Annotated in this window: 191 protein-coding genes and 2 riboswitches (2 of these 193 cut by a window edge); of the genes, 81 read left to right on the forward strand and 110 right to left on the reverse strand. The window is 64.9% G+C overall.

Annotated elements, in window-relative coordinates; all coding sequences use genetic code 11:
- The 5 genes from WBP07_RS23580 to WBP07_RS23600 form a co-directional block, all read right to left on the reverse strand.
- Nucleotides 1-1,959, reverse strand: the 5' portion of a protein-coding gene (locus tag WBP07_RS23580; protein ID WP_395397514.1) for a chemotaxis protein CheA. 81 nt of this gene lie to the left of the window's left edge; only the first 1,959 of its 2,040 coding nucleotides appear in the window; it begins with the start codon at nt 1,957-1,959; its stop codon lies beyond the left edge, outside the window.
- Complete coding sequence (locus WBP07_RS23585; protein WP_395397515.1) at nt 1,956-2,324, reverse strand: response regulator; 369 nt, start codon at nt 2,322-2,324, stop codon at nt 1,956-1,958. The genes WBP07_RS23580 and WBP07_RS23585 overlap by 4 nt, the downstream gene beginning before the upstream one ends.
- On the reverse strand, nt 2,321-2,656 hold the full coding sequence (locus tag WBP07_RS23590) for an STAS domain-containing protein (protein ID WP_395397516.1): 336 nt from the start codon (nt 2,654-2,656) through the stop codon (nt 2,321-2,323). The genes WBP07_RS23585 and WBP07_RS23590 overlap by 4 nt, the downstream gene beginning before the upstream one ends.
- Nucleotides 2,657-2,946: 290 nt before the next feature.
- Nucleotides 2,947-4,266 (reverse strand): hypothetical protein, encoded by a 1,320-nt coding sequence (locus WBP07_RS23595; RefSeq protein ID WP_395397517.1) that lies wholly within the window; start codon nt 4,264-4,266, stop codon nt 2,947-2,949.
- A 104-nt stretch (nt 4,267-4,370) separates the two neighbouring features.
- Nucleotides 4,371-5,120 (reverse strand): FadR/GntR family transcriptional regulator, encoded by a 750-nt coding sequence (locus WBP07_RS23600; protein WP_395397518.1) that lies wholly within the window; start codon nt 5,118-5,120, stop codon nt 4,371-4,373.
- Nucleotides 5,121-5,238: 118 nt separating this feature from the next.
- Between WBP07_RS23600 and manD (WBP07_RS23605) the strand changes: the two genes are divergently transcribed.
- The gene (gene manD / locus WBP07_RS23605) at nt 5,239-6,447 is read left to right on the forward strand and encodes a D-mannonate dehydratase ManD (protein ID WP_395397519.1); all 1,209 of its coding nucleotides are present in this window, start codon (nt 5,239-5,241) and stop codon (nt 6,445-6,447) included.
- A gap of 45 nt (nt 6,448-6,492) precedes the next feature.
- Here manD (WBP07_RS23605) and WBP07_RS23610 read toward each other — a convergent pair whose 3' ends face one another.
- From WBP07_RS23610 to WBP07_RS23635, 6 genes are all read right to left on the reverse strand, one after another.
- Entirely contained in the window at nt 6,493-8,025 is a 1,533-nt protein-coding gene (locus WBP07_RS23610; protein WP_395397520.1) for a hypothetical protein, read from the reverse strand.
- Nucleotides 8,026-8,076: 51 nt separating this feature from the next.
- Entirely contained in the window at nt 8,077-10,704 is a 2,628-nt protein-coding gene (locus WBP07_RS23615) for a glycoside hydrolase family 2 TIM barrel-domain containing protein (RefSeq protein ID WP_395397521.1), read from the reverse strand.
- 86 nt (nt 10,705-10,790) lie between these two features.
- Complete coding sequence (locus WBP07_RS23620) at nt 10,791-14,078, reverse strand: glycosyl hydrolase (RefSeq protein ID WP_395397522.1); 3,288 nt, start codon at nt 14,076-14,078, stop codon at nt 10,791-10,793.
- 312 nt (nt 14,079-14,390) lie between these two features.
- Nucleotides 14,391-15,014 carry a TetR/AcrR family transcriptional regulator gene (locus WBP07_RS23625; protein ID WP_395397523.1) on the reverse strand — a complete coding sequence of 208 codons (624 nt, stop codon included), beginning with the start codon at nt 15,012-15,014 and terminating at the stop codon, nt 14,391-14,393.
- A gap of 51 nt (nt 15,015-15,065) precedes the next feature.
- Nucleotides 15,066-17,990, reverse strand: coding sequence for an ATP-binding protein (locus tag WBP07_RS23630; protein ID WP_395397524.1), 2,925 nt, complete (start codon nt 17,988-17,990; stop codon nt 15,066-15,068).
- Between the two features lie 179 nt (nt 17,991-18,169).
- On the reverse strand, nt 18,170-18,634 hold the full coding sequence (locus WBP07_RS23635) for a DUF1348 family protein (RefSeq protein WP_395397525.1): 465 nt from the start codon (nt 18,632-18,634) through the stop codon (nt 18,170-18,172).
- 233 nt (nt 18,635-18,867) lie between these two features.
- On the opposite strand from WBP07_RS23635, the gene WBP07_RS23640 reads away from it, so the two are divergent.
- The 3 genes from WBP07_RS23640 to WBP07_RS23650 all read left to right on the forward strand — a co-directional run bounded on the left by WBP07_RS23640 (nt 18,868) and on the right by WBP07_RS23650 (nt 21,480).
- Nucleotides 18,868-19,899 (forward strand): alpha/beta fold hydrolase, encoded by a 1,032-nt coding sequence (locus WBP07_RS23640; protein ID WP_395397526.1) that lies wholly within the window; start codon nt 18,868-18,870, stop codon nt 19,897-19,899.
- Nucleotides 19,899-20,402: a cytochrome P460 family protein gene (locus WBP07_RS23645; protein ID WP_395397527.1), complete on the forward strand. Its 504-nt coding sequence runs from the start codon at nt 19,899-19,901 to the stop codon at nt 20,400-20,402. Before WBP07_RS23640 ends, WBP07_RS23645 begins: the two co-directional genes overlap by 1 nt.
- Before the next feature lie 100 nt (nt 20,403-20,502).
- Nucleotides 20,503-21,480, forward strand: coding sequence for a rhodanese-related sulfurtransferase (locus tag WBP07_RS23650; RefSeq protein WP_395397528.1), 978 nt, complete (start codon nt 20,503-20,505; stop codon nt 21,478-21,480).
- Nucleotides 21,481-21,523: 43 nt separating this feature from the next.
- Here WBP07_RS23650 and WBP07_RS23655 read toward each other — a convergent pair whose 3' ends face one another.
- Nucleotides 21,524-23,092 (reverse strand): alpha/beta hydrolase, encoded by a 1,569-nt coding sequence (locus WBP07_RS23655; protein ID WP_395397529.1) that lies wholly within the window; start codon nt 23,090-23,092, stop codon nt 21,524-21,526.
- A 414-nt stretch (nt 23,093-23,506) separates the two neighbouring features.
- On the opposite strand from WBP07_RS23655, the gene WBP07_RS23660 reads away from it, so the two are divergent.
- The 7 genes from WBP07_RS23660 to WBP07_RS23690 all read left to right on the forward strand — a co-directional run bounded on the left by WBP07_RS23660 (nt 23,507) and on the right by WBP07_RS23690 (nt 33,012).
- Entirely contained in the window at nt 23,507-24,811 is a 1,305-nt protein-coding gene (locus WBP07_RS23660; protein ID WP_395397530.1) for an MFS transporter, read from the forward strand.
- 201 nt (nt 24,812-25,012) lie between these two features.
- Entirely contained in the window at nt 25,013-27,577 is a 2,565-nt protein-coding gene (locus WBP07_RS23665) for a TonB-dependent receptor (RefSeq protein WP_395397531.1), read from the forward strand.
- 31 nt (nt 27,578-27,608) lie between these two features.
- Nucleotides 27,609-28,865, forward strand: coding sequence for a histidine-type phosphatase (locus WBP07_RS23670; RefSeq protein WP_395397532.1), 1,257 nt, complete (start codon nt 27,609-27,611; stop codon nt 28,863-28,865).
- Nucleotides 28,866-29,014: 149 nt separating this feature from the next.
- Nucleotides 29,015-29,161, forward strand: a complete 147-nt coding sequence (locus WBP07_RS23675; RefSeq protein WP_395397533.1) for a hypothetical protein — start codon at nt 29,015-29,017, stop codon at nt 29,159-29,161.
- A gap of 31 nt (nt 29,162-29,192) precedes the next feature.
- Complete coding sequence (locus WBP07_RS23680; RefSeq protein ID WP_395397534.1) at nt 29,193-29,936, forward strand: dienelactone hydrolase family protein; 744 nt, start codon at nt 29,193-29,195, stop codon at nt 29,934-29,936.
- Between the two features lie 134 nt (nt 29,937-30,070).
- Nucleotides 30,071-31,480, forward strand: a complete 1,410-nt coding sequence (locus WBP07_RS23685) for a DUF4139 domain-containing protein (RefSeq protein ID WP_395397535.1) — start codon at nt 30,071-30,073, stop codon at nt 31,478-31,480.
- Nucleotides 31,480-33,012: a DUF4139 domain-containing protein gene (locus tag WBP07_RS23690; RefSeq protein ID WP_395397536.1), complete on the forward strand. Its 1,533-nt coding sequence runs from the start codon at nt 31,480-31,482 to the stop codon at nt 33,010-33,012. Before WBP07_RS23685 ends, WBP07_RS23690 begins: the two co-directional genes overlap by 1 nt.
- A gap of 113 nt (nt 33,013-33,125) precedes the next feature.
- Here the strand turns inward: WBP07_RS23690 and WBP07_RS23695 are convergent, their stop codons facing one another.
- The 5 genes from WBP07_RS23695 to WBP07_RS23715 all read right to left on the reverse strand — a co-directional run bounded on the left by WBP07_RS23695 (nt 33,126) and on the right by WBP07_RS23715 (nt 36,054).
- Nucleotides 33,126-33,326, reverse strand: coding sequence for a hypothetical protein (locus tag WBP07_RS23695; RefSeq protein ID WP_395397537.1), 201 nt, complete (start codon nt 33,324-33,326; stop codon nt 33,126-33,128).
- Nucleotides 33,327-33,438: 112 nt separating this feature from the next.
- Nucleotides 33,439-34,650, reverse strand: a complete 1,212-nt coding sequence (locus tag WBP07_RS23700) for an MFS transporter (protein WP_395397538.1) — start codon at nt 34,648-34,650, stop codon at nt 33,439-33,441.
- A 14-nt stretch (nt 34,651-34,664) separates the two neighbouring features.
- Complete coding sequence (locus WBP07_RS23705; protein ID WP_395397539.1) at nt 34,665-34,994, reverse strand: hypothetical protein; 330 nt, start codon at nt 34,992-34,994, stop codon at nt 34,665-34,667.
- A 1-nt stretch (nt 34,995) separates the two neighbouring features.
- Nucleotides 34,996-35,559: a cysteine hydrolase family protein gene (locus WBP07_RS23710; protein WP_395397540.1), complete on the reverse strand. Its 564-nt coding sequence runs from the start codon at nt 35,557-35,559 to the stop codon at nt 34,996-34,998.
- 30 nt (nt 35,560-35,589) lie between these two features.
- On the reverse strand, nt 35,590-36,054 hold the full coding sequence (locus WBP07_RS23715) for a MarR family winged helix-turn-helix transcriptional regulator (RefSeq protein WP_395397541.1): 465 nt from the start codon (nt 36,052-36,054) through the stop codon (nt 35,590-35,592).
- A 303-nt stretch (nt 36,055-36,357) separates the two neighbouring features.
- On the opposite strand from WBP07_RS23715, the gene WBP07_RS23720 reads away from it, so the two are divergent.
- Entirely contained in the window at nt 36,358-36,792 is a 435-nt protein-coding gene (locus tag WBP07_RS23720; protein ID WP_395397542.1) for a hypothetical protein, read from the forward strand.
- 109 nt (nt 36,793-36,901) lie between these two features.
- On the opposite strand, the gene WBP07_RS23725 is transcribed toward WBP07_RS23720, so the two are convergent.
- From WBP07_RS23725 to WBP07_RS23745, 5 genes are all read right to left on the reverse strand, one after another.
- Nucleotides 36,902-37,861: a hypothetical protein gene (locus WBP07_RS23725; RefSeq protein ID WP_395397543.1), complete on the reverse strand. Its 960-nt coding sequence runs from the start codon at nt 37,859-37,861 to the stop codon at nt 36,902-36,904.
- Nucleotides 37,858-40,413 carry a fimbria/pilus outer membrane usher protein gene (locus tag WBP07_RS23730; RefSeq protein ID WP_395397544.1) on the reverse strand — a complete coding sequence of 852 codons (2,556 nt, stop codon included), beginning with the start codon at nt 40,411-40,413 and terminating at the stop codon, nt 37,858-37,860. Before WBP07_RS23730 ends, WBP07_RS23725 begins: the two co-directional genes overlap by 4 nt.
- Before the next feature lie 4 nt (nt 40,414-40,417).
- Complete coding sequence (locus tag WBP07_RS23735; protein ID WP_395397545.1) at nt 40,418-41,197, reverse strand: molecular chaperone; 780 nt, start codon at nt 41,195-41,197, stop codon at nt 40,418-40,420.
- 58 nt (nt 41,198-41,255) lie between these two features.
- The gene (locus WBP07_RS23740; RefSeq protein ID WP_395397546.1) at nt 41,256-41,873 is read right to left on the reverse strand and encodes a hypothetical protein; all 618 of its coding nucleotides are present in this window, start codon (nt 41,871-41,873) and stop codon (nt 41,256-41,258) included.
- A 156-nt stretch (nt 41,874-42,029) separates the two neighbouring features.
- On the reverse strand, nt 42,030-42,581 hold the full coding sequence (locus tag WBP07_RS23745; RefSeq protein ID WP_395397547.1) for a hypothetical protein: 552 nt from the start codon (nt 42,579-42,581) through the stop codon (nt 42,030-42,032).
- A 505-nt stretch (nt 42,582-43,086) separates the two neighbouring features.
- Between WBP07_RS23745 and WBP07_RS23750 the strand changes: the two genes are divergently transcribed.
- The 3 genes from WBP07_RS23750 (at nt 43,087) to WBP07_RS23760 (ending at nt 46,238) form a co-directional block, all read left to right on the forward strand.
- Nucleotides 43,087-43,689 (forward strand): RNA polymerase sigma factor, encoded by a 603-nt coding sequence (locus tag WBP07_RS23750; RefSeq protein WP_395397548.1) that lies wholly within the window; start codon nt 43,087-43,089, stop codon nt 43,687-43,689.
- Nucleotides 43,658-44,686, forward strand: a complete 1,029-nt coding sequence (locus WBP07_RS23755) for a FecR family protein (RefSeq protein ID WP_395397549.1) — start codon at nt 43,658-43,660, stop codon at nt 44,684-44,686. The genes WBP07_RS23750 and WBP07_RS23755 overlap by 32 nt, the downstream gene beginning before the upstream one ends.
- Before the next feature lie 136 nt (nt 44,687-44,822).
- Complete coding sequence (locus WBP07_RS23760; protein WP_395397550.1) at nt 44,823-46,238, forward strand: MFS transporter; 1,416 nt, start codon at nt 44,823-44,825, stop codon at nt 46,236-46,238.
- Here the strand turns inward: WBP07_RS23760 and WBP07_RS23765 are convergent.
- From WBP07_RS23765 to WBP07_RS23775, 3 genes are read right to left on the reverse strand one after another with little or no spacing between them, the layout of a single operon-like run.
- Nucleotides 46,207-47,190, reverse strand: a complete 984-nt coding sequence (locus WBP07_RS23765; protein ID WP_395397551.1) for a nuclease — start codon at nt 47,188-47,190, stop codon at nt 46,207-46,209. The genes WBP07_RS23760 and WBP07_RS23765 overlap by 32 nt on opposite strands.
- 19 nt (nt 47,191-47,209) lie before the next feature.
- On the reverse strand, nt 47,210-48,391 hold the full coding sequence (locus WBP07_RS23770; protein WP_395397552.1) for a YdcF family protein: 1,182 nt from the start codon (nt 48,389-48,391) through the stop codon (nt 47,210-47,212).
- Nucleotides 48,391-50,883: a TonB-dependent receptor gene (locus WBP07_RS23775; RefSeq protein WP_395397553.1), complete on the reverse strand. Its 2,493-nt coding sequence runs from the start codon at nt 50,881-50,883 to the stop codon at nt 48,391-48,393. Before WBP07_RS23775 ends, WBP07_RS23770 begins: the two co-directional genes overlap by 1 nt.
- Nucleotides 50,884-51,030: 147 nt before the next feature.
- On the opposite strand from WBP07_RS23775, the gene WBP07_RS23780 reads away from it, so the two are divergent.
- Nucleotides 51,031-52,143, forward strand: a complete 1,113-nt coding sequence (locus WBP07_RS23780) for an ROK family protein (RefSeq protein ID WP_395397554.1) — start codon at nt 51,031-51,033, stop codon at nt 52,141-52,143.
- A gap of 4 nt (nt 52,144-52,147) precedes the next feature.
- Here WBP07_RS23780 and egtD read toward each other — a convergent pair whose 3' ends face one another.
- The 7 genes from egtD to WBP07_RS23815 form a co-directional block, all read right to left on the reverse strand.
- Nucleotides 52,148-53,134 carry an L-histidine N(alpha)-methyltransferase gene (gene egtD / locus WBP07_RS23785; protein WP_395397555.1) on the reverse strand — a complete coding sequence of 329 codons (987 nt, stop codon included), beginning with the start codon at nt 53,132-53,134 and terminating at the stop codon, nt 52,148-52,150.
- On the reverse strand, nt 53,134-54,423 hold the full coding sequence (gene egtB, locus WBP07_RS23790) for an ergothioneine biosynthesis protein EgtB (RefSeq protein ID WP_395398232.1): 1,290 nt from the start codon (nt 54,421-54,423) through the stop codon (nt 53,134-53,136). The genes egtD and egtB overlap by 1 nt, the downstream gene beginning before the upstream one ends.
- 287 nt (nt 54,424-54,710) lie before the next feature.
- Nucleotides 54,711-55,595 carry a class I SAM-dependent methyltransferase gene (locus WBP07_RS23795; protein ID WP_395397556.1) on the reverse strand — a complete coding sequence of 295 codons (885 nt, stop codon included), beginning with the start codon at nt 55,593-55,595 and terminating at the stop codon, nt 54,711-54,713.
- A gap of 138 nt (nt 55,596-55,733) precedes the next feature.
- The gene (locus WBP07_RS23800) at nt 55,734-57,263 is read right to left on the reverse strand and encodes an inorganic phosphate transporter (RefSeq protein ID WP_395398233.1); all 1,530 of its coding nucleotides are present in this window, start codon (nt 57,261-57,263) and stop codon (nt 55,734-55,736) included.
- 271 nt (nt 57,264-57,534) lie between these two features.
- The gene (locus tag WBP07_RS23805) at nt 57,535-58,758 is read right to left on the reverse strand and encodes a hypothetical protein (protein ID WP_395397557.1); all 1,224 of its coding nucleotides are present in this window, start codon (nt 58,756-58,758) and stop codon (nt 57,535-57,537) included.
- 376 nt (nt 58,759-59,134) lie between these two features.
- Nucleotides 59,135-59,770, reverse strand: a complete 636-nt coding sequence (locus tag WBP07_RS23810) for a DUF998 domain-containing protein (RefSeq protein WP_395397558.1) — start codon at nt 59,768-59,770, stop codon at nt 59,135-59,137.
- Between the two features lie 106 nt (nt 59,771-59,876).
- Entirely contained in the window at nt 59,877-60,782 is a 906-nt protein-coding gene (locus tag WBP07_RS23815) for a LysR family transcriptional regulator (protein WP_395397559.1), read from the reverse strand.
- Nucleotides 60,783-60,899: 117 nt separating this feature from the next.
- Between WBP07_RS23815 and WBP07_RS23820 the strand changes: the two genes are divergently transcribed.
- The 3 genes from WBP07_RS23820 to WBP07_RS23830 all read left to right on the forward strand — a co-directional run bounded on the left by WBP07_RS23820 (nt 60,900) and on the right by WBP07_RS23830 (nt 65,428).
- Nucleotides 60,900-61,652, forward strand: a complete 753-nt coding sequence (locus WBP07_RS23820; RefSeq protein WP_395397560.1) for an SDR family NAD(P)-dependent oxidoreductase — start codon at nt 60,900-60,902, stop codon at nt 61,650-61,652.
- A gap of 223 nt (nt 61,653-61,875) precedes the next feature.
- Nucleotides 61,876-63,183: a hypothetical protein gene (locus WBP07_RS23825; protein ID WP_395397561.1), complete on the forward strand. Its 1,308-nt coding sequence runs from the start codon at nt 61,876-61,878 to the stop codon at nt 63,181-63,183.
- Nucleotides 63,184-63,376: 193 nt separating this feature from the next.
- Nucleotides 63,377-65,428: a TonB-dependent siderophore receptor gene (locus WBP07_RS23830; protein WP_395397562.1), complete on the forward strand. Its 2,052-nt coding sequence runs from the start codon at nt 63,377-63,379 to the stop codon at nt 65,426-65,428.
- Between the two features lie 102 nt (nt 65,429-65,530).
- On the opposite strand, the gene WBP07_RS23835 is transcribed toward WBP07_RS23830, so the two are convergent.
- Both WBP07_RS23835 and WBP07_RS23840 read right to left on the reverse strand, forming a co-directional pair.
- The gene (locus WBP07_RS23835) at nt 65,531-66,550 is read right to left on the reverse strand and encodes a cytochrome c peroxidase (protein ID WP_395397563.1); all 1,020 of its coding nucleotides are present in this window, start codon (nt 66,548-66,550) and stop codon (nt 65,531-65,533) included.
- 7 nt (nt 66,551-66,557) lie between these two features.
- A complete protein-coding gene (locus WBP07_RS23840; RefSeq protein WP_395397564.1) occupies nt 66,558-67,133 on the reverse strand; it encodes a hypothetical protein in 576 nt (191 codons plus the stop codon).
- 109 nt (nt 67,134-67,242) lie between these two features.
- Between WBP07_RS23840 and WBP07_RS23845 the strand changes: the two genes are divergently transcribed.
- Nucleotides 67,243-69,306, forward strand: coding sequence for a TonB-dependent receptor plug domain-containing protein (locus tag WBP07_RS23845; RefSeq protein ID WP_395397565.1), 2,064 nt, complete (start codon nt 67,243-67,245; stop codon nt 69,304-69,306).
- A 56-nt stretch (nt 69,307-69,362) separates the two neighbouring features.
- On the opposite strand, the gene WBP07_RS23850 is transcribed toward WBP07_RS23845, so the two are convergent.
- From WBP07_RS23850 to WBP07_RS23860, 3 genes are all read right to left on the reverse strand, one after another.
- Nucleotides 69,363-70,946 carry a peptidase gene (locus tag WBP07_RS23850; RefSeq protein ID WP_395397566.1) on the reverse strand — a complete coding sequence of 528 codons (1,584 nt, stop codon included), beginning with the start codon at nt 70,944-70,946 and terminating at the stop codon, nt 69,363-69,365.
- Nucleotides 70,947-70,950: 4 nt separating this feature from the next.
- The gene (locus WBP07_RS23855; protein ID WP_395397567.1) at nt 70,951-72,957 is read right to left on the reverse strand and encodes a TonB-dependent receptor plug domain-containing protein; all 2,007 of its coding nucleotides are present in this window, start codon (nt 72,955-72,957) and stop codon (nt 70,951-70,953) included.
- 184 nt (nt 72,958-73,141) lie between these two features.
- Nucleotides 73,142-73,387, reverse strand: a riboswitch (cobalamin riboswitch).
- Between the two features lie 30 nt (nt 73,388-73,417).
- Nucleotides 73,418-73,990: a histidine phosphatase family protein gene (locus WBP07_RS23860; RefSeq protein ID WP_395397568.1), complete on the reverse strand. Its 573-nt coding sequence runs from the start codon at nt 73,988-73,990 to the stop codon at nt 73,418-73,420.
- Between the two features lie 30 nt (nt 73,991-74,020).
- A riboswitch (cobalamin riboswitch) is annotated at nt 74,021-74,153 on the forward strand.
- A 35-nt stretch (nt 74,154-74,188) separates the two neighbouring features.
- On the opposite strand from WBP07_RS23860, the gene WBP07_RS23865 reads away from it, so the two are divergent.
- From WBP07_RS23865 to WBP07_RS23905, 9 genes are all read left to right on the forward strand, one after another.
- On the forward strand, nt 74,189-74,416 hold the full coding sequence (locus WBP07_RS23865) for a CbtB-domain containing protein (RefSeq protein ID WP_395397569.1): 228 nt from the start codon (nt 74,189-74,191) through the stop codon (nt 74,414-74,416).
- Between the two features lie 10 nt (nt 74,417-74,426).
- Nucleotides 74,427-75,152, forward strand: a complete 726-nt coding sequence (locus WBP07_RS23870; RefSeq protein WP_395397570.1) for a CbtA family protein — start codon at nt 74,427-74,429, stop codon at nt 75,150-75,152.
- Nucleotides 75,153-75,707: 555 nt separating this feature from the next.
- Entirely contained in the window at nt 75,708-76,247 is a 540-nt protein-coding gene (locus tag WBP07_RS23875) for a spore coat U domain-containing protein (RefSeq protein WP_395397571.1), read from the forward strand.
- Complete coding sequence (locus tag WBP07_RS23880; protein ID WP_395397572.1) at nt 76,248-76,778, forward strand: spore coat U domain-containing protein; 531 nt, start codon at nt 76,248-76,250, stop codon at nt 76,776-76,778.
- A 25-nt stretch (nt 76,779-76,803) separates the two neighbouring features.
- Nucleotides 76,804-77,571, forward strand: coding sequence for a molecular chaperone (locus WBP07_RS23885; protein WP_395397573.1), 768 nt, complete (start codon nt 76,804-76,806; stop codon nt 77,569-77,571).
- A 7-nt stretch (nt 77,572-77,578) separates the two neighbouring features.
- A complete protein-coding gene (locus WBP07_RS23890; protein ID WP_395397574.1) occupies nt 77,579-79,984 on the forward strand; it encodes a fimbria/pilus outer membrane usher protein in 2,406 nt (801 codons plus the stop codon).
- Nucleotides 79,975-80,976 carry a spore coat U domain-containing protein gene (locus tag WBP07_RS23895; RefSeq protein WP_395397575.1) on the forward strand — a complete coding sequence of 334 codons (1,002 nt, stop codon included), beginning with the start codon at nt 79,975-79,977 and terminating at the stop codon, nt 80,974-80,976. The genes WBP07_RS23890 and WBP07_RS23895 overlap by 10 nt, the downstream gene beginning before the upstream one ends.
- A 406-nt stretch (nt 80,977-81,382) precedes the next feature.
- Entirely contained in the window at nt 81,383-85,741 is a 4,359-nt protein-coding gene (locus WBP07_RS23900; RefSeq protein ID WP_395397576.1) for a beta strand repeat-containing protein, read from the forward strand.
- On the forward strand, nt 85,735-90,273 hold the full coding sequence (locus WBP07_RS23905) for an autotransporter outer membrane beta-barrel domain-containing protein (protein ID WP_395397577.1): 4,539 nt from the start codon (nt 85,735-85,737) through the stop codon (nt 90,271-90,273). The genes WBP07_RS23900 and WBP07_RS23905 overlap by 7 nt, the downstream gene beginning before the upstream one ends.
- 244 nt (nt 90,274-90,517) lie before the next feature.
- Here WBP07_RS23905 and WBP07_RS23910 read toward each other — a convergent pair whose 3' ends face one another.
- Nucleotides 90,518-90,727, reverse strand: a complete 210-nt coding sequence (locus tag WBP07_RS23910; protein WP_395397578.1) for a hypothetical protein — start codon at nt 90,725-90,727, stop codon at nt 90,518-90,520.
- Between WBP07_RS23910 and WBP07_RS23915 the strand changes: the two genes are divergently transcribed.
- Both WBP07_RS23915 and WBP07_RS23920 read left to right on the forward strand, forming a co-directional pair.
- Nucleotides 90,726-91,769, forward strand: a complete 1,044-nt coding sequence (locus tag WBP07_RS23915; protein WP_395397579.1) for an endonuclease/exonuclease/phosphatase family protein — start codon at nt 90,726-90,728, stop codon at nt 91,767-91,769. The genes WBP07_RS23910 and WBP07_RS23915 overlap by 2 nt on opposite strands.
- A gap of 36 nt (nt 91,770-91,805) precedes the next feature.
- The gene (locus WBP07_RS23920; protein WP_395397580.1) at nt 91,806-92,405 is read left to right on the forward strand and encodes a hypothetical protein; all 600 of its coding nucleotides are present in this window, start codon (nt 91,806-91,808) and stop codon (nt 92,403-92,405) included.
- 116 nt (nt 92,406-92,521) lie between these two features.
- On the opposite strand, the gene WBP07_RS23925 is transcribed toward WBP07_RS23920, so the two are convergent.
- Genes WBP07_RS23925 through WBP07_RS23940 form a run of 4 tightly spaced genes read right to left on the reverse strand, consistent with a single transcriptional unit; the run spans nt 92,522 to nt 98,225 of the window.
- The gene (locus WBP07_RS23925; protein ID WP_395397581.1) at nt 92,522-93,595 is read right to left on the reverse strand and encodes a hypothetical protein; all 1,074 of its coding nucleotides are present in this window, start codon (nt 93,593-93,595) and stop codon (nt 92,522-92,524) included.
- A gap of 1 nt (nt 93,596) precedes the next feature.
- Nucleotides 93,597-96,608: an outer membrane beta-barrel protein gene (locus WBP07_RS23930; protein WP_395397582.1), complete on the reverse strand. Its 3,012-nt coding sequence runs from the start codon at nt 96,606-96,608 to the stop codon at nt 93,597-93,599.
- A 22-nt stretch (nt 96,609-96,630) separates the two neighbouring features.
- Nucleotides 96,631-97,605 (reverse strand): FecR family protein, encoded by a 975-nt coding sequence (locus tag WBP07_RS23935; RefSeq protein WP_395397583.1) that lies wholly within the window; start codon nt 97,603-97,605, stop codon nt 96,631-96,633.
- Nucleotides 97,602-98,225, reverse strand: coding sequence for an RNA polymerase sigma factor (locus WBP07_RS23940; RefSeq protein WP_395397584.1), 624 nt, complete (start codon nt 98,223-98,225; stop codon nt 97,602-97,604). The genes WBP07_RS23935 and WBP07_RS23940 overlap by 4 nt, the downstream gene beginning before the upstream one ends.
- A gap of 242 nt (nt 98,226-98,467) precedes the next feature.
- Here WBP07_RS23940 and WBP07_RS23945 point away from each other — a divergent pair, with 242 nt between their 5' ends.
- From WBP07_RS23945 to WBP07_RS23955, 3 genes are all read left to right on the forward strand, one after another.
- Nucleotides 98,468-101,251: a TonB-dependent receptor gene (locus WBP07_RS23945; protein WP_395397585.1), complete on the forward strand. Its 2,784-nt coding sequence runs from the start codon at nt 98,468-98,470 to the stop codon at nt 101,249-101,251.
- Between the two features lie 85 nt (nt 101,252-101,336).
- Entirely contained in the window at nt 101,337-102,764 is a 1,428-nt protein-coding gene (gene phoA, locus WBP07_RS23950) for an alkaline phosphatase (RefSeq protein WP_395397586.1), read from the forward strand.
- 75 nt (nt 102,765-102,839) lie between these two features.
- Nucleotides 102,840-104,942, forward strand: coding sequence for a phosphocholine-specific phospholipase C (locus WBP07_RS23955; RefSeq protein WP_395397587.1), 2,103 nt, complete (start codon nt 102,840-102,842; stop codon nt 104,940-104,942).
- Nucleotides 104,943-104,983: 41 nt separating this feature from the next.
- Here WBP07_RS23955 and speD read toward each other — a convergent pair whose 3' ends face one another.
- Genes speD through WBP07_RS24000 form a run of 9 tightly spaced genes read right to left on the reverse strand, consistent with a single transcriptional unit; the run spans nt 104,984 to nt 112,110 of the window.
- Complete coding sequence (gene speD / locus WBP07_RS23960; RefSeq protein ID WP_395397588.1) at nt 104,984-105,376, reverse strand: adenosylmethionine decarboxylase; 393 nt, start codon at nt 105,374-105,376, stop codon at nt 104,984-104,986.
- 1 nt (nt 105,377) lies between these two features.
- Nucleotides 105,378-107,003 carry an FAD-dependent oxidoreductase gene (locus WBP07_RS23965; protein WP_395397589.1) on the reverse strand — a complete coding sequence of 542 codons (1,626 nt, stop codon included), beginning with the start codon at nt 107,001-107,003 and terminating at the stop codon, nt 105,378-105,380.
- Nucleotides 106,993-108,540 (reverse strand): polyamine aminopropyltransferase, encoded by a 1,548-nt coding sequence (locus tag WBP07_RS23970; protein ID WP_395397590.1) that lies wholly within the window; start codon nt 108,538-108,540, stop codon nt 106,993-106,995. The genes WBP07_RS23965 and WBP07_RS23970 overlap by 11 nt, the downstream gene beginning before the upstream one ends.
- A complete protein-coding gene (locus WBP07_RS23975; RefSeq protein WP_395397591.1) occupies nt 108,533-108,742 on the reverse strand; it encodes a DUF350 domain-containing protein in 210 nt (69 codons plus the stop codon). Before WBP07_RS23975 ends, WBP07_RS23970 begins: the two co-directional genes overlap by 8 nt.
- Before the next feature lie 29 nt (nt 108,743-108,771).
- Entirely contained in the window at nt 108,772-108,933 is a 162-nt protein-coding gene (locus WBP07_RS23980) for a hypothetical protein (RefSeq protein WP_395397592.1), read from the reverse strand.
- The gene (locus WBP07_RS23985) at nt 108,930-110,255 is read right to left on the reverse strand and encodes a DUF4178 domain-containing protein (protein WP_395397593.1); all 1,326 of its coding nucleotides are present in this window, start codon (nt 110,253-110,255) and stop codon (nt 108,930-108,932) included. Before WBP07_RS23985 ends, WBP07_RS23980 begins: the two co-directional genes overlap by 4 nt.
- Nucleotides 110,252-110,914, reverse strand: a complete 663-nt coding sequence (locus tag WBP07_RS23990; protein WP_395397594.1) for a DUF4178 domain-containing protein — start codon at nt 110,912-110,914, stop codon at nt 110,252-110,254. The genes WBP07_RS23985 and WBP07_RS23990 overlap by 4 nt, the downstream gene beginning before the upstream one ends.
- Nucleotides 110,915-110,942: 28 nt before the next feature.
- Nucleotides 110,943-111,929 (reverse strand): SPFH domain-containing protein, encoded by a 987-nt coding sequence (locus tag WBP07_RS23995; protein ID WP_395397595.1) that lies wholly within the window; start codon nt 111,927-111,929, stop codon nt 110,943-110,945.
- A gap of 40 nt (nt 111,930-111,969) precedes the next feature.
- On the reverse strand, nt 111,970-112,110 hold the full coding sequence (locus tag WBP07_RS24000) for a hypothetical protein (RefSeq protein WP_395397596.1): 141 nt from the start codon (nt 112,108-112,110) through the stop codon (nt 111,970-111,972).
- 143 nt (nt 112,111-112,253) lie between these two features.
- Between WBP07_RS24000 and WBP07_RS24005 the strand changes: the two genes are divergently transcribed.
- The 4 genes from WBP07_RS24005 to WBP07_RS24020 all read left to right on the forward strand — a co-directional run bounded on the left by WBP07_RS24005 (nt 112,254) and on the right by WBP07_RS24020 (nt 117,419).
- The gene (locus WBP07_RS24005; RefSeq protein WP_395397597.1) at nt 112,254-113,816 is read left to right on the forward strand and encodes a glycosyltransferase family 39 protein; all 1,563 of its coding nucleotides are present in this window, start codon (nt 112,254-112,256) and stop codon (nt 113,814-113,816) included.
- Between the two features lie 53 nt (nt 113,817-113,869).
- Nucleotides 113,870-114,877 carry an alpha/beta hydrolase gene (locus WBP07_RS24010; RefSeq protein WP_395397598.1) on the forward strand — a complete coding sequence of 336 codons (1,008 nt, stop codon included), beginning with the start codon at nt 113,870-113,872 and terminating at the stop codon, nt 114,875-114,877.
- Entirely contained in the window at nt 114,870-115,541 is a 672-nt protein-coding gene (locus WBP07_RS24015) for a glutathione S-transferase (RefSeq protein ID WP_395397599.1), read from the forward strand. Before WBP07_RS24010 ends, WBP07_RS24015 begins: the two co-directional genes overlap by 8 nt.
- Nucleotides 115,542-115,643: 102 nt before the next feature.
- Nucleotides 115,644-117,419 (forward strand): SLC13 family permease, encoded by a 1,776-nt coding sequence (locus WBP07_RS24020; RefSeq protein ID WP_395397600.1) that lies wholly within the window; start codon nt 115,644-115,646, stop codon nt 117,417-117,419.
- A gap of 35 nt (nt 117,420-117,454) precedes the next feature.
- Here the strand turns inward: WBP07_RS24020 and WBP07_RS24025 are convergent, their stop codons facing one another.
- The 8 genes from WBP07_RS24025 to WBP07_RS24060 all read right to left on the reverse strand — a co-directional run bounded on the left by WBP07_RS24025 (nt 117,455) and on the right by WBP07_RS24060 (nt 131,281).
- A complete protein-coding gene (locus tag WBP07_RS24025) occupies nt 117,455-118,675 on the reverse strand; it encodes an SGNH/GDSL hydrolase family protein (protein ID WP_395397601.1) in 1,221 nt (406 codons plus the stop codon).
- Between the two features lie 105 nt (nt 118,676-118,780).
- Nucleotides 118,781-121,693, reverse strand: coding sequence for a TonB-dependent receptor (locus WBP07_RS24030; RefSeq protein WP_395397602.1), 2,913 nt, complete (start codon nt 121,691-121,693; stop codon nt 118,781-118,783).
- 131 nt (nt 121,694-121,824) lie between these two features.
- On the reverse strand, nt 121,825-123,510 hold the full coding sequence (locus WBP07_RS24035) for a DUF5597 domain-containing protein (RefSeq protein ID WP_395397603.1): 1,686 nt from the start codon (nt 123,508-123,510) through the stop codon (nt 121,825-121,827).
- A complete protein-coding gene (locus WBP07_RS24040) occupies nt 123,507-124,967 on the reverse strand; it encodes a mannitol dehydrogenase family protein (protein WP_395397604.1) in 1,461 nt (486 codons plus the stop codon). Before WBP07_RS24040 ends, WBP07_RS24035 begins: the two co-directional genes overlap by 4 nt.
- Nucleotides 124,964-126,376 carry a glucuronate isomerase gene (gene uxaC / locus WBP07_RS24045; protein WP_395397605.1) on the reverse strand — a complete coding sequence of 471 codons (1,413 nt, stop codon included), beginning with the start codon at nt 126,374-126,376 and terminating at the stop codon, nt 124,964-124,966. Before uxaC ends, WBP07_RS24040 begins: the two co-directional genes overlap by 4 nt.
- Nucleotides 126,373-127,695, reverse strand: a complete 1,323-nt coding sequence (locus WBP07_RS24050) for an MFS transporter (protein WP_395398234.1) — start codon at nt 127,693-127,695, stop codon at nt 126,373-126,375. Before WBP07_RS24050 ends, uxaC begins: the two co-directional genes overlap by 4 nt.
- Nucleotides 127,689-128,900: a D-mannonate dehydratase ManD gene (gene manD / locus WBP07_RS24055; RefSeq protein WP_395397606.1), complete on the reverse strand. Its 1,212-nt coding sequence runs from the start codon at nt 128,898-128,900 to the stop codon at nt 127,689-127,691. Before manD (WBP07_RS24055) ends, WBP07_RS24050 begins: the two co-directional genes overlap by 7 nt.
- 11 nt (nt 128,901-128,911) lie before the next feature.
- Entirely contained in the window at nt 128,912-131,281 is a 2,370-nt protein-coding gene (locus tag WBP07_RS24060) for a glycoside hydrolase family 3 N-terminal domain-containing protein (RefSeq protein WP_395397607.1), read from the reverse strand.
- Between the two features lie 238 nt (nt 131,282-131,519).
- Here WBP07_RS24060 and WBP07_RS24065 point away from each other — a divergent pair, with 238 nt between their 5' ends.
- Nucleotides 131,520-133,616 carry an alpha-glucuronidase family glycosyl hydrolase gene (locus WBP07_RS24065; RefSeq protein ID WP_395397608.1) on the forward strand — a complete coding sequence of 699 codons (2,097 nt, stop codon included), beginning with the start codon at nt 131,520-131,522 and terminating at the stop codon, nt 133,614-133,616.
- A gap of 201 nt (nt 133,617-133,817) precedes the next feature.
- Nucleotides 133,818-134,918, forward strand: a complete 1,101-nt coding sequence (locus tag WBP07_RS24070) for a LacI family DNA-binding transcriptional regulator (RefSeq protein WP_395397609.1) — start codon at nt 133,818-133,820, stop codon at nt 134,916-134,918.
- Nucleotides 134,919-135,013: 95 nt separating this feature from the next.
- Here WBP07_RS24070 and WBP07_RS24075 read toward each other — a convergent pair whose 3' ends face one another.
- The gene (locus WBP07_RS24075) at nt 135,014-135,799 is read right to left on the reverse strand and encodes an SDR family NAD(P)-dependent oxidoreductase (RefSeq protein ID WP_395397610.1); all 786 of its coding nucleotides are present in this window, start codon (nt 135,797-135,799) and stop codon (nt 135,014-135,016) included.
- Between the two features lie 339 nt (nt 135,800-136,138).
- On the opposite strand from WBP07_RS24075, the gene WBP07_RS24080 reads away from it, so the two are divergent.
- Nucleotides 136,139-137,221 (forward strand): glycoside hydrolase family 43 protein, encoded by a 1,083-nt coding sequence (locus WBP07_RS24080; RefSeq protein WP_395398235.1) that lies wholly within the window; start codon nt 136,139-136,141, stop codon nt 137,219-137,221.
- Between the two features lie 171 nt (nt 137,222-137,392).
- On the opposite strand, the gene WBP07_RS24085 is transcribed toward WBP07_RS24080, so the two are convergent.
- The 19 genes from WBP07_RS24085 to WBP07_RS24175 are packed head-to-tail and all read right to left on the reverse strand — an operon-like array spanning nt 137,393 to nt 155,161.
- Entirely contained in the window at nt 137,393-138,940 is a 1,548-nt protein-coding gene (locus tag WBP07_RS24085; RefSeq protein ID WP_395397611.1) for a FadD3 family acyl-CoA ligase, read from the reverse strand.
- A gap of 13 nt (nt 138,941-138,953) precedes the next feature.
- Entirely contained in the window at nt 138,954-140,156 is a 1,203-nt protein-coding gene (locus WBP07_RS24090; protein WP_395397612.1) for an acetyl-CoA C-acyltransferase, read from the reverse strand.
- A 15-nt stretch (nt 140,157-140,171) separates the two neighbouring features.
- On the reverse strand, nt 140,172-140,549 hold the full coding sequence (locus tag WBP07_RS24095; RefSeq protein WP_395397613.1) for a steroid Delta-isomerase: 378 nt from the start codon (nt 140,547-140,549) through the stop codon (nt 140,172-140,174).
- 10 nt (nt 140,550-140,559) lie between these two features.
- Entirely contained in the window at nt 140,560-141,021 is a 462-nt protein-coding gene (locus WBP07_RS24100) for a MaoC family dehydratase (protein ID WP_395397614.1), read from the reverse strand.
- The gene (locus WBP07_RS24105; protein ID WP_395397615.1) at nt 141,018-141,803 is read right to left on the reverse strand and encodes an SDR family oxidoreductase; all 786 of its coding nucleotides are present in this window, start codon (nt 141,801-141,803) and stop codon (nt 141,018-141,020) included. Before WBP07_RS24105 ends, WBP07_RS24100 begins: the two co-directional genes overlap by 4 nt.
- Nucleotides 141,800-142,993 carry an acyl-CoA dehydrogenase family protein gene (locus tag WBP07_RS24110; RefSeq protein ID WP_395397616.1) on the reverse strand — a complete coding sequence of 398 codons (1,194 nt, stop codon included), beginning with the start codon at nt 142,991-142,993 and terminating at the stop codon, nt 141,800-141,802. The genes WBP07_RS24105 and WBP07_RS24110 overlap by 4 nt, the downstream gene beginning before the upstream one ends.
- Nucleotides 142,990-144,045, reverse strand: coding sequence for an acyl-CoA dehydrogenase family protein (locus tag WBP07_RS24115; RefSeq protein ID WP_395397617.1), 1,056 nt, complete (start codon nt 144,043-144,045; stop codon nt 142,990-142,992). Before WBP07_RS24115 ends, WBP07_RS24110 begins: the two co-directional genes overlap by 4 nt.
- Before the next feature lie 13 nt (nt 144,046-144,058).
- The gene (locus WBP07_RS24120) at nt 144,059-144,961 is read right to left on the reverse strand and encodes an SDR family oxidoreductase (RefSeq protein ID WP_395397618.1); all 903 of its coding nucleotides are present in this window, start codon (nt 144,959-144,961) and stop codon (nt 144,059-144,061) included.
- A 5-nt stretch (nt 144,962-144,966) separates the two neighbouring features.
- Nucleotides 144,967-145,611: a gamma carbonic anhydrase family protein gene (locus WBP07_RS24125; protein WP_395398236.1), complete on the reverse strand. Its 645-nt coding sequence runs from the start codon at nt 145,609-145,611 to the stop codon at nt 144,967-144,969.
- Nucleotides 145,612-145,613: 2 nt separating this feature from the next.
- Nucleotides 145,614-146,765 (reverse strand): acetyl-CoA C-acetyltransferase, encoded by a 1,152-nt coding sequence (locus tag WBP07_RS24130; protein WP_395397619.1) that lies wholly within the window; start codon nt 146,763-146,765, stop codon nt 145,614-145,616.
- Entirely contained in the window at nt 146,758-147,816 is a 1,059-nt protein-coding gene (locus WBP07_RS24135; RefSeq protein ID WP_395397620.1) for an acyl-CoA dehydrogenase family protein, read from the reverse strand. Before WBP07_RS24135 ends, WBP07_RS24130 begins: the two co-directional genes overlap by 8 nt.
- Nucleotides 147,817-147,830: 14 nt before the next feature.
- The gene (locus WBP07_RS24140; RefSeq protein WP_395397621.1) at nt 147,831-148,976 is read right to left on the reverse strand and encodes an acyl-CoA dehydrogenase; all 1,146 of its coding nucleotides are present in this window, start codon (nt 148,974-148,976) and stop codon (nt 147,831-147,833) included.
- Nucleotides 148,976-149,725, reverse strand: a complete 750-nt coding sequence (locus tag WBP07_RS24145) for an enoyl-CoA hydratase family protein (RefSeq protein ID WP_395397622.1) — start codon at nt 149,723-149,725, stop codon at nt 148,976-148,978. Before WBP07_RS24145 ends, WBP07_RS24140 begins: the two co-directional genes overlap by 1 nt.
- A 21-nt stretch (nt 149,726-149,746) precedes the next feature.
- Complete coding sequence (locus WBP07_RS24150) at nt 149,747-150,832, reverse strand: NAD(P)H-dependent flavin oxidoreductase (protein ID WP_395397623.1); 1,086 nt, start codon at nt 150,830-150,832, stop codon at nt 149,747-149,749.
- 1 nt (nt 150,833) lies between these two features.
- Nucleotides 150,834-151,733, reverse strand: coding sequence for an enoyl-CoA hydratase (locus tag WBP07_RS24155; protein WP_395397624.1), 900 nt, complete (start codon nt 151,731-151,733; stop codon nt 150,834-150,836).
- 20 nt (nt 151,734-151,753) lie between these two features.
- The gene (locus tag WBP07_RS24160) at nt 151,754-152,575 is read right to left on the reverse strand and encodes a CoA-transferase subunit beta (RefSeq protein WP_395397625.1); all 822 of its coding nucleotides are present in this window, start codon (nt 152,573-152,575) and stop codon (nt 151,754-151,756) included.
- Nucleotides 152,575-153,456, reverse strand: coding sequence for a CoA transferase subunit A (locus WBP07_RS24165; protein WP_395397626.1), 882 nt, complete (start codon nt 153,454-153,456; stop codon nt 152,575-152,577). The genes WBP07_RS24160 and WBP07_RS24165 overlap by 1 nt, the downstream gene beginning before the upstream one ends.
- Nucleotides 153,453-154,388, reverse strand: coding sequence for a VOC family protein (locus WBP07_RS24170; RefSeq protein ID WP_395397627.1), 936 nt, complete (start codon nt 154,386-154,388; stop codon nt 153,453-153,455). Before WBP07_RS24170 ends, WBP07_RS24165 begins: the two co-directional genes overlap by 4 nt.
- A gap of 5 nt (nt 154,389-154,393) precedes the next feature.
- On the reverse strand, nt 154,394-155,161 hold the full coding sequence (locus WBP07_RS24175) for an SDR family oxidoreductase (protein ID WP_395397628.1): 768 nt from the start codon (nt 155,159-155,161) through the stop codon (nt 154,394-154,396).
- 191 nt (nt 155,162-155,352) lie between these two features.
- Between WBP07_RS24175 and WBP07_RS24180 the strand changes: the two genes are divergently transcribed.
- The 11 genes from WBP07_RS24180 (at nt 155,353) to WBP07_RS24230 (ending at nt 164,698) form a co-directional block, all read left to right on the forward strand.
- Nucleotides 155,353-156,564 (forward strand): acyl-CoA dehydrogenase family protein, encoded by a 1,212-nt coding sequence (locus WBP07_RS24180; protein ID WP_395397629.1) that lies wholly within the window; start codon nt 155,353-155,355, stop codon nt 156,562-156,564.
- Nucleotides 156,565-156,578: 14 nt separating this feature from the next.
- Nucleotides 156,579-157,403: an alpha/beta fold hydrolase gene (locus WBP07_RS24185; RefSeq protein WP_395397630.1), complete on the forward strand. Its 825-nt coding sequence runs from the start codon at nt 156,579-156,581 to the stop codon at nt 157,401-157,403.
- The gene (locus tag WBP07_RS24190; protein ID WP_395397631.1) at nt 157,390-158,196 is read left to right on the forward strand and encodes a fumarylacetoacetate hydrolase family protein; all 807 of its coding nucleotides are present in this window, start codon (nt 157,390-157,392) and stop codon (nt 158,194-158,196) included. The genes WBP07_RS24185 and WBP07_RS24190 overlap by 14 nt, the downstream gene beginning before the upstream one ends.
- Nucleotides 158,197-158,229: 33 nt before the next feature.
- Nucleotides 158,230-159,171, forward strand: a complete 942-nt coding sequence (locus WBP07_RS24195) for an acetaldehyde dehydrogenase (acetylating) (protein WP_395397632.1) — start codon at nt 158,230-158,232, stop codon at nt 159,169-159,171.
- Between the two features lie 19 nt (nt 159,172-159,190).
- The gene (dmpG, locus tag WBP07_RS24200) at nt 159,191-160,228 is read left to right on the forward strand and encodes a 4-hydroxy-2-oxovalerate aldolase (RefSeq protein WP_395397633.1); all 1,038 of its coding nucleotides are present in this window, start codon (nt 159,191-159,193) and stop codon (nt 160,226-160,228) included.
- Nucleotides 160,229-160,337: 109 nt separating this feature from the next.
- Complete coding sequence (locus WBP07_RS24205) at nt 160,338-161,831, forward strand: FAD-dependent oxidoreductase (RefSeq protein ID WP_395397634.1); 1,494 nt, start codon at nt 160,338-160,340, stop codon at nt 161,829-161,831.
- Complete coding sequence (locus WBP07_RS24210; RefSeq protein ID WP_395397635.1) at nt 161,828-162,598, forward strand: SDR family oxidoreductase; 771 nt, start codon at nt 161,828-161,830, stop codon at nt 162,596-162,598. Before WBP07_RS24205 ends, WBP07_RS24210 begins: the two co-directional genes overlap by 4 nt.
- A 10-nt stretch (nt 162,599-162,608) precedes the next feature.
- Nucleotides 162,609-163,154: an SRPBCC domain-containing protein gene (locus WBP07_RS24215; protein WP_395397636.1), complete on the forward strand. Its 546-nt coding sequence runs from the start codon at nt 162,609-162,611 to the stop codon at nt 163,152-163,154.
- A 4-nt stretch (nt 163,155-163,158) separates the two neighbouring features.
- Nucleotides 163,159-163,695 (forward strand): nuclear transport factor 2 family protein, encoded by a 537-nt coding sequence (locus WBP07_RS24220; RefSeq protein ID WP_395397637.1) that lies wholly within the window; start codon nt 163,159-163,161, stop codon nt 163,693-163,695.
- A 20-nt stretch (nt 163,696-163,715) separates the two neighbouring features.
- Nucleotides 163,716-164,438: an aldo/keto reductase gene (locus WBP07_RS24225; RefSeq protein WP_395397638.1), complete on the forward strand. Its 723-nt coding sequence runs from the start codon at nt 163,716-163,718 to the stop codon at nt 164,436-164,438.
- Nucleotides 164,378-164,698, forward strand: coding sequence for an aldo/keto reductase (locus tag WBP07_RS24230; protein WP_395397639.1), 321 nt, complete (start codon nt 164,378-164,380; stop codon nt 164,696-164,698). The genes WBP07_RS24225 and WBP07_RS24230 overlap by 61 nt, the downstream gene beginning before the upstream one ends.
- A 71-nt stretch (nt 164,699-164,769) precedes the next feature.
- Here WBP07_RS24230 and WBP07_RS24235 read toward each other — a convergent pair whose 3' ends face one another.
- Nucleotides 164,770-165,585 carry a sugar phosphate isomerase/epimerase family protein gene (locus WBP07_RS24235; protein ID WP_395397640.1) on the reverse strand — a complete coding sequence of 272 codons (816 nt, stop codon included), beginning with the start codon at nt 165,583-165,585 and terminating at the stop codon, nt 164,770-164,772.
- 265 nt (nt 165,586-165,850) lie between these two features.
- On the opposite strand from WBP07_RS24235, the gene WBP07_RS24240 reads away from it, so the two are divergent.
- The gene (locus WBP07_RS24240; protein WP_395397641.1) at nt 165,851-166,486 is read left to right on the forward strand and encodes a hypothetical protein; all 636 of its coding nucleotides are present in this window, start codon (nt 165,851-165,853) and stop codon (nt 166,484-166,486) included.
- 16 nt (nt 166,487-166,502) lie between these two features.
- Here WBP07_RS24240 and WBP07_RS24245 read toward each other — a convergent pair whose 3' ends face one another.
- Nucleotides 166,503-167,579, reverse strand: coding sequence for a DUF1214 domain-containing protein (locus WBP07_RS24245; protein ID WP_395397642.1), 1,077 nt, complete (start codon nt 167,577-167,579; stop codon nt 166,503-166,505).
- Between the two features lie 31 nt (nt 167,580-167,610).
- Between WBP07_RS24245 and WBP07_RS24250 the strand changes: the two genes are divergently transcribed.
- Nucleotides 167,611-168,090: a nuclear transport factor 2 family protein gene (locus WBP07_RS24250; protein ID WP_395397643.1), complete on the forward strand. Its 480-nt coding sequence runs from the start codon at nt 167,611-167,613 to the stop codon at nt 168,088-168,090.
- On the opposite strand, the gene WBP07_RS24255 is transcribed toward WBP07_RS24250, so the two are convergent.
- Complete coding sequence (locus WBP07_RS24255; RefSeq protein WP_395397644.1) at nt 168,075-168,818, reverse strand: SDR family NAD(P)-dependent oxidoreductase; 744 nt, start codon at nt 168,816-168,818, stop codon at nt 168,075-168,077. The two genes, WBP07_RS24250 and WBP07_RS24255, sit on opposite strands and share 16 nt — an antisense overlap.
- Nucleotides 168,819-168,856: 38 nt before the next feature.
- Nucleotides 168,857-171,247 carry a TonB-dependent receptor gene (locus tag WBP07_RS24260; protein ID WP_395397645.1) on the reverse strand — a complete coding sequence of 797 codons (2,391 nt, stop codon included), beginning with the start codon at nt 171,245-171,247 and terminating at the stop codon, nt 168,857-168,859.
- Between the two features lie 223 nt (nt 171,248-171,470).
- On the opposite strand from WBP07_RS24260, the gene WBP07_RS24265 reads away from it, so the two are divergent.
- Both WBP07_RS24265 and WBP07_RS24270 read left to right on the forward strand, forming a co-directional pair.
- Nucleotides 171,471-173,126, forward strand: a complete 1,656-nt coding sequence (locus WBP07_RS24265; RefSeq protein ID WP_395397646.1) for a GMC family oxidoreductase — start codon at nt 171,471-171,473, stop codon at nt 173,124-173,126.
- Nucleotides 173,123-174,223, forward strand: coding sequence for a zinc-binding dehydrogenase (locus WBP07_RS24270; RefSeq protein ID WP_395397647.1), 1,101 nt, complete (start codon nt 173,123-173,125; stop codon nt 174,221-174,223). The genes WBP07_RS24265 and WBP07_RS24270 overlap by 4 nt, the downstream gene beginning before the upstream one ends.
- A gap of 45 nt (nt 174,224-174,268) precedes the next feature.
- Here the strand turns inward: WBP07_RS24270 and WBP07_RS24275 are convergent, their stop codons facing one another.
- From WBP07_RS24275 to WBP07_RS24300, 6 genes are all read right to left on the reverse strand, one after another.
- Complete coding sequence (locus WBP07_RS24275; protein WP_395397648.1) at nt 174,269-175,051, reverse strand: SDR family NAD(P)-dependent oxidoreductase; 783 nt, start codon at nt 175,049-175,051, stop codon at nt 174,269-174,271.
- A gap of 20 nt (nt 175,052-175,071) precedes the next feature.
- Nucleotides 175,072-175,857, reverse strand: coding sequence for a glucose 1-dehydrogenase (locus WBP07_RS24280; RefSeq protein WP_395397649.1), 786 nt, complete (start codon nt 175,855-175,857; stop codon nt 175,072-175,074).
- Nucleotides 175,854-176,456, reverse strand: coding sequence for an EthD domain-containing protein (locus tag WBP07_RS24285; protein WP_395397650.1), 603 nt, complete (start codon nt 176,454-176,456; stop codon nt 175,854-175,856). Before WBP07_RS24285 ends, WBP07_RS24280 begins: the two co-directional genes overlap by 4 nt.
- An 81-nt stretch (nt 176,457-176,537) precedes the next feature.
- The gene (locus WBP07_RS24290; RefSeq protein ID WP_395397651.1) at nt 176,538-179,111 is read right to left on the reverse strand and encodes a TonB-dependent receptor; all 2,574 of its coding nucleotides are present in this window, start codon (nt 179,109-179,111) and stop codon (nt 176,538-176,540) included.
- Nucleotides 179,112-179,431: 320 nt separating this feature from the next.
- The gene (locus WBP07_RS24295) at nt 179,432-180,199 is read right to left on the reverse strand and encodes an SDR family NAD(P)-dependent oxidoreductase (protein WP_395397652.1); all 768 of its coding nucleotides are present in this window, start codon (nt 180,197-180,199) and stop codon (nt 179,432-179,434) included.
- Between the two features lie 74 nt (nt 180,200-180,273).
- The gene (locus WBP07_RS24300) at nt 180,274-181,353 is read right to left on the reverse strand and encodes a Rieske 2Fe-2S domain-containing protein (RefSeq protein ID WP_395397653.1); all 1,080 of its coding nucleotides are present in this window, start codon (nt 181,351-181,353) and stop codon (nt 180,274-180,276) included.
- Nucleotides 181,354-181,475: 122 nt separating this feature from the next.
- Between WBP07_RS24300 and WBP07_RS24305 the strand changes: the two genes are divergently transcribed.
- Nucleotides 181,476-182,342 (forward strand): LysR family transcriptional regulator, encoded by an 867-nt coding sequence (locus tag WBP07_RS24305; RefSeq protein ID WP_395397654.1) that lies wholly within the window; start codon nt 181,476-181,478, stop codon nt 182,340-182,342.
- On the opposite strand, the gene WBP07_RS24310 is transcribed toward WBP07_RS24305, so the two are convergent.
- The gene (locus WBP07_RS24310; protein WP_395398237.1) at nt 182,308-182,838 is read right to left on the reverse strand and encodes a nuclear transport factor 2 family protein; all 531 of its coding nucleotides are present in this window, start codon (nt 182,836-182,838) and stop codon (nt 182,308-182,310) included. The two genes, WBP07_RS24305 and WBP07_RS24310, sit on opposite strands and share 35 nt — an antisense overlap.
- A gap of 126 nt (nt 182,839-182,964) precedes the next feature.
- Between WBP07_RS24310 and WBP07_RS24315 the strand changes: the two genes are divergently transcribed.
- Entirely contained in the window at nt 182,965-184,137 is a 1,173-nt protein-coding gene (locus WBP07_RS24315; protein ID WP_395397655.1) for a sulfotransferase family protein, read from the forward strand.
- Between the two features lie 50 nt (nt 184,138-184,187).
- Here the strand turns inward: WBP07_RS24315 and WBP07_RS24320 are convergent, their stop codons facing one another.
- Nucleotides 184,188-185,891, reverse strand: coding sequence for an FAD-dependent oxidoreductase (locus WBP07_RS24320; RefSeq protein WP_395397656.1), 1,704 nt, complete (start codon nt 185,889-185,891; stop codon nt 184,188-184,190).
- A gap of 135 nt (nt 185,892-186,026) precedes the next feature.
- On the opposite strand from WBP07_RS24320, the gene WBP07_RS24325 reads away from it, so the two are divergent.
- From WBP07_RS24325 to estDL136, 4 genes are all read left to right on the forward strand, one after another.
- Complete coding sequence (locus tag WBP07_RS24325) at nt 186,027-186,788, forward strand: SDR family NAD(P)-dependent oxidoreductase (RefSeq protein ID WP_395397657.1); 762 nt, start codon at nt 186,027-186,029, stop codon at nt 186,786-186,788.
- Between the two features lie 13 nt (nt 186,789-186,801).
- Complete coding sequence (locus WBP07_RS24330; protein ID WP_395397658.1) at nt 186,802-187,509, forward strand: EthD domain-containing protein; 708 nt, start codon at nt 186,802-186,804, stop codon at nt 187,507-187,509.
- Nucleotides 187,510-187,552: 43 nt separating this feature from the next.
- Nucleotides 187,553-188,428, forward strand: a complete 876-nt coding sequence (locus WBP07_RS24335) for an SDR family NAD(P)-dependent oxidoreductase (protein ID WP_395397659.1) — start codon at nt 187,553-187,555, stop codon at nt 188,426-188,428.
- A gap of 69 nt (nt 188,429-188,497) precedes the next feature.
- The gene (estDL136, locus tag WBP07_RS24340) at nt 188,498-189,427 is read left to right on the forward strand and encodes a chloramphenicol hydrolase (protein ID WP_395397660.1); all 930 of its coding nucleotides are present in this window, start codon (nt 188,498-188,500) and stop codon (nt 189,425-189,427) included.
- Between the two features lie 16 nt (nt 189,428-189,443).
- Here the strand turns inward: estDL136 and WBP07_RS24345 are convergent, their stop codons facing one another.
- From WBP07_RS24345 to WBP07_RS24365, 5 genes are all read right to left on the reverse strand, one after another.
- Nucleotides 189,444-190,199: a glucose 1-dehydrogenase gene (locus WBP07_RS24345; protein ID WP_395397661.1), complete on the reverse strand. Its 756-nt coding sequence runs from the start codon at nt 190,197-190,199 to the stop codon at nt 189,444-189,446.
- A 28-nt stretch (nt 190,200-190,227) separates the two neighbouring features.
- The gene (locus WBP07_RS24350; protein ID WP_395397662.1) at nt 190,228-190,731 is read right to left on the reverse strand and encodes a nuclear transport factor 2 family protein; all 504 of its coding nucleotides are present in this window, start codon (nt 190,729-190,731) and stop codon (nt 190,228-190,230) included.
- A 72-nt stretch (nt 190,732-190,803) separates the two neighbouring features.
- Nucleotides 190,804-191,658, reverse strand: coding sequence for an SDR family NAD(P)-dependent oxidoreductase (locus WBP07_RS24355; protein ID WP_395397663.1), 855 nt, complete (start codon nt 191,656-191,658; stop codon nt 190,804-190,806).
- A gap of 34 nt (nt 191,659-191,692) precedes the next feature.
- On the reverse strand, nt 191,693-193,213 hold the full coding sequence (locus tag WBP07_RS24360; RefSeq protein ID WP_395397664.1) for a flavin-containing monooxygenase: 1,521 nt from the start codon (nt 193,211-193,213) through the stop codon (nt 191,693-191,695).
- A 43-nt stretch (nt 193,214-193,256) separates the two neighbouring features.
- Nucleotides 193,257-194,027 (reverse strand): SDR family NAD(P)-dependent oxidoreductase, encoded by a 771-nt coding sequence (locus tag WBP07_RS24365; protein ID WP_395397665.1) that lies wholly within the window; start codon nt 194,025-194,027, stop codon nt 193,257-193,259.
- A 224-nt stretch (nt 194,028-194,251) separates the two neighbouring features.
- On the opposite strand from WBP07_RS24365, the gene WBP07_RS24370 reads away from it, so the two are divergent.
- From WBP07_RS24370 to WBP07_RS24410, 9 genes are all read left to right on the forward strand, one after another.
- Nucleotides 194,252-196,390: an FAD-dependent oxidoreductase gene (locus WBP07_RS24370; RefSeq protein WP_395397666.1), complete on the forward strand. Its 2,139-nt coding sequence runs from the start codon at nt 194,252-194,254 to the stop codon at nt 196,388-196,390.
- A gap of 246 nt (nt 196,391-196,636) precedes the next feature.
- A complete protein-coding gene (locus WBP07_RS24375; protein ID WP_395397667.1) occupies nt 196,637-197,113 on the forward strand; it encodes an Lrp/AsnC family transcriptional regulator in 477 nt (158 codons plus the stop codon).
- A 3-nt stretch (nt 197,114-197,116) separates the two neighbouring features.
- Complete coding sequence (locus tag WBP07_RS24380) at nt 197,117-197,605, forward strand: Lrp/AsnC family transcriptional regulator (RefSeq protein ID WP_395397668.1); 489 nt, start codon at nt 197,117-197,119, stop codon at nt 197,603-197,605.
- A 145-nt stretch (nt 197,606-197,750) separates the two neighbouring features.
- Nucleotides 197,751-198,284, forward strand: coding sequence for a flavin reductase family protein (locus tag WBP07_RS24385; protein ID WP_395397669.1), 534 nt, complete (start codon nt 197,751-197,753; stop codon nt 198,282-198,284).
- Nucleotides 198,285-198,312: 28 nt separating this feature from the next.
- Nucleotides 198,313-198,945: a nuclear transport factor 2 family protein gene (locus WBP07_RS24390; RefSeq protein ID WP_395397670.1), complete on the forward strand. Its 633-nt coding sequence runs from the start codon at nt 198,313-198,315 to the stop codon at nt 198,943-198,945.
- 8 nt (nt 198,946-198,953) lie between these two features.
- Nucleotides 198,954-200,027 carry an alkene reductase gene (locus WBP07_RS24395; protein ID WP_395397671.1) on the forward strand — a complete coding sequence of 358 codons (1,074 nt, stop codon included), beginning with the start codon at nt 198,954-198,956 and terminating at the stop codon, nt 200,025-200,027.
- 7 nt (nt 200,028-200,034) lie between these two features.
- Nucleotides 200,035-200,481 carry a nuclear transport factor 2 family protein gene (locus tag WBP07_RS24400; protein ID WP_395397672.1) on the forward strand — a complete coding sequence of 149 codons (447 nt, stop codon included), beginning with the start codon at nt 200,035-200,037 and terminating at the stop codon, nt 200,479-200,481.
- 20 nt (nt 200,482-200,501) lie between these two features.
- On the forward strand, nt 200,502-201,689 hold the full coding sequence (locus WBP07_RS24405) for an MFS transporter (RefSeq protein ID WP_395397673.1): 1,188 nt from the start codon (nt 200,502-200,504) through the stop codon (nt 201,687-201,689).
- A 9-nt stretch (nt 201,690-201,698) separates the two neighbouring features.
- Nucleotides 201,699-202,154 (forward strand): VOC family protein, encoded by a 456-nt coding sequence (locus WBP07_RS24410; protein ID WP_395397674.1) that lies wholly within the window; start codon nt 201,699-201,701, stop codon nt 202,152-202,154.
- A 38-nt stretch (nt 202,155-202,192) separates the two neighbouring features.
- On the opposite strand, the gene WBP07_RS24415 is transcribed toward WBP07_RS24410, so the two are convergent.
- Nucleotides 202,193-202,942: a helix-turn-helix domain-containing protein gene (locus tag WBP07_RS24415; RefSeq protein ID WP_395397675.1), complete on the reverse strand. Its 750-nt coding sequence runs from the start codon at nt 202,940-202,942 to the stop codon at nt 202,193-202,195.
- Between the two features lie 148 nt (nt 202,943-203,090).
- Between WBP07_RS24415 and WBP07_RS24420 the strand changes: the two genes are divergently transcribed.
- The 3 genes from WBP07_RS24420 (at nt 203,091) to WBP07_RS24430 (ending at nt 208,563) form a co-directional block, all read left to right on the forward strand.
- Nucleotides 203,091-204,836 (forward strand): amidohydrolase family protein, encoded by a 1,746-nt coding sequence (locus tag WBP07_RS24420; protein ID WP_395397676.1) that lies wholly within the window; start codon nt 203,091-203,093, stop codon nt 204,834-204,836.
- 70 nt (nt 204,837-204,906) lie between these two features.
- Nucleotides 204,907-205,782, forward strand: coding sequence for a Coq4 family protein (locus WBP07_RS24425; RefSeq protein ID WP_395397677.1), 876 nt, complete (start codon nt 204,907-204,909; stop codon nt 205,780-205,782).
- Between the two features lie 249 nt (nt 205,783-206,031).
- On the forward strand, nt 206,032-208,563 hold the full coding sequence (locus WBP07_RS24430; protein ID WP_395397678.1) for a TonB-dependent receptor: 2,532 nt from the start codon (nt 206,032-206,034) through the stop codon (nt 208,561-208,563).
- A gap of 145 nt (nt 208,564-208,708) precedes the next feature.
- On the opposite strand, the gene WBP07_RS24435 is transcribed toward WBP07_RS24430, so the two are convergent.
- The 11 genes from WBP07_RS24435 to WBP07_RS24485 form a co-directional block, all read right to left on the reverse strand.
- On the reverse strand, nt 208,709-209,089 hold the full coding sequence (locus WBP07_RS24435; protein WP_395397679.1) for a PaaI family thioesterase: 381 nt from the start codon (nt 209,087-209,089) through the stop codon (nt 208,709-208,711).
- The gene (locus WBP07_RS24440; RefSeq protein ID WP_395397680.1) at nt 209,086-209,514 is read right to left on the reverse strand and encodes a PaaI family thioesterase; all 429 of its coding nucleotides are present in this window, start codon (nt 209,512-209,514) and stop codon (nt 209,086-209,088) included. Before WBP07_RS24440 ends, WBP07_RS24435 begins: the two co-directional genes overlap by 4 nt.
- A 5-nt stretch (nt 209,515-209,519) precedes the next feature.
- Nucleotides 209,520-210,698 (reverse strand): acyl-CoA dehydrogenase family protein, encoded by a 1,179-nt coding sequence (locus tag WBP07_RS24445; RefSeq protein ID WP_395397681.1) that lies wholly within the window; start codon nt 210,696-210,698, stop codon nt 209,520-209,522.
- Entirely contained in the window at nt 210,695-211,753 is a 1,059-nt protein-coding gene (locus WBP07_RS24450) for an acyl-CoA dehydrogenase family protein (protein ID WP_395397682.1), read from the reverse strand. Before WBP07_RS24450 ends, WBP07_RS24445 begins: the two co-directional genes overlap by 4 nt.
- A gap of 221 nt (nt 211,754-211,974) precedes the next feature.
- Nucleotides 211,975-212,451, reverse strand: coding sequence for an Lrp/AsnC family transcriptional regulator (locus WBP07_RS24455; protein WP_395397683.1), 477 nt, complete (start codon nt 212,449-212,451; stop codon nt 211,975-211,977).
- Nucleotides 212,448-212,915, reverse strand: a complete 468-nt coding sequence (locus WBP07_RS24460; protein WP_395397684.1) for an Lrp/AsnC family transcriptional regulator — start codon at nt 212,913-212,915, stop codon at nt 212,448-212,450. The genes WBP07_RS24455 and WBP07_RS24460 overlap by 4 nt, the downstream gene beginning before the upstream one ends.
- Nucleotides 212,916-213,034: 119 nt before the next feature.
- Nucleotides 213,035-213,793 carry an SDR family NAD(P)-dependent oxidoreductase gene (locus WBP07_RS24465; protein ID WP_395397685.1) on the reverse strand — a complete coding sequence of 253 codons (759 nt, stop codon included), beginning with the start codon at nt 213,791-213,793 and terminating at the stop codon, nt 213,035-213,037.
- A 54-nt stretch (nt 213,794-213,847) separates the two neighbouring features.
- A complete protein-coding gene (locus WBP07_RS24470) occupies nt 213,848-215,365 on the reverse strand; it encodes an amidase (RefSeq protein ID WP_395397686.1) in 1,518 nt (505 codons plus the stop codon).
- A 32-nt stretch (nt 215,366-215,397) separates the two neighbouring features.
- Nucleotides 215,398-216,483 carry a Rieske 2Fe-2S domain-containing protein gene (locus WBP07_RS24475; protein ID WP_395397687.1) on the reverse strand — a complete coding sequence of 362 codons (1,086 nt, stop codon included), beginning with the start codon at nt 216,481-216,483 and terminating at the stop codon, nt 215,398-215,400.
- A gap of 17 nt (nt 216,484-216,500) precedes the next feature.
- Entirely contained in the window at nt 216,501-217,370 is an 870-nt protein-coding gene (locus WBP07_RS24480; RefSeq protein ID WP_395397688.1) for an amidohydrolase family protein, read from the reverse strand.
- Between the two features lie 57 nt (nt 217,371-217,427).
- Nucleotides 217,428-219,137 (reverse strand): class I adenylate-forming enzyme family protein, encoded by a 1,710-nt coding sequence (locus tag WBP07_RS24485; RefSeq protein ID WP_395397689.1) that lies wholly within the window; start codon nt 219,135-219,137, stop codon nt 217,428-217,430.
- Nucleotides 219,138-219,695: 558 nt separating this feature from the next.
- Between WBP07_RS24485 and WBP07_RS24490 the strand changes: the two genes are divergently transcribed.
- Both WBP07_RS24490 and WBP07_RS24495 read left to right on the forward strand, forming a co-directional pair.
- Nucleotides 219,696-220,469, forward strand: a complete 774-nt coding sequence (locus tag WBP07_RS24490; protein WP_395397690.1) for an SDR family NAD(P)-dependent oxidoreductase — start codon at nt 219,696-219,698, stop codon at nt 220,467-220,469.
- A gap of 113 nt (nt 220,470-220,582) precedes the next feature.
- Nucleotides 220,583-223,141 (forward strand): TonB-dependent receptor, encoded by a 2,559-nt coding sequence (locus WBP07_RS24495; protein WP_395397691.1) that lies wholly within the window; start codon nt 220,583-220,585, stop codon nt 223,139-223,141.
- Nucleotides 223,142-223,223: 82 nt separating this feature from the next.
- On the opposite strand, the gene WBP07_RS24500 is transcribed toward WBP07_RS24495, so the two are convergent.
- The gene (locus WBP07_RS24500; RefSeq protein ID WP_395397692.1) at nt 223,224-224,522 is read right to left on the reverse strand and encodes an MFS transporter; all 1,299 of its coding nucleotides are present in this window, start codon (nt 224,520-224,522) and stop codon (nt 223,224-223,226) included.
- A 378-nt stretch (nt 224,523-224,900) separates the two neighbouring features.
- On the opposite strand from WBP07_RS24500, the gene WBP07_RS24505 reads away from it, so the two are divergent.
- From WBP07_RS24505 to WBP07_RS24515, 3 genes are read left to right on the forward strand one after another with little or no spacing between them, the layout of a single operon-like run.
- Nucleotides 224,901-225,734, forward strand: coding sequence for an SDR family NAD(P)-dependent oxidoreductase (locus tag WBP07_RS24505; protein WP_395397693.1), 834 nt, complete (start codon nt 224,901-224,903; stop codon nt 225,732-225,734).
- A 10-nt stretch (nt 225,735-225,744) separates the two neighbouring features.
- Nucleotides 225,745-226,197 (forward strand): nuclear transport factor 2 family protein, encoded by a 453-nt coding sequence (locus tag WBP07_RS24510; protein WP_395397694.1) that lies wholly within the window; start codon nt 225,745-225,747, stop codon nt 226,195-226,197.
- Entirely contained in the window at nt 226,194-227,105 is a 912-nt protein-coding gene (locus WBP07_RS24515; RefSeq protein ID WP_395397695.1) for an NAD-dependent epimerase/dehydratase family protein, read from the forward strand. The genes WBP07_RS24510 and WBP07_RS24515 overlap by 4 nt, the downstream gene beginning before the upstream one ends.
- Before the next feature lie 21 nt (nt 227,106-227,126).
- On the opposite strand, the gene WBP07_RS24520 is transcribed toward WBP07_RS24515, so the two are convergent.
- The gene (locus tag WBP07_RS24520) at nt 227,127-228,140 is read right to left on the reverse strand and encodes a LacI family DNA-binding transcriptional regulator (RefSeq protein ID WP_395397696.1); all 1,014 of its coding nucleotides are present in this window, start codon (nt 228,138-228,140) and stop codon (nt 227,127-227,129) included.
- A gap of 181 nt (nt 228,141-228,321) precedes the next feature.
- Here WBP07_RS24520 and WBP07_RS24525 point away from each other — a divergent pair, with 181 nt between their 5' ends.
- Together WBP07_RS24525 and WBP07_RS24530 are read left to right on the forward strand one after the other, a co-directional pair.
- Nucleotides 228,322-229,770, forward strand: coding sequence for an MFS transporter (locus tag WBP07_RS24525; RefSeq protein ID WP_395398238.1), 1,449 nt, complete (start codon nt 228,322-228,324; stop codon nt 229,768-229,770).
- Nucleotides 229,771-229,958: 188 nt separating this feature from the next.
- On the forward strand, nt 229,959-230,686 hold the beginning of the coding sequence (locus WBP07_RS24530; protein ID WP_395397697.1) for a TonB-dependent receptor. The gene runs 2,674 nt beyond the window's last position; the window shows 728 of its 3,402 coding nt (coding positions 1-728); the start codon lies at nt 229,959-229,961; its stop codon lies beyond the right edge, outside the window.

The raw sequence follows: 230,686 nt of genomic DNA on the forward strand, positions 1-230,686 counted from the left end.
GCCGTCACCCAGGATCGTGGCGCCCGCAAAAGTCGCCACGTCGCGGTGCAGCGGGGACATCGACTTGATCACGGTCTGATGGCTGCCGATGATCTGGTCCACCACCAGTCCGACACGCTCTGTGCCGGTGGCGATGACGACGATCTTCTGGTGCGGATCGGGCCGCGTGCCGGTGTCGAAGATCTCGCGCAGCCGCAGGAACGGCACCAGCCGATCGCGCAAGGTGATGAAGCTGCGACCGCGCGAGCGCAGATCTTCCTCAAGGCTGAGTTCGAGGCATTCCTCCACCGCGCCCAGCGGGATCACGTAGCGCCCCTCACCCACGCGCACGAGCAGACCGTCGATGATCGCCAGCGTAAGCGGGATGCGCAGCACCACGGTGGAGCCCTCGCCGGGCGCCGAGGTGATGTCGATCGCGCCGCGCAGGCTTTCGATCGTGCGCTTCACCACGTCCATGCCGACGCCGCGACCGGAAAGGTTGGTGACTTGCGCCGCCGTGGAGAAGCCCGGATGGAAGATCATCTGCAGCAGGTCATGGTCGGAAATTGGCTGGCCGGGCTGGATCAACCCTTGCGCTTCCGCCTTGGCGCGCACGCGCACACGGTCGATGCCGCGCCCATCGTCACGGATGGTGATCAACACTTCACCCCCCGCCTGATGGGCGGAGAGGTGAACCTGCCCGGCGGCCGGCTTGCCGGCGGCAAGGCGATCCTCGGGCGTTTCCAACCCGTGATCGCAGGCATTGCGGATCAGGTGGACCATCGGATCGGCCAGACGCTCGATCATGGTCTTGTCGACTTCGGTGGTCTCGCCCTCGGTCGAAAGCTCGATGGTCTTGCCGGTTTCGCGCGCAAGGTCGTGGACCAGGCGGCGGAAGCGGCTGAACAGGCTGGCCACCGGCACCATGCGCAGCACCATCATGGTATCGCGCAATTCGCCGGCAAGCCGTTCGATTTCCTCGGAAATCGAACGCAGCGCCAGTTCGCTGCCCACCGCCGAGCCATACCCGCTGGCAAGCTGCGACAGGCGGCTCTGCACGATCACGAGTTCGCCCACGCGGTCCATCAGCTCGTCCAGCCGCTCGGCGGGAACGCGCACGCTCTCGCCGGACGGGGCGTTCGACTTGGCGGCCGGATTGGCCGCCGAACTGGCCGGAGCGGGACTGGAGGGATTGTCCTTGATGGCCACCGGCATGTCGGCGATCGGCGCCTCTTCGGCGACCTCGGCCGGAGCCTCACCATCAAGCGGCTCATCAAGCGGCTCGATGGTCAGTTCCATGTCGTCCATCACGAAGATGAAGACGTCATCGATATCGTCGCGCGAGATATCGCCGTGGAGTTCGACGTCCCAGCCGATGTGGCATTCGGTCGGCACCAGTTCGGTCAGCGGCGGCACCGTGTCGGTACGCGCGACGATCTTGCACTCACCCAGTTCGCGCAGCTCGTCGAGCAGCATCAGCGGGTTGGTGCCGTTGGCCATGGCATCGGCGGGAAGGCGGAAGAACAGGCGCCAGCCACCGCGCGCAGCTTGCCCGGCCTGTGCAACCGGCGTGGGAGAAACTGCGGAAGCGGATGTCTCTCCGCCTGCCGCGTCGATCGCCGCCTGAAGCTGCTCCAGGATTGCAGCGCCCGTGTTTTCCAGCCCGGTTCCGTCGCCCTCGATCAGCGCGCGCATATGGTCGCGCGCGGAGAGGATCACCGCCACCAGTTCCTGCGTGGCCGGGGCCAGCCCCTTGCGCACGCGGTCGAACGCGGTTTCACAGTGGTGGGTGAATTCGGCCAGCGCGTCGAAGCCGAACATCGCGCCCGATCCCTTGAGCGTATGCAGCCCCCGGAACACTTCGTCGATCAGCGCGCGGTCGTCCAGCCGGTGGCCAAGGTCGAGCAAACCGTGCTCGATCTGGTCCAGCAGTTCGCCCGCCTCGACGCGGAACGCCGCGACCGGGTCCTGCGTGCTCACCGGCCCAGCACCTTGCGCGAAACCTTGATCAGCTGTTCGGGCACGAAAGGCTTCACCAGCCAACCGGTAGCACCGGCCGCCTTGGCCTGCTGCTTCATGGCATCGTCGCTTTCGGTGGTGAGGAAGATGATCGGCACGCCGGCCTGCTCAGGCGCCTTGCGCAGTTCGCGGATCATCGTCAGCCCGTCCATATTGGGCATGTTGAGGTCGGTGATGATCAGGTCGAAGCGCTTTGCAGCCGCCGCGCTGAGGCCCTCGACCCCATCGCCCGCCTCGGTCACGTCATAACCGGCGCCGGTCAGCGCGATACGGATCGCCATGCGCAGGCTGGGGGAATCGTCGACGGTAAGGATAGAGGCAGTCATTGCGGAAGTTCTCCGTGGAACCAGAATTCGATGTCCTGATCGGCAGGGGCCGTCAGGAAGCCTGCGCGCTCAAGCAGCGCGACAACCGGACCGGCAGCCGGCTGCGCCAGACGCAGTTCGCGGCCCGCCCCCGCCCATTGCTCGCGCGCAGAGTAAAGAATCTCCACGAAAGCAAGATCGACATCGGTCATTTCCGACAAGTCAAGGTCAACGTCTTGCTCTGCCAAATACAAAGCAAGCATAGTTTCCGAAAATTGATGCGCCGAACGCACCGTTACTGAACTCGGAACTGTTACAATCTCGGGCATCGCGTCCTCGTGGATTTCGCCCATGAGTGCAACCGTGTCGGCGCGGGGGGCAGCCTCTCTGAATTTTAGAGGAAACCACGCATGCGCGGACTTTGAAGACCGGATTTTTTTGCAGAGATCGCTGGATGCAAAACGTTTGCAGCCAGCATCGCCAAGAGCGCCGGTGGATTTACGCCGTGCGCGATGTGCAATTCAGCGCCTTGCTTGCTTGGCAAGCCGGGCAGAAAACCAAGTGGGTATTGAGGTTTGCACCTAGGGCCCTGACCCTAGCTGCGTGAACCGCATGACCGCCACCCACCGCCGCGGTATTTCGGCTAGACGGAGGCGCCCGTATTGAGGTCGGCGAAAGCGCCCAGCCCGAAGCGCTGCCAGATGGTCAGCACGTTACCCAGCATGTGCAACTGATTGCGCGTGCTGGCGTCGCCAGTGACCAGCGGATCCAGAGGACCATGCGCCTCCCGAATGCGCGGCGTTCGTGTGCGTATCCGCGCCGGCGTGTCCAGAAAGTAGGATAGCCCCATGAACGTGACGTAAAGGTGCAGGCTCAGGAACAATGCCTCGCGATCGATCGCCGGGCCACCGCCGGCCGCATGGCTGGCGGCGAAATGGTCCAGCAAGCCGGGCAAGTGGTCCGTCCAGATCGCAGCCGGCGCGCCGCTCATCGATCCCCACAGTGCGAAGGCCAGATTGATCTGACCCGCATTGCCCCAGTCCATGAGACCGCAATTCAGCACGTCATCGCCATCCCGCCAGAACCAGCAGTTATCGATATTGGCGTTCCAATGGCACAGCGCGATCTGTGGGCCTGGCCTGACCAGATAGCGGACGAATTCATCCTGCCTTTCCAGAAATCGTAATGCCTCGCGGGCAAGGACCGCCTCGACAAGATTGGGCTGCACGGTCGCGGGCAGGAGATGTGCGCACTCCTCCATGAACCCGGAGAGATCCGCCAACTTGTCCTGCAACTGCCGCTCGTCCACGGTGATCGCCAGCCCGGTAGACGCGATCAGCGCCTCGGGATCGTAAGGGAATATCTCGCCCGGAGGCGGCCCCGCACCCTCGCGCGAAGAAAACGCCGCAAGCTTGGCCAGAGCCTCCAGAATCGCTCGATAATGTTCGACGGGATCATCGATCAGGTGATCCATGCACTTCTGATGCTGCACCTCGATCCCGCCCGCACCGAACGCGATGGTTTCGGTGATGAGCAGACCGGTATGGCTGGCCCCGTCGTAATCGGCAAAATAAGTCTTCGGAACCGGAACCGGCAGGGGCTGCATCGCGGCGTAGCGTGCGAACCGCACTTCGCCGGCCATTTCGAGCTTGCCCCGCGCGTCCCGGCCAGCATCGCTGAAATCGCGGGAGAATTTGACGAAAAGCTCGTCATGAAGCCGCGGATCGGGCCGCGCATATGCGACCGTCAGAAAGCACTTCTCTCCCGTGCTACCCAACGCGCAGGGCACCACCTTCACGATCGCGGCTACGGCGTTGTCAGGCTCCAGCGCACCGAAAGCCCGCATCGCTTCGGTCAGAAATTCCGGCCCGGCCGTCATGAGAGCGGCGGTATCCACTGGCAGGGTCAGGCCGGTACCATCCCCTTTGACGCATTCCGGCAATCCGGCACATGAACTCGACATGCCGCATCATCCGCATGTTTGCGTGAGGAGGCAATGAAAACGCCCCTTCCGAAAGGGCGCGGCGCAGATATCGCGAGGGGGAAGCGCGCGCGATATCGCCGGGCTCAGCTGGTGGCGCGGCGATATCGGGCGCGCTTGGCCTCCACCGCCTCCCGCGCCGCCGCCACCGCCCGCTCCTCTGTGGCGAACAGCAGGCTTTCGAGCACGGAACCCAGATGCGCCCTCATGGCACTGCGCGCCGCCGCTGGATCGCGCGCGCGCAGTGCCTTCAGCACGGCAGTATGTTCGTCCACGACCGGCTTCACATTGGCGGTGCGGGCCTTTTCGTGCAGCAAGGCGGCTTCGGGCGAGTTGTATCGCAAGTCCCAAAGTCTCTCCACCGCCTCGACGACGGCCTTGTTGCGCGTGGCGCGCGCGATGGCGAGGTGGAATGCCTCGTCCGCCTTCACAGTCCCCGCCACTTCCAGGTTCTCCTTGGCGATCTCGCCGATCAGGCGCTCGATCTCGTCCAGTTCCTCCTCGGTGATCTGCGTCGCCGCCAGTGCAGCGGCTTCACCTTCGAACAGCAGCCGCGCTTCGGTCAGTTCGAATGCGGAAATGTTGAAATGCGCCACTTGCGCTTCACCGGGCAGGCTCATCACGTAAGTGCCGGCGCCGATACGCACCTCCACCAGACCCTGCACTTCCAGCGCGATGATCGCTTCGCGAACGGTCGGCCGGCTGACCGCATAGGTCTGCGCCAGATCGCGCTCTGCCGGCAGGCGGGATCCGACCGGCCAGACCCCAGCCGCGATTTCGCCGAGCAGCTTCTGGGCAAGGTCCTGATAGAGCCGATCGTTCGTCTTCGCGTTCATTTGGGCGATATCCTGCCTTAAACTCTTGCTCAATATTGGCCTGACCAATATGATCTGCCGGTCCATCCCGTTTCCGGACGTCCGTGAGACCAATTCACCAATTCAGGAATGCAAGGCAATGAAAATCACATCGGCCAGAGTGATCGTTACCTGTCCGGGCCGCAATTTCGTCACTCTGAAGATAGAGACCGATCAGGGCGTCCACGGCATCGGCGATGCCACGTTGAACGGGCGGGAAAAGGCGGTGGTCGCCTATCTCGAAGACCATGTCGTCCCGTGCCTGATCGGCATGGACCCGCGCCGTATCGAGGATATCTGGCAATATCTCTATCGCGGCGCCTATTGGCGGCGCGGCCCGGTGACGATGCGGGCGATCGCCGCCGTCGATGTGGCGCTGTGGGATATCAAGGCCAAGATGGCCGGGATGCCGCTTTACCAGCTGCTGGGAGGCCGCAGCCGCGATGGCGTGATGGTCTATGGCCACGCCAACGGCAGCGATATCGCCGAGACGGTGGACGCGGTGGGTCAGTACATCGACATGGGCTACAAGGCGATCCGCGCGCAGACCGGCGTGCCGGGCATCCGCGATGCCTATGGCGTCGGCCGGGGCAAGCTCTACTACGAACCCGCCGACGCGGCCTTGCCCTCCGTCACCGGGTGGGACACGCACAAGGCGCTGAACTATGTGCCGAAGCTGTTTGAAAAGCTGCGCGAAACTTACGGGTTCGAGCATCACCTGCTGCATGATGGGCACCACCGCTACACCCCGATGGAAGCGGCGCGGCTGGGCAAGGCGCTGGAGCCTTTCAACCTGTTCTGGCTGGAAGACTGCACGCCGGCGGAAAACCAGGAAGCCTTCAAGCTTGTGCGGCAGCACACCACCACGCCGCTTGCGGTTGGCGAAGTGTTCAACACGATCTGGGATGCCAAGGACCTGATCCAGAACCAGCTGATCGACTATATCCGGGCAACCATCGTCGGTGCCGGAGGGCTCACCCATCTGCGCCGGATCGCAGACCTTGCCGCGCTGTACCAGATCCGCACCGGTTGCCACGGCGCCACGGACCTCTCACCCGTCACCATGGGAACGGCCCTGCATTTCGATACCTGGGTGCCAAACTTCGGCATTCAGGAATACATGCGCCATACCGAGGAGACCGACGCGGTCTTCCCGCACGACTACCACTTCGAGAAGGGCGAGCTTTTCTGCGGCGAAACGCCCGGACACGGCGTTGATATCGACGAGGCACTGGCCGCTAAATATCCCTACAAGCCGGCCTACCTCCCCGTGGCCCGTCTGGACGACGGCACCATGTGGAACTGGTAATGCAGGGCGGGTCCGGTGCGTCCCTACGCACCGGACCCGTGCCGACTACGCGATTTCCACCAGCGCCAGCCCCTCCGGCGGCAGATCCAGTTCCAGCGTGCCATTGGGATCGAGGCGGCGCCGTTCCACAACGGGCAACGATGCCTTGCGCAACTGCGCCACTTGTTCGCGTGACGGATATTGCGGCGATCCCATCGCCCGCCACGCCGGCATGGGCGAGCCACGCTCCCAGTCCACATAACGCACTTCGGCCGTCCTGCCGCCCTTGATGCCATCGAAGGCAAGGGCGATCCGCTTGCGGTCGCCCCGCAGGTTGCGTTCGGACGTCATGCCCGGGATGCCGCCCGGCTGGTCCACTTCGGCAAGGTTCCAGACCAGAGCCGCGATCCGCCCGTCCCCGCCGCGAGAGGCAAGCGCCGGCCCCTGCACGGCAAGGCGCTCCGAACCGAGCCGGTGCAGCAGCCGATAGGTGTTGAACGCGGGCTTGGCGATGCCGTCTATCATCATGCTCCAGCCCATAGAGCCTTCCTTGAGCATGTAGTTGTCCACGCCCAGTTCCTCGTACATGCCGCTCAGCACCCATTGCGACATGCCCGCGCAATGGGCCATCGAATGGGCGATGACGTGGGCGATCATCGCCGGGCTGTCGGACGACCATTCGGACAGCCACAGCGGCTTGCCGGCCATCGGCCCGCCATCGATGGTGCGCCGCGCGATGGCCAGGGCATCGGGGATCACTTCGTTGATCCCGCGCCTGGGCGCACCCTTGCCGAAAACCTCGTCCTGATCGTCGCCCGCGTAGACATGGGTCGCGAAGAAATCGACAGGCGCATTGTTCGCCGCGCACCATTCCGCGAATTCGCCGATCCACGCCGCCTTCGACGTGGCTGGGCCGCCAACCTGAATGCGCGGATCGACCGACTTGATGGCGACGGCCGCCGCCTTGTACATGTCGAAATAGCGCTGCCTGTCCGCCGTCCAGAAGAACCCCAGATTGGGCTCGTTCCACACCTCGAAAGGCCAGCGACGCACGGTTTCGATGCCATACCGGTCCACCATCGCGGCGGTGAAACCCTTGATGAAAGCGGCATAGTCGGCATCCGAGGTCGGCGGAGTAATGTTGCCGCCGTAGAAGCCGAACTGCGTCTTTCCGGACGCCAGCTTGCCCGGCATGAAGCTCAGTTCGACGTAGGGATCGATGCCGATGTCCCGCAGCCCGTCATAGACGCGATAGACATTCAGCCAGTTCGGCCCGCCGCCGCGCCGCATTTCCAGGATGCTGCGGCCGAAGACGCCCATTTCATCGTTGAAGATGCCGTGGAAGCGAGCACGCTTTATCCCGGCCTCCGCCACGCCGATGCGCATGTCCTGCCGCCATTCCTCGCGCATGGTGATCGCCGCGCGGTCCGATCCGACGGATTCCGCCCACACATGAGGCAGCGGCCCGGTCACCGTGCGGGTATCGACACGCACGGCTTCCATCGCGATCCCGGCGGCCGCTGCCCTGCTGGCTGTACCGCTGGCGCTCATGGCGGCGACCGCCGTGCCGGTGGCAATGAAAGTGCGGCGATCAAGCATTCGTCCTCTCCCTGTATATTCCGGCTGCACATTCCGCCCCGATGCCGTCCCTCATCGCGCGATCTCGATCGCGGCCAGCGCGGCATTGCCGCCGGTGCTTGCGAAATCGAGCTTCAGGCGCCCGCCCGTCACGTTCACCGGGAAGGTGCGCACGAGTTCGCGAAGCGGCCCGCCGGCGGCATTTGCCACATTGAGCCCTGCGATCACCGCTTCCCCATTGGCGGTTACGGTCAGCGCCTGTTCGGCGGATGCGTCCTTGCGCGGTTCGAGAAGGCGCAGCGTGACATTCCAGACGCCGTCGCTCAGCGGAATGTCGTAGGAAAACGCGCTGCCATCGCGCCAATAGTCGAACAATGCGGGATCGGCCGCCTCCACCTTGCGTAGCGGTGCCATCGAACGTCCGCCGAAGCCCACGAGGTTGAGCACGGAAGGCTTGCCGCCACTGACGAACGTGTCAGACCCGAACTGCCGCGTGCCGATGCGCAGCCCAGCAAGGCTGCCCGCATTGATGCGCAGGCCATTCCGTTCGAGATCGGGGCCGTTCCAGACGGCGGTATCGCGGATGCTCCGCCCGTCCACCTTCGCGGTGACGACCGCCTCGTTCGCGCCGGGACGCAGGGGAACGCCTTTCCACTCGCAGACGAAATCGGCACATGTCGCATCGCCGATGGCCTTGCCGTTGAGCGTAAGCGAGGCCGACGGCGCCGTCGCATATGCCTTGATGTCCATCACCGGATAGGCGCGATCGAGATAGTGCCTGCCGGCGAAATGGATCTGCGGGGTCTGGCTCCAGGCCACCTTGTAGAACCAGAAGGCATCTTTCCTCTCCTTCCGGTCGGCGGTGACCAATCCCTTGTCGTTGAGGTCCACGGCATCCCCCTCGTCCCGCAAGTCGCTGGAGAAATCGAACATCGCCCAGACCCAGCTGGCAAAGACGTAATCGCGCCGCGCGATCGCTGGCCACGTCTGCTCATGCACCCAGGCCTCGTACTCTTCGGGATGCGGCCGGCCGACGAAGTTGACGAAGCCGCTGCCCACATCGTCGCTATGCTGGCTGATCGCCCCGCCCGCGCCATATTCGCTGAGCGAAAGGGGCAGTTTCGGATGCGCGGCGTGAAGCTTGTCCAGCGTTGCGCCCAGATCGGCACGCGCCTGCAATGGGTTCGGGTAGTACCAGCCGTAATAGCGGTTGTAGCCGATCAGGTCCGCCGTTCCCGCCAGTTGCTCCCCGGCGGTCTGCATCATGCCCAGGCCTTCACAGCAGTCTGCAAAGGTGGTCGGGCGATCGGGATCCTCCTCCTTCGCAACCGCGTTGAGCCGCTTCAACAGCGCGAACGGTTTGGGCGGATCGCCCTTGATGCCGAAGCCCTTGGCGGAATCGACCTCGTTGCCCACCGACCACATCAGGATCGAGGGGTGGTTGTAATTCTGGCGTATCTGCTCGCGCAGTTGCTGTTCGGCATTGGCCCAGAGCGCGCTGGATCCTTCGCCGCCCGAAAGGCTTGGCGTGGTGACGTAGGGTACTTCGGCCCAGACCACCATGCCGGCCTTGTCCGCCAGATCCGACCACTGATCGGCATGCTGGTAATGCGCCTGCCTTACGGTGTTCGCGCCCAGTTCCTCGATCAGTTGCATGTCCTGCGCATGCTGCGCCGGCGTCAGCGCCCAGCCGGAGCCGAGCGCGTCCTGATGCCGCGAAACCCCGTGCAGCCGCAGATGCCGGCCGTTGAGGAAGAAGCCGGCATCGGCATCGAACCGGAAAGTGCGCAGGCCAAGCGGCTGGCTGACGCCGTCGACAGCCCGCTTGCCGTCAAGCAGCGTCGCGGTCACGCGGTAGAGATAGGGATCGGCGCGCCCATCCCAGCGGTGCGGATGATCGACGGAGAGATGCGCCGCAACTTCGGACGCGCCCGGCTGCAGGGCAACCGGGCGACTGTCGCGCGCCACCAGCTTGCCACGCGCGTCGCGGATGTCGGTGACCAGCGTGAGATCGCGCAGCGCTGTGCCGGAATTGCGCAGGCGAGTTCGCACTTCGACCGCGGCCCGCGCATCGGATATCTCGGTCGCGCGCGCGTAAACGCCGGGTCCGCCGAAATCGAGCGGATCGATCGCGGTGGAAGGCAATTGCACCAGCGAAACCTCGCGATAGAGGCCGCCATGCACGAAGAAGTCTCCCGAAAGCGGCAGAACTTCCGAGGTCGAGCTACCCGGTGCCGGCTTGGTATTGTCCGCGCTGACGACCACCAGATTGCGCGCGCCGGCTTTCCACACGTCGGTCACGTCGATGCGGAATCGCGCGAACGCTCCCTTGTGCGTACCGACATGCGTGCCGTTCACCCAGACTTCGGCGATCTTGCCGACGGCGGCGAAGTCCAGATACTGCCGGTCGCCCGCCTTCGCAGCCGGGGCATCGATCCAGAGGCGATACCAGCCCAGCCCCTGCCGATTGTCTGTCTCCGCGCCGCGCACTGCCGCATAGGCGCCGATGTGGTTCCAGCTGTGCGGAACGGAGACTTTCTCCCACGCGCTGTCATCGAATGCCGGTGCGGTCACGTCTGCGGGGGCCGGCCCGAACTGGAAGCGCCAGCCCTGGGAGAGATCGCGCACCGCGCGTGCGGACGATGCGCCCGCTTCGGCCTGGGCCCATGCTGGGGGCGTAACGGCAAGGGACCCGGCCATGATCGCAGCACAAGCAAGGCAGGCAGGGGCCATTCGGCTGACGACCATTTCAGAATTCTCCCAAATTATCGAAGTTATGGATCATGTCATTGTTCGCCCGTCAGCCGCACTGGGCCGATCAGGCCCGACGGCCGAAGCGGCGCGTCGGCCCGGTAGGTGGCCGTTGCGGTCCATGTGACTTTTTCCGTCCCCGGCTGCGCATCTCCGATCAGGCGATTGACCCAGAGATTGGCAACCCGCACCTCAAGATGGTTGCGCCCCGGCTTGGTCATCCCCGCGATGTCGACCACGAAGGGCCGATGCCAGGAATATCCGGCAAGGCGCCCGTTGACCCGCACTTCCGCCACCTCGTGCAAGGCGCCAAGGTCCAGCCGCAGCGGCCGCCCCGGCTTCCAGCCGCGAGGCGCGGCAAAGTCGCGGCTGTAAGTCGCGGTGCCGGAAAAATGGCGGATGGCCGGATCGAGGTTTTCGTTCAGCGGCGCCAGCCGGTCGAGTAGAACCCGTGGCGGCGCGCCGCGCCCGGCTTCGAACGCGACTTGCCACGGCCCCTCGATCGTTCCGTAATCGATCGGCACGGCGGGCGGAACGGTGAGCCCGGTTGCGGCGGTATTCCTGCGGAACACGATGTGGACGGCCTCGTCAGGCCCAAGCGTCAGCGGGATTGTCGTCACCCCGTTTTCGACCGTGAAGGAAGCCGGCTCGAACGTGCCGGTTTCCGCGTGCCACAGTTCCGGCACTTTGCCCGAGACGCGGAACCGCGCGGAAACCCGTTCGGCCCGATCCTGCTGGTTGGAAACGAAGTAGATTTCACCATCCGGCAAGTGGCGGTGAACGAAAGGCAACTTGCTGTCCGCCTTGGCGCCCGTGAACGACACATCGGGAACGATGCCAATGCGATCTAGCGCGCCCGCCAGATCCTGCGAGGCGACGACCCGGCCCTTGCCGATCGAAGCGACGGCGCCGCCCGGCCACAGACTGTCCAGCAGCGCCCGATATTCGGTCGCGGCCGCAGGATCTACGGACAGGCCCGGATCGCCTGCAGGACGCAGGCCGACGACAGTCGCGCCCTGTTCCACAAGGCCTGCGATTCGGCGCAGGACGCCAAGGCTCATGCGGCGCGAGGACCCGCCGAGGTAGAGCACGCGATAACGGGCCCCTCCCTGGCTGGCGAGATCGGCGCCGTCATTGGTCAGGGCACCCTGCAAAGCGTCCGCATTCACGAAGTCGTAGGCGTAGCCGGCTGGCATGCCCGGCGGCGGCCCGTCGCCGAACAGCGCCGTAAGGGGTGCCTCCTCGCCATGGAAATAGGCGATGTCGGACCGGTCGACGCCTTGCTGCAGCAGGAATGCATTGCGCGCGATATAGTCGATCCACGGCCGCGCGAGCGCTCCCCAGGCCTCGTTGCGATTGAAGTCCTGACCGAAGATCGACAGGCGCAGCCCCGGTTTGCGATCGTCGACCGGGACGTGAACCGAAGTATGGATGATCGGCCGGTTGATGCCGCTGGTGAACTCGAAATCGATCATCCGCTTGAGCTCGGCCGGCCCATAGGCCCAAGGGGACAGCATCGAGGTCAGCGATTCCGCCGCCACGTATCGCTGCCCATAAAGATGCGCGACCGAGGCTGCGCCCTTCATGTCGGCGATGTAGGTCGGCTTGGCCCCGCCCGACCGGGGAAAGGCCCACATCGCCGCCATCGGCACGTCGGTGGCCCGGCGCATCGCCATGTCGTCGCCCAGCAGCGGGCGATGGTCTTCCAGTGCCTCTCCATAGACGGTCAGGCCGTTGTCGTGCGCCACTTTCGCAACCGTGCCGTAATGCGCGGTTGCCAGCAGATCCGCCAAAGTCCGGCGAAAATCGTACAGGAAGCGTTCGCTTTCGCCGCGTGAGCCTACGATGGTTCCCGTCAGGGCGGGCAGCCAGGGCACCGGATCGTAGCCACGCAGCCGCCGGAACTGCGCGATCATGTCCGCCGTCCAGTTCGACGGCCCGACCTCAATGCTGTCCGTCAGGATCGCGCGGATTCCGTGCTTCCCCATGAGATCGACGCCCGCCGCATCGCGGTACATCGCCAGATAGCGATCCATGTAGCGACCCACGGCCGCCGCATCGTATTTGTCTACCTCCAGCCCCGTCGCCTCGATCGGTGCCGGATGGTTCATCGTCCCCAGCAACGAATAGCCCAGACGCATTATCCGCCAGCGTCCCTTCGGCGGCGTCCAGTCCAGCGAACCATCGGCCCGAAGGCGCCCCGTCAGGTCCACGACCTTGCCAGGATCGATGCCCGGCGTATCGGCCGAGGCTGCATCCAAGGCGTAGTAATCGGGCGCGACGTCAAAGCCCGCCTTGGTCTCCGCCCGGTCGATCCTGTCGCGGTCGGACAGGTCCAGTTCGGCGATGCCGATCGTCGTTGCCGGCCTGGCGCTCATGAAACCGGCCGCGAGTGCGGACAGATCGACGCCGGGCGCAGGCGGCGTGACTTGCGGCAGGCTTCTGGTTTCGGTGAAACTGATCCGAAACGTCCGCGCGGCCACCGGCGCAAAGGCCAGGGTCGTGGGCACTCGCGACAGAGGAATTTCGACGACCGGCCGCCAATCGCCGGCATCGCTGCGGGCTTCCAGTCGCGCCTTCAGGTTCGCCCCGATGAACTTGCCCGCGCTGCCGGGCAGATAGAGCGTCAGTGACCTTGCGGATAGCGGCCGGGGATAGTTCAGGACCAAGGCCCCGCCGCCCTTCGGATCCTTCGGGAGTTCCACTGCGGTTTCAAGGTCACCATCGAATAGCGCCTCGCCCGCCACGGTCTTGCCGGCAGCATCGCTCAGTTGCGGCAGCAGCGGCCGGATGCCGACAGGTTCGGGAAAGGCAAGCACGGCCGCATCGCGATAGAACGGCGCAGGCACCGGCGGTGACGCATTGTTGATGGCCGAATTCGTGCCCGACTTCGCAGCGATCGACTGGTAGGGGCCCGTCACCGTCGGCGGCATCGGCAGGCGGATGGCACCGCCGCGCACGCCTTCCACAGCGATCTCGCTCCAGACCAGTTTCTTCATGCCGTCGGCAGGTTCGACCCATGGGCCGCCTGTCTCCGACCAGCCGGGCGAAGAGGCGATCGCGAACTCCATCCCCAATCGATCGGCTTCGCGGACGGCCGCGGCGAAGGCCGCCTTCCACTCCGGCGTCATGTAGACGAGCCGTTTGTCGACGATCTGCGGGCTCTGGAGATTTGCGTCGAAGGCCTGAACGCCGCCGATGCCGATCTCGTGCATCCAGGCCAGGTCCTTCAGCAGACCGTCCTGCGTGATATTGCCGTTGATCCAGTGCCACCACAGGCGCGGACGCGCTTCCATCGGCGGTTCGCGAAAGGCCTGCTTCAAGGCGTCCGCAGCGCCATCCCGGGTTTCCCCGGCAATCGCCTGAGAAGCCCCAAGCGCAGTCGAAACCATCAGGGCGAGCGTGATCGCACACCGCGTCAACCGGCGGCATTGCACGCTTTCCCACGCTTTCAACGAAGGTCGGCTGTGGCGACAGGACACCTCGACATTCTCCCTGGATGATTTTATGCGATACAATGTCGCATCAAACTCATCACAGAGTGCAGTGTCAAGCCATATGCCAAAATTGGTCAAGCCAGTTTGAAAGATATCGTCGGGCCGTTTGAGCGGAAGGAGGTCTTCCGCCCCGCCCCATCAATCGGGCGCCATGATCGATGTGGCGAGCAGCCGCTGCAGTATCCGCGCCACTTCGGCGACGCTGTAGGCACCTTCCGGCTGCTCGACCCACCAGGCCAGCGTTTCGGCAATCAATGTCGCGGCGCAGATCGTCCCAAGCTCTCGCGGTAACCAGCTGTTGAGCGACTTTTCGTTTTGCGCGACCAGACGAGATTGCCTCAGCCATTCCTCACGCATGGCGCCGCCGGCGCCGCCGTTCAGCAGCGTCGACCAGATCGACCGATGATCGTCGACATAGGCGCACAGGGCCTGGAAGCCGGCATCGTAGTCGTCCGCCCCGCGGATCGACAGCGTCAGCCGGTTCAGGCTTGCAATTTCGTCTTTCGCCACCGCGTCGAGAAGCGATTCCCGCGTCTGATGATGCCGGAAGAACGTGGCATAGTGGACCTGCGCCTCGGCGCAGATGTCCCGCACGGTTATCTGGTCGAACGGTTTCTGTCGCAGCAAGCGCAACAGGCCTTCCTGCAAGGCACGCGCGGATCGCAAGGCCTTGGCATGTTTCGATTTCGACGATGCCGGCGCCTCCGCTTCATGCGTCGCACCGTCCTCCGCCCCCTGGCTGTTTTCGCGTGTTTCCGTCATTGCCCGCGATAGTGGGCCCAAGGCGCCCCACTATGCAAGCCGGACGCCCCGCTAACGCGTCGCGAAAGAGGATGGCACGTCTAGCCGGCTGCCGGCGACGGTGCCGCCCAACGCCTTCAACAGCTGGTCGGCCTCGCGCAAGTCCACGGTATCGAAGCCTTCGGTAAAGCCCGCAAGCACTTCGCGCAGCAACGCGGCGGCGTCGGCGGAGCGCCCTTGCCCGGCGCGAAGGCGCGCGATGTCCAGCGCAGCGCGCAGTTCCCACGCCCGCGCGCCCTGTTGGCGGCTCAATTCCAGCGATTCGTCCAGCAGTGCCTCGACCAGGGGCACTTGATCCGGCTCCCGGGCGATCACGATGCCCGCCTTGATGCGCAAGAGGTTCGGCGTGTAGATATGCTCTCCATTGGCCGCGCACCGCGCGATGGTCGCATCGATCAGTTCCAGCGCCTCACCGGAACGCCCGGCAAGCATCAGGGCGCGCGTCAGCGACGTGGAAAACGACGTGGTCAAAAGGTCGTATCGCGCCGCACGCAAGCGGGCCAGGCTTTCCTCTATCCAGCCAAGCGCCTCTCGCCAATTCCCGTGCTGAAGCGCCTGATTTCCACGCAACCCGCCAACCGCCGCCATGTAAGGGGCGAAAGCATTGACCTGGGCAACCGCTTCGAAAGCCTCCAGCGTTTCGGCGGCCTTGGTCAAATCGCCGGTCGCGATGTAGACCGGCAGGGCCCAGATCAGCGCGATGCAATATGTCGTGGGATGATCCAGCCCACTGGCTTCGTGCACGGCGTCTGCCGCCAGCCGCCGCGCGCGGTCGGCATGCCCCAGCAACCAGAACGTGCGCGCCAAGGCGATGATCGACCGATTCCGGTGATCGAAGCCATAGTGAAGCGTGCGCCAGCGTTCCGAAGGCCGCGCCAGCCTTACCGCCCGTTCAAGGTGATCGCGCGCCTGCTCCTGATCTCCGCTGAGATGGAAGGAAATGCCGGAGAGCGACGATGCAACGGCGATCGCCTCCGGATCGCCCAGCGCCTCTGCCACGTCCAGCGCCATGCGGGCCCAATCATGCGCCGTCTGGTAATCGCCGATGCGTTCGTGGAAAATGTGAAGGCGGCCCAGCAGGCGCAATTGCTTGCGCGCGTCGCCCTGGCTCACCGCGATATCCAGCGCCCGTCGCAGCGATGCCTCCACCGCATCGCTGTTGCCGCGGGTGAACATCAGGGCCAGACCAAGCGCCGCCTGCAATTCATATTCCCAGGCCGTGCCCAGCGTCTCTTCATCAAGCGCCGCGATCCCGCGCGCGCACCAGCCCCGGCACTCTCCCAGTAGCGACATGTTGAAGAAGACCGGCGTGCTAATGGCCGCCAACCGCACCGCAAGGGCGGGATCGCCATCGGGCTCGAACGCCGTGGCCAGCGCGCTGCGGATATTGCCGATCTGGCCGACGATCCGCACCGTGCCGTTCGACAGGCTGCCGTCCGGCGCCAGAACATCCTCCAGCAGGGCGAGATAGTAGGCCGCGTGACGGTGGGCGGCGGCGCGCGCCGCGACCGGATCGTTGGCCTGCAACTTCTCGCGCGCATAGGCGCGCGTCATTTCCAGCAGGCGATAGGCGTTCGGCCCCCGCCCCCGGTCTATCGCCACCAGCGACTTTGCCGTCAGTTCGTCCAGCGCGGCGGCGACCGAGGCAGGGTCGATGCCCTCATCCGCAACCACTTCCAGCGCCGCTTCCAGCGAAAACGCGCCTAGGAACACCGAAAGCCGCTCCAACGTACGCCGCTCGACTTCCGGTAGAAGGTCGTAGCTCCAGTCCAACGTGGCCTGCAGGGTCTGCTGGCGGGCAACCGCCGTGCGGCGCCCGGTCCACCCGAGGCTGAACCGTTCGCCCAGCAATTGCAGCGTCGCATCCATCCCATGCATGGCCACGCGCACCGCGGTCAGTTCGATCGGCAAGGCCATGCCATCCAGCCGGCGGCAGATCTCGGCAATCTGCCGTACGGCCGGCAGGTCGGTTTCCAGGCTGCTGTTCGCGGCAACTGCGCGTTCCAGGAAAAGCTGGACCGCCGGGAAGGCCGTAAGCGCTTCCAATTCCAGCCCCGAAACGTTTTCCGGATAGCCCAGCGAGCCAAGCCAGTGGACATGTTCGCCCAGAATTCGCAACGGTTCGCGGCTGGTGGCCAGAATCCGCACGTCCGGCGCCGCCTCGCAAATGCGCTCCACATTGCCGGACACCGCATCGATCAAGTGTTCGCAGTTGTCGATGACGAGGAGCAGGCGCTCATGCCGCAAGTGCCCCAGCACAACCGTGGCCGCATCGTCCGCCTGCACGGGAATGCCCAGGGCATTGGCGATCGCGGACGGAACCAGCGCGGGATCTTCCAGCGCGCCGAGATCGACGAAATGCACGCGCCCGCCGAAATCGGGCAGCATGCGGTGCCCGATTTCCACCGCAAGCGTCGTCTTGCCCACGCCCGCCGCGCCGACGATGGTGAAGAGCGGGTGCGCGTCCAGCCGGTCCACCAGGAACCGCAAATCCTCATCCCGGCCCAGAACCCGGCGCATGCGCGTCGGCAGCTTGCCGATCGTGGGCGGGCCGGCAGGACGGGCGATAACCGCAGGAACCGCAGCCGGCTCATCCCCGACATGGGTGACAGTGGCGACGAAGGCATAGCCGACGCCGACTTGCGTGTTCACATAGCGCGCGCCATCGACGCCATCGCCCAATATCTTGCGCAGCGCCGCCATGTGAAAGCGCAGGCTGCCATCTTCCACCACGACATCCGGCCACACGCGCTGGAGGAGATCGCGCTTGCTCAGCACCTTGCCGGGCTGTTCCACCAGCGCCGTCAACAGATCGAGCGAACGCCCACCGATATCCACCGGAACGCCGCCTCTGGCGAGCAACCGCTCGCCTGGGCTGAGCGTGAAGGGGCCGAACGCCACCCGCCCGTTGCCGGGATTAGAAGACGTTTCCGCCAACGATCGTCGCCTTTCCTCATGCAAGCCAATAGACGGCCTATCCGGGAAAATCGGCCGCCGCCAATTCAGCCGCCGGATTCAACGGACCGCCCCGCATGCCTTATATTTTCTCCTCGAAACAAAGATGCGTCAATGGGATAGCCTGTTGTCTTCAGGGGATTTCCGGAAGACGTGGCATTTCAAAGGCCCAGTTCCTCCAGCGAAGCGCCGCCGAAGCCCCTGGCCCCGACAGGCCAGCGCAGCAGCCGCTCATGTTCGGCAATGAGATGTTCGCTGCAGCTGGAGAAACGCCGGCTCACCAGGCCAGCGGCGTCGTATTCCCAGCTTTCGTCGCCATACCCGCGAAACCAGGCGCCGCCGTCCGTGCGAAATTCCCAGGCGAGGCGGACGGCAAGGCGATCCCGGGTGAAGGCCCAGAGTTGCTGGATCACGCGAAAGTCGATCTCCCGCTTCCACTTGCGATCGAGAAATCCGCGTATCTGTTCGCGCCCCCACAGGAATTCGCTTCCCGCGCGCCACTGGCAATCGATGCGATGCGCCATCACGACCGCATCGACGTCATGCAGGTTCCATGCATCCTCCGCCGCGCGGACGCGTTCGCGGGCCTCCTGTTCGCAGGCAGGATGGGATCTGGGGTCTGTCACGCGCATGCTCCTTTATTCCTCTCCCCTTTTCGCCCCCTTTCCATCGACCATGGCCCTCCCGACAAAAACTGCCAGTTAGGCGCTGTTAGATGTCGTGATCCGGGGCACCAGCCGTTCGCACCGCTGACATGATCTCACGACACATAACGGGCGCGCGGCGGGCGGAGCGCATACTCCGGCATTCACAAAGCCGCATTCACTGGCCGACGTGCGATTCGAAGGACGACCGCGACATGACCCTTACGCCACCCGACACCCAGCGCCGCCAATTCCTGGGCCTCGTTTCCACCGCCGTCGCCGCCGCTGCGCTGCCGCTCTCGCCGACCCGCGCTATGGCCGCCCCGAAGCAGGGCGCGGGCGGCGGCCGGTCTTTCGACAGCCTGCAGCAGATCGATGCCGGCCCGCTGAACATCGGTTATGCGGAAATGGGACCCGCGGGCGGCCGCCCGGTCCTGCTGTTCCACGGCTGGCCCTATGACATCCACGCCTTCGCCGAAGCGGCCGGGATATTGGCGGACAAGGGCTACCGCGTCATCGTGCCCCACTTGCGCGGGCATGGCACAACGCGGTTCCTTTCCGCGTCCACCCAGCGCAATGGCCAGCAGGCCGCGCTGGCGGCAGACGGGATCGCGCTGATGGATGCGCTGGGCATCAAGCAGGCGCTTGTCGCCGGTTTCGACTGGGGTGCGCGAACCGTCAACATCATGGCCGCGCTCTGGCCGGAACGCTGCAAGGCGATGGTTTCCGTCAGCGGCTATCTGATCGGTAGCCAGGCCGCCAATGCCAAACCGCTCCCCCCCAAGGCGGAACTGCAGTGGTGGTATCAGTTCTATTTCGCGACCGAGCGCGGCCGCGCCGGCTATGCCGCGAACACGGCTGATTTCGCCCGGCTGATCTGGCAGCAGGCATCGCCGCAATGGCATTTCGACGACGAGACGTTCCAGCGATCGGCAGCATCCTTCGCCAATCCCGATCATGTGGACATCGTGATCCACAACTACCGCTGGCGCCTTGGCCTTGCGGATGGCGAGCGGCAATACGATGCGAACGAGGCGAAGCTGGCCGCCGGTCCGACGATCTCGATCCCGACGATCACCATGGAAGGGGACGCCAATGGCGCCCCGCATCCGGACCCGTCCGCCTATGCCGCCAAGTTCAAGGGCCCATACGCCTTCCGCCTGATCACCGGCGGCATCGGCCACAACCTGCCGCAGGAAGCGCCGCAAGCCTTCGCGCAGGCGGTGATCGACGTGGACAAGATGTGATGCGCGCCTCCCGGATTGCCCTTGTCGTGTGTGGCAGCCTGCTCGCCGCGGTTCTGACCGTGCGCGCGGGGGCGGCCGATCCGGCGCCGGTTTCGCCGATCTATGGCGTGAAGATCCCCAGCGGCTATCGAAGCTGGGAACTGATCGCACCCGCACAGGAAGCGCCTCCGCTGGACGAATTGCGGTCGACACTGGGTAATCGCACCGCGATCAAGGCCTATCGCGCCAACACCCTGCCCTTCCCCGATGGCACGATCCTGGTGAAACTGGCGTGGAAACACGTCCCCTCGCCCGAGTTCGCGCCGGCCTCGATCCCCGGTGCCGCCACCACGGTGCAGGTCATGGTCAAGGATTCCAAGCGCTATGCCCGCACGGGCGGATGGGGCTTCGGCCGTTTCGTCAACGGCCAGCCCGTGGACGAGGCCCAGCACGAAACATGCTGGGCCTGCCACCAGGCCCGCGCCGCCGGGCATGATTTCGTCTTCACCCGCTACGCACCCTGAGGCATTGAAAATCCGGCATCGAACCTGCTTGCAGAGCGGTTCGATGCCGGTTCGGCCATAGACATGCTGACGCGCGCGCCACTTGGCGCTATGGGGCGGCATGCATTCCCAACCCCTCGAATCCTCCAACCCCTGGCAAGTCGCCGCCCTTTACCGTTTCGCCCGGTTCGAAGATTGCGCCAGCTTGCGCGATCCGCTTGAGCAACTGTGCCGCGCCCATGGCATTCGCGGCACTCTGCTGCTGGCGCGCGAAGGCATCAACGGTACGATTGCGGGAACGCCCGAAGGCATCGCCAGCGTCGTGAGCCATATCCGCGCGCTGCCGGACTGCGCCGATCTCGACGTCAAGCTCTCCACCGCCGCGGCCATGCCCTTCCACCGCATGAAAGTGCGGCTGAAGCGCGAAATCGTGACCATGGGAGAGCCCGATATCGATCCGCGCGCCAGCGTCGGCACGTACGTCGATCCGCAGGACTGGAATGCGTTGATCAGCGATCCCGACACGATCGTGATCGACACCCGCAACGACTATGAAGTCGCGGTGGGAACTTTCGAAGGTGCGATCGATCCGAAAACCGCCAGCTTTCGCGACTTTCCCGAGTGGTTCCGGCGCGAACGCGAACGCCTTCTCGACAAGGACAAGCCGGCCAAGGTGGCGATGTTCTGCACCGGCGGCATCCGGTGTGAGAAGTCCACCGCCTTCCTCAAGCAGGAAGGGATAGACGACGTATTCCACCTCAAGGGCGGCATCCTGAAGTACCTGGAAACGGTGCCGGAAGAGAAGAGCCTCTGGCGCGGCGAGTGCTTCGTGTTCGACCAGCGGGTGACGATCGGCCACGGTCTGGTCGAAGGGTCCTATTCGCTGTGCCACGCCTGCCGGCGCCCGGTGGACGAGGCGGATCGCCTTTCGCCGCTCTATGAAGAGGGCGTAAGCTGCCCTGCCTGCCACGCGGAACGCACGGACGAACAGCGCGCTTCCTATCGCGAACGGCATCGCCAGGAAGGTCTGGCGGCGGCGCAGGGCCGCGCGCACGTCGGCGCGGTGCGCAGCGAGCAGACCGGCGATACCACCGAGTAAGACGGCGTTCGTGTGAAGATCGGCGGAACGCTCCCTCCGCCGATCAATCGCGGGCCTGTTTCCTGGCGACAGCCTCGCGTAACCGCGCAAGGTCGGCTTCATTCCAGCCGCTCGGCTGCGTCACGGCGATCCAGCCATCCATGTAGTGCTCGACCGCGAAGACATGGCCGAACCCGGGCGGGGTTTCGGTGCCGGTGATCATGTCCACGCACAGTTGCAGGAACGTTATCCCCGGCACCCAGTGAAACGTGGGCGAAACGTCCGGCGCGCGCTGGCCGGTCATCCATTCCGGCTTTCGATAGAAAGTTTCGGGCGTGAAGAACGTGATCGGATCGCTGCCATATTGCAGGTAGACGATCCGCATCGGCCCCCACTGGGCACCGGGCCATGACAGGTGGTCCTGCTGGTTGGTGAAGCGCACCACCGAACCGTCCCGAAATCGTGGCAGCCAGACCGGCGAGCCGGGCACCCGATCCCGCGTCGTCGATTGCCAAAGCTTGCTGGGAAACGGCGGCCCGGCCCAGAGCGCCCCTTGAATCGGATCGTCGATCACATCGAACAGGTCCATCGAACTCTCGGAACTGAGCGCGCCCAGGCTGAGGCCATAGAGGTAGAGGCGCGGGCGGCTCTCCTTCGGCAGCGTCTTCCAGTATTCGTAGACCTTGCGAAACAGCGCCCGGGCACTGTCCGCGCCGTAATCGGGCTCAACCAGCAGCGACAGCCAACTGGCCAGATAGGAATACTGGATCGCCACGCTGGCGACGTCGCCATGGTGAAGGTACTCCAGCGTGTCGATCGCAGCGGGGTCCACCCAGCCCGTGCCGGTTGGCGCGATCACCACGAGAACGGGCTTCTTGAAACCGCCCACCCGCTTCAGCTCCGCCAGGGCAAGATCGGCGCGCTGTTCGGCCGATGGCGCCGAATTCAGCCCGGCATAGACCCTGATCGGCTCCGCCGCCGGCATCCCGGTAAGATCGGCAATATCCTGCTTCGAAGGGCCCGAGGCGATATACTGCCGCCCTTGCCGGCCAAGCCCGCCCCAGGCGATCAGCGATGACGGGCTACCCGTCTCCAAAGCCTCCTTCGGCTGGGCGAAATCGGCCTCCATCCGGGAATCCAGCTCACCGAAGGAGGCATCGGCCAGGTGAATGCCGGTCCTGAAGATGACGCCGTTCACGATGGTCCAGAACAGCATCGCGGCCAGCAGCGAACCCAGCAGGATCGCGGCGCGCCGGGGCAGATAGCGATCGAGCCACCGCGTCAGGCGGCGAAACAGCGCGCGCACTGCAAGGCCCACCACGAACAGGATGGCAAATACGGCCAGCGCCGCGATGGCTATGTGAATCAGTTCCCAGCGCGACAGCAGGCCCATGTGCAAGATTGCGCGAACGTCGTTCTGCCAGTCTATCGACCGCCACAGACACCCCGCCGCCAGCACCGCGCAGACCGCGATCGTTGCCCGCACTACCCCGGCCGGAACCCGCCGGACCGGCATTTCGATGAAAACCCAGAGCCGGGTCAGTATCAGCGCGAAGAGATATCCCATCGCAAAGCTGCAGCCGCCAAGCGCACCCAGCAGGAATGGCGGTCTGGGGACAAGACTGGGCGTCAACGATGCCGCAAAAAGTAACGTCCCCAGGAACAGCCCGAGCAACGACCTTCCCGCAAGCCAGTCACTCAATCGTTTACCGAGCGCAATTCTGGTCATTCCCTGTTTTATCATGGTTTTCGCGCCCTCGCGACCCCGGCCAGGCTGACGGGCACTTCGTTTGTCTGTCAAAACCACCCGCAGCGCGAATCGCGAGACGCGCAATTCCCCTTTCCGGGCAGCAAGGCCGGAAGGTTCCTCGTCCACTCAGCGCCCGCAACGCCACCATCTGCAAACGTCGTCAGGCACTTGCAGCTTCCCTGCACATCGCCGCACCGGTCCGATAAATGTAGTATACTTCCTAAATGACGTAACGTATGCTGGGGCAAACGGGTTTCCTCATGCCGTAGCGGCCAGGAAAAACCCCGCGATGGGAGAATGAAAGAGATGGCGATGGAAGGCAACGAAGCCTCGCGTCGGCGCAAGGCGATAGCCTGGATCGTCGGCATCGCGATGGTCGGACTGATGTTCGATGGCTACGATCTGGTGGTCTATGGCACGGTGGTTTCCACCTTCCTACGAGACCCCACGCAAATCGGCGCGGTCGATCCCGCGCTGGCCGGATTGCTGGGCAGCTATGCCCTTGCCGGCGTTCTGGTGGGTGCACTGGTTTCCGGCGCCATCGGCGACATGGTCGGGCGCCGCCGCATGATGATTACCGCTTACGCCTGGTTTTCCTTGGGTATGCTGCTCACTGCCTTCACGCGTGAGACCGGCGCGTTCGGCGTCTGCCGTTTCTTCACGGGCCTTGGCGTGGGCGCACTGCTGGGCACGACGGCGGCGATGGTGTCCGAATACGCCCCGCCGGGCCGCAAGAACTTCTACAACGCCATCACGTACGCCGGCGTGCCACTGGGCAGCCTTACCGCCGCCGGACTGGCGATCCTGCTGCTGGACCACATCGGCTGGCGCGGCATGTTCATGATCGGCGCCCTGCCGTTCGTGACCCTGCTACCGCTCTCGTTCTTCAAGATGCCGGAATCGGTCGCCTGGCTCGTTTCCCGTGGACGGCTGGACGAGGCCCGCGCGATTGCGGCGCAAACCGGCATCGAACTTCCCGCACAACACGCCATGCACGCCGTCGAGGAACCGGGCGCGTCCGGCTATCGCGGACTGTTCGCGGATTTCCTGCTGCCCACCTTGCTGATCGGCTTGATGAGCGGCACCGGCCTGATCCTGGTCTACTCGCTCAACACCTGGCTGCCCGAACTGATGCTGCGCGCCGGCTTCAACGCCAAGGGATCGCTCTCCTTCCTGCTGGTGCTCAACGGCGGCGCGGTATTGGGCCCGCTGATCGCTGCCCGTTTCGCGGACACGATCGGCCCGCGCGTGGTCGTGGCCGCCTGCTTCCTGATCGGCACTGCGGCGATTCTGGCTTTGACGCTCCACCTCCCGCTCGCACTGTTGCTGTGCATCGTCGCCTTCGCCGGGGTCGGCACCAGCGGCACCCAGACGCTGATCTACGGGCTGGCGGCCAATTACTTCCCGACCCGGGTACGCGGCGCCGCCGTCGCCTGGTGCGCCGGTTTCGGGCGGCTGGGCGGGATTGGCGGACCGCTGATCGGCGGCCTGCTGATCGCCGCAGGCCTGTCGATCCAGGCGATCCTGCTGGTCCTTGCCGGACTGGCATTGATCGGCGCCGCACTGGCCATGGTGATACCCGCATCGCGCCACGCGAACTGATCGCCGGCATGCCCAAAACGCCTGCGGCCCGCCTCCGTGCGGGCCGCCATTCTGGCGGTACGTGCATCACAGATTGACCACAAAACTGTCAAAATAACGCTACATCTCCGTAGAAACAGCATTTTCCTGAAACCGTCATCCCGCTGTCATTGACCGTCAGCAGGGGCCGCTCGCCAACACGGTTCAGGGACAAGAAAATTCATGTCGCTCTCGCATGCCCCGCTTCTCCACCGCGCATCCATCCTTCCCCTCATCGCTGTCGCCATGGCGAGCCTGGCCGCACCCGCATGGGCCGAAGACGCCCCAGCTAGCGCCGAAGCCGGTGCCGACGCCGATACGGACACCATCATCGTCACCGGCGATCTTGCCGCGCAGCGCAAGGCGATCACCGACAAGCGCGACGCCTTCAACACGGTGGAAACGCTTCAGGCCAACGACGTGGGCAAGCTGCCCGACCAGAACGTTGCCGAAGCGCTGAAGCGCCTGCCGGGCCTCTCCGTGGCCAATGACCAGGGCGAGGGCCGCTACGTCATCATTCGCGGCATCGATCCCAACCTCGTCAACGTCACGCTGAACGGCCAGACCCTTCCCGCGCCGGAGCCGGACGGCCGCGTGGTGAAGCTGGACGACCTTCCCTCGGCCATGATCCAGTCGATCTCGGTCTCCAAGTCGGTGCTGCCCAATCAGGACGCCAACGCGATCGGCGGCTCGGTAGACATCAAGACCAAGACCGCGTTCGACAGCAGCAAGCCGTTCTTCTTCGACGCGCGCGGCTCGATCGGCTACTACGGCATGAACCACAAGGCGCCGTTTGAGCTGGACGGCACCGTAGGCGGACGCTTCGGCGCCGGGGAACAGTTCGGCGCGGTCGTCTCCGTCAACTATTCCCGCCGCCCGCTGGAATCAGAGAACTATCAGGCCACCGAAGACTATACGACCTACAACGGCACGCCTGCCGGCAACGGCCTGCGCGATTACAACCTGGTGCGCGAACGCCTGGGCGTGGTCGGCAACTTCGACTGGCATCCCACGGATACCGTGAAGCTTTACCTGCGTACCAGCTATTCGAAGTTCTCCGATAACGAAACGCGCGACCAGAACCGCCTGGCGGTCACCTCCGTCAGCAATACCGGCGCCCTTGCCGGCACCGCCACGATCCTGGTCCGCCACCGCGAGGAGGATGACAACACCAAGTCCGCCACCCTCGGCGGCCAGTTCGACGAAGTGGCCGGCGGCACGCTGGAAATGTCCGGCGGCTGGACTCGCGCAACCAAGAACGACCCGGTCCGCAGCGAATTTACGTTCACCGCGCCCAAGGGCAAGACCGCGATCGACTACGACGGATCGACCGATCCCTATACCATGGTACCCAGCGATTCCTCGCTGTTCTCCACGCCTTCTGCCTTCGCGTTCAGCAAGTATAACTTCGAACATCGCCACGCCTACGAAGAGCTCTGGCAGGGTCGGATCGACTACAGCCATCCCATTGCCCTGGGCGACGATTCCACGTTCGCCATCGGCGCCAAGTACATCGACCGCCACAAGGCGGACGATCACGACAAGACCGATTACAAGTCGACCAAGACCGCCTGGACGCTTGATCAGGGCGGCGGCTATACCGGTGACGACAGCTTCTACGACGGCATGTTCAATTTCGGCACGCGCATCGATTACGACGCTGCGCGCGCTTACCTCGCCGCCAACTCCGCCGTCTCCGCCGTGGACACCGCAGGTACGCTGTCGGACAGCCTTGCCAGCGACTACGACGTGCGCGAGAAGATCACCGCAGGCTACGTCATGGCGACGCTGCACTTCGGCGGGCTGACCCTTGTACCCGGCGTGCGCATCGAACACACCGAAGACGATACCAAGGCCAAGGCCGTCGATGCGAACTCCACGCTGGACGAAGGCTTCAACGTCTTTGGCCACCAGAGCTACACCGACGTATTCCCGGGCATCAATGCCAAGTACGACTTCGGCAACAACCTTGTGGCGCGCGCTGCCGTCACCACCTCGATCGGCCGCCCGAACTACCCCGACCTCGCGCCCTACGTGGTGGTAGAGGACGACACGGTGCCCAATATCTCGATGGGCAATCCCAGCCTCAAGGCGCTCAAGGCAGTCAATTACGACGCCTCGCTCGAATACTACCCGACGCCGGGCGCGATATTCTCGGCCGGCGCGTTCCACAAGTCGATCGACAACCCGATCTACGGCTACAGCACGCGCCAGACCGACGTCACCATCGCCAATGTGCTCTACGACACGGCCGACGTATCCACGCCGATCAATGCCGACAAGGAACAGCTCACCGGCGTCGAGTTCAATGCGCAGATGCAGTTCGTGATGCTGCCGGGCTTCTGGAGCGGCTTCGGCATCTCGGCCAACTACACCCACGTATGGGGCCATGCCGATGCCTCGTTCGTGCGCGACGGCAACATTCCGCTGATCTACCAATCGAAGAACGTCGCCAATGCCCAGATCTTCTATGAGAAGTACGGATTCGGCGCACGCCTGGCGCTCAACTACCGCTCGGCCTATCTCGATACGCTGGGGGCAGATGCCTCTACCGACGAGTATACCGACGGCAATGCCCAGCTCGACCTGCATGTGAGCTACCAGATCACGCCGCAGTTCACCGTGTTCGGGGATGCGACCAACCTGACCGACGCGCCGTGGCGGCGTTATGTCGGCGTCAAGCAGCAGCTGGTCGAGCGTGAGCGGTACGATTCCCAATACCGCGTGGGCGTGCAGCTGCACTTCTGATCGGGCAAAGGTTGTGGCAGGAGCGATTACGATGATGAACAAGGTCCTCACCGGCGTCGCTCTTGCCGCGCTTGCCGCTCCGCTAGCGGCGGCCAGCGCCGAGAAACCGCCAGAAAGAACGGATGGGTCCGGCCTGACCGTGGACCACGTCGTGCTGGTGATGCGCCACGGTGTGCGCCCGCCGACCAAAGATCCGGCGATGCCGGCGGGAACCGCCAGGGGGGACTGGCCCCGCTGGCCGGTCAATCCAGGCTGGCTCACCCCGCACGGCGCCGAAGCGATTGCCGGGCTTGGTATCTCCGACGCCCGCGCCTTTCGCAGCGCCGGACTTCTGCCGGAGGGGGAATGCCCCGCGACCGGAACCGTACATGTCGTGGCGGATAGCGACCAGCGCACCATCGCCACGGCGGCGGCTTGGCTGGAGGCGCTGGCGCCGCATTGCGGGCTGACTGCCGAACACCGCCCTCAGGACGAACAGGATCCGCTGTTCTCTCCCATCGAGGCGGGCAAAGTTGCATGGAATCCGGCGAATGCCGACGCCGCCGTCGCGCGCGCCGCAGGCCCCGGCGGCCTTGCCGCGCATGACGCACGGGAACGGGCGCTTGCAATGCGGCTGGACCGCGTGCTCTGCGGGGCGCAGGCGGCTTCCGCCCAGGAAACTTGCGGAATTTCTGCAGCGGCCAGCGCTTTCAAGCCTGCCACGCCGGGCGGGCGCCCGAAGCTTTCCGGCATGCTGGACAAGGCATCGACCGCCGCGCAAGTCCTGCTGCTGGAATTTGCCGAAGGCAAGCCGATGGATCAGGTCGGCTGGGGACGCACCAGCGCGGCGGACATTGCGGCGTTTTCCCGCTTCCACGCGCTGGAGTTCGAACTTCTCGCCCGGCCCCGCCCGGTCGCGGCGGCCAATTTCTCCGGCCTTGCCCCGATCGTGGAGCAAGGCCTCTCGGGCCCGGCGCGGATCACGATGATTTCCGGGCACGACACCAATGTCGCCAACCTCGGCGGCCTGCTGAGCGTGCACTGGCAGATCCCCGGCTTCGCGACGGACGATCCGGCGCCCGGCGGCGCCATCGTAATCGAAAGCCTGCACGATCGGGCGGGACGGAACTTCATCCGCCTGTCCTATCGCGCGCAGACGCTGGCCGGCATTCGGGCCGGGGGCATGCACGCCGCCAACGAAGTCCGCCGCGTATCCCTGACCGCGGAAGGATGCTCGGTGCCGGGCCATCCGGGGTTCTGCACGCCGGAGCAGTTCAAGCGCCTACTGGCGATGCCAGACCACCCGTAAGTCCGATCTCCCTGCCTGCCGGTCCGGCGCGATCGATTGAGCGCCGTGGCCATGTCCGATATCCTTCCCGCAACGCAAACGCGATGAGAGGGAATTCGGTGCGAAAACCGGGAACACTGCGCGGTGTGCTGTTGATATTGCCCGCAGGCTTGATGCTGGCTGCCAATGCAAGCCTGCCGCCGCCCGCGGCGAAAGTTGCAGATCACGCCGTGGAATGGCGCGGCCCCACCAAGCTGTGGATCCTCTGCCTGGTCTCTTTCGAAACACGTGGCCGGCCCTATATCGCGTTCCGATAAGCCCCCCCCCCCCCGAAAAGGATATCGCCTGATGGCCCAAGAAACTGTTTCCATCGAAACCGCCGACGGCACTTGCACGACTTACGTTCTGACACCGGAGGGTGAGGGGCCGTGGCCGGCAGTCATCTACTACATGGATGCCTTCGCCATCCGACCAGCGGTGTTCGAAATGGCCCGAAATCTGACCGATGCCGGCTATCTGGTGCTGCTGCCAGACCTGTTCTATCGGCATGGCGCCTACGACACGCTGGTGCCCAAGGAAATCTTCGCCGCCAATGCCTTTGCCACGGATGTGGCGCCGCTGATGGCATCGACCGACAACCACAAGGCAGGCCGCATCGATACGGCTGCCCTGATCGCCTATCTCGACACGCGCAGCGACGTGAAGGGCAGCAAGATCGGCACAGTGGGCTTCTGCATGGGCGGCGGAATGGCGATTGCCGCAGCGGGGTTCTTCCCCGACCGGGTGGCGGCGGCCGTCAGCTTCCACGGCGGCAATCTGGCCACCGACAAGGAGGTCAGCCCGCACTTGCTCGCGCCGCAGATCAAGGCGGAATTGCTGGTTCTGGGTGCCGAGAACGACCATTCCTATCCCGTCGAAATGGCCGAGAGGCTGGAGGCGGCATTGAACGATGCCGGTGTGACGCACACTTGCAAGATCTACGAAGGCGCGGCGCACGGCTGGACCAAGCCCGATTTTCCGATCTTCAACCCGGAAGCGACGGAACGCGGTTGGGGTGAGGCCCTGGCATTGTTCGATCGCTATCTGAAGTAAGCGTGGCAAATGCGCTCATCACCAATCCGGTGGTGAGCGCATTGCGATCCCCGTTCGAAATTACTGAATTAAGCTGGCTTTCCGCGTCACGCCTCGACACAATGCGGATGCGACAAGGCCAGGGGGACAATTCGATGCGCAAGAGGTTTTTCGGCTGGGCGGCTCTGCTCGCGTCTGCCTCCACCCCGCTGATTGCGCAGGAAGCGCCTGTTCCCGGAGCGCCGACGGCGCAGGGCGATCTTTCGGTCACCATCTACAACAACGATGTCGCACTGGTGCAGGACATCCGGGTGCTGAACCTTGCCAACGGCCGGGTCCGGCAGGACTTCCCCGACGTCAGCGCCCAGATCCGCCCCGCGACGGTATCGCTTACCGTGCCCGATGCGGCGATCCTGGAACAGAACTTCGATTACGATCTGCTCTCGCCCTCCAGTCTGATGGAAAAGTCCCTGGGGGACACGATCACGCTGGTCCGCACCAATCCTGCCACCGGCGCCGAAACGCGCGAACGATCGCGCGTCCTAGCCGTCAACGGCGGTGTCGTGCTCGAGGTCGGCGGACATATCGAGGTGCTGCGCGACGACGGCCTGCCGGTTCGCGCCGTGTTCGACCGCGTGCCGGAATCGCTACGCGCGCGGCCGACGCTTTCGGTTACGCTGGCCAGCACGCGGTCGGGATCCCGCCCGGCAACGCTCTCCTACCTGAGCGGCGGACTGCGCTGGAGCGCGGACTACGTCGCTCTGTTCGACGAAAAGAACGGCAAGATCGACGTGCAGGGTTGGATCACGCTGCAGAACAACAGCGGCACCACCTTCACCAACGCCAAGACTCTGCTTGTGGCCGGGGACGTCGGCAGCAGCAATGACGGCAATGCCTATATGCCGCAACCACGCCGGGCCACGCGCACCCAGCCCGGCTCTGAAAGCGCCGATCGCGAACAGCTGGGCGACTTCTACCTTTATCCCTTGGCCGAGCGGACGACGATCGCCGACAGGCAGACCAAGCAGGTCAGTTTCCTGGATGCGAAGGGCGTTGCGGCCAGTTCGGGCTTTCGCTTCGAGAATGGCTGGCTGAACAGCTTGGACAATGCGCGCAGCGCGCAATCCGTGCTCAATTTCGCCAATTCCGGTGCGGGCGGCCTGGGCGACGCCCTGCCCGCCGGCACCGTGCGCGTCTATGTGCGTGACGCCCGCGGGCAGCCGCAATTCATCGGTGAAAACTCCATCGACCACACGCCGCAGGGATCGATCATCGCGCTGCCCACCGGCGATGCTTTCGACGTGAAAGTGCAACCGGTCATGGTCTCGCGCACGAAGATCAGTGGCGATCGCTGGCGCACGCAGATGCGCTATCGCCTTACCAATGCGCGTTCACGCGGCGCGACCGTGGAACTGGTGCAAAGCGGGCTGGACTGGGCGGATACGCGAATTACGGAAGAAAACCGCAAGAGCGAGCGCCGCGATGCCGGCACCGCCGTCTGGCAGGTGCCGGTGCCGCCAAATGGGGAAGCGGTAGTCACCGCCACATTCGACACCCGCTACTGATGTCCTGGCTTCGTCTCGCAGGCCTGCTGGCTGCGGCGATGGCGGGCATGCCGGCGATGCTTGCCGCGCAAGAGACGCGCGTGGTCGTCTCGGCCGCGCCGGAGCACGTGGCCCTGACCGTCTATCGCGAGCGCTACGGAAAGGGCGAGATCGACCGCGCCAATCCGCGCGGCTTCGCGATGATTACGGAGACGCGTAAGGTGCGGCTGCCGCGCGGCCGTGCGGAATTGCGCTTCGAAGGCGTGGCAGAGGGCATCATTCCCGTCAGCGCGGTGATCGAGGGATTGCCCGGCGGCACGATCGAGAAGAACCGCGACGCGCGCCTGCTCTCCCCAGCCTCGCTGGTCGACGGGACGCTGGGCCGCGAAGTGACGATTACCCGCACCGACAGGGCGACCGGTCGCACGGTGAGCGAGGAGGCAACGATCATCGCCGGGCCGCAATCGGGCGTCGTCCTGCGGACGCCATCCGGGATCGAGACGCTGCGATGCTCGGGCCTCCCGGAAAAGCTGGCGTTCGGTTCCGTCCCCTCCGGCCTGTCCAGCAAGCCGGTCTTGAGCGTGACGACAGACAGTCCCTCGGCCCGTACGGTCACTGTGCGGCTCAGCTATCTTGCCTCGGGCTTCGACTGGCGGGCCAGCTACGTCGCGACGCAAGGAGCGGACGGGCAAACCCTCAACCTGTTCGCCTGGCTGACGCTGGCGAATGGCAATGGGGAAACCTTCCAACAGGCCGAAGTCAATGCCGTGGCGGGCCGTCTCAACCGCGTCGAAACGCCCCGGTGGCGAGCGGCGATCTCCAGGCTCGCGCTCTCCTGCTACCCACTCGGAACGACGACTTCCAACCTGAAGGCGCGCAATGCGCCGGACCAGGAAATTCTTGTAACTGCGCGCCGTCGGTTCGAGGTGATCCCACCGCCGCCGATGGCTGCACCGGCGCCTCCGCCACCACCGCCCCCGCCTCCCCCTCCCCCACCGCCGGAAGACCTTGGCGATCTCAAGATGTACCGGGTGCAGCAGCGCGTGAACGTGGCCCCGCACGCTCAGAAACAGGTTGCGCTCCTCTCCCGCGAAAACGTGCATTTTGAGCGCCGCTACCGCCGCGCGGTCTTTCCCTGGCAAATGCTGGATGCCGCACCGACGGCGATTGTGCTGGTGCTGCACAATGAAAGCGCAGCCGGGCTCGGCCTTGCGCTGCCACAGGGCACGACCGCGCTCTATGCAGAAGGGCCACGGGGGCGACAGCTTCTCGGCCTGGGTGCGCTGACCGACCGTACGGAGGGCGAGACTTTTCGTTTGTCAGCCGGCACCAGCACTCAGGTGATAGTCAGCCAGAAATCGGCCGGCGGGCGGGATCGGTCCCTTGGTATCACCAATGCCAACGCCTTCCCGGTCGTCGTGGAAATCCCCATCGGCTCGGCAGGCGATAAAATCGTCGCGCAGAACGAGCCGCTACTCACTGTCGACGGCGTTGCGACATGGTCGCGGACACTGGCGCCCGGTGAGAACGCCGAATTACGCTACACGTATTAACGGCGTTACCCCAATCCATCGATGCCCCATTCCGGGTCCATCAGGCCGCCGTCCCCCACGCGCACTTTTAAAAAGAGCGCACAAGACGCGGCAGCCTGCGTCCGGCGGCCGGCTTATACCTTGGGCGTCACCCAAACTTCGACGGGCGTGATGAACTTGCCCGGAGCAGGCTTGCCGACATGCACGCGATCTGCGGTGACCTGCTCGCCGGTTGAAAGATGAAAGGTTACCCACGGCTTCGGCATACGCTCGAACTTCATCTTCTGAATGACTTGGCCGGTGGTGGTGTTCATGATCTGGGCGATAATACTCATGCGCGGGCCGCTAGCGCCGATTGCGCGAGGGCGTCCATGCCCCAGATCCAGTTATCCAGCGATTAGGCTTGGCTCCCCTGCCCGGCAGGCGATCGTTGCCCGCACGCCGAAGTCAGGCCGGACTGCGCATCCCGGATGACTTGCGCGTTATCAGCAGCAGCCCCACGATCGCCGCCGCGAAGCCGGACGCGGCGCCCACGCCCAAGGCAAAGCGCGGGCCGAAACTGTCCGCCACCCACCCCACGATCGGCGCGCCGATCGGCGTTCCTCCCAGGGCGACGCCCACGCGCAGCGCCATCACGCGCCCGCGCATGGCCGGCTCTGTCGAAAGCTGCATCAGCACGTTGGATGCATTGGTGAAGGTGAGCGCCGCGACACCCGTCACCACCAGCGCCGCCGCGAATGCCCAGTACCACGGCGCGATCGCGGCAAGGCTGCACCCCACTCCAAACGCTGCGGCGCCCGCCAGCAATGCGTTGAACCGGGCCTTCTCGCGGCTGGCGGCAACCAGCGCGCCCGCCATCGTACCCAGCGCCATGCAGGAAGAAAGCACGCCGTACTGAAGCGCATCGGCATGGAAGATCCGCACTGCCATGACCGAGATGAAGATCGGAAAATTCAGCCCGAACGTGCCGATCAGGAAGAGCATGATGAGGATCGCCTTCAGATCCTCCCGCCCCAGGACGTAGCGCAAGCCTGCGGTAAAGCTGCCGCGCTGCCGCTGGGCACGCGGCTGCCGGTGCAGTTCAGCCGTTCGCAGCAGCATCAGCGAAACAAGGACGCCGATGAACGAGGTGCCATTCAACAGGAAGGCCCAGCCCGTTCCCACCCCGGCAATGACGATCCCCGCGACCGCCGGGCCGACCATGCGCGCGGCATTGAACGATGTGGAATTGAGCGCCACCGCATTGGGCAGATCCGCGTCGCCTACCAGTTCGGCAACGAAGGTCTGCCGCACCGGTGCGTCGAATGCCGCCGCGCTGCCGAACAGGAAGGCGAAGACGTAGACGTGCCACAGTTGCACCAGCCCGGTAACCGTCAAAACGCCCAGAGCCAGCGCCAGAATGCCCATCGCCGCCTGGGTCAGCAGCAGCACCTTGCGCTGGTTGAAGTGATCCGCGACATAGCCCGTCCAGGGCAGAAGCAGCATCTGCGGGCCGAACTGCAAGGCCATCACCACGCCCACCGCCGATGCGCTGTGATGCGTCAATTGCGTCAGCACCAGCCAGTCCTGCGCGGTGCGCTGCACCCAGGTTCCGATATTGGATACGAAGGCGCCGCCCACCCAGATCCGGTAGTTGAAGCTCTGCAGCGACCTGAACATGCGAAAACTTCCGGTCATGGGCGTTCCGGTTCGTTCCCGCCGTGGAAGCGACCGAAATGCCCGGCCGCGAAAAGTGCCAGCAGCACTATTCCTACTCCCAATGCCAACGCATGAAGCCCGTTGCGCAAGTCGAACGCCCCGACGCGGCAGACCAGGAAATAGGCCGCGACAAGATTGGCAAAGCCCCAGATCACATTGGTGCGTGCAGAGGAAAGCCCCTCCCCCGGTGGCTTTGCAAACGGGCTCTGGAATGCGCGCCCCATCATGCCTGCGGCCAGATGGGGCAGGCAGTTCGCCAGAAAGGCGCCGCCGAAGACATAGGAGAGAAGATGCAGCCCGTTCATGTCAGCACGCCCTTGCAGCCAATAGTTCGACGATCGCTTCGGTCGTCCCGGTTTCGCCCAGCCGTGGAAATAGCGCTTCGATGCTGTAGTCGTGCGCCCGCTGGCGGGAATCTGTCATCGCGTCGATCGCCAGCGTCACGTTGAAACCCAGTTCGTAGGCTTGCCGTGCCGTCGCATCCACGCCGGTTCCGGTGGCGACGCCGGCAACGACGACCTGGGTTACGCCCAAGGCCTTCAGCCGTTCATCCAGCCCGGTGCCGGTGAAGGCACCCCAAGTCCGCTTGGTCACGACGATGTCGTCCGGATGCTGGCCCAGTTCCGGCAGGAAATCGGCAAACCCATCCGGAAACGCATCGCCTCCGCGTCCGGGTTGCTCGGTCCGCCCCGGCGCCCGGCCTGTCGCGTTGACCAATACGACTGGAAGCTCCCGAGCACGAAACGCCGCGATCAAGGCGGCGGCGCGCTGCACGACCGGCTCGATGGGATGGATGAAGGGATAGTCCATCAGTCCCTTCTGCAAATCCACAACGATCAGCGCCGTGACGGGGTCCAGTACAGTCAGCATCGAATGTCCATTCGTTTCGGCAGCGAAATCTCAATCGTCGACAAGGCGTTTCAGCAGGGCGAGTGCGGTGGCCAGAACCTCCTGCTCCTCCGTGTCCAGCCGTGCGTGAATGGTCCGCGCAAGCCAGTCCTGCCGGGCCGCGCGTCCTTCCTGCATCCAGTTGCGGCAATTCTCGCTCAGGGACAGGATCGTGCGGCGGCCATCGGCGGGATCGGGCGTGCCGATCACCATTCCCGCCTCTTCAAGCGCGGAAATCACCGCGCCCATCGATTGCGGCCGCATGCCCTCCGCACGGGCAAGATCGGATGTCGTCGCCGGTCCGTGCTTTTCCAGCCGAAGCAATACGGAGGTTTGGGAAGGCGTCAGGTCGCCCGCTCCCGCCTGTTCGCGCAGGCGGCGCTTCATCCGGCCGACCAGCAAGCGCAGATCCTGCGCCAGCCTGGCGGCCGAGGAATCCATGTCAGGCGCCGCAAGATCGTACCGCTTGTCGTCCATGCCGGCGAGATAGGAGATGTGAAGGTAACCTTCAAAGGTTATCTGCACAACTGTCGATGCAAAAAATGGAATGGGAACAGAACCACGCGTGAAGAGTTGCCGGAAAGTTATCCGGCTGCGGCAAGCCCTGGCCGCCGCATCGATTTCGATGCAGCGAGCATCGCCGGTGTCCGCCGATAGTCGAAATGCCCGGGCCGCCTAGAAAAGCCGAACTACGGGAAAATAGCTAAGATCGCTTAACCATGCCATTTAACCGCAGTTTAGCCGGCATGGGCGATTGTCAGCTTCATCAGGAGGCTCGATATGTCCAGGTCCGGAATGAAGTGCGGCGCTTTGGTTGGCGCATTGCTGCTCGGTTTCGCAACGTCTGCCAATGCCTACGATGGCGCGTCTATCTCGATCTCGGGACGCGTGCCCACCGTCTGCCAGGTGAGCGTCGCAGGCTCGCGGATGCAAGCCCTCCAGACTGGGGCCAACGATCTGGGCGTCATGCACGAACTGTGTAACGACATCTCTGGCTACACCGTCACGCTTTACCATCCCGCCGGGCTGATCGACGCCTGGGTGGACGTGGGCGGCGTTCGCGTGCCGATTTCGCCGAATGAAACGCACACGGTCATCGTCGATAACCGCATGCCGGCCTATCGCGAACAGCCGCTGCGCCTAGTCCTCAACCAGACGCCGGACGAGTCGATGAACCTCAGCCTCGAAGCGGAACCCAAGGGCGCCGTCTTCTAAAGCAGTTTCCGATCCGATTGCATCGGAACTGCTCTAAGATTTTGGTTTGCGGCGTTTTCCGAGTCATCAGGTGATTCCACCCGATTAGAAAACGCTCTAACGACGCCGATCAGGGCCTCGTTGCCGAGCATCCGTCTCCGCCGGCCAGGCCAAGGCGCGGCGAAAAGGTCAGGGTAACCACGTCCGCGTACTGTCCCGCAGGAAGGCGCCGGATGTCTGCCGCGGCAAGTTCGACCTGGACGTTATGGTTCCGGCCACCCGGTGCCGGGGTCTGGCTACACGCGATCGTCGACTGGTTCGAAACCGGAAATCCCGAAATTTTGAGCGCATAGGGCAATGCCGCGTCGTCATTGTCGAAGCGCTTCATGGCCCCACGCTCCTGCGCGACGCGAATCTCGTAAGGTACGGTCGACTGCGCCGTGACAGCCAGCCCGCGCGTGACGTTTCCGCCGGTGCCGTCGATATCGCCGAAATCGATCCGCCCGCGCTGATTGCCGACGGAGCCCACGAACGTGGCAATCCGCTCAGGCACGGTCAGGTCGACCGCAACCTGGCTACCCAACTGCATACCGCGATCGATCTCGTCCCGGCCCGCCATGCAGGCGAAGCGCACCTCCAGCGGCTGGTAATAGTGCCCCGCGACAATGCCCTGCCCGGCCGGAATCTGGATGCGGAAGCTTTCGTTCACATTGTCGCCGGTCGATCGCTGGCCGAATTCGATCAGAGCGCCATTCGTGGCGTTCGGCTGTTCGGCGCCGGAAACGAGCACGTTGCGGCCGGTGTCGCGAACCCAGCGAATGTCGTAGCGCACCGATTCGTTGCGCCCGAAAGCGGCGCCCCGGTTGATCGCGCCCGGGTTCGCCAGAACCATCCGCACGCCCGTAATCCGGGGGGCCAGACGGCGCACGTGAATGGTGAAGGTGCGTTCCACCTCGGAGCGGTTGAACGGATCGTAGTCCACGGTCAATTCGCTGGTCGATGCCCGGAAATCCGCACAGGCGGCGCGCGCAGCCTGAGGCGCGGCCAAAGCGAGGATGCCGCAGGACAGAAGAGTGGCGGCGATCTTCATGGGGTTCCCTCCGGCTTCAATGCGCCGCTGCGTTGCAGGGCGGCGCCTGTGGATGACGTCACGTCGATTATATAGACGAGCGTGCCCTCGTCCGTGGGCATTTCAATGCGCCATTTGCCCGCGCGCAGGCCCTGCACGGCAAAGCGGCCGGCGCGGTTCGTGAACATCTCCACCGGTTTGCGATCCGGCGCAGCAAGTTCGGTTACCCGGCCACCCACCAGCGCAAGCGGCGTGCCGTCGGGCTTGAGCAGCTGGCCGGTGTAAGTGACGAAGTAGTCCGACCCGATCTCGATCAGGTGGCCGGAACGGTACGGCGGGCGGAACTGGATGACGCCGGTGCCCACATCGTATCCGGCCGGAGCGTCCGGCACGTCGTACGTCAGCAAGCGCGGTGAATAGGCGGTCAATTGCGGCATGACCGCACCGCCGAACGTCCCCGATTTCGCCATGTAGTCATCCTGGCGCGGATCGAGATAGACGGCCTTGCCATCCAGCGAGGCATGCGGCTTGACGATCGCGAAACTGTCGTAGATCGGGCGCGAGAGCGCGAAGCTGCCGCCCGCGAAGGCCAGCGAGAACGCCGTCCGCACCGAAGTGCGCTGATCCACGATCGTGCCGCTGTTCGAGAACGAGGTGTAATGCGCCGCGCCCACTTCGGCGCGATTGGTCAGCACGTTCACCGCGGCGTTGACGCCCACCGAATCCTCGACACGATCGATGTTGGCAGAGGCGTTGTACGAACCCACGCCGGTCCCGCTGGAGCGTTGGTAGCTCAGTCGCGCACGATCGTTCTGCGTATCGAAATCGGCATTGACGCTGGAGCTGCGATCGAAGCGATAGATCAACGAAAGCCGCGCGCCGGGGCCATTGCCGCGTTCGTTGCGCTCGTAGAAACCCTCCGCCGTCAGCAATATCCGCTGATTGGGACGCCACCCGTAAGTGGCGCTTGCGGTCACCTGATCCTTCTTCCCCGACCGACCGACGGAATAGAAACCATCCAGGCTGAAGTAGTTGTTGGCATCCAGCGACTGCGAATAGGTCGCCCCGATTTCCAGCGAATAGGGGTTGCTTGCGGTAAGACTGTCCGGCAGCGAGAAATTCTTGCTCGTTGCCTGGATTGAGCCGGTGAGCGAACGGGAATTGCCCGCCTTCCCCACACGCGAGAATTCATAGCCGATATTGATCGCGTAGCCGTTGCCGATCGAAGTATTGTGCGATCCGGCGGCGTTCAGCGACAGCGTTCCGATCGGCGAGGCCCAGACCACTTCGGCACCGCCCACGCCGCCGCGCTGCTGTGCCTGGAAGTTGGCGCCGACGGTCAATTCCTCGGTCAAGCCATGGCGGAAGAAGCCCGAGGCAATCGGATCGTTCGTATAGTGCCGCCCACCGGTGGTGAACGGTGCCTTCACGCCGGCGTAGAGGCCGAACTCGCTGATCCCGGCGGCCAGCAGGGTGCGATCGAAGTTGATCGAGAACGAGATCACGTTCTCCCGGCCGCTATCGTCGCGCACCAGAAGCTGCACGTTGTTCGACCCTTGCGCGAACGGGAAATCGCCAATGTCGTAAGTGCCGGGATTGAGGCGGGTCACCTGCACCGACTGGCCGTTGACGATGGTCTCGACCGTCGACGCGCGCGTCAGGGTGAACGAGCGCTGGCCGCGCGGCTGGATGTTGCGCTGCGGATCAAGGTCCGCATAGACGCGCGACATCGACAGGCCGGCCATCGGGCTGGTGCCGGAAAAACCACGCGCGACCGGCTCCAGATCGCCGGCGGTATAGCGCGCCAGATGGCGCTCGTCGTCATAGACGATGCGGGTGCCTTCGCGGCGGAAGCTGTCCTGGATGCTGCCTTCGTTCTCCAGGACGAAGCCCTTCACCCGCACCGCGCTGTCATAGACGATGTTCGGCGTCTGGAAGCCGGTGTTGTCGCCCTTGTGCACGTAGTCGCTGTTGACGAAGGCCGTGAGATAGGCGGACACGTCCTCTGCCGGCTGGACCGGCCCCGCCACGGACTCATAACCGCTCATGACGTGGATCGACTGACGCTGGCGCATCGTCGGATCGAGATCCAGCTTCAGACCAAGGCTGGCCGTGTCGTAAGTGAGCTTCAGGCCCAGCCCTGCCAGATCGCCGGTCGCGACCTGCTTCTTGCCCTCCAGACTGGCGGAAATGCGGTTCCAGTCGTTGGTGGAAAGCACACTGCGCAGCAGGTCGAGCAGTTCCTGCGTATCGACCAGAATGCGGTCGTCTGCCGTTAGCGTGTAGGAGACCTCGCCCAGCACGAAACCATTGTCGGACAGCGGCCCGCCCATGGGGATATCGCGTCCGGTCGCATTGAGGCGCTGGCCGCCGAACGTCGGCGTCGGAGTCGAGGTGCCATCCGCAGAGGTCTTGCGCGCAAAGGGCGTGACTGCCGGCTGCACTGGGTCATCCGCCGCCGCAGCCTTATCCGCCGATTCCGGGACAAAATTGCCGTCGGCCGGAGCCGCAAGGGCGCTCAGCGGCGCCAGTCCCGCCAAGCCCAGCAGGTAAAGAGAGGTCCTTTGCGCCACAGCGTCATTTGCTTCCGGACGGGTTCAGCTCGACCGACAAGGTGCCCGCACTGTCCGGCAACACCACGTTCATCGGCAGCACCCGGCTGGCTTTCGCCGGCACAAGGCCCAGCCCCATGCTGTCGCGAATTTCCTCGGGCTCGAAAGTCTTGCGATAGGCTTCTGTACCGTCGCCGCGACGCTCGATCACGGTCATGCGATTGCTGGCGACATAGCCGTAAGTCGCCCCCTCGTTGGCGATCGTCACCACGGGCTGGGGCTTTCCGGTCGCGTCCTGGCCGATCTTGGCCTCCACGACCTTGAACGACGGCTTGGCATCACCGCCGCCGACGCTGACGAGCACCTTGAAGCGATGGAGCACCTGAATGGTATTCTGCGCGGCCGCCATGGCCACCGGCAACTGGGCGATCGTCACATAGAAGTGCTCGCTCTCGCCCGGCTTCGGATCACCCACCCACTGGATGCGGAAGGCCTGCGTCTGGTTGCCGGCCAGCGTGGCCTGGCTGGGAAATACGAGAATATCGTCGTTTTCCTCATCCTCGGCTTCACGCAACTGTCCGTCCACGATGTGAACCGGATGAACCGTGACTTCGACTGGGACGGGATCCGGGAAGGTATTCTGCAAGGTGACAACGGCCGAGGCTTGGCGGCCGACGGTCTGCAGGTCGACCACCACCGGCTGCACGTTGAGAGCCAGGACGGGGCTGGCGCTTGCCAGCAATGCGATTGCGGTCAGCCACGGACGCACGGCGCGGCGCGTAAAGCGTGAAGTCATCTTGCTCATCTGAAATTGCCTGAACAAAAAAGGGTGGAGGCGGGCCGAGGCCCGCCTCCTGACGCGATCAGGCGCCCGGGGTCAGTTCGATCAGAACGTAACCCGAGTAGTTGCCAGCAGCCATCCGACGATCGGTGTTCGATCCCCAGTTGACGGCAGTCGGATCGTACGTGCCAACGGTCGGAACGGCGGTCCCGTCAGCAACAGCCTTGGTGAACAGGATGTGGGTCGAAGAGTCGCTCGAGCTGAAGTGACCGCCGAAACGCTTCGCAACCGTGGTAGCGCCAGGCGTCGAAGTCGAGTCGAGGGCCAGACCGCCGATCGATGTATCGAGGTTGTAGCGAATCTGCTGGGCGAAGCCGCCCTCAGCAAAATCGTTGCTGAACTTTGCATCCTTCAAAGAAAGCACAGCACGCTTGACGTTAACACTGCTTCCACCAGTGTTGCAAAATGCAATAACGTCCGCGTCGTTCAGCTTCTGAGCGATTTCGTCAGTGACGGTCGAGCGAACCTTCGCTTCAGAATCGGTCAAGTCGCCGAGGGTGATCGACGAAGCCGTCGACGTGATGCCGCACTTGCTATTGACCTGCGCATTGATGGCGATGTTGGCGGTGGTGGCAGCCTGAGCCGAACCGGCAACGGCGAGCATGGCAACCGCGCTGGCGGCGAGGATCGAACGCTTCATAACTTAACTCCCTTGAGCATTTTGGCGCGGAATGGCGCCGGAGAATGAAGGGCTGCTGGTGCTGGCCCCGCGAGTTAAACCGGATGCCCGGTCAGGCAGCCGATGGCTGAACGGCGCGTCGACCCACGCTCCGTCCTTCTAGGTGGCGAGGTGCGCTTATGCGCGTGGCCCAACCACCAGAATTAGAGTGTCCTTGTAGTGACCCGCCGCAAGGCGAGGCTCGTTGGTGGCTTGCGCCGGCCAATCGATGGTGATCACGGCATTGCGACCGACGCTGATGCCGGAGCCCGATTTCAGCCCGCGCCCCGGCACGAGGCTGGCGAAATCGCAGCTGCCGCCGTCTTCCATTTCACTGGAAGTGCAGCGCTGGCTGCGCACGATGCCCTTGTCGGTATCGAGCGCCACGGAAACGCGGTAGCGCTTGCTGAAGGCATATCCGGAACCGTCGTTCGTCGCGTCGACGTTCATCAGCCCACCACTTTGCGAAGTGACGCCAAGCGCATAGGGCGTGTTGCAGTCGAGCCCGACCGCGACGGTAAAATTGGCCGCGCTCTCAAGATCGCGGGGTGCGGCAAGGTCGTCGGGCCCGCTGGAAGCGAAGCCGCAACGTTCCTTGATACGAGCGGTGACGTCGATCGCGACCGAGTCGGTATGCGCCTGGGCCGAGGATGCTGCCAGCACCCCTGCCAGAACGCCGCCAGCGCACAAGGCTGCGTGCGATATTCGCCGGAATGGAACGAAAATCATTAAGCCCCCACTTAATGTCTGGCGACGCGAGCGGCCCCCTGCTGCCCGAATCTGCGAGTAACTCACTGTGAAACGGGGCTTAGAAAGGGATCACGGAACAGGCAAATGCAAATTGTTAGTTAACAGCAACGTTGTCCATTTTGGGACATTTCACTTTCTATTGATTACCTGCCTTCATCCCGTCACTTGCGGCGAATCGGCGAATTCGACGGCACCGATGCGTCCGAGAAAGGCCGTGAGCGGGCGCGATCGCATCACGGGGATTGGGTGGAGATGCCCCGCCGTGCAGCACCTTCAGCGGCAGCACAGGCTCGGTCCGGCGTCTTCGTGCGGCAAATTTCGCATTACGGAACAAAGCTGTCACATACGTCGGATAGCAGGCCGCCAGATAATTATGGGCGCATCTCTCCGCTGGCTTCACCGATGCCGGGCAGAGCCTGTGGGCCTTTGCTGCATGGGGCTGCTGATGAGCGGGATCGAGAGAGAGCGGACGCGGTGGTTTCTGCGCAACATGTTGCCTCATGAACCCGCACTGCGCAGTTGGCTTGCCCGCAAATGTCCGGCCGGGCTCGAACCCGACGACGTCATCCAGGAAGCCTATGCGGTGATCGCCGACCTTCCCGACCTGCAACATATCCGCTTCCCACGCGCCTATCTTTTCCAGGTCGCGCGTTCGGTCATCGTCCGCCACGTCCGGCGTTCGCGGGTGGTGCCCATCCACGCGGTGGAGGACCTTGCCCACCTGGACTTTCCCGATGACATGCCCTCTCCCGAGCAGGTTGCATTCGACCGCGACGAATTGAAGCGGCTGGCCCGGGCCATCGCCGCCATGCCGGAGCGGACGCGGGAAGCTTTCGTGCTGCGGCGGGTCCATTCCTTTTCGCAGCGGGAAATCGCTGAAAGGATGGCGCTTTCCGAAAGTACGGTGGAAAAACATATTTCCCGCGGCATCCGATTCCTTATTGAGCGATTTGCCGATAGAGGAAACGCGCCGGCAAACGCCTCTAAGGAAAATGATCTGGAGTGTATCTCGCTAGATGGCCGATCGGGAAACCAGTCACGACATTGATGCCGCTGCGGCGGACTGGGTCGCGCGGATCGATCGTGGGCCATTGCGTGAAGACGAAGAGCAGGCCTTCCAGGCCTGGATGAAAGGGGACGCGCGTCGGCGCGGCGCCTTCATGCGCGCCGATGCCTTGTCGATGATGAGCGAATCGGCACGGGCCTTGGGCACCGGTTTCGATACGCGCGATTTCGCGGAAACGCACAAAGAGGAAACGGCGGCAGCGCCCCGCCAACTCGCTTCCCCGCATAGCCGGCGCACGGCCATGCTCTGGGCCGGCCGAGGCGCGGTGGCCACGGCGGCATTGGTCGCGCTGGGTAGCGCCTTCTCATCCAGCGCGGGGGCGATCACCACGCGGCGGGGAGAGATAAGGCGCGTGCCTCTGGAAGACGGCTCCAGCATGGAGCTGAATACCGAGACCAGCGTGCGCGTGCTTTATGGCGCCGAACAAAGGCGAATTCAGGTCCTTTACGGCGAAGTCTTCTTCACGGTCACCCGGAACGATCGGCGTCCTTTCATAGTCGAACTGGGCAACGGCCACATCGCCACGTCGCTTGGCTCCTTTCGGGTACGCCGTCTGCCGGACAGGCCCGCCGACGTGCTGGTCGACCAGGGCCACATCCAGTTCGCCCCGGCCAAGCAGGCCTTCGCGCCGATCGGCCTTTCGGCGGGTACGCTACTCATCGTGCCCGAGCTTTCCGGCGATGCACCCGCCCCCACACCGCAGACCGTCGCGCCCCGGGCGATCACGCAGCAACTGGCATGGCGCGAAGGCAAGATCGCTTTCGAGGGCGACCGGCTGGACCAGGCCGCCGCCCAGTTCGCGCGCTATAGCGATATCCGTATCGTCATAGAGGATCCCGCACTCGCCGCCGAACCCATTACCGGCTTGTTCGCCGCAAACGATCCGGTGGGCTTCAGCCGGGCCGTCGCAACCATCGTCGATGCCCAGGTGGAACGCAGCGGAGGGAACCTGATCCTGCGCCGCCCGTCCCGCTCTTGATAATAGCCCGCTCCAGATCCCGGATGGAGTGAGAAAACCGCCGTGGGCCCGATGGGCATCGGCTGTCCGCCAATTGTCACAGTTCTCTCCTAGCCCGCCAGTCGCCGATCCCCCCGTCGGCGCAGCAGGAAAGTCCATGTTCGATTCAGGCCGAGCGGCCACGCCATCCATCCCACGGTCCGTAGCATTGGGCCGTGAATCCCGGCTGATCGCCTATTCGTCGGGCAATTTCGGCAAGAATCTGGTGTTCTCCGGCGCGGACGTCACTTTCCTGTTCCTGCTGACCGACCTGTTCGGGTTTTCTGGCGCGATGTCCGGCATGCTGATGCTGGTAGCGCTGGCGGGCGACCTCGTGTTCGATCTGCTTGCCGCCAAGCTGGTGATCAGGCTCCGCCGCTCAGGCAAAGGCTATCGCTGGATGATCGCGGCCGGGTCGCTTCCCGGCGGGCTTGCCTTTGCCTTCCTCTACACCATGCCCGCACTCGGCATCGGCCAGGCCTGGGCGCTGGCCTTCGCCCTGCTGGTCTTTCGGGGGGCCTATGCCCTGATCGATGTGCCGCACAATGCGCTGATGACGCGCATATCGGCGGACAGCCGTGCGCGCGGGCGCGTTTCCGGCTATCGCTTCTTCTTCAGTTCGGCGAGCGCACTGACGGTCGCCTCGATCCTTACGCCGATGGTGCAATCCGCCGTGCGGGTGCACGATCTGGCCAGTCTGGCATGGACGGGCGCCATGGCCGGCGGGCTTTTCGCCGCGACCATGGTGGCCTGCGGACTGGCCAGCGACCGGCGGAGCAGCGCGCCGGCTTCGACGTGTGAAGGCCCGGACGGCGACGGGATCGACGTGCCGCTGCGCGACAGGCTGGTACTGGCCATGGGCCTGATCGCCGTGATCACCGGCTTCGCCATGCCCGCTTTCGAACGGATGCTTCTTTATCTCGGAACCTACGTGATCGAGCGGCCCGGGCTGGTCGCCACGCTGCTACTTGCCAAGACGGTGGGCCAATTCGTCGGCGTCGCGGTCTGGACGCCGCTGGCCGGCCGGATCGACAAGAGCCGCATTCTGGCGGCGGGCCATGCCATCTCCATCGTGGGCTTCGCGCTGTTCGGCCTGCTGATCGACCGTCCGGAAGTGCTGCCGGCTTGCGCGCTGCTGATGGGCTTCGGGCTCAGTTGCGTCTTCATGCTGCCTTGGGGCCTGCTGGCCAATGCCGTCGACTTCGTGGCGCTGCGCCATGGGCGGCGGTTCGAAACCGGGCTTTTCGCGTACTATCTGGTGATGGTGAAGGCCAGCGGCGCCGCCGCCTCCGTCGTGATCGGCCTGTCCCTCGGCTGGCTGGGCTACGTTCCCGGCGGAGTGCAGGGCGAAAGCGTCAAGGCCGGAATGATGGCGCTGGGCCTTGGCCTGCCGATCCTGGGCGCCATCGGCGCGATCGTGCTGCTGTCGCGCATGGGGATGGGCCACGACCGGCACGAGCGTGTGCTCGCGGCGCTCGCGGCCCATCGTGCGACCCGATGGTTCAGCCCGGCGCGGAGCCGGTCTCGGGATTGAACTTCGGATTGGTGAAATCGAGCGGCGCGGGGACCACCTTTGCCGGAGGCGTGGCGCTTTCGGCCCAGGCGCGGCAAATCATGTCCCGCAGCATGCGGGCGCCGTCGCCGGTCTGGGTATAGACCAGTTCGCGCGTGTCGCGGTCGGCGAAGTTGGTGAAGTGATCGCGCTTTTCCAGCTTGTAGACTGTCTCCATCTTGTCGCCCGCATTGTCGAGGTAGGCCAGCACCGCGTCGAACATGTCGCCATCGCGGTGCCCCGGCGCGCCGATGCGCGGGGCGATATCGGCAACGGTCAGCTTCATACCGTCCACGAAACCGCTTTCGAACCGGCCATGGATCGTTCGGTCGCGCGTATAGTCATGCGGATTATCGCCCCGCCAGCCATCGCTGTTGACCGAATCGTGCAGCGGCTGCGCGCCATCGCCGATGTAGTGGCCCAGACGGATGACCTGGAATGCGCAATGCTGTTCGGGCACCGAGGCGTCACCGCCCTCCGCATTCGCCTTGCGGATATAGCGCATGCAGGTGATCAGTCGCTGATAGGCCTCCATCGCCGCATAGGGCAGCGTGCCGGTCCAGCGCACATTGGTACGCGCGGCAGTCGCGGGATCGCTGTCCTTGATCGTCTCGTAATGCTTGTAGAGCGACAGCACGAACTCATAGCGAGAGCGCGGGATCGGCTTCAGGAACGTGAACTGCTCACGAAACCAACCGTGGTTCGGGTCTTCCTCGATCTTCGAGAAGTTCATGTCGTCGCCGCGCCAGCTGTCAGGCAGCGAGGCGGAGGCGCCGATATAATCCTCATACTTGCGCAGGAAGACCGGGCCATCGGCGGGGATCGCCTCGATCGCGGCGCGGTCGATCACGGCATGGGCGGTGCCGCCCCAGGCATGGGCGGCGGCAGGCTGGAGTGCGAGCGCGCCCAGCGCGGCCAACAGGGGAAAGCGCATGTCTTGCAGGCCTTTCGTATCAGGGATCCAGCGGATCGCGCGGATCGATCCGCGCCGATTTGGGCGAGGGACGGAATTCCAGTTCGGTGGGCGAGAGGCGCTTGCCCACCTGCCCCGGCTGATAGCCCAGTTCGTCCAGATTGCGCTGCATAAACAAAGGGCTCTCGATATAGACGCTCTGCCCCGGATTGCAGACGACCAGCGTGTCCTTGTCCAGCGGCGCGCCCATCGCCATCAGGCGGCGGGTGGCATTGCGCAAGTTGGTGGTCGTGTGGCGGGCATAGGGCTCGATCACGATCGCCTCTGCCGGGATGCCATAGCGTTCGATCAGGCCGCGGCGCAGTTCCTCCGCCTCCGTAAAGCGCGTGGCGCGCGGGTGGGCGCGGCCGCCGGTGACGACGATGAACGGGATGTCGCCCGCCGCAAAGCGGTTGGCCGCCAGCCGGATATGCAGCTTGCTGAGCGGGCTGAGCGCCATTTCCGGTACTTCGGGACCGACGCCGGTGACGATCATCGCCGAATAGCGATAGCGCCTCCAGTCGATCGTCTTCGCCCGCGCCGTGGCAGCGGCGTTCATGCCGCCGGTGATCGGTTCATAGCCGATGGCATCGGTGCGATCGTTGGTGTCTAGCAGCGCCAGCGCGAATTCTATGCTGGTATCCAGCCCCTGTGCCGATCCGGCACGCGGCGTGCGGGCGAGTGCGAGCGCCGCCATCGTGCGAGACTTCGCTTCCTCGCTATCCGGCGCGATGCCCGAACCGTCGATCTGCGGATAGCGGGGGGCAAGACCCAGCGCATAAGTGCGGATCACGGTGTTGATGCCGTCGATCTCCCGGTCCAGCCCGGCAAGGTTGCCGTCGTCGGACTTGCGTTCGGTGACAAGGCCGGCCGCCGCCGTGCCCAGCGTCGCCTTCTCTGCATCGCTCCACACCAGCGCCTTTGCCGCGCAGAGTGCATCCTCTCCGCAAGCCGCTTCGCGCGCGCGGCGGGCTTCCAGCAAGGTCGCCACGTCATAGCGGGCCTTCAGCGCCGCCACCGAGCGCGCGTTTCCGCCCACTTCGGCCAGCATCGGGAACAGGTGATCGGACAGCAGTTCGGTCTTGCGATCGCGAACCGCCCCGGCCGAAGCCGGGACGGTCGAGACCGGAAGCATGGCCGCCATGAGGAGGGCAGCGGCCAGCCCCTGGGCACGGCGGACCATTACCAGGACTTGCTCACGACAAGGCGGAAGTTCCGGCCGAAGATCGGACGGCCGTAAATCGCCTCGGCACTGCCCTGCCCGCTCAGCGAGTCGGTGCGGGTATTGCCTTCGGTCAGGCCGTGGGCGTTGAACAGGTTGTCGCCCACCACCTGCATCTGCCAGGTACCGCGCGTCAGCGTGAAGCCGGCGCCGATGGTGCCATAAGCAGGCAGCGCGGTGTCGTTGTAGAGATCGACGTAGCGCTTACCCATGTAGGTGTAGCGCCCGTAGATCGACACGTCCGTGCCGCTGGTGGTGAAGTTGAAGCTGGGGCGGATATTGCCGTAGATCTTCGGTTCGCGAACGATCTGGTTGCCTTCCACCTGTTCCGGATCGGCGCCCGTGGTGCTCTGGAAGCTCTTGTACTTCGGATCGCTGATCGTCAACGCGCCGTTCAGCGTGAACCACGGGGTGACCGACCAAGCACCGTCGAATTCCACGCCCTTCACTTGCGCTTCGCCCACGAACGGCACGTTCACGTCGTTGCGGCCTGTGGTTGGGTCATAGGCAAGGAACGAGGCGTTGAGCGGGTCGAAGTTGGTGTAGAAGCCGGTGACGTAGAGGTACGAACGGCCGGACGCGAGCTTCAGGCCCGCTTCGTACTGATCCGCGATCGTGGTCAGGATCGTCGGGTTGATGCTCATCACCGTCTGCACGCTGGGCGGCGTTTCAAGGTGCGAAGCGCGGCCGTAGATGCCGATGTGCCTGTTGAAGTCGTAGTTGGCGCCAACCGTCCAGTTGGTGACATTGGGCTTCAGCGTCTGGTTGATGATCGCGCCGGTGAAGCCGCGCGTGGTGTCGTCCGCCAGCGTGGTGGCGTCGCCCAGGTTCACCTGCTCGGTCAGCGCCGCCCAGCCCTTGTAGCTATAGCGTTCGTGGCGAATGCCAGCATCGATGCGCAGGCCCGGCACGATTTCCCAGGTGTCGTTCGCATAGATCGCGAACATCTTTGCGTCGCTATCGCCCTGGTTCAGCGTGGCGGCGTAGTTCAGCACGCCATTGTCGGTCACGCGGCCGAGTTCGGTACCGGCAGCGTTATAGGCCACGAGGTCGAGCGTGCGCGGCTTGCCCGCCACTTCGATCAGGTAGTTCTGGTAAAGCGTCTTGCTGTCTTCGCCATAAGCACTGGCATAGAGGCCCAGCTTGATGTCGTGGCTGCCGATGCCGGTATCGAACTTCTTCGCGACGGATAGGTTGCCCTGCGCCGAATAGAACTTCGAATGGATGTCGCGGTACTGGCCCTGCATGACGAGGCCGGAGGCCGCGTTCGGATCGTAGACCGTGTTGGTGCCCGCCAGCACGTAACCCAGATGATCGACGGCGCCGAACGCCGTCTGCGCCTTGGTCAGATAGCTGCTGGCGAACGTATCGGCATCGGCAGGGTTGGTGGTGGAATAGAACGCCGTGAAGTCCAGCTTGCCCTGCGTGTAGCCGGCCTTGGCGGAAACCAGCCAGCCATCGAAATCGGCATCGTACTGCGCGCCGAAGTTCACCATCTGCATGTGGCGGCCATCGGAAAGATCGCTGTTGCGGCTCTGGATCACGCCCGCGCCGTCGCGGTACTTCAGGTTGACGTTGCGGAACGCCGGCGAGTTCATCGTGCCGGTGAAGTAGTCGATGTACTTGTCCAGGCTGACGCTGGGATCGCGCGGATCGGCGGTCGGGATGGGCAGATAGAAGACGTTGTGATCGTTGACGTAGTTCAGGCTCAGCTTGATCGAGCCGTTCTCAAGATCATGCTTGATGTTCGCGCGGATCTGGCCGCCCTTGTCGTTGGGGAAGCCATTGTCGCGATAGCCGTCGTGGTACCGCATGAAGCCGCCCACGGCATAATACGTGTTCTTGCCAAGCGGCCCCGCCTGATAGGCATCGAAGCGGTAGAGGCCGGTATCGCCCAAGGTCACTTGCGCCTTGCCGCGCGCTACGTCGCTGCCGGTGACGGTGATCGCGTTGATGATCGCGCCTGAATAGCTGGCATAGACCGGCGCCGGGCCGCCGCGCACCACTTCCAGGCGGTCGGTCATCAGATCCGGCTTGATCAGCGCGTCACCGCGGAAGAACACGCCGTCGTTCTCATGGAACAGTGGCAGGCCGTCCTGCTGGAAGCTGACGAAGCCGCCGTCGCTGGGCAGACCGCGAATGCGGTAGATGTTCTGCACTTCGCCGCCGGTGATCTCGGTCTGGAAACCGGGAAGCTGGCCGATCAGGTCCGCGAAGTTGACCGGCGCGATCTTCGCCATGTCGTCCTGAGAGATCGTGTTGATCGCGTAGGAAACATCGAAACGACGCTGCGCGCGCGTGGAACCGGTGACGATGATGTCGTCGGAGGTGGTATCGGCAGGCGCACCGGCTTGGGCATCGGCCGCAGCCGCGTCGTCCGCTGCATAGGCGGGCACCGCAAGGGTGCAGATGGCGGTTAGCGCCGTGCTGGCGGCAAGAACGGTCTTGAACATGAAGCCCCTCGATTCGAAAAATTCGAAAGCCGCCCGAAGCGGCGACGTGGGGGCACTTGACGACTCAAGGTGACATTTTTAAATATTTTACAGAAAATAATTAATATCTGCGACCAGCCGAATTCCCGGCCGCTCAGGACAGCACGCATGCAGCTTCCCCAGATCGACAAGGACCAGCGGCGGATCATCCGCGAATTGCGCAAGGCTGGGCCGCTCTCGCGCTCCGCCCTCGGTCTTCGGCTGGAAATGAGCGGCGCGGCGCTCACCAAACTGTCGCGATCGCTGATGACGCTGGGCATCCTGGAAGAACTGACCGGCAACGAAGCGCAGGCGCGCGGGCGCCCAGCAGTGCCGCTGCGGATCGCGCCAAGCGGCGGCTATGCGGTGGGTGCCACCGCGCACAAGGGCTTGCTGGACATCGCCCTGCTCGATCTGGCGGGCGGGGTAATCGCCACCCATCGCGAGACGATACCGCCGATCACGCCGGGTGAATTCGCCCGCAAACTGCGCGGCATCACCCATGGACTGGTGGACCGGCACAACCTGCTGGGGCAGCGGATGCTGGGCCTTGGCATTGCAGTGCCTGGCCCGGCCATGTCGATCGACGGCGAGCGCTGGAGTGTGGTGGACGCCCTGCCCGAGTGGCGGGACGCGCCGCTGCGAGAGATCATGGCGCGCGAACTGGGCTGGCCGCTCTGGCTGGAAAACGACGCCAATGCCGCCGCGCTGGCCGAATACTACGTGGACGGCCTGCTACGCGATTTCTCGACTGTGGTGGTCGTCCTGCTGGGCTATGGGATTGGCGCAGGGGTGATCGTCGATGGCCGGCTGGTGCGCGGGCAGTTCGGCGTGGCGGGCGAAGTGGGCTGCCTATTCCCCATCGATCAGCCCAGACCAAGCCCGCTGGACCTGCTCACCAACTTGCGCGCGGCGGGCTGCGCGGTCACGTCCGTAGCGGAAATCGACCCGGAAGCGGCCGGCCAGCGCGACACGATCGAGGCTTGGATGGACCGCGCCGCGCGCCAGCTTGAATTGATCTGCAACACTGCATTTGCCTGGCTGGATCCCGGTGCGATCGTTCTGGCCGGCCCGCTTCCCCCGGCGATCCTGCACGGGCTGGGCGAGAGGCTGCACCGGGCCAGTCTGGTCATGACCTTCGGGGAACGACGCCCGCCGGTTCGCGTCTCGGGCCTGCGCGGATCACCGATCACGCTGGGGGCAGCGCTGCTGCCCATTCATGCCCTTTCGGCAGACGAGTAAGCGGTCAGGGGCCAGCCAGATCCGGCACGCTGGAGGCGAGGATGAGCGAGAAATCGCCGTCCCCGTCCACCCAATGGCATTCCTCGCACCAACCCCCGGCTTGCAGCAGGGTGCGCATCTGCGCGGGCGTATACTTGTGGCAATTCTCGGTGTGGATCGTCTCGCCATGGTCGAGCGCGAAAGTCTCCCCCGCAATTTCGAATTCTACCGGGCGGGTCGCTTCCAGATGCATCTCCACGCGGCTCCAATCGTCGTTCCAGCGCGCGCGGTGCTGAAAGGCCCCGATCGGGACAGTTCCGTCCAGTTCCCGATTGAGCCGCTGCAGAAGATTGAGATTGAAGCGCGCGGTAATACCATCGGCGTCATCGTAAGCGCGCAGCAGGCGCTGGCGATCCTTCAGCCGATCGATGCCGATCAGCAGGCTGCTGCCCTCCCCCAAAGTAGCGCGCATCGATCGCAGCAGGTCGACCGCTGCCCTTGGCTGCAGATTGCCGATCGTCGAACCCGGGAAGAAGCCCAGCATCGGCCCGGATCCGCGCGGCGACGGCAGCGAGACGGGATTCATGAAGTTGGCCTCTACCGGCAGAATCTCCACATGGGGAAAGTCCGCCGAGAGGCCGGCGCAGGCTTCTGCCAGAAACTCGCCGCAGATTTCCACCGGCACATACGTCGCACCCGGCATCGCATCCAGCAGGATGCGCGTCTTGATCGAACTGCCCGAGCCGAACTCGACGATGGTGGGGGCAAGACCAAGGCGATCCGCCACTTGCCCGGCATGGCGATCGAGCAGCCCGCGCTCCACCCGCGTCGGATAATATTCCGCCAGGCGGGTGATCGCCTCGAACAGGCGCGATCCTTCCAGATCGTAGAACCATCGGGCGGGGATCGCCTTCTGCGTCTGTGATAGCCCGTTCAGCACATCGGCCCGGAAGGCCGGATCGAAGCTGAAATCACTCTTCTCGATGTCGAGTTCGAGTTCGCTGATTTGCACTAGAGGCTCCTGGCAAGGCGCAGTCCGGTGAACTGCCAGCGCTGGTGGGGTTGGAAGAAATTCCGGTACGATGCCCGCGCATGGCCGCGCGGCGTGGCGCAGCTTCCGCCCTTCAGAACGAACTGGCCGGACATGAACTTGCCGTTGTATTCGCCGACGGCGCCCGGTGCGGTCCGGAAACCCGGGTAGGGACGGTAGGCCGAGCCGGTCCATTCCCAGACATTGCCGAACAGCGATGCAAAACCGTCATTTTCGGCTTCGGCACGCGGCATTACCCCGCCCGCACCATCCAGCTGGATGCCCTGCGCGGCATCATGGCCCCGTGCCGCCGCTTCCCATTCCTGTTCGGTAGGCAGGCGCGCTCCAGCCCAGGTCGCGAAGGCATCCGCTTCATAGAACGAGACATGGCAGACCGGCGCTTCCGGATCGACACGCCGCCATCCGGCAAGCGTGAACTGTTGCCAGTCCTCCCCCTCTCCCCGCCAATAGAGCGGCGCGGAGACGGCTTCACGGCGCACCCAGTCCCATCCGTCAGACAGCCAGAGCCCGGCCGCGGCATAGCCGCCGTCGCGCATGAAGGCGATCCATTCCCCGTTCGTCACCGGCCGGCTGGCCAGCGCGTGCGGCGCGAGAAAGGCCTGATGGGCGGGCATTTCGTTATCGAACGCAAAGCCGGTCTCGCCGTATCCGGCCTGAACCAGCCCTTGCCCCCCCTCGATCCATCGCATGGCCGACGGCAGGGCTTGCCCGGGCGCCGCATCCCGCACAGGATCGGCGCAATAAGCCGGCCCCAGCGGGTTCGCGGCGAACAGGTTGAGAATATCCGTCAGCAGCAATTCCTGATGCTGCTGCTCATGCTGGATCCCCAGTTCCAGCAAGTCGCCATGCCGCTCCGCCAGTTCCGGCAGCGCAGCGATCAAGGCGGCATCGACCTGCCGGCGATAGTCGATCACTTGCGCCAGCGTCGGCCGGGTGATGAGGCCGCGCTGCGCGCGCGCAAGGCGGGCACCCTCAGCCTCGTAATAGCTGTTGAAGAGAAACGGCCAGTCGGGATCGAACAGCCGATAACCTGGCACCTGATCGCGCAGCAGGAACGTCTCGAAAAACCAGGTGGTATGGGCCAGATGCCATTTCGCGGGCGAGGCATCGGGCATGGACTGCGCCGCCGCATCCGCCTCCCCCAGCGGCTCTATCAGAGAAGCGGTCAGCGCGCGGACGGCGCGAAACCGGTCAAGCAAGCCGGGACCCGGGGGGCGGGAAAGCTGACCGGCATCGGATTGGTCCGTCATCCACTTCATCGGCGCCTCCGATGGCCGACCGCTGCGTGCGGAACGGCGATACTGCAGCAATCAACTAGGTACCGACAACGTGGTTCCCTGCAATTGTCCATTGCAGGGAACCACGACACGGATCCCCGGCCGCCGCCGCTGGTCAGCCGGGTGTCGCAAACAATAATGACAGTGGGATATCACAATGCGTTTGGCAATTCTTCGGGCAATAGGCACATCCATCCCGATCATTCTTCTTGTGGCCTATTGCACCCGCCATCGTCGATTTGGCCGGGTGAAAGCCGCCATCATTGGCGCGTGGATTGCGATACGCTGGCATCGCTCGCGGGATGGACGCGGTCTGACGCCGCCATTTGGTCGCGATATTTGATCCGGCGATAGGCGCGCCGGCATTTGGCGGCGAGATCGGGCGAAAGATCCTGCCACCATTCCAGCACATGCGATCGCAATCGCTGCATGCGATTGGCCGATGCGTTCTGGAAAACCAGTTGGCGATAGGCGTCCAGCGCGTCCGCAGGCTCGATCAGTCGGGCACGATCCCCCGTCAACTGGCCGAAATAGGTGTCCACCAGCTTTTGCCCGGTGCTCAAGGAACCGGATGCTATCAGTTTGTTGGTCAGCAGCCAGGAAAGCCGCATCTTGCTGTCTATCCGATACACGGCACCGCGCCGCTTGACGCGCACCAGATCGGCCACATCGTCGATGATCAGCGAGCAATCGCGCACCAACCGGTCGTTCAGAATTTCCAGATCGCGATCTATGCGGCCATCCGCGTCGAGCATCAGCACCGAAACCGGCCCGTCCGGCAGAGCCGAAAGGCCGCCACACAGGTCGTGGGGGGTGATGGTCACCAGATCGGTGACGCCATAATGGGCCAGATTCTGGCGGATACGGGCAATTCGCTTCTCCGCGGAGCCGACGGATCGCCTTGGCCCGCCCGTCATGGGATCGAACGTGAATACGTGCCCCGCCCGACCCGAGTGCTTGAGCCCGAGCGCAAGGGCGACCGTTGCCGCGCCCAGTGCCGTGCCCACTTCGACAATCAGCCCACCGCGCTGCGCGGTCTGGTAGATGCGCGCGTAGACCTGTGGAGGCAGCATGCCGTCGCAGGTTTCGATCAGTTCCGAAAACAGTTCGGTCCTTGCACCCTCGAGCTTTGCACCCTCGAGCATCGGCGTTCTCCCACCGCGTCCGGCATATTCCCCCGAACGATGCTCGATCCTGCAGCACTATTGTGGATTAATCCGGGGTAATGCCGGCGGCCACGCCATCACAAGCACATACCGGCCCCATACCGCTTTCGCGCCCGGTCAGATCGCCATGCGGAACAGCCAGTACAGCAGCGCGGCCAGCGCAATGGAGGCGGGCAAGGTCAGGACCCAGGCGATCGCCAGATTGCGGATCGTGGCCATCTGCAACCCTGACCGGTTGGCCGCCATCGTCCCGGCCACGCCGGACGAAAGCACATGCGTGGTCGAAACCGGCAGGCCGAGTGAGTCGGCGCCCATGATCGTGCCCATCGCCACCAGTTCCGCCGCGGCGCCCTGTGCGTACGTGAGGTGCGACTTGCCGATCTTCTCGCCCACGGTGACGACGATCCGTCGCCATCCGATCATCGTACCCAGCCCCAGCGCGAAGGCCACCGCGACCTTGACCCAGGTGGGAATGAAGCGGGTGCCGCGATCGAGCGAATCCTTGATCCGCGAAAGCACGGCATTGTCGGCGTCGGAAAGCCCAGCCGCCTTTTCCTTTCCAAGGCGCTTGATCGCTTCGGAGGCGAGGTACATGTCGTTGCGGACGTTCTTCACCGCCTGCGCCGGAACCTTGGCCAGCGATCCGTAATAGCGCACCTGCTGGTCGATATCGGTAAGCAGTTCCGCCACGGCAGGGCGAGTGTCAGGCTCAAAATGCTTGTCGGCGATGAAGCGCGTCACGGCCTGGCGGGCCTCGTCCGGCGTCATCGGCGTTTCCGGCGCGTGCAGCACCGAAACGGCGGCAACCGCATTGGCGTGGAACTGCGCCGTGTACTGTTCCGGCACCGCCCGGTTCAGCGCATAGGCCGTGGGCACCGTGCCGATCAGGATCAGCATGATCAGGCCCATGCCCTTCTGCCCGTCATTCGAACCATGCGCGAAGCTGACGCCGGTGCAGGTGAATATCAGCAGGGCGCGGATCCACAGCGGCGGCGGCACGCCGGGCTCCGGCTCTTGATAGAGTGCGGGATGGCGGATCAGCACTTTCATCGCCAGAAACAGCAGGGCGGAAAGCCCGAAGCCGATCAGGGGAGAGAACAGCAGCGCCTGCCCGATCTCCGTCGCCTTGGACCAATCTACGCCGGCAGTGCCGGATTTACCCTCAAGGAACGCATTGGCAACGCCCACGCCGATGATCGAGCCGATCAGCGTGTGCGAACTGGAAGAGGGAATGCCCAGCCACCAGGTCGCAAGGTTCCAGATGATCGCGGCAATCAGCAGCGCGAAGACCATCGCAAAGCCGGCATGCGATCCCACTTGCAGGATCAGTTCGACCGGAAGCAGCGAGACGATGCCGAATGCCACCGCGCCGCTGGATAGCAGAACGCCAAGGAAATTGAAGAAGCCCGACCAGACGACCGCCGTCGTCGCCTGCAGCGCATTGGTGTAGATCACCGTCGCCACGGCGTTGGCGGTGTCGTGAAAACCGTTCACGAATTCGAAGCCCAGCGCGATCAGCAGCGCAACGAACAGCAGCACGAAAGGCAGCAGGGTCGTCGGATGGACGTGGGCCGCCTGCGCATCCCTGAAAACGCTGGAGGCGACATAGAGGAGCGCCGCGATGATGGCCGCGCCGAAGCCGATCATCCCTGCCTTGCCCAGGCCCTGGTTCAGATCCGGACGGCTGGACGCGGTCTGCCCATCTGCCCGCAGGTCGGCTGCATGCCGCCGATCGTATTGTGCATTCGCGCCTCCGGTCGGGGCCCGGAACCCGGCCTTCAACAGACGACGGTTTCGCATGAAAAAGGCGAGTCAGGGCGGCTCGACGATGTGATCGCGTCGATCCTGATCGCGTTTCACTGCCGTCTTGTGACAGACGGCCGCAAAATACCGTATTTTTCCGGAAGGCCCCCCGGCCTCAATAGCTCCAGTCGAACTGCACCCAGTACTTGTCGGTATCCGTGGCCAGCGCATGCGCATCGTAATGGGCATAGCGCAGGGCAATCGTGGTCTTTCTCACTTTGGCGGAGGCCAACAGATCGACTTCGTTGCCGTAATGCTGGCGCAACCTGTCGCTGTCGAAGCGGTGCCAGATCCCTTGCAGCGCCACGGCCGACAGCGGCCCCAACTGCTTCCAGCCGTAACCGCCGCTGAAATAGAGATCCCGCACCCCGTTGGCAGGCGTCGTCAGGAACTTGTCCGCCCAGCCCTGGAACTTGAAATTGGTACCGAGCGGGGTCTGGAAGCTGGTGAGCGCCGTTCCTGCGCTCTGCCCACCGCTTGCACCCAGCGCTTCATACCCGGCGTTCAGCTTCCAGTCCTTCACCTCCAGCGTGGCATCGGCCAGCCAGTAATCGGCACGATAGTCGTTCGGATTGCGCCGCCAGTCGGACTGGCGGGCATAAGCGGCCTGATAGGCCAGCTTCACGGCCGATGAGAAGGCATGGCGGCCGGCCAGCCGCACGCCGTAGGTCTGGCTGGACAAGCGGAAGCCCTGCACGGCCGCCTCATCCTGGTCGACAAGGTAGGCAAAGCCGGCAAGCGTGCCCAGGGGCGTGGCGTAGGACAGGTTGGCGAAGACGTTGTTCCCGCCGATCGCCTGCTGGCGCGCGCCGACGCCGTCGATCCCCCAGATCGTCCGCACACTCCAGGCGTAGGACAGGTCCAGCTTCAGCCCCTTCAGCGGCATGACTTCCGCGCGCACCGCGTCGAACGTCTGGGCATTGTCGCGAAAGCCGACGTTGCCCACGAAGCGCTCGTCGTCCAGCGCGATCTTCTGCCGCCCCGCCGTCAGGACGACCGCGCTGGAGCGGTACTGGAGTTGCGCCAGATAGAGCGCGATGTTCTGCGGATCGGCCACCAGCGGCCGGGTCGCGCTGCCGTGCAGACCGTCGTAGTAATCGTCCACCGCCGCCAGCGTCCCCTGCGCGACAACGGTGGCGGCCAAGCCGTCGCTGCTGGCAACGAGACCGCCACGCACGCGCAGCGTCAATGCATCGGCAGCCTGGTCCAAACCGTCCTGATCGACATGCTCGTAACGCACCCTTGCCTCGGCCACGGGCTTGAGCGTTATATCCTGCGCATGCGCAATCCCGCCCACTGGCGCCGCGCACACCATGCCTGCGAGCATCGCGCGTCGCATTGCTGCCCCATCAGGCCGCTTACCTTTGCCGCTTCGTTCCCTCACGCCTGTTCCCCATACGAAAAAAGGCGCCATCGACCGCCCCGTTACCGGGTTCGGTCGATGGCGCCATTGCCACCTTCGTGCTTTCCGAAAAGCCTGATGCCGCAGCCGCCGCGTTGCAGAGCGGATCAGTTTTCGCCGGTCATCCTGACAAATGCCCCGCTGCAGCGCAACAGGTTATTTTGCATTGCAGCATACCCGCTCATGCGCTGAACAGCAGCACGTCGGCGCGGAACCAACCTGGGGAAGCGGTTGCTCGGAACGGCTTGCTTCTGCCCGTTCGGCTGCTCCACCCCATCAAAGCGCCTCGCTACAGATCAGCCCGGAGGCTTTGTCACCGTGAGACCACCTCTCGGAGCCAAAAGGATGTCGAGACAAGCCAGGCCATCAAGATTGCCACGAACACGCGATTGGTGATGCCGTAAGGGGCGCCTTTGTGAAGCGTCAGGAACTGCGCAACGAAAGCCACGACGAGGAGAGCGGCAAAGCCAAGTCCGGCCGCCTTGTAGCGCTGCCAGGCAACCGCACCGCGATAACTAAAGCCCAGGAGCAGCGCCGATAAGAGGATTGCAACGATGTTCACGAAAAAACTCATTGCATGGATATCGCCGGTAGGCGTCGAAGGGGCTGTCTCCAGATCGGTGGGGAAGATCGCCGTGACCATCAGGCCTGCCGAAGTGATCAGGAGCAGTATCGCGCCCAGACGACCCGCCCATGTAACGGGTCCCCCGCCCAACAAGCCCGCCCCAAGCATCAAGCAGCCGAGCGCGGCCGATGCAAAAGCCGTCGTCATAATCCACCCGTATCGACCGACCGCGTAGTCGCTGACCATATGATCGACGACGGTATAGTCCGGTTTCAACACATGAAGCACCACGAGTGCGGCCACAAAATAACAAAAGAGCGGGATCGCCGCCGTGGCCAGAACAAAACTTATTCGTTTCCCCGAATTTCGTTCGATCGAAGCCATTGTGGTTCACCCCACCTGCCTTTTCACAATTTAACCGACGAACGGACGGCTGCAATCGAAATCAAGGTAATGGCCTGCAAGATCGATCGCAGCCCAATTGCTGTGCTCAAATAGTACCTGGCTTCGTTGTCTTCGGGAATCCGGCCGCCAGATGGTCGATCCAGGCCCTGACGGCGGGCGGTAGACCGCGCCGGGTCGTGAAAACCAGATGCACGATCCCCTTCGCACCGCGCCACGCGGGCAGGATGTGCACCAGCCGCCCCTCGCTCAAGGCGGCACTGCAGATGTGATCGGGTAGCAGCGCGATGCCCAGCCCGTCGATCGCCGCACTGCGAACCGCCATCATATCCTCGCAACCCAACCGCGGTTCGAAACGGATTGCGCGCGCGCGCCCATCGTCGGTTTCCAACTGCCATTCGCTGTCTTCCCCCAAATCGCTGGTGCTGAGACAGGGCAGATCGGCCAGATCCCCCACCTCCGCCACGCGGCTGGCCAATTGCGGGCTGCCGACCAGAATGCGCATCGAAACGCCCAGCGACCGCATGGTCAGCGCGGCATCGCTGGTCAAAGCCGTCCGCACGCGCAGGGCAACGTCGATCCGCTCCCCGATCAGGTCCACCGCGCGATCGGTCGCCACGATCTGGAGCCTGACTTTCGGATGGCGCTCCAGAAAGGAAGAGACAAGGCCCGAGACGAGTTCGATCAACCCGGTCGGGCAACTGAAGCGGACCCGGCCATGCGGCTCTGCCTGCGCCTGCTGCACGAGGGTTTCCGCCTGTTCCACTTCGGCCAGGATCGTGCGGCAGCGTTCATAGAAGGCCTGCCCGGTATCGGTGACCCGGAAACGGCGGCTCGATCGTTCGATCAGGCGCATTCCCAGCCGCTCCTCCAACCCGGCGATCCGCCGCGAAAGCTTGGACTTCGGCTCGCGCAGCGCGCGCCCGGCGGCCGCGAAACCGCCGTGGCTCACCACCTCCGCGAAATAGGCATAGTCGTTCAGATCGATTTTCATCAGCGTTCCTCTGGTAGAACGCTAAGTGCCACATCTGCTGACTACACGCACCATCGTTCTGGAGGCATTTCCATGGGGCAACGGCGATCCCGCCGAAATGCTCACAGGAGAAAGACGATGACGGACAAGTTCAACACCAAGGTGGTCGTGGTAACCGGCGGCACCAGCGGCATCGGGCTGGCAACGGCCAAGGCTTTTGCGGACGAAGGCGCATCGGTGTTCATCACCGGCCGCCGGCAGGATGCACTGGACGCGGCAGTGCGCGCCATCGGCGGCCGGATCACCGGGGTTCGCGGCGACATGTCCAACCTTGCCGATATCGACCGGCTCTACGATGCCGTGCAGCAGCAGCACCCCCAGATCGACGTGCTGTTCGCCAATGCCGGCGGCGGCGAGTTCGCCCCGCTGGGAGCAATTACGGAAGACCACTATCAGCGCACGTTCGACACCAATGTCAAAGGCGTGCTCTTCACCGTACAGAAGGCCCTGCCGCTGCTGAAGGACGGGGCATCGATCATCCTCACCGCATCCACCACCAGCGTCTCCGGCACACCGGCGCTGAGCGTCTATTCGGCAACCAAGGCGGCAGTGCGCAACTTCGCCCGCAACTGGATCCTGGACCTGAAGGACCGCCACATCCGCGTGAACGCCGTCAGCCCCGGCGTGACCGAGACGGCGGGACTGAACGAACTGTTCGGCGGCGGCGAACAGGCGGAAGGCACGAAGGACTATCTGGCCGGTCTGATCCCGGCCGGGCGCATCGGCCAGCCGGAGGAGATTGCCAAGGCCGTGCTGTTCCTCGCCTCCGACGAAGCCAGCTTCATCAACGGCATCGAACTCTTCGTGGATGGCGGGCAGGTTCAAATCTGACCGTATTCCAATCCTGATCGAACGGCGTCGGCCCACAGGCCGGCGCCAGTTCGCTTCACCTCTATACCCATACCGACCTGCGCCTGCCTTGGGTAAAACTCGCGTTTGAGCATGCGGCGCCTCACGCCAGGCCAGCGAACGCATTCAAGCCGAACGCAACGCGGCAGGGATGGTGAAGGCCGGGCCATTGCGCTCGAAATCGAACTCACGCTAGCTCTGCCTCATGGTGGAGACGACAAGCATCGATTGGGCGCGGGGCGATATGTTCGGCCTGGAATTTCCAGCACATCCCGAAGCGCTGAAATCCGGCGGCCCCGATTTTCTGACGCGCGCCTTCCGCAAGAGCGGCATGCTCGAACCGAACAACAGCGTCACGCGCATCACCGGGCTGGACGAATGGACACTGGGCGGAACCGGCGTGAAAGCGCACCTCTCGGTGGAATATGAACGGGATGTGCCGGGGCTTTCGCCCGATCTGTTCGTGAAATTCTCGCGCAATTTCCAGGACAAGGTCCGCGATAGCGGCCGGCACCACATGCCGCCGGAGGTTCGGCTGGCAAACTTGTCGCGCGATCCGGGATTTCCGATCGCCGTACCGCGATGCTTCTTTGCCGACATTGAGCAGGAAACGCTCACCGGAATCATCATCTCCGAACGCATCCCCTACGGCCGGGGCGCGATCGAACAGCACCAGCCCAAATGCATGGACCAGATCCTGCCGGATCCCTTCGCGCATTACAGCGCGCTGGTCCTAAATCTGGCGCGGCTGTCGGGCGCCTACAAGGCGGGTCGGCTTGGCGATGTGGCGGAACGTTACTTTCCGCTCGATCTGGAGACCATGATCGCGCGCCGCCCGCGCTTCGACGCACCGCTTCTGATCAAGAGGATCAGCCGCCTGGCGGATTTTCTCCAGCAGTATCGGCATCTCGTGCCGGCACATATCGCCGATCCCGCGTTTCTCGAAGGGTTCAAGGCCGGTGCAGCGGCGGCGGTGGACCATCAGGACGAAATCTGGAGCTATTTGTACTCCCGGCCGGACATGATCGCGCTGTGCCACATGAATGCCAACGTCGATAACGCGTGGTTCTGGCGGGAACCGGACGGCACGTTGCAATCCGGGCTGATCGACTGGGGCAGCGTTGGGCAGATGTCCGTCGCCTCATCGATCTGGGGTTGCATCGGCGCGGCCGAGCCCGACATGCATGACCGCCATCTGGGCGATTTGCTTGACCTGTTCATCGCCGAATATGCGCGTGTGGGCGGGCCGACACTGGATCGGGACGAACTCGAACAGCATCTCGAAATGCATGTAATGATGTCCGCGCTGCACATGACGACCGCCCCGCCGGCCATCCTGCGCGAAATCCCGGACCCGGGAGCCGTCCCGGACCGTTACGATCCGGCCTTCACCGCAAACGAAACCGCCCGCGTGCAGTTGAAGATTACCATCTCGCTTTTGAACATGTGGCAAAGGCACGACCTTGGCCGCCATCTGCGCCAGGATGCGGATTGGCGAAGGCAGATCCGCTAACCCTCCCCCCCGTTTCGCGATAGCCGCCGAAGACGCCACCGATCAGTCGGCACCGGAGCCACGCATGGCGGCTTTCGGCCGTGAACGATGTGCTTCAAATGCAACAGTAGCGACAAATTTCGATACGATATTGCGAATGTATCGCATTATCGATTAGAGGGCCCCGGCAAGTTTCGACGACAGGGGAATTACGATGAACGGGATCAAGCGGCTCGCGCTCGCCAGCGCAGCGATCGGATATTTCGCGCTGCCGGCCACTGCCTTTGCTGCGGACAACGCAGAGGCCGATCAGGACAATTCGGCAGGCGACATCCTCGTCACCGGATCGCGCGCCGGCACCAAGACCGATACGCCTGCAATCCAGGTGCCCCAGCCCGTCACCGTGATCACCGCCGACCAGTATCTGTCGCAGGGCGCGATCAGCATCAGCGACACCGTCAAGTACGCCGCCGGCGTTACCGCAAACGCCTATGGCCGCGACACGCGCGTCGACAGCTTCGTGGTGCGCGGCATCGATGCGCTGCAATTCCGCGACGGCATGCGCGACATCTACAGCTTCTACGCCAGCATCACGTCCGACCCCTACAACTTCTCGCAGGTAGAGATCGTTCGCGGTCCGGCGTCGGTGCTGTTCGGGCAAGGTTCCATCGGCGGCCTCGTCAATCTCGTCACCAAGACCCCGAACTTCGAAACGCGCGGCGAAATCAACGCGACTTACGGCAGTTTCGACCGCAAGGAAGTCTACGGCGACGTCAACGTGGCGGTGGCCAACAACTTCGCATTCCGCCTGGTCGGCCGTGTTCGCGATGCGGATACTTACGTCGATCACGTGCCCGACGACCGCGTATTCGTGGCGCCTTCGCTCCGCTGGCAGCCCACGCCCGACACCGACGTGGTCCTGACCGGGCTCTACCAGAAAGACAAGACCGGCTCGACCTCGCAGTTCCTGCCTATCGTCGGCACTTTCAAGCCCAACCCGAACAATTCCGAGTATCTCGATCCCTACACTTTCGTCGGCAAGCCCGGCTGGGATCGTTATAACGGCCGCTCGCTCCAGGGTGGCGGCAGCATCACGCATCACTTCAGCGAGAACGTGAAGCTCAGCCTCAAGGCGCGCTACATCGACAGCGATCTCGACTACTTCACGCACTACGCGGACAGCTACAGCAACCCGACCAATCCCTATCTGGATGCGGCCGGACGCATGATCGGCCTCTATTCCGACGGCAGCGTGGCGCGGATGAACGTCTTCTCGACCGACAACAACCTGCAGGTCAATTTCAACACCGGCGCGAATATCGAACACAAGCTGCTCGTCGGCATCGACTATGCCTGGAACAAGGTCAGCAAGCGTAGCGGTTACGGCTACGACATCATCGATCTCTACAATATCGACTACGATGCGCTGACCATTCCCACCATCGGCGAAGACTGGACCACGTCCGGGCAGAAGCAGCTGGGCGTCTATGTCCAGGATCAGATCCGCCTCTATGATCGCGTGTCGATCGTGCTCGGCGGCCGTCACGACCGTGTCGACAATCGCGGCGGCGGCATCGACAAGGCCACGACGTTCCGCGCAGGCATCATCGGCGAAGTGGGCGCCGGCATCTCGCCCTTCTTCAGCTATACCGAGAGCTTCCTCCCGGTCAGCGGCGTCAATACCGAAACCGGAAACCTGCTGACGCCGCAAACCGGCCGCCAGTTCGAGACCGGCCTGAAGTGGCAGCCCAACCCGCACACGCTGGTCACCGTGACCGCGTTCCACATCAAGGAACGCAACCGCGTGCTCTATGGCGAGAACAACTCGGTCACCCAATCGGGCGTGCTCACCACCAAGGGCATCGAGGTCGAAGGCAGCTACATCCTGCCCGGCGACTTCGAACTGCTCGCCAACTATGGCTACAACAAGATCAAGGCCACCGAGAGCCTGGACTACCTGCCGCGCCAGACCGCTTCGTTCTGGACGACCAAGAGCTTCGGCGTCTCCGGCGACGCGCAGCTGCGCCTCGGCACCGGCGTGGTCTACACCGGCAAGCGTCGCTCGGTGGGCAGCGCGTGGACGATCATGACGCCCGACTACACCACCGTCGATGCGCTGGCCGAAATCAGCTGGGACAAGTGGCGCTTCTCGGTCAATGCGACCAACCTGCTCAACAAGCGCTACTTCGCCTCCTGCCTTGCCCGCGGCGACTGTTTCATGGGCGCGCCGCGCAACGTGATGGGTACGCTGGGCTACCGCTTCTGATCAGCACACCAACCGGCCTCCGGCCCGCCGATGGGCGGCTGGAGGTCCGGTATTCGCCGGACGACGGATAGCGCCATCCGCTTTGCACCGGCCATGACGCCTTCACAGCCGCCTGCCGCACGCCTCCATCGGCAGCGAAAGGCGCGGATCGGCCAGGAAAGCACGATCGGTCAGGCTGTTAAGGAAGGCCAGCAAGGCGGGCATGTCGTCACCCACAGCCAATCCCTCGTGCGCCGCAATGGCATCGGCCAGCGTCGGGGCCGAACCGTCATGAAGGTAAGGCGCGGTGACGGCGATATTGCGCAGGCTGGGCGTGCGGAACTTGCCCACATCGCCCGGCACGGCGGAGATTTCGGCCAGCCCGTGATCGCTCCCCACCGGCCCGACACGGTGGAATTGCATATCCGTGAGATCGCGCCCGGAATGGCAGGAGGCACATTCGCGCCGGAACACCGCCAGCCCTTGCCCCGCCTCGGCCGACAGCGCATCGGCCTGCCCGTCCGTAAAACGATCCCAATCGCTGCCGCGCGAGATCAGCGTTCGTTCGAACGCAGCCAGCGCCTTTACAGCATGGGCATAGTCGATCCGGCCGCCATCGCCCGGGAAGGCCTTGCGGAACATCGTGCGATAGCAGGGATCGCGGCCCAGTCTGTGGCCGATCTCCGCCTCATGCCCCTGCATCGCCATTTCGACCGGGTGATCGCCCAGGATCGGTACTGAGGCCTGCTTTTCAAGCGTGGTCTGGCGCGGATCGGCCCATGTCAGCGGCGAAAGCCAGGCCAGGTTCTGAAGCGCCGGGACATTGCGCCGCCCCGGATCATCCAGCGCGCCGGGGTGCGTGCGATTGCCGTCCGCGAAGGCGTGGCGCTGTTCATGACAGGTCGCGCAGGACATCGTGCCGTTGATCGATAGATCGGCGTCGTAGAACAGCCGCCTGCCCAGCGCGACTTTGTCCGCACTCATCGGATTGTCGGCCGGCACCGGCGGCGCGGCAGTGCCCGAGTCCATGCCCGAGTCCGTGCCCACGCCCCAGTTCCAGCGCCCTTGGTCCTGCCTTTCCACGGCGAGCACGCCCGAAAACGCCGTGGCGATCAGCGCCAGCCCCGCAAGGGCATGTCGCATCGTGGCCTCAGGGCAATCGGGTGACGAGCAGCGGCAGTTTCGCCTCCGGATTGGCCGAAATCTGCAACAGGTATTCACCGGGCTCCAGCGTGAAATCGACCATCTTGCGAATGCCCGAACAGTCCGGCCCATGCCCGTGGGCGATCGAGGTTACCGCCGCGCCGTCCTTCACCACGTCGATCCAGGCCGCCGATCCCAGCGCGACACGGTACTTGCCCGCGGCCTTGACGGAAAAGGCGTAGATACCGCCGAAACTCACCGATCCGCCGGGCTTTTCGGGGCGCAAGGCAAAGCGCACCTGCGGCGTCGCGCGAAGCCCGCCGTCCACCGCCCGGCCCGGTTCCAGCCGCGCGGCAGAGCGCGCATCCGCCCCTGCCGAAAGTGCCGTGCGCGGGTTCCATCCGGCCAGTTCGGCGGGCAGCGCCGCCGGCGTTGCCGGGCAGGCGATCGGCGAAGGGGCTACCTTGGGCATGTCCGGCATGTCCTGCGCATCCGCCCCGCCCGCCGACGCCAGAGCCAGCACTGCCAGTGCCCGGGGCGTCCACCTGCGCCGTCGCGAAATACCCAAGCTGCGTCCCGCCATCTTGAACCCCCTCAATTCGTTCCGCTTTTGCGTCACGCAAAAACTATATACGGCCGGATATAGCGAATCGCCAGAGCGGCGAGAGAACAAAAACATGGGGGTATCAGTCATGCGTCTTGCATCCGCTTTCGCGGTTACTCTTTCCTGCGTCCTCGCCACGCCCGCACTGGCGCAAAGCACTTCGCCATCCGATCCCGCGACTGATCAGGCGGATCGCGGCGATGCCTTCACGCTGGGCCAGATCATCGTCACCGCCCGCTCTCCCTCCGCCCCGTTGATCACCTCCTCCACGCTGGATGCAGAGGCGATGCGGGTGTTCAATCGCACCAGCCTTGACGATGCGGTGAACCTGATGCCGGGCCTTTCATCGTCGAACAGCGGCGGATCGCGCAACGAACGGCTGATCAACGTGCGCGGGTTCGATCGCTATCAGGTGCCGCTGTCGATCGACGGCATCCGCGTCTATCTGCCGGCCGACGGACGGCTGGATTTCGGGCGCTTCCTCACGGCCGACATTGCGCAAGTGCAGGTGGCCAAGGGCTATGCCTCGGTGTTGGACGGCCCGGGCGCGATGGGCGGGGCGATCAACCTCGTCACCCGCACCCCCACCAAGCCGATCGAGGCGGAAGCGCGCGGCACCCTGAACCTGGGGCGTGAGGGGGAATACGCCGGATACAACCTCTTCGCCCTGCTCGGCACCCGGCAGGACAAGTGGTACGCACAGGCCAGCTATACCCGCAACTTCACCGATCACTGGGACTTGCCGGGCGGTTACGATCCCACGCCGGGCTCTGCCGAGGATGGCGGCCACCGCGACTTTTCGCGTAGCGAGGATTGGCGCGTGAACGCCAAGGTGGGCTTCACCCCCAACGCCACCGACGAATATTCGCTGAGCTATACGCGTCAGGAAGGCTCCAAAAACGCGCCTCTGCACATCACCGATCCGGCCGCGACGCAGCGCAACTGGTCCTGGCCGTATTGGAACATCGACAGCATCTACTTCCTGTCGACCACCGCGCTGGGCGATCTGGCGACCCTGAAGACGCGCGTCTACCGCAACAGCTTCGACAACCTGCTGAGCGCGTTCGACGATGCGACGCAGACCACCCAGACCAAGCCGCGCGCCTTCAACAGCTATTACGCGGACAGCGCCTGGGGCGGCTCCGCCCAGCTTGACCTGCAGGTGACCGATGCCGACCAATTGAGTGTCGCGGCCCATTACCGGCGCGACAAGCACGTGGAATGGCAGCAGGTATTCCCTTCCGGCGCGACCGAGCCGAAGCAGACCAGCGTGGAGGAAACCTACAGCATTGCCGCCGAAAATCGGCTGGACCTTTCGCCGCAAGTGAACTTCACCGCCGGCATCAGCTATGACTGGCGCGATCTTTCCCGGGCGGAGGATTACGCCAACAACGCGCTGATCGAATATCCGCTGCACAATGGGGAGGCGCTCAACGGGCAAGGCCGGCTCACCTGGCAGCCGGATGCCGCGACCAGCCTTCACGCCAGCATATCCTCACGTGCGCGTTTCCCGACGATCTTCGAACGCTTCAGTTCCCGCTTCGGCGGCGCGGTCTCCAGCCCCGACCTGAAAGCGGAACGCGCCACCAATTACGAAATCGGCGGCGCGCGCGATTTCGGACCGGTCCACGTAGAAGCGGCGGCGTTCTATTCGCACCTGACCGACGTGATCGTCGCCTTCCCGCTGATCTACCAGGGCCAGTCGGTCACCCAGAGCCGCAACCTTGGCAGCGGCAACTACTACGGCGGAGAGATCGCGCTGACCGCGCAGCTTGACCGCACCTTCAGCCTGGGCGGCAACTACACCTATACGCACCGCGATCTGGACGATCCCACCAACACCGCGTTCCAGCCGACCGGCGTGCCCACGCACAAGGCCTTCGTCTGGGCCGACTGGTCGCCGATCGACGCGCTGCACGTACGCCCCAATGCGGACATCGCGTCGAACCGCTGGACGGTGAACACCGCCGGCACCCGCTACTATCGCACCGGCAGCTATGTTTTGGCCAATCTCGCGGTCGACTACACGCTCTATCGCGGCGTGGAACTGGGCGCAGGCGTGCGCAACCTGTTCGACGATTACTACATCCTCACCGATGGCTTCCCGGAGCCGGGCCGCAGCTTCTACCTGAGCTTCCGGTACAAGTATTGATATCCGATTGTCGGCGCGCCTGTTTGCAACCGGCGCGCCGACAACCGCATTGGCATTCAGGCGTGGAGCGATCGGCCCTTCTTCCCGCCCGTCGCCATGCGCTTTTTCTGCCTGCGCCGGACGATCCGGCGAAACCCACCGCGAATGTCACGGCGGACCTTGTTCCAGGCCATCCAGGTGCCGGTTGCGCAGACCAGCGTGACGGCGGCCAGCAGCGGCAGCACGATCAGATCCCACCAGGGCCGTTTGCGCAGGATCGGAAAGTCCAGGCTGTGCAGCCCGTCCTGCAGCCAGCGGAAACCGCGCCCATTGCGGTCGAACGCGCGCACGATCCGGCCGCTCACGGGATCGATGTAGAGCAGCGTCCCCTCGGCATCGGCAAGGTTTGCCCGCCAGACCGGCAGCGGCGCGGGGAAGCGATGCCGATAATAATAAGCATCCTCCTGCGTCAGCAATGTGAGCGCGGCGAGCCTGGGCTTACCCGATAGCGCAGCGCGCAAGTCGGTTTCGCGAAGCGCGGAGGGATTGCCGGCCCCGTCGAACCGCTGCGCGCGGCCCTGCGCATCGGAAGCCAGCAAGAACGTTCGTCCGCCCAGCGGGGCCGTCTCCACGCGAACCGTGCCCTTGGGCAAGTCGCCCATGCCTGAAAGTGCCTGACGTAGATCGCGCCAGTGCATCGGCCCCGCCAGTCGCTCACGCTCGGCAAGGCCCGCCATGGAATCGAGAAAACCCCACGGGTTCATGGAGAACAGCCCGCTCGCCACCCAGGTCAGCGTCAGCACGCCGAAGAACAGTCCGAAGACATGGTGCCACCACCATAGCCCCTTGTACGGCGATCCGATCTTGCCATCCCGCTTGCGCCGCACGCGGGCGATACCGGCCCAGATGCCCGCCGCGGTAAGGAAGCATCCGGCCAGCGAAGTCCAGATCACCACCTGGTTCCACAAGGCCCCGTCCTGCCGCAGGATCGTGGGGTAGAGCCAGTGCGGCACCGCGCCCAGCCAGCCCCAGAAGCGCTGGAAACGCGTGGTCTCCTGCACCACCTCGCCCGACTTTCCCGAGATATAGACCTCGGTTCCCGCCGCATCCGCATAATCGACCCGGTAGAGCGGCGCGTTGCGCGTGTAGGTCTGGACGGTCCACTGATCGATCCCGGTTTCGGCCGGCGCGGCCGGGGCTCCGGCAATCGCATGGCCACTCGCGAAATCGGCGGCGACCTTGGCGATATCTGGCGAGGCGGAGACGGTCAGCGGCTTCCCCGTCACGAGGTCTACCGCATCCGGAATCGCGCGCATCTGCGGGATCGGACGGTCGGCGGCCATCGCCGGCACTACCCGCAGCACCGGCCGCCCGGCCATCATCTCGACACGGGCGGAGGAAAGCGGCTGGTCCGGATCCAGATCGACCGCATCCCAGGCCGCGCCTGCCGGCAGTTGCAGGGGCGCGAGCCCCCGCAACTGCGCAGCCGGCTCCAGCCTCGGATAATCGACGTAGATCATCACGAAGCCCGACAGGCACCAGATCGTCATCAACAAGCCGATGAAGACGCCGAGCCAGCGATGCACGACAAGGATCGGGCGCGGCAGGAAACCGCGCGATGCCCGAGGCCGGGCCGGCGCCCGAGGCTGGAGCGTGCTCACGGCCTCAGAAGCTCAGGCCATAGCTCACCCGCAGCGTACGCGGCACGCCCCGGCTGAAGTAGAGGAAACGGCTGTTGCTGCCGTCCAGCACGCCCTGATCGGTCACCGCCGATTGATAGCCGCGGGTCGCATATTCCTTGTTGAGCACATTCTCGACATTCACGCCGAACCGATTGCGCCGCGCCGCGCCGTCCAGGTAGAGATAGGCCCCCGCATCGACCAGCGCATAATTGCCGTAATTGCGGCGGCCGAAGCCCGAAGCGGTCGACCAGACGTCGCCGATCCAGCTGGCATTAACGGTCGCGCCGAAGGGCTTGTCCTCAGGCGCGTAGGACAGCGTGCCCTTTGCGTACTGCTTGGGATTGCGATCGAGCTGGGTCGAGGAGCCCTTTTCGCGCACACGGGCATACGTATAGCTGGCCGAGAGAGCCCAGCCGCCGGCCAGCCTTGCGTCCAGTTCCAGTTCGGCGCCTTGTGACCGCACGGTGTCGTCAACGTTCTTGTAGGTGCCGTCCGGGAACCCCGGATTGTCGTAATCGTAGTCGATCATGTTGGAGATGCGGCGATTGAAGTACGTCGCCTTCCAGCCAAGCTGGATCCCGCCCACCGGCACAATGCCTCCGGCCGATAGGTTGAGGTTCAGGCTCTGCTCCGGCTTCAGGTTGGGGTTGCCGATCTCGCAGCAGGGATCGTTGCCGTAAAGTTGCGATGCGTCCGGCAGCACGAACGAAGTACCGCCATTCGCCTCCAGATAGAGTGCGTCTGCAAAGTCGTAGCGGCCCGATGCATTCCAGATCGTCTTGTTCGCGCCATTTGTGTGATTGTAGCGGAGGCCAGCAGCCAGACGGCCCTTGGACGAGATTTCGTCGGTGGTGCGGACCTGGAAGATGCCGGCATGCACCTGCTCGCTGGTCGGCGCGATCAGCAGCACATCGTCACGGCCGCTGAAATCCTGGAAATCGTAGCCGAACAGATAGTCCAGCCCCCGATGCAGATGCAGCTTCACCACCGCGCTGCCGCCCCAGTCGCGATAGCCCCAGAACGTCCCCGCCGGGTAGATCACCTGCGGCTGCAGGTCGGGCAACGAGTTGCGGATCTGGACATAGGCGGTCTTCCAATCGTGGAAGTAGCCCTTGAGGAAGAACTGCATCGTGTCGCTGCCGGTATAGTCCAGCCGGACGCTGGCGATTTCCTCGTTACGGTCGTTGCGGCTCTCTCGAATCCGCGTGGGCGAGAGGTTGTCCAGCTTTGCTTCGGTGTGCTGGTATTGCGCGTTGAACGCGAGATCGGGCGCGATGTCGTACTGGTACTTGAGGCCCGCCGACCACAAGTCGTAGCCCAGACGCCGGTCGGTCAGGCTCGGCTGATAGGCGTTGTAGGGCATGTAGCCTTCGGACTGGTTGTGCGAGGCATAGGCCACGAAGCGATGGTTGCCCACGGCACCGCGCAGATATCCGTCCACCGTGGTACCACCCCAGGAATCGACCGAGGCGTTGACCTGCCCGTTGAAATCGTCGGTAAAGCTGCGCGTCACCACGTTGATCACGCCGGCCGAGGCCTGGGTGCCATAGAACAGGCTTTCGCCGCCGCGCAGCACCTCGATCCGCTCGATCATGCTGGCGGGCAGCGTGTCGTTGGGCGAGGTGCTGCCGTAGAGGCGGTTGTTGAGGCGGATGCCGTCCATCGTCCACAGCACGTCCTGCGTGCGCGAACCCTGCAGCGAAACATCGACATAAGTGAACGGCCCGTTGCGGCCACGGATGTAGAGGCCGGGTACCTGTTCCAGTGCCTTGGTCACATCCACCGCGCCGCTGTCGCGTATCTGCTTCTCGTCGACGGTCACGACATCGTTGCCATAGTGCGCAAGCTCCTGCGGCAGCGTCACTTCCAGGCTCTGCCCGGTGACGACGATGGCCTGATCGTCCGCTTCCTCTTCCGCATGGACCTGTGTCGCGCAGGCGAGACTCAGCGCCGCAGCAATCGCTGCGTGCGAAACGGTTGCAATCTTCATTTCATTCCCCTGTCGGGCGCCAAGCGAGCGGTTGGCGGAGGCCTGCCGATAACGAACGGCCGGCGCACCGACCGGCCGGGCGCCCGGATTTCGGACGACCGCTCAGCGCACCGTGCGGCCCCTGCCGCTGGTTCGTCGCTCAGACGGAGAAATCACCGTGCCCCGGCCATCCCCTGGACCAAAGCAAGAGCGACCGTACGCTGGCAGGTCTCCTGGCTCGCGGGTCATCGCTTGATGCACGACCTTCCCAGGCCTCGCAGGATTTAGCGTCCGGCCCAGTGGCTGCGACGGGCGCCCTCGCCCCGCCGCGTGATGTGCATCGCGCTCACCGCTTACAGTTGCAGGGACAGCCTCGGATTCGAGGATCGAAACCCTCTCACCGTGTTCCCTATTAAGCCTCTTTCGAGGCACCGGCGCGATCTGTGCTCACGCTTCCGGCTGGAAGCGAAGCACGCCGGCGTTAACCGCGCGGGGCCATCTCCGCAAGCCCAAGCGATTGAAGGCGCCAGGAACGGTTGAAAGAAAGGATGGTCCGGCTCAGCGGCGCGATGTCGATCGCAAGAGTCGCCTGCAGCGGAATGCCAATGGCATGGGCAAGCGCCGCGCGCACGGTCATCGGATGGGTGATCGCACAGATCGCGCTGTCGAGGCCCGCCACGTGGTCGAGCCATCTCCCGACCCGCGCGCGCACCTGCTCCATGCTCTCCCCGTCCGGCGTGCCGCGATCGGGATGGGCAAGCCAGTCTGTAAACGGCCGGGCGCCGATCTCCGCAAACGAGCGGCCGGACCAGCTGCCATGATCGATGTCCGCCAGTTCCTCCGCAATCGCGGCGTCCAGGCCAAGCGCCCCTGCGGTTTCTTCCGCGGCACGGGCAGGGCTGCGGAACATGCGGGCGCGAAACCGTTCTTCGATCCGCTCGTGCCCGGCACTCCGTCGCCCCGCCTCGTCAAGCGGCTCCGAGCTGTCGGGAAACCGCCCTTCCCGGCTCGACGCCGTGGGAGCGATGCAGAGGAGAAGCAGCGCGGTAGCCAAGCGATGATGCTCTGAAGTCGTTGACGTAGCGCGCTGTCGCGCCCAAAGGGAGCTACGTCAAGGAACGAAGAAGCCGGTGAAATCCCGGCGCGGTCGCGCCACTGTATTCGGCAGGGGAACTTTCCCGGTCGAGAGTCAGACCTTCTTTCCAGGCGAAAGTTTTTCCGGGGACGCGCAATCCCGTCAAGGAGCACGACAATGGCAGTTTCCGCCGCAGTTTTCGACGATACCTTCATCCCCGTCCAGGGCGGCAACGCCATTCCGATCGAAGATATCGCCCCCTGGGCCGTGCTGGGCACGCTGCTGGCCCTGATCTTCCTCTATTTCGTGAGCACCGAACAGGGCGCGTTCGCGCTCTTCCAGGGCATGTACGTGCACGAATTCGTGCACGATGGGCGCCACCTTCTCGGCTTCCCCTGCCACTGAGGCGGATGACATGACCAGGGACTTGCTCTGGCGCGGGATGCTTGCCGGCATCCTGGGCGCGCTGCTGGCCACGCTTTTTGCACGCGGCTTCGCGGAACCGCAGATCGACCTCGCCATCGGCTATGAGGAAAGCCATGCGGTTCATCACCCCGGCATGCCGGAGGAAGAGGAACTCGTCAGCCGCACGACGCAGAAGGGCGCCGGGCTGGTAACAGCCCTTGCCCTCTATGGAGCGGCGGTCGGCGGCATCTTCTCGCTCGTGTTCGCATACGGCTATGGCCGGATGGGCCGGCTGGGGCCGCGCAGCTTCGCGCTTTTGCTGGCAGCGCTGACCTTCCTGCTGGTGGTCGTGGTGCCGGCGATCAAGTATCCGCAAACACCGCCAGCGGTCGGTAAGCATGAGACCGTTGCGCTGCGCACGGCGGCGTACTTCGGCATGATCGCCCTTTCGCTGGGCGCCGCCGTAATCGCAGCGCGCATTCGCGGCGCGATGGCGCGGCCCGGCCGGGGCTTCGACGCCACGCTGCTGGCGATCATGGCCTATCTTGGCGTGGTGATCATCGGGCAGTTCCTTCTGCCCGCGATCAACGAAGTGCCCGGCGATTTCCCGGCAGTGCTGCTCTGGAATTTCCGGGTAGCCTCGATGGGCACGCAACTAGTGCTCTGGACAACGATCGGCCTGGCCTTCGGCTATTGGGCGGAACGTGTGCTGAAGCGCCAGCAAGGCGTGCGATAAGATCGAAGCAGGCCGCCCGATCAGCGCGGCCTGAACCTTGAACCGTCACCACGGACTGACGGATCGGCATAGCGAAGGCGGCCCGCACATTCGATGCAGGCCGCCTTTTCTTTTGGGCGTCTCCCAATGCCAGCGGAAACGCCTAAGCCTAAGAAAGACCGAAAATTATCCTTCCGGTTTCAAACAGTCGAATGCCCGTCGCCCCGCCAAAGACGGAGAAGCGTGTTCGATCCGGCAGCAAATTCAACAAGATCAGCCGCGATCAGAGATCGACTACATGGCCCTGATAGCGAATGAAAATCTTGGTTAACGATTTTCAATCGTCGCTTTTCCGAAGATAGATTGATCCATTCTGAAGATAGTTCCTTCGCAAACCGAGGGAACTTCACCCGCAACCCTTCAATTACGATTGAAGAGCCGCTGGCGATCGCACGCAACCGCAAGCAACCAATCCAATTGCTTGCAGAAAACCGCGATACGGTCGGCAAGCGATGCTCGATCTGGTCAAGACGGTCCGGCGAAGAATGTCGGCCAGTAACGAGGGGTGCAGATGTGTTGAAGAGCATTCTAGCCGTAACCGGCGTTTCGGCGGCCCTTCTTGCCGCAGCCCCGGCCCAGGCCGACATTACCGGCACGATCAATGCCACCCTGACTCTGCAGGCCGGGTGCATCATCAACGGCCAGAACTATGACAACGGTTCCGCCAACGTCACATTCGGCACATTGAACTTCGGCACGCAGAACACGCTCTTCACCCAAGTCGATGCCCAGGTCCTCAGCGGTGCGACCGGCTTCACCATCCAGTGCAGCAACGGCGTCACGCCCTCACTCTCGTTCAGGGCGGGCCAGCACGACGGTTCCGGCACGGGAACCGGGGTCCACGCCATGCTGAACAGCACGACCGCCGGGCAGTTCGTGACCTACAACCTCTACAGCGATGCCGGCCGGACCACGGTGATCCCGGTCGGCGGCACTATCGCGCTTTCCAGCACCGGCGCGGCGCAGACGGTGAACGTCTATGGCCGCGCCTTCGGAGCGGCGGGCCTTTCGCCCGGCACGTACACGGATATCGTGACGGTAGTCCTCGTGCTCTAGGTGCCCTCTTCCCTCCGCGTGATCGCCGCTTTCGCCGCGGCGTGCGCTCCCCTGCGCCTCCACGCCGCCACCACCGCCCAGTTCGACGTGACGGCCACGATCACGCCCGGCTGCCTTGTCGACGGACTTGGCACCAGCGGCAATGCCGGCCAGTTCGGCACGCTGGATTTCGGAACAGATTCCACATTCGCCACCCGTCAGCACACGGCAACGACAACGGCGAGCCAGACCGTGCGGCTGCGCTGCACGCCGGGCGTGACCCTGTCGATGACGGTCGACGGCGGCGCCCATGCAAGCAGCGGCCAGCGCAATCTCCAACAATCGACCACTACGACTGCGCGGGTTCCCTATGCGCTGTGCCGCGATGCCGCATGCACCCTGCCGATCGCCATCGGCACGCCGGTCACCACCACGATTGCCACCACCAATAGCGAGGATGTGCGCCTGCCCCTCTACGCCTCGCTGACGCTGCCCGGCACGCTGCCGCCGGGCACTTACACCGACACCCTGACCGTCACCCTGACATGGTGACTGCCCAAGCCCCGGGAGCCCGGCGATGAACACCCTCTTCCCTTCCATCGGCGTGGCGACCATGTCCGTTCTGCTTGGCGTCACCGCCGTTCCAACGGCCGCGCAGTCGCCGGGCTCGCTGCTGATATGGCCGATCAGCCCCGTGATCGAGGGCAATGCACCCGCAGCGGCGCTATGGCTGGAAAACCCCGGGAAAGCGCCGATCACGCTGCAGGTGCGGATCTTCGCATGGACCCAGCAGCACGGCGAGGATCTCTACGCGGACCAGCAGGACATTTTGGGCACACCGCCGATCCTCACCATCGATCCCGGCCAGCGCCAGCTCATCCGCCTGACCCGAATGGTGCCGCCGCCCGACGTTCCCGAAAAGCCCTATCGCATCATCGTCGACCAGATTCCGACTGTCGATGCGGCGGTACCGGCCGGCGGGGCGCAGGGTGCCTCGGTATCGTTCCGGATGCGCTATTCGCTGCCGCTGTTTTCGCAGGCCAAGGCCGGAGATGGCGAAAAGAAAACTCCGCCTCCGCCGCCGCAACTCGGCTGGCGAACCGGCACAGATGGCACCGGCCGCTTCATCGAGATCCGCAACAGCGGCACCGGGCACGCCCGCCTCAGCGATCTGGGATTTTCGCGGACCGGCAAGCACACCGGACTGGCAGAGGGACTGTTCGGCTACGTCCTGCCCGGCGCGACGATGCGCTGGCCCTTGCCGGCGGGCGTGGAGCCGCAGGGCGATCTGATAGCGACGCTCAACGGAAGGGCGCAGTCACGTATCGAGCGCCTGCCGGAATGATCCACCCATGGCCGCAGCCGCGCCATCGCGGAAACGCCCGATACGAATCCACGCCGGGGCCGCCACGGGCATCGCCGCACTTCTGCTGGCCAGCGAAAGCCCTGCCGCACCGGGCCCGGCACCGGAAGGGGGTGGGGCGGCACCGGCCGCCGATTTCTTCTCCGACCTGCCCCCGCCTGTCGAGCGGGCGGATTTCGCTGCCGACCAGACGCTGCAACTCGAAATCTTCGTCAACGGCATGACGAGCGGCGTGGTGGCATCCGTCCTCAAGCGCGGGAACCGCTTCCAGCTCCGCACGGCAGACCTGCGGCGCGCCGGAATGGTGCTGCCCACTGCCGATGAAACGATCTTTCTGGACACGCTGGACGGTGTCGTCGCCGACTACGATCCCGCCCGCCAGCAGCTGCACCTGACCGTCCTGCCCGACTATCTGCCCAACCAGCAGATCGGCCCGCGCCGTACCGGCTACGAACCGGCAAGGCGGGACACCGGTGCCTTGCTGAACTACGACGCCTATCTCACCGGCGGTGGCGGCCTGCGCCTTCAGGCCTCGCTCTGGCACGAGGCGCGCGTTTTCGGGCCGGCCGGCGTATTTTCCACCACCGGCGTTATCAGAACTTCGCCCGGCCATCGATCGGAGGGGCGGCATGACGCGCCCTATATCCGTTATGACACCAACTGGCGCTGGTCCGACGAACGCACCATGACCACGGTGGAAGCGGGCGACATCATAACCCGCACGTTGCCCTGGGCACCGGCGGTCCGGCTGGGCGGAGCGCAGATCTCACGCGATTTCTCCGTCCGGCCCGATGTCGTGACCTACCCCCTGCCCGAATTTGCCGGCAGCGCCGCCGTGCCCTCCACGGTAGACCTTGTGGTCAACGGCCTGCGGATTGCCGGAAGCCAGGTCAATCCCGGTCCGTTCTCGCTCGGCACCTTGCCGCCGATCAATGGCTACGGACAGGCCAACCTGATCGTTACCGACATGCTCGGCCGCAGCATCGCCACTTCGGTCCCCTTCTACGTCAGCAGCGCGCTGCTGCGTCCGGGCCTGACCGACTATTCGGTGGCGGCAGGCTCATTCCGCCGCAACTACGGCATCCGCAATTTCGATTACGACGGGTTTGCCGTCAGCGCCTATGCCCGGCACGGGCTGAACCGGGCGATCACGCTGGAACTGCGCGGAGAAGCGGCGGAGAGCATGCGCCTATTCGGGGCCGGCGCGGTCGTCAGGGTGGGTGAGTGGGGCATCGTCAATGCCTCCTACAGCCGCAACGTAGGGCAGGCATCGGGCGGCGAGCTGACGGTCGGTTACGAATATCAGGCGCGTACGTTCTCGGTCGGTGTGCGGCACACCCGGCATGATAGCGACTATGTGGACCTGGCCCTGCTGGACCAGCAGTACCGGCGGGGGTGGGAGCGCCAGACCGTCGCCACCGCCAGCCTGGCGCTTGGCCGGGGCGGGACGCTGGGCCTGGGCTATTTCGACTTGCGGCAGCAGGATGCCCGCGCCAGCAAGCTGGCCAACATCGCCTGGACCGTGCCGCTCTGGCGCGAAAGCCGCCTCTATGCCGGCCTCTCGCGGGACTTTGCCGGTCGCGGCTGGGCCGGCGCGCTGACGCTGACCGTGCCGCTGGGCACCGGCAACGCGAGCGGCGGCGTGGCGCGCGATCTGGACGGGCGGGCCGGGCTCACCGCCGACTACTCCCGGCCGATCCCCACCGACGGCGGCTGGGGCTGGAGCGCCAGCGCCTATGGCGAGCCGGGCCACGATCCCTATCTGCGCGGCGACGTCGCGTGGCGGACCCAGCCGATCCAGTTGCGGGCCGGCGCCTATGGCCAGGGCGACTATACCGGATGGTTCGGGGCGAGCGGATCGCTGGTCTTCATGGACGGCGCCCTGTTCACCGCCAACCGCGTGACGGACGCCTTCGCGCTCGTCACCACCAATGGCGAGGCAGGCGTGCCCGTGCGCTACGAAAACCAGCTGATCGGGGAGACGGACCGCGACGGACGCCTGCTCATCCCCGCCGCCAGTGCCTGGTATCCGGCCCATTACGATATCGACACGCTGTCGCTGCCCCCCAGCATTCAGGCCGATATCGTCAGCCGGCGCGTGGCGGTGGCGGCGGGCAGCGGATATGTGGTGCGTTTCCCGCTGAACCGCGTGACTGCCGCGCGCGCCATCCTTGTCGATGCGGCAGGCAAGCCAATCCCGCCCGGCTCCGCCGTCATCCTGAACGACAAAGGCCAGACCTACGTCGGCTGGGACGGAATGCTCTATTTGGAGAACGTGACCGCCGAAAATACGCTCGTGGCCACGCTTGCGGACGGCGGGACCTGTCGCGCCCGGTTCGCGGCCCAGCTTCCCGCCGAAGACATTCTCGACCTGGGCACCGTGACATGCCGCTAGCGTGCCGCCTGCTTATATTGTTTGCGACCCTGCTGGCCTTCGCCGCGCTGACGGACCGGGCCGAGGCCTGCACCGTTGCGGCGGCCAGCACCAACCTTGGCAGCGTCAGTTCCTATTCAGTTGGCACCACCGCCCAGCAGGGCAGCGGCTCGGCCGGTCTGCAGTGCGACGTGACGCTGGCCCTGCTGGCCACGCACTATGTCGGCGTGACGCTGGAATCCTCCACTTTCACGCTCACCGGACCGGGCGGGAAGACCATTCCCTTCACGCCCTCGTTCACCCAGAACGGCACCGCCATCCCCGTGGGCACATTCCAGAACCTGTCGTCGACCACGCTGCTGACGCTCTTTTCAGGCACGAACAGTGCGGTGCCGATCTACGTGCGCACGACGCCGACCGGTGCATTGCCGGCCGGGACTTACACCGGCGTGCTCAATTTGCGCTGGTACTATTCGGTGTGCAATGTGGGCGTGGCCGTCTGCCTAAGCTACGACAACAGCCCCGGCCTCGTCCGCCCGCTCCTCGGCGCGCCGACCACCTGGGGCACCGGCGTGCCCGTGCAGGTGAGCGTCACGCTCACCGTCCTGAACGACTGCATCATCACCGCGCCCGCGGCCTCCTTCGGCTCGGCCCCGCTGGCCAGCAGCTTCAACCCGATCACGCGCACGATCCTGATCCGGTGCAGCGCGGGAACCGCCTATACCGTGGGGCTGAACGACGGCGGCAACGCCAGCGGCGGCGTGCGCCGCATGCGCAGCGGGACCACCAGCAACTACCTGAGCTATGAGATCTACAAGACGGCCACGTCCACCGATCGCTGGGGATCCGTCGGCACCGCGCGCCGCGGCAGCGCGACGGCGGACAGCAACGCCGGCACCTACGATTCCGTCACGACGCAGGGCTATACCTATCGCGCGGCAATCCTTTCCGGCCAGACCACGCCGGCCGGCGGCGCCTATACCGATACCATCCAGATCGACGTGGCCTTTTGAAACCGCCCGAGCCCCGAGCGGCCATCGGTTCTGCCCCTGGCGAACCGGGCAAACATCATTCCAAGTGATTCTCCAACTTATTCGCTGTTTAACATTTCAAACCGGCGCTCTCTTCGCGGCGGCATGCGCAATCGCCGGAAAAGCATTTAGCGTCATGGATAATCGCGTGAACTAATAGACTCCGCATTCACCCGTTAGTCTTGGGCAAAACCGCCCGCGCCATCCGGGAAAGCCATTCCATTCCGGATTATCCGGTCGGCTAATCCGGACGCGAAACCCGCAGTTTCCCTATAGGTCAAACGATTGTAAAACAATGCAATATTTCCGCCAATTTACCCCTTCTTAACGATCTCCCCAGCATCGCGCGCCAAGTCATTTCGCTCCTGTTTCGAGCAAAGGGAAACTCATGGCCGCGTTGAACAGCAAGTCAGCAAATATCCGTTTCGCCGAAGGAAAACGCCGACTGCTGCTAGGCGCGGGTGCCGTTGCACTCAGCCTGCCGATGCTCCCCACCCTCGCCCGGGCGGAGAACTACACCGTCAACAACGAGACCGAACTGGCCGACGCCATCGCTGCGGCCAATGCCAGTACCGATCCCAGCGCGCGGATCGTGCTGGGATCGAGCTTTTCCGTTAGCTCCGCGCTGCCGCCCGCGACCAAGCCGATCGAGATCGATACGGGCACCTTCGTGCTGACCGGCGCCACATCGCCCCTCACCTTCAGTGGTAATTTCGACGGCGGCCTCCTCACGCTGAGCGGCTCCATCGCCGGCAGCTCGTCCGGTACGGTCACCTCCGGGCTCGTTCTGTCGCGAACGACCGGCAGTTCCACCATCTCTCCGACAGTGGTCAACAATGCCGCGATCACCGGCGGCAGCCAGAGCACCACGGGCGTGGCAGGCGTTCAGGGTGTTTCGGTCGGCGCCCTGAATTTCGTCAACAACGGGACCATTACCGGCGGCAGCGCTATCTCTTACACCGGCAGCGGCCTCAACAGCGGCGCCGGTGTGAGCATGCCGTCCAGCACCACGCTGCAAAACAATGCCGGCGGTCTGATCCAGGGCGGCAGCAGCCAGGGCGCGGGCGCTGGAGCAGGCGTCTATGCCGGCAACGGCGGCACCATCATCAACGCGGGCATCATTCGCGGAGGCTCCGATGTGAATGGTGTCGCTACCGGCGCGGCCGCAATACGCGGTCAGGGTTCCGCCACGACCGCGATCACCAACACCGGCCTGATCGAGGGTGGCGTGGGCGCTGCGGCGATTGCACCGGAAGGTAGCACGGTCTGGAACGCCCTGATCGTCAACAGCGGCACCATTCGTGCGGGCGCAGGCAGCGTCGATGCAATCCAGTTCGGTGGCAACGGTACTAATGCTCTGACCCTTGAACTACACGCCGGATCGGTGATCGAAGGAAACGTCACCGCCAGTGGCGGGAACGGCAGTAACTTCCGGCTCGGCGGCGATATCGACGACTCGTTCGACATTTCAAGCATCGGTCCCACTGCGCAGTATCGCGGGTTCGGCAATTTTCAGAAAACCGGCGCCAGCACCTGGACCCTGTTCGGCAACAGCAATCAGGTAACTGGCTGGACTATCGATCAGGGTAAATTGCTCATCGGCGACGGTGACATGACTTTCACCAGCATCTTCAACTATGGTGTGATCGAGTTCAGCGGCAGCGGCAATGTGACGACTGGCGGCGTCAGCGGAACCGGCTCCGTCATCCAAAGCGGCAGCGGCACCACTACTTTGGGCTCTGGAAACAACAACTATACCGGCGGCACCACGATCACCGGCGGCACACTGGTCGGCGTCACTGACACTTCGCTGGGGGACAGCGCGAGCGCCCTGACGATCGATGGCGGCACTCTGCGGCTGACTGGCGGCTTCTCGTCGACGGCCACCCGCACCGTAACGCTGGGTGCCCGCGGCGGCACATTCGACATTACCACGGCGAACATCGGCTATACGATCAGCAATGGCCTCACGACCGGCGGAGCGCTGGTGAAATCGGGCGCGGGCACGCTTACCCTGCTGGGTGACAATGGCTACACTGGCGGCACCACGATCGATGCCGGCAGCCTGGTGGTCGGCAACGGCGGTGCCACCGGCAAGATTGTCGGCGACGTGCTCGACAATGGTTCGCTCACCTTCAACAGTTCGGCCGACTGGAGCTTTGACGGTGCAATCTCCGGCACCGGCAGCTTTACCAAGGGCGGCACCGGCGCCGTGACCATGACGGGCGCCAGCACCTATACGGGCGCTACGTCGCTGTCCGGCGGCGGCAAAATCCTGCTGACCGGCGGCGCGATCGACGGCACCTCCGCCGTCACGATGACCGGAGGAAGCTCCCTCATCGTCGATGGCGATGGCGCGAAGCTCAACAGCGTCGGTGCCCTGACGATGTCGAACGGCGTCGGCAATGTCCTCAGCGCGCTCAACGGGGCCGATATCTCGGTGGGAAGTGTCACGCAGGCGAATACGGGCGCGACGAGTCTTGCAACGATCAACATTATCGGCGCCGGCTCGACATTCACCGACACCGGAACATTGGCGGCAGCGAGCGGAACCATATCGGGCACCGCAAACATCAACGTCCTCGACGGCGGCTATATGAGTTCGGCGAGCACGGTCACGCTGGGTAATGCCCAGTTGGCTACCAACAGCCGCGCGAACGTTATCGTCTCCGGCGCAGGCTCGCAGTGGGCAATCGGCGGCGCGCTTACCGCGCGGCGTGGATCGATCACTGTCGCCGCTGGCGGCACACTGAGCGCGGCCAGCGCGGTGTTCGGCTATGCCGCCGGTACCAGCGCCAACAATCCTCTGGTCGATATTCTGGTAACCGGCGCAGGGTCGCAGCTTTCGACCACCGGAGCGCTCAGCTTCATCAACACCGCCACGAATGCCCAGGCGCCCACGCTGACCATTGCCGACGGCGGCCTCGTCACGGTCGGTGGCGGCACCTTCGACATGGGCGCCAATCTGGGCGTCCTGAACATCGGCGGCGCGGAGGGCGCGGCGGCGACCGGCGCGGGCACCCTGGATGCTGACTTCGTGACGACCGGTTCCGGCAGCCGGATCAACTTCAACCACACCGATCCGCTCTACAGCTTCGATGCGCTGATCAGCGGCGCAGGCGTGGTGAACCAGGTTTCCGGCACCACTGCGCTCACCGCAAACAACAGCTACACCGGCGCCACCACCATCTCCGGCGGCACCTTGCGCATCAACGGCGACCAGTCGGCCGCAACCGGGCTGACCAGCGTCCTTGCCGGTGGCACGCTTGGCGGCAGCGGCATCGTCGGCGGTGACGTCACGGTTGCCGACGGCGGCACGATCGCGCCGGGCAACAGCCCCGGCACGCTGACCATCAACGGCGATCTGACGCTCAACAACGGTTCGCTGCTGGCCTTCGAATTCGGAGACGAAGGCGTTGCCGGCGGGTCGATGAACGACATGCTGGACGTCAAGGGCGACCTTACGCTGGACGGCACGATCAACGTTACCACCTCAGCCGGCGGCAGCTTCGATACCGGCATCTACCGCGTCGCCGACTATGGCGGAACGCTGAACGACAACGGTCTCGATGTCGGAACCGTGCCCACGGGCGCCACCGCCTATATCCAGACTTCGGTGGCCGGGCAGGTCAACCTCATCAACACCGGCGGCCAGACGCTCAGCTTCTGGGACGGTGCGACGGGCGGCAAGTTCGATCATCAGATCACCGGCGGCAGCGGCGTGTGGCAGGCCGGCACCGGCAATGACAACTGGGCGCTGGCCGACGGTTCGGTCAACGCTGCCTATTCGGACGGCACTTTCGCGGTGTTCACCGGCACGGCAGGCACCGTCACGGTCGACAACAGCCTTGGCGCCGTGACCGCATCGGGCATGCAGTTCGCCAGCGACGGCTACCGGATCGCCGGCGGCGCCCTCACCCTGACCGATGCGCAATCGGTGATCCGCGTGGGCGACGGGACTTCCGCCGGCGCAGGCTATACGGCAACGATCGCCTCGGTCCTGACGGGCACCGGCGGCCTCGTGAAGACCGATCTCGGCATGTTGGTGCTGACGGGCGCCAATACCTATACCGGCGGCACTTACCTCGACGGCGGCGTGCTTTCGGCCGGGGCGGACAGCAATTTCGGCAGCGGCGGCGCGCTCAACTTCGATGGCGGCACACTGCGCTGGACGGGCTTGTCCTACGCCCCCACGCGCACGATCAACTGGGGCGCGAATGGCGGCGGTTTCGAGATCATGGGTTCGACTGCCATCCTGACGATCAGCCGGGACCTCAATGGCGGCGCGCTGACCAAATCCGGTGCAGGCAGGCTTACCCTCACCGGCGACGATGTCTTCAGCGGCGTGACCATCTCTGCCGGTGCTCTTCAGATCGGCAATGGTGCGACCGGCACGCTGACGGGCAACATCGTCAATAACGCTACGCTCGCTTTCGCCGGCTCCAACTCCTGGACCTACACGGGATCGATCACGGGCACGGGATCGATCACCAGCATCAGTTCCGGCACCGTTACCTTCACAGGCGACAGCAACTACACCGGCGGGACGACCCTTGCCAGCGGAGGAGGCACCTTCCGCTATCTCGGTGGCACAGTCACCGCCGGCGGCGCCACGTCGCTGACATCGAGCAATCTGACCGTCGATGCCGGCGCGACCTACAGCACCGCTTCGGTTTCCGCGCGATTTCCGCGCGATCGACCACGAGTTCGGCATCGGCCGTCCGCGTCATCAATGGCGGCGTGCTGAATGCAACGGGCGCGCTGACCCTGCAAACGGCGCTCGGCACCACTCTGGCCTCGCTTGAGGTGTCGGGTGCCGGCTCGCAGGCACATATCGGCAGCACCATCGCGGCCGGCACCACGGCGGCCGGGAACACCGCCATCAGCATCGCCGACGGCGGCAAGCTCACCACCGGCGGTGCGACCACCGTGGGCGCTGCGGCGGGCAATGCCAACGGCGCTCCCACCATCACCATCGACGGCGCGGGCAGCGACTGGACCAGCCAGGGCGCGCTGACGATGACCAACGGCGACCTGTCGCTGACCAATGGCGGCACGGCCACCTTCACCGCGATCACCGTCGGCAGCGCGCCGGCCGCGTTCCCGGCCGACATCCTGGTATCCGGCGCCGGATCGCAACTGACCGCCAGCAGCGGAGACGTGACGCTGGGCACCGGTTCGACCACGAGCACGTTCACCCTGCGGGACGGCGGCGCAGTCGACATCGCCGGATCTCTGGTTCTGGCAGGCGCCACGAGCGCAACCGGCATCCTCAACATCGGCGGCGGCGAAGGTGAAGCCGCAGTCGCAGCGGGCACGCTCAACGCTACGGCCGTGACTCTCGGTAGCACCGCTTCGCCGGTCAACTTCAACCATACCGATCCGCTCTACAGCTTCGATACGCTGATCGGCGGCGTGGGCGTGGTGAACCAGGTTTCCGGCACCACGGTCCTGACCGCGAACAACAGCTACACCGGCGCGACCACCATCTCCGGCGGCACCTTGCGCATCAATGGCGACCAGTCGGCCGCAACCGGGCTTACCAGCGTTCTTGCCGGCGGTACCCTAGGCGGCAGCGGCATCGTCGGCGGCGATGTGACGGTTGCCGACGGCGGCACGATCGCGCCGGGCAACAGCCCCGATACCCTGACCATCAACGGCAACCTCACGCTCAGCAGCGGTTCGCTGCTCGACTACGAGTTCGGCCAGTCGGCCGTGGTGGGTGGGCCGCTCAACGACCACATCGCCGTCAACGGTGATCTGACGCTGGACGGCACGATCGACGTGACGGTGACGCCGGGCGGCGAATTCGGCGCCGGTCTCTATCGCGTGGTGAGCTACGGCGGCACGCTGACCGACAATGGCCTCGATCTCGGCACGATGCCCGCAGGCAGCGACGTTTCCGTCCAGACCTCGGTCGCGGGACAGGTGAACCTCGTCAACACGGGCGGTCTGACCCTCAGTTTCTGGGATGGTGTGGCCGGCGCGAATTTCGATGGGCAGATCACCGGCGGCGACGGCGTGTGGCAGGCCGCCAGCGGCAACGACAACTGGACGCTGGACGACGGCTCGATCAATGCCGGTTACTCGGACGGTGCGCTGGCGATCTTCGCCGGCACCGGCGGCACGGTCACGCTGGATGGCAGCCTGGGCACGATCAATGCTTCGGGCATCCAGTTTGCGGCAGACGGCTATATACTTACGGGCGATGCCCTGACGCTGACCTCGGCCCAGTCCATGGTCCGCGTGGGTGACGGCACCACGGTCGGCGCCGATTTCATCGCCACAATCGCATCGACGGTGGCGGGCAATGCCCAGCTTGTGAAAACCGACCTCGGCACGCTCATCCTCACCGGCACCAATACCTATGCCGGCGGCACGGCCATCAACGGCGGCACCCTGCAAGTTTCGAGCGATGCCAATCTCGGCGCCGCCTCGGGCGGGCTGAGCCTGAATGGCGGCACCCTCCATACGACGGCAAGCTTCACGACGAGCCGCGCCGTCGCGCTCGCAGGCAATGGCAGCTTCGAAACGGATGCCGACACCACGCTCGCCCTCGATGGCCTCGTCTCCGGCGCGGGCGGCCTGACCAAGGCCGGTGACGGCACGCTGACCCTCACGGCCGACAACAGCTACGCCGGCGCCACCAAGGTCGCAGCCGGAACGCTGCTTGTGAATGGCAACCAAAGCGCTGCCACTGGGTTGACCAGCGTTCTGGCGGGCGCAACCCTGGGCGGCACTGGCACGATCGGCGGCAATGTCGCACTGGCGGACGGCGCGACCCTTTCGCCGGGCGCTGGCGGAACCGGCACGCTGACCATCGCGGGCGACCTCTCGCTGTCTTCCGGCAGCAAACTGGACTTTGCCTTCGGATCGGCGGGCGTCGCGGGCGGAACGCTCAACGATCTGGTGAACGTGGGCGGCGATCTCACGCTGGACGGTACGATCGATGTCTCTGCTTCGGCGGGCGGCACGTTCAGCATCGGCGTCTACCGCGTGTTCAATTACGACGGGACGCTCACCGACAATGGCCTCACCGTGGGTACATCGCCAGCGGGCAGCAACCTGACGGTGCAAACGTCCATCGCCGGACAGGTCAACCTGGTGAACAGCGCGGGGCTGACGCTCAACTTCTGGGACGGCGGCGCCGGTGGCAAGAACAACGATGCCATCAACGGCGGTAATGGCGTCTGGCAGAACAACACCGGCGGCAATGATAACTGGACCGATGTCGATGGCTCCATAAACGCGCCCTACAGCCAGGGCAGCTTCGTGGTCTTTGGCGGCACTGCCGGCACGGTGACGGTCGACAACAGCCTGGGCAATGTTCGCGCGGCGGGCATGCAGTTCACCACATCCGGCTACACGATCACGGGCGATGCCATCGAACTGACCGAGCCGACGACAGTCATCCGCGTCGGCGACGGCAGCACGGCCGGCGCCAGCTTCACGGCGACGATCGCTTCCGCACTCACCGGTGACACGCAAGTGGTCAAGACGGATGCCGGTACGCTGATCCTTTCGGGCGCCAACACCTACACCGGCGGCACCCTGATCGATGGCGGCACTGTGCAGATTGCCGCGGACGCCAACCTGGGCGCGGCGGCAGGCGCGGTAACCCTGGACGGCGGCACACTGGCAACCAGCGCCAACCTTGCCAGCAACCGTGAGATCCAGCTTGCAGGTGCCGGCTCCATCTCGGCCGCAAACGCCACGACCTTCACGCTGAATGGAACGGTCACCGGCACGGGCGCTCTTACCAAGGCAGGCCTCGGCACGCTGGTCCTCACCGGGGACAACAGCGACTATACCGGCGCCGCGACCGTCGCTGCCGGTACACTCGCAGTCGATGGCCGATTGGGCGGCACGCTCGCCGTCGCCGCTGAGGGGCGCCTGGAAGGCACGGGCCATGTCGGCAGCGTGACCAATGCCGGCACGATCGCACCGGGCCGCGACGGTTTCGGCACGCTGACGGTGGACGGCGACTATACCGGCGCCGGCGGCAAGCTGCTGATCGAGACCGAACTGGGCGGCGACACCTCTCGCACCGACGTGCTGTCGGTGAGCGGGGCGACCTCGGGCAATACCACCGTCTCGGTGGTCAATCGCGGCGGGCTTGGCGCGGCCACGGTGAACGGCATCAAGATCATCGACATCGCCGGCGCCTCGAACGGCACGTTCACGCTGGCTGGCGACTACACCTTCCAGGGCGATCAGGCCGTGATCGCGGGTGCCTATGGCTACCGTCTCGTCCAGAACGGCGTCGATACGCCCACCGACGGCGACTGGTACCTGCGTTCCAGCCTGCTCGATGCGGGGACCTCTCCGGAAGTGCCGAACGTGCCGCTGTACCAGCCCGGCGTGCCGGTCTACGAGGCCTATGGGCAGACCCTGCTGACGCTCAACGAACTGGGCACGATGCGCCAGCGTATCGGCGACCGTCAGTCGGCCATCGGCACCGACGGGCAGCCCTCCAGCATCTGGGGCCGCATGGAAGGCCAGCGCTCGCGCCCCAATGCGACCGCTTCCACCAGCCTCAGCGACGTCAACGTAGACAGCTGGAAGATGGAACTGGGCGCGGATCACGTGATCAGCCAGCGCAGCGACGGCGCCGCCCTGATCCTGGGTGTGGTGGGCGGCTATGGCCAGGCCAGCGCCAAGGTCATGTCGATCTTCGGCGATGGCAGCATCAAGACCAAGGGCTACAGCCTTGGCGCCACGCTGACCTGGTTCGGCCCGCAGGGCTTCTACGTCGATGGGCGCACGCAGTTCACCTGGTTCGACAGCACGCTGAAATCGGCAACGCTGGGCACGCTTGCGAAGGGCAACGACGGCAATGGGCAGGCCTATAGCCTCGAACTGGGCAAGCAGTGGTCACTGGGCGGTCGCCTCTCGCTCACGCCGCAAGTGCAGATGGTCTATTCGACCGTCGACTTCGACCGCTTCGTCGATCCGTACGGCGCCAGCGTGTCCTCGAAACTGGGCGACAGCCTGAAGACCCGTTGGGGCCTCTCGCTCGACCGGCAGGATGCGACGAGCAAGGTCTATGCGGTGGCAAGCCTCAGCTACGAATGGCTGGACGGTACCGTTGCGGATGTCTCCGACACCGCGATCGCGCGCCAGAACGACCGTCTCTGGGGCGAACTTGGCCTTGGCGCCAACGTCATGCTGGGTAACGGCCTGACGCTTTACGCCGAAGCCAGCGGCAAGACCGCGACGCACGATTTCGGCGACAGCTATGCCCTGAAGGCCAACGCGGGACTTCGCTTGGCGTTCTGATGAGAAATGGGCGCCTGTCATGCAGGCGCCCATTCTTTGCGCAACCGATGCAGCCGCTATTGCGCGGCGCTTATTACTGATTTTTATTGGAAATATTTAGACACTACGGATCACGCGACGGATCGCTATCATCAACAATATTAGCTGGTGATTTCTGCGTTATTTGATACGCTTGCGGGTCTGCGCCGTGACGATCACAGTTCGGTGATGCATGGCGCGTCAGTGCGACGCTGGGATGCCCTGTTCAGGAAATTTCCGCGTTCCTATCGGTGGTTATGCTGATGCCGTCACGAAGGGCACGAGTGGCAGGACTGCAACGCGCGGCAAAACCCGCATGCCCCGGGCCGAGCGATCGGCACTCTCGAAGAATATGGTACGGCAAGCGATCGCCTTCGATCGGCGTTTTCGTAAAAGGATCGTCGATCTGCGCGTCGATGCTGTTGGCGGGCTGCATGAGCCTGCCGGCGGTGCGCACGGCGGAATGCGGCTTCGCCCCCGGCCCTGCCATCACCTATTCTCCGGACGGGAAGACCGCCCATGCGCGGATCGACGTGCTCACCTACAATATAGAGGGCCTGCCCTGGCCGGCGCGCCGCAATCGCGCACCTTTCCTGAGAGAAATCGCCGAACGCCTGGCGGATTTTCGTGCGCAGGGGAAAGGCCCGCAGATCATCGTCTTCCAGGAAGTCTTCAGCAACACGGCCTCGCGCGCGGTGGTCAATTCCGGATACCAGAGCCTTACCGCAGGCCCGCGCGCACGATCGCGGCAGGATCCGAATACCGAAGGCCCGCTACCCGGCCGCAACCGCGTCTTGAGGGGGGAAATCCGCGCCAACTTCCTGTCCAGCGGATTGGTAACGGCAACCGACTGGCCGATCGTCTCCACCAGTTATCGACCGTTTGCCCGGGGAAGCTGCGCCGGCTTCGACTGCCTGTCGAACAAAGGCGTTCTCTACGCCGAAATCGCAATTCCGGGCGTGCCCGGCACCATCGACGTCTTCAACACGCACATGCAGGCCCGCCGCGCATCGCGCGTATCGGAAGAGCGCCACGCACCGGCGCACCACCGGCAAACCGTGGAGCTTTCGCAGTTCGTGGATTCCTCCGGAGAGCCGGATCACCCGACGATCGTCGCCGGTGACTTCAACATGCGGAATTCCGATATTCGCTGGGACCTTTTCAAGCGCAAGATCACCATGGACAACGTCCATCGATTTTGCGCCGATCCCACCGAAAAATGCGAAGTTCTTCAGGACTGGGAGCATCCCGATCAATGGCGGCGCGTGCAGGACAAGCACTTCTTCGCCCCCGGCGAAGTCGTGAAAATCCAACCGGTGCGCGCCGAAGGGATGTTCGACGATGGGCCAAGCGGCCCGGTCCTGTCCGATCACGAAGGTTTCCGCGTGGTCTATGAACTGAGCTGGCCGGCGGACACACCGGCCGTCGGCCCGGCATGCCCCGCGCAAACGGCCACGGTACGACCACCCGCCCCCTGACATTTGAGATCCGCACGCGACTTCTGGAGAACGGCCATGCGATCAATTCTTGCAATCACCTTCGTGGCAACACTGCTGACAGCGGATGCCGCCATCGGCCAGGAGCAGGAACCCGCGCCGATGACGTTGCAGAACGAGCGCGCGCAGCCAACGGCGCAGAACCAGGGCGGGCTGGAAGCCGTTCTTCACCGCGATGCCCGCTTCAGCGGCCCGTTTCAGTCGGTAACGGGGCCGCGCACCGACCTGAACCTTGGCTGGGAAGTGCGCTCCATCCGCGTACGCAGCGGGGAATGGCAGATCTGCACGGGCCGCAACTATACCGGCCGCTGCACCACCGTCGATCGCGACCAGCCGATGCTGAACCCGCAATTTCGCGACGTCGTATCCATGCGCCCGACCGGAGGATGGGGCACGGGCGTTGGCCAGTCGCTGCGCGGTGCCGCTTCCGAATTCTTTCCCGCGCCGCGCCGAAACGGGCATCGCATCGAATGCCGCAGCGGAGCCAGTTGCGCCCGCCAGGAAGCGAACCAGTTCTGTCGTTCGCTGGGATGGCTTGTCTCCCGCAGCCAGGCGACCGAGACCGAGAATGGGAAGACCTACGTCGCGGATGTGCTTTGCGCCCGCGCATTGCTGTAATCTCGGCGCTCTTCACCTAGAGCGTTTTCTAATCAGGTGGAATCACCTGATGACTCGGAAAACGCGGCAAACCAAAATCTTAGAGCAGTTGATCCGATGCAATCGGATCAACTGCTCTATCCGCCTGCTCCAAACCGGCTGGCACAGAGATTTATCCGTTCATCAACGTGTGAAGACGCCCGAACCTTGCCTGTCGTGAAGAGAGCATCCGCGCCGATTTGCGCCAAGAGGACATTTCGGTAGCAGAACTTGTAGCGCGGCCGGTCCCCTGCCGCGAAGCCGGCCGCTTGGGCCAATTCCGCCAGCCGTGCCTCGGCCGCAGCGACGGCCATGTCTCCGAACACCCAGTTCTGATCGGACAAATGGCTTATCAGGCATTCCGGCGTGGCCAACACGGGAAAGCGCGCCCGATCTTCTCTCGCGATCATCGCGGCTGCTTCGATCCACTTCGATACGCGGGCCAGATCATCGCCGTCGGGCGCGGCGTGGGCGCAAGCCTGCGCGACGATCCATCGCGGCGGCAGGCCCCTTTTCATCGCTTCGGCAAGGCCAAGGATATGGTGTGCGCCCGTGCCCGCCACGCGCAGTTCGGGTGCGGTGTCGCCATTGGCCTGCCAGCGGAGCACCAGCGCCTTGGCCCAATCGTGCCACAGGATTGCACCTGCCACAGTATCCCCGTCGATCCGCGCCCCCTCCGATCGATAAGAGCGGACGAGCGCCATGCCGCTCTCCAGATTGGTGGCGATGTGTTCGGCCAGCCCGCCCGGCCAGCTATGGTGCGAACCGCTGTTGCCGCCCGGCGCCGTCAGCACCGGCACAGCAAGATGGGGACATGCGCCGTCCTCTCCCTCCAGCGGGGGAAACAGCATCGCGCGCGCCTCTTCCAAGCCGAACTTGCCGTCCAGCAGGCCGCGTTCTGCCAGCGCGGTGACAATGGTCCGCTGGGCCTCCCGGTCAAGACCGATGCGATGCCGCACGCAATCGCCCGGAACCAGCAGCGCCCCCTGCGTGAGACGGCGCGCCTCGGCATCTTGCAGCTTGCCGGCGGCCTTGATGACGGTTCGCCGCGCCCGTTGGAACAGTGGGGATGCTTCCGCGACTTTCGCCATGGCTTCATCGGGCGAAGCCTGGGCGTGCGCAGACGCCGGTGACAGGCCCAGCACCGCAATAACAAGGAAAAACCAGCGCATTTCAAAAGCTCCTGTCGATCCGAACGCCGATCACGCGGCCAGTTGCGATCGTCTGGCTGACCGCGCTGGAATGGCGACCGACGGTGCTGCGATAGGCGTGATCCGCCAGCAGGTTGCGAACGAAGAACCGGACCGTTCCAAACGCCGCCATTTCGCGCGCGATGTTGAAATCGATCTGGCTGGAAGGCCGCACCCATACATCGAGCGCGGATCCATCCAACACCGAATTGCCGGACGCAGACCGGCCGAACAGCCCATATTGCTGAAGATAGCGGCCGGTCCATCGCCCGGTAACCGCGCCCGACCAGCCCCGCCCGCTGTAACCCAGTTCGACCGAAAGGTTGCGCTCCGGCGCATATTGCATGTGTTCGACGGGATCGAGCCGGGGGTTCTTCAGCCGCACGCGGGCGTGAAGCAAAGTCGTCTGCGCCGATACGCGCCATCCTTCCAGCGCCCCGTCCAGCCGGGCGAGCGGCAGGTTTGCACTGAACTCGATGCCGGCCAGACGGGCAGTGCCGCCATTCGTCGGCTCGATCACCACAACGCCGGTCTCGTCCCGATCCGCCGCATTCGCGTAGTCGCCGCCGGCATCGTAGAGGTAATGCTTCAGCCGCTTGGCGAACAGGGCGACGCTGAACCGCGCCTCATCCGGCGCGCGCCATTCGAAAGACCAGTCGAAATTCAGCGCGCGCACCGCGCGAAGATCGGGATTGCCGCGGATCACCTCCACCGCGCCGGTGTCCGAATTCTCCACCGTCGCGCTGCCGGCTAACTGGCTGGAGGACGGCCTGACATAGCTGGTCCAGAGCGTGGCGCGCATGGCCTGCCGCGCGCCGGGATTCCAGCGCACGCCTATGCTCGGAAGCAAGGCGTCGAAATGCGCGCGCCCCCGGTTCCAGCCATAATCGATACCGCCCGCATCCACGCCGTCATTGCCGCTCACCCAATAGCGGGCATCGATCCACGCCCTTTCGGCGCGCAGCCCGGGCGCGAGGATAATCGGCCCCGCCGCGATCCGCGCCCGCGCGTAAACGGCCGCCACGGTCTCCGAAACGGTGAAACTCTGGCCATAGAGTTCGTCCGGCGAGAGCACGGGCGCGGCGGCCGCGCGAATACGCGCGAGCAGGCGCTGACGATCGACCAGCGGCAGCGCGAAATCGTAAATGCCGGGCAGGATCGCGCCGATCGATTGCGTCACCAACCCACTGCTGCCCAGCGTCGTGCCGGAGGGGAACACGTCGTCGTAGGTCACATCCGTCACCTGCCCCGCCCGGCGTGAGCGAGTCATGGCGAGCCCAGCGTCTATCAAACGCAAGCTGCCCGTCTCCGAACGTCGGCTGGCGGCCAGTTCCCCGCCGAATCGATGGTCGCTGCTACGCTGGCTGCGGACTTCGCCCTGAAGTCGGACTGGAAAATTCGATAGATCCTGCGCCAGCCGAGCATCGGCGGCGGTGAGCAGCGGCACCGGATAGCCGCCTTGCATGCCGATGGAGACGCCGTTCTCCAGCCGGGTGGCCGTAGGGTCCCAGAAGGATACTTCGACATGGTCCGGCCGGCGCGTCACACCGCTTCCGGCATAGAGGCGCAGGCGCAAGTCGGTCCGGCCCAGCGCAGCGTTCAGGCCCGTCTGGCCCAGCAGCATCGAACTGCGCTCGGGATTCGTCTGATACCAGTATCGGATCGCGCCGTTGGTGCTTGCCTGTGCGTAAAGCCCGTTGCCGATCGGCGTGCGCGTGATGTCACCCGCGCTGCTGCCGCTCTGGAAGCCGAGTTGGTAGATGTCCTGCTCGGTCCGGCTTCCGGCAAACGTCAGCCGCGCGAACAGGCGCAGGCTGGAGGAAGCCTGATAGTCGAACGCGGCCATCGCGCTGGTACTGTGCGTAGTGCCGCGCGTGAACTGCGCGTTGACGCTGGTGGGAAGCAGGTTGCGCGCCGGATCGATCCCGGCCGGACTGCGGCCCTCCGCATCCACCACGCGGAATTCGACAGTTCCCTGCTGGTATGTCTGCTGGCTGTTCGCGAAAGCGCGGCGGCCGGCCTGCGCGGTGATCGCGATCCCCAGTCGGTCCCCGGCACCAAAGCGGCGAACATAGCGCAGGCCCAACTGGCCGTTCCCGGCGTCCTGGCCATAGCGGCGCGCATTGGTGTCGATCCCGCCTGCGGCAACCAGCTTCAGCCCTTGCGGAGAGCCATCGAAGGCGGAAGGCGCGCGAATATCGATCACCGCGCCGGTGACGTCTCCCGCCCTTTCCGGCCCCGGCACTTTCACCAGTTCCAGCGCCGCGAACCCGAAGGATGGCAACATGCCCAACTGCACTTCACGTCCATAAGGCAGGCTTTGCGGCATGGCGACGCCGTCGATCGTCGCCAGACTGTAAGCCCCGCCCAGCCCGCGTATCGCCGCAAACTGCCCCTCGGCCCGCGCCGCCCGGTCGTTCCCGCCAAGGTCGCCCTGAAGATTGGTGGTCAGGGTCAGCACGCCCGGCATGCGCGCCACCGCTTCAGCCAAATTGCGGTCGGTGGCGGGTGGCTGGTCGCCAGGCAGAGTGTCGGCGGCGGGCGCTGGCTCTCCGGCGCCTACAAGATCGACCGGGCCGCTGCGCAGGCCCTGGACGAAGATCGCCTCCCCCTCACTTGCCGGGATAGGAGCCGCGACGGCCGGACGCGCCGCCTTGCGACGGATCGGCAGTGAAGGGCGCGCCGGGCGCATGATCGATACGCCCTTCCCCTGCCGCCCGATGCGGACCGACAGCCCCCGCGTCATCTGGCGCAGCGCCGTATCGAAATCCTGTGCGTCGACGGAGCCGGAGATCATGCCGGCAATGCTTTCCGGCGCGAACAATATGTTGCGCCCGCTTTGCCGCGCCAGCTCCATCAGGGCACGGTCCAGCGGCCTAGGCGCGATCACGAAACGCTGCTGCTGCGCCAGCACGGGCGGCGCGGCAAGCACGGCCGCCAAGGCGAGAGCCGAAAGGCCGCCCTGGACCAGCGCCGTGTGTCGATGGAACCGCATTGTCCGGCCAGCCCGCTTCAGGTCATCGCGGCTCGATCTCGTAACCCTTTGCGGTGCGCGTCCAGCGGACCGGGTGGATGGAGGCCAGGGCGGAGAGGAAGGATTCAAGATCGGCCACGGCATAGGCCCCGCTGACCCGCAAGTTCGCCAGCGCCGGATCGCTCAAGACCACGCGCGGCGCGCCCTGATCGGCAAAGGCGGCCAGCGCCGCTTCCAGCGAACAGCCGGAAAAGACCAACCGGCCTTCGCGCCAGGCCAAGGCGCCGTCCGCGTCCACTTGCTGCACTTGCGCCTGCCCGTGAACGACTTCCACCTGCTCACCCGGGCGCGGCGCGGCCAGCATGGCATTCCCTTGGCGAACCTCCAGCGCGCCGCGTGCCAGAACCACGGCGATCGGGCGATCGGGCCGGTTGCGAACCGTGAACAGGGTGCCCTTGTCGACCACCGAGACATCGCGCGCATCCACCGCAAAGCCGCGCCACTGATGGACCACATCGAACACGGCCTCGCCCTGCTCAAGCGTAACCTGCCGACCGAGCGGCCCGATCCGGGCGCTGATCCGCGTATTCGGCGCGAGCCATACGTGAGAGCCATCCGCCAGCGCCACTTCGCGGCGATCCTGCGCAGTGGCGAAACTCGCACTCTCCGGTTGCACGAACCACAAGGCCAGCGCCGCCGCCGCCGCACCGCCCAGAGCGAGACCGCCCCAGCCAAGGTTCCGTCGGCGTACAACAGCACGCTCCCTGCCCAGTTCCGGCGCGTCCGCAAACCCCGCCGAGGCCGCGAAACCGCCATGCCGCGCAGCGGCCGGCGCAGCGGCCCAGGCGCGGCTTACCAAGTCGGCGGCGGCAGCATGTTCGGGCCGCTCGCGCAGCCAGTTCAGGAAAGCGCCCCGCTCCGCCTCGTCCATGCCGGTCCGCGCGCGCGTCAGCCACATCGCAGCCTGCTCCAGCAGCGCATCATCCTCCACGGGTTTGGGAATTCCGCCATCGGTCATGATTGAGGATCCGCCAGCATCGCCGCGAGCCGCGCCAGACTGCGCTCGACATGGCGCGAGACGGCCTTGGGCTCCACGCCCAGGCGCGCGGCCGCTTCCTTGTGGCTCATCCCCTCCACCCGCACCAGCAGGAACGCCTCACGCGCGGCGGGGGACAGGATTTTCATGGCTTCGGACAGGGAATGCAATTCGTCGCGCCCGATCAAGATGCGTTCGGGGTCATCCGTCCCCTCGTCCTGCAAGTCGTTTTCGATGGCGACATGATTCCCCTCCATCCGCGCTTCGCTTCGCCGGTATTTGTCGATCAGCAGGTTAGACGCAGCGCGGAGCAGAAATCCCCGCCAACTGGTGATCTTTTGTGGATCGGGACCTGCGGAGATGACCCGCAAGTACACGTCCTGAACGAAATCCTCTGCATCTTCGCCGTACCGGACCCGGCGGCGGAAATAGCTGCGCAGGGTGGAGCGATGATCCTCCAGCGCGTCAGCCACACCCGTCAACACCTGCCTGGGCGGCCCCGCATCGATCCGCGCGCGATCTTCGCCAGTGTCCGGGCCAGTGTCCGGCCCAGTGTCGGGCCCAGTGTCGGGCCTTGTGCCGACACCGCTTGCCTTGCTCATTCGCGACACTCCGAGAGACACGTTCGTGGGCCCCTTAAGACCGGGTGGTTGCACCTCTGTGACCACGATGGCGGCCGCGACGCCGGCTCTCTTGAAGCCGTAAACCGCGGCCCATAGCCGCACGACGATGACAGGTTCGTGACGGCAAAAAAATAGAATCCGGAAGGGGGAATCCGCAAAAACGCTGCGTCTCGGCTGGCGTGGGGGGCGAACGGTCTTCGTCCCGCCAGGGAAGGAAAACCATGCTTTCTTTGAACGCGAAATCGATACTGCTTACAGGCTCTGCCATGCTGGCCGTGGCACTGCCCGGCATGGCCGTGGCACAGGAAACCCAGGACAAGACCGCCGCCGGCGCGGATGGCTACAACTCCGGCGAACTCGTCGTCGTCGCGAAGCGCAGCCAGACCACCGACGTGCAGATCGCATCGGACAAGGCGATCTCGGTCCTGTCGGAAGAGGACCTGCAGCACACCGCCGTCCATAACGTCGCCGAAGCGCTGGGCCTGATGCCCAGCGTCAACGTGATGAACACAGGATCGTCGTTCTTCGGCGGCATCGACGGCGCCTCGCGCGGCGAAGGCATGTTCGTCTCGATCCGCGGCCTCAACGCCGAATACAATGTCAACCTGATCAACGGCGTCAATGTGGCGCAGGGCATGCCGTACAGCCGGCAGGTCAAGCTCAGCCTGCTGCCGCCTTCGGGGCTGAACACGATCGTGCTGAACAAGGTTTCCAGCGCCGACATGGATGGCGATGCGATCGGTGGCACGGTCGATTTCCGTACGCCCACCGCGTTCGACTACAAGGAGGACCTCCACGTCGCCCTCACCGCTTCGGGCCGCGTCGAAACGCGCGCCCGCGACTATGGCGACAATGGCCTTGGCGGCGGTTTCTCGGGCGAAATCTCCAAGCGTTTCGGTTCCGAGGGCCAATTCGGCGTTTATGCCAGCGGCTACTATGACGAACGCCACTTCGCCAACAGCGAAATGGCCGGCGCGGCGGCGGCGCAGAGCGACGGCGGCTGGGCCTATCTGGTTGCGCAGGACTTTTCCGGCACGCCCTATGCCGGGATCGACCCGCAGAAGAACATCACCCAGACCGGCGTGAACATCGGCGTTTCTTCGGGCTACACCACGCGCTGGGGCGGCAATGCCTCGCTCGACTGGCATCCGGACGACACTCTCCAGATCTACCTGCGCGGCACTTATGCCTACGCCAAGACCGAGCAGAACTCGACCTTCAGCCAGTATGCTTCCTCCAGCAAGTCCTACAGCGAGCTTGTGCCCGGCAGCGGTCGTTACGGCCTCAGCGTAGACCAGATCTCGACCCGTGTGTGGTACGAGACCAACCCCGAAATCGCCACGCTGGCAACGGCGTCATTCGGCGGCACGAAGGAAGCCGGAAGCTGGACGATTTCGCCCCAGGTCTTCTTCAGCGAAGGCCACAACAACCGGCCCGGCCATATCGAAGCCTCCATCCGCAACAACCAGTCGGACAACTACAACCACGGCAGCACCAGCCCGCTGGGCGGCCTTTCGATGAGCTACAAGGACAACCTGCCGCAGCCGCTGTTCACGCCGGAAATCCTGGACCAGCTGGACAATGCCGGTGAAGTGCTGCTCGCGCGCCGTGCAGGCCAGTACACCTATCAGACCAGCGGCCAGACCAAGTGGGGCGGTCGTCTCGACCTGGAACGCAAGTTCGAGGGATCGGTGCTGCAATCGATCAAGTTCGGCGGCAAGTATTCCGATTCCAGCCGCAAGGTGACGAACCGCGACTGGACGAACGACCACTTCGGCAACCTGCTGGGCGAAGCCGGGGTGACCTGGGCCGATCTGGGCATCGTCAACGGTACGTACGATTCGGTATTCCCGGGCGTCTACGGCTGGAGCGTGCCGAAGGTCGATCAGGACAAGTTGAAGGAATACTTCTTCAAGTATAAGACCGACGCTTCTTTCGACAGCTGCGGCGATCAGCTTTCCTATACCGACAACATGAACTGCAACACGCAACGCGGCAGTGAACGCGTAGCTGCCGGCTATGTGATGGCGAACATCCAGAGCGGCGATCTGGAAGTGATCCCGGGTCTGCGTTTCGAACATACCTCGATCGACAACACCTACTGGGTGCTGCGCAGCGATGCGGACGGCAATCCGGTAACCGGCAATTTCGAAACCAACCACACGCATTACAACGAATTTCTGCCCAGCGTGCTGGTCAACTATCGCCCGACCGGCAGCAGCGTCTATCGCGGCGCAGTCTGGTGGTCCTACACCCGTCCGGCCTTCGTCCAGCTGGGCGGCGGTGCGCAAGTCGATGTGGGCGATACGACCACGACGATCACGATGGGCAACCCCAACCTGAAGCCGGTCAAGTCCCTGAACGTCGATCTTTCCGGCGAATGGAAGATCACGCCGAGTGGCTACTTCAGCGCCGGCGGCTTCTACAAGCACTTGCGCAATTATCTCTACGACAACGGCAGCGGCTATGTGAACGGCAATGAACTGCCGGACAACAACGTCATCACCATCATGCCGCAGAACGGCGGATCGGGCGATGTCTACGGCCTGGAAATGCAGTTCCGCAAGAAGTTCACCGAGGCGCCGGGCATCCTGGGCGGCTTCGGCATCGGCGGCAACCTGACCCGCCAGTGGACCAAGGTGGACATTGGCGACGGCGTGCAAAAGCGCATCCAGAACGCACCGTCCCTGCTGGGCGATGCGCAGGTGTTCTGGGAACAGGGCAAGTTCAGCATCGACATGATCTACCACTACAGCGGCCCCTACGTGTCCAGCTACAATGCCCTTGGCCTGGGCACCTGGGACGATATCTGGATCCGCCCGATCCAGACCGTAGACCTTCATGCCGGATACGATTTCGGCGGCGGCGTTCGTGCCGACCTGTCGGTGGCGAACCTCTTCGGCGCCTACACCTACTGGTCGCATATCGGGCGCGACACGCTCGCCCTGTCGGACGTGGTCGATTCCGGCACCACCGCCCTCATGACTGTCAAATTCGCCTTCTAAGCCTGTGAGAAAGGGCACGGCGCTCTCGCCCGCGTGGCGCCGTGCCCTTTTCGAATACCCATTCCCCCCCTGCGTGAGTTCGATCATGAAATACCGCCTTCTCGCCGCCGCGCTCCTCACTTTCGCCAGCGCCATTCCAGCAATGGCCCAAACCACGGTTCAGGCGCCCACCCCATCCGACGACCTGTCCCGCACCGCGCGCGGCGATGCGCGTGAGCCGGGTGGCGCACGGCGCCTGCATGGCGACATGACCGAAATCTATCGCCGGCTGAACGTCGATGGAGAGGTGCGAAACGTGATCCTGCTGATCGGCGACGGCATGGGCGATTCCGAAATCACCCTGGCGCGCAACTATGCGGAAGGGGCTGGCGGCTTCTTCAAGGGGATCGATGCACTGCCCTTCACCGGACAGTACACGCACTATTCGCTCGACAAGGCGACCGGCAAGCCGAACTACGTGACCGATTCCGCCGCATCGGCAACCGCATGGTCCACCGGCGTAAAATCCTACAACGGCGCGATCGGCGTAGACATCGCCGAAAAGCCCCATGCCTCGCTGCTGGCGCGCGCCAAGGCCGCCGGCCTCGCCACCGGCGACGTCTCTACCGCCGAGATCGAGGATGCCACCCCCGCCGCACAGGTCGCCCACGTGACGCAGCGCAAGTGCTATGGCCCCGTCGCCACCGGCGCCGCCTGCCCCACCAACGCGCTGGAAAACGGCGGCGCGGGATCGATCGCGGAACAGCTTCTCGATACCCGCCCCGATGTCACCCTTGGCGGCGGTGCGGCAACGTTCGACGAACAAGCGCGCGCGGGCAAATGGAAGGGCCGCACGCTTGCAGCGCAGGCCAAGGCGCGGGGCTTCCGCGTGGTCCGCAACGCCGATGAGCTTGGCCAGGTTACGACGGCGGACCAGAAGCAGCCCCTGCTCGGCCTGTTCGCGCCCGGAGACATGCCGGTCCGCTGGAAGGGCCCCAAGGCCACTCTCCACGGCAACCTCGAAAAGCCGCCGGTGACTTGCGAAGTGAACGACGCGCGCACGAGCGATATCCCCACGCTGGCCGATATGACGCGCAAGGCGATCGGCCTGCTCGGCAGCAATCCCAAGGGCTTCTTCCTGCAAGTGGAAGGCGCCTCGATCGACAAGGAAGACCATGCCGCCAATCCTTGCGGCCAGATCGGTGAAACCGTCGATCTGGACGAAGCCGTCCAGGCTGCACTCGCTTTCGCAAAGGCCGATGGTCACACGCTGGTGATCGTCACGGCGGACCACGCGCATAGCAGCCAGATCATCGGCAACGGCAGCCACGCGCCCGGCCTGACCGCCGCGCTCAACACGCGTGAGGGCGGGGTGATGACGGTCAGCTACGCAACCGCCGAAACTGGCTCGCAAGGCCACACCGGCACGCAACTGCGTGTCGCCGCCTATGGCCCCAAAGCGGCAAACTTCTCCGGTCTGCTGGACCAGACCGACATGTTTTACATCATCCAGGATGCCCTGAAGCTGCCGTAAGGCGGAAGGTCCGGCCATCCGCCATGGCCGGACCTTCCGTTGTCTTTTCCGAAGATCCGTTCAAGGAATATCCCGATGCCTCTCGACCGCCGCTCCCTTCTCAATCGCGGCCTTGGCGCCGCCGCGCTGGCCGGGCTTCCCGCCTCGCTGGCCCGCGCCGCCGCGATTCCTGCGGCGCGGCGTTCGGGAACGATCGCGGACGTGGAGCACATCGTGATCCTGATGCAGGAGAACCGGGGCTTCGATCACTACTTCGGCACGATGCCGGGCGTCTGCGGGTTCGGAGACCGCTTCCCCATCCCCGTGCCCCCGGCGCCCGACGGTACGGCCATGACCGTGTGGGACCAGCGCGACGGCACCGCCGCCAAACCGCGCGTGATCCGGCCATTCCACCTTTCCACGCGGGAAAATTTCGATCTGATGCGGATGAAGGGAACCCCGCATCACTGGCCCAACGCGCAGGCGGCATGGGATCACGGCCGCATGGCCCACTGGCCCGAAGCGAAGACCGAACGCGCGATGGCCTATTACGCGCAGGAAGACATTCCCTTCCAATGGGCCATGGCGGACACCTTCACGCTCTGCGACGCCTATCACTGCTCGATCCAGACGGGCACGAACAGCAACCGGCTCTATCTGTGGACCGGCACCAACGATCCCCACGCGCTGGCCGGCGGGCCGGCGATCGACAATGTGGACGACGATCTTGGCAAGCCGGAAAGTGCGCATCCGCGCTTCTGGTGGAAGACCTATCCCGAACGGCTTGAGGATGCCGGCGTCAGTTGGGGCCACTATCAGGACATGGCGGACAACTTCGGCGACAATCCGCTGGCCAACTTCACGCAGTACCGCGCGGCCTATCGCGGCGATCCCGGATCCCGCGCGGCGCTGCGCGACAAGGCGCTGACCACGCGCACGATCGACCAACTGCGGGAGGATGTGGTTCACGGCCGACTGCCGCAAGTGTCCTGGATCGTCGGCACGGCGGAGGGTTCCGAACACCCCGGACCGTCAAGCCCGGCGCAGGGCGCCGCCTATACCAGCCAGATCATCGATGCGCTGACGGCGGATCCGGACGTCTGGGCCAAGACGGTGCTGTTCATCACCTTCGATGAGAACGACGGCTTCTTCGATCACGTCCCGCCTCCCGCCCCGCCATCGCCCGATCCCGACGTGCCGGGCGGCTTCGCGGGCGCCAGCACCGTTTCGACCGACGGCGAGTACCACCGGATCGAAAGCGACTGGGCATCGGGAGACGAACAGATCTATCGCGGCCGTCCCTACGGCCTTGGCCCGCGCGTCCCTGCCTATATCCTCTCGCCATGGTCGCGCGGCGGCTGGGTACATTCCGAAGTCTGCGATCACACCTCGATCCTGCGCTTCGTCGAGACTCGCTTCGGTGTCCAAGAACCGAACATTTCACCCTGGCGCCGCGCGATCTGCGGGGACCTGACCGGAGCCTTCGATTTCGCCCACCCCAATCGCGCGGCCACGAAGCTGCCCCAGACCACCGAAGCGCGCGACCGGGCGCGGGCCATCCGCAGCCAGCCCGATCCCACCGCCCCGGACAACGGGGCACATCCGGTTCAGGCGGCCGGTCTGCGCCGTTCACGCCCGCTCGGCTATGCGCTGGACGCGATCGACCATGTCGATGTCGAGAAGAACGCCATAGCCCTCACCTTTTCGGCGCAGGGAACGATGGGCGCGGTGTTCCATGTCTACGACTGCCTCGATCCCGCTGCCATTCCCCGCCGCTATACCGTGACGCCCGGACAGTCCCTCACCGGAGAGTGGCCGCTGACGGGGAAGGACGGCCAGTACGATCTATGGGTGCGCGGCCCAGCGGGGTTCCATCGGGCCTTTGCCGGCACCCGCGAAGCCTCCCGCCAGATCGGAGCCATCGACTGGCACGTCGGCGCAGGCGAAATCCGGATCGAGGCCATGGCAGGCAACGGCGCGCTGGCAATCGCGCCGGCCGCCTATTCCCAACATCACCAGCCCTGCACTTTGCCCGCCACGGGCGGATCGCATCGCTGGAACCTCAAGCCGACCGCCGGTTGGTACGATCTGGTGATTTCCCTGCCCACGCACCCCGGTTTCCTGCGCAGACTGGCCGGCCGCGCCGAAGGCGATTGGATCCCGACGACCGATCCCGCCATCGGCACGACTCCATCGTGAGCCTGCGCGCAACCGCATATCCGGATAGCCGAACCTCGCCCTCAGCCTTCGCGCCCAGCGATGCCGTGCGACGACATCGCTGGCAAGTTCAGTCGCTCTATCGCGCGCTTCAGCCGGATGCGCCCTGCCAATCGGGCACGGATGATGTCGAGGCCCGCCTCGGCATCCGCCTCTTCCCCGCAGACGAACAAGTCGACTGCCGCGATCCCGTGTTCGGGCCAAGTGTGGATCGAAATGTGCGATTCTGCCAGCAGGGCCACGCCGGTCACCCCCATGCCGGGGCCGAAATGGTGCAGGCGGACATCCAGAACCGTGGCGTGGGCGGCCGCAGCCGCTTCGCGCAGGGTCGCTTCGATCAGCGCGAGATCGCCTAGGCCGCTGCAGCCTTCGATATCGGCGATGAGGTGAAGGCTGTTGCCGGGGGTATGCGCCATGTCAGGCAAGACTTTCGAAGCGATGGCCAAGGTGGGACAGCGCCGCCTCGGCAGCGGAAACGCCGCGATAGTGCGCTTCCTCGAACAGGGAGAGGCCGCTCATGTCGGAATGGGCGAACAGAACCGGCGGCCGCGCGGCGATGGCGCCTAGCCGGGCGGTATCGGTGAGGAAGCCCGGCATCGGGCGAATCATGGCATGGCCCCAGCGCCAGACGTCGATCCGCTCGATCGCGCCGTCCAGATCGGGGTTCATGGCCAGCAGATCGTCCCGCACCATGGCCTGCCATTCGCCCAAGCTTCGCGTCATCAGGATCTTGCGCGCCTCTGCCGGCTGCTCGCGCGAGAGGGGCAGATACCAGGTCAGCACGGTGGGACCGCCATCGCTCGCCTCGCTCTGGTGCGTGGCGACGACGTAGCCAAGCGCCTCGCTGGCGGTGGAGACATTGTCCCAGGCGAGGGAAACGCCCTTGCCTTCGGGATGCCGGCCGACGGTGACGTTGGCGACTACCCACGGCGCATACGTCATCGCGCCTTCGGCCGCGAAGCCGGGCGCGACGCGCGCGGCGACGAAGTGCGGCATCGCCATGATGACGGCCTTGGCACGGATGCGTCGGCTGCAGCGGGCGGTGTGATCGAACAGGTCCACCAGCGCGCCGTCGCCATCGCGCTCGACGCGAAACACGCTGTGCGCCGGGTGCAAATGCGGGCGAATGCGCTCGGCCATCAGCGTGACGAGACGGCCATTGCCTTCCGGCCAGGTCAGTTCGCGGTCGCCATCCCCGTTGGTGGCCCAGCCGCGCCGCCCGGCAAAATAGTGGATCCCTGCCCATGCCGAGACATGTTCGGGCTCACTGCCGTAATCGTCGCGGCAGCAATAGCGCAGATAGGCCCGCAGCACCGGCGAGGTGAAACGTTCGGCATCGAGCCACTGCGCAAAGTTCAGGCGATCGAGCGCACGGAACGAGGGATCGCTGCTCGATCCCGCCATGGGAATGGCGAAGGCCGGCCGGCCATCCGTTCCCACCGCCTTGCGATAGGTGTCCATCCGCCGGTCGAAAGCCAAGCGTTGTTCACGGTCGGCAGCCGACACACCGGCAGTGGGGAACAGTCCCTCCTGCCAGCGACCGCGCCACAGCAGGCGTTCCTCCAGATCGGCGCAGAGCTGGTAGGGATCGTAGACCGGCACGCCGTCCTGCTCGCCCGTCATCATGCCGAACTGGCGCAGCATGTGCCGCAGTGCACCCGCCTCGCGGTTAGGCACGGGCAGATAGTGCGCGCCCAGCGGATAGGCGCTGACCGGATTGCGACCCGATCGCGCGTTGCCGCCGATATGGTCCTCCAGTTCGAACAGCGCGAAGCGATCGAACCCGGCATCGGCCAGCCGCCACCCAGCCGCAAGGCCAGCCGCGCCGCCTCCGGCGATCACCACATCGACCTCTTCCACCGCCCCTTGCGGCGCGGGAAAGCGACGATCGCGCAGAAGATGGCCGCGCTGCCAGTCGGCCCCGCTCAATGCACCGGGCAGTTCGGCGCCGAACGCTTCCTCTCCGCAGCCGCCCAGCATGGCCGTACCGGCCGCCAGGGCTCCATTGGCCAGAACTTGCCGCCGGGTCGGCTCAGCCTTCATACTTGCCCCATTCCTCGGCAAAGCTGCGGACGAGGGCCTGGTTGTCGAGACGATTTACCGGCGTCGGCCGGCGGGCCATGTCGGGCGGAAAGTCGAACATCGCGCGTTCACTGGATGCGGTCAGAAAGCGCAGGCCCTTGGGCAGCGCCACCGCATCCGAAATCGGCCGGTGCGCCGCCAGCGTGAAGCCCCATTCGCCGAAGCTGGGCACATAGGCATGGTATCCGCGCGCGGTCAGGCCCGCCGCCTCCAGCGTGCTCGCCACCGTCCAGTAGGAGCGCGGCGCGATAAGCGGCGAAGTGCTCTGCACCGTCATCACCCCTTCCGGCGCCAGCAGGCGGGCGACTTCGTGGTAGAAACTCTCGGTATAGAGCTTGCCCAGCGAGAACTCGGTGGGATCGGGAAAGTCCACGATCACCGCGTCGTAAGGCCCCTGCGCCTGCCGCACCCAGCGGAACGCGTCGGCATTGTGCACGGTGATGCGCGGGGAGGAGAGCGAGTGCTTGTTCAGCGCGGCAAGCTGCGGCGTATCGCGGAACAGGTGCGTCATTTCCGGGTCGAGATCGACCAGCGTCACATGCTGCACGCGCCGATCGCGCAGCACTTCGCGGGCGGCAAGGCCGTCTCCGCCGCCCAGGATCAGCACTTGCGACGGGTGGGCTACGCGGCCCAGCACCGGCCAGACCAGCGCCTCGTGATAGCGATACTCGTCCCGCGTGGAGAATTGCAGGTTGCCGTTGAGGTAGAGCCGCAGATCCTCGTTACGGCGGGTGATGACGATGCGCTGATAGGGGGTGGAACGCGCGTGGATCACCGGCTCCGCATAGAAGGCCACTTCGGACCAGCGCTGCATTCGGTCCGCCATGGCAAGGCCGACCAGCAGGCTGGCGGTGACCACCAGCGCTGCCGCCATGTCAGCGCCGATCCGGCGCTGGCGGCGCAGCGCCACCAGCAGCGCCAGCGCCACGGCAACATTGGCCAGCCCGAAGACGAAGCCGGTGCGGATCATCCCCAACCATGGCACCAGCACCAGCGGGAACAGCAGTGAAGCGATCAGCGCACCGACGTAATCGTACGTCAGCACGTTGGAAACCAGCTCGCGGAAGGCGAAACGATGGCGCAAGATGCGGATCAGCAGCGGGATTTCCAGCCCCACCAGCACCCCGATCGCCAGCACCAGCGCATAGAGCGCCACGCGGAAATCTCCCACCAGCGGGAACAGTAGGAACAGCCCCGCTGCCGACCAGCCGCCCAGCGCGGCGATCATCACCTCCACCCGCACGAACACGCCGATCTCATCCCCCCGCACGTGGCGGGAGAGCCAGCTGCCCACGCCCATCGCGAAGAGGTAGGACCCGATCACTGTGGAGAACTGGGTAACGCTGTCGCCCAGCAGATAGCTCGCCAGCGTCCCCGCCAGCAGCTCGTAGATCAGCCCGCAGGTCGCAACGACCAGGACCGAAACCAGCAGGATGACCGCAAGCGAGGCCGGGCCCTTTTCGCCCCCCTCACCCACGGCAATGCCATCTTCAGCCATGGACGGCCGCGGCGATGATATTCGAAATGCCGATGGCCACCGCACCTGCCAGCAAGGCGACGGCCATGTTCTTGCGCTCGATGATCTCGCGCCAGAGTTCGCCGGGGGTCAGCTTGTCCACCAGCACGAAGCTGACGACGAACACGACGATCCCCAGCAGGGCATAGAGCAAGGTCGCAAGAAAGACGGAAAGCGTGAGCATTGGCAGGCTCCTCTTACGGTGATTGGCGATTACTTGTGGGTGGGGCCGCTGCCCCGCACGCCGAAGCTGCCGCCCCGGCCGGCCTCGCGTTGTTCGTCGGAATAGGGCGACCAGGCATAGAAGCTCGTCACCGCCACGCCGCCCACCAGCAGCAGGCAACAGATCACGTGGAAGTAGAGGCGCGGGGTCATCGGTTTCTCCAGCCGCGATAGATCGCAATGCCCGGCATCAGCATGACCAGCAGGCAGAGCGTCCAGAAGTTGCCGTCGGACATCGTGTTGGTCTTCACCGTCACTTCGACCGGCACCGGATCGGGCTTGTCATCCGCCCATCCGCCGGAAGGCGTCCCCCAGGCCGACGAAGTGCCGTCTGCCGGCACGTCGGTCGGCCAACGGTGCGCCCCGGTGTCGACAAAGACATCGTAGGTGCCTTTCGGGACATGCCCGAACTGGGTCGTGGTCGCGATGCTGCCCTCGCTCCACGGGCCGTCGCTGTCGCTGCCGCTGTAGTGCTCGACCAGGCCAGAGGCATCGATCGACTGCCCGGTGGCGCGGTCGACTAGGCTGTAGTCCAGGTCGACCCACTGGTTGTCCAGCGTATCGGCGCGGGCCATCACGTTGACGAACTGCCACGGGCGGGTCACCGTGATCGTGCCCACCCGCAACCCTTCGGCAGTGCGGCCGAACGGCGCATCGACGATGCTGGACATATGCGCCGATCCGCCGGCAAAGCCCACCATCAGGAGCAATCCCGCCAGGATCGTGAGCATCGAGACGCCCAGCAAGGCCGGAATGTCGCTGGCTTCGGATCGCGCTTCGGCTGCGAAAAGCGCATAGCCACGCGCCTGGCCGCTGGAGCGTTTGGGCGCCTCCGGCGGCTCCGGCGCAAAAATGCCGAAGGCGCTCTCCACATGACCGTCGGAAAGCGCAACAAGCTGCGTCCAGTTCACCTCCCCATCGGATTCCTCACGCGAAAGCGAGGAATCGCGGCATTCGTAGGACGTGCAAAGCGCGCGGTCCCCGCTCGCGACCCGCCAGTAGAATTCGCCGATCACGGTATCGGTGATGGCAAGGGCGGCTTCGTCCTCTTGCCGAAAACGCTGCCCCCGCCAGACGACGGAGCTGCCATTGTCTTCAGGCCGATCGAGCAGCATCGTGCCGAACTGCCAGTCACCCTCATACTCGACGAGCCAGCGATAGCCGACGTAGGGGTTGAACAGCAGGTATTCACGCCAACTGTCCCCCGCATCGCTGCGGGTCAGCGCGCCGATCACTTCCCATTCCGTCTCGAACAGGCGCCCACGGCTCCCCAGCGGCAGGGCAAAGTCGGCAGCAGCACGGTTGTGCCGCTCGATGATCTGCACTTCCGGGCGCGAGACGTCGAGGATCGAGCCGCAATACTGGCAGGCAAGGCTTACCGACCAACCCGCCGCGCGCACTTCCAGCGTGCCGCCGCAATTGGGGCAGGAGACCGCGCGTATGGCCTTTTTAGGCGCTTCTCGGGACTGGTTCACCGCATTTGCTCCGGCACCGTCCAGCCCTCTATCTCGCTAAGCGCGCGCGGCGACAGGTCGGCGAGTTCATGCCACGAACCCAGCCACGCGGTCGTCCCCTGCGCGTCGCGCTGGAGGGAGAGCGCCTGCCCGCCGAGTGCGCGGAAATCGACATTGGTCATCGCCCAACCCGCGCGCGGCGGGAACGGCAGGTCGCCCTCGCCCCCCAGGCATTCCGCCTGCTTCACATCGGTGACCGCGAATTCCACCCCGTCCACCAGCACGGTCTGGCCGGGAACCGGCTCGGTCCCCCCCGCAAAGCTGCGTGCCAGCGGGGATGTCATGACCTCCCCGCGCTCGGCGGTCAGCATGTACATGCCCATCGCCTCGCCCAGCCAGCGGACATCGCCGCCGGCGGAGGCCAGCAGCCACTCGTTCCACGATCCGCCGCTCCAGCCCCAGCGCACCCGGCCGGCGACCACGAAATCGATCCCGCCGACATGGAAACGCGTGCCGATCTGCACCGGCGACACGTCATCGGGGACCACGGCAACTTTGCCGATCTCGTCCACCGACTGTCCCTGCCGCAGGATCAGCGACTGGCAGTGGCTGCAGGTCGTATAAGGCGCGGAAAGGCCCCGCACAGGCAGGGCCGCGCCGCAGGACGGACAATTGATCACGCCGATGTTCCCCCCGAAGACCTTCGCGTCAGCGGATGCGCGAAAGCAGTTCGGCCTTCTTGGCGTCGAACTCCTGCTGGCTCAGCGCGCCGATGGTGACGAGCTTGTGCAGCTTCTCGATCGTGGCGATGGGGTCTTCCTCTGGAGAAGCGGGGGCAGCCGAAGCCGCCGCACCCAGCCCGGCGGACATCGCGCCGCCCAGTGCCGTTGCCGCCGCCACGCCCGCGCCGATCCCGGCCACGCCGCCGTCTGCACCGGCCGCCTGCTCGATCGCCTCGGCCGCCTGAAAGCGGGTGTACTGGCCAAGATCGCCCAGCACGCGCATCGACGATCCCTTGTCGAGATGGGCCTGCACTTCTTCCGGCAAGGAAACGCTCTCGACATAGAAGCTGAGGCATTCCAGCCCCCACTGCGCGAAAGCCTTGTCCACTTCCACCTTGATGCGATCCGACAGCGCCTGCTGGTTTGCCGCAAGGTCAAGGAAAGCGATGCCGCTTCCGCCCAGCGCGGTTGCGATCGCGGTCTGGATCGCGGCGCGCAGTTGCGGCTCCAGCGAGGCGGCCGACACACCTTGAAGCGTACCCACCACGCGCGAAACGAACGGCTCCAGTTCCGCCACCCGGAACGAATAGGACCCGAAAGCACGAATGCGCAGGGCACCGAATTCGGCATCGCGCACCGTCACCGGCTGCGCCGTGCCCCACTTCAACCCGTGCTGCTCCTTGCGCGAAAGGAACACCACGTCGGACTTGAAGGGCGATTTGAAGCCCTTGTCCCAGTTCATCAGGTTGGTCAGCACCGGCAGGTTCGCGGTGTTCAGCGTATGCAGCCCGGCCTCGAAGAAATCGGCCACGCAGCCTTCGTTTACGAAGGCCGCCACTTGCCCCTCGCGCACCGTCAACTGCGCACCGTTCTGGATTTCACGATCCTCGAACGGAACGCGCCAGGCCAGTTCGCCGGGCTGTTCCAGCCATTCGATCACGTCAACGAATTGCTTGCGCAGAAAACTGAACATGGAAAACCCCCGCACCAATGGCGACATTTCCTAACGGCTTTCACGTCGGCTGAAAAGCGCCGCCATTATCCGTCTCAACCACTTTCATCGGCTGGCGCAGAAGCCTGTTCTGCCGCCAATCGGCAAGAATTCGCCATATTTCAGCCGCTTTATCCGCGCCGGCAATTTCGCGGACTTCCAAAGATACTCCCGGCGCCCGAAGAATGGAACAAGCAAGCCCATTCATCAAAGCCTGAAACGGGGCGCATGGGCGAACCAATCCGCCCTTGCCAAGCCCCCGTACTAAAGCATTCGGAACTTGCGATTATCCATGCATTGGAGAACATGGACCGGTTTCAGGAGGGAATGCGCGATCTCATGGTGGCAGAGGCGAAACAGGTCCGAACTCTCTTCGATCCAGCGGCGCTGGTGCCGGCGCTGATCGTTTTCCTCGCCCATGCCGCGCTCGGTGCACGGTACGACCTGTTTCGGGACGAACTCTACTTCATCGTCTGCGGGCAGCATCCCGCCTTCGGCTATGTCGACCAGCCACCTGCCGTGCCGCTGATGGCCGCCGCGCTGTACAAGCTGGGGCTTGGCGCCTGGGGTGTGCGGCTGCCTGCGGCCGTGGCTGCCGGGTTGCTGGTGTGGCTGGCGGTTCGCTTCGCGCGCCTGCTGGGAGGCAGCGGGCTTGCCGTTGCGCTTGCCGCACTCTCCTCCGCGATTGCGCCGATGCTGATGGGCCTTGTCGCCACGCTCAACACATCGTCCTTCGACCCGCTGGCATGGACCGCCATCGCCTACCTGATGACCAAAGCCCTGCGGGAGCGGGACGACCGCGCGCTGGTGCTTGCCGGCGTGATCGCGGGACTGGCGCTGGAAATCAAATACGCCATGGCATTCTGGATGGTCGGGCTGACTATCGGCCTGCTGCTGACGCCTGAGCGCCGGATAGTGCTGCGTCCGGCATTCTGGGTGGGCGTGGCGCTGGCTGCCGTGATCGCAGCCCCCTCCTTCGTGTGGCAACTGCTTCACGGGTTTCCTTTCCTTGAGCTGGGCGCAGCCGCCAAGGGGAAGAATGTGGACGTGCCGCTGCTTCCGTTCCTGGCCAACCAGGCCTTCGTGATGAACCCGCTGTTCGCCCCCTTGTGCATCGCCGGGCTTGTCGCGCCGTTCGTGGTTGGCCGGCTCAAGGACCTGCGCTTCGTGGCCATCGCGGCAGTGGTCGTGGTAATCATTGTCAGGCTGGGCCACGGCAAGGACTATTACCTCGCCCCGCTCTACCCCTCGCTCTTCGTGATCGGCGCGGTTGCGCTGGCTCCGCTTGCAAAGGGAGGGGCCGGCAAGGCCATCGCGGGCATTGGCATCGCGGCAGCGATCGTCATCTCTGCCCTCATCACGCCGTTGGCGCTGCCGGTTCTCTCGCCAGCGGCGCTCGCCGCCTACATGGGTCGGATCGGCATCGCCCCCCAACAGCAGGAGCGCAGCTTCAAGGGCACCGTCCTCCCTCAGGTTTTCGCGGACCAATTGGGCTGGCACGATTTCACCGCTCAGGTCGAGGCGGCGTGGAACCGTGTGCCCGCCGCTTTGCGTGCGGAGACGGGCATCAAGGTCGACAATTACGGCGAAGCGGCGGCGCTCGATATCTATGGCAAGCACCTGCCCCCTGCCCTCACCGGCCACAACCAGTATTTCCTCTGGGGCCTGCGCGGCCGGAACCCGCGCAATCTGGTCGTCGTCCAAGACGATCTGGATGGCCTTACGCCCTACTGCGAAACGGTAACCCTGCTCGGCAAGACCTGGTCGCAGTACGCGATGGCTTACGAGAACGGCAAGGTGATCGCCCTTTGCGAAGGGGTGAAGCCGCCACTGATCCAGCTCTGGCCAGAGCTGAAGAACTTCAGCTAAACTCCCCTCCATAACGCGGACGGCAATGGGTTCGCGGAGCGCGGGGGAGTGTGATGGCGGAACAGGAACGAACGAAAGTCCACTTCCGGATCAAGACGCCCCCACTCTCCGACGGGTCGACATGGACGCTTGCCGCAACCGTGCACCTGCCGCCGGAGGACCGACGCCGGCAGATTTCGCCGGTTCTCGTCTGCCTGCCCGGCGGCGGCTACAATCGGCATTATTTCGATCTGGACGCACCGGGCTACAGCGAAGCGGAGCATCATACGTCACGCGGCGTGATCGTCATTGCGATCGACCATCTGCGCGTGGGCGACAGCGACATACCCGAGCTTGAGATCGCCACGCTGGAGCGAACGGCCGAAGCGAACCATGCGCTTTTGCAGATATTGCTGGAGCGCCTGAGAAACGGGGAGTTGATGAAGGACGTCGCCCCGCTGTCCCTCGGCCCCGTGATCGGGGAAGGCCAGTCGATGGGCGGACACATCGCCCTTCTGATGCAGGCGCGCCATCACACGTTCGCTGCCGTGGCGATCCTGGGATCGAGCGTGGTCTGCACACGCCTGCCGGCAAGGGAGCGCACGGGGGAAGTCTGCCTGCTTGGCAAGAGCAACCCGGCAGAAGAATTGGCGCGCCTAAGGGACCTCGATTGGCGCTACGCCTTTCATTGGGACGACGTGCCGGAGCAATTCGCCGGCGCCGACATGGCGGCCAGACATGGTCAGGACACTCCGGCCTATTGGCTCAGCGCCACCACGCCGAACGCCAGCGAAGGGCTGTTGCCCGGCTTCCTTGCCCGCCACGTTGCGGGGATTACCGTCCCCGTCCTCATTGCGATGGGCGAGCGGGACGTATGCCAGGATCCGCTGCGGGAAATGGCGGCATTCATGTCCGTGCGGGACCTTGCCTTGTTCGTCGCGCCGAAGATGGGGCACATGCACAACTTTGCCGGCACCCGGGCAATGTTGTGGAACCGCCTGAGCGCCTTCATCGATCAGGTCAGGATGGTTTACAGGGCTGCCGACCACGACATGCCGAACAATGAGCCACGCTATGAATGACCCCATCCTCTACAGCTTTCGGCGATGCCCCTATGCGATGCGGGCAAGGCTGGCGCTGTCTGTCAGCAACACGCGTTGCGAACTGCGTGAGATCAAGCTTTCCGCCAAGCCGGAGGCCATGCTGCACGCCTCGCCCAAGGGCACGGTGCCGGTGCTGGTCACGCCCGATGGCGCAGTGATCGATCAAAGCCTGGACATCATGCACTGGGCCTTGGCGTCGAACGATCCGGAAAGCTGGCTGGATCGCCATGATGCCTCGCTGATTGCGGCCAATGACGGTCGGTTCAAGCACGATCTCGATCGCTACAAATATCCGGACCGTTATGACGTGGATGCTCTGGCGCATCGGACCGGCGGACTGGAATTCCTGCGCGAACTGGAAGACAGGCTGACCGAGGCGCCGTATCTCTGCGGTTCTTCGCGCGGTCTGACCGATGCCGCCCTCATCCCCTTCGTCCGGCAATTCGCGGCCGTCGATCCGGAATGGTTTGAGCGGCAGGAGCTTCCGCAAGTTCGCCGCTGGCTGGCCGACTATCTGGCATCGCCCCTGTTCGCGACCATCATGCTGCGCCTTCCCGTCTGGTCTCCTTCCGACGCGCCCGTGTTCTTCCCTCCACGAACGATTGCCCCGTCCGACAATTCCCTGGCCGCGACCGACGGCTGAGTTCGGGCATCGGGGCGGACCGGATGGCCCGTCGCCCGACGGAAAAGCGGAAATCCGAACGCCGGGCATGCACCAAAATCCATCGTCGGGAGTTGAGCGAACATGACACTCCCGCAATGGCTTTCGATCGCAACGCTGACCGGTATGATGGCCTTGTTCCTGTGGGGGCGGTTTCGCTACGACGTCACCGCCGTTATCGCGCTTCTGGCAGCGCTGGCGCTGGGGATCGTCAAGCCGGATGACGCGTTCAAGGGCTTTTCGGACGACATCGTCATCATCGTCGGGTCCGCGCTGGTCCTTTCGGCGGCGGTCCAACGCTCGGGCGTGATCGAGACGGCCACAAGCTTCGCGTCCCGGCACGTCAAGACCGTGCGCTCTCAATTGCTCGTGCTTACGGCATCGGTCGGCTTTGCCTCGGCCCTGGTCAAGAACGTCGGCGCGCTGGCCATGTTCATGCCGGCGGCCGTGCAGATGGCGAAGAAGAACGAGGCCAATCCATCGGTATTCCTGATGCCGATGTCGTTCGCTTCGCTGCTGGGCGGGCTGATGACGCTTGTCGGCACGTCGCCGAACATCATCGTCAGCCGCGTGCGGGAGGATATGACCGGCCAGCCCTTCGCCATGTTCGACTATCTGCCCACCGGCCTTGGCCTGCTGGCGGTCGGCCTGGTGTTCCTGCGCTTTGGCTACCGCCTGCTTCCACGCGATCGCCGGGCGGCGCCGAGCCTGGGAGAAGCGCTGAACGTCGCCGGATACGTGACGCAGGCAACGATCGTCGAAGACGCAGCGCCGATCGGCGAGACGATCGAGGAATTCCTTGCCCGGCACGAGGAGGACGAAGTCACCGTCACCCAAGTGCTGCGCGGCGACATGCAAGGCTCGCTGGAGCCCACCATGCACTTGCGCGAAGGCGACGTGCTGATCCTGAGCGGCGAACCCGATGCGCTGGAGCGAGTCATCGTAAGGGACCGGCTTGCGCATGCCGGCGAGGAAACCGGCGCGTCGGAAAGCACTCACGGCGCGGATATCGGCGTGATCGAGGCGGTCATTCCCAATGACTCGCCTCTTATCGGGCGCACGGCCGGGCGACTGCTGATGCGCGAAAGGCTGGGCGTGAACCTGCTGGCCATATCGCGCGCCGGCGAACATCTGACCAGCAAGCCCGGCCAGATCGTCCTGCGCGGCGGGGACGTTATCGTCCTGCAGGGGCCGCTGGAACTGCTGCCCCAACGGATCACGCAATTCGGGGCCCTGCCGCTGGCCGAGCGATCCATTCGCCTGGGCAGTTCGCGCGGAAGCTGGCTGCCGCTGGTCATTCTGGCGGCGGCAATGCTGTGCACCGCCATGGGCCTGCTGCCGGTCGCCGTCGCCTTCTTCGCCGCGGCCGGGCTGGTGGTCATTACCGGAGCGCTTCCGGTGGGCGAGGCTTACGAGGCGATCGAATGGCCGATCCTGATCATGCTGGGCGCGCTGATCCCGGTCAGCGCTTCGCTCCAGACGACCGGCGCCTCCGACGTGATCGCAACGCACCTTGCCCTATTGGCGAAGACGCTGCCCACGTGGGGCGCGGTCGCGCTGATCCTGCTGGTGGCGATGGCCGTCACGCCTTTCCTGAACAACGCGGCCACCGTGCTGGTGATGGCCCCCATCGCGGCCGTGTTTGCGCACGACCTTGGATACCGGCCGGAAGCCTTCCTGATCGCGACGGCCGTGGGCGCCGGCTGCGATTTCCTGACGCCGATCGGTCACCAATGCAACACGCTGGTATTCGGACCGGGCGGCTACAAGTTCGGCGATTATGCGCGACTGGGGGCCCCACTCTCGCTGCTGGTTATCCTGGTCGGGACGCCGCTAATCCTCTGGACATGGCCCCTCTGAGCACAGGCTCGCGGGGGCCATCTTCGACCGAAAATTTAACGGAACATTTCCAGCGGTATCGCATCGCCCATCGCCTTGTACCCCTGTGGGTTCGGATGGAGTCCGTCGCCCACATCATAGGCGGGGTTCAGCCGGTCAGGCCGGGCAGGATCGCGCATGACCTTGTCGAAATCGACAACGCCATCGAAGTTGCCCGGCCGCCGTATCCAGGCGTTGATCGCCTCCCGGTCCGCCTCGTTCGCGGCATCGGGGTGATAGTAGCCCGATCCCTTGAACGGCAGCAGGGTCCCCCCATAGACCTTGATACCATGCGCCCGCGCGCGTTCGACGATCTGGGCGTAAGCGCCAGTGATCTGATCGACCATGGCAGCGTGCTCCGCCGCGCTCACGGGATTGAGACGCGTGAGGCTGCCGATGTCGTTGATCCCTTCCAGTACGATCAGGTGCGTGACGCCCGGCGCGGCCAGCACGTCACGGTCGAAGCGGGCCATCGCGTTCGGGCCGAGCCCGTCGAGCAACATCCTGTTGCCCCCGATGCCTTGATTGATGACCGCCCGCTTGCCGCCCAGCCGGCGTGCAAGCACGTCCGTCCAGCGGTCGTTGCCGTTCGTGGTGGTGCCATGTCCGTCGGTGATGGAGTCTCCAAGGGCCACCACCGCACCGCCATTGCATGCGCGCGCTTCGATGCCCGAAAGCAGGTACCAATGTTCGACCGGCTTGGCCGTGGGAAGGTCCGCATCCACAACGTGGTTACCGCCAAGCCAGAAGGACGTCGCCCGGGAGCCCGGATGAGAAGTCTGGCGCTGGGGCACCGCCTGAACATGAATGGTGACGGCAAGATCCTCGAACGCACCGATCGGAAGATCCAGGGGATCGGACAACCAGTCCGCGCCGGGCGGGATAGTCACCTGGGGCTTGCCGGAGAAGCTCAGGGAGCGGAGGGAGCCTGGGGCCACGGCCGCCTTGCCCGGCTGCACGGCGTGACCGATCGTGGCCGCATCGATCACCAGCGGAGTGGTGCCGAAAGCGTTGGAAAAGCGGACGCGAAGACCGCGCCCACCAATCGAAGGACGCACGATCTGCCGCAAGGTCACGTCGCGTGCCGCCTCGGCAGGCAATGCATTGTCGGCGCCCGGTTCCATTTGCGATGACCCCCAGGCTGCAATCCATGGGCAGGATGCGGCCAGCGATGGCGTCGCAAGGCCAGTTACGAGCAGTGCGGCAGTCACGGCAACAGCGCGTAAATTCGGCAGCATTTCAAGACCTCTCAAGAAAAGAGCCGGCACCCATGGAAGTGAGGTACCGGCTCAAGGCAGTCAGGGAGGAGGAGTTCCCTGAGAAGAAGGATTACGAAACGGCGATCAGAAGTTGGCGCGCAGGCCCAGCAGCACCTGACGGCCCGGATAGTAGACCGAATAAGCCGCGTTCGAGTACTGGAAGGTGGTGCGGATCGGCTCATTCGTGATGTTCAGCACATCGAGCGTCAGACGCACACCGTTATTGAGGAACGGCAGCTGATAGCCCGCCGAAAGGTCGAGCTGGCCGCGCGCATCCGACCGCAGCGCCGCGCCCGGGATGTTGTTCTGCGGTCCGTTCACCGCGATCGAAGCGTCGTTCCACACGTAGTTCAAGCTGAGCGATACGCCGTGATCCTCGTAGAAGCCCTGGAGGTTGTACGAGTAGGGCGAAACGCCGGTGGCGACGAGGCCGGACGACGAAGACTGCTTGAGATAAGTGCCGTTGGCCGAGAAGCCGAGGCCGTGAACGAAGAAGTCGAGCGGCTGAACCCAGGTAACTTCGATACCCTTGATGCGCAGGTCCGACAGGTTGATCGGACGGTTCACCGTGATCGGCAGATCGTTGATCGCGACGCCGGTAGCGGCCGAACGGTTGCGCAGAGCGTCCTGCTGGGTGGACAGCAGCCCATCGAACGGAATGTTCAGCGAACCGAAGCTGGCCGAAGTCACCTGCGTTTCGGTGAAGCCCTGGATGTTCTTCAGGAATGCCGAGACGCCGATGTAACCGATGCCGCCGGTGTAGAATTCACCGCCGATATCATAGTTGTCCGAAGTGTAGGGCGTCAGGTCCGGATTGCCTGCACTGGCGACCAGGGCCGACGGATCGGAGAAGGTGATGCCCGGCAGGATCTGGCTGGCGTCCGGACGCGTCATGGTGCGCGACGCAGAAGCGCGCAGCTTGACGTTGTCCATCACGTCGTAAGTCAGGTTGATCGACGGCAGGAAGTTTTCGTAGTTCGAGCGCGAGGTGATGTCGATGATGCTGTTGCCGACCTGGCTCGGGCCAGTGACGACCTGCTCGGTGCGGGCGTAACGCATACCGGCGTTCATGTGCAGTTCGCGGCCGAAGATTTCGGTAACGCCGTTCAGTTCGAAGTATGCGCCCCAGACGGTCTCGTCCATGTCACCCGTGGCACCGCCGGTAACGGCACCGCGCGTTTCCGGCGCGTTGTCGCGGTAGCTGGCGTAGTCGGTCGCCTCCCTCAGCGCAGCGAAGTCCGGAACGACGAAGGCGTTATAACCAACGCTGCCGCTGGCAAGATGGCCGAAGTTGTTGACGGGGAACTGCTTCAGATACTGCGCGATGGCGGAAGTCGGAACCGAACCGGTGGCGCCGGTGCAACCGGTGCCGCAGACCGAAAGCTGGTATGCCGGGCTGTTGTCATAGGCGCGGATCGAACGCTCTGCACGATCGTAAGCGGCACCGAACTTCACATTGAAGTTGCTGTCACCAATCGTGGTGTCGAGGTGGGCGCCCTTCGTGTCCGTGCTGCGGCGAACCAGCGCCACGTTCTGGCGATACCACTGCCAGCCCAGGTTCGGATCGTTCAGGTCCACGTTGGACGTGATGAGCGGCTGGTTGGAAGCGCCGGTGTTGTCATAGTAGACGTCCACGCCGGAATTCGGCGCCGTCTGGAACGCCCAGGTAGGCTGTTCGCGGAAGAACGAGCTCTTCGACCAGTTGGCGCTGGCCTCTACCTTGACGGTCGAGGACGGAGCCCAGGTCACGCTGGGATTGATGTTCCAGAACTTGGTGGTCTGCTTGAACTGGCTTGCTTCCAGGAAGAACGACGAGTTCGCGAAAGTACCGCTGGTGACAACGCCGTTGTCGTCCACGGTAAGATCGATCGGGATCATGCCGCCCGTCGCCTGCGCGCCGGTGCCCGGGCCCGAGTTGCGGACCTGCCAGTTCATGTTGACCTTGTCGTAGTCACGCTTGGACTTGGCCCACATGCCGTCGAGAGCGAAGTGCAGTTCGTCACTGGGGCGCCATTCGAGCGACGCGACAGCGGAGATGCGCGAACGCGTGCCTGTGGTCAGGCTGTTGCGGCCGAGACGCGGCAGCAGCGCGGTGCTGAGCTGATCGCGCGTCAGTCCCGAAGTCGCCACCACATCCACCGGCTGGCCAGCGACCAGCCCGTGACCGGCATTGGCCGGCACGACCGATGCCCAGTTCCAGTTGTTGTTACCGGCATCGGTGCAGCCGGTGCCGCAAGGCAGGTTGCCGTCGCCCCAGCCAACGGTTTCAAAGCCGTCGACACGGGTCTTGTTCTTCACGCCGGCAACGCCGACCAGAATTCCGAAGGTATCGGTCGTGTGGCTGGCGACAAGCGCCCCGCGCGGACCGACGTTGCCATTGCTGTCGTTGTACTGGCCCTGCGCCACGACGGTCACGTGGGTGCCCGGCTTGTCGAACGGACGTGCGTTGTGGAGGTTGACCGTGCCGGCGATGCCGCCTTCCAGGGTCGAAGGCGTCGGGCTCTTGGCCAGATCGAGACGGGTGAAGAGTTCGGAAGGGAAGAAGTCCAGATCGACTTCGCGGTTGGCGCTGCCACCGTTGGTGCCGCCGTCCGAAGCCACCTGAAGCTGCGAACCGTTGAGCAGAACGCGCGTAAAGCTGGGGCCGAGACCGCGAATGGCGACTTGCGTACCTTCACCGTTGATATCGCGGTTAAGGCGCACGCCCGGCATGCGATTCAGCGTTTCGGCAAGGTTGGTGGCGGGCAGCTTGCCGATGTCTTCAGCAAAGATGGAATCGCCGAAAGCGACTGCATCGCGCTTGGCATTCGTGGCGCTCTGAAGCGATGCGCGAATGCCGGTAACGATGATGTCTTCCGTGGTCGGCTCCGAAGACGCGTCTTGCGGTGCGCTGGCACCGGCTGCCGCATCTCGAGCGAATGCAGCGGGCGCCATCAGGCCCTGGAACGCGGCCGCGCTCAGAAGAACGGCACGAACGGACATACGGGTAGTACGCATTGGATAACCCCTCCCATGTAATCACGTCTGCATCCTCGCAGATCGTGGCGCGCCTTAAACTAATAGCGCTATCATTTGATGATTTTGATATGCCTCGCTGGCGAGGCCGTCAACCGAAATGTTAGCGGTATCTAATTGTAGCCGTACAACTTGACCCGCTGGATCTGCCACTTGCCGCTTTCCAGCCGGATGTGGCGGCCCTGGTGCGTCTGATCGCCGTTGAGCAAACGGCCCGGCACCCACTTTCCGCTCGAATCGAATTCACCCTCGAAAGCCGAATCGATCCCGGCCAGCGCGGCACCTTCAGACCGCGGCTTGAAGGTCACGGTAATGCCCTGCCCGGCGATCAGGTATTCCTCCGGCCCGATCTGGATGATCATGCCGCCGGCCGCCGCAATCGCGGCGGTCGTGCCCGGCTGCGAAGCATCGGCACCGGGGTTCGCCACCGGTTTCTGGATATCGGCATAGGCAATAGTGAAGCGATAAGGGCCGACGTCACGCGTTTCCGGTTCATAGACCAGCGTTTCGTCATAAAGCTGGCGCGGCTTGAAACCCGCCATGCGATCGGTGCCCTGCGCATCGAGGATGTAGGGCTTCAACTGCCGCAGCACGCCATAGGCGTCCTTGAGCGCGCCCGGGTCCTGATCGACCGAGTCGATCGAGAACGGCCCGAACCCGATCGCGTCGAGCTGCCCGATCGCATAGAAGGCATTCGCCGGCGCGGTCGGATTGTTGGAGTTGTGCGCTTCCGGAATGAACAGCACGTTGTCCGGCCGCTTGTAGCGGTTCACGATATCCACGAAGTTCGGGAAATAGATGTCCGGCGCCAGCAGATCGAGATGGGGCCCGCCAGCCTTCCACACGTCAAGCAGGTGCGGCAGCGGACCGCCGCTCGGATACTCGCCGGGGATACGGCCCGGACGATTGAGCGCGACGTTGACGTACATCGGGATCGGATAGGCCGCCTTCCCTGCCGCCGCGAGCTGGTCCGCGAAACGGGCGTAGTGCCAGGCCGTGAACACTTCGGCCGAAGCATCGCCGCCGCCGAACAGCTCTTCCCAGGTGCCACTGGTGCGCGCGCCGCGATCCAGCCACATCTGGCGCATGCCCGGGACGAGCGCGTCCTTGTGGGACACGAGGTAACTCACCAGTTCGGCGGGAACCGGCTCGCGATAGGCGGCATTGGCGGCGGCGCTGTAGTCGCGCGCAACCGGCAGCATGCCGATCTCGTTCTCCACCTGCACCATGACGACGGTGTTGTCCTTGGAATCCACCGCTTTCAGATGCGCCATCAGCGCGGCGTAGGCGCGCTCGTCGGCCTTCAGCGTCTCGCCGCCGAAGGTCGAAAGGATTTCCACGCTCTGCCCATTGGGCAATGCCGCACGCGGGAAGCGCTGCTGGTCGCGCTTTACCCAGACTGGGACATAGGTGGACATGGAGTTCTTCCACGCGCCGAACCACAGGATCACCAGCTTCAGATCGTTCGCCCGCGCCGCCTTGATCTGGGAATCGACCGAAGACCAGTCGAACGTGCCTTCGGTCGGTTCGATCAGTTCCCACGATACCGGCGTCAACACGGTATTGAGGTTCATTTCCCTCAGTCGCTTCCAGTGCGGCTCCATGTAGGTTGCACTGGAAGAGGCAGAATTGCTGAGTTCGCCCGCGATCATCAGCATGGGCTTGCCGTTGACAACAAGCTGCTTGGTATCGCCCTTCGTTTCGAGGCGCGGCGCATCGGCCAGCACGGGCGCGGAAAGGCCCAGGCCCAAGCTGGCAGTGAGCGCGGATACGGCCAGCAGGGCAGCGCGGAAAGTCATGCGGTCTCTCCAGAGAATTCAGCGACAGCGGCGCGCGCGCCGGATGTTTCGAGATGGGCCAGGTGCGTGGCGATGGCGGACAGCACGTCCTCGTCCGGCACGAAGCCGAGCACGCCGAGCGCTGCCGCGACGCGTTCGCGGGGATTTCCTGCCGATGCCAGCGCGGCGGCCAGAGCCGCGGCGGCGGGATCGTCGATGGCGAACGCCTCGCCCGCGTCGGTCTTGCCCGCCTGCCAGCGTACCCATGCCGCAACGCCGAGCGTGATGGCGGCAAATGAACCGCCCTGCTCGCGCACGGCGCTCAGCGGTGCCAGCAGGCGCTGCGGCAGCTTCTGCGAACCGTCCATGGCGATCTGCCGGGTGCGGTGCTGGAGCGCGCTGTTGGCAAAGCGCGCCATCAGTTCCTTGCGATAGGCCACCACGTCGAGCCCCGCGGGCGGGTCGAGCGTGGGCACGACTTCATCCCATAGCCGCTCGACGAACAGCAGGCCCTGCGCGGTGCCGACGAATTCGTGCACGAACTGGTCGCCCGCCAGACCGCCGAGATAGGCGATGGCTGAGTGTGCGCCGTTCAGCAGGCGCAGCTTGGCTTCCTCCCACGGGGCGACAGCGTCCGTAAGCTGCACGCCGAAGGCCGCGAAGTCCGGGCGCTCGCCTGCAAAGGCGTCTTCGATCACCCATTGCAGGAAGGGTTCGGCCTTGACCATGGCCCGATCTTCGACACCGATCAGGGCGGCGAGACCGGCAATGTCCTCCTCCGTCGTCGCGGGCACGATGCGGTCGACCATGGTGGCGGGGAAGGTGCAGGTCTCGGCGATCCATGCGGCCAGCGCGGGATCGTGCGCCTCGGCCATAGCAAACACCGCGCCCTTCAGCAGCGCGCCGTTGTGAGGGAGGTTGTCGCAGGAGAGGATCGAGAGCGGGGCCTGCCCCTGCGCGCGCCGACGGCCGAGCGCCGCGACAAGGAAGCCCGCCGCCGTTCGCGGACGTTCCAGCCCGGCGAGATCGGCGGCAACGTCCGCGTCTTGGGCCATGAGCTTGCCGGTCTTGCGGTCGAGGCAATAGCCCTTCTCGGTCACCGTCAGCGTGACGAGGTGCGTATCCGGCGATGCCAGCGCGGCGACCACCGCCTCCGGGTCCTCCGGCGCAACCAGCACGCGCTGCACCGCGCCCATGATTTGCGGGGTCTGCTCGTCGCCTTCACGCACGAGCAAGGTATAGAGCCCGTCCTGCGGGTCCATCTGGTCCCGCACCGAGGCGGAACGCAGCGAGACGCCGATCACGCCCCAGCGCAGATCGCCCGAAGCGAGCGCCGCCTCGAACACGGCGGCCTGATGCGCGCGGTGGAAGGCGCCGATGCCGAGGTGGACGACGCCCGGCGAGACCGCCGCGCGGTCATAGGCGGGGCGGGCGACCGAGGCGGGAAGCGTACCGAGAGTTGCGTTCGAAAGCCTCACAGCTTGTACGCCGCTTTGACGAGATCATAGGCCAGCGCGCGCGCCACTTCGTGCGCCTCGTCTTCCGGCAGGCGGTGTTCGGCCACGAGCTGGGCGAGCCAGGCGCAATCCATCCGCCGCGCCACGTCGTGACGTGCCGGGATCGAGAGAAACGCGCGGGTGTCGTCGTTGAAGCCCACGGTGTTGTAGAAGCCGCCGGTTTCGGTCGCGCGCTCGCGGAAGCGACGCATGCCTTCCGGGGAATCGTGGAACCACCACGGCGGGCCGAGGCGCAGCGAGGGGTAGTGCCCGGCGAGCGGGGCCAGCTCGCGCGAATAGACGTCCTCGTCCAGCGTGAAGAGGATCAGCGTCAGGCGCGGGTCGTTGCCATAACGGTCGAGCAGCGGCTTCAGCGCCTGCACGAATTCGCCCGGCAGCGGAATGTCACCGCCCTTGTCGCGGCCGAAGCGGTCCAGCACGGCCTTGTTGTGGCTGCGGTGGACGGCCGGGTGGAGCTGCATGACCATGCCGTCTTCCACGCTCATCCCGGCCATTTCGGTCAGGAGCTGGGCGCGGAACAGTTCGGCGTCTTCCTTGTTCGCACTGGAAAGCACGCGCTGGTAGAGCGCCTCGCACTCTTCCGGCGAAAGGTCGGCGGTCAGCGAGCTGGGGTGGCCGTGGTCGGTCGAAGTAGCCCCCGCCTCGCGGAAGCGCGCGCGGTGGAAGCGGTGCGCGGCTAGATAGCCCGCGTAACTGGAGACGTCCTCGCCCGCCATCTCGCCGAACTTCGCGACCTTTTCGGCGAAGCCCGGCGTTTCGGGATCGACGACCGGATCGGGGCGATAGGCGGTGACGACGCGGCCGTTCCAGCCGCTTGTCCGGATCGCGCGGTGGTGGGCGAGCGGGTCCAGCGGGCCTTCGGTGGTGGCGATCAGCTCGATATTGAACCGCTCGAACAACGCGCGCGGGCGGAACGCCTCGGTCTTGAGCGCGGCGTCGATCACCTCGTAATAGTGCTCCGCCGTCGTCTCATCCAGCAGCACGTCGAGGCCGAAGACTTCGGCAAAGACCCAGTCCAGCCACATGCGCGAAGGGGTGCCCCGGAACAGGTGGTAGTGCTTCGCGAAAATCGCCCAGATCTTGCGCGGGTCCTGCTCCACCGGGCTGCCGTCCACGCTCGGCACGCCCAGCGATTCCAGCGCCACGCCCTGCGAATAGAGCATGCGGAACACGTAGTGGTCCGGCACGATCAGCAGCGAGGCGGGATCGGTGAAAGCCTCGTCATAGGCGAACCACGCCGGATCGGTGTGGCCGTGCGGGCTGACGATCGGCAAGTCCTTCACGCCCTCGTAAAGCGCGCGGGCAATGGCGCGGGTGCCGGGATCGGCCGGGAACAGGCGGTCGGGATGGAGTACGAGAGGACGAGTCATGCTGTAGCTTTCTCACCGTCGGGATCGGCGATCTGGTAGCGGGGAAGGATCAGGTGGATGACGGCCAGCGCCACGAGATAGGCGCAGGAGGCGACCACGAAGATCGGCTGGTAGCTGCCCACGGTTTCGAGGATGGCCCCGGCGAACTTGGCCATCAGCATACCGCCGAGTGCACCGGATAGGCCGCCCAGGCCGACGACCGAGCCGGTCATCCAGCGGGGCATCGTATCGCCGGGAAGCGCGTAGAGATTGGCGGAAAAGCCCTGGTGTCCGGCGCAGGCAAGGCCGACCAGCGCCACCGCCACCCACAGGCTGGGTGCGTGGGGCGCCATGGCGATCGGCACGGCGCAGAGCGCAGCCAGGAACATCGCCGTCTTGCGCGACCGGTTGACGCTCCAGCCCCGGCCGATGAAGCGGGACGAGGCCCAGCCGCCGAGCACGGAGCCGATGTCGGCCAGGATATAGACCGCGATCAGCGGCGGCCCGAAGTCCTGCATCTTCACGCCGAACTGCTTGTTGAAGAAGTCCGGCAGCCAGAACAGGAACGTCCACCAGACCGGATCGATCAGGAAACGGCCCAGCATGTAGGCCCAGGTCTGGCGAAAGCCGAACAGCGCGCGCCACTTTACCGGGCGGACGGGCTCAACCGGATCAGCCTCGATCCACGCCAGTTCCTCGGCCGAAAGGGCCTTCTTGTCGCGCGGGCGGCGGTAGAAGGCGAGCCATGCCACCAGCCACACCACCGTCAGCAGACCGGTGAGGATGAAGGCCCAACGCCAGCCCAGCGTCAGCGCGATCACCGGCACCACCAGCGGCGTCAGGATCGCGCCGACGTTGGAACCGGCATTGAAGATGCCGATGGCGAAAGCGCGCTCGCGCTTGGGGAACCACTCGTTGGTGGCGGCGATGGCGGCGGGGAAAGTGCCCGCCTCGCCGATGGCCAGCGGAATGCGGGCGATCAGCATGCCGCTGGTGGAAGTGAACAGCGCATGCGCCATGTGGCCGACCGTCCAGAGCGCCACGGCAAGGGCATAACCCGCCCGCGCGCCGATCCGGTCGATCAGGCGACCGAAGACCACGTAGGCAATGCCATAGCCCGCCTGGAACCAGATCGCGAGGTCGGCATAGCCGCTCTCGCTCCAGCCGTAACGCGCCTGAAGCTCGGGCTTGAGCGTGGGCAGGACCAGCCTGTCGACATAGCTCAGCACCACCGCCGCGAAGAGCAGCGCACAGACGATCCAGCGGACCCGGCCCGCAGGTTTCTGCGGGCCGGTCGCCGTGTCCGGGATAGGCGTCACGCCGTTCACCGTGGTCACCAGTTGTACATCGTGCCGTCTTCGAGGCGGTTCACCGGAAGGAAGGCGCGGGTATATTCGTAGCCTGCCGCCAGTTCCTCATCGATGTCCACGCCCAGGCCCGGCGCCTCGCCCGGGTGCATCATGCCGTTCTCGAAGGTGTAGGCATGGGGGAAGACTGCATCGGTCTCCGGCGTGTGGCGCATGTATTCCTGCACGCCGAAGTTCGGCACCGACAAGTCGAAATGCAGCGCGGCGGCCATGCAGACCGGCGAGAGGTCGGTGGCGCCGTGGCAGCCGGTGCGGATCTGATAGAGATCGGCCAGCGCCGCGATCCGGCGAAGATGCGTGATGCCGCCCGCATGGACCACGGTGGCGCGGATGTAGTCGATCAGCTGGTTCTGGATCAGGTCCTTGCAGTCCCAAATCGAATTGAAGATCTCGCCTACGGCCAGCGGCGCGGTGGTGTGCTGGCGGATCAGGCGGAACGCTTCCTGGTTTTCGGCCGGGGTCGCGTCTTCCAGCCAGAACGGGCGGTAGGGTTCCAGATCCTTGCCGAGACGGCCTGCCTCGATCGGGGTCAGGCGGTGGTGGATGTCATGCAGCAGGTGCACGTCCCAGCCCAGCGCCTCGCGCGCGGCCTTGAACAGTTCGGGCACCACGCGCAGATACTTCGCGGTGTTCCAGACGTTCTCGGTCGGCAGGTCGGCGTCGGCGGGCTCGTAGAAGTACTTGTCCTTCGAGACGCCGTAGGTCGAGGCCATGCCCGGCACGCCGCACTGGAGGCGGATCGCCTTGTAGCCCTGCTTCTGGTACTCCAGCGCCACCTCGATCGTGTCTTCGATGCTGGTGCCGTTGGCGTGGCCATAGACCATCACGCCCTCGCGGCTGGCACCGCCGAGCAACTGATAGACCGGCAGGCCCGCGATCTTGCCCTTGATGTCCCACAGCGCCATGTCGACGGCGGCGATGGCCGTCATCGTCACCGGGCCGCGACGCCAGTAGGCGCCCTTGTAGAGATACTGCCACACGTCCTCGATGCGGTGCGCGTCGCGGCCGATCAGGCAGGGGATCACGTGGTCGGTCAGGTAGCTGGCGACCGAAAGCTCGCGGCCGTTGAGCGTGGCGTCACCGACGCCGGTGGTGCCGTCGTCACAAGTGATCTTGAGCGTGACGAAGTTGCGCCCCGGGCAGGTGATGATGACCTTGGCGTCGACAATCTTGGGCATTGGGGGAATCCTCAGGCGATTTCGAGGGTTGTTGTCTTGAGATCGACGCTGCTGGCGCCGACCATGATATCGAACAGGCCGGGTTCCACGACTTCGCGCATGTCCTCGTTCCAGAGGCTGAAATCGTCGGGGCCGAGGGTGAACTCGATCCTGCGCGTCTCGCCGGGCTTCAGCGTGACGCGGCGGAATCCGCGCAGTTCCATCACCGGGCGGGTGACGCTGGCGGCCTGATCGTGGACATAGAGCTGCACCACTTCGTCACCTTCGCGCGCGCCGGTATTGGTCACGTCCACCGAGACGGTGACATTGCCCGAGATGCCGATGCGCGGAGCCGACAGGCCGGGCGCGCCCACGGTGAACGTGGTGTAGCTGAGCCCGAAGCCGAACGGATAGAGCGGCGCGGTCTCGGTGAAGAGATAGCCGCGCTTGGCCGAAGGCTTGTGGTTGTAGAAGAAGGGCACCTGCCCCACGTCCTTGACCACGGTGACCGGCAGCTTGGCGCCGGGATTGACGTCCCCGAACAGCGCCTCGGCCATGGCGGTGCCGCCTTCCTGGCCGAGATACCAGCATTCGAGGATGGCGTCGGCCTGCGCGGCGACGGTCGGCCACGAAGGCGGGCGGCCGTTGAGCGCGACCACGACCACGGGCTTGCCGGTGGCCTTGAGCGCGAGGAACAGCTCGTTCTGTTCGCCCAGCAGGTCAAGGTCGGTGCGGTCGCCAAGGTGGCTGCGGGCATAGCCTTCGCGGCTGGTCTGCTCGGTATCGCCGATCGCGAGCACTACCACGTCGCTGCCCTTGGCCACGTCCACGGCCTCAGCGATCAGCGCGCGGTTCTTCGCGGGGTCCGCCAGCAGCACTTCGTTGGCGGAGCGGTCCTCGCTCCGGGTGATGAACACGCCCTGCGCGAAGACGACTTCGGCCTTGCCCGCCACGCGCGCCTTGATGCCCTGCACCAGATTGACGGTGGTGCGCGGCTCGGAAGAATAGCCGCCCAGGCGGGTGACATTGGCGTTCGGGCCAATGACGGCGATGCGCTTCTGGGCACCGGCGGTCAGCGGCAGGACACCGCTGTTCTTGAGCAGGCAGATCGACTTGCGCGCCGCTTCCAGTGCCAGCGCGCGGGCTTCGGCATTGGCGGTGAGCTTGGCGGAGACCTTGGGATCGATCGGCGCTTCCTCGAACATGCCGCCGCGGAACTTCAGCGTGAGCATGTGGCGGCAGGCGGAATCGACGGCGGCAAGCGGCACCAGCCCCTTGCGGACCTGATCGGCCAGCGTGCGATAGGCCTCTCCGTCCGGCAGATCGCAATCCACGCCCGCGTGCAGGGCAAGGCGCGCCGCGCCTTCCAGATCCTTCGCGAGATGGTGGAACGTGGCCAGTTCGGGGATCGCGGCATAGTCGCTGACGATGGCCCCGTCGAAGCCCCATTCACCGCGCAGCACGTCCTGAAGCAGCCAGTGGTTGGCGTGGCTGGGGATGCCGTCGATCTCGTTGTACGAAGGCATGACCGCGCCGATGCCGGTGCGGCGCACCACTTCGCGGAACGGCGGGAAGAAGGAATCGTGCAGCTCGCGGCGGCCGAGCGGCGCCGGGGCGACGTTGTTGCCCGCCTCGGGCTGGCCGTGGCCGGTCATGTGCTTGAGCGTGGCGAAGACTTTGCCCGGGGCCAGTTCCTTGCCCTCGCCCTGAAGGCCGCGCACGGCGGCAACGCCCATCTCGCCGCAGAGATAGGGGTCTTCGCCGAAGGTTTCCTCGATACGGCCCCAGCGCGGATCGCGGGCGATATCGACCACCGGTGAAAGCGCCAGCGTGGAGCCATGGGCGCGCACTTCGCGGCCGATCACGGACTGCACGCGCTCGACCAGATCGGTGTCGAAGCTGCCCGCCATGGCGATGGCCTGCGGGAAGCTGGTCGCCTCGGGCGCCATGTAGCCGTGGAGCGATTCCTCGTGGAACAGCACCGGGATGCCAAGGCGGGTCTGCTCGCGCGCCCACTTCTGGGTGGCATTGACGAAAGCGATGGTATCGGCGGGCTTGCGCCAGCGGCCGGTGACTTCGGTGCCGGTATTGTTTGCCGTCGCCGCGCCGCCGCGGTCGGACGGGCGGGCAATCTGGCCGATGCCGTCAGGATGGTTCTTGCTGGCAAGGGCCGGATCGAAGGCGCGCGAATCGTTCATCACTTCCCGCTTGCGCGTCGACAGCGTGATGAGCTGCGCCACCTTCTCGTCCAGCGTCATGCGGGCCATCAAGTCCTTGACGCGCAAGTCGATGGGGACCTTGGGGTCCTTGTAAAGCGGCGTCGCCGCGCGCGCGGCCATAGGCATGAAAGCCAGCAACGACGCGCCCGCGCTCCAGCGTAGCAGTTCACGACGCGCTATCATGCTATGGCGACCGTCAGATGCGATTCAGCAAACGACAGACAGGTCGGAAAAACCATCTTTCTCATCCTGCATCCCGAGCCCCGTTGAGCTCATTTCCCGATCAGGCGACAAAGAGTGTTGCCTGCCCCGAACTTTATTTGGTAGCGCTATCGTGCGCGACAACGAACAAGCTTGTCAATGGCATCGGTGCGCAATTTGAATTTCGACCAACTGGTCACGATCTGGGAGACAGGGACGGGTGTTGAAGAAACGGCTTCTGACCATCGGCGCATGCGTGGCCGCATTGACGATTGGCGCGTCACCGGCCCTTGCCAACGATGGCTACAATCTCTGGCTCGCCCCCGCGGCATCGCCCAGCGGTGCGAATGTTCGCGTGATCGGGCAATCGGAAACCCTGGAGCGCGCCGCCGGCGAGCTTCGCCGGGATCTTGGTGCCTCGCCGCTTCCGATTATCCTGGCGAAAATCGACGATCCGGCACTTTCCACGCTACGCCTGCCCACCGCAGGGCTGGGCGAAGAAGGGTACATCGTACGGGCAACCAGTCTTGACGGGCATCCCGCGCTGATCGTCACCGGCAAGACTGACCGTGCCGTCCTCTACGGTGCTTTCGCGCTCATTCGCGCCCAGAAGACCGGTGCGAACCTTGCCGCCATCGACCTGCAATCGGCACCGAAGATCGGCCTGCGCGTCCTCAACCACTGGGACAATCTCGATGGTTCGGTGGAACGCGGCTATGCGGGCCAGTCCTTGTGGGACTGGTGGACGCTGCCGGATTTCAAGGATCCGCGCTATACCGATTATGCCCGCGCGAACGCCGCGCTGGGAATCAATGGAATCGTCCTCAACAACGTCAATGCCAAGCCGGAAAGCCTGACCGCACCGTATATAGCCAAGGCGGCCGCACTGGCTGACGTGTTCCGCCCATGGGGCATCCGCGTCTATCTTTCCGCACGGTTTTCCGCACCGATCGAATTGGGCCACCTCAAGACCGCCGACCCGCTGGACCCGGAAGTTCAAGCGTGGTGGAAAGCCAAGGCTGATGAAATCTATCGGGAAATTCCCGATTTCGGCGGTTTTCTTGTTAAGGCTAACAGCGAAGGACAACCCGGCCCGCGCGACTATCATCGCAGCCATGCGGACGGCGCAAACATGCTGGCCGCAGCCGTCGCGCCGCACGGCGGCATCGTGATGTGGCGCGCTTTCGTCTACGCCGAAACCGATCCGGACGACCGCGCCAAGCAGGCCTATACCGAATTCCACCCGCTGGACGGCAAGTTCGCCGACAACGTGCTGGTGCAGGTGAAGAACGGCGCCATCGATTTCCAACCGCGTGAGCCGTTCCATCCGCTGTTCGGCGCCATGCCGAAAACGCCGATGATGCTGGAACTTCAGCTGACCAAGGAATACCTCGGCTTCGCCACGCATCTCGCCTACCTCGGCCCGCTGTTCGAGGAAGTGCTGGACGCCGACACCCAGGCCAAGGGCAAAGGATCGACGGTGGCCAAAGTGGTCGACGGCTCGCTCTACGGCCACCGCCTGAGCGGCATCGCCGGTGTCGCCAATGTCGGGCGCGACCGCGACTGGTCCGGATCCACCTTCAACCAAGCCAACTGGTATGCCTTCGGCCGCCTGGCTTGGGATCCAACCCTTTCGGCGGAAAAGATCGCGCGCGAATGGGCGCAGCAGACTTTCGGCACCGATCCCCTGGTGGTCGATACGGCCGTGCGGATGATGATGTCGTCCCGCGAGGCGGTCGTGGACTACACCGGCCCATTCGGGCTTGCCCACCTCATGGGCACGGGCCACCACTACGGCCCCGGCCCGTGGATCAGCGACCTTGCCCGGCCCGAATGGAACCCGGTCTACTACCACAAGGCAGACAAGGCCGGCATCGGCTTCGACCGTACGAAGACGGGCAGCAATGCGATCGCCCAGTACGAACCCGCCGTGGCGCGAATGCTGGCCGATCCGCGCACCACTCCCGAGAGCGAATTGCTGTGGTTCCATCATCTGCCCTGGGGGTGGAAGATGAAATCCGGCCGCACGCTGTGGGAAGAAATGGTTGCCCACTACGATCGCGGCGTCGCTACCGTCGCCCAGATGCAGGCCGACTGGCAAACCGTGAAAGACAAGGTCGATGCTGAGCGCTGGCAGAAAACCGCCAGCTACCTGCAGATCCAGCATAACGAGGCCAAGTGGTGGCGCGATGCGAGTTTGGCCTACTGGATGTCCGTAAACGGTCTGCCACTACCCTCCGGCGTGGCCGCGCCCGAGCATGATCTGGCATGGTACAAGGCGCAGGAATTCCCTCTGGCTCCAGGCCACCCCCATTGATGCGCTTTTAAAAGTCCTGACGACGCAGTCCTTGTGGGCGTGCCCACAATGGTAATGCGTAACGCCCAATCAGCCCACCCGCGTCCCAAAGTTGGTGGCGGGTGGCTGATCAGGCTATTACTCGAAAACCTGTCCGGAATTAATTCCGGGCAATAGTATCAGTGCGCTTTCCACCGTCCGCAGAAATGCTAGAGAAACACCATGTCCGACAGTGAGCGCAAACGCCGCAGCGCGAAATCCCGGCAGACCGGGGCCCCGACCATTGCCGATGTGGCCGCGCTTGCGGGGGTGTCGATGATGACCGTGTCGCGGGTGATCAATTCCGAACCCAAGGTGCGCCAGACCACGCGCGATGCCGTGAACGCGGCGATCGCCCAGCTGAACTATGCGCCCAACCGCGCCGCGCGCAGCCTGGCCGGGGCATCGCAGCTGCGGCTGGGGCTGCTCTATTCGAACCCGTCGGAAGCCTTTCTCAGCGCCTTCATCGTCGGCAGTCTGGAGGAGGCCGGGCGGTCGGACGTGCAGATCATCGTCCAGAAAGTGGAGGACGGAGAGGATCTGGGCCTCGCTGCCGAACGCATGGTGGCGGGCGGCATCCACGGCGTGATCCTGCCGCCGCCGCTGAACGAGGCGAGCGAGGTGCTTGCCATCCTGCGCAAGGCAGACATGCCGACCGTGGCCGTGAGCACGGCGACCCCGCACGAGGGGATCGCCACGATCATGATCGACGACCGCAGCGCTGCGCGCGAATTGACGGCACATCTGATCGACCTGGGCCATCGCCGCATCGGCTTCATCGCCGGCCATCCCGACCTTTCGGCCAGCGGCGCGCGCCGCGAAGGCTATCGCGAGGCGTTGGAAGAAGCGGGCATCGCTTTCGACGAGGCGCTGGTGGCGCAGGGCTACTTTACCTACCGCTCCGGCCTCGACGCGGCGGAAGAACTGCTTTCGCTGGAGGATCAGCCCTCGGCGATCTTCGCCAGCAATGACGACATGGCTGCCGCCACCGTCGCCATCGCACATCGGCGCGGGCTGGACGTGCCGGGCGACCTGACCGTCTGCGGGTTCGACGATGTGGCGCTGGCGACGACGATCTGGCCCGAACTGACGACGATCCATCAGCCGATCGTGGAGATGAGCCGCCGCGCGGTGGAACTGCTCGTCACCCTGCTGCGCAACAAGCGCAAGGCCGAGATCGGCGAGCAGCGGATCGAGATCGAATACAGGCTGGTGCGCCGCCAGTCCGATGCCGCGCCGCGCCGCCGGCCGGTGCTGCATCGTCCTGTATCCAATTACAATTGACCATTGAAAGCCCGGCGTCAGATCGTCCGTGACGTCGATTTGAAGGTGGGCACCTGCGCGCTACCCGGCAGCAGCGCGGCCGGGTAGCGCCATGCTCAGCGCCACCCGGCGTCGACGAAATAGTCGTGGCCGGTGCACATGCGCGCGCCGTCGGAGCTGAGGAACAGCACCAGCGCGGCGACGTCCTGCGGCACGATGCGGCCCGGCAGGCACTGCGCGGCCACGATCTCGGCCTCACCCTCGGGCGTGTACCACTTTTCCTGGCGCGGGGTTTTCACATTGCCGGGAACGATGGTGTTGACGCGGATGTTGTCGCCGCCCAGATCGCGCGCAAGGCTGCGGGTCAGGCCGGAAATCGCCGCCTTGGTGGTCTGGTAGAGCACCAGATCGGGCAGCGCGAGGTGCCAGGAGATCGAACCGAAGTTCACGATCACGCCGCCGCCGGCCGCGCGCATTGCGGGCGCCACGGCCTGTGCGGCGAAGAACAGATGGCGCAGATTGACGTTCATGCGCTCTTCCCAGAACGCCGGCGTCACGTCCTCGATCTGGTGGCGATCGTCGTTGGCGGCATTGTTGACCAGCACGTCGATGCCGCCCAGTTCGGCGACGATCGCCGGGATCGCGGTGCGCACAGCATCGACGTCGACAAGGTCGAGCCGGCGATAGATCGGTGCATGGCGCGCGCCCTGCGACAGGCGGGCGGCCAGTTCCTCACCCTCGGCATCCTGGATATCGACGAAGACGACTTGCGCGCCCTGCGCCACGAAGCCTTCGACCAGGCCGGCACCGATGCCGGTGGCGCCGCCGGTGATGATCACGCGGCGGTCCTGCAGGTCGGGGTAGACGGCGCTCAGCGCGCCGGGAGAAGTCTGAGTGAGCATAGTGTTATCAGCGACAGAAACGTTCATTGCCACTCTAATCCTTCGGCGGTGTGGTAGCGTTATCTATAAACCGCTCTTGGCCGTCAAGATGGCCTTGCAGAGGCTTCTTCGAAGCATAGATGAGCCGACAGGAAAAGATGCCCGAAGCGCAGCGCGTGCATACCAAGCCGCGAATAGCATCGCGCTCGCATCAGCACCTATCATCGCCTCGACCATTCCGCTGGACAAACCGCCCGCCAGACGAAATTGATTGCACCGGCTTTATGCTAGCGCTACCCCATTATAACAAAATGGGAGAGTTACGTGGCGATCAAGCATTGGATACCAGCAGCAGCGATTTTGTCGACGCTTGCCGCAGGCTGTGGACCGCAGGCAAATGCCGATGCCGAAAGCGACAAGGGACCGCGTCCCGCTTCGGACTACCTTTCGCAGCCGCTGGTGAAGGACATCTACACCGCTGACCCTTCGGCACATGTCTGGAATGGCAAGATATACGTCTATCCCAGCCATGACATCGACGGGCCCACGCCTGAAGACGATCTCGGCAGCCATTTCGAGATGCGGGACTATCATATCCTCTCGATGGACAAGATCGGCGGCCCGGTCACCGTTGGGCCGGTCGCGCTGGACGTATCGGCGGTTCCCTGGGCGGAAAAGCAGATGTGGGCGCCGGATGCCGCGTTCAAAAACGGCACTTACTACCTTTATTTCCCCGCCAAGGACCATCAGGGCGCGTTCCGCATCGGCGTGGCCACCTCGAAGAATCCGATGGGGCCGTTCAAGGCGCAACCCAAGCCGATCGACGGCAGCTATTCGATCGATCCGGCCGTATTTACCGATGATGACGGCGCCAGCTACATGTACTTCGGTGGCATCTGGGGCGGCCAGTTGCAGCGCAACGTCAACGGCAGCTACGATCCCGATGGCTCAAAGACCGATCTGAAGCAGGACGACAAGCCGGCGATTGCACCTCGCGTCGCCAAGATGACCGGCGACATGCTGGAATTTTCCGAAAAGCCGCGCCCGATCCAGATTCTGGACAAGAGCGGAAACCCCATTCTTGGTGGCGATCACGACAGGCGCTTCTTCGAAGCCTCGTGGATGCACAAGTACAAGGGCAAATACTACTTCAGCTATTCCACCGGCGACACGCATTACCTCGCCTATGCGACTGGCGATTCCCCCTATGGCCCGTTCGTTTACCAAGGCCGCATTCTTGAGCCGGTAGAGGGCTGGACCACGCATCATTCCATCGTGGAGTGGAACGGGAAATGGTGGATCTTCTACGCCGATTCGCAGTTGTCTGGCCAGACGCGACTGCGCAACGTGAAGGTGACCGAGCTGCACTACAATCCCGATGGGACCATCCAGACGATCAACCCATTCAAGTCCGATTCCAAGTCCGGTACAGGTTCTCACTGAACCGAAATTTGGATCCGATACAACGATACCATGAATGCCTCGCCCCTCCGGCGAGGCATTCATGCCCTACATGTGCGGACAGCTTAGGCCAGGGACAGGTTTCTGAACGCAGGAATGTCGACCAGTCCTGCAACAACGTCCAAACCGATCCCATTTGAAGGGGGCCGCCCCCTAAATTGCCAATTCCCTTTTCAGCACCTTTCCTGCTGCATTCAATGGCAAGTGCGGCACTAAGACAAAGCTGCGCGGGACTTTATAGTTCGCCATGTGCGTGCGCGACCATGAGGTTAACTCCTCCACGGTCAACGTCGCATCATTCCGGGCGACGATATACGCCCGGCCTACTTCGCCCATGCGCTCGTCAGCGATCCCCACTACCGCCGCCTGTGCGACGTCTGGATGCGCATTGAGAAGCTTTTCCACTTCGGCCGGATAGACGTTGAATCCGCCCGAGATGAACATGTCCTTCTTGCGGTCGGTGATCGCCAGATAGCCGCGCACGTCGATGGTGCCGATGTCGCCGGTGTGCAGCCAGCCCTCGCCGTCGATCGCCTCCGCCGTGGCGCCCGGATCGTCGAGATAACCGCGCATCACCGCATGGCCCCGCACCAGGATCTCCCCCGCCTCGCCCGGCGGCATATCTTGCCCCGCATCGTCGATGCAGCGAACCTCGATGCCCGGCAGCGGATAGCCGCAAGTATGCGCGATCGTCTCGGCATCGTCGCCTTGCCGGGTCATCGCGATGGCCCCGCACTCCGTCATCCCATAGCCGTTGACCACGTTCGACATGCCCAGTTCGCCGCGCATCCGCTCCACCAGCACCGGCGGCACGGGCGCCGCGCCGGTCACCGCAACCCGCAGTGAAGAGAAATCGCGCGGCCTATCCCCCGCCAGTTCCTGCAAGAGCGACTGGTAGATCGTCGGCGGGCCGGGGATGAAGCTGATCTTCGCGGTCTCGATCAGGCCTACCATCTCGCCCACGTCGAATGTAGCCATCGGCACGATGGTCGCGCCGCGCAGCAGACAGGGCACCCACCCCGCCTTGTAGCCGAAGGTATGGAAGAACGGGTTGACGATCAGGTAGCGATCACCCTCTCGCAAGTCGACGCGGACGGACCAGTCGCCGAAGATCTGGATCGCCTGCCGATGCGCGGTCAGTGCGCCCTTGGGCCGGCCGGTGGTGCCGGAGGTGAAGATCACGTCGCTGATGTGATCCCCCGTCAGGCGCGCCATCGCGACATCGACTGCCGGGTCTTCCGCGCCGCTACCCCGCGCGACGAAGGCATCCCAGCCGCTGTCGATGCGGACCGTTTCGGCGAGGTCAGGCAGATCCTCACCCGCGATCAGGTCCGCAAAGTCCTGCCCCAGGAAATCGCCCGGCGCGAACAGCATCCGCACCTTGGCACGGCGCAGGATCTCTCCCGCCTCCGTACCCTTGAAGCGGGTGTTGAGCGGCACCACGGTCGCCCCGGCGACATGCGTCGCCAGCGCGGCAAGGATCCATTCGCGCGTGTTGGGTGCCCAGATCGCCACGCGGTCGCCCTGGCCCACGCCGCTTGCCATGATGGCGGAGGCTGCGGCGCGGGCATCGGTCCATAGCTCGGCGAAAGTCCATTGCCGATCGCCCACGATCAGCCCGGCGCGATCCGGCCAGCGCGCGGCCGCCGCAGCCGCTGCGCCGGGGATCGTCTCTGGCCAGATTCCCATCTCTTCCGTCATGCCAGCGTAGTCCTCAGGCCAGTTCGAACAGGCCGGCAGCGCCCATGCCGCCCGCCACGCACATGGAGACGACGACGTATTTCACGCCGCGCCGCTTGCCCTCGATCAGCGCATGGCCGACGAGACGCGAACCGGTCATCGCAAACGGATGCCCGATGGCGATGCCGCCGCCATTGACGTTCAGCTTGTCCGGATCGATGCCCAGCTCGCGCTGGCAATAGATCGCCTGGCTGGCGAAGGCCTCGTTGATCTCCCAAAGGCCGATGTCATCGATCTTCAGGCCATTGCGTTCGAGCAGCTTGGGGATCGCGAAGACCGGGCCGATGCCCATCTCGTCCGCCCCGCAGCCCGCGACCTGGAAACCGCGATAGAGACCCAGCACCGGCACCCCTTCCTTCTGCGCCGTCGCAAGATCCATGACGATCTGTGCCGATGCGCCGTCCGAAAGCTGGCTGGCATTGCCTGCCGTCACGTGGCGGCCTTCCTTCACGACCTCCCCGTTCTTGAACACCGGCTTCAATTCGCTCAGCTTCTCGAACGTCGTGCCGGCGCGGATGCCTTCGTCCTTTGCTAGCAGGACTTCTTCCTTGCCGGTTTCGTTGCCCTCCTTGTCGAACAGCGCCTTGGTGACCGCTATCGGCTCAATCTCGGCATCGAAGCGCCCTGCTTCCTGCGCGGCGGCGGCACGCTGCTGGCTGAGCGCGGCGAAACGGTCCTGATCCTCACGGCTGACGCCGTAGCGATCGGCCACGATCTCTGCCGTCTCGATCATCGCCATGTAGGCGTAGGGATCGTGCTCCTTCACCCATTCCGAACGGTTGCGGAAGTTGGGATAGTGCTTGTCGATCGTTAGCGAGACGTTCTCGGTGCCACCCGAAAGCGCCACGTCGATCTCACCGGCGATGATGCCCCGCGCCGCGAAGGCCAGCGCGTTCAGGCCGCTGGAGCACTTGCGGTCCATCGCGAAACCGGCAGTGGTGTCCGGCAGGACCGAACCGTGCACGGCAAGGCGGCCGATGTTGTAGCTTTGCGTGTTCCACTGGTTCGCGCAGCCCATGTAGACGTCGTCCACGCGGGCGGGATCGATCCCGGCGCGGGCGATGGCGGCATTCACGACATGGGCGGCCATGCGCGGCGCCTCGGTATCGTTGAACGCCCCGCGATAGGCCTTGCCGACGCCGGTGCGGGCCGTGGAAATGATGGCGGCTTCGCGCATTGTCTCGATATCCTCTCAGGTAAATCCGTGCATGTTTTCAGGGCCCCAGAAGGCCCGCATCTCGACGACCTTTCCGGCATCGTCGAAGCGGAAGCTGTCGATCACGTCGATCCGCTTGGCCCCGCCCTCCCATTCAAGATGGACGGAAAAGGCGAAGACCGCATAGTCGGCCACCACCCGCACCGGCCCTTCCAGCGCCAGCTTCGCGCCGGTCGCCATCGATCCCGTGTAGAAGGCATGGATCGCGGCCAACCCTTCGTGGATGGGCGATCCGACGGGGTCCTCGACAGTGGCATTATCGGCAAAGAGCGCGGCAACGCGATCGGCGCTGCCGGCGGAGAAGGCCGCCACGTATTCGTGCACGGCGGCTTCCATATGCTTGGGATCAGGCATCCTTCTCTCCTTACGGGTAGTATCGGCTGATGGTGTCGATCACGAGCGCGGGCTTGTCGCCGCCCTCCACCTCGACGGTGACGCGCAGGGTCGATTGCACCGCGCCCTTTATCTCCTCGACCGCGACGATCTCTCCGCGCGCGCGCAGTCGCGATCCGACTAGGACCGGAGCGAGAAAGCGTGTGCGGTCCATCCCGACGTTCACACCGGCGGAGAACCCACGCACCTCTATCATCTGCGGCAGGAACATGTTGACGAGGCTGAGCGTCAGGTAGCCGTGGACGATCGTGCCGCCGAACGGCCCTGCCTTCGCGCGCTCGACATCGACGTGAATCCACTGGTCGTCGCCGGTCACTTCGGCGAAGCGATCGACCCGGTCCTGATCGACCAAAAACCAGTCGGTCGGCCCCAGTTGCGTGCCTTCCGCGCCGATGAGCGTGGCAGGCGTTTCGAAAATGGCAGGCCCGCTCATGCGCGCTGGCTCGACACCGGCACGATCTCTCCGGTCATGTAGGAGGACAGATCACTGGCCAGGAACAGCATCACGTTCGCCACTTCCCAGACTTCCGCCGGGCGCCCGTACGCTTCACGCTTGACCAGTTCGGCCAGTGTTTCTTCGGTCGTCACTTTGGCAAGGAAGGGGTGCATGGCAAGGCTGGGCGCCACCGCGTTGATGCGCACGCCGTGCTCTGCCGCCTCCATCGCGGCACAACGCGTGAAGGCCATGACGCCCGCCTTGGCGGCGGCATAGTGTGCCTGCCCCTTCTGTGCGCGCCAGCCGAGCACGGAGGCGTTGTTGACCATTACGCCTTTGTTGGCCGCATACATCACCGGCAGAAACGCGCGGGTCATGCGGAACAGCGACGTCAGCGTCACGTCCAACACGCGGCTCCACCGGTCGTCGGTCATATCGACCACGTCGACCTCGCCGCCCAGCCCGGCGTTGTTGATCAGCACGTCCACCGAGCCGAGCCGCGATACCGCCGCATCGCGCAGCGCCTGCACCTGCTCCTCGACGGTCACGTCGCAGACGAACGTTTCGGGCCGCGCGCATCCCACTTCGGCGGCAATGCGGTCGGCGGCCTCGCCAAGGCGGCGCTCATGAAAATCGCTGATCAGCACGCGCGCGCCCTCCTCGGCGGCACGCTTGGCGACGGCAAAGCCGATGCCGGTGCCGGCGGCGGCCGTGACCACCACGGTGCGGTCCTTCAGAAGCCCGAGGGGCGCGGGATAGGCAGGAACGGGAACGGTCACAGGTCACCTCTGGGTTCTTTGGGCAAGCCGAGGCCGCGCTCGGCGATCAGGTTGCGCTGGATTTGATTGGTGCCGCCGTAGATCGTGTCCGAGCGGCTGAAGAGGAACAGGTTGGGCAGCATCGGCCATTCGTAGGCATGGCCCGGCGCGATCTCGCCCGCCTGGCCAAGGACATCCATGGCCAGTTCCCCCAGGTTGCGGCGCCAGGTGGCCCACTGGATCTTGTAAGTGAGCGCGGCGCCGTCGATGGCGGAATGATCGGCGTTGGAGAGCATCCGCAGCGCGCCGTAGCGCATGAGGCGAAGGCCGATCTCCGCCTCCGCCACGCGCTGGCGGATTACAGGATCAAGGTCTTTTCCATTGGCGCGTGCGGCAGCGATGATGCCGTCCAACTCGTTGCGAAAGCCCATCTGCTGGGCCAGCGTCGATACGCCCCGCTCGAAGGCGAGCAGGCCCATGGCCACGCGCCAGCCGTCGCCGGGCGTGCCGATCAGGCTGTCCGCCGGGCAGCGCGCGTCGGTCAGGAAGGTTTCGTTGAACTCCGCCTCACCGTTCATCTGGCGGATCGGGCGAACTTCGATACCCGGCTGATCCATTTCCATCATCAGGAAGGTCAGGCCTTTGGGCCCTTTCGATCCTTCCTCGCTGCGGGCGATGACGAAGATCCAGTCGGAAAAATGGGCAAGGCTGGTCCAGACCTTCTGCCCGTTGACCACCCATTCCCCTCGTCCATCTGCAGCGCCGTCCAGCCGCGCCTTGGTGCGCACGTTTGCAAGATCCGATCCGGCATTGGGTTCGGAATAGCCCTGGCACCAGATCGCGGTGCCATCGGCGATGCCGGGCAGAAAACGCGCCTTCTGCTCCTCCGTCCCGAAAGCAAGGATCGTCGGCCCGGCGAGTTCGACGCCGATGTGGTTGATGCGGCCCGGCGCCCCGGCGCGGGCATATTCCTCCGCGAAAATCACCTGCTGCGCCAGTGTCGCGCCGCGGCCGCCCCATTGCTCGGGCCAGCCGATGCAGGACCATTTGTGCGCGGCCAGTTGCTGTTCCCACTCGCGCCGACGCTTGACCTTGGAGACGAGGTTGGGAATGCCGCGAATATCCGCGAACGGACCCGCCATCTGCGCCTGCAGCCATGCGGCGCATTCGCTGCGAAAGGCCTCGTCCGCCTTCGAAAAGCCCAATTTCATGCGGGTTCTCCCATGACGAGGCGCGCCACTTCCTCACGGTGCCACTGGCTGTCGCCGTAGAGCGTGGCGATCGATCGGGCGCGCTTGAAGAAGAGGTGCGCGTCATGCTCCCAGGTGAAGCCAATCCCGCCGTGAAGCTGGATCATATTGCCCGCGCACATGCAGTAGGTGTCAGCGCAGAACGCCTTGGCGGCATGGAGCGCCAACCCGGCTTCCTCGGCCTGCTCGTCCACCGCGCAGGCTGCCCAGTATACGGCGGAGCGGGCCTGCTCGATCTCCACCATCATGTCTGCAAGGCGGTGCTTGTAGGCCTGGAACGAGCCGATCGGCCGGCCGAACTGGACGCGCTCCTTGGCGTATTCAACCGTGCGATCGAGGCTGGCCTGCGCCCCGCCCAAGGCTTCGGCGGCTAGGCAGATCCAACCCGCAGCCTGAAGACCTTCGATAGCGGCCGCGCCATTTTCCAACACTTCGGCGGGTGTGCTCTCAAGCGTCACCGTCGCGAGCGGACGCGTCTGGTCCATGGTGACGTGTGCAGTGCGGGTAACCCCTTCGCCGCTCAGGTCGACCAGCCAAGCCTGTCCGCCAGCGTGAAGCAGCAGGACATCGGCCATCGCACCATGCGGAAGATAGGGAGTCGTGCCGCTGACGGCACCATCCGCCACCTCGAAAGCGGCATCCCATGCGGCCATCGCGATCAGTTCTCCGGCGGCAAGGCGCGGCAGCCATTCGGCCTTCTGCGCTTCCGATCCGCCGCGCACGAGGGCTTCGGTCAGCATGGCATGGCCCAGCAGCGGCAGCGCGGCGACTTGCGCCCCTGCCGCCTCCGCAACCACGGCCAGTTCCACCATGCCAAGCCCGGCCCCGCCGAAGTCCTCAGGGATGCCGATCCCAGCAAGCCCCAGTTCCCCGGCAAAGGCGGACCACAACGCGCGGTCGATACCGTCACTTTCCATCGCCGCGCGCGTGCGCTCGCTGGTGGCGTTTTCGGCGAAAAACGCGCGGACGGTCTCCGCGATCATCACCTGTTCGTCGGTCAGGGCAAATTCCATCGCGCCGTCTCCCTCAGGCGCCCCAGACCTTGCGCGGCGCAGCGCGCTCGGCCAGCAGGCGGTCCACTTCCGCGCCCACCTGCGAAGGCTGCCAGCGCGCCGCCTGATCGACGAAGGGCCCTTCGCGCCAGCCCTGCTCGATCATGATCTTACCGCCTTCCAATTCGAAGACGCAGCCGGTGACATGCGCGCTTTCGGCCGATCCCAGCCACACCACGGTGGAGGCGACGTTCGCTGGGTCCATCACGTCGAACGCGGCTTCCTGCGTCGCCATCTTGTCGGCAAAGGCCTGCTCGGTCATGCGCGTGCGAGCCGAGGGTGCCAGCGCATTGGCGGTGATGCCATAGCGGCCCAGTTCCGCCGCCTGCACCAGCGTCAGCGCCGCAATTCCGCCCTTTGCGGTCGAGTAGGCGGCCTGCGCGATCGAGCCCTGCAGGCCCGCGCCGGACGAAGTGTTGATGATCCGCGCATCGACCGGCTTGCCCGCCTTCTGCTGGCCGCGCCAGTAGTCCACCGCGTGGCGCGAAAGGCAGAAATGGCCGCGCAAGTGGACATGCATGGTCGCATCCCACTCTTCCAGCGTCGCCGAGACGAACATGCGATCGCGCACGATCCCGGCGTTGTTGACCACGACATGAAGGTCCCCGAACGCGTCCAGAGCGGCACCTACGATGCGCTGGGCGGCTTCCCAGTCGGTAATGTCCTCGTAATTGGCCACGGCCTTGCCGCCGGCGGCGCGAATTTCCCCCACCACGCCGTCGGCCGCGCTGGTATCGCGCCCGTCACCGCCCAGCGAGGTGCCGATGTCGTTGACGACGACGTTGGCCCCCTCCGCCGCGAAGGCGATTGCGTAGGCCCGGCCCAGGCCGCGCGCGGCGCCGGTGATGATGACGGTACGGTTGTCGCAGATACCCACGAAAGTCACTCCTGTTCGATGGTTTGGGCCGCGCGGACTTCGCGCGCGGCAGCGGTGCGGCCGGACAGGCGCACGGCAATGGCTTCCGACACCAGTCGGCGGCGGTCGGGTTCGGGGGCGGGCAGCGGCGTTATTTCGACGATGCCCGTCAGCGCTTCCCGCGCCAGGCGCTGGTATTCGCCCTGCCCGTCGTTGCGCCATGTCACCTGATGCGGTTCGAAGCTGCGCACGACTTTGGCCGGGTTTCCGGCGACAAGGCTGCGCGGCGGCGTTTGTGTTTCGGACTTCACCAGCGCCAGTGCGGCGACGAGGTTTTCCGCGCCGATCACCGCATCGTCCAGCACCACCGCATTCATGCCGATCAGGCTGTTCTCGCCGATCTCGCAGCCGTGGATGATCGCCCCGTGCGCAATGGTCGCGCCCCGGCGGATCACCGTGTCCCGGTTGGAATTGGCGTGGACGGTGACGCTGTCCTGGATCGAGCTGTCACCCTCCACCACGATGCGGCCGAAATCGCCGCGCAGCGATGCGCCAGGCGCGATGAAGCAGCCGGGGCCGACGATCACGTCCCCGATCAGCGAGGCCAGCGGGTGGACATAGCTGGTCGGATCGACGACCGGCACGATGCCCTGATAGGCGTAACAGGGCATCGTCACAGCCGCTCGATAATGGTGACGTTGGCCTGCCCGCCGCCTTCGCACATGGTCTGCAGCCCATAGCGGCCGCCCGTGCGCTCCAGCGCGCCCAGCAGCGTCGTCATCAGCCGCACGCCGGTCGCGCCGATGGGGTGGCCCAGCGCGATCGCCCCGCCCTGCACGTTCACCTTCTCATGCGGGATGTTCAGTTCCTTCATCCAGGCGAGCGGGATCGAGGCGAAAGCCTCGTTGCATTCGAACAGGTCGATGTCCTCCACCCGCATGCCCGCCTTGGCGAGCGCGTGCTGCGTTGCGGGGATCGGGCCGGTCAGCATCCACACCGGGTTCGCCGCGCGAACCGAAATGTGATGGATGCGCGCGCGGGGCTTCAACCCGAACTCCTTCACCGCGCGTTCGCTGGCGATCAGCATCGCGGCGGCAGCATCGCAGTTCTGGCTGGCGACACCCGCGGTGATCGCGCCGCCCTCCCGCACCGGGTTCAGCGCGGCGAGCCCTTCCAGCGTGGTGCCAGCACGGATGGTCTCGTCCCTTGCCAGTCCCTCGAACGGCGCAACCTCACGGTCGAACCAGCCGGCATCCCACGCCGCCTGCGCGCGCTGGTGGCTGGCAAGGCTGAATTCCTCCATCGCCGCGCGCGAGATGCCCCACTTCTCGGCAATCATCTCGGCCGAGCGGATCTGGTTGACCTCCTCATCGCCATAGCGCGCGTCCCACCCTTTCGAGCCCTGGAACGGGCTATCGAAGCCATAGGCCGCCCCCGCGAACATCGCCGCCGAGATCGGGATCGCGTTCATCGCCTGACTGCCGCCCGCGACGACAAGGTCCTGCGTGCCGGACATCACGCCCTGCGCGGCGAAATGGACCGCCTGCTGGGATGAGCCGCACTGGCGGTCGATAGTGACGCCAGGAACATGCTCCGGCATGCCCGCCGCCAGCCACGCGGTGCGGCCGATATCGCCGGCCTGCGGCCCGATGGTGTCGCAGCAGCCCCAGACGACATCGTCCACCAGCCCGGCATCGATGCCGGTACGCTCCACCAGTGCCTTGATCGGATGCGCGCCAAGATCGGCGGGATGGACTTGGGCAAGGCTGCCCTTCTTGCGGCCGACCGGCGTGCGGACGGCGTCGACGATATAGGCTTCAGGCATGGGTCATCTCTCTGGTGGCCGCGTCGGCATGGGCTTCGCGGGCGAAGGTCCGGTCGGGACCGACAGGCTGGGTGAACAGGCGCGTGGCAAGGCGCGCGCGGTGAAAGGCAGGCGTGCCCCAGCTCTGGGTCAGCGCGAGCGTGCGCTTCAGGAACAAGTGCGCGTCGACTTCCCAGGAATAGCCCATGGCGCCGTGCACCTGGATCGAGGCGCGCGTCGCCTTATCGGCCGCTTCCAGCGCGACGATCTTGGCGTGGCTGACGCGCGCGCGGGCCTGCACATCGCGGTGACCGATCTCGGCAGCGGCGGCACGCACCACCGGCCGCGCGAACTCGATAGCGACCTGTGCGGAGGCGAGGTGATGCTTCACCGCCTGATAAGATCCGATCGGCTTGCCGAACTGCTGGCGTTCCTTGGCGTAGTCCACCGCCATGTCGACCGCGCGCTGGGCAAGGCCAAGGCCCTGCGCGGCGGCGAACAGCGCGGCGCGATCCAGCGCGAGATCCCAATCCGCCGGGCCAAGGTCCTCGGCATCGGCCGGGTCCCATTCCACGTGGGACAGGCGGCGCAGCGGGTCGATGGTTTCGGCCGGGGTCAGGCGAACCCGATCGGGCCGTGCGAGGAAGGCATGGCCATCGCGTTCCAGCAGGATCGCGGCGGCACGGCCGGCATCGGCGACTACCGGGTTCAGCGGATGGGCGATGGCAATGGTCGCCGCCGGATCAGCCAGCAGCGGATGATCGGGTGCCAAGGCCGCCAGCATCGGCGCGGCCACGCCGGCGCTTTCCACCAGCGGCTCGGGCAGCGCGACATAGCCTGCCTCCTCCGCGATCAGCGCGAAGTCCAGTTCGCCAAGGCCCATGCCGCCCGCCTCTTCGGGCAGCATGACAAGCGTGAAGCCGTTCTCGACAATCGCGTCCCAGCGGGCCAGATCGCCATTATCGCCCCGCTCCATCATCTTGCGCCAATGGTCGGGCGTGCAAGTGTCGCCGAGCAAAGTGCGCGCGGTTTCGGCGAACATGACCTGTTCGTCGCTCAGGGTGAAATCCATGGCCGTGCCCTCCCTCAGCGCGGCAGGCCGAGCATGCGCTCGGCGATGATGTTGCGCTGGATCTCGTTCGATCCCGCGTAGATCGGCCCGGCGAGGGCGAAGATGTAATCGTCCAGCCAGTCGTGCTGCCCCGGCTCCACCACCAGTTCGGCCTCCGGCCCGAGGATCGAGAGCGCGGTCTGGTGCAGGTGGATGTCGAGTTCGGACCAGAAGATCTTGTTGGTGGAAGCCTCCGGCCCGATCTTCGCGCCCGCCATCAGCCGCGATGCGGTCTGGTAGATCGACAGCGCATAGGCATCGGCGTTCATGTAGGCGCGCACCACATCGGCTTCGAGCAGCGGATCGGCATCTGCCTTGCGCGCCTGCCAGAGATCGGCGAGCGCGGCGGCGGCGACCTGGTATCGCGCCGGGCTGCGCAGCATCAGGCCACGCTCGAAACCCGCCGTCGCCATGCAGATGTGCCACCCCTGCCCCTCGTCGCCGAGGCGGTTGAAGGCGGGCACGCGCACGTCCTCCAGGAAGATCTCGGCAAAGCCGACGTGGCCGTTGATCTTGCGGATGGCGTTGACCGTCACCCCCGGCGCGTCGAGCGGGAAGAAGATCAGGCTCATCCCCTTGTGCCGCTCGCTGCCCGGTTCGCGGAACAGGCCGAAGGCCCAGTCTGCAAAGACCGCGCGGCTGGACCAGATCTTGTGGCCGTTCAGCACATAGTCGTCGCCGTCCCTCGTGGCCGTGGCGCGCACGCCCGCAAGGTCGGACCCGGCCTGCGGTTCGGACCAGGCCTGCGCCCAGATTTCCTCACCCGATGCCATCGGCGGCAGGAAGCGCTGCTTCTGTTCGGGGGTGCCGAATTCGATCAACGTGGGGCCGAGCAGGAAGATGCCGTTCTGGTTGACCCGGCCCGGTGCGCCGGCACGGTAATATTCCTCCTCGAAGATCAGCCACTCGATCAGGTCCAGCCCGCGTCCGCCGTATTCCTTGGGCCAGGTGACCATGCCCCAGTCGCCGGACTTCAGCGTGCGTTCCCAGTCGCGATGCGCCTCGAACCCTTCGCGCGTGGCGTCGAAGTGTTCGAGCGGTTTTGCAGGCACGTTCGCTTCGAGCCAGCCACGCACCTCGGCGCGAAACGCCTCTTGGGCGGGAGTGTAGGACAGGTCCATCAGAACGAGGCCGCCTTGCCGGTTTCCACGAAGGCATCGCGCGACTTCTGGCTGTCCTCATGCATGTACATTTCGAGCGTGAAGCCCTGCTCCCAGCGGTAACCGCGATCGACGTCGCGCGCTTCCAGGCCGTTCAGCGCTTCCTTGGCGATCACCAGCGCCTTGCGCGACTTGCCGGCGATGCGCGCGGCGAAGGCGCGGGCTTCGGTTTCGAGCTGGTCGCGCGGGACGACCATCTCCACCGCGCCCAGCCTATAGGCCTCCTGCGCAGGGATATTGCCGCCGGTGAAGAAGGCCGCGCGCACCTTGTGGAGTGGCAGCATGCGCGACATGTGGCTGGCCCCGCCCATCGCGCCGCGATCGATTTCCGGCAGCGAGAAATAGGCATCGTCCGCCGCGATGATCGTGTCAGACGCGCCGCAGATGCCGATGCCGCCGCCGATCACGAACTTGTGCACGGCAACCACCACCGGCACTTCAGCCTCATGGATCGCCTTGAACGTCAGGTAGTTGCCGCGATTGAGCAGCGGGATGCGTTCCGGGTGAGCCTGCATCTCCTTGATGTCCACGCCGCCGCAGAAACCGCGCCCATCGGCACGGATCAGGATGCAGTGGACATCCGGATTGCGCGCCGCCTCGTTGATGATCGCGGGCAGACTGAGCCAGGTTTCGCTGTCGAAGGCGTTGACCGGCGCCACGTCGAAGACGATTTCGGCGATCCGGTCCTGAATGGTGCAAATGATCGGCATGGGTTCTCTCCTCCCCCGGTTTCAGGCCGCGACAGTGGCGGCTGCGGGTACGCCGAGCGCGCTGAGCCTCTCGCGCGCTTCGGCCATGATGCTGTCGACAAGCTGCTGGCAGCTCGGGATCTCGCGGATGCGGCCGCCGACGACGCCGGTGGCCATCACGCCGTTCTCGATATCGCCGTCGATCATCGCCTTCTGGATCAGCATGGGCGTGGTCGCGGCCATCATCGCCTGCTTCAGCGGCATGGCGCCATGCGCAGTCATGCCGCGCGCGCTGCGCATGAAATCACCCCACGAGGCACCGGTCTGGCGCTTCATCGCGCGGCCCGCCTCGAACGCGCGCAGCCACATGGCGAGCGGGCCGGACTTCTCGATCCGGTCCATCAGCCGCGTGCGCACCATGCGCTGGGGAATGCCGTCCAGCTTGGTGGTGACGACGATGCCGTCGGTGGAGGCCGCCAGATAGGCCGCCTTGGCGCTGTCCGGCACCGGGCTTTCCTGCGTCAACAGGAAGCGCGTGCCCATGGCGATGCCGACTGCGCCGTAAGCCAGCGCGGCCACCAGCCCGCGCCCGTCGGCAAAGCCGCCGCTGGCGATCACCGGCACCTGCACCGCGTCCAGCACTTGTGGCAGCAGCACGGTGGTCGGCACCGATCCGGTATGGCCGCCGCCCTCACCGCCCTGCACGTTGATCATGTCGACGCCCAGTTCGACCATCTTCTTCGCATGCTTCAGCGCGCCGACGGTGGGGATGCAGAGTATCCCGGCATCCTTGAACGCGGCGATCATCTTGGCATTGGGCCCGCGCCCGAACGAAACGGCGCGCACCTGTTCCCGGTTCTCCAGGATCAGCTGGACGATCTTATCCGCGCCGGGCTGGAAGCTGTGGAAGTTGACGCCGAAGGGACGATCGGTGCCACGGCGGACTTCGAGCAGCTTGGTCCGCGCTTCCTCGGGCGTCATCACTGCCGCGCCGAGGAAGCCGAAGGCGCCCGCGTTCGAACTGGCGATGACCAGCGAGGGTTCGGCCACCCAGCCCATCGCGGTCTGGATCACCGGCACCTTGCAGCCGAGGCGTTCGACCAGAATGGTGTGTAGCGGGTCGGTCATCTCAGCCTTCTCCCGCTTGTTTCTTGTTGGCCGCCGCCATCGCTTTGCCATCCAGCCCGGCGATGGAATTGCCCTGCACCAGATCGTTCTGCGCGTGGGCGAAGTGGTGCATGTGGAACACGGCATCCATCGCCGTCCGCTTGCCGCGCAGTTCCTCCACATGGTTGACCGCCTGCTTCGTCAGCCAGTTGCCAAGGCGCGGCTGCGCGGCCAGTTTCGCGGCCATCGACGCGGCTTCCTCGCGCAGTTTTTCACGCGGGACGATTCGGTTGACCATGCCGAACTGCTCGGCCCGCTGGGCGCTCATCCGCTCGCCCAGCAGCAGGAATTCCTTGGCCACACGCGGCGGCAGTTCGAAGGCGTGGGCGAAGTATTCGACGCCGGGAATGCCCATGCGGTTGACCGGATCCTGGAAGAACGCGTCTTCCGAAGCGACGATCAGGTCGCAGACCCAGGCCAGCATCAGGCCGCCCGCGATGCAGGCGCCCTGCACCATGGCAACGGTGGGCTTGGGAATGTCGCGCCAGCGGCGGCACATGCCCAGGTACTGCTCCTGCTCACGCGTGTAGAGCAGCTCCGCCGCCGGCTTGTTGACGTGGCCCGGCACCATCAGCCGGTTGTCGAACGCCTTGTGCAGATCGCGCCCCGGCGTGCCGATGTCGTGCCCGGCAGAGAAGTGCTTGCCGTTGCCCGCCAGCACGATGACCTTCACCGCATCGTCCTGCACGGCGCGGTTGAAGGCATCGTCCAGCGCGTAGGTCATCTGACCGTTCTGCGCGTTGTGGAAGTCCGGCCGGTTGAGCGTTACCCAGGCGACCGGGCCGTCCACCTCGTAAAGCACGGGGCTGTCGGTCTCGTAGACGATGTCGACCTTTTTCGGTTCGACCAGATCATCGCTCATGATGCCTCTCCCGATCCCGCTCAGGCCCTGACGGCCGGCGGGTTGTCCTTGATGACGGTGGCGCGGATGTCGTGCGGATCGAGTGCGGCGATCACTGCCAGCGCCTCTGCGTCCGGAAGCGGCGTGGTGCCGATCTCTGGCGCCTGTTCCAGCGCAAAGCCGGTCGCTTCCTGCACTTCCTCGAACGTGATGCCGGGGTGCAGCGAGACGACGCGGATTGCCCGATTGCCTTCAGCGTCGGTGCCGCCGAAATCCATCACGCACAAGTTGGTGACGATGCGCTTGAGATCGACGCCGGAGTAGTTGCCGCCCGCCACGCGCTTGGCCGGATTGTAACCGACGCCGGAGATCATATCGACTTCGCCCGGTACGAAGACGCGGGGGCCGTGCGCCGGGAAGAAGAAGGAATTGGCGTGATAGATCGTATTGCCCGGAAAGCCGCGCACGCCCAGCATCTGCGTCTTGGGCTGGCGATAGGTGCCGCCCATGTACGAGAGGTTGATCTGGCCGAAGCGGTCCAGCTGCGTCGGCGTGACCATCGCATGGCGGCGCCCGGTCCAGACCGCGCTGTCGAAGAAGCGCGAGAACGGCAGGTATCCCGCCGGCTTGCGATCGTCATAGGCGCGCGGGCCGATCGGCACCGGCTGTTCGACCAGATAGGCTTCGCCATCGGTCATCATCAGTTCGGGGCTGTGCGTCAGCTTGGCGAGCCCGGCGGCGAGGCGCGGCACCGGGCCGACGCCGGTGGCGATCACTTCGCCATTGCCCCGGAATGCCTCCGACGCGGCGAAAATGCAGAGTTCTGCAAGGCTGATCTTCGAGATTGTCGTTACCTGGGTCATCAGAATATCGGGAGCGGGAGAGCCGCCACCGCCTCCTTTCCGCCAATGCTGTCGAGATATCGGGCTTCGTCCGCGCCCACGAAGCGGTCCTGCACCGCGTTCCAGTCGCCGGGATCCTTCGCGGCGGCGGCGTAGGCCTTGAACGCCTTCATGTCCCAGCCGTAGTGTGGGGGCATCGAGCTGGGATGCGCGCCGCCGGGCATTTCGATCACGCCGCTGATGAAGCAGCGCTCGATCAGGTTGTCGCGCGCCTGATCGGGGTAGTGGTCCTCCATGCGGTCCACCAGTTCCTCACAGGACACGAAGGTCTTCGCGGCGGCCTTGGCGAACCACTCGTCGTAATAGGAATCCGGCCCGAACACGTGCACGTTGCCGCGCCAGTCGCTGCGGTTGACGTGCAGCAGCGCGACATCGAGCTTGAGCGCGGGCATCGCGATCAGCGTCTCGCCATCCGCATAGGGGCTCTGCACCGTCTTCAGCCCGCCAAGCTCGGCCAGATCGGTGCCCAGCCCCACGCGCGTCGGCAGGAAGGGCAGCCCGAACGCAGCCGCCTTGAGGCCCCACTGGAACATGCCCTCATCCAGTTCCAGCACTTCGAGCTGGCCGCTCTCGCGGCTCTTGCGGAACCACGGCTCCAGCGGGATCGCATCGAGCGAGACGAAGGCGAAGATCAGCTTCTTCACCTTGCCCGCCGCGCAGAGCATGCCGACGTCGGCGCCGCCGTAGGCCACCACGGTCAGGTCCTTGACGTCGGAACGCAGCAGTTCACGCACCAGCGCCATCGGCTTGCGGCGCGGCCCCCAGCCGCCGATCCCGACGGTCATCCCGTCCTTTATCTGCGCGACGATCTCCGCCGCGCTCATGCGCTTGTCGAGCATCATGCTCCCTCTTCCTGTTTTTTCTGGTCCTGTTCCTCAAGAGCCTTCTGCCAGGCCCAGACATGGCCCCATTCGCTGGGGACGAGATGCGCGGTCGGCTCCCAGCTGGCGGGGTCGATCACCAGCGGATCGGCACCGATCTCGAAGTCGAAACCGCCGGGTGACTGCATGTAGAAGCCGAAGGTCTGGTCGTTCACATGGCGCCCGATCGACGCGCTTTCGGGCACCTTCGCCAGTCGCATGCGGTCATGGCATTTGCCGACGTCGGCCTGCGCCTTCATCTCCAGCATCAGGTGGACGCAGCCCGAAGGCGGCATCGGCATCTCGCCCAGCGCGACCGAGTGATGGCGGCCGTTGTCGGCATGCATGAAGGCAAAGCCCATGCCCGGATCGTCCGCCGCATCGCTGAAATGGAAGCGCGGAATGTCGGTGTCGTGGAAGCCAAGGCTGCGATAGAATTCGTGGCACTCGGTAAAGTTCGGCGCCGCGAAGACCGCGTGGCCCATACCCATCGCGCCGGTGACGAAGCCGCTGACCCCGGCGGGCGAGACGAATGGCACATCGTCGCGCACATCGCCGTGGAAGAATTCCAGCCCATTGCCAGCCGGATCGCTGGTGCGAAAGAACGCAGCGACGCCGCGCTCCTGCGCTTCGTCCGCCGTGCCGTCCTCGATCGGCCGGCCGGCGGCAGCGACTTTCGCACGCGCTTCCGCCAGCTCGCCGGCATTGCCCACTTCATAAGCAGCCGCGCGGAAGTGTTCCTTGTCCCCCGTCTCGATGCGGAAGCGGAACGGGCGATCGTCGATCCGGTAGAGGGCGACGCCCTCCTTCCCGCTCGGGGAACGCATCGTGCCGACCACGTCGGCAAGGAATGCGTCCCACTCGGCAAGCTTCGCGGTTTCGATCACCACGTAGCCGAGCGCCTTGATACCCATGGCCTTCAGTTTCCTTTCACGAGGTCGAGGAAGTACGGACGCTCGCCGCCCCCATCGACGTTGATGCGCGCGCCGCTGACCCAGCTCGCGAGATCGGAGCAAAGCCAGAGAACCGCGCCTGCGATATCCTCACCGCGGCCCATCCGGCGCAGCGGCAGTGAGTGGCCGACGGCGGCCTGCGCTTCGGCGCTGCCGTAAGTCGCATCGGTCGTTTCGGTCTGCATCAGGCCCACGATCACCGCATTCACGCGGATGCCGTCCGGCCCCCATTCCTGCGCCAGGCTTTGCGTAAGGTTCAGCAGCCCCGCCTTCGCGGCGCCGTAGGCGGCGGTCTGCGGAGAGGGGCGAATGCCCGAAACGCTGGCAATGTTGATGATGCTGCCGCCGCCCTGCGCCTTCATCGGCGCATGCGCGGCCTGCGCCATGTACATCGCCGCATGAAGGTTCAGCCGCACGATCGCGTCGAAGAAGCGCGGGCTGGCGGTGGCGGCATCGGCCTGCGGCGAACCGCCGGCATTGTTGACGAGGATGTCGATCCGGCCGTGTTCGGCCACCACCGCATTGATAAGGCCCTGCGCCTGATCGGCCTCGCGAATGTCCGCGGCGCGGAACGACAGCCCGGCGGGCAGCGATTCCGGCGCATTGCGCCCGCACACCACCACTTTCGCGCCGCTGGCCGCAAGCGCCTGCGCCATCGCCAGACCAAGGCCGCGCGTGCCGCCGGTGACGATCGCCACGCGCCCTGAAAGATCGATCTGCTGCCTGCCCTGCACGGCGGCCCTCTCCCTCTGATCCCGTTCACTGTTCCGATTGCAAGATTCGTTCCTGCATCAGATTCGAATTTGGCAATATCGAAAGCGGAATGGGTTTTCAATTGACGATTTGCGTATCCAATGCCATTTCAAATTACGAAGTCAGCGCCAAAGGGCGCAAATCGATTCGAACGAAGGGAGAGATCGCAGACATGGCCAGCGCAGCCTCCGCGCAGTCCGACGCCGCCGTGCCCAGTCCCGAGGAACTGGTCGCCCGTGCGCGCGCCATGGTGCCGACATTGAAGGAACGCGCCCGCCGCTGCGTCGCAGAACGCGACGTGCCGGCCGAAACGATGGCAGAGCTTCACGCAGCCGGCTTCTTCCGCATCCTTCAGCCGCGTCGCTGGGGCGGGTATGAGATGCATCCGAATGTCTTCTACGACGTGCAGAAGACGCTGGCCGAAGGCTGCATGTCCACCGGCTGGATGTACGGCGTGGTGGGCTGCCATCCTTACGAAATCGCGCTCTATCATGAGCAGGCGCAAGCAGAGGTCTGGGGCGAGGATACCGCGACACTCGCCTCTTCCAGCTATCAGCCGGTGGGCAAGGTCACGCCGGTGGAGGGCGGTTTCCGCCTGTCGGGCCGCTGGGGTTTCTCGACCGGATCGATCCACTGCCAATGGGTGATCCTGGGCGCTCTCGTACCGCCGAGCGAACCGGGCGGCGCGCCGGACATGCGCGCGTTCCTGCTGCCACGCAGCGACTACACGATCGATACCGACGCATGGCACGTCTTCGGCCTTCAGGGCACCGGTAGCCATGACGTGATCGTCGATGACGTGTTCGTGCCGGAATACCGCACGCACCGCGCGATGGACGGCTTCCTATGCGCAAATCCCGGTCAGGAAACCAACCCCGGCCCGCTCTACACGCTGCCCTGGGCGCAAGTGTTCACGCGCTCGGTCTCCACGGCGGCCTTCGGCGGCGCCCGCGCGGCGATCAATGCGGCGATGGACATCGCGCAGAGCCGCGTTTCCACCAACACCGGCAAGGCATCGAAGCACGATCCCTTCCTGCTCGCAGCGATCTCGCGCGCGGAATCCGAAGTGACCGAGATGGAGCAGACGCTGCGCCTGACGTTCGAGGATCTGATGGCCCACGCCGAACGGGGCGAGGCGATCCCGATGGAGAAGCGCACCCGCTACGCCTACAACTCCTCCTCGGTCGTGCGCCGCATGGCGGAACTGGTGGACGACATGGTGAAGCTGCTGGGCGGCCGGGCCGTCTACATGTCCAGCGCGATCATCCAACCCTGGCTGGACCTTCACGCCGGCCGCGCCCACGTCGCCAACGATCCGAACAACCGCACGACCGATTTCGTCGGCGGCATGCTGGGTCAGGCACCCACTTTCACGTTCCTTTGAGGGGAGGCGGCACGATGGCTATGCTGAAATCGGCCCGTTACCGGGTGAGCGGGGGTCACGAGATCGAGATCCGGGAGGCCGGCGAAGGTCCTGCGGTCGTGTTCATTCACGGCAGCGGGCCCGGCGCATCGGGCGCTTCCAACTTTCGCGGCAATATTGACGCCTTCGTTGCGGCGGGCTTCCGCGTGGTGTTGCCCGACCTGATCGGTTACGGCACCTCCTCCAAGCCGGAGGGGATCGACTACACGCTCCAGCTTTTCACCGACACGCTGCACGAGGCGCTGGTGGCGCACGGCATCGATCGCGCGGTGCTGGTGGGCAACTCGCTGGGCGGCGGGATCGCCTTGCAGATGACGCTGGATCATCCCGAGTTTGCCGAAAAGCTGGTGCTGATGGCCCCCGGCTGCGTCGCCGAGCGGGAGGCCTATTTCGTGATGCCGGGCATCGCCAAGATGGTCTCCAACTTCGGCGGCCCGGACTTCAACCTGGACGAGCAGCGCCGGTTGATCGGCAACCTGCTCCATGCCGACGCGCACCACCTCATTACCGAGGAACTGGTGGTCGAACGTTTCGAGGTTGCCCGCACCCAGCCCAAGGACGTGATCGTGCGCATGCGCACGCCGGACCTCAGCCCCCGCCTTGGCGAGATCGCGCAGCCGGTCTTCGTGCTTTGGGGGCTCAACGACGAGTTCTGCCCCGAAGCACACGCCCGCCTCTTCCTCGAACGGTGCCCGAACGTGCGCGCGATCACTTTCGCGCATACCGGACACTGGGTGCAGGTGGAGCGCGCGGCGGAGTTCAACCGTTATGTCGTGGAGTTCCTGCATGACGGTCGCTGAAACCTACGGGCGCGAGCTTTACGAGGCACTGCGCGAGCGCCGCTCCGTTCGCCCGTTGATCGAGCGTGACCCCGCCCTCACCGTCGACGATGCCTATGCGATCAGCCTCGACTTCCTGAAGCGCCGGCAACTGGCCGATGGCGAAAAAGTCGTCGGCAAGAAGATCGGCGTCACCAGCAAGGCGGTGCAGGACATGCTGGGCGTGCACCAGCCCGACTTCGGCTTCCTGACCGACTGGATGTATGTCGAAGGCGATATCGACGTGGACGCCAAGGCCCTGATCGCCCCGCGCGCAGAGGCGGAGATCGCCTTCATCCTGAAGGAAGGGCTCTCCGGCCCCGGCGTCACGGCCGAGCAGGTTCTGGCCGCCACCGAAAGCATCGCGCCCTGCTTCGAGATCGTCGACAGCCGCATTACCGACTGGAAGATCGGCATCGTCGATACCGTGTCGGACAATGCCTCCTGCGGCGTCTACGTGCTGGGCGAGGAGCGCCTGGATCCGCGCGCGTTCGATCTTCCCGGCCTGCATGTGGCGGTAACCAAGAACGGTGAGCCGCTGTCCGAAGGCTATGGCCATGCCGTGCAGGGCGATCCCGCGCAGGCGGTGGCTTGGCTTGCGAATACGCTGGGCGCTTACGGCGTCACGCTCGATGCCGGCGACGTGATCCTTTCCGGATCGCTGGTGCCGCTGGCCCCCGCCGTGAAGGGCGACAGCTTCGAAATGATCCTTTCCGACAGGAACCCCGCGGAAGGCGGCAAGGCCATCGGCCGCTGCCAGGCTCGATTTGTTTAAGAATTATCCGCTTTGTGTAAGGACGCAGAATCCATGGCACGCGTGAAAGCCGCGATCATCGGCTCGGGCAATATCGGCACCGACCTGATGATGAAGATGATCAAGTATCCCCAGAACATGGAACTCGTTGCCGTGGTGGGCATCGATGCCAAGTCGGAAGGCCTCGCCATGGCGCGCGAGCATGGCATCGCCACCACGCACGAAGGGATCGAGGGGCTGAAGAAACTGCCCTGCTATCCCGAGATCGGCATCGCCTTCGACGCCACCAGCGCCTACGCGCACAAGGTGCATGACGAGGCGCTGCGCGCAGACGGCATTCAGGTGGTGGATCTTACCCCCGCCGCGATCGGCCCGTTCATCGTGCCCCCGGTCAATATGCAGGCCAATCTGGACGCGCCCAACGTCAACATGGTGACCTGTGGTGGGCAGGCGACGATCCCGATGGTCGCCGCCGTCAGCCGCGTCGGCAAAGTGCACTATGCGGAGATCGTCGCCTCGGTCTCCTCCCGCTCCGCCGGGCCCGGCACCCGCGCCAATATCGACGAGTTCACGCGCACCACTTCGCGCGCGATCGAAGCGGTGGGCGGCGCCACCAAGGGCAAGGCGATCATCATCCTGAACCCCGCCGAACCGCCGATGATCATGCGCGATACGGTGTTCACCCTGTCCGAAGGCGGGGACGAGGATGCCATCCGCCAGTCGATCACGGACATGGTCGCCGAAGTGCAGAAGTACGTGCCGGGCTATCGCCTGAAGCAGGAAGTGCAGTTCGAACGCTTTGGCGACAACAATCCGCTGAAGATCCCCGGCATGGGCGAATTCACCGGCGTGAAGACGATGATCCTGCTCGAAGTGGAAGGCGCGGGCGATTACCTGCCCAGCTATTCCGGCAATCTCGACATCATGACCGCCGCCGCCAAGGCCACCGGCGAACTTCTCGCCGAGCGCCGCATGGCCGCCGCGACCGCAGCCTGATCCGCAGGAGTTTAGCATAATGGGCAAGTTCAACGTCGATGCGGGCGAGAAGATCTATATTCAGGATGTTACGCTGCGCGACGGCATGCACGCCATCCGCCACATGTACGGCATCGATCACGTCCGCGCGATCGCATCCGCGCTGGACAAGGCGGGCGTGGACGCGATCGAGGTGGCACATGGCGACGGCCTCAGCGGCACCAGCTTCAATTACGGCTTCGGCGCGCATACCGATTGGGAATGGCTGGAGGCCGTGGCGGACGTGCTGGAAAACAGCGTGCTCACCACGCTGATCCTGCCGGGCCTGGGCACCGTGGAGGAGCTGCGCCGCGCCTACGCCATCGGCGTGCGCTCGGTCCGCGTCGCCACTCACTGCACTGAGGCGGACGTTTCGAAGCAGCATATCGGCATCGCCCGCGACCTGGGCATGGACGTCTCCGGCTTCCTGATGATGAGCCACATGATCGATCCGGAAGCGCTGGCGGCGCAGGCCGTGCTGATGGAAAGCTATGGCGCGCAGTGCGTCTACGTCACCGACAGTGGCGGCGCGCTGGACATGGATGGGGTGGCCGCCCGCCTTGCCGCCTACGACCGCGTGCTGAAACCCGAGACCCAGCGCGGCATGCACGCGCATCACAACCTGTCGCTGGGCGTGGCCAACTCGATCGTCGCCGCGCAGGAAGGCGCGGTGCGCATCGACGCCTCGCTGGCGGGCATGGGCGCGGGCGCGGGCAATGCGCCGCTGGAGGTCTTCGTGGCCGCCGCCGACCGCAAGGGCTGGAACCACGGCTGCGACGTGATGGCGCTGATGGATGCGGCCGAAGACCTCGTGCGGCCCTTGCAGGATCGCCCGGTCCGCGTCGACCGCGAAACGCTCGCGCTGGGTTATGCCGGGGTCTACTCGTCATTCCTGCGCCATGCGGAGAAGGCGGCGGAGACATACGGCCTCGATACCCGCGCGATCCTGGTGGAACTGGGGCGCCGGAAGATGGTGGGCGGCCAGGAAGACATGATCGTCGACGTGGCGCTCGACATGCTCAAGGCTGCACAGGCCTGACGCGCGCAGGTGCTGCCGGCCACCTGCTGGCGGCACCTGCCAACCCGGCACAGCATTCCGCGCAAAGACGGATGCGTGCCACCTGAGAGGATAGCCCGTGGGGAGCAGCATGCCCGAAATCTCGCTACACAAGCCCTTTCCGGCGGCGCAAGTGCCGCGCTGGGATCATGAAACCGATGTGGCCGTGGTCGGCTTCGGTGCAGCCGGCGCCTGCGCAGCCATAGAGGCACGCGCTGCCGGTGCTCGCGTCATGCTGTTCGAGCGAAATTCGGGCAGCGGCGGCGCCTCCGCACTGTCCGGCGGGGAAATCTATATCGGCGGCAGCGGCGGCACTGACGCGCAGCGCAGCGCCGGCTTCGAGGACAGTACCGAGGATTTCGCCCGCTACCTGAAGATGGCCGGCGGCCCCTGCGCGGATGAGGCGAAATGCGACCTCTACGCCGATCAGGCACTGGCCCATTACGAATGGCTGAAAGCGCAGGGCGTGCCCTATCGCGGCAATTTTCTGCCCGGCAAGCACATCGAACCGACCGACGATTCCACGCTGATCTGGTCCGGCAGCGAAGCCGCCGCGCCGTTCCGCGATCACGCCAAACCCGCCCCGCGCGGCCACGTCATCCAGCACATGGGCTGGGGCGGCGGACGGCCGCTGGTCGACATTCTGGAGGCCCGCGCGCGCGATGCCGGGGTCGAAGTCATGGCCGATTCCCGCGTAATCGCGCTGGTGGAGGAGGACGGGCGCATCGTCGGCCTCGTCGCCCGGATCGACAATGCCAACCGCTTCGTGCGCGCAATCCATGGCGTGGTGCTGGCGACCGGCGGCTTTGCGATGAACCCGGAAATGCTGCGTCGCTACGCCCCGCTCACCAGCAGGATCCACGATCCGATCGGCGAGAAGGACGATGGCACCGGCATCCTGCTCGGCATGGGCGCGGGCGGCGATGCGATCCACATGGACCAGTTCTTCACCACCTGCCCCTGGACGATGCCGGAAAGCCATGCCTACGGCGTGTTCGTCAACGAACAAGGCCAGCGTTTCATCAACGAGGATTGCTACCACGGTCGGGTCAGCCGGACGATGCTCGACCAGCCGGGCAGCAAGGTCTACCTCCTGCTCGACATGGCGCACTTCGTGCAGCCGCTGGACATCGCCCGCATCACCATCGCCGCCACCGGCGAGACCTGGGAAGAGGTCGAAACCGAGCTGGAGATGCCGCAGGGCACACTGGCGGCGACCATGGCCTTCTACAACCGCCATGCGCACGAGGGCTGCGATCCGCTGTTCGACAAGCAGGCGCCGATCCTGTCGCCGCTGGACGAAGCGCCCTTCGTGGCGCTGGAGCTGAATTTCGACAGCACCTACTTCTCGTTCTTCACGCTGGGCGGGTTGCGCACCGATACCGATGGCCGCGTGATCGGCCGCGATGAGCAGCCGGTTCCGGGGCTCTACGCCGCTGGACGTTGCACTTCGGGCCTGCCGGCCTGGGGCCATGGCTATAGCTCCGGCCTCAGTCTGGCGGACTGCACCTTCTTCGGGCGGCAGGCCGGCCGCGCAGCGGCGGCGGATGCGACATCAGCAGTGGCAGCGGGAGAACTGGCATGATCCTGAAGGACAAAGTCGTGATCGTCACCGGCGCAGGCCCCGGCATGGGGCAGGCGTTGTGCCGCGCCGCCGCGCGCGATGGGGCACGGGTGGTCGTCTCGGCCCGCTCGCGCGATGCCATCGAAGCACTGGCCGCCGATATCTGCGGCGAGGGAGGCGAGGCCATCGCCGTACCTTGCGACGTTGCCGACACGGCGCAATGCCGGGCGCTGGCGGATGCCGCGCTGGCGAAATGGGGCCGCATCGATGGCCTTGCCAACTCGGCCTATTACCATCCGGACTGGCAGCCGCTGGAAACCCACGACATCGACCAGCTCCGCACCGCGCTGGACGTGATCGCACTGGGCGGCCTGCGCATGGCACAAGCGGTGATCCCGACGATGAAGGCGCAAGGATCGGGCTCGATCGTCAATGTCTCCACGCTGGCGACACGGAGGCCCATGCCCGGCGAAGGCGGCTATGCAATGGGCAAAGCGGCGCTGGGTCAGATGACTCGCCAGCTTGCCGTCGAACTTTCGGGAACGGGCATTCGCGTCAACACCGCGCTGATGGGCTGGATGATGGGCGCCCCCTTGGAGGCCTGGCTGGAAACGCTGGGCGACGGTGCCGAGGCCTTCCGCAAGGAACGCACCGCGCAGATCCCGCTCGGCCGCATTCCACCGGATGCCGACTGCGCCAAGGCCGTGCTGTTCCTGCTGTCCGACTATGCAAGCGAGATCACCGGTGCCGCGCTGGACGTGAACGGCGGCGACTGGGTCGCACCTTAAGGAGGCGGATATGTTGCCTGACTGGATCGATCTCGATTGGATGAAGACTGCCCGCTCGCTGGCCGAAGACCCGCTGGAGGGGCTGGATCCTGAAGCAGTGACTATCAGCGAGACCGTGGAGATCGCCGCCCCTACCCGCGTCGTGTGGCAAGTGCTGACCGATCTCGACGCTTATGCCGACTGGAACCCGTTCTGCGTGCGCGCCCGCTCCACACTGGAAATGGGCGCACCGGTGGAGATGGCGCTGGTGAACTACGCCGTGCCGGGCACGTTGCTGCCCAATTGCGAATTCGTCTGCGGTTTCGAGCCGGAGCGGCTGCTCTCGTGGTCGCTGCCGTGGTCGCGCGAATGGCCATACCCCGCCCGCCGCGATCAGGTGATCGCGGAAACCGGAGCGGAGACTTGCCGCTATGCCTCCACCGACGCCTTTCTCGGCATGAACGGCATCCATGTCCACCGCTTCGCCGGCCCCTGGGTCAAGCGCGCGTTCGATGACAGCGCCCGCGCCCTCAAGCTGCGCGCGGAAACGCTCTGGGCCACCTCCAAAGGAAACTGACATCATGGCCATGACACTTCAGCAACTGACCGATCTCGAGGAGATCCGCATGCTCAAGCACCGCTATTTCCGCGGCATCGACACGGCCGACATGGCGCTGCTGGAAGGCCTGTTCACCGACGATATCGCCGTGGACTATCGAGGCGGCGCCTATCGCGTGACGTTTTCGGGCAAGGCGGAGATGATGACCTTCCTAGCCAACTCGTTCCACTCGGGCGCTTTGGCCATGCACCACGGGCACAGCCCCGAAATCACCCTGACCGGCGACAATTCGGCCGAGGGCGTGTGGTATCTGGAAGACATCTTCATCGATCTGGAACGCGGCGACCACACCTTCGGCAGCGCCATCTACCGCGACCGTTATCGGCGCGAGGGCGGGCAATGGAAGGTCGCCCGCACCGAGTACGACCGCGTTATCGAGGTGGTCCAACCGATCCTACCCGATACGCGCATCACCGAGCATATGCTGGCGAAGACCGGCCTGAAGCCGGCGGAACGCACCGACATCACCCACCTCATCCAATGGGACGAGGTTGCCTGACTTTCGCGGGAGATTGCCAGATGCTTTCACGCGTAACCCTTGGCGGCACCGATCTTTCGGTTAGCCCGCTGTGCTACGGCACCAACATGCTCGGCTGGATGATCGACCAGCCGCGTTCGAACGCTATCCTGGACACTTTCGCCGACCTTTGCGGGAACTTCATCGACACCGCCCGATCCTATGGCGACTGGATGCCCGACGCTCCGGCGGGAGCCAGCGAGCGCGCGGTCGGCGCCTGGTTGAAGACGCGCGAGCGCGGCGACTTCGTGATCGCCACCAAGGGCGGCTTCTTCGATCTTCGTAAGGGCGACTATCGTAACCGCTGCACGCCTGAGGATGTGGCGCAGGACCTGGAACAGAGCCTCGACCACCTCGGCATCGAGACCATCGACCTCTATTTCCTGCACATGGACAATGAGGAAGCACCGGTCGATGTGATCGTCGATGCCCTCATCGGCCATCAGGAAGCCGGGCGCATCCGCCATTTCGCCGCCTCCAACTGGTCGGCGGAACGCATCAAGGCGGCGAACACATACGCCGCCTCGATCGGCAAGCCGGGCTTCGCCGCGTCCGAAACGTTCTGGGGCCTTGCCGTGCCCGACGCGGCGCCGCCGCGCAGCAGGGCTACGTCCACTACTACGAAGGCGAGTACGAGGGCGTCCATGCCGCAGGCTTACCCATCATGGCTTACGGCGCGCAGAGCGGCGGCTATTTCACCAAGCGTGCCAAGGGGGCGGACCTAGGCGAGCAACTAACGGCACGCTACGCCAACCCCGCCAACCCCGCCAACCCCGCCAACGACGCGCGCCTTGCCGCCGCAGTCGAGCTGGCCGAACGGCGCGGCGTATCGGTGAACGAAGTGGTGTTGGCCTATCTCACCAACCAGCCCGACCAGACGGTGCCGATCTTCGGCGGCTCCAGCCCCGAACAGGTGCGCGAAAGCGTCAAGGCGGCCACCCTCACTCTATCCGCAGCGGAGCTAGCCCAGCTTCGCGTGGCCTGACCCATCCGGCCCCCAAGTCAGACAAGGGTCAGGTACGGCGGGGAGCGGGGAGGCTCCCCGCCGTTTTACTTTCAGCTCCACCCAAGCGCGGCGCGTACGCCGTCCACCGCATCTGTCACGCGCCGGTCGCACGGCTGGCCCAGTGCGTGATCGCGCGGGATTTCCACGCTGATCGGCGTTTGCGGCGGAAGCGCGGCCACGAAACCCGCCAGGTCGAATTGCCCCTCACCGGCCAGCAAGCGCGCGCGGGAGGCTTCGTGCTCTATGTCCTCGCCCGCAGCCAGCATGCCATCGCAGAGCTGTCCGTAGAGGATGTACCCGGCCGGCGCGGCCTTCAGCTCGGCCAGCGTTCCGCCCGCGCGCATGAGGTGCAGGATATCGACATTGACGCCCACCCGCCCCGGCCTGTCGATCGCGCCCACCAGCGCAAGCGCTGCCGCCAGCGAACCGATCTGCGAGGGCGGATAGAACTCGATCACCACGCCCAGATCGAACCGGGCTGCACGATCGCAGAACCGGCCGAAGATATCGAGGCGGCGCAGCGGATCGCGATCGTAAGCCAGCACGTTCACCAAATCCGCGCCCAACTCGGCGGCGGTTTCGAGGGCCGCGTCGAACGACGCCGGATCGCTTCGTCCAGTCAACGTGAACGGATAGGCGAGATCGAGCGAAAGCCCGAGATCGGCGAGACAACCGGCCAGCTCGCGCCGGGCTTGCTGGTCCCCGTAAAGGTCGAACGGCGGCATCGCGGGCAGCACGGCCATGGGTTCCATGAACAGGCAGATCCCTGCGCAGCCCGCTTGAGCAGCCGCCTCCGCCAACTGGCGCGGCGTCGCATCGACGGCGGTGATATGGTCCAGAGACAAGCGGGAGGGAGGAATGTTCATGATCGCCCCCTACCAGCCCTTAAGACGCATCACGCCATCAAAAACCGTTAAATACGACATTTTGCATGATAATTTTCCATTATATATACGCAAATGTTGATCGCCAAACCACTTTCCTTCATGAAGGAAGCGTATCCGCGCCAACCGGAACAATCCTCCTGACCGCGCGGAAATGGCTCGCGAGAAGCCGTCGAGAGGAACTGCCATGGCAACCCAATCCGCATCCGGCGATATCACGCACGCGTCCCATCCTAAGGGGCAGAGCATGGGACATCTGGCCCTGCACTATGCCGGACCGGAAGATGGCCCGCTCGCCGCGCGATTGCTCTCGCTGTTCGGGCTGATCGAAACGCAGGCACTGCCCCTGCCCGACGGCAATTTCTATCGCTTCGTGGTCAATCCCGACCATTTCGCGCGCGGTGACGGCATCGTCTACCTCTCCGCCCTGCCCGCTCCGCAGGTCCGCCTGATCGAGGCGATCCACACCGCTCTCAGCATCGGCACTGGGCATGAGCACGAAGCTGTCGCGGCCTATCGCGCCATGCTGGCTTCCGATCCCGAAGCCAGCTTCCACTTCGGCTTCTTGGTTTCCACGCTTGAGGAACTGGAAGCACTCGTGATCGCCCTGCGCGATCTGGCGGCCGGCGATCCCGACTATCGCGACCGCATCCGGATCAGCATGAACCGCGCACGCCCGGGTGATGCCGAAGCGGATGCCCGGCTGGATGCCTCGCCCGTCTTCGGCGATTGCTCGCGCTTCGCTTATGGCCAGGGCGGCGTGCAAGTCTTCGTGGAAACCGACCTGATCCGCGCCGGCCAACTTGGCGAAGCCATGCATTTCGAATTCGACTATGTGTTTCCGGATCGGGCAAGCCACATTCTCTCCGTGGTCGAACTGTGACCGGCGCTCCGTCCGATCAATCCAGCGAGATCACGCGGCAGCGCGGCACCGGATATTCGCTGGCGCCGATCCAGCGCCAGAGTCCGGTGCCCGATCGATGCCCGGCAAGGTCGATCCAGTTGCCGAAGCCGGGATCGGCATCGGCGCAGACCACCACCACGCTGCCGTCCGCTTCGTAACGCGCCTGCGAACCGTTGACCCAGACCTTCTGATGCACGTGATCGAGCGATTCCATCCACCAGTTGTCGATCTGGAAATTCCACATGCGGCATTCGGGCGGCTGCGCCTCAATCACCAGTGCCTCGCCCGGCGCAAGATCGAAATGGAGATGACCGTACCAGATGTTCGGATCGCCGCCAGCCTTCCAGAATACTTGCTGGTCGCCGTTGTAGATCGCGTTGGACTGGCCCTTGAACCACTCAGACCAGTTGGCGAAAGTATTTGCTGTACCGCGCACCGATTGCGCCGCGCCCGTCAATTGCCCCTCGATTGCGGCGGGCGTGAGCACGGCAGGCGTAGCCGGACCCGAGCCGATCCGTTCTACCTGTACGTCCGCCGCGATCTGCGTGCGCTTGTCGTCGAACGTCTGCCGCACGATCAGCAGCGAGGTATCTTCCGCCATCGGCAGCCAGTTGCCCGGATGCCTTTCGCGGCTGACGATCACCTCAAAGCTGCCGTCCGCGCCGAATTCCATGTCCGCGAATTCGAGTTCGCCGGTGGAGACCATGGTGCCATCGGTCGCGTAGCGGTTCGCCTTGCTGCCGATCGAGAAGTAGGGGACGGTGTTGCGCTTGCCGGTGATGCGATAGGTCCGGTCCGGGCTGACGACGCATTGCTGGTAGATGTTGTCCGGATTGTCCGCGCCGATCTTGATCCTGTCGTCACAGAGCATGAACAGGCGCGGAAAATCGGGATCGGCGGAATCGACGAGCATGTTGAGCGCGGTGCGCGTCAGGCGGCTGAGATAGCGCAGCCCTTCCGCTTGATCGATCGGCGCAGTGGGCGTGGCGGGTCGTGCCAGCACTTCGCCCGCCTCCGCCAGCGCCGCGCAGAACTGGCGCCAGACGCTATCCAAATGAACCTGATCAGCCATGGCTGCAAACCCCTTTCCAATAGGAGAAACGATGTCCGAATTGCTTGAAGCGCTCAGCGCGCGCCTGCTTGTGCTGGAAGACCGCGAGGCGATCCGCGAGTTGATCGCGCGCTATGGCCCGCTGGCCGATGCGGGCGAGGCGCAGGCATTGGCCGCGCTCTGGGCCGCGGATGGCATCTACGAAGTGGTCGGCTTCGCGCAGGCCCAAGGTCATGCCGCGATTGCCGCGCTGATAGAGGGCGAAACGCATCGCGCGCTGATGGCCGATGGCTGTGCGCACCTGCTGGGCCCGGTTGCGGTGGTAATCGATGGCGACACCGCCACCGCGCGGGGCCACAGCGTGGTGTTTCGCCATGCCCCCGAAGGGTTCGCGCCCTATCGCGTCTCCGCCAACCGCTGGACGCTTGCGCGCCGCGCCGAAGGCTGGCGGGTGGTTCACCGCCGCAATGCCCTGCTGGACGGCAATGCGGCGGCGCGCATGCTGTTGGCCCCCGGTCAGCCTGCGAGCTGACCACCGTCCACGGTGAATAGCGCGCCCGTAACCTTGCTGGCCTGATCGCTGGCGAGGAAGGCGAACATGTTCGCCACGTCATCCGGCGTGCAGGATCCATCGCGCAGCTTGGGCGCATTACGCATGACCAGCGACCAGTCGATGTCGCCTTCGGGCGGCGGCGTGTCGCGGGTCATCGGCGTTTCGACATGGCCGGGGCAGATCGCATTCACACGCACGCCCTTGGCGCCGTATTCGATGGCCAGCCCCTTGGTGATCGCCGCCACGCCGTGCTTGGAGGCGGAATAGGCGATCGTGTAGGCAATGCCCTGAAGCGCGGCGGTCGAGGCGGTGTTGACGATGTTACCGCCGCTTTTCACCAGATGCGGCAGCGCCGCCTGGCACAGCGCGAAGACGCTGGTGGTGTTGATCTTCAACAGCAGCTCGAAATCCTCAAGCGAGAACGTCTCGGACGATCCCCACTTGAGCATTCCGGCGATGTTGCACAGCACGTCCAACCCATCGCGCGCGGCCACTTCCACCAGTACGCGGCAGGATTGGAGATCGGTCGCGTCGTAAGTCTGGATCACCGGTTTGATCGCCATCATCGCGGCGGTCTCTTCGAGGCCTGCCGCATTGCGATCGCCGATGGTGACGTGCGCGCCTTCCGCCGCGAAACGGATCGCGGTGGCGCGGCCGATGCCCGATGCCGCGCCGGTAATCAGTACCTTCTTGCCTGCAAAGAGCATGGCCGTCTCCCGTTCTTGTTCTGGTCTTTGGCGCCTTGTCAGAACTTCACGCCGGCCGTCACCCCGAAAGTGCGCGGTTCGGGGAAATAGCCCACGACCATGCCGCCGAAGCTGGGGCCGAAGTCGATGAAGTTCGCCGGGTTGGCTTCCTTGGTCAGGTTACGCACGAAGACCGAAATCTCCGCCTTGGTGCCCAGCAGCGGCATTTCCGAAAGGCTGGCGCGCAAGTTGACGATCGTGCGTCCCTTGGACTGCGTGGTGTGCGCGTTCTGGTCGGACGGGTTGGTCGTCTCCAGGGCATAGGGGAAGGTGTAGTACTTCGCCACGTAGCTGAGATCGCCGTAGAGATTCAGCTTACCCCAGTCACCCCGGGCCACCCGCAGATCGACGCCGGCCGACGCCGTGACCTTCGGTGCATGCGGGAAGGCGCGGTTCTTGGCCACGTTGGTTTCCACGCCGTCCACCAGATCCATGAACGTCTTGTACTTGGGATCGAGCAGCGCCAGCGAACCGTTGAAGGTCAGCGCGTCGAAGGGATGGAACACGGTTTCGAATTCCAGGCCCTGGATGCGCGCCGCACCGGCATTGCGCACGATGGACGATGCGCCAAGGCCTGCGGTGAACACCGCCAGCTGCATGTTCTTGTGCTCGTCCCGGAAAGCGGAAACGTTGAAGATCAGGCGGTTGCCCAACGTCTTGGTCTTGATGCCCAGCTCATAGCTGTCCACCGTCTCCGGCTTGTAGGGATTGCACAGTTCCAGTGCGCCCGAAGGGCAATCCGGCGTCGGCGCCACGAAGACGTTGGTTTCGCCGTTGAAGCCGCCCGACTTGAAGCCGCGCGCATAACGGGCATAGACATTGACCTGATTGGACACTTCGTAACCCAGCGTGACGGCGGGCGTGAAGCTGTTGTACTTCGCATCGGGCACGCCGCCGTAGGGAATGTCCGCCACCACCACCGGAGAGGTGATGCCGTTCGCCGCATCGTAGTTGACGCGGAAATAGCGGCGAATGTCCTTTTCTTCATGCGTGTAACGCGCGCCCAGCGTCAGCTTCAGGCCCTGCAGCATCTCGTAATCGAGCTGAGTGTAGAGCGCGAAGGCGCGAGTGTGCGATCCGTAATCCGATTCAAGATCGGTACCGCCGCCGAAGTAGCTCTGCGGATTGGCCGTCTCCGCCTTCTCGCGGAAGAAGAAGGCACCGGCGGTGTAGGACAGGCGATCCGAAAGCGCCTTGCCCGTCACCTGCAGTTCCTGGCTGAACGCGTGATAGTCGGTGATGCGCTGGGTATAGGCGACCGGCAGCGGCGAACCGTCAAGGTCCAGCCCGTCCGAATACTTGAGGTTGCGATAGGCGGTGATCGACTTGACCGTGGCGTTGCCGAAATCGCCGGTCAGCGTCAGCGCATGGCCGTAAGCGCGTGTCTTTTCATAGACATCGGCATCGATCGACGCGGTCTTGACGCGATCGGGGTTGGTGTAGAGGTTCAGCGGGAAGTTCGCGCCCACGAATGGATAGCTGGGCGAGTTCGGATCGAAGATGTCGCGCGGATCGCCGTTCTCGTTCACTTGCAGCAGCTGCGAATACTGCGGCTTCTGCTTGTTGCGGCTGTAGTCGTAAGTGTAATCCGCCGTGATATTGTCGGCTAGTTCTGCGCGCACTTGCACCATGAAGCTGCCGCTGTTGATCGTGTCGGTCTCGTTCACCCGGGGCGAGCGCGCCGCCGGCACGTTCGGGATCGGGTTGGGAACGATGTCGATCAGACCGCCACGGCTGCGATACTGGCCGGAGAGCTTGACCGAGAAGATACCCATCTTCGGCAGGTCCAGCACGCCGCGATACTTCATCTCGTCATAGCTGGCATACGTCATTTCGATGGTGCCGCCCAGTTCGCCGCTGGGCTTGCTGGTCACCAGGTTGACGGCACCGGCCAGCGCATTGCGGCCATAGAGCGTGCCCTGCGGCCCGCGCAACACTTCCACGCGTTCCAGATCGGCAATGTCGAAGATCGAGCCTTGCGCCTTGGCGATGTAGACGCCGTCCAGATAGAGGCCGACCGCCGGTTCCCAGGTGATTGCCGGATTGATCGTGACCGAGCCACGGATCGAGATCTGCGAAACCGTTTTCGAACCCGGCGCGCGCTCGATCTTCATGTTCGGGGCGATGGTGCCCAGCTTGTCGATCGAATCGACGCCGCGGCTTTCCAGATAGGCGCTGCTCACCGCCGAGATGGCGATGGGAACGTTCTGCACGTTCTCCGAACGCTTCTGGGCGGTGACGACGATGTCGCCGATGCCGATTTCCATATCCTGCTTGGCCGACTGCGGCGCGGCAGCCGCATCCGCCGCATCCTGGGCGAAGGCCGGGACGGCGACGATGGACATGCTGGTGGCAAGGGCCGAGGCGGCCAGAAACCTTCTCACGATCATTCTCTCCCTGCACGCTTTCGCGTATCTGATTAGCTACATATGCATATGATCCATCGCATCATCTGGCAATCCATTTCTTGTTCGCGACGATATTTGATGTATTTTCTACGCAAACATAGATTCTAACGCCGTCACGATCCGGAAAATGGCAGCGGCATCGCTGTGATTCCTCGAAAAACCGGGCAGCGGTGCCGGAAGTGACGGGAGAAGCACGGGAGAGGTCATGGGAGACAGGAAAGCCGGCGCTGCCGAGGCGCCGCCGTTCGATTATGTGATCGTGGGCGCCGGAGTCGCAGGCTGCATTCTTGCCAATCGCCTGTCCGCCGATCCCGGCTGCCGCGTCTTGCTACTGGAAGCGGGCGGCAGTGACGCCAGCCCGCTGATTTCCGCGCCCGGCGGACTGCTGCCGATCATGATGCGCGGCAGCCATGCCTGGCGCTACATGTCCGCGCCGCAGCGCCATCTTAACGATCGCTCGCTCTACCTGCCGCGCGGGAAAGTGCTGGGCGGCGGCTCCTCGATCAACGGCATGACCTATGATCGGGGGTTCCATTCGGACTACGATCGCTGGGCAGCGGAAGGTTGCGACGGCTGGTCGTTTGCCGAGGTGCTGCCCTATTTCCGGCGACTCGAAAGCTATGCCCCGGCCCGCGATCGCTGGCATGGCGCCGATGGCCCGATAGACGTGACCCGCGCCGAGCAGGACCATCCATTCGCGCGTGCCTTCGTCGAGGCGGGACAACAGGCAGGCTATCCCTTCTGCGCCGATCTCAACGGTGCCGCCCGCGATGGCTTCGGCCCCGTGGACCTCACGGTCGGACGCGGGCGTCGCTCTAGCGCCGCTTCGGCCTATCTGCGGCCGGTCCGCCATCGCCCGAACCTGACGGTGCTTACCAATGCCACGAGCCTGCGCCTGGACATCGAGGGGAAGCGAGCCGCCGGCGTGACCTATCGCCGGGATGGCACCCAGCAACGCGCCGTCGCGCGGCGCGAAGTGATCTTATGCGCAGGCGCCATCAATACGCCGCAACTGCTGATGCTCTCCGGCATCGGCCCGGCCGAACACTTGCGCAGCCACGGAATCGCCGTGCAGGCGGACTTGCCCGCCGTCGGCCGCGATCTTCAGGACCACCTGGCCGCGCATGTGAAGGTGCGATCGACCAAGCCCTGGTCGATGCTGCGCTATCTCAACCCCGTCTACGGAGCAGCGGCCATGGCGCAGTACCTTGCGCTGCGGCGCGGCCCGCTGGCCGATCCCGGCATGTCGGTGGCCGCGTTCGTCCGTTCCGACCCGTCGCTGGCGGAACCGGACATCAAGATGCTGTTGGTGATGGCGCTGTTCGCGGACAATGGGCGCAAGTTGGAGCCGAGCCATGGCTTCTACGCCCATATCAATGTCGCCCGACCGGAAGCGCGCGGCAGCGTCTCCCTCGCCAGCGCCGATCCGGGCATGCCGCCGGTGATCGACCAGAACTACAATGGCACCGAAAGCGACCGCCGCGTCATGCGCGAAGGCATCCGCATCGCCCGCCGCGTGTTCGCCCAGCCTGCTTTCGACATCTGCCGGGGGGAGGAGATCGCACCGGGCGTTGCCGTGGAAAACGACGCCGATCTCGACGCGCATGTCCGCGCCCATGCCGAAGCGGATTACCATTCGGTCGGCACGGCGCGCATGGGCCGCGATGAGCGCAGCGTAGTCGATCCAGACTTGCGCGTTCGCGGGTTCGATGCGCTGCGCGTGGTCGATGCCTCGATCATGCCGCACCTTGTCGGCGGCAACACGGCCATTCCCGTGGCGATGATCGCGGAGAAGGCGGCCGACATGATCCTGGGCAATGCCCCCCTTCCCGCAGCCAAGCTTATCGGAGAACACGCATGAAAGTTCAGGCCATGGTCTGCCACGCGCCCGGCGCGCCGCTCGTCCGCGAAGAGCTGGATCTCGCGCCGCCGGGCGAGGAGGAAGTGCTGATCGAAATCATCGCCAGCGGCCTGTGCCATACCGACCTCAGCCAGTTGCAGGGCAAGGCGGCGCCCTATCCGTTTCCCATCGTGGTCGGGCACGAAGGCGCGGGCATCGTGCGCGCAGTGGGCGCAAAGGTCACGTCAGTCGCCGTGGGCGATCATGCCATCGCGCTTGCCATCGGCGAATGCGGCGCCTGCGCCAATTGCCTTTCCGGCAAGACCAACCTTTGCGAGATGTTCCTGGCGGAGATCGCCACGCAGCCCACGCGCTTCTCGCTGAACGGCAAGCCGGTCTCCGCCTATTCGGGCGTGGGTTCGCTGGCGCAGTTCGTGGTCATGCATGAGCGCAACGTCGCCCCCATCCGGCCCGACGTGCCGCTGGACCTTGCCTGCACGGCGGGCTGCTGCGTGGCGACGGGCGTGGGCGCCGCGCTCCACACCGCGCATGTCCATGCCGGGGCCAGCGTCGCGGTCTTCGGGCTGGGCGGAATCGGCCTCAACGTCGTGCAGGGGGCGCGGCTCGCCGGGGCTACGACCATCATCGGCATCGACGTCAATCCCACACGCGAAGCACAGGGACAGCGCTTCGGGCTTACCCATTTCATCGATCCCACATCGGCCGATCCGGTCCAGACGATCCGGGCCATCACCGGCGGCGGGGCAGACTATGCCTTCGAATGCGTCGGCAAAGCCCAGCTGATGCGGCAGGCGTTCGATTGCACGCGGATCGGTTGGGGCTGCTGCGTGGTGCTGGGGGTTCCGCCCGATGGCGAGCGACTGGAACTCGTTCCGTTCGACCTGCAACTCGGCCGTTCGGTGAAGGGATCCTTCATGGGCAACGTCAAGGGCCGCAGCCAGTTGCCCAGCCTGCTGGATCACTATGCAGGCGGGCGGCTGAACCTCGACGATCTGGTGACCCATCGCCTGCCGATGGACCGCGTGAACGAGGGGTTTGCGCTGATGCAATCGGGAGAGGCGCTGCGCGTCGTCGTCAGCTTCCGCGACCGGGAATGACATGCCCCCGGAGTCTCCTCCGGAGGCATGGGATGAGGCTACGCGCTACTGGCGGGGAGAATTGATGTTCCCGCCATCCACCACGATCTCTGCCGAAGTGACGTAGCTGGCTTCGTCGGAAAGCAGGAAACGGATCACGCGGCCCACTTCTTCCGGCTCGCCGAAGCGGCCCAGAAAGATGCGCCGCTCGAACACGCCCGGTAGCGCGGCCTTGGCGGCGGCGATGATCGGCGTATCGATCTGGCCGGGGCTGACCGTGTTGATGCGGATGCCATCGGCGGACAGTTCATCCGCCATCGAACGCACCAGAGAGATCACCGCGCCCTTTGCGGCGCTGTAGATCGGGATCAGCCCGCTACCCAGCGTGGCATTGATCGAAGAGAGCGCAACCACGCTGCTGCCCGGCAAGCTGCGCATATCCGCGCGAAAAGCCTGCACCAAACTGACGATCGCCCGCACGTGCAGCGCGATCCCGGCATCCCACAACGCGGGCGTCACCCCGTCGATCCCGGTCACTTCGGCGGTCCCGGCCGAGTGGACCACGCCGCCTACCGGGCCGAGCGCGCCGCGGGTGGTTGCAGCGGCGGCCAGGATCGCTTCGGGATCGCGCAAATCCACCGCCTGCCCGATCGCCTTGACGCCGAACGCCTCCGCAATCTCCTGGGCGGCAGCGGTAGCGCCGGCCTCATTGATGTCCCACAGCGCAACCGGGCGACCGACTGCCGCCAACGCCCGCGCACTGGCAAGGCCGATGCCGGAAGCGCCGCCGGTCACGACCACCGGGCTGGACGGCGCGCCCAGCTTCGGTTCGAAATCCTGTCTATTCATGTCTCTCCCTTTCGATCTTTTCAGCCCATTCCGGGCGCGCCGGGCACGCCTTCGTAATAGGCGCCGACGATCATGCCGCCATCCACCACGATCTCCGCGCCGGCCAGATAGGATGCCTCGTCACTCGCCAGGAACACCGTTGCGGCAGCCACTTCTTCCGGCGCGCCGACGCGTTGCAGCGGGATATTGCCGAAACGCTCGTTCACCTTGTCGCGCGCGGCGCCTTCGTGGTTGGTCATCACCGTATCGACGCCGCCCGGATGGACCGAGTTCACGCGCACGCCCTTGTGGCCCAGTTCCATGGCCGCCACGCGCGTCAGCCCGCGCACACCCCACTTGCTGGAGGCATAGGCAGACAGGCCGTTCGCGCCCTTCATCCCGTCCACCGAGGACACATTGACGATGGCCCCCTTGCCGCGCGCCACCATGCCCGGGGCGACAGCCTTGATGCCCAGGAATTCGCCCACCAGATTGACGTCCAGCACGCGGCGATAGTCGGCCAGCGAAGTATCCAGGAGCGTCGCGAAGTGGAGAATTCCGGCGTTGTTGACCAGCACGTCGACCGGATCGAAGCGTGCCTCCACACCGCGCACCACTTCTGCCCAGTTGTCTTCGCTCGTCACGTCGAGGTGGCAGAACATCGCTGCCTCGCCCAGTTCCTCCGCAAGCGCCTTGCCCGCATCGTCCAGCACATCGGCAATCGCCACTTTCGCGCCTTCCGCGACAAAGCGGCGGCAAGTCGCCGCCCCCATGCCGCGCGCGCCGCCGGTGACGATCGCAACTTTGCCTTCAAGCCTTCCCATCATTGCAATCCTTCATTTTCCAAATCGTGTTTTACCGCCACCATGTCCGTCTCGTAACGGCGCATCCGCAGCGCTTTTGCGACCAATCCCGGCGGAACCGGCCCCGGATCGTCATGCCCGGAAAGCCAGAACACCGCGTCGGCGGGAAACGCCGCGTCCCGGCCGACGATAACATCCAGCGAGACGCCTGCCCGATCCCGCGCAAGCGCCTCCGCCCAAGTCATGGCGCGGTCTCGCTCACCCTCGATCAGCACGGCAAGACGCCGCTCTTCCCCATCCGTCACGGGCCCGGCCGAGAAGAGATGCGCCTCCACCCGCGCCGGCACGAGGCGCGCGTGATCGAGGAAATTCTCCTCATCCGCGCGCACGATCGCCGCGTGCGGCCCCTCCATCACCCGCACCGGGCCGAGGGGATCGTCGACCATGAATTCGGAAATCGTATCCCAGTCGAACGCCTCCCCCTGCTCCACATGGTTGCGCGCATAGCCGACGAAGGGGAACAGCCGCGCAGCCAGCGGTGCATGGCGTTCCTCGTAATAGCGCTGGAAGAAAGCGCGGTCCCGGTCTGGCCGGTGCGCCAACAGGCACAGCGTTCTGATCATTGCATTCTCCGCAGGTTAAAGCCGGCACGGAAGGGGGCTTACCGTGCCGGCCAGCGTGCGACCTTGCCTATTTCACCAGCATCACTCGCCGCCGAAATGGTACTTCAGCCGCACGCCGTACATGCGCGGTTCGCCATAGAGCGTGGCGCGATAGAGCAGCCCGGTGTCCTGATAGACGTCGGAATTGCTGATCCGGTACAGATTGTTCGTCAGATTGGTGCCGAACAGGCCAAGGTCGAAATTGGTGCCCGCCACGCTTTTCCAGTCGAGCGAGGCGCTGAGCAGTCCGAAAGCCTCAAGATAGGCGCCCGGCTGGTTCTCCGGCAACTGCACCGCCTCGGTATATTGGCGCGATGTGTGCGAGAAGTTCACGAAAAGCGTCAGCGTGCCCAGATCGCCGCCAAGGTCATGATCTGCAGAGGCGTGAATGCTCCAGATATACGGTGCGGTATACTGGAAATCGAGGCACGAACTGTCGGCAATACCGGTTCCGCCATAGGCCTTTGGCAGAACGTAGCCGTTGCACGCCATGATCGGCGTGTTCGTCTCGAACTGATACTTGGTATACTTCGCATCGGTATAGCTGAAATTACCGCCGATCTCCAAACCGGGGAACGGCCGCATGGATGCTTCCACTTCCACGCCGTTGATCCGCGCATCGGCATTGTTGGTCCGCGCGCCGCCCGCATTGGTCGCAGGGTTGTAGTCGCCCGTGGCGCGCTGGATGTCCTTGTAATCGACATGATAGATCGACGTGTTCAGACGGAACGGCACTTCGCCCAGGAAGAAGTCCGACTTCACGCCGGCTTCATAGCTGGTGACCTTCTCCGGCTTAAACGTGCGCGTGTTCTCGAAGACTGCATACTGGTTGAAGCCGCCCGCCTTGTAGCTGTGGCTTACCTTGGCGAAAACCAGCACGCTGGGCGTCACCTTGTAGTCCAGCCCCACCGTCCACGAAGGCGCCTTGGTGCGCAGCGATGCTTCCAGCCGGCAAGTATCCGCCGCGGTCGCGAAGTCCACCAGCGAGCTGTCCGATCCGCAGACCGCCTTGGTCGGATCGAGGGTGGAGCGCTGGTACTGGGACGCGAAACCGTCGATATGATCCCAGGTATAGCGGAATCCGCCGGTCAACCGGAGGTTGTCCAGCGTGGGCGTCAGCGCGCCCAGATCCAGCGTCGCCTGCGCGTAGAGCGCCTTGGACTTCGTGCTGGTGCCATAAGTGTTGTAGCCCGCCTCGCAGAAGCCGGTGTAGAGCGCCGGGCAATAGACGATGGCGCGCGATCCCTGCGGGCCGTCCGGCTTCTGGTCGTAGTAGAAGCCGCCCACGGTCCAATCCAGCTTGCCGCCCAGCGTCTTGCCCTGGAACTGCAGTTCCTCGGTGATCTGGCGCATGTTGTCGCGCGGCAGTTCGCTGTCCAGCGTGGCGTTGGTATAGGTCACCGGATAGCCCAGCACCGGCATCGTCACCACACCGGGCGCGGGTACTACGCCCGGATCGGCATCATGCTGCTGCAGGATCGAGGCATCGCCATCGTAACGGTAGCCCAGCTTCAGCTTTTGGTAGCTGAAGATGTTCCGCAGCGTGATCGTATCCGAAAGATCGATCGCGGTGGTGTTCGTCACGCCCCAGGTCACGGTGCGCTGGAACACGTCGGTAGAGAACGCCGTCTTGCGCGGGCCCAGCGCCTCTGCATTGGCAGTGACCGCGCGGTAGACGTCGCAAGGCACGCCGATGGCGCCCGGCACATCCGGCGGATCGGCGCAGAAGCCGCGGCTCTTCAAGGCATCGATATTGAATCCACGATTGACCAGCCCGGCGCCGTTGTTGTCCGACTTCGAATAGTACGCCATCGTGTAGTTCTCGATGCTGTCCACCGGGCGCAAGGTCAGTCCTACACGGCCGGTGTACCAGTGCTCGTCATCGCGATCCTTGTTGAAGGTCACGTCGCGGGTAAAGCCGTCGCGATCATGATAGGCGCCGGCCACGCGCAACAGCACCTTCTCGTCGACGATCGGCAGATTCACCGCGCCTTCCAGATACTTGCGATCGTAATTGCCGAACTCGCCCTTGATCCAGCCGCCCAGCAGTTCGCCCGGCTTCTTGGGCACCAGCAGCACGGCGCCGCCGGTGGTGTTGCGGCCGAACAACGTACCCTGCGGCCCGGCCAGCACCTGCATGCTCTCAAGATCCAGGAAATTGCCCGGACCACCCTGCTGGCTGAGCGTCAGTGCACCAGGCAGCGGCACTTCGTTCATGTAGACCACGACGCCGGGGGACGCCTGAAAAGTCGCGCCCTGCCCGCGCAAGGTGAAGGACATGGAATCGCGCGAACCCTGCCCATTGGGTCCCACCACCAGCGAAGGCACGCTGGCTTGAAGGTCCTGCTCCTTGGCGATACCCTGCTGCTCCATGCGATCGGGCGAGATTGCGGTGATCGCGATGGGCACGTCCTGACCGCGCTCCGCACGGCGATTGGCGGTGACGATGATTTCGGCAATTCCCTGAGTTGCGGGCGCCGCCTCCGCCGCAGCCGGTGCGGCCTCTTCCGCATGGGCCGCCAGCGGCACCGCCAATGCCACCACGGCGGCACTGGCAAGCCAGCCTCCGCCATGATGCCAAGGCCGGCCGATAGAATAGTTCTTCTCCTGCTTCACGATCGTCTCCCTCTCCAATCGACATCGTAAATCGCTGCCCGCGCCGTTGTGGCGTCGAGCCGGGAGAGGTACGCAAACGCCTTCGTCCGCAGGCCGGGGGTGCTGCGGTCCGATGGCGCGTAGCCTGCGTGATTGCCGGTGGTCTCCCGCGCACGATCATGGCGGAAGGCACGGACGGCACCCTTTCCCGAAACTTCTTATCTTTGCTTCGGGATCAGGCTACCACTTACGCAAAACGCCATCAAGATGATATTTAATTTGATATTTGCGGATTAGTTTTTCGATTGAATACGCATATCAAAGCGCGCAATTCCGCCGTCTTACACCCCGAACCCACCCGAGACGGAGATCGACTGCCCGGTGGTGTAGCCGCCCTCGTCGCTCGCGAAGTAGACGCAGGCATGGCCGATTTCCGCCGCCGTGCCCCAGCGCTTCAGGCAGAGCAGCTTGTGCGTTTCCTCCACCCATTCCTGGTCGAACTGGCCTTGTTGCGTAAGTTCGTGAAGCTGGCCGGCGTCGATCACGCCCACCAGCACCGAATTGGCGCGGATACCGAAGCGCCCTTCTTCCTTGGCGATGCCCTTAACCAGTTGTTCGTTGGCGCCCTTGACCGCCACCGACATTCCGTCACGCGCCGGCCACCAGTCGTGCCCGGCCGAACCGAGCGTGACGAAGCTGCCGCCGCCCTGTTCGCGCATATGCGGGATAACCGCCTGCGCAGCGGCAAAGAAGCCGTGGACTTCCACTTCGAAGGCATGGCGCCATTCGCCGATCGGAGTCTCGGCCAGATATCGCTGGTTCACCAGCGGCCCGGCGCCCCAGATCACCGTATGGATGCGGCCATGTGCCGCAATCGCAGCATCCACGGCGTCACGCACTTGCTGCGGATCGGTGACGTCCGTCTTGTGCGTGCTGGCCTTGCGGCCCTGCCCGGCCGCATAGGCTGCAACGCTCTCGGCCACTTCTGACTTGCTGCGATAGACCACAGCCAAGTCGCTGCCCGCATCCGCAAAACAGCGAGCGACGCCCTGCCCAATTCCTCCGCTGCCGCCGAACAGCAGCGTACATCCCGCTGGAAACGATGCCACGGGTTCTCTCCCTTCGATATTCTTGTGATGAAGCGACGGCCCGCGCCCCTTGCGGGATACGCGGGCCGTCCGGGTCAGGCAGCCACGCTGCCGGGTCGTTTGTCGAGCGTGACCACGAGACCGTTGACGCGGCCCTGGATCTGCGGCGCCTTGTCGCGCGGGTTGAAGAACTGGCGATACCAGCTGCGCACCTTGCCGTAGGGGCCGTCCGCCGGCACTGCGAGCGGGTTCAGGCAGGCGCGCTTGTTCGCCCAGATCTCCACGTCCTGCGCGAAGGCAAGGCGGCTGCCTTCCTGATACATCGCCGCATTGGCGCGATCCGCATCCGTCGTCTCACGGGACCCGTCGTGCACTTTCACCATCAGCCCATGCCACGCGCGCGACCGGCCATCCTCGATAGGCGTATTGGCGATCATGATGAAGCTGTCGAACGTGCCGGCCATTTCCGACTGGAGGAAGCCCGGCCCTTCGTACCAGGTATCAAGCACCAGCTGATCCTCGTCCGACGCGGTCAATGTGCGATGGCCGGCGCTATAGTACTGGTGGACGACGTGGTCCTGGAACTCGTTGGCGAAATACTGCCAGTCCTTGGCGCCGTGGATCGGCACGAAGTGGCCGAAATCGGCCATGTTGTCGACGATTTCCACCCCGTGGACGTTCAGATCGCCCATGTAGTCGATCTCCCATTCCACCCAGCCCGGCTCGCCATAGTGGCCGCCGAAATCGGGCAACTCGTAGTCGGGCGCCAGGCCTTCCTCATCGTGCCACATCCACAGGATGCCGGCCTTCTCCACCACCGGATAAGTTGCCAGCTTCGCGGCCTTGGGCACGAAGTCCGAATAGGGGATGTGGTTGCAGGCACCGTCCGGGCCGAAGCGCCAGCCGTGGAACGGGCAGCGGATCGATTCGCCTTCCACATGCTCGCCATCGCGCACGATGTAGGACGTGGTGTTCTTCGCAAGGTGCGCGCCCATGTGCGGGCAATAGGCATCGACCACGTAAGGCGTGCCCGATTCGCCGCGATAAATCACGAGATCCTTGCCGAAATAGCGGATCGGCGCGGGGGTGCGCGTCGCCTCCTCAGAGGTTCCGATCATGAACCAGCCGCGCGGAAACGCGTGGGGCCCAAGCCCATAGTCGCTGGTGGTGGCCATTTGCATCAACTCCTCAATCCGCGCCGGTTCTGAGCGGCGCATTCCTTGCCTATCTAACGGATCGATTGCCGATTTGCGAAGATTCTTGACCTGCACACACATTGTGCAAAATTGCACCGCATATGGAATGGAGCGATCTTCAAGTCTTTCTCGCTGCGGTCCGCGCCGGGTCCTACACCGCCGCCGGACGCCAGCTGGATATCAACCGCACGACCGTGGGCCGCCGCGTCGATGCGCTGGAAGCCGCGCTGGGCATTGCCCTGTTCGAGGAGGGGCCGCTTGGCCCCGCTCCTTCGCGTGCCGGCCGCCGGCTGCTGGCGGCAGCGGAGGCGATCGAACGCGAAATCGCGCACATGCGCAGCGACCTCGAACTTGCCGAACACGTTCAGGGGCCGATCCGCATCGCCGGCAGTGCCGGCATCGTGGCCGAATTCCTGCCGGAATTCGCCGCGTTTCGCCGCCTCCACCCCGAAATCGCCATCGAATTATTGGGAGAACTGGACCCCCTCGACGCGGTCACGCACCGCCGCGCCGAACTGGCGCTGGCCCTCGTTCGCAAGGTGCCGCTGAGGCTTGCCGGCGTCGAAGTCGCCACGCTTTCGCAAGCGCCCTATGCGCGCAAGGGATCGCCCGAAGAAGGCGCGCAACTGGGCTGGGGCTACGAAGTGGACGCCGCGCTTCCCGGCAGCCAGTGGACCGCGAGCAATCCGTCGGGAGAAGTCGCCGAGCGCGAGGGTCTGATGACCTTCAACGCCTTTCCGCAAATGAAGCAGGCGGTTCTGGCCGGCCTCGGCCGCGCCACGCTCTGGTGTTTCGCGGCGGACGGCGAACCCGCGCTTGAAAGACTGGCCCCGCCCGATTCGCGTCACGATTGTCCGCTCTGGCTGCTCCACCGTAGCAAGGCACCGCCGGGGCCGGGCCTCACCAACCTTATCACGTTCCTGACCGACGCGCTCAGGTCGCGCCTGACAACCCCGCCAACAGGGTAAGGCCCCACGAGGGATCGTCCCTGTCCGCGCGGCCATGCCGGGCCTCTGCGCCAAGGCGCGCCATCGCCTCTTCGTCCACCTTGCGGACCTCTCCGTGATCGAAGACGAGCTGGCGGTGGAGGAATTTCCACACGCCCCCGCGCCGTTCGTAGCGATCGAGATAGCGGCCGTGGACGATAAATTCCTGCCGCTCGGGCGGATGCGTGCGGTGCCAGGCGCGGACCAGATGCTCGCCCTCGGCCCGATCGCCGGCAAGCACGATGACGCTGTTCGAGATGGCGTGGATGGTCAGTTCCCAGGGCTCCATCGCCTTTGGTAGCCACGCCACGAAGGCGTCTGGCCCGCCGGAGAACATGGCGCCATGATCGTCGATCGCATCGTCATGATAGAGCGCGCGTACGAGCGCAAAATCGCGTCTGTCGCAGCCCCGGCAATAGCGCGCGACGAGATCGAGGATCTGCATCCGGTCCGCCTGTTCACGCAATCCTTTTTCCATCACGCCGCTTTTCCCTCTGGATCGGAATCGATTTTTACGTATCAATATTGTCCATATTTTACGCAAACAATCAATCAATGTGCGAATCGATCGCCAAAAGAGCGACGAATGAAAAACGAGAGGAAGATGATGATGGCAACCACCGCACCACCGGCGGAGGCACGCGCCTTCACGCGCGACGCTCTGCTGGACGCGGCACGCGAACGTGCCGGGCTCGACGATTTTGGCGACCTGTGGTTCCTGGAACCGATGGACCGCTACATCGAAGCGGTTCATCGCGAGGCCTGCCTGACGCCCGCCGGATATGCCGCCCAGCATGAGGTCGTGGTAAAGGGCCTGACCAGCCGCTTGCGCATGATCGAGGACATCCGCCGCCATCCTGAGATTCTGGACGAGCGGATCGAGGTGGCCGGCATCATCCTGGGCCTGCCCCGCACCGGCAGCACGATCTTCCACCGCCTGCTTGCCGCCACGCCCGGCATGACCGCGATCCGCTGGTTCGAAGCGCAGAACTTCGCCCCGTTTCCCGGTGAGGAACCCGGCAATCCCGAAGCGCGCCGCGCCTATGCGCAGGCGATGATCGATGGCTGGTTGCAGCTTTCGCCCGAACTCGTCTCGATCCACCCCCTCGATCCCGAGGCGCCGGACGAGGAGATCCTGGTGCTCGGCCAGATGTTCGTCTCGACCATGATAGAGGGCATGAGTTTCGTGCCATCCTTCGCGCGCTGGCTGGACACCTACGACCAGTCGCGCGGGCATGAGGATTTGAAGACGATCCTCCGATACCTGCAGTGGCAGGATCCGACGCGGCGTGGTTCGAAATGGATCCTGAAGAGCCCGTCGAACCTGCCCTATGCCGAACTGGCCGCGCGGGCCTTCCCGGAAGCGCTGCTGATCATGACGCATCGCGATCCGGCGGAGGTGGTGCCGTCCTACGTCAGCATGGAAGCCGCGCTCTACAAGCTCACCGCCACGCTGGACGATCGCGACGTCGGCACGTTCTGGGCCGCGCGTCTGGCGGAATGGATGACCATGTTCGAGCAAGCCCGCGCCCGGATCGGCGAAGACCGTTTCATGGACATCGATTATCGCTCGGTGGGTCGCGATCCGGTGGCGCAGGCGGAGCGGGTGCTCGAACGGATGGGTGTGCCGCTGGACCAGGCAGCGCTGGCCGAATTCATGGCCGGCAACAAGCGTGAACAGCGGCCCATGCACGACTACGCTCCGGAGCGGTTCGGGCTGGACATGGCCGCCGTGCGCGATGCCTTCGCTGGCTATCGTGCACGCTACCTCGCCTGAGGGACAGGCTCGCGCCTGAACGCTCCTGATGGGCGTTCAGGCGCGGGCGTTCAGGCGTTGGCGCCGGTCATGTCGCGCGCGGCGATGTAGCCGAAAGTCATGGCCGGGCCGATGGTGACACCGGCCCCCGGATAGCTCTCCCCCATGGCCGAGGCGGCATTGTTGCCGACTGCATAGAGGCCCGCGATCGCCGCGCCTTGATCGTCGACCACTTGCGCACGGGCATTGGTCCTCAGGCCGCCATTAGTGCCGATGTCGCCGGGGTAGATCGGCATGGCATAGAACGGCCCATCGGTCAGCGGGCGCAGGCATGGGTTGGGGCCGTGACGATAATCGCCATACATGCGATCATAAGCGGCCTCGCCGCGATGGAACGCCGGGTCCTGCCCTTCTGCGGCATGGTGATTGAAATCGGCCAGCGTCCTGCCCAGAACGGCGGGATCGGCACCGATACGCTTGGCCAGTTCCTCCACCGTGGCGCCCTTTTGCAGGATCTTGCGGACCCCGCTCGATTGCAGCCAGTCCGGAACCAGCGGAAGCAAGGGCCCCATCGGGAACTGGTGCCGAAAGCGATGGTCGAAGATCATCCAGCTGGGGCTGGCGTCGCCATGCTCGCGCTGGCGCCGGGCCATGAGCTGGCCGGTGATGTGATAGGACGCCGCTTCGTTCAGATAGCGCTCGCCCTTCTGGTTCACCATGATGCAGCCGGGCAAGGCACGCTCGATCGTGCAAAGCCGTCCGCGATCTTCCCCCGGCACGTAGAAGACCGGCGCGGCCCAGGTGGACTGCAGGTTCATCGTCCCCGCCCCCACCGCAGCGCCGGCGCGGATGGAATCGCCGGTGTTGCTGGTGACGCCGCCGGACAGACGCGCCTCGGGATAGAGCGGCACGTGCTCGTCCCGCATCGCCTGGTTCTTGTCGAACCCGCCGGCCGCCAGCACCACGCCCTTGCGCGCGCCGATCCGCAGCGTCCGCCTGCCATGTTCGACGACGATCCCCGTCACACGGCCATTCTCCCGCACCAGTTCGCGCATCGGAGAGGACAGCCAGAGCGGTACGTCCGCATCGTTCAGTGCATGGCGCAGCGCCCCGGTCAGCGCGCCGCCCAGCGTCAAGCGCCGGTCCTTGCGCGAGGTGAAGCGGAATGGAAGATCGAACCAATACTTGGCCATATTGGCCACAAGATGGCTGAACCACCCCTTGGTCCGATACAGCAGCTCATAAGTCTCTGCGAAGGTCCACTGAAGGTATCCGAAGAGACTGGCCGCGGGGGAAGGAAAGCGCTGCGTGCGAACGGTATCGCCCAGCAGGCGGCCATCGAATTCCAGCGGCAGGTGCGTGCGGAAACCCGTGGGCGATCCGCCTGGATTCTCGGCGTGGTAGTCCGGATAAGGCTGCGCCTGATAGCGCACGAGCGTGTTCGCGCTTACCCAGCGCAACATGCCCGCCGCATTGTCGACAAAGGCGCGGATGTTTTCATCCGGCACGTTGTCGGCGGAAAGGCCGCGCACATAGCGAAAGGCGTCGTCAAGATCGTCCTCGAACCCGGCCTCGCGCGCCTGATCGCTGCCGGGGATCCAGATGCCGCCACCCGAAGTCGCCGAAGTACCGCCCCAGAGCTTGTCCTTCTCCACGATCAGCACGTCCGCCCGGTTTTTCGCGGCAACCAGTGCCGCCAGCATGCCGCCAGCGCCCGATCCCACGACCACGACGTCGAAAATCTTGTCCCAGTTTCCAGCCTGTTCCTGCGTCATGCCTCTCACCCGTCCGCGTTCGCCGGACCTTTATCTCGATATTCAACGCATGTTGCGATTGATATTGCACTGATGTCAACTCCATGCGTAAATTGAGACGACGATTTTTACGAGTCATTCGGGTTTTTGGATAAAATGACGCAAATCACGGGAAAGGTTGCGCTGGTTACCGGCGCGGGACAGGGAATTGGCCTGGGCACTGCCACGGCCATGGCCAAAGCCGGCGCGAAAGTGATGCTGGCCGGGCGCACCCATGCCAAAGTGGCCGAGGCCGCCGAGCAAATCGCAGCCCATGGCGGCGAAGCGCTGGCCGCGGCCTGCGATGTCTGTTCGGTCAGTGACATCGACGCGCTGGTCGAACGCACATGCGCCGCGTTCGGCGGTATCGACATTCTGGTCAACAATGCCCAGCAAGTACCGCTGGGCACGCTGGACCAGGTGACGGACGAGGCCTTCACCGCCGGGTTCGAATCCGGCCCGCTCGCCAGTTTCCGCCTGATGAAGCGCGTGCGCCCGATCATGGCGGCGCGGGGCGGCGGCACGATCTTCAACCTCGCCTCCTCCACCGGCATCCGCTGGGACATGACCGGCTACGGCGCCTATGCCGCCGTCAAGCAGGCCACCCGCTCGCTCACCCGCGCGGCAGCCGCCGAATGGGGCCGCGAAGGCATCCGCGTGCTGACCATTGCGCCGCACGGCGAATCTCCCGGCCTGAAAGGCTGGATCGAGAATAATCCCAAAGAGGCGGAGGCGTTCTTCCGCACCATCCCGCTCGGCCGCATCGGCCGTCTTGAAGAAGACATCGGACAGGCTCTGGTGGCGCTGTGCGGTGCCGACCTTGGCTATCTGACTGGCGCAACGATCCCGCTCGACGGCGGGCAGGCCAATTTCGACTGAAGGATTTACGCAAGTGGAAAAGGTTGTCGCCGCCCTCTGGGCACCCGAGGGCGAAACTCGCGCGGACTATGCCGCACGCCTGCTGGAAAGCTTGCCCGCCGCGCTCGGCGCCGCAGGTGCGCAGCGCATCCGCCTGAATCTGCGCGATGCCGATGTCGCGCCCGCGGACATGATGGTGCAGCGCTGGCAGGCGCCGCAGCAGGACGCGGTGGTGCAGTTCTGGGTGGATTCCGCCAATGGCCGCTTTCGCGGTGCCGTCGATGCCGTGCTGGCCGCGCATAGCGCGCGCTTCGCGGCGTGGCTCGTTTGCGAATCCACGATCATCGCCAATGCCGATCATCCGCCTCAGCCAGAGGCGCGGACCTGGGGCTTCAGCCAGTCCACCTTTCTGGCTTTCCGTACCGATCTGCCACGGGAGGCAGCGCTCGCACACTGGGTGGGCGAGCACACACGCGTCGCGATCGAGACGCAGTCCAACTTCGAATATGTCCAAAACATCGTCGTACGCCCGCTGACCGAAGACGCGCCGGCCTATGACGCCTTCGTGGAGGAATGCTTCCCGCCCGAGGCGATGACCGCGCCCGAAGTGTTCTTCGATGCACTGGGCGATCCGGTGAAGTTCGAGGCCAATGCCCGAACCATGATGGACAGCTGCACCCGCTTCATCGACTTTTCGCGGATCGACGTGATCCCGACCAGCCAATACCGTTTCGCGGACTAAGTTCCGGAAGCGCCACAACCGATACGAACAAGGAGAGAATGACGTGGAGAGGAACGGAAAGGTCGCGCTGGTTACCGGCGCCAGTCGCGGGGCAGGAGCAGGCATCGCGCGCGGCTTCGGAGAGATGGGTTACACCGTTTACGTCACCGGGCGTACCACCGCGCCGGGCGACGCCAAGGGTTGGGACGGTTCAGTCCTGCCCGGTACCGTCGCCGAAACCGCCGCGCGCGTAACCGAACTGGGCGGCAAGGGCATTCCAGTGGTCTGCGACCATGCCGACGATGCCAGCGTTGCCGCGCTGTTTGACCGCATTCGCGAGGAATCGGGCCGGTTGGATGTGCTGGTCAACAACGCCGCCTATATGCACCGCCAGTTGATCGAGAAGCTGCCGTTCTGGGAGAAGGAACTGGACGCGCAGAAGATCCTCGATGTCGGGCTGCGCTCCGCTTATGTTGCCAGCTGGCATGCGGCGCAGATGATGGTGCCGCAGGGATCGGGGTGCATTGCCATGACATCCTCTTTCGGCGCGTCCTGCTACATGCACGGTCCCGCCTATGGCGCACAGAAAGCCGGGCTGGACAAGCTGGCGCACGACATGGAGCACGACCTGCGCGGCACCGGCGTGATCGCCGTCTCGCTCTGGCTTGGCCCGCAAGTAACCGAACGCTCGGAAATCGCGCGCCGCACCAATCCTGAGCAGTATGACGCCTTCATCGCCATGGCCGAGAATCCGGAGTTTTCCGCGCATACGCTCGACGCCATTGACCGTGCATCGAACCGTAATGATCTTTCGGGCCAGACGCTGATCGTGGCGGAAATCGCGAAGGAACTGGGCGTGACCGACCGGGGCAGCGACCGCCCCTCTCACCGAGAAATGCTGGGCGATCCGCGCCCGAAGAATCCTGCGGCGGTCTACTGAAACCGTCCATGTAAGTGCACGCGGTGAGGCGAATGCGCCCACCGCGCCAAGGAGAGGAAAATCCAGCCGATGCTCGATCCCCAGGTACAGGCCCTGCTCGCCATGTTCTCCGCCGCGCCGGCGGTCGACTACGCCAGCGTAACGCCGCAGGCGCTGCGCGCGATGAACGATCTGCCGATGGCCTTCGGCGCGCCGCCCGAAGTGGCACGGGTGGAGGACGTGACGTTGCCGCTGCCCGGCCGCTCGATCGCGGCCCGGCTCTATGTGCCCGAAGGCGCGGGCGAAACGCCGCCCTTGGTGGTCTACTACCACGGCGGCGGCTGGGTGATGGGCACGCTGGACACCCACGACGCAACCTGCCGCCTGCTCGCCCGCGAAAGCGGTGCGGCAGTGCTCTCGGTCGCCTACCGCCTCGCGCCCGAACATGCGTTCCCCACTCCGATGGACGATTGCTACGACGCTCTGCTGTGGGCGGCAGCGAATGGGGAGGCGTTGGGCGTGGACGCATCGCGCCTTGCCGTCGCGGGAGACAGTGCCGGTGGCAATCTTGCCGCCGCCGTGGCGATCCGCGCCCGCGACGAAGGCGGTCCGATGCTGCGGCACCAGTTCCTGGCCTATCCGGTGACCGCGAACGACTTCGCGAACTCGTCCTATGCGCAGAACGGCGACGGTCGCTACTTCCTCTCGACCGCCGCGATGCGCTGGTTCTGGCAGCAGTATCTCGGCCACGCGGGCAGCGGGCACGTACCACTGGCCAGCGTGCTGGGCACGCCGGACCTTTCCGGCCTGCCGCCGGCGACGGTTATCACGGCCGAGTACGATCCGCTGCGCGATGAAGGCATGGCTTATGCCACGCGCCTTGCCGATGCAGGCGTTACCGTCGATGCCGTGGCTGCGCCCGGCATGATCCACGGCTTCCTGTCGATGTTCCAGGCGGTGCCCGGCGCGCTGCAATGGATGGAGCGCGCCGGGCGGGGATTGCGCGAAAGTCTCGCCTAAACTTTCGGCGCGGCCGTCAGATGGCGGTCGCGCCGCCGTCGATCACCATGGGGTGGCCGGTCACGAAACCGGCCGCATCCGAACAGAGCCAGACCACCGCTTCGGCAATTTCCTCGGCCCGGCCCATGCGGCCCATCGGGGTCATCCCCTCGATCACTTGCTTCATCTGCGGATCGGCCACGAGCGGCGCCGTCATCGGCGTTTCGATCACGCCAGGGCACACCGCGTTGACGCGAATGCCGGACTTCGCCCAGCGCAGCGCGCCATGGCGGGTGAGGCCGACGACGCCGTGCTTGGTGGCGACATAGCCGGGCTGGCTGGGATTGCCGATCAGACCGTTGATTGAGGCGGTGTTGACGATCGCACCGCCGCCCTGCTTCAGCATGACTTCCGCCTCTTCGCGCATGCAGAGCATCACCCCGGTCAGGTTGATGCCCACGCTGCGCGCCCAAACCTCATCCTCATACTCATTGGCGCCCAGCGAGTTGATGCCGGCATTGTTGAATGCGCAGTCGAGCCGGCCGAAGGCATCCACGGCGGCGGCGACCATCGCCTTCACCTCATCCCCCTTGCTGACATCGCAGCGCTGCCACGCGGCCTTGCCGCCTGCGGCTTCGATCAGCGAGACGGTCTCACGGCCGCCATCCTCGTTCACGTCGCTTACCAGCACGCTGGCGCCGGAGCGTGCAAAGGCCAGCGCGGCGGCGCGGCCGATCCCGCCGCTCGCGCCAGTGACGAGCGCGACCTTGCCGCCCAATCCGTAATTGATCATTTCCGCTATTCCTTCCCGATACCGTAATTCAGACGGCCTGCGCCTCGCCGCAGGCCAGCACGCGCAGCGCGCCGTCCTCGGCCATTTCCTCGACGATCATCGAGGAGATCCGGCTGACCGTTTCCGCGATCCACCAGCGGCCGTCATGGCGGCGATAGACATCCTCATACTCGACCGCGAGGCGCGTGACGCGGCGCGCGCCCATCAGGATCGTGCGGAAATTGAGCGACCATACGCCGCGCGCCTCGTCCGCCGAGACCAGGTCGATTTCCCAGTTGGTGGCGTGGTGAATATCATGCACGCCATCCTGGCAGGCCATCTGGCGATAGACGTCGACGAAGGCATCGCGGTCGTCGAACTCCGGAAACCCTTCGTAGGCGATGCGCACGCCGGTCGGCAGGAAGCAGTCGCGGATCACGTCCGGCTGCTTCAGATCGCAGGCGCGCAGATAGCGTGCCTTCAGGCTGCGGATCGCTTCCTTGTCCTCCAGCGCGGAAAGCCGCTCGGCCAATTCGGCCATGCTGATCGACATCGTAAATCTCCCGTCATCCGCTCCGCAGAGCATGGTTGAGCGCCGCCGTTCACGGCGCTTCGATATTTCGGATCAGCCCGCCGCCAGTTCGTGCGCGATATCGGGCATGTGCGGCGGCGTTTCGTACTGGAAGAAGGCCATGCGCCCCTCCAGCACCTGCCGGCTCATTTCCGGCTGGCTGTGGACCCAGAACTTGTTTTCCGCGATCTGCTCCAGGAACAGGCGGCAGCCTTCGTCCAAGTCCATGCCGTGGGCATCCATCATCTCGGCCATTTTGCGGCGATGGCTGGCGGAATCCTCGGGCTCACCCGCCCCCGCCTCGGCCTGGAAAATGTTGGTCTTCAGCATGCCCGGAATGATCGAGGAGACGTGGATCGGCGCGCCCTTCAGCTGCATCTCCAGATAGAGGCATTCGCTGAAGGCCTGCACGGCATGCTTGGTGACGATATAGGCCGTCTGCGCCGGCATGACCGAGAAACCGCCGATCGAGGACAAGTTGGCGATCCACGCCTCCTGCCCGCTTTCCAGCATGCGCGGCACGAAGGCGCGGACGCCGTGGATCACGCCGTGGATATTGATGTCCAGCGTAGCCTCCCAGCGCGAGACCGGGATCTCCCAGGTGAAGCCGACCGTCTCGATTCCCGCATTGTTGACCAGCAGCCGCACAGCGCCATGCCGTTCGAATACGTGATCGGCCAGCCGGTCCAATTCCTCCGGCCTGGAGACGTCCACGCGGACGGCCTCTCCCTTGCCGCCGGCCGCCGCAATGGCGTCAACAGTTGTGACGGCCGCCGTTTCGTTGATGTCGGCCGCCACCACGGTCATGCCCAGCGCACCCGCGCGCCGGGCAAGGCCCGCGCCGATGCCCGAGCCCGCTCCGGTTATGACGGCGACGCCGCCCGCAAAGACTTCGGCGTCGCGCGCCATCCTTTTTCTCCCTTGGATCTGTCAGCCGTTCGGATCAGGCGGAGGCTTCTTCTTCCAGTCGCCCTGCCGCACTACCTTCGTCCGGCAGGCCGAAATCCGCGAAGACCGGCGCCTTCATGGCATCGGCAAAGGCGTCGTAGCTCCACGGCCAGCTGGCCGGCACGCCTTCCGCATCGAGATACCAGCTGGTGCAGCCCGAACCGAAGATCGTCGTCTTCGCCGCCGCAATCCGGCGCTCTTCATAGTCTTCGTGCGCGGCCCGCGTCGGCGCGATCCGGCGTTCCGCGCCCGAGCGCAGACGGTCCAGCAACTGGTCGACGTAATCCCACTGCCGCTCGGCAATGTCGATCAGCGAGAAGTTGCCGACCGGGCCGGTGGGGCCGTTGAGCAGGAACAGGTTCGGGAAGTCCGGCACGCTAAGCGCGAAGTAGGCCGTGGGGCGGCGTGCCCAAGCGTCATCCAGCGAACGGCCGCCCTCGCCCGTCACTGTCGCCGGGCGGATGAAGCGGTCGGCATGGAAGCCGGTGGCCAGGATCAGCGTGTCCAGCGGATGGAACGTGCCGTCCGTCATCCGCACCCCTTCGGGTTCGATACGAGCGATCCGGCCCGTATCGACGTAGACGGAGGGGTTCTGCACTTCCTCGTAGTAGCACCAGGAATAGATCAGCCGCTTGCAGGCCGCACGGTAATCGGGGCGCAGCTTCTCACGCAGTTCCGGATTGCGGACCGAGTTTTCGAGGTTGAGCCGGCAGATCTCCTCGATCTGGGCAATTTCGGGGCCGTTGATATCGGTAATGCCATCGGTGAAGCGCCGGATCGCGCCCAGATATTCGTCGTGATAGCGGATCGCATCCATCAGCGCCGGATCGGCGCGGAAAGCGGCGCGATCCTCGTCGCTATAGGGGAACTGCGGTACCGGCATGATCCACTGTGGGGAGCGCTGGAAATGCACCAGCTTCTCCACCCGCTTGTTGATCGCGGTCAAGATCTGCACACCCGTCGAGCCATTGCCGATCAGGCCGACACGAACGCCGTCGATCGGGGCATCGTCTTCCCACTGCGCGCTGTGAAAGGCGCGGCCGGCGAAGCTTTCCAGCCCCTCGATCACCGGCATCTTGGGATGATGGAGCACGCCCGATGCGGCAATCACCACGTCGAACCGCTGCGTCTCCCCATTGCCGAGCGTGACGGCCCACTCGTGCGCAGCCTCGTCCCAGACCATGCCCGCCACTTCGCAATTGAAGCGGATCGAGCGGCGCACGTCGTACTTGTCCGCCACCATTTCGAAATAGACCTGGATATCGGGACCGGCGGCGTAATAGGCCTTCCATTCGGGATAGGGTTCGAACGAGTAGGTGTAGGCATGCGCGGGCACGTCGCAGGTCAGCCCCGGATAGCGGTTCTCGCGCCAGGTGCCGCCCAGCCGGTCGGCCTTTTCGAAGATCGTGAATTCCTCGCCATTCTGCCGCAGCTTCACGCCGGCAAGCAGCCCCGCCATGCCCGCGCCGACGATCGCGTACCGCAGCTGGCGCACCGCCGCCTTGTTCTCTGCCATGTTCTTCTCTCTCCGTTTTCCGGCCGTGCCGGTCATTTTCTATTCAATTCAGCAATGCGCCGCCGTTGACGTGGACGACCTGCCCGTTGATCCAGCGCCCGTCTTCGGACAGCAGCATCGCGGCCACCCCGGCAATGTCTTCTGCCTTGCCAAGCCGGGTCGAGCGCGTCTGCTCCAGGCACAGCGCGATCCAGTCCGACGGTACTTGCCCGCCTGCCGTCATCTCCGGCGTCATCACGAAACCGGGCGCCACGCAATTGGCCGTGACGCCCTGCTTGCCCCAGCGCGATGCCACGTGGCGCATCAGGGCATTGAGCCCGCTTTTCGAAGCCGCATAGCTTGGCCGCTCCGGCTCGCCGATGTCGCCGGCATCCGAACTGGTGTAAACGATCGCCCCGCCCCCCGCCGCCAGCAGATGCGGCAGCACGGCACGCGTGCAAAGCAGGTGGCCGCGCAAGTTCACCGCCAGCGTACGGTCGAACACGGCAAGGTCCAGCGCCAGAGCATCGCTGTCTGCGAAAATCGTGCGCAGATCGGCGGCATTGACATGCGCCCCGTCCAGCCCGCCAAGCCGCGCGGCCGCCTGAGAAATCGCCGCATCGACCGAAGCCTCATCGGCAATGTCCACCGCAACGGCGAACGCATCGTGCCCTTCATCGGCAAGGCGCGATGCCACGGCTTCGGCAGCAGGCATGTTGATATCGAGCACGGCCACGCGCGCGCCTTCCGCGCACAAGCGTTCCGCGGTCGCGGCACCGATCCCGGTGCCTGCTCCGATCACCACAAGCCTCTTGCCGGCGAGCCGATCCGACATCATCCCTCCATCCGGTTCACCGCTTTGCAACGCGTTTCGTTGGCAGCGAACCAAGTTTACCTTGATTATCGTAAAATCATCGCCAATAATTTGCGCAATGACAAGTCAAAAGGCGACGGGAGAGGTAAAATGCGATATTGCACGGGCTTGCGGCCCTGCCAATCGCCGATCAACCGCTTTCCCACCGTCCAACGGCGTCCCCGGGGAATGAAAGAGCCAGCCGCATGACATCCTATCCGCACCTGCTTTCGCCGCTCCGGATCGGCACGATGGAGATTCGCAACCGCATCGCCGTCACCGCAATGGGCGTCAGCCTGTCCGAGGATGACGGCACCGTGGGCGAGCGGTTGATCGCCTATCACGAGGAACAGGCACGTGGCGGTGCCGGCCTCATCATCTCCGGCGTCACGGGTGTGGCCTGGCCGGTTGGCGCGGTGTCGATGGGGCAGACCGCGATTTCCGACGATCGCTTCATCCCCGGCTTGCGCAAGCTGACCGATCGCATCCACGCGCAGGGCGCAAAGATCGCCGCGCAGCTTCATCATGGCGGGCTGGTCGCCAATTACAGCCACGCGCGCTGGGGCCATCCGCTCTGGGCGCCGGCCTATCCGAAGCCGCCCAAGGCCAACTTCACCGACTACTTCCTGATGGAGGAACTGGCCCCGCTGGCGGGGATGAAGATGCCCGAGATCAAGCTGCTGGAACAGGAAGACCTGGACCTTGCCGTCTCCCAGTTCGCGGCCGCCGCGCGCCGCGCGAAGGAGGCCGGGTTCGACGGCGTGGAGATCCACGCGGGCCATGGCTACCTGCTCTCCTCCTTCATATCGCCGTACATCAACAACCGCGCGGATGCATACGGCGGCCCGCTGGAAAACCGCGCCCGCCTCGCGCTGGACGTGCTGAAAGCAATCCGCGCCGAAGTGGGGCCGGACTTCCCCGTCTGGATGAAGATCGATTCGCGCGAAGTGGGCAAGACGGGCGGCATCACCATCGACCTTGCGCGCGAGATGGCGAAGCTGGTGGAGGCTGCCGGCGCCGATGCGATCACCGTCACCACTTATCACGATACCGACCACGGCAAACTCCATTCGGAATCGCACACCCCGCAGATCCCGGGCTGGAACCTGGAATCGGCCGCCGCGATCCGCGAAGTGGTGGGCATTCCAGTGATCGGCTCAGGCCGGGTCGAACCCGAAGTGGCGGACAAGGCAATCGGGCGCGGCGAACTGGACGTGGTCGCCATGGGCCGCAAGCTGCTGGCCGACCCGCATCTGCCGCGCAAACTGGCCGAAGGCGCGCCCGATACAGTACGGCCCTGCATCTATTGCTACACCTGCATCAGCGCGATCTACATGGGCGATGCCGTGCGCTGCGCGGTCAATCCCGCGCTCGGCCGCGAGTATGAGGACGAGCCGGCAGCGTCGTCGGCGCGTCACATCGCAGTCGTCGGCGGCGGCCCCGGCGGGATGGAATCCGCACGACGTCTTGCTGCGCTGGGCCACAAGGTGACGCTGATCGAAAAGTCGGACCGGCTGGGCGGCACACTGCGTTTCGCCAGCCTTGCCTACGAACCCAACGAACGCATTCTGGACTGGCTGCGCCGCGAAGTGCGAGAGGCCGGCGTAGATGTGCGCCTCTCGACGGTGGCCAGCCCCGCGCTGCTGCGCGAACTAGGCGTGGAGGACGTGATCGTCGCCACCGGCGCGGTGCGCGGGATGCCACCGATCCCCGGTGGCGACCTGCCGCATGTGTTCTCCGGCGACGACATGCGCCGCATGATGCTAGGCGAAAGTTCGGACGAGCTGAAGCGCAAGACCGGCCTGTTCACCCGCCTTGCCACGAAGGTCGGCGCGGCGACGGGTGCCACGGCCAACCTCGCGCTGGTGCGCAAGGCCACACATACCTGGATGCCGCTGGGGGACCGCGTGGTGATCGTCGGCGGCGAACTCGTCGGGCTGGAATTGGCGGAATTCCTCAGCGAACGCGGCCGAACGGTCCATGTGGTCGAGGAAGGTCCAAGGCTCGGCCGGGGGCTGATGCTGGTGCGGCGGATGCGCATCCTGGCCGAACTGGCCGAGCACTGCGTCGGCCTTCACGGCGGCGCCACGAACATCGCGATCGGCAAGGACACAGTGACCTTCACCGACCGCGAGGGGCAGGTGCAGAACCTTGCTGCAGACAACGTGATCGTCGCGCGCGGGGCGGAGGGCGACCTTTCCTTGGCGCGCGCGATCGAGGCGGCGGGCTTCACCGTTCACGTCGTCGGCGATGCCAACGGCGTCGGCTACATCGAGGGGGCGATGCGTGAGGCGGCCGAAGCGGTGCGGGAAATCGCATTGGCCCGTCATCCGCAACCGGCCTGAGGGCCGACCGACGCGACTACGGAAAAGGGGGCAGGCCATGAAAACGGCAGATTATCGCCGCGTAGATGTGCGACAAAAATTCTACGCATACACGTCTCCGCCGTCACAACCAGGCGACTTTGGCGCTTCATATTTCCGCACCGTCGCGCATTTCCAGCGGTCACTATGAGGTTGACGAGCAAGCGCTCCATGCGCAAACCGGCCGTTCGTTCCACGCTCCGTTCAGGAAGCAGGTTGCCGGAAGACATGACGCAGACGTTCCAATTCGATGCGACCGATGCAAAGATCGTCGAGTTGCTGCGCCTCAATGGCCGCGCCAACAACCAGCAGATTGCCGAGACGCTGGGGCTGACCGCCACCACCGTCTCCACCCGCATCAAGCGGCTGGAAGATGCCAATCAGTTGCGCGTCGTCGCCGTTTCGGACTTTTCCGCGCATGGCTACAATGTCCTGCTGAAGATCGCGGTGGAAGTGGACGGCCGCCCGGTGAACGACGTGGCGCACGACCTTGCCGCCCTGCCCGAAGTCTTCGCCGTGCACCTCGTTACCGGACGCTACGACATCGACATGCTGGTGGCGCTCCAGGGTTTCGAGGACCTTTCCGGTTTCCTGCTCAACGACCTTTCGACCGTTCGCGGTATTCGTTCGCTGACGCCCGCCGTGGTCGTCGACATCATCAAGTATCAGTTCGACGTCGCGCCGATCGAAGCAAGGGATCGCTGAACAATGTCCTCTCCCGTGCTCGACGCGCTGGACCACCAGCTGATCGACCTGCTCGCCCGCGATGCGCGCGTTTCCAACCGCAAGATCGCCGCGGAACTGGGCGTTACCGAAGGCACCGTGCGCGGCCGCATCAAGCGGCTGCAGCAGGATGGCCTGATTGCTTTCACCGCGATCACCGGCTTTGAAATGGGCAAGAAATCGCGCCTTGCCTTCATCAACGTGCAGGCCGATGTCCACCGCGTGCGCGAGGTGGCAGAGGCGATCGGCGCACTGCCCGAAGTCAACGCCGTGCTGGTGACGATGGGCCAGTTCAACATTGCCGCGCTGTGCCTGTTCGATGAGCTGGAGATGCTCCAGCACATCGCGTCCGAGCTGGTACTGATGATCGATGGTGTTCACCATGTCGAAACCTCGATCGCGGTCAGCACCGTGAAGTACGAGGCGCGCATGGCCAAGATCACCCCGCCGGAGCACGTTGCCGACGAGGACTGACCGACCATTTCGCGAATTTACGCAAACTAAGCCGATCCGGTTTGCATTTGCGTAATTCAGTGGATATACGATGACGCAAATCTAAAGCGTCGTCGTTGAGTCGCCTTTGCATGCGCAACTCCCGATGACCGACGGGAGCAGGCACATGAGCGATACCCAGGCGGCACCTGACCGTACCTTGGAGGCACTTGCGCTGGATGCGCGGCTGAAGCGGGTGCTGCGCCACCTTCCGGCGCCGGTCGGCGTGGTCACCAGCTTCGATCCGGCGACGGGAGAGCCGGTCGGCCTTGCCATGTCGGCGATCATGCCCGTCTCTCTGGAACCCTGTTCGATGGCCATCGCGGTCAACCGTTCGGGGTCCAGCCATGACGCGCTGGTGCGCAGCGGCGAGTTCTGCATCAACCTGCTGGACACTGAGCGCCACGGCCACATGGAGCCCTTCGCCCGGCCGGAGGCGCGCGCGTTGCGCTTCACCCAGCCCGAATGGCAGCGCCGGGGCCGCGTGTGGTTCATCGAGGGGGCGCCCGCCAATATCTTCTGCCGCATCCGCGAGCAGGTGGCCTACGGCACGCATGACCTTCTGATCGGCGATGTCGACGAACTCGTCTCCACCGGGGGCGAGGATATCCTGGGCTGGGCCAATGGCTGCCTGGGCCGCCTGGCCCCGCTCGCCGCCTGATCCACCAACTTACCTGCACGAGAACCCGATGCCTGAAAACGACGCTCTGCTGGCGCGGATCGACCGCCTTGAATCGCTGGACGCCATCCGCCAGCTTCCCGCCAAGTACGCCCTTGCCCTGGACATGCGCGACAGCGACGCCTGGGTGAACCTGTTCCCGGCGGACGTGAAAGTCGGCGGCGGCCAATCCGGCCGCAAGGCGCTGCGCGACTGGTTCGACGAGACGCATTCGCGCCAGTTCACCGGCACATCGCACCATATCGGCGGCCATGTGATCGACTTCGACGATGCCGATAATGCGCAAGGCGTCGTCTATTCCAAGAACGAGCATGAGGCCGGCGGTGACTGGGTGGTCATGCAGATGATGTATTTCGACCGGTATGAGCGGATCGACGGGCGCTGGTTTTTCCGCCGCCGCCTGCCGCTCTACTGGTACGCCAGCGACCTCAACCGCCCGCCCATCGGTGAGCGCAAGATGCGTTGGCCCGGCGAACCGCCCTACGAAGGCAGCTTCCACGACTTGTTCCCCAGCTGGAAAACCTACTGGGATCGACATGGCATGGCGCACGATGGCCCGGTGGAGCCGCCCGCGCCACTGGAAAAGTTCATCGAGACGATGCGGCGCGGCGCACCGCTTCCGCGTCCGCGTGTGCGTAGCTGAGCGCGCCGATGGATCCGCTTTTCACGCCCGCCCGCCTTGGCGCGATCGAGTTGCGCAACCGCGTGGTCATGGCGCCGATGACGCGCGACCGCGCCGGCCCCGATGACGAACCGACCGAGCTTATGGTGGAATACTATCGCCAGCGCGCATCGGCCGGGCTGATCGTCACCGAAGGCACCCAGCCCTCGCCCGCCGGCAAGGGATATTGGCGCACGCCGGGCATCCATTCCCCCGCTCAAGTCGCGGGCTGGCGCAAGGTGGCGGATGCCGTCCATGCCGACGGCGGGCGCATCGTCATGCAATTGATGCACGTCGGCCGCGCTTCCGTGCGCGCCAACAAGGCCGCCGATGCCGAAACCGTCGCGCCTTCCGCGCTGGCCTGTCCTGATCCGATCCCCGGCCCTGACGGCGTTCCGGTGCCGACCGAAATGCCACGCGCGCTGGAAACGGGCGAGATCGCGGGCGTCGTCGCCGAATATGTGGCCGCCGCGCGCAATGCCCGTGCGGCGGGGATCGACGGGGTGGAACTCCACTGCGCCAGCGGCTACCTGCCGATGCAGTTCCTCTCCTCCAACAGCAACCAGCGGACGGACCGCTACGGCGGTTCGGCGCAGAACCGCGTGCGCTTCGTGGCGGAAACGCTGGAATCGCTAGCCAAGGCAATCGGCGCGGACCGCGTGGGTCTGCGCATCTGCCCCGGCGTCACTTTCAACGGCATGGCCGATGCCGATCCGGCCGAGACTTACGCCGCGCTGCTGGACGCGATCGACCCGCTCGGCCTAGCCTATTGCCACCTGATCCATATTCCCAACACCGGGTTCGACGCGCTGGACCTTGTGCGCACGCATTGGTCCGGCCCGGTGATCGAGAACTGCGCGCTCACGCCTGAAAAGGCCCGCGCCGTGCTGGCGGAGGGCAAGGCAGACGCCGTGTCCTTCGGCTTCGCCTTCATCGCCAATCCGGACCTTGCCGAACGCCTGCGCACCGGCGCGCCGCTGGCCAAGGCCGACCGCACGACTTTCTACACCGGCATGGGTGACGACCGACGCGGCTATACTGATTATCCGTCAATGATGGGCTGACCCAGCGATGAGCGACATTCAACTTCTGCTCGATGAGCGGCAGATCGTCCGGGGACTCGGTCTGTTCGCGCGCATTCTCGACCAGAAGAGGTGGAACGATCTTCAGGATGTTTTCGCGACCGACCTGACGTTCAACTACGGATTGGGCGAGGAAGTCGGTATCGACGCGCTGGAGCGGAACATGCGCCGCTATCTGGACCAGTGCGGCCCCACCCAACATCTGATCGGCAGCGTAATCGTCGATATGGAGGGAAGCGAGGGCGGGAACGAAGCCACCAGCCGCGCCTATGTTCAGGCACGGCACCAGCGCCGCGATGATCCGCTGGGCCCCATCTTCGACACCACCGGCGAATATATCGACCGCTGGCAGAAAGGCGATCAGGGCTGGCGGATCGTGCGACGCGATGCCCTCTGGTTCCTGCACGCCGGCGATCCTGCGGTGATTGCGCCATGAGCGCCGCTGGAGGCCAAAGCATGAAGACGCCCACCGCTCCCTCCATCGGCGTGATGGGTCGGGCCGCATTGATCGCCTTTGCCACGATGAGCGGCGTCGCCAACAGCACGCTTTCCCCCATCTTGCCGCAGATCGAGCGGGAATTCGGTGCAGCGCATGGCCATGTAAGCGTGACCATGGTGCTGACGGTGCTGGGCCTTGGCGTGCTGATCGGGTCGCCGCTGGGTGGCTGGCTCGCGGACCGGCTGGGCCATCGCCGGGTCATGGTCGCTTCCGCGTTGATCTATGGCCTTGCCGGATGCGGCGTGATGTTCGCGGGAACACTGGAGCACGCCGTGCTGGGCCGCCTGATCGTGGGCATCGCGCTGGGATCGATGGGCGCGGCGGCATTCTCCGTAATCGGCGATTATTGGGACGAGGCGGGGCGCAACTTCTGGTCCGGCATGATCCCCTCGATCGGCGCGCTAGCGGGAATGGCGCTCTCGGTCGTCGCCGGTGAGATGGCGGATTCGGCGTGGCGCTCCTCCTTCCTGATCTATGCGGTGGGCTTCATCGCGGCGGTGCTGGCACTGGCCGGGATACCCGGGAAAGTGGCCGCGCCGCGCGGACATTCTGCCCCGGCAACGGGCATTCCGCTGCACGTTCTGCCGGCCATTCTGGGCTTCGGCCTTATCGTGGGCAGCATTGCCACCGGCACGTCCGCCTATCTGCCGCATCGGCTGGTGGAAGTGGGAATCGTCAGCAGTTCGGGCCGCGCGATTGCCGCGCTATCCGGGGCGGCGACGGTGGTGATCACCGGCTTCGCCTATGGCCGGATCCGGCGCAGGGTATCGCTCGATCTCGCCTTCGTGCTGGGCGCGGCATGCAGCGGGCTGGGCCTGCTGATCATGGCCTACGGGCCGAGCGCGGCAATCGTCTCGTTCGGGATGGCGATCGAGGGGGTAGGCATCGGCGTGCTGATGCCAAGCCTGATGGTCTACGCCATCGGCCTGTCGGACGAGAGCAATCGCGGGCGAATGATCGGCCTGATGAAGGGCGCGATTTTCGGCGGGCCGTTTCTGGTGCAGTTCGCGCTCGATCCCATCCGCCTGTCCGCCGGCGCATCGGCGGCGTTGGCGATCCTTTCCGCAGCGGGCGGCGTGCTGGCGATCTGGTTCGCGGCGCGCTGGCTGGGGCGTCGACCGATATCCGTTCGAAGTGCGACATAGGAGGGATTAATGGCCGTCAACGGCGTAAATCGCATCATGATCGCCGTCCACGATCTGGAAAGTGCCAAGAGGAAATACCACGATCTTCTCGGCGCGACTTTCGTGGATGCGCATTGGACCGGAGAGCCGTTCGGCATCAGCGTGTCCATCGCATGGGATGCGGGAATCGAGTTGTGCGCACCGCTGCCCGGCAGAGAGGATAGCAGCGCGGTAACGGGCTTCCTCGCCGCCCACGGCGAAGGCGTCATGAGTGTATTTTTCAACGTGCCCGACGGGGAACGCGCGCGGGATCGTGCCATCCGTCACGGCTACAACAGCCTGCATTCCCTTGATTATACCCAGGCCGAAATCGACCAGCATCTGGGCGGCCTGTTCGAGCGATATCAGGAGTTCAACCTCGATACCGCCGAGCGCTGCGGCTTCACGGTCAGCCTTGCCCGGATTGAAGCCAAGAAGCAGGCCTGACGGGAATGGCGGGAGAATGCCCCCGCCCCCATTTGCTTTCAACTTAATCCCGCCGCCGCGTCGGCAATGCCGCTGGTATCGAAGGGGCGGAGCGCGCAGAGCAGCGTGATCCAGCGGCCCGGCCGCAGGCTGGTTTCCCGGTCGCGGTCGCCCAACGCCTGAACGTCGCGGCGTAGCCGCTCGATCAGTTCGGCCAGTTGCCCGGCCCCGGCTTCGGACAGCTTGAGCAGTTCGGACGTGTAGACCGCATCGGGCGCGCCGAAATCCATTGCCATGAACTGCTGTTTCAGGTGCGTTTCGAACAGCTTGCGCAGCGGCAGCTTGCGGAAGATCAACGCCCGGTCGACGCGCGGGCGCACTTTGTCGCCGCGCAGCCGGTCGATCAGGGCCAATCGCTCCAGCTTCAGCAGGGCTGCGTCCAGCGTGGCGCGGGGGAGGCCGAAATCCTCCCCGATCTCATGCGGGCTGGCGCCGGCCAGGATCGCCATGAACAGGGTGGAGAGGAACACGTCGGCAGACAGCGCCCGCTCCTGCGCCAGCGTCAGTTCGCGGGCGAGGCCGCTGCGCGCCTGCTCCGCCTCGCGCGCGAGTTCGGCGATGCTGGTTCCGCACAGTTCGGCCATGCGTTCCAGCCGGTCCAGCGTCAGCCCTTTGCCGACGATCCAGCGCTTCGCGGTGGCTTCGGAAACGCCCAGCGTTTCGGCCAGACGGGGCGCCGTCCACCCCTCCTGCCGCAAGTGGCGGCGCAGCACGCCCAGCATGGCGTCGCTTGTGGAATCGTATCGCATTTCGATACGGATGAGCGCAGATCATGATACGATTTTCAAGCCGTTTCTTCGGCCAAAAGGCACCTCATTCTATCATCTCTCTCGCGACAACGATCGCCCGGCGGCCTTCAGGGCCGGGACAAAAAACATCGTGGGAGATGCCCGAAAAATGGAAGACATCCTGATCCGGAACGGCACCGTCGTGGACGGCACCGGCGCCCCCGCCTTCGCGGCCGACGTGCGCGTGACCGGCGGCACGATTGCCGAAGTCGGCCCCGGCCTTGAACCGCGCGGAGAGCGCGTGGTCGATGCCGCCGGCTGCTACGTCACCCCCGGCTTCATCGAAAGCCACACGCATTACGACGGCACCATGTGGTGGCAGCCCGATCTCGATCCCCTGCCCGGCTATGGCGCGACAACGATGATCCTGGGCAATTGCGGTTTCTCCACCGCGCCGCTCCATCGCTACATGCCGGCGCAGAAGGAGATGATCGGCATCTTCTCGTTCTTCGAGGATATTCCCGAGGGCCCGTTCCTGCAGCACTTGCCGTGGGACTGGAACACATGGTCCGAATACCGCGCGTCGGTGGAGCGCAACGTGCGCGTGCCGCTGAATTATGCCGCCTATGTAGGCCATATAGCCATCCGCCTTGCCGCGATGGGCGTGGAGGCGTGGGACCGTGAGGCGACACCCGAAGAAATCGCGCGCATGTGCGAATTGCTGGACGATGCGCTGGCGGCAGGCGCGCTGGGCATGTCGGACAACCTGCACGACCATGACGGGCAGGACCGCCCGGTGCCCACCCTGAAGGCCAACGATGCGGAGTTCGCCGCGCTGTTCGAGGTGATGGAGCGCTATCCCAACTGCTGTTACCAAGTGATCGTCGATACCTTCATGCGGATGACCGGCCCGTCGGACCTCGAACGGCTGGCGAAGCTGCTGGGCGGCCGCAAGATCCGCGTCCAGATCGCGGGTGCAGTGCCCACGCTGGAGTTCCAGAAGGGCATCCTTCCCGCCATGCAGGACAGCCTGCGCAAGATGCGCGAGGCCGATGTGGACGTATGGCCGGGCTTCGCGCACGTTTCGCCCACCAATGTGCTCTCCATCGTCAAGTCGCTGATCTTCGCCCAGTCCAACGACTATGTCTGGCATGAGGTGGTCTCTGCCGAAGACCATGGCGAAAAGGCGCGGCTGCTGGCCGATCCGGACTGGCGGGCGCGGGCGCGCAAGAGCTGGGACGAGAACGCCTGGGACCATTCGCCGTTGAAGAACCCGCAGGAACTGCACCTGATCGACAGCGAGAACGGTATCGGCCCGCTCAACCTGACGCTGAAAGCCTATGCCGAAGCGCGCGGACTGCACCGATCCGATGCGATGGCGGAATGGATCCTGCTGAACGGCACCCGCTCCACCGTCCACATGTCCCCCTTCCCCAAGGACGAGGCGCTGACCATCGAGCTGATGCGCGATCCCAATACCGTGGGCAATATCTCGGACGCGGGCGCGCACTTGCAGATGCTGTGCGGCGGGGGCGAGAATGCGCTGCTGCTGACCCAGTACGTGCGCGAGGAAGGCACGCTCTCCATCGAGGAGGCGGTGCATGTGATGACCGGCAAGCTGGCCGGCCACTTCAACCTGAGCGACCGGGGCGTAATCGCCGAAGGCAAGCGCGCGGACATCGCGGTGTTCGATCTGGCCGAAGTGCAGCGGCGCGAAATGGAAAAGGCGAATGACGTGCCGGACGGGCGCGGCGGCCATTCCTGGCGCTTCACCCGCAAGCCGATGCCCACGCGCCTGACGCTGGTGAACGGCGTGCCGACGTTCGAGAACGGCGCCTATACCGGCGCAAAGCCGGGGCACTTCCTCTCCCCCGCTATCCAGCCCGTGGGCAATTACGCGGAAGCCGCCGAATGACCTGCTGAAACGAACCGGGGCAGCGCCTTCGAAAGAGAAAGGCGCGCCCCACACAGGAAAGGATGTCCCGATGAACGAAGCCACGATCGGCGATGCCGACCGCGCCTATTTCAACGGCGCGATCAAGGCGATCGCCACGCAAAGTTCGGTGCTGGTCAGCTCCTCCCGCTATCTCAACCACGCGCCGCTGCGGGCGCTGATCGCGCAGGAAATGCTGCGCCGGAACGGCCCGGACCTTCCCAACACCGCCTATATCCCCGAAGTCGCGCAGATCTTCCACGATCTGGAGGACATGCCGCGCATTATCCAGCTGTTCGAGATGGAGAAGGCGCGCCTGCCCGAATTCCGCCGCTGGCTGGAAGAGAAGCGGCTGGCCGACTTCACCATCGCCGAACTGGAACACTGCGCGCCCGGCACACTGGGCGCGGCGATCCGCGAATTCATGGTGAACTCCGGCTACCAGTTGGACCTGTTCTTCCAAGAAGTGCAGGTGGTGAACGACTTCACCTACTACCTTCGGCAAACCGCGCTGACGCACGACATCGAACACATGGTGACTGGCTTCGGCCCCAACCATGGCGGCGAGATCGCGCTGCTGACCGCGAACATGCATGCCAAGGCGCGCTACTTCCATCCGGAACTGTCCGCCTTCTTCTCGCGCATCGCCTACTACCTGAAGGCCAAGACGATCCTGAAGGACGGGCTGCACTATCCCGAAGCGATGGTGGTCAATCTGGAGGCCGAATATCGCGGCGCCGAGCAGGGGCGGAACTGGAAAATGCCGCTGATGCTGGTGAACTGGCGGGCGCGGGTGGACCAGCAGATCGTCGACATCCGCCGAGAACTGGGCGTCACGCCTGCCGAGGAAGGCCTCTGGCTCGATACCAATCGTCTCTGCAACGAGGACGACCCGGACTACAGACCGGCTCTCCAGGCCGCCGAGTAAGGCGGCCTCCTCCCAGGCCGGTCCCGCGTCCTGCGGGGCCGGCCATCTTTGCGGACCTTCGGCTGCCTCCTGTTCCCTGATCGCGCGCGCCCTGGTGGCAGGCGCGGCGCGCAGAGCGGAGCTGAACGCAGCACGATTTTCCAAAATGGTATCCCACCAGGCAGCGATCGGAACGATCGTCGGGCCGCGACCCGGCAAGACCAAGGCGCCAGAACAAAAACATCAAAACAAACTAGGGGAGGCACTTGCATGAAGAACCTGAACTTCGCCCGTTTCGCGGGCGGTTCGACGGGCTGTTCGACTTTGGCCCTTGCCACGACGCTGACGATTGCAGCGCTGACGATCGCCGCGCCCGCAACCGCCCAGACCGCGCCGGCCTCCCCCGATCCTTCCGGCCCGCAAGCGGTAACCACCATTCAGGAGATCATCGTCACCGCGCAGAAGCGATCGGAAAACCTGCAAAGCGTGCCGGTCGCGGTCACCGCGATCACGTCCGACCAGATCGCCAATGCGCGGATCGAGAACATCGCCGATCTGCGCTCGGTCGCGCCGAACCTCTACGTCGTCACCCAGCCGGGCGGCAACAACATCCCTTCCACCATGATGCGCGGGCAGGTTTCCGGCGCGGCGTCCAACCCCACGGTGGACAACGGCATCTCCTACTACATCGACGGGGTCTATCTGGGCTCGCTCAGCGGCATCATCTTCGACGTTGCCGATATCGAGCGGATCGAGGTCATTCGCGGCCCGGCCGGCACTCTGTTCGGCACCAATTCCACCGGCGGCGCGATCAACTACATCACATCCGGCCCGCGCGGCGTCTTCGCGGCAAAGCAGGATTTCAGCTACGCCCGCTTCGGATCGTTTCGCAGCAAGACGCGGATCGACCTGCCCGAATGGCACGGCATCAGCGCGGCGGTCAGCTACCTGCACAATGAAAAGCGCAACAACGTCCGCAATTACGACCAGATCACGCTGGACTACACCAATGAAACCTCCGGCAAAGTCGGCGCGCTTACTTCGGTCAAGCGGTTGGGGGAAAGCACGACCGATGCCGTGCACGCCACGGTGCGCTGGAAACCGCTGGACGACCTGACGCTGGACTACAAGTTCGACTGGTCCCGCCAGGAATTCGCGCCCCCGCCCGTCTATCTGCTGGGCTTTCCCGATACGCCGGGCGGGATCGCGGCCTACCAGCTGGTCGCATCGCAAGTCTATTTCGGCGGGCCGACGCTGGACGACTATATCCAGACAGAACGCGGGCGCGTGGCCTATAACGACACGACGACGAAAAGCGTGACCAAGACGACCTCCCACCTGATCGTCGGCACCTACCGCGCGAACGATCACCTGACGATCAAGAACACCACCAGCTGGCGATCGCTGGACCGCAACGCCTTCACCTCCAACCTCGACGGCACCGGCACGCTGACCGTGCCGATCGCTTATGGGCCAGACGGCACGCCCGCCGCCTTCGCACCGCTGTCACCCCTCTCGGTGCGGTGCTGCAACCAGTTGCGGCAGTTCAGCAACGAATTGCAGTTCAACGTCGATACCAAGCCCGTCACCGCGACGGCAGGCCTGTTCTACTATAACCGGCGCACGCCGCCGGGAGAGAACCCGTTCGGCCTGCCGGTGGTCGATACCTTCCAGGTCTTCCCCGGCAATGCTCATCCCGGCACGCCGATCACCGATTTCGACCGCAGCTTCTACTACAAGGTGCGGCAGGTCGCCGGCTATGGGCAGGCGACATGGCACGCGACCGACCAGATCGATGTGACCGGCGGCCTGCGCTACACGCAGGATGACAAGACGTTCTTCGACACTTCCGCCGGAGAACCAGGCACGACCTATACCTACTCGAAAGGCAATTTCAGCTATCTGGCCAACCTGACCTACAAACCATCCAGCCAGATTCTGCTCTATGCCAAGTACGTCACCAGCTTCATCGCCGGCGGCACGGCGGCGGGGCCGCTAGCTGTCGACAGCGTGACCGGCAAGGTGTTCCAGGGCCCGGCGATCCCCTACAAGGAGGAGCGCGCCTATTCCTGGGAAGGCGGGCTGAAGGCGGACTGGTTGGGGCACCGGCTGCGCACCAATCTGGCGCTGTTCCATGTGCGCTATTCCAATCTGCAGACGCCGATCTTCGCATCGACCGGCTGCGTCACATCGCCCAGCGGCATCTGCGAGCCGATCGTCTCATCGCAATACACAGCCAACTTCGGCAAGGCCCGCGCCTATGGCCTGGAATTCGAGGTGACTGCGGTTCCCATCGAAAACCTGACGCTGAACGCCGGCGGCAGCGTCACCGACTTCAAGTATCTGGATATTTCGCCCGAAGTGCTGACCAACGCCGGCGTCACCCGGGTTTCCGATTATCCTGAAACGATGCGGCCCACGTTCATGTCGAACTTTTCGGCCGAATACGTGCAGCCGCTGGATAACGGCATGCGCCTTTCGGCACGCGTGGACGGAGCATTGCGCTCGAAGATCGTGGTCGGCACCACCGTCTTCAGCAGTGCCGGCTTCGCGGCGGCGGGTCTGCCTTACGACAACGACTACATGAATAAGGCGAGCACCCAGAAGGCGCTGCTGACGCTGAATGCGCGGCTTTCGCTGATGGACGTGCCGGTGGGCCCGACCACGGCGACCGTCTCGCTCTGGGGGCGCAACCTTACCAACCGGCAGCAGATCAACATCATCTCCAGCACCGGCATCACAGCGACGGCCCTGTACGATGATCCGGTGACTTACGGCATCGATCTTTCCGTGAAGCTTTGAGGAGACTGCTTAGAGAATGCCCGAAAGGGCATTTTCGAGGCGGCACCGGCCCACTCCCCCACCCGACCACCCATCAAGGGTACACTAGTGGGTGGTCGGGTGGGGGAGTGGGCCGGTGCCGCTAAAATCTGCCCGCGGCGGATTTTCAAACAGACCGCAGCAGATGCATCCGCCCGGTGGCGATGGGGCTGTCGCGGTCGCTCTGCCAGCACGCGGCATCCACGTTCACCACCCGCTTGCCCAGGCGCACGATGCGCGCCTGGGCGTAAGTGTCGATCATCAGCCCGCCGCGCAGGAAATCGATAGTGATGTTGATCGGGCGCGGGCGCCCGTCGGGAACGTCCTGCGCACCAGAAAGCGCGGCCAGGCAGGCGAGTTCCAACAGGCTGCCGATCACTCCGCCGTAAAGGAAGCCCTGCCGCCCCTCCAGCGCCGGTGCGGCGGGCATGAACAGGCCCGGATTGCCCTCCGCATCGGTCCATTCACGCACGCCCAGCATCTGCGCATAAGGGGCCCGTTCGATCATGGTTCGCTCGTGAAGAAGAAGCTGGCGGCGGCGAAGGCGACCGGGTTGGCGGGATCGCCATCGTGCACCTCGCACCGGGTGAAGGCCACGCGGCGCGTCACCCGGTGGCAGGTCGCCCGGGCATGGAGTGTGCATTCGGGCCGCGCTGCGCGCAGATAGTCGACGCGAAGGTCCAGCGTCGCCATCGGCTCCCACCGCCGCGTGCGCGCGATGATCGCGGCGCCGGCCGCCGCGTCGATCAGCGAGATCACCGGGCCGGACGAGACGAGACCGGACCCTGCATCCATCAGGAACCCTGCCGAGAACGGGCAGGCCAGTTCCGCCCAATCCGGCCCGTTATCGACATGGAAGATGCCCAGCAGCGCGTGATGCCCGCGCGGGGGCATGGATTTCAGCCGCTCGAAAGGATCCTGCTCCTGCGTCATTCAGGCTAGGCCGTCCAGCGCGGTTCGCGGGGCAGGCCCAGGCCGCGCTCCGCGATCAGGTTGCGCTGAATCTGATTGGTGCCGCCATAGATCGTGTCCGCCCGGCTGAACAGGAACAGGTTGGGCAGCGTATCCCACTCGTAATCCTGATGCGGCGTCACTTCGCCCTCCTGCCCCAACACGTCCATCGCCAGTTCGCCCAGACTACGGCGCCATGTCGCCCACTGGATCTTATAGGTCAGCGCGGCCCCGTCCATGCGCGAATGATCGGTGTTGGAAAGCATCCGCAGCGCGCCATAACGCATCAGGCGCAACCCGATTTCCGCTTTCGCGATCCGCTGGCGGATCAGCGGATCGCGCGCGGCGCCATTGGCCTTGGCCGCGGCGATGATCTCGTCCAGTTCGTTGCGGAAGCCCATCTGCTGGCCCAGCGTGGATACGCCGCGCTCGAAGGCGAGCAGGCCCATGGCGATCTTCCATCCCTCCCCCACGGCACCGATGTAGCTGTCCGCCGGGCAGCGGGCATCGGTGAAGAACGTCTCGTTGAATTCGGCATCGCCGTTGATCTGGCGAATGCCGCGAATGTCGATGCCGGGCTGGTCGATCGGCATCATCAGGAAGGTCAGGCCGCGCGGGCCCTGTGTGCCTTCCTCCGTGCGCGTCACCACGAAAATCCAGTCGGAGATATGGGCAAGGCTGGTCCAGATCTTCTGGCCGTTCACCACCCATTCGTCGCCATCAAGCCGCCCCTTGGTGCGCACGCCGGCAAGGTCCGACCCGGCGTTGGGCTCCGAAAAGCCCTGACAGAAGATCGTCTCGCCCGCCGCGATGCCGGGCAGGAAGCGCTGCTTCTGCTCCTCGGTGCCGAAGGTCAGGATCGTCGGCCCGGCCAGTTCGATGCCGATGTGGTTGACGCGGCCCGGCACGCCGGCGCGGGCATATTCCTCGGCAAAGATCACCTGCTGTGCCAAGGTGGCGTTGCGACCGCCCCACTCCTCCGGCCAGCCGATGCACGACCACTTGTGCGCGGCCAGCTGCCTTTCCCATTCCTTGCGACGTTCGGGGCTGCCGGTCAGCTTGGTGATGCCCTTGATGTCGCGGAATTCGCCCGCCATCTGGCCGTTGAGCCAATCGGCGCATTCCTGGCGAAAATGCTCGTCCGCCTGCGAAAATCCCAGCTTCATGCCGCTTCTCCCAAAATGATCGCGGCAACCCGTTCGCGGTGCCAATCGCCCTTGCCCAGCAGCGTCTGGATCGAACGCGCGCGCTTGAAGAACAAGTGCGCGTCATGCTCCCAGGTGAAGCCGATGCCGCCGTGCAGCTGGATCATGTCCGCCGCGCAGCGAAAGCCGGTGTCCGCCGCGAAGGACTTGGCGGCGTGCAGCGCCAGCGGCGCCTCATCGCTGCCCTCGTCCACCGCGCAAGCCGCCCAGTAGACGGCCGATCGGGCCTGCTCGATCTCCACCATCATGTCGGCCAGACGGTGCTTGTAAGCCTGGAAAGAGCCGATCGGACGACCGAACTGCACACGCTCCTTCGAATATTCCACCGTGCGATCGAGGCTGGCCTGCGCCCCGCCAAGCGCTTCCGCGGCAAGGCCGACAAGCGCGGTCCGATTGGCCGCGGCAAGCCCCTCGACCGGGTTGGCCAAAGCCTCCACCACGACGCCATCGAAGCGCACTTCGGCCAGCGGCCGCGTCTGGTCCATCGTGGTCTGCGCGGTGACCGAAACGCCTGCTGCATCGCGCCGCACCAGCCATGCGCCGCTGCCGTCGGTGACGACGAAAAGGTCCGCCAGCGCGCCATGGGCAACGAAGCGCGATCCGCCGATCAGCTTGCCGTCACGCAGTTCCAGCGCGGAATCCTCAACGAAAGCGGCAATCGTTGCGCCGGACAACAGACCCGGCAACCATGCCTCGCGCTGTCCCTCACTACCACCCGCCGCAATCGCCGGTGCCGAGAGCATCAGGCTGCCCAGCATCGGCAGCGCCGCCACTTGCGCACCGGCCGCCTCCGCAATGATCGCCAGTTCGACCAGCCCGAGCCCCGCGCCGCCCGCCGCTTCGGGAAGCGAGATGCCGGAAAAGCCCAGCTCCTCACAAAAGTCCCGCCACAGCGCGCGGTCGATCCCCTCTCCCTCCATCGCCGCGCGGGTGCGCGCGCTGGTGGCGTTTTCCGCGAAGAAGGCGCGCGCCGTCTCCGCAATCATCTGCTGCTCGTCGGTAAACGCGAATTCCATTCCAGCCCGCTTTCACGATCGGAGCGCGCGTGTGGCCAGGCGCCGGCTGCGGCCATCGGCCAAGCCATTGCGCAGCCGCCAGCGACGCGGCACCTGCATCCTCTCCAAACGCAATCGCTTATGCGGCGAATTGCGTGACAAGAATCACGCTATATTACGCATATTACCTTTTCAAGCTGCAAAATGCGTATTTATGGAATAGATTTTATCCGCACTCACAATCAGCCGTTGGTCACCGCGCTGACGCCGACCACGCCATTGGTGAACTTCACCGTCTTCACCGCGATCGAGGTTTCGACATGCTGCACACCCTCCACCGCCAGGATGCTGCTGACGGTCACCTCGTGCAGTTCCTCGATATCGCGATAGAAGCAGGTCGTCATGATGTTGAACGGGCCCAACATCGTCATGATCGAATGGATCGTCGGGATCTGCCGTAGTTCGCGGGCAACCTGATGGAACCGTGTCATGTCCGCCTGGATCGAGACGAAGGCGGTCTTGGTGCTGCGGTCCAGCCGGGGGCTGATCAGCGCGGTAAAGGCGATCAGCCCATCCTGCTGCAACCGCTTCAGCCGCAGGCGGATCGTGCCTTCGTTGACGCCAAGATCGGCGGCGATGCTGCGGTTGGAAACACGCGCATCCTTCGAAAGGATCGCGATGATACGGTGATCGAGATCGTCGAGATCGGGCCAGCTCATTGCGCGTCTTCCACTGAATCGAGACCGAACTTGATGATGTCGAGACCGATCGACTGCGTGATCGACCGGATGCCCGCCACCCTGGAGAACTTCTTCGCCACGAACTGGGAAAGGTCCTCGATATTGGGCAGCGCCAGCAGTACGCTCACTTCGTAGCGCCCGGTCACCAGATAGGCGGCGAAGACTTCCTCGAACTGGGCCAGTTCCTCCGCCACATCCCCCGGGGCGCGGCCGGTAACCTCGATCCCGATATAGATCAGCACGTGATAGCCGTGGACCGCGAAGTCCGAAACCGCGACCACCCGCAGCGTGCCGGATTCCTCCATGCGCCGCAGGCGGGCGGAAACGGTGGTCGGCGCGATGTCGATTGCCTTGGCGATCTGCTGGTGCGTGGCGCGACCGTTGCGCCGCAACTGCTCCACGATCTTCAGGTCCGTTTCGTCGAAATCCGCCAGATCGTCCATGCCTTCGCCCGTTTCTATCCCAGGATCGCCAATCGATCGACGGTCTTGCCAGCATCGAAAGGACAGGTCGAATCGAAAGCGCTTCTCCGCATTGGGAAATCCCCGGGCTTGATCGCTGCTCAATCGCGTAGCAGCGAGCCGCCGTTGACGTGCCAGAGCTGCCCGTTGACCCATTCGCCATCGTCGGAGGCGAGGAAGGCCACCGCACCGGCAATGTCGTCCGGCTGGCCAAGGCGGCGGTGCGGGATCGTCTCCAGCATGCCGGCCACATAGTCGTCGGTCAGGTGCTGGGCGACCGCTTCGGTCAGGACCACGCCGGGGCAGATGCCGTTGGCGCGAATGCCCTGCTTGCCAAACTTGCGCGCGACGTGGCGCACCAGCGCGTGAAGCGCGTTCTTGGTCATGGGATAGGCAACCTGCAACGGATTGCCCGAGATCGCCGCGCCGGAAGAGGTGTAGATCATCGCCCCGCCGCCCCGCTCGATCAGCACTGGCAGCGCGGCCTGCGTGGCAAGGAAATGGCTCTTGGCATTGATCGCGAAGGACCGGTCCAGCACGTCTTCCGTGCAGTTGAGCACGTCGATATCGCCTTCGGTGCCGCCCGCAAGGTTGGAGTGGTAGAAATCCAGCGCGCCGAATTCGGCCTGTGCCGCTGCCACGATCTCCGCCTGGGAAGCGGCGCTGGTGCCGTCCAGCCGCATGCCGATCGCCTTGCCGCCGCCTTCGCGGATGGCGCGCGCGGTATCGATCGCCCATTCCTCCACGATATCGCCGATCACCACGGCCGCGCCTTCGGCCGAAAGCCGCCGCGCGGTCGCGGCGCCAATGCCGCGCCCACCGCCGGCAACAATGCCGACCTTGCCGTTCAATCCGCGCATTCGATCATCTCCGGTATCTTCATTGTCGCAATCCGGCGCCCGATCAGAGTGTGATCAGAGTGAGGGGCGCCGGTCCTTCCACGGCGCGGCCTGTTCCAGCTGGCCGGCCAGGCGCAGCAGGCCCGCCTCGTCTCCATAGCGGCCGACGAACATGACCCCGATCGGCAGCCCCGCCTTCGACATGCCCAGCGGCACCGACATGGCGGGCTGGCCGGTCATGTTCTCCACTTGCGTGAAGGGGGAGAAGGCGGCGGTCCGCGCGCCCCATGCTGCGAAGTCGATGCCCGGCGTCAGGTTGATCTTGCCCAGTTCCAGCGGCGGCGCGGCCAGAGTGGGCGAGAGGATCACGTCGTAGCGGGCCATGAACTGCGCCATCGTCAGCGCCGCCGCCTGCAGGGTGTTATTGGCGCGCACATAGTCCATGCCGGTGACATGCTGGCCCATTTCCACGAATGCGAGCGTGATCGGTTCCAGCACATCGGGGCCCACGGGAACGCCGGTCGCCTTGGCCCGGTCCAGCATATCGGCCGCGACCGAGGAGGCGATCAACGCGAAACCGGCCGTGCCGATGGCGGCGACGTCCAGCTTGGGCGCGGCTGGTTCCACCACGTGGCCCAGGCTTTCGCACAGGCGCGCGGCGGCCAGCGCCGCCTCCCGGCATTCGGGATCGATCGGCACGCCGGACGGCGCATCGAGCATCAGCGCGATGCGCAGCTTGCCGGGCGCCTTGGTGACTTGCGCCAGAAAGGTCTCATACGGCGTCGGAGCGGAATAGCGGCTGCCGGGCTCCACCCCATGCGTAACGTCCAGGATCGCGGCGGAATCGCGCACGCTGCGCGTGACGGCGTGGTGGACCGAGAGCCCGCCCCAGCCCTCCGTGCGCGGCGGGCCCATCGGCACGCGCCCGCGACTGGGCTTCAGGCCGAACAACCCGCAGCAGGAAGCCGGAATGCGGATCGAGCCGCCGCCATCGGTGGCGTGCGCGGCCGGGAGCACGCCCGATGCCACGGCCACTGCCGCCCCGCCGGAGGAGCCGCCGGCGATATGCGCCGGGTTCCATGGATTGCGGGTGGCACCGGTGACCTGGTTCTCGGTCGTGCCGGTCAGGCCCAGTTCGGGCACGGCGGTCTTGCCGAAGACTACGAAGCCCGCCTTCTCGATCCGGCGGACCAGTTCGGAGGTCGCCTCGGGCCGATAGTCCTTGTAGAACCGGCTGCCGTTGCCGGTCGGCAGCCCGGCGATATAGGTGTTCAGGTCCTTGAGCAGCCACGGCACACCGCGAAACGGCCCTTCCGGCAGGCCATTGGCGATGGCGGCGCGGCCATAGTCGTAATGCCGCTGCGCCATGAAGTGCAGGCGCGGGTCCAGCGCCTCTGCCCGGCCGATCGCCGCATCGAGCAGTTCGGCGGGCGAGACCTGCCGCTTGCGCACCAGTTCCGCCAGCCCCAGCGCGTCATGCGTGTCCAGCGGACTGCTTGCTTTCCCCCCTGCTGCAGCCGTGGCAGCAAGGGCAGGTGCGGCGGCAAGCCCCCCGGCCGCCGCCGCACCTGCGATCATCGAACGGCGGGTCATCGATGTGCCTTCTTCCGACATGTTCCCCACCTTCAATCCTGCGCGTAGAAGCGCGAGTAGAACTTGCGGAACTGCGGGATCGGGCCATCGCCGTCGCAGATGATCGGAGAGGGTTCGAACTTCTGGCGATCCCAGACCACCTTGTCCTGATCGAATTGCTTGCAGATGTCGCGGATCAGCCCCTTGGCCAGCCGCCCCATCGGCCCTTCGGCCTGCGCCTTGGGCTGGGTGAAGCAGAAGCGCGCGTGGACGTGGTCTTCGCTCACCGGCGTAAGGCAGGCGATCATCAGCGTTTCGGAAATGCCGGTAAAGCGCGTCCAGCTCTGGCCCGGGCCCATCGTGTCATAGCTGATCAGGCCGTCCACTTCGCCCATCGGCGTGCCCATCTTCGCCTTCACATCGGCGCCGCGGCCCCATTCGCCCCAGCGCAAGTCGCCCTGCGGTACGTCGGCGGTGCCGTGGATGTACTTGAAGTGGGCGAAGTCCACGCCGTTCTCGGCCATGTTCTGAAGCGAGCCCCAGACGTTCCATTCATGGACTTCGTAGTCGGTCCAGTCGGGATCGGTCGCCTCTGGCAGCGCGGCCACTTCCCACAGCGGGGCGACGTCCTGTGGGTGATACCAGACCCAGATCCAGCGGTTCACTTCCACCACGTGCCAGGTCCGCACGCACTTGCGCTTTACCTGCGGCGGGATCACGCGGGCATAGGGAATCTCCTTCACCACGCCCTCGTTCCCGTCATAGCGCCAGGCGTGGAACGGGCATTCCAGCAGGTTGCCGTTGACCTTGCCGCCATGGCCCATGTGCGCGCCAAGGTGGCGACAATAGGCATCGACGACGCGCACCTGCCCGTCCTCCCCGCGCCACATCGCCAGATCCTTGGCGAAATAGTGAAGTGCCTTCACTTCGTCCACTGCCAGATCGGCGGAAAGGTCGATCGGATACCAGCCGAACGGGATGCCGTTGTCGAGGTTGCGCGTCTCGACCGAGGCGCGGTCCTTCACTTCGGCAAGGCGCCAGTCGATCAGGTCCTGCCCGCGCAGCTTTTCAAGGATCTGCCACACGGCAACGGGCGGGGTGCGCGCATCGGTGGCGGCGCGCGGATCGGCATCGGACATGGGATTCTCCCGGGTCATTATGTGAGATCGAAAACCCTGATCGCGTTTTCGCGCAGGAACTTGGGCCAGACGTGGTCCTTGAACGGCACGTTCTCCATGTCGGAAAAGATGCGGTCGAGGCTGAGGCCCATCGGGAAGTAGCCGGCGTAGAGCACCTTGTCCGCGCCGCGCGTATTGGCGTAATCGATGATCGCCTTGGGGTAATGCTTGGGCGCAAAAGCGCTGGTCGAATAATAGAGGTTCGGCCATTTCAGCATCAGCTTCACGGCCAGCGCCTCCCACGGCTCGGCCCCGTGGCGCATGACGATCTTCAGGTCCGGGAAGAACCAGCAGACCTCGTCCAGATGCTCGACCTTCTGCGTTTCCATCGGGATGCGCGGGCCGGGAATGCCGACGTTCAGCAGCACCGGCAGGCCCAGTTCCTCCGCACAGGCGTAGATCGGGAACATGTACTTGTGGTTGATCGCAACCTGCGGCAGCGTCCCCGCCGGAAAGCAGCTGATAGCCGAGAGGCCGACCTCGGCATGGAGCCGGCGAATGCGCCGCACTTCTTCCATGCCGCGATTGGGATCGACCGGCAGATCGAAGAAGAAGCGGTCTCCGAACTTCTCCTTCGCGCGATAGGACGTGTCGTTGTCGTTCCAGCCGACCAGCGCCTTGTCCACGTTGTGGCGGTCCATCTGATCGACCGTCCAGGCCACGAAATCATCGGCGTCGCCGGTCTGCGGAATGTCCTTGAACATGTATTGCGCAGGCATGGCGAACTGCTGGAGCGTCTGCCGGTCCTTGATCAGCGGACGGAACGGCGCGAACCATTCGGAGCGGTCCTCCGCTTCCGGAATGCCGAGCATGCAGTCGATAATGCCGATGTCACGGGGCATGCCCATGCGTCTGTTCTCCTGTCGGTTGTCGCGTTGTCGGGCGTCGTTGCCAATTGCCGACTGTCAGTTATGGGCGACCAGTTGCGGCCACAGCGCCCGCAGCGCGATCTTGTCGATTTTCTGGGAATGGTTGCGCGGCAGCGGCCCGGGAGAGAAAGCGACTTTCGCCGGCGCCTTGTAGCGGGCCAGCCGCTCCGCCACCCATTCGCGCACGGCATGTTCCTCAAGCCCATCGGCATGCAGGACAGCCACCAGAAGCTCTCCCATGCGCTCGTCGGCGATGCCGAATGTCGCACATTCGCGCACTTCGGGCAGTTCGCTCAGCACGCGTTCGACTTCGGCGCAGTAAATGTTCTCCCCGCCGGAGATCACCATGTCCTTGGACCGGTCGACGATGGTGATGTAGCCGCCCTCGTCCTGAAAGCCGATGTCGCCGGTGCGCAGCCAGCCGTCCGGCGTCAGCGCGGCGGCAGTCTCTTCCGGGCGGTTCCAGTAGCCGGACATGACCATGGCGCTGCGCACGGTGATCTCACCGCTTTCACCCGTTTCGCACAGGCTGCCATCCGGGCGAAGGATCCGCATGTCCACCAGCGGCAGCACACGCCCTGCCGAGGCGCGCGCCTGCAGGAAATCCTCGCCCACGGCCTGCGCGATCGCGCCCGAGGTCTCGGTCATGCCGTAGCCCGTGCCCAGCAGCGAATGCGGGCATAGCCGGCGCACTTCCTCCAGCAAGTTAAGCGGCAGGGCCTGGCCGCCCGAACCGATATTGCGCAACGAAGAAAGATCGGCCTCCGCCAGATGCGCCTTGTGCACCATGTCCCACAGCATCGTCGGCACGGTGGAGAGCTGCGTCACCTTCTCCCGCTCGATCAGCCGCACCGCCTCTGCCGCGTCCCAGCGCCGCATCGTCACGATCTTGCCGCCCGACAGCATCGGCGCAAGGAACGCCGATCCCAGGCCCGAGATGTGGAACAGGGGATAGACTTGCAGGATCGCCTGCGGCGGCACTTGCGCCATGATCGTCTCGACCGGAACGCCGTATTGCAACGCCATGCCCTGAAGCACCATGGCCCCGGTCAGCTGCGTGCCCAGCAGGCCCGTAATCAGGCTCCGGTGCGAGAGGACCGCGCCTTTCGCGCGCCCGGTCGTGCCCGATGTGAAAAGAATGGCACAGGCATCGCCGGGCTTTGCCGGCGCAATGGCGTCGACGCTTCGGCCGTTGTCCTCAAGCGGCTGCGTCAGGTCGATCACTCCCCCGGCAAAGCCGCCATCGCGGACGGCGACGGCACGCTCCGTATCGGCAAGCACCAGCACGGGGGACACATCGCCGATCATCGCCGCCAGTTCGGCCGGGGAACCGCGACTGTTCAGTACGACCGCCACGCCGCCGGCCCGTACGATCGCAAGGAACGCCACCATCCATTCGGCACGGTTGCGCATGCAGATCGCCACGCGGTCACCACGCGCGATGCCGAGATGACCGATCAGCCGGTCGCGCCATGCGAAGACATCGTCGTACGTCAGCCGCCGCTCGCCGTGAGGGCCATCGAAATCGACGATCATCGTCGCATCGCCAAACTGACGCGCACTTTCCAGCAATTGAGCAAGATCGGCAGGGGCGCGCACGAACGTCCGCACGCCGTCGCGCTCGCCGATCTCGAACGGCGAACCGGCGGCGGTCACTTGTGCGAAAACCGGATCGACGCGGCCCGAGCCTGCGGCCTGATCGCCAGCCCGACCGGCGGCGACCTCGGTATCAACACCCGCGCTCACTTGGCGATCCCCCGCTTGGCGATCCCGCACTTGGCGATCCTTGCGAATGCGCAAAGGCAGGGCGCAACGGCAGACTGCACGGCATTCGCCCGCGGATCCCTCCGTGCCGGACCGGATCGCCTGAATCCGTCGACGGCCTGAGCCGACCTCGTGCCTGACATTGCCATCCTCTCGATTCGCATCGTTTTCGTTATGGCATGAGGATATTGTCGTAATCGCGCATTTCAAGGCAAATATTTTTACGCACCTTTTTACGCGGGAAATTGCCCCACCGCCCGTCGCGATCGTTTGGCCAACGCCCACCGATATTTCCCGCTTTCCGGGATATTTTTCGGATAACCCAATGATAATCCCACGCGACGGAATGAACGATTCCGACAAAGCCACCGATCCCTCTCCGCGTTCTCAGAACCAATCAGTTCGTATTTTTAGTGTTTACATTTTACGCGTTTTGACGAATCCATTGACGCAACGAGCCGACAGGACCTTGCGAGACCGCCAAACAGGCGGAAGCGAATGCGGAACCGAGCGACGGCCCTGGGAAGGACAGGAAGGCACATGCAGCGGGATCTCGAAGGACGGGTGGCCATCGTCACCGGTGGCAGCGATGGCATCGGCCTTGCCACGGCGACATTGCTTGCCCGGCGCGGCGCGAAGGTGACGATCTGCGGCCGCCGACAGGAACGACTGGACCATGCCGTGGCAACCATCGAAGCCGCAGGCGGCCTGGCGGAAGCCGTGCAGCTCGATGTGGCGGACTTCGATGCCCTCACGGCGATGGTCGATGATGTCGCGCAGCGCCACGGCCGGTTGGACATGCTGGTGAACAACGCGATGTCCACGCATTACGCACCGATCGACCGACTGACCGTCGAGCAGTGGCGTAAGGACTTCACGGTCAATGCCGATGCCACCTTCGTCGCCACCAAGGCCGCGATGCGGGCGATGGCGCGCAATGGCGGCGGCTCCATCGTCAATGTCGCCTCGACCTGCGGCATTCGCGCGGCCGCCAACATGTCCAGCTATTCGGCCTCCAAAGCCGCGCTCGTCCATTTCAGCGCGGTCGCGGCGATGGAAGGCGCCCCGCTGGGCATCCGCGTCAATGCCGTGGTGCCCGGCCAGGTCCAGACTGCCGGGACCGAGGAATTCGCCGCCCGCGCCCCGCAGATCGCCGCGCGCACGGCCGAAGCGATCCCGATGGGACGCGGCGGCCGGCCCGGCGAACTGGCCAGCGCGATCGTGTTCCTGCTGTCGGACGATGCCAGCTACGTCACCGGCGTGGCCCTGCCGGTAGACGGCGGCAAGGCAGCGCAACTCTACATGCCCGCCTGACCGCGCGCCCGCTCGGAGGCGCCCGCAGCAGAACGAACGTGACCGGCGAACCTGGAACGCCCGCCACCACCCACGATCCAACACAAAAAACGACAATCATGGGAGAGAGAAACATGCCGAAACGCTACGCAAGAACCGCTTTCCGATTGCTGGTCGGCGCAAGCACCCTCGCCTTCGCCGGTCAGGCCATGGCGCAAGAGGCCGATCAGGCGCAGGGCCCGCAAACGCCCAGCACCGGCCTCAACGAAATCGTCGTGACCGCGCAGAAGCGCTCCGAAAATCTGCAGGACGTGCCTATCGCGATCAGCGCGATCGGCGCGGACAAGATCGAGCAGTTGGGCGTGCAGGATTCGCGCGATATCTCAGGCCTGGCGCCGAACGTCACCATCGTGCCCGGCACCGTCAGCAACAGCGCCGCCGTATTCTCCATGCGCGGCATATCCAACGGCGGCAGCGAGAGCTTCGGCGTCGATGCGGCCAACGGGCTCTATGTCGATGGCGTCTACATCGCCCGCTCCGGCGCAATGGGCCTGGACGTGATGGACATCCAGCGCGTCGAAGTGCTGCGCGGCCCGCAGGGCACGCTGTTCGGCCGCAACACCACCGGCGGCGCGATCCACTTCATCTCCCGCGAGCCGTCGAAGACCTTCCGGCTGAAGGCCGAAGCCGGCTATGGCAATTTCGATGCATGGAACGGCAAGGTGATCCTCGATCCCGGTGAGATCGCCGGCATCGCCACCAGCTTCTCCTACGGCCATTCGCAGCGCGACGGCACTGTCGACAATATCCTGCAGCCCAAGGATTCGAAGGACCCCGGCGCGCGCAAGTCGGACGCGGTGCGCGCGGCAGCCCGCGTCGAACTGGGCGGCTCCGGCAGCATCCAGTACATCTTCGACTGGAACCGCATCAACGGTAGCCCGCCGGCATTCCAGCTGACCAATGTGGCGGACGGCACCTATCGCGATCCCATCGTCGTCGACGGGCAGCCGGTGGCAGTCACGCAGCAGGCGCCGGTCGCGCAATATCTGGCCGGCGTCACGTTCGCCGATCCCGAATGCGCCGCGCTGGCCGAGCCCCGGCGCCAATACCGCAGCAAGGTCTGCAACGACATCTTCGGCAAGGCGGTAGACAAGAGCTGGGGCCACAACCTGCAGGTCCAGAACGATTTCGGCGGCTTCAAGGTGAAGTCCACCACCGGCTACCGCTTCTGGCGCAGCTATTCGCTGGCGGACCTGGACGGCATCGGCGGGTTCACCGGCCCTGCTTATTCCGCGGCCACGCTGTTCAACGGCATGCCGGCATCGCTGCTGCAATACATCCCTTCGATCCCGGCGGCCGCCCGCCCCTTCATCGCCGCCGCCAGCGTCCCGACCACGTCGCAGAACCTGTTCGACATCGAAAACCATCGCAAGCACAAGCAGTTGAGCGAGGAAGTCGAGATTTCCGGCGACACCAGCACGCTGGACTGGGTGGTCGGCGGCTTCTACTTCTGGGAGAAGGGATCGGAAGACGGTTACCAGAACAGTGGCTATGTCCTCGACACCAATTCAGTTTTCCTTTCCAACTTCGGTGCACTTGGTCCGGCATTCGCCGCCGCCAATCCGGCGCAATACCGGTTGGTGGTGACCAACGCCCGCCTTGCCTATACCGCGCAGAGCGAAAGCAAGGCGCTTTACGGACAGGTCACCTTCTATCCCGGCGGTCGCGGCAGCGGCATCCGGCTGACGGCGGGCGGGCGCTATACCTGGGACGACAAGAAGATGATCCGCCTGCAGAACGGCGCGGCGCCGCTTGCCGTCGCGGAAACGGGCGATGCATCGTTCAGCAAGTTCACCTGGAACCTGATGGCCGGCTACGACGTCGCGCAGGGCATCAATCTCTATGCCCGCGCAGCCACCGGCTATCGTTCGGGCGGGTTCAATTCGCAGGACCCGGCGATCACTGGCACCTCTACCCTGCCTCATTTCGAACCGGAAACGGTGACGTCCTACGAAGTGGGCGTGAAAAGCGAACTGTTCAATCGCCACTTGCGCCTGAACCTTGCCGCCTATCACAACATCTACAAGAACCTGGCGGTGAACATTCCGCGCACCGACGCCCCGGTCGGCACGTTCGCCACGCGCATCGGCAATGCCGGCAAGGTGATCTACAACGGGTTCGAAATCGAAACGCAGGCGATCCTGACGGACAACTTCTCGATCGACGGCAACCTTGGCTATGTCGACATCCAGTACAAGGAGTTCCTGGCCGGGCAATCGACCACGCCCGGCGCGCCGCCGGTCAACATCGCCTCTATCGTGACGCCGGGCTATACTTCGCCGTTGACCGCCAATGCTGCGTTCAATGCGCAGTTCCCGCTGAACTGGGGCAATGCCGCGATCAAGGCGCGGATCGGCTATACGCACGAGGACGGCAAGTACAGCTTCAGCGCCGTGACCTCGACCCCGTTCAACGAGCAGATCAAGGGTGACGACCGCGACATCGTCGATGCCCAGATCGGCGTGGAGGACATGCCGCTTGGCAATGGCGAGGCCAGCGTGCGCCTCTGGGCGAAGAACCTGACCAACGCCAAGGACTTCGTGCGCGGCATCGACTATGGCCAGTTGGGCTTTGCCGGCGGCTACTACGCCGATCCCCGCACTTATGGCGTGACACTATCCATCTCATACTAAATCCCGCCATTCGCCACCCCGGCACGAGGCCAAAGTCTGGGCCGGGGTGGCAAAGCCGGATCGAGGAACCGGTTCACCGCCCTCAGCGGAAAGGCCGGGTTTCCGGCATTTTCACGAAAACCGGCAATACGCAAAGTGCCACAAGGGCGATCATCACGCCCGGCACGGCCGGCCATCCGGTGGCTTCCACCATGACCTGGGCGACGTAGGGCGCAAGCCCGCCGAACACTGCCGTGGCCGCCGTCGCGCCGAGTGCCAGCCCGGTCAGGCGGCCTTCGCCCGGAAACTGCTCCGCCGTTGCCACCGCACCCACCGCGCTGACCGCGCCGCCCAGCGAGGCGAGCAGGAGCGCACCGATCAGGGCCGCGCCGTAACCTCCCTCCCCCATCGCCGCGAAGGAGACGGCGGGCACCAGGATCGACAGGACCCCCACGCAGAGCAGCACCGGCCGCCGCCCCATGCGATCGGACAGGATGCCGACGAAGGGCGTGACGAAAATGACCATGAATGCCGCCGCCGTGGAAAGCCACAGCGCCGCGCTCTCCGCCATGACGCCCGTATCGGTGACGAAAGCGGGAACGTAAGTGATGCCCACGTAGTAGGTGATGGAGCCCAGTGCCGAAATCGCGAAGCCGCGCGCGATGGCAGGCCGCTGGTGCGAAAGCACCTGCCGCAGCGGGCGCTCCGGAACGCTGAGATGAAGCACCTGTCGTTCGAATTCGGGCGATTCCTCCAGCGTCGCCCGCGCCAGAAGCACCGCACCGGCCAGCACGGCACCGAACAGGAACGGAATGCGCCAGCCCCACTCGTTCAGCACGGCCGGCGCCAGCGCGCTGACCACCAGCGCCGAAATACCCGCCGCCAGCAGCCCGCCCAGTTCGCTGGCCGCCGCCGCGCATGAGGTGACGAGGCCGCGCCGCTTCCGATCCGCGCCCTCCATCAGATAGGCAACGACACCGGTATATTCGCCCCCCACGGAGAAGGCCATGACGCAGCGCAGCGCCAGCAGCATCCAGCCCGAACCGGCACCGATCGCCGCATACGTGGGCAGGCAGGCGGTTGCGAGCATCGCCGCCGTCATCATCGCCATCGACAGCAGCATCATGCGGCGGCGGCCATGCCGGTCTCCGATGTGCCCGAACACCGTCGCCCCCAGCGGCCGCATCAGGTAGGCCACGGCAAAGCCGCCCAGAGTGACCGAAAGCGAATGCTCGCCCCCGCCGAAGAACACCCGCGAAAGGACGGTGGCGAGATAGAGATAGAGCGTGAAATCGTACCATTCGACGATCGTCGAGAACGCCGCGATCGCCATGGATCGCCGCGACAGCGGCTTATGCTCGAACGCCTTCCCGACCGGACCGGAAACCGCGTCGGCTTTCATCGGCTGCCTGGGCCCTTACGATCGTTGAACGACATGGGCCGCATGATAGGGACAGCGGAGCGCTTGGCAAATCGTGCGTTCCCGCGCAGGGCAATTTCCCTCAAGCGAGTTTCGCCCCCGCTGCTCGACCGGTTGAAGCATCCAGCCTGCGATGGCCGAAAACGGCACGTCGCAGGAAACGCAACATGTTCGCCTTCACCCCGCCGACGGGAGTGTGACCCTGAACATTTTCGGGAACATTTTACGCATATTTGATGTATGATTTATTTTTATCGTTATTTTGCGTTGACAAAATTCGATTGATAAGCAGATTTCACGGACAACGCTCGGCAGGCGGAATACAATGCCCGGCAAAAATGCCGGCATGGAGGGGAGATCATGATGGCAATCGATTTTGCCGGCAGGACTGTGCTGATCACTGGCGGAGGCTCAGGCATCGGGCTCGCCTGTGCGGAAGGCTTCGCAGCCGTCGGCGCGCGGATCGCCATTGCCGAGGTGGACGCGGAGCGATGTTCGGCCCTTTCCGCCCGATTTCCCGAAGCGCTTGTGGTCCATTGCGATGTCGCCCGCCGCGCCGATGTTCGCGCGCTGGCCGAACGGACCGGCGCGTGGACGGAAAATCTGGACGTGCTCGTCAACAATGTCGGCCATTTCCTGCACGCCAAGCCGTTCGAGGCACTGGACGACGATGAGATCGACGCGATCGTCGAGATCAATTTCGGTCAGGTCATGCGCGTCACGCGCGCGGTGTTGCCGTTGCTGCGGAAGGCCGCGCCGGGTTCCAGCATCGTCAACATCACTTCGATCGAGGCATTTCGCGGCATTCCCAACTGCGCCGTCTATGGCGCGGCCAAGGCGGCCGTGACGGGGCTGACGCAGAGCCTGGCGCTGGAACTGGCGCCCGCCGGCATCCGCATTAACGCAGTCGCCCCGGAAACGACCGACACGGCGCAAGTCCCGCTGGACTACATGATCCCGCCCGAAAACCGCGCCCATATGGACAAATGGATACCGCTGGGTCGCTTCGGCCAGGCGCGGGACAGCGCCGGTGCGGCGCTCTATCTGGCCAGCCCGCTGGCCGCATGGGTCACCGGAACCACCGTGCATGTCGATGGCGGGGCGCTGGCGGCCGCCGGCTGGATGCGGACGCCCGATGGACAGTGGACGGTGACGCCGATGATCAGTGGCAACGGCGTTGCCATCGCGTCCTGACGAGCAGGCCATGGACGCCCTCTTTCGTCAGACGATGGACCGGCACTTGTTGCGGCAGACGGCGGAGATCTACGCCATCGGCGCGGACCGGCGCGACAAGGACTTGTGGCGGCAGGTGTTGGCCGAAGACTGCGTGATCGAAGGGCCCGGCTTCACCAGCACCGGGCAGGAGGCATGTCTGTCCTCGATCGACGCGCTAGGTGCGATGTTCCGCGCAACGCAGCATCGCGTGCACCAGCAACTCGCCGCGGTCGAGGACGATCGCGCCTTTGGCGAGACGTACTGCACCGCCGAACACCTGCTGCGCGACCGGGACGCCGTTCTGGTCTGGGCGCTTCGCTATCGGGACGAATGGCGAAGGGAAGTAGGCGGGTGGCGGTTCACCTGGCGAACACTGGTCCTCGACTGGACCGAAACGCGGCCCGTAACCCCCTTGGGCCAGACGGAGGACATGCGACAATGAAGCTTCTGGTAATTGGCGGCACGGGCGCGCTGGGCGGCCATGCCGCGATCCACATGGCCGCGAAGGGGCATGAGGTGACCGTTGCGGGCCGAAACGCCCCGCATCCGGACACGCCGATAGCGGCGATGCCCTTCCTGCAAGGTGACTATGTCGCCGGCGATTTCACGCCGGACCGGCTGGCGGGTTTCGACTGGGTGGTGTTCGCCGCCGGCAACGATCCGCGCCACGTTCCGCAGGGGCAGGATTTCGAGAGCTTTCTGATCAGGGCCAATCACGAAGCGGTTCCCGCGCTCTTCGCCGCCTGCGGCAAGGCCGGGGTTTCGCGCGCGGTACAACTGGGCAGCTTCTATCCGCAGGCGGCGCCGCACCTGCTGGCCGGCAATGGCTACATCCGCTCCCGCCTTGCCGCCTGCGAAGGCGCCCGCGCGCAAGGCCGGCCCGGTTTCGATGTTATCAGCATCAACGCCCCGTTCATGGTGGGCACCGTGCCCGGCCTGCCCAGCGCCATTTTCGAACCCTACATGCAGTGGGCCGAAGGGCTGATCCCCATCGAGGCCTGTGCCCCGCCCGGCGGCACCAATTTCATGTCCTACCGATCGCTGTCCGAAGCGCTGGAGGGGGCGCTGCTGCGTGGCGAACCGGGCAAAGCCTATCTGGTGGGGGACGAAAACCTGTCTTTCCGGGACTATTTCCAGCTCTTCTTCGACGCGGCAGGCAAAGCCGTGCGGGTGGAGGAGCGCGATGCGGAATTGCCGCTGCTGCCCGATGTCGCGATTCCGCAGGGACGCGGCAACTGGATCCGATACGAGCCGGATGCAGGCGAAACCGCCCTGCTCGGCTATCGCCGAAACGACATCGCCGCTGCCGTCAGGGAGATCGCCGCGCAGTTCGGCAGCGTGAGGGCATGATCCGATCGGCGGGTGGAAGGCTCACCCGCCGCAGGATTCGCGAATGACGAGTTCGGTCGGCAGCCGGTCCACCGCCACACGCGGGCGTGAATCGAACACGCTGGAAACCAGCCGCCGGCCGGCCAACTGGGTATCCTGCCGGATGGTGGTCAGCTTGGGCGTGCTCAGGCGGCTGAGCAGCATGTCGTCATAGCCGACCACGGCCACGTCGCGCGGCGTTTCCAGCCCCGCACGCTTCAGCGCCTGAATCGCGCCGAGCGCCAGCAGGTCGCTCGACGCGACGATGCCGTCGAAAGCCACGCCATCCTCGATCATGTGGCTGACGGCGGCGTCCGCGTGATCGAGTTCGAACTCCACCGTCGTCATCAGGCGCGGATCGATCGCCGCATCCGCTTCCTCCAGGGCCTGAACATAGCCGCGCCGGCGCTGCTGCGCTTCGGGATCGGTGCCGCCCACGAAGGCGATGCGGCGGCGGCCCAGCCGCAGCAGATGGCTGGTCGCCCGGCGTCCGCCAAACAGATTGTCCGACCCGATCGAGCGATAGCGCTGCCCGGGTAGTTCCGCGCCCCAGACCACGAAAGGGTGGTTGCTGTCCGCCAGGCGGTTGAACGCCTCATGCAGTTCGCCTTGCCCCAGAAAGATCGCCCCGGTCGCCCGGCTGGTGGTGCTGGCGACCACCAGATCCTCGTAACTGCCCGGCGAAACGTGGCTGACGGTGAAATCGCATCCGCGCGCGCGCGCCGCCTCCCCGATACTGGCCAGCAGTTCCAGGAAGAACGGGTGCGAAAGCGGCAGCGGCCGGCCATGGGCATGCGGCGTCACCACGACGATGCTGCCCTCCGACCCGATCGGCGCGGCGGGCATCGACATGCGGAACGGATAATCGTGCTCATGCGCCAGCGCCCAGATGCGCTGCTTGGTGCGCGAACTGATCAGCGGCTGGTCGTTGAGCGCGCGCGACACGGTGGACACCGACACGCCGGCCAGCCGTGCCAGATCCTCCAATGTCGTTTTCCGGGCATTCCCAAGTGTCATTCAGCCTCGCCCATACCAAATCGCGTCGGCTTCCTGTAGCGCACGAGACGGGGAGGATTGCAAGATGACCGATCCTGATTGTGCGCGCGGACCGGCAAAGCCGGACGTCGCCGAAAGAAGGAACAGGGCTGGGGAAAAGGCCGCCGGCAGCCCGGATTGGGCCCGGATCCGCGACTTGAGCGTGGGCCTTTTCGGCGTGCAGGTGGTCTGGGGCCTGCAGAACGTTAACACCAGCCGCATTTTCCAAAGTCTGGGCGCGGACCTGTCCGACCTGCCGCTGCTGTGGATCGCTGCGCCGATCACCGGATTGCTAGTGCAGCCGCTGGTCGGCCATTTCAGTGATCGGATGGCCGGGGGGCCATGGGCAAACCGCTGGGGGCGGCGCAAGCCGTTCATGGTGGCGGGCTGCCTGCTTACCGTGATCTCCCTGATGGTGATGGGCCATGCCGCCAGCCTTGCCATGGCCATTGCCGGTCTCTGGATGCTGACCGCTTCCGTCAACCTGCTGATGCACCCGCTGCGCGCGCTGGCGGCAGACCAGTTGACGGCGGACGAGCGCGCGCTGGGCTTTTCCATGCAAGTGCTGTTCATCGGCGCGGGCGCGGTCTTCGCCAGCACGTTGCCGTGGGTGCTGGTGAACCTGTTCGGGGTTTCCGGCACCGTGGAGCATGGCGGATTGCCCCGTTCCGTGGAACTCGCCTTCGAGATCAGCGCAATGGCGGTGGTCCTGACCGTGGGCTGGGCCCTGCTGCGCACGCGCGAAACACCGGCGCCGCTATCCGCGCCATTGCCGAGGGACGCGCGCCCGGCCGGGGAAAGAAGCGCCGGATTGGCCGCGATGGGGATCGCACTGGCCATCGCGGTTACGGCAGCCGTCGCGCCGCTGCGGCGGGAGGCCTATCTGCTGGCCGCAGTGCTTGGCGCATTCGGGATCCTGCGGTTCCTCCGCGCGCGTTTCGCCGCGCGCGGAACGGCGGACCGGGGCGTACTGGCCATCCTGGACGATATCGCCGCCATGCCGCTGGCGATGCGGCGGCTGGCGGTGACGCAATTTCTCACGTGGTTCGCGCTGTTCATCGTCTGGGTCTATTCGGTTCCCGCGATAGCCCTTCGCCACTTCGGCACGAGTGACCCGCGCTCCGCCGCCTATGCGGACAGCGCCGACTGGGTGGGGGTGCTGGCGGCGCTGTACGACGGAACCGCGGCGCTGGTCGCGCTGGGGTTCCCGATCCTGGCGCGCGCGCTGGGGCTGCGGATGGTCCACGCGCTCTGCCTGGCCATCGGCGCGCTTGGCATTGCCGGGCTGCTGCTGGTGGATGGCCCGGCCATGTTGTGGATGCCGGCCTTCGCCATCGGCATCGCCTGGGCCTCCATTCTGGCGGCGCCTTACGTGATCGTCGCCGAATCCGCCCCCGCCGCAAAGGTCGGCGTCTACATGGGCATCCACAACGTCTTCCTGGTGCTGCCGCAACTGGTTGGCGCGGCCTGCCTGGGGCTGGTGGTGGATCGCTTGCTGGGCGGCCGGGCGGACCTGATGCTGGTGGTGGCGACGGTCGCCATGGCCCTTGCCGCGGCCAGCAGCCTGCTGATGCCGCGAACCGAAACGGAGGAGGCGCCGGTTACCGCATGACTTTCCGCAACTATGCAAAAATTTGCACTGAGATTTACGCAAATTTTTGCATAAATATCCGGAAATTTTCTCCACATCCTGCAAATATCTCAAATTATTAGGCTATTTTTCCTCTTGCACGTTGCGCAAATTTGCGCAAATGTTGCGCACAGATCGGGCCAAGCCCGGCAATACAACGGGGAGGAAATATGCTCAGTCTGCAGCAGACGAAGCGTGCACTCGCGTGCGGCGCATCGGCCACGGCACTGCTTTTCAGCGCAACCATCGCACAGGCCCAGGATCAGGGCAGCGCGCAGGTCGCATCGCCTAACGACAGTGACGGCAACGATGGCAACGCCATCATCGTCACCGGTGTGCGCAGCGCGCTGGAAACCTCGCAGTCGATCAAGAAAAACGCCGACACCTTCGTCGATTCGATCACCGCCACCGACATCGGCGCCTTTCCGGACAAGTCCGCCGCCGAAGCGCTGCAGCGCATCCCCGGCATCACCGTGAACCGCCTGCAATCGGCGGACGACAGCACCCACCCCTCGGGCGAGCCGACCAGCGTGCTGATCCGCGGGTTGCCGATGGTGCGCACCGAATTCAACGGCCGCGACAGCTTCTCTGCAGACTCCGCGCGCGGGCTTCAGTTCAACGACGTTTCGCCCGAACTGCTCGCCGGCATCGACGCCTACAAGAACCAGACGGCGGACATGATCGAGGGCGGCATCGCCGGCACCGTCAACTTGCGCACGCGCCTGCCGTTCGACCAGAAGGGCCTGCTCGTCACCGGCGTCGCCAAGCTGAACTACGGCACCCTGTCCGACAAGGTGACGCCGGAATTCTCCGGCCTGATCAGCAACACCTGGGACACCGACATGGGCCGCTTCGGCCTGCTGGCGGACTATGCCTGGAGCCACGTGATCACGCGCAC

It is taken from the genome of Novosphingobium oxfordense (genome assembly GCF_044029435.1).
Lineage (GTDB): Bacteria > Pseudomonadota > Alphaproteobacteria > Sphingomonadales > Sphingomonadaceae > Novosphingobium.

Bases quoted from the DNA above. Each gene is read 5' to 3' on its own strand.
- WBP07_RS24005 (WP_395397597.1), top strand. From the start codon at position 112,254: ATGGACCGGTTTCAGGAGGGAATGCGCGATCTCATGGTGGCAGAGGCG.
- WBP07_RS24260 (WP_395397645.1), bottom strand. From the start codon at position 171,247: ATGATCGTGAGAAGGTTTCTGGCCGCCTCGGCCCTTGCCACCAGCATG.
- WBP07_RS24360 (WP_395397664.1), bottom strand. From the start codon at position 193,213: ATGGCAGAGAACAAGGCGGCGGTGCGCCAGCTGCGGTACGCGATCGTC.
- WBP07_RS24060 (WP_395397607.1), bottom strand. From the start codon at position 131,281: ATGATAGCGCGTCGTGAACTGCTACGCTGGAGCGCGGGCGCGTCGTTG.
- WBP07_RS23740 (WP_395397546.1), bottom strand. From the start codon at position 41,873: ATGAAGCGTTCGATCCTCGCCGCCAGCGCGGTTGCCATGCTCGCCGTT.
- manD (WP_395397606.1), bottom strand. From the start codon at position 128,900: ATGCCCAAGATTGTCGACGCCAAGGTCATCATCACCTGCCCGGGGCGC.
- WBP07_RS24205 (WP_395397634.1), top strand. From the start codon at position 160,338: ATGCCCGAAATCTCGCTACACAAGCCCTTTCCGGCGGCGCAAGTGCCG.
- WBP07_RS23965 (WP_395397589.1), bottom strand. From the start codon at position 107,003: ATGAAGGCTGAGCCGACCCGGCGGCAAGTTCTGGCCAATGGAGCCCTG.
- WBP07_RS24510 (WP_395397694.1), top strand. From the start codon at position 225,745: ATGGACGCCCTCTTTCGTCAGACGATGGACCGGCACTTGTTGCGGCAG.
- WBP07_RS23780 (WP_395397554.1), top strand. From the start codon at position 51,031: ATGCAGCTTCCCCAGATCGACAAGGACCAGCGGCGGATCATCCGCGAA.
- WBP07_RS23705 (WP_395397539.1), bottom strand. From the start codon at position 34,994: ATGAACGGGCTGCATCTTCTCTCCTATGTCTTCGGCGGCGCCTTTCTG.
- WBP07_RS23885 (WP_395397573.1), top strand. From the start codon at position 76,804: ATGAACACCCTCTTCCCTTCCATCGGCGTGGCGACCATGTCCGTTCTG.
- WBP07_RS23625 (WP_395397523.1), bottom strand. From the start codon at position 15,014: ATGACGGAAACACGCGAAAACAGCCAGGGGGCGGAGGACGGTGCGACG.
- WBP07_RS23760 (WP_395397550.1), top strand. From the start codon at position 44,823: ATGTTCGATTCAGGCCGAGCGGCCACGCCATCCATCCCACGGTCCGTA.
- WBP07_RS23955 (WP_395397587.1), top strand. From the start codon at position 102,840: ATGCCTCTCGACCGCCGCTCCCTTCTCAATCGCGGCCTTGGCGCCGCC.
- WBP07_RS24150 (WP_395397623.1), bottom strand. From the start codon at position 150,832: ATGACCGACCCGCTACACACCATTCTGGTCGAACGCCTCGGCTGCAAG.
- WBP07_RS24035 (WP_395397603.1), bottom strand. From the start codon at position 123,510: ATGACTTTCCGCGCTGCCCTGCTGGCCGTATCCGCGCTCACTGCCAGC.
- WBP07_RS24370 (WP_395397666.1), top strand. From the start codon at position 194,252: ATGACATCCTATCCGCACCTGCTTTCGCCGCTCCGGATCGGCACGATG.
- WBP07_RS23680 (WP_395397534.1), top strand. From the start codon at position 29,193: ATGGCCCAAGAAACTGTTTCCATCGAAACCGCCGACGGCACTTGCACG.
- WBP07_RS24320 (WP_395397656.1), bottom strand. From the start codon at position 185,891: ATGACGCAGGAACAGGCTGGAAACTGGGACAAGATTTTCGACGTCGTG.
- WBP07_RS23995 (WP_395397595.1), bottom strand. From the start codon at position 111,929: ATGTTCAGTTTTCTGCGCAAGCAATTCGTTGACGTGATCGAATGGCTG.
- WBP07_RS24445 (WP_395397681.1), bottom strand. From the start codon at position 210,698: ATGAAGCTGGGATTTTCGCAGGCGGACGAGCATTTTCGCCAGGAATGC.
- WBP07_RS23600 (WP_395397518.1), bottom strand. From the start codon at position 5,120: ATGAACGCGAAGACGAACGATCGGCTCTATCAGGACCTTGCCCAGAAG.
- WBP07_RS23920 (WP_395397580.1), top strand. From the start codon at position 91,806: ATGCGATCAATTCTTGCAATCACCTTCGTGGCAACACTGCTGACAGCG.
- WBP07_RS24345 (WP_395397661.1), bottom strand. From the start codon at position 190,199: ATGATCAATTACGGATTGGGCGGCAAGGTCGCGCTCGTCACTGGCGCG.
- WBP07_RS24155 (WP_395397624.1), bottom strand. From the start codon at position 151,733: ATGAGCGATGATCTGGTCGAACCGAAAAAGGTCGACATCGTCTACGAG.
- WBP07_RS24100 (WP_395397614.1), bottom strand. From the start codon at position 141,021: ATGAGCGGGCCTGCCATTTTCGAAACGCCTGCCACGCTCATCGGCGCG.
- WBP07_RS23895 (WP_395397575.1), top strand. From the start codon at position 79,975: ATGCCGCTAGCGTGCCGCCTGCTTATATTGTTTGCGACCCTGCTGGCC.
- WBP07_RS24435 (WP_395397679.1), bottom strand. From the start codon at position 209,089: ATGATCGAACGGGCCCCTTATGCGCAGATGCTGGGCGTGCGTGAATGG.
- WBP07_RS24180 (WP_395397629.1), top strand. From the start codon at position 155,353: ATGGCCAGCGCAGCCTCCGCGCAGTCCGACGCCGCCGTGCCCAGTCCC.
- WBP07_RS23710 (WP_395397540.1), bottom strand. From the start codon at position 35,559: ATGCTGACTGTACTGGACCCCGTCACGGCGCTGATCGTTGTGGATTTG.
- WBP07_RS24030 (WP_395397602.1), bottom strand. From the start codon at position 121,693: ATGCGTACTACCCGTATGTCCGTTCGTGCCGTTCTTCTGAGCGCGGCC.
- WBP07_RS24515 (WP_395397695.1), top strand. From the start codon at position 226,194: ATGAAGCTTCTGGTAATTGGCGGCACGGGCGCGCTGGGCGGCCATGCC.
- WBP07_RS24500 (WP_395397692.1), bottom strand. From the start codon at position 224,522: ATGAAAGCCGACGCGGTTTCCGGTCCGGTCGGGAAGGCGTTCGAGCAT.
- WBP07_RS23585 (WP_395397515.1), bottom strand. From the start codon at position 2,324: ATGACTGCCTCTATCCTTACCGTCGACGATTCCCCCAGCCTGCGCATG.
- WBP07_RS24235 (WP_395397640.1), bottom strand. From the start codon at position 165,585: ATGAACATTCCTCCCTCCCGCTTGTCTCTGGACCATATCACCGCCGTC.
- WBP07_RS24300 (WP_395397653.1), bottom strand. From the start codon at position 181,353: ATGGCCACCACCAGCGACTATGGGCTTGGGCCCCACGCGTTTCCGCGC.
- WBP07_RS24505 (WP_395397693.1), top strand. From the start codon at position 224,901: ATGATGGCAATCGATTTTGCCGGCAGGACTGTGCTGATCACTGGCGGA.
- WBP07_RS24095 (WP_395397613.1), bottom strand. From the start codon at position 140,549: ATGCCTGATCCCAAGCATATGGAAGCCGCCGTGCACGAATACGTGGCG.
- WBP07_RS24310 (WP_395398237.1), bottom strand. From the start codon at position 182,838: ATGGAAAAAGGATTGCGTGAACAGGCGGACCGGATGCAGATCCTCGAT.
- WBP07_RS23775 (WP_395397553.1), bottom strand. From the start codon at position 50,883: ATGTTCAAGACCGTTCTTGCCGCCAGCACGGCGCTAACCGCCATCTGC.
- WBP07_RS23940 (WP_395397584.1), bottom strand. From the start codon at position 98,225: ATGAGCAAGGCAAGCGGTGTCGGCACAAGGCCCGACACTGGGCCCGAC.
- WBP07_RS23820 (WP_395397560.1), top strand. From the start codon at position 60,900: ATGACGGACAAGTTCAACACCAAGGTGGTCGTGGTAACCGGCGGCACC.
- WBP07_RS24440 (WP_395397680.1), bottom strand. From the start codon at position 209,514: ATGACGCAGGAGCAGGATCCTTTCGAGCGGCTGAAATCCATGCCCCCG.
- WBP07_RS23715 (WP_395397541.1), bottom strand. From the start codon at position 36,054: ATGGACGACAAGCGGTACGATCTTGCGGCGCCTGACATGGATTCCTCG.
- WBP07_RS23615 (WP_395397521.1), bottom strand. From the start codon at position 10,704: ATGGCCGGGTCCCTTGCCGTTACGCCCCCAGCATGGGCCCAGGCCGAA.
- WBP07_RS24280 (WP_395397649.1), bottom strand. From the start codon at position 175,857: ATGATGGGAAGGCTTGAAGGCAAAGTTGCGATCGTCACCGGCGGCGCG.
- WBP07_RS24130 (WP_395397619.1), bottom strand. From the start codon at position 146,765: ATGCCTGAAGCCTATATCGTCGACGCCGTCCGCACGCCGGTCGGCCGC.
- WBP07_RS24285 (WP_395397650.1), bottom strand. From the start codon at position 176,456: ATGATCAGAACGCTGTGCCTGTTGGCGCACCGGCCAGACCGGGACCGC.
- WBP07_RS23980 (WP_395397592.1), bottom strand. From the start codon at position 108,933: ATGACCCCGCGCCTCTACTTCCACGTGATCTGTTGCCTGCTGCTGGTG.
- egtB (WP_395398232.1), bottom strand. From the start codon at position 54,423: ATGACGGACCAATCCGATGCCGGTCAGCTTTCCCGCCCCCCGGGTCCC.
- WBP07_RS24305 (WP_395397654.1), top strand. From the start codon at position 181,476: ATGGAATGGAGCGATCTTCAAGTCTTTCTCGCTGCGGTCCGCGCCGGG.
- WBP07_RS23610 (WP_395397520.1), bottom strand. From the start codon at position 8,025: ATGCTTGATCGCCGCACTTTCATTGCCACCGGCACGGCGGTCGCCGCC.
- WBP07_RS24315 (WP_395397655.1), top strand. From the start codon at position 182,965: ATGATGATGGCAACCACCGCACCACCGGCGGAGGCACGCGCCTTCACG.
- WBP07_RS24520 (WP_395397696.1), bottom strand. From the start codon at position 228,140: ATGACACTTGGGAATGCCCGGAAAACGACATTGGAGGATCTGGCACGG.
- WBP07_RS24470 (WP_395397686.1), bottom strand. From the start codon at position 215,365: ATGACCCGCCGTTCGATGATCGCAGGTGCGGCGGCGGCCGGGGGGCTT.
- WBP07_RS24195 (WP_395397632.1), top strand. From the start codon at position 158,230: ATGGCACGCGTGAAAGCCGCGATCATCGGCTCGGGCAATATCGGCACC.
- WBP07_RS23750 (WP_395397548.1), top strand. From the start codon at position 43,087: ATGAGCGGGATCGAGAGAGAGCGGACGCGGTGGTTTCTGCGCAACATG.
- WBP07_RS23915 (WP_395397579.1), top strand. From the start codon at position 90,726: ATGAGCCTGCCGGCGGTGCGCACGGCGGAATGCGGCTTCGCCCCCGGC.
- WBP07_RS24220 (WP_395397637.1), top strand. From the start codon at position 163,159: ATGGCCATGACACTTCAGCAACTGACCGATCTCGAGGAGATCCGCATG.
- WBP07_RS23970 (WP_395397590.1), bottom strand. From the start codon at position 108,540: ATGGCTGAAGATGGCATTGCCGTGGGTGAGGGGGGCGAAAAGGGCCCG.
- WBP07_RS23865 (WP_395397569.1), top strand. From the start codon at position 74,189: ATGGCAGTTTCCGCCGCAGTTTTCGACGATACCTTCATCCCCGTCCAG.
- WBP07_RS23590 (WP_395397516.1), bottom strand. From the start codon at position 2,656: ATGGGCGAAATCCACGAGGACGCGATGCCCGAGATTGTAACAGTTCCG.
- WBP07_RS24325 (WP_395397657.1), top strand. From the start codon at position 186,027: ATGACGCAAATCACGGGAAAGGTTGCGCTGGTTACCGGCGCGGGACAG.
- WBP07_RS24415 (WP_395397675.1), bottom strand. From the start codon at position 202,942: ATGCGATACGATTCCACAAGCGACGCCATGCTGGGCGTGCTGCGCCGC.
- WBP07_RS23645 (WP_395397527.1), top strand. From the start codon at position 19,899: ATGCGCGCCTCCCGGATTGCCCTTGTCGTGTGTGGCAGCCTGCTCGCC.
- WBP07_RS23670 (WP_395397532.1), top strand. From the start codon at position 27,609: ATGATGAACAAGGTCCTCACCGGCGTCGCTCTTGCCGCGCTTGCCGCT.
- WBP07_RS24070 (WP_395397609.1), top strand. From the start codon at position 133,818: ATGTCCGACAGTGAGCGCAAACGCCGCAGCGCGAAATCCCGGCAGACC.
- WBP07_RS24390 (WP_395397670.1), top strand. From the start codon at position 198,313: ATGCCTGAAAACGACGCTCTGCTGGCGCGGATCGACCGCCTTGAATCG.
- WBP07_RS24495 (WP_395397691.1), top strand. From the start codon at position 220,583: ATGCCGAAACGCTACGCAAGAACCGCTTTCCGATTGCTGGTCGGCGCA.
- WBP07_RS23910 (WP_395397578.1), bottom strand. From the start codon at position 90,727: ATGCAGCCCGCCAACAGCATCGACGCGCAGATCGACGATCCTTTTACG.
- WBP07_RS23890 (WP_395397574.1), top strand. From the start codon at position 77,579: ATGGCCGCAGCCGCGCCATCGCGGAAACGCCCGATACGAATCCACGCC.
- WBP07_RS23835 (WP_395397563.1), bottom strand. From the start codon at position 66,550: ATGCGACATGCCCTTGCGGGGCTGGCGCTGATCGCCACGGCGTTTTCG.
- WBP07_RS24250 (WP_395397643.1), top strand. From the start codon at position 167,611: ATGTCCGAATTGCTTGAAGCGCTCAGCGCGCGCCTGCTTGTGCTGGAA.
- dmpG (WP_395397633.1), top strand. From the start codon at position 159,191: ATGGGCAAGTTCAACGTCGATGCGGGCGAGAAGATCTATATTCAGGAT.
- WBP07_RS24015 (WP_395397599.1), top strand. From the start codon at position 114,870: ATGAATGACCCCATCCTCTACAGCTTTCGGCGATGCCCCTATGCGATG.
- WBP07_RS24135 (WP_395397620.1), bottom strand. From the start codon at position 147,816: ATGGATTTCACCCTGAGCGACGAACAGGTCATGTTCGCCGAAACCGCG.
- WBP07_RS24490 (WP_395397690.1), top strand. From the start codon at position 219,696: ATGCAGCGGGATCTCGAAGGACGGGTGGCCATCGTCACCGGTGGCAGC.
- WBP07_RS23930 (WP_395397582.1), bottom strand. From the start codon at position 96,608: ATGCGGTTCCATCGACACACGGCGCTGGTCCAGGGCGGCCTTTCGGCT.
- WBP07_RS23735 (WP_395397545.1), bottom strand. From the start codon at position 41,197: ATGAGCAAGATGACTTCACGCTTTACGCGCCGCGCCGTGCGTCCGTGG.
- WBP07_RS23840 (WP_395397564.1), bottom strand. From the start codon at position 67,133: ATGGCGGGACGCAGCTTGGGTATTTCGCGACGGCGCAGGTGGACGCCC.
- WBP07_RS24475 (WP_395397687.1), bottom strand. From the start codon at position 216,483: ATGTCCGATGCCGATCCGCGCGCCGCCACCGATGCGCGCACCCCGCCC.
- WBP07_RS24145 (WP_395397622.1), bottom strand. From the start codon at position 149,725: ATGCCGATCATTTGCACCATTCAGGACCGGATCGCCGAAATCGTCTTC.
- WBP07_RS23935 (WP_395397583.1), bottom strand. From the start codon at position 97,605: ATGACCGATGGCGGAATTCCCAAACCCGTGGAGGATGATGCGCTGCTG.
- WBP07_RS23690 (WP_395397536.1), top strand. From the start codon at position 31,480: ATGTCCTGGCTTCGTCTCGCAGGCCTGCTGGCTGCGGCGATGGCGGGC.
- WBP07_RS23945 (WP_395397585.1), top strand. From the start codon at position 98,468: ATGCTTTCTTTGAACGCGAAATCGATACTGCTTACAGGCTCTGCCATG.
- WBP07_RS23595 (WP_395397517.1), bottom strand. From the start codon at position 4,266: ATGTCGAGTTCATGTGCCGGATTGCCGGAATGCGTCAAAGGGGATGGT.
- WBP07_RS23815 (WP_395397559.1), bottom strand. From the start codon at position 60,782: ATGAAAATCGATCTGAACGACTATGCCTATTTCGCGGAGGTGGTGAGC.
- uxaC (WP_395397605.1), bottom strand. From the start codon at position 126,376: ATGACTCGTCCTCTCGTACTCCATCCCGACCGCCTGTTCCCGGCCGAT.
- WBP07_RS24385 (WP_395397669.1), top strand. From the start codon at position 197,751: ATGAGCGATACCCAGGCGGCACCTGACCGTACCTTGGAGGCACTTGCG.
- WBP07_RS24090 (WP_395397612.1), bottom strand. From the start codon at position 140,156: ATGCGCGAAGCCGCCATCATTTCCACGGCCCGCACCGGCGTCGGCAAG.
- WBP07_RS24420 (WP_395397676.1), top strand. From the start codon at position 203,091: ATGGAAGACATCCTGATCCGGAACGGCACCGTCGTGGACGGCACCGGC.
- WBP07_RS23975 (WP_395397591.1), bottom strand. From the start codon at position 108,742: ATGCTCACGCTTTCCGTCTTTCTTGCGACCTTGCTCTATGCCCTGCTG.
- WBP07_RS24450 (WP_395397682.1), bottom strand. From the start codon at position 211,753: ATGGAATTCGCGTTTACCGACGAGCAGCAGATGATTGCGGAGACGGCG.
- WBP07_RS24020 (WP_395397600.1), top strand. From the start codon at position 115,644: ATGACACTCCCGCAATGGCTTTCGATCGCAACGCTGACCGGTATGATG.
- WBP07_RS24395 (WP_395397671.1), top strand. From the start codon at position 198,954: ATGGATCCGCTTTTCACGCCCGCCCGCCTTGGCGCGATCGAGTTGCGC.
- WBP07_RS24460 (WP_395397684.1), bottom strand. From the start codon at position 212,915: ATGGACGATCTGGCGGATTTCGACGAAACGGACCTGAAGATCGTGGAG.
- WBP07_RS23795 (WP_395397556.1), bottom strand. From the start codon at position 55,595: ATGCTCGAGGGTGCAAAGCTCGAGGGTGCAAGGACCGAACTGTTTTCG.
- WBP07_RS23845 (WP_395397565.1), top strand. From the start codon at position 67,243: ATGCGTCTTGCATCCGCTTTCGCGGTTACTCTTTCCTGCGTCCTCGCC.
- WBP07_RS23695 (WP_395397537.1), bottom strand. From the start codon at position 33,326: ATGAGTATTATCGCCCAGATCATGAACACCACCACCGGCCAAGTCATT.
- WBP07_RS23805 (WP_395397557.1), bottom strand. From the start codon at position 58,758: ATGCGACGCGCGATGCTCGCAGGCATGGTGTGCGCGGCGCCAGTGGGC.
- WBP07_RS24480 (WP_395397688.1), bottom strand. From the start codon at position 217,370: ATGGGCATGCCCCGTGACATCGGCATTATCGACTGCATGCTCGGCATT.
- WBP07_RS24400 (WP_395397672.1), top strand. From the start codon at position 200,035: ATGAGCGACATTCAACTTCTGCTCGATGAGCGGCAGATCGTCCGGGGA.
- WBP07_RS24230 (WP_395397639.1), top strand. From the start codon at position 164,378: ATGGCTTACGGCGCGCAGAGCGGCGGCTATTTCACCAAGCGTGCCAAG.
- WBP07_RS24225 (WP_395397638.1), top strand. From the start codon at position 163,716: ATGCTTTCACGCGTAACCCTTGGCGGCACCGATCTTTCGGTTAGCCCG.
- WBP07_RS24085 (WP_395397611.1), bottom strand. From the start codon at position 138,940: ATGACGGAAGAGATGGGAATCTGGCCAGAGACGATCCCCGGCGCAGCG.
- WBP07_RS24405 (WP_395397673.1), top strand. From the start codon at position 200,502: ATGAAGACGCCCACCGCTCCCTCCATCGGCGTGATGGGTCGGGCCGCA.
- WBP07_RS23660 (WP_395397530.1), top strand. From the start codon at position 23,507: ATGAAAGAGATGGCGATGGAAGGCAACGAAGCCTCGCGTCGGCGCAAG.
- WBP07_RS23900 (WP_395397576.1), top strand. From the start codon at position 81,383: ATGGCCGCGTTGAACAGCAAGTCAGCAAATATCCGTTTCGCCGAAGGA.
- WBP07_RS24240 (WP_395397641.1), top strand. From the start codon at position 165,851: ATGGGACATCTGGCCCTGCACTATGCCGGACCGGAAGATGGCCCGCTC.
- WBP07_RS24185 (WP_395397630.1), top strand. From the start codon at position 156,579: ATGGCTATGCTGAAATCGGCCCGTTACCGGGTGAGCGGGGGTCACGAG.
- WBP07_RS23870 (WP_395397570.1), top strand. From the start codon at position 74,427: ATGACCAGGGACTTGCTCTGGCGCGGGATGCTTGCCGGCATCCTGGGC.
- WBP07_RS24265 (WP_395397646.1), top strand. From the start codon at position 171,471: ATGGGAGACAGGAAAGCCGGCGCTGCCGAGGCGCCGCCGTTCGATTAT.
- WBP07_RS24215 (WP_395397636.1), top strand. From the start codon at position 162,609: ATGTTGCCTGACTGGATCGATCTCGATTGGATGAAGACTGCCCGCTCG.
- WBP07_RS24375 (WP_395397667.1), top strand. From the start codon at position 196,637: ATGACGCAGACGTTCCAATTCGATGCGACCGATGCAAAGATCGTCGAG.
- WBP07_RS23755 (WP_395397549.1), top strand. From the start codon at position 43,658: ATGGCCGATCGGGAAACCAGTCACGACATTGATGCCGCTGCGGCGGAC.
- manD (WP_395397519.1), top strand. From the start codon at position 5,239: ATGAAAATCACATCGGCCAGAGTGATCGTTACCTGTCCGGGCCGCAAT.
- WBP07_RS24165 (WP_395397626.1), bottom strand. From the start codon at position 153,456: ATGATGCTCGACAAGCGCATGAGCGCGGCGGAGATCGTCGCGCAGATA.
- WBP07_RS23725 (WP_395397543.1), bottom strand. From the start codon at position 37,861: ATGAAGATCGCCGCCACTCTTCTGTCCTGCGGCATCCTCGCTTTGGCC.
- WBP07_RS24115 (WP_395397617.1), bottom strand. From the start codon at position 144,045: ATGGAATTTGCCCTGACCGACGAACAGGTGATGATCGCGGAGACCGTC.
- WBP07_RS23700 (WP_395397538.1), bottom strand. From the start codon at position 34,650: ATGTTCAGGTCGCTGCAGAGCTTCAACTACCGGATCTGGGTGGGCGGC.
- WBP07_RS24350 (WP_395397662.1), bottom strand. From the start codon at position 190,731: ATGTCGATCAGCATGGCCGAATTGGCCGAGCGGCTTTCCGCGCTGGAG.
- speD (WP_395397588.1), bottom strand. From the start codon at position 105,376: ATGGCGCATACCCCCGGCAACAGCCTTCACCTCATCGCCGATATCGAA.
- WBP07_RS24210 (WP_395397635.1), top strand. From the start codon at position 161,828: ATGATCCTGAAGGACAAAGTCGTGATCGTCACCGGCGCAGGCCCCGGC.
- WBP07_RS24010 (WP_395397598.1), top strand. From the start codon at position 113,870: ATGGCGGAACAGGAACGAACGAAAGTCCACTTCCGGATCAAGACGCCC.
- WBP07_RS24275 (WP_395397648.1), bottom strand. From the start codon at position 175,051: ATGAATAGACAGGATTTCGAACCGAAGCTGGGCGCGCCGTCCAGCCCG.
- WBP07_RS24025 (WP_395397601.1), bottom strand. From the start codon at position 118,675: ATGCTGCCGAATTTACGCGCTGTTGCCGTGACTGCCGCACTGCTCGTA.
- WBP07_RS24425 (WP_395397677.1), top strand. From the start codon at position 204,907: ATGAACGAAGCCACGATCGGCGATGCCGACCGCGCCTATTTCAACGGC.
- WBP07_RS24190 (WP_395397631.1), top strand. From the start codon at position 157,390: ATGACGGTCGCTGAAACCTACGGGCGCGAGCTTTACGAGGCACTGCGC.
- WBP07_RS24245 (WP_395397642.1), bottom strand. From the start codon at position 167,579: ATGGCTGATCAGGTTCATTTGGATAGCGTCTGGCGCCAGTTCTGCGCG.
- WBP07_RS24125 (WP_395398236.1), bottom strand. From the start codon at position 145,611: ATGCCCTGTTACGCCTATCAGGGCATCGTGCCGGTCGTCGATCCGACC.
- WBP07_RS23665 (WP_395397531.1), top strand. From the start codon at position 25,013: ATGTCGCTCTCGCATGCCCCGCTTCTCCACCGCGCATCCATCCTTCCC.
- WBP07_RS24075 (WP_395397610.1), bottom strand. From the start codon at position 135,799: ATGCTCACTCAGACTTCTCCCGGCGCGCTGAGCGCCGTCTACCCCGAC.
- WBP07_RS23830 (WP_395397562.1), top strand. From the start codon at position 63,377: ATGAACGGGATCAAGCGGCTCGCGCTCGCCAGCGCAGCGATCGGATAT.
- WBP07_RS24465 (WP_395397685.1), bottom strand. From the start codon at position 213,793: ATGCGCGGATTGAACGGCAAGGTCGGCATTGTTGCCGGCGGTGGGCGC.
- WBP07_RS24430 (WP_395397678.1), top strand. From the start codon at position 206,032: ATGAAGAACCTGAACTTCGCCCGTTTCGCGGGCGGTTCGACGGGCTGT.
- WBP07_RS24410 (WP_395397674.1), top strand. From the start codon at position 201,699: ATGGCCGTCAACGGCGTAAATCGCATCATGATCGCCGTCCACGATCTG.
- WBP07_RS23800 (WP_395398233.1), bottom strand. From the start codon at position 57,263: ATGATCGGCTTCGGCGCGGCCATCATCGCGGCGCTCCTCTATGTCGCC.
- WBP07_RS23720 (WP_395397542.1), top strand. From the start codon at position 36,358: ATGTCCAGGTCCGGAATGAAGTGCGGCGCTTTGGTTGGCGCATTGCTG.
- WBP07_RS24270 (WP_395397647.1), top strand. From the start codon at position 173,123: ATGAAAGTTCAGGCCATGGTCTGCCACGCGCCCGGCGCGCCGCTCGTC.
- WBP07_RS24455 (WP_395397683.1), bottom strand. From the start codon at position 212,451: ATGAGCTGGCCCGATCTCGACGATCTCGATCACCGTATCATCGCGATC.
- WBP07_RS23765 (WP_395397551.1), bottom strand. From the start codon at position 47,190: ATGCGCTTTCCCCTGTTGGCCGCGCTGGGCGCGCTCGCACTCCAGCCT.
- estDL136 (WP_395397660.1), top strand. From the start codon at position 188,498: ATGCTCGATCCCCAGGTACAGGCCCTGCTCGCCATGTTCTCCGCCGCG.
- WBP07_RS24380 (WP_395397668.1), top strand. From the start codon at position 197,117: ATGTCCTCTCCCGTGCTCGACGCGCTGGACCACCAGCTGATCGACCTG.
- WBP07_RS23685 (WP_395397535.1), top strand. From the start codon at position 30,071: ATGCGCAAGAGGTTTTTCGGCTGGGCGGCTCTGCTCGCGTCTGCCTCC.
- WBP07_RS23855 (WP_395397567.1), bottom strand. From the start codon at position 72,957: ATGAAGATTGCAACCGTTTCGCACGCAGCGATTGCTGCGGCGCTGAGT.
- WBP07_RS23810 (WP_395397558.1), bottom strand. From the start codon at position 59,770: ATGGCTTCGATCGAACGAAATTCGGGGAAACGAATAAGTTTTGTTCTG.
- WBP07_RS24355 (WP_395397663.1), bottom strand. From the start codon at position 191,658: ATGGCGCGCGACGCCGAAGTCTTTGCGGGCGGCGTCGCCGTCATAACC.
- WBP07_RS24255 (WP_395397644.1), bottom strand. From the start codon at position 168,818: ATGCTCTTTGCAGGCAAGAAGGTACTGATTACCGGCGCGGCATCGGGC.
- WBP07_RS24365 (WP_395397665.1), bottom strand. From the start codon at position 194,027: ATGTCGGATCGGCTCGCCGGCAAGAGGCTTGTGGTGATCGGAGCAGGC.
- WBP07_RS24110 (WP_395397616.1), bottom strand. From the start codon at position 142,993: ATGAAATTGGGCTTTTCGAAGGCGGACGAGGCCTTTCGCAGCGAATGC.
- WBP07_RS24170 (WP_395397627.1), bottom strand. From the start codon at position 154,388: ATGGGTATCAAGGCGCTCGGCTACGTGGTGATCGAAACCGCGAAGCTT.
- WBP07_RS24140 (WP_395397621.1), bottom strand. From the start codon at position 148,976: ATGGACCTGTCCTACACTCCCGCCCAAGAGGCGTTTCGCGCCGAGGTG.
- WBP07_RS23650 (WP_395397528.1), top strand. From the start codon at position 20,503: ATGCATTCCCAACCCCTCGAATCCTCCAACCCCTGGCAAGTCGCCGCC.
- WBP07_RS23825 (WP_395397561.1), top strand. From the start codon at position 61,876: ATGGTGGAGACGACAAGCATCGATTGGGCGCGGGGCGATATGTTCGGC.
- WBP07_RS23925 (WP_395397581.1), bottom strand. From the start codon at position 93,595: ATGCGCTGGTTTTTCCTTGTTATTGCGGTGCTGGGCCTGTCACCGGCG.
- WBP07_RS23770 (WP_395397552.1), bottom strand. From the start codon at position 48,391: ATGGTCCGCCGTGCCCAGGGGCTGGCCGCTGCCCTCCTCATGGCGGCC.
- WBP07_RS23640 (WP_395397526.1), top strand. From the start codon at position 18,868: ATGACCCTTACGCCACCCGACACCCAGCGCCGCCAATTCCTGGGCCTC.
- WBP07_RS24160 (WP_395397625.1), bottom strand. From the start codon at position 152,575: ATGACCCAGGTAACGACAATCTCGAAGATCAGCCTTGCAGAACTCTGC.
- phoA (WP_395397586.1), top strand. From the start codon at position 101,337: ATGAAATACCGCCTTCTCGCCGCCGCGCTCCTCACTTTCGCCAGCGCC.